The 230,686-nt window shown below is 58.3% G+C and carries 186 protein-coding genes, 3 tRNA genes, 1 other RNA gene, 4 pseudogenes and 2 riboswitches (2 of these 196 only partly in view); of the genes and pseudogenes, 105 read left to right on the plus strand and 89 right to left on the minus strand.

The genetic code is table 11. The features are described 5' to 3' along the window. A protein-coding gene (locus DWW03_RS02490; protein WP_015546058.1) for a hypothetical protein crosses the window boundary here: on the minus strand, positions 1 to 563 show its 5' portion. The gene continues 73 nt to the left of window position 1, outside the view; only the first 563 of its 636 coding nucleotides appear in the window; the start codon lies at positions 561 to 563; its stop codon lies off the left edge, out of view. Between the two features lie 48 nt (positions 564 to 611). Between DWW03_RS02490 and DWW03_RS02495 the strand changes: the two genes are divergently transcribed. The 3 genes from DWW03_RS02495 (at position 612) to mutS (ending at position 5,386) form a co-directional block, all read left to right on the plus strand. Next, positions 612 to 2,027, plus strand: a complete 1,416-nt coding sequence (locus DWW03_RS02495) for an ATP-dependent RecD-like DNA helicase (RefSeq protein ID WP_118406248.1) — start codon at positions 612 to 614, stop codon at positions 2,025 to 2,027. Beyond that, positions 2,020 to 2,595: a uracil-DNA glycosylase family protein gene (locus DWW03_RS02500; RefSeq protein WP_022062321.1), complete on the plus strand. Its 576-nt coding sequence runs from the start codon at positions 2,020 to 2,022 to the stop codon at positions 2,593 to 2,595. The genes DWW03_RS02495 and DWW03_RS02500 overlap by 8 nt, the downstream gene beginning before the upstream one ends. Before the next feature lie 157 nt (positions 2,596 to 2,752). After that, positions 2,753 to 5,386: a DNA mismatch repair protein MutS gene (gene mutS / locus DWW03_RS02505; protein ID WP_181989601.1), complete on the plus strand. Its 2,634-nt coding sequence runs from the start codon at positions 2,753 to 2,755 to the stop codon at positions 5,384 to 5,386. Between the two features lie 89 nt (positions 5,387 to 5,475). On the opposite strand, the gene DWW03_RS02510 is transcribed toward mutS, so the two are convergent. The 3 genes from DWW03_RS02510 to gyrB form a co-directional block, all read right to left on the minus strand. Next, positions 5,476 to 5,892, minus strand: a complete 417-nt coding sequence (locus DWW03_RS02510; RefSeq protein ID WP_118406249.1) for a hypothetical protein — start codon at positions 5,890 to 5,892, stop codon at positions 5,476 to 5,478. 34 nt (positions 5,893 to 5,926) lie between these two features. Next, on the minus strand, positions 5,927 to 6,550 hold the full coding sequence (udk, locus tag DWW03_RS02515) for a uridine kinase (RefSeq protein ID WP_022062318.1): 624 nt from the start codon (positions 6,548 to 6,550) through the stop codon (positions 5,927 to 5,929). Positions 6,551 to 6,774: 224 nt separating this feature from the next. Continuing rightward, positions 6,775 to 8,733, minus strand: a complete 1,959-nt coding sequence (gene gyrB / locus DWW03_RS02520) for a DNA topoisomerase (ATP-hydrolyzing) subunit B (RefSeq protein WP_118406250.1) — start codon at positions 8,731 to 8,733, stop codon at positions 6,775 to 6,777. 178 nt (positions 8,734 to 8,911) lie between these two features. Here gyrB and DWW03_RS02525 point away from each other — a divergent pair, with 178 nt between their 5' ends. Then, a complete protein-coding gene (locus DWW03_RS02525) occupies positions 8,912 to 9,298 on the plus strand; it encodes a hypothetical protein (protein ID WP_118406251.1) in 387 nt (128 codons plus the stop codon). A 315-nt stretch (positions 9,299 to 9,613) separates the two neighbouring features. Here the strand turns inward: DWW03_RS02525 and DWW03_RS02530 are convergent, their stop codons facing one another. Further along, positions 9,614 to 10,351, minus strand: a complete 738-nt coding sequence (locus DWW03_RS02530) for a cell division ATP-binding protein FtsE (protein WP_022061848.1) — start codon at positions 10,349 to 10,351, stop codon at positions 9,614 to 9,616. Positions 10,352 to 10,691: 340 nt separating this feature from the next. Between DWW03_RS02530 and ssrA the strand changes: the two genes are divergently transcribed. Next, positions 10,692 to 11,095: a transfer-messenger RNA gene (gene ssrA / locus DWW03_RS02540) on the plus strand. A 41-nt stretch (positions 11,096 to 11,136) separates the two neighbouring features. Here the strand turns inward: ssrA and DWW03_RS02545 are convergent. Then, the gene (locus tag DWW03_RS02545; RefSeq protein WP_118406252.1) at positions 11,137 to 13,023 is read right to left on the minus strand and encodes a PQQ-binding-like beta-propeller repeat protein; all 1,887 of its coding nucleotides are present in this window, start codon (positions 13,021 to 13,023) and stop codon (positions 11,137 to 11,139) included. Positions 13,024 to 13,264: 241 nt separating this feature from the next. On the opposite strand from DWW03_RS02545, the pseudogene purT reads away from it, so the two are divergent. The 3 genes and pseudogenes from purT to DWW03_RS02560 all read left to right on the plus strand — a co-directional run. Beyond that, a pseudogene (purT, locus tag DWW03_RS02550) lies at positions 13,265 to 14,443 on the plus strand (formate-dependent phosphoribosylglycinamide formyltransferase); the annotation flags it as partial. Positions 14,444 to 14,524: 81 nt separating this feature from the next. Continuing rightward, a complete protein-coding gene (locus DWW03_RS02555; RefSeq protein ID WP_022061851.1) occupies positions 14,525 to 14,965 on the plus strand; it encodes a peptidylprolyl isomerase in 441 nt (146 codons plus the stop codon). A 19-nt stretch (positions 14,966 to 14,984) separates the two neighbouring features. Beyond that, complete coding sequence (locus DWW03_RS02560; RefSeq protein WP_371300292.1) at positions 14,985 to 15,632, plus strand: acyltransferase family protein; 648 nt, start codon at positions 14,985 to 14,987, stop codon at positions 15,630 to 15,632. A gap of 270 nt (positions 15,633 to 15,902) precedes the next feature. Here DWW03_RS02560 and DWW03_RS02565 read toward each other — a convergent pair whose 3' ends face one another. The 7 genes from DWW03_RS02565 to DWW03_RS02595 all read right to left on the minus strand — a co-directional run bounded on the left by DWW03_RS02565 (position 15,903) and on the right by DWW03_RS02595 (position 26,964). Further along, the gene (locus tag DWW03_RS02565; RefSeq protein WP_015546068.1) at positions 15,903 to 17,090 is read right to left on the minus strand and encodes a pyridoxal phosphate-dependent aminotransferase; all 1,188 of its coding nucleotides are present in this window, start codon (positions 17,088 to 17,090) and stop codon (positions 15,903 to 15,905) included. Positions 17,091 to 17,258: 168 nt separating this feature from the next. Then, positions 17,259 to 17,957: an LrgB family protein gene (locus DWW03_RS02570; protein WP_015546069.1), complete on the minus strand. Its 699-nt coding sequence runs from the start codon at positions 17,955 to 17,957 to the stop codon at positions 17,259 to 17,261. Then, positions 17,950 to 18,321, minus strand: coding sequence for a CidA/LrgA family protein (locus DWW03_RS02575; protein ID WP_015546070.1), 372 nt, complete (start codon positions 18,319 to 18,321; stop codon positions 17,950 to 17,952). The genes DWW03_RS02570 and DWW03_RS02575 overlap by 8 nt, the downstream gene beginning before the upstream one ends. Positions 18,322 to 18,642: 321 nt before the next feature. Further along, positions 18,643 to 21,195, minus strand: coding sequence for a ferrous iron transport protein B (feoB, locus tag DWW03_RS02580; RefSeq protein WP_118406253.1), 2,553 nt, complete (start codon positions 21,193 to 21,195; stop codon positions 18,643 to 18,645). 75 nt (positions 21,196 to 21,270) lie between these two features. Then, the gene (locus tag DWW03_RS02585) at positions 21,271 to 22,653 is read right to left on the minus strand and encodes an efflux transporter outer membrane subunit (protein ID WP_118406254.1); all 1,383 of its coding nucleotides are present in this window, start codon (positions 22,651 to 22,653) and stop codon (positions 21,271 to 21,273) included. Then, positions 22,650 to 25,787, minus strand: coding sequence for an efflux RND transporter permease subunit (locus DWW03_RS02590; protein ID WP_118406255.1), 3,138 nt, complete (start codon positions 25,785 to 25,787; stop codon positions 22,650 to 22,652). The genes DWW03_RS02585 and DWW03_RS02590 overlap by 4 nt, the downstream gene beginning before the upstream one ends. 4 nt (positions 25,788 to 25,791) lie before the next feature. Next, positions 25,792 to 26,964: an efflux RND transporter periplasmic adaptor subunit gene (locus DWW03_RS02595; protein ID WP_118406256.1), complete on the minus strand. Its 1,173-nt coding sequence runs from the start codon at positions 26,962 to 26,964 to the stop codon at positions 25,792 to 25,794. A 163-nt stretch (positions 26,965 to 27,127) separates the two neighbouring features. On the opposite strand from DWW03_RS02595, the gene DWW03_RS02600 reads away from it, so the two are divergent. Beyond that, positions 27,128 to 27,301 (plus strand): histone H1-like protein Hc1, encoded by a 174-nt coding sequence (locus tag DWW03_RS02600; protein WP_022061855.1) that lies wholly within the window; start codon positions 27,128 to 27,130, stop codon positions 27,299 to 27,301. 205 nt (positions 27,302 to 27,506) lie between these two features. Here the strand turns inward: DWW03_RS02600 and DWW03_RS02605 are convergent, their stop codons facing one another. The 4 genes from DWW03_RS02605 to DWW03_RS02620 all read right to left on the minus strand — a co-directional run bounded on the left by DWW03_RS02605 (position 27,507) and on the right by DWW03_RS02620 (position 31,477). After that, on the minus strand, positions 27,507 to 29,228 hold the full coding sequence (locus DWW03_RS02605; RefSeq protein ID WP_022061856.1) for a lipid A phosphoethanolamine transferase: 1,722 nt from the start codon (positions 29,226 to 29,228) through the stop codon (positions 27,507 to 27,509). 10 nt (positions 29,229 to 29,238) lie between these two features. Beyond that, positions 29,239 to 30,435 (minus strand): BamA/TamA family outer membrane protein, encoded by a 1,197-nt coding sequence (locus tag DWW03_RS02610; protein ID WP_022061857.1) that lies wholly within the window; start codon positions 30,433 to 30,435, stop codon positions 29,239 to 29,241. Positions 30,436 to 30,441: 6 nt separating this feature from the next. Beyond that, positions 30,442 to 30,960, minus strand: a complete 519-nt coding sequence (locus tag DWW03_RS02615; protein WP_022061858.1) for a hypothetical protein — start codon at positions 30,958 to 30,960, stop codon at positions 30,442 to 30,444. A 103-nt stretch (positions 30,961 to 31,063) separates the two neighbouring features. Beyond that, a complete protein-coding gene (locus DWW03_RS02620; RefSeq protein ID WP_118406257.1) occupies positions 31,064 to 31,477 on the minus strand; it encodes a DoxX family protein in 414 nt (137 codons plus the stop codon). Positions 31,478 to 31,636: 159 nt separating this feature from the next. Between DWW03_RS02620 and DWW03_RS02625 the strand changes: the two genes are divergently transcribed. Beyond that, on the plus strand, positions 31,637 to 32,212 hold the full coding sequence (locus DWW03_RS02625) for a DNA-3-methyladenine glycosylase I (RefSeq protein WP_015546080.1): 576 nt from the start codon (positions 31,637 to 31,639) through the stop codon (positions 32,210 to 32,212). 75 nt (positions 32,213 to 32,287) lie between these two features. Next, the gene (locus DWW03_RS02630) at positions 32,288 to 32,767 is read left to right on the plus strand and encodes a low molecular weight protein-tyrosine-phosphatase (protein ID WP_022061860.1); all 480 of its coding nucleotides are present in this window, start codon (positions 32,288 to 32,290) and stop codon (positions 32,765 to 32,767) included. Positions 32,768 to 32,891: 124 nt separating this feature from the next. Here the strand turns inward: DWW03_RS02630 and DWW03_RS02635 are convergent, their stop codons facing one another. Together DWW03_RS02635 and fabG are read right to left on the minus strand one after the other, a co-directional pair. After that, on the minus strand, positions 32,892 to 33,773 hold the full coding sequence (locus tag DWW03_RS02635; RefSeq protein ID WP_118406333.1) for a PorV/PorQ family protein: 882 nt from the start codon (positions 33,771 to 33,773) through the stop codon (positions 32,892 to 32,894). Between the two features lie 315 nt (positions 33,774 to 34,088). Then, a complete protein-coding gene (gene fabG / locus DWW03_RS02640; protein ID WP_015546081.1) occupies positions 34,089 to 34,835 on the minus strand; it encodes a 3-oxoacyl-[acyl-carrier-protein] reductase in 747 nt (248 codons plus the stop codon). A 148-nt stretch (positions 34,836 to 34,983) separates the two neighbouring features. Between fabG and glyA the strand changes: the two genes are divergently transcribed. The 3 genes from glyA to DWW03_RS02655 are packed head-to-tail and all read left to right on the plus strand — an operon-like array spanning position 34,984 to position 37,910. Beyond that, positions 34,984 to 36,264 carry a serine hydroxymethyltransferase gene (gene glyA, locus DWW03_RS02645; RefSeq protein WP_015546082.1) on the plus strand — a complete coding sequence of 427 codons (1,281 nt, stop codon included), beginning with the start codon at positions 34,984 to 34,986 and terminating at the stop codon, positions 36,262 to 36,264. 1 nt (position 36,265) lies between these two features. Beyond that, positions 36,266 to 36,946 carry a DUF2461 domain-containing protein gene (locus DWW03_RS02650; RefSeq protein WP_022061862.1) on the plus strand — a complete coding sequence of 227 codons (681 nt, stop codon included), beginning with the start codon at positions 36,266 to 36,268 and terminating at the stop codon, positions 36,944 to 36,946. 1 nt (position 36,947) lies between these two features. Then, positions 36,948 to 37,910 (plus strand): alpha/beta hydrolase family protein, encoded by a 963-nt coding sequence (locus DWW03_RS02655; protein WP_022061863.1) that lies wholly within the window; start codon positions 36,948 to 36,950, stop codon positions 37,908 to 37,910. Between the two features lie 74 nt (positions 37,911 to 37,984). On the opposite strand, the gene glmS is transcribed toward DWW03_RS02655, so the two are convergent. From glmS to glmM, 5 genes are all read right to left on the minus strand, one after another. Next, positions 37,985 to 39,829 (minus strand): glutamine--fructose-6-phosphate transaminase (isomerizing), encoded by a 1,845-nt coding sequence (gene glmS / locus DWW03_RS02660; RefSeq protein WP_015546086.1) that lies wholly within the window; start codon positions 39,827 to 39,829, stop codon positions 37,985 to 37,987. Positions 39,830 to 39,963: 134 nt separating this feature from the next. Then, positions 39,964 to 40,746 (minus strand): inositol monophosphatase family protein, encoded by a 783-nt coding sequence (locus DWW03_RS02665; protein ID WP_015546087.1) that lies wholly within the window; start codon positions 40,744 to 40,746, stop codon positions 39,964 to 39,966. Between the two features lies 1 nt (position 40,747). Beyond that, positions 40,748 to 42,115 carry a dipeptidase gene (locus DWW03_RS02670; RefSeq protein WP_022061866.1) on the minus strand — a complete coding sequence of 456 codons (1,368 nt, stop codon included), beginning with the start codon at positions 42,113 to 42,115 and terminating at the stop codon, positions 40,748 to 40,750. Continuing rightward, entirely contained in the window at positions 42,116 to 42,562 is a 447-nt protein-coding gene (locus tag DWW03_RS02675) for a copper resistance protein NlpE (protein WP_022061867.1), read from the minus strand. Positions 42,563 to 42,566: 4 nt separating this feature from the next. Beyond that, positions 42,567 to 43,955: a phosphoglucosamine mutase gene (gene glmM, locus DWW03_RS02680; protein WP_022061868.1), complete on the minus strand. Its 1,389-nt coding sequence runs from the start codon at positions 43,953 to 43,955 to the stop codon at positions 42,567 to 42,569. A 114-nt stretch (positions 43,956 to 44,069) separates the two neighbouring features. Here glmM and DWW03_RS02685 point away from each other — a divergent pair, with 114 nt between their 5' ends. From DWW03_RS02685 to DWW03_RS02720, 8 genes are all read left to right on the plus strand, one after another. Continuing rightward, positions 44,070 to 44,948, plus strand: a complete 879-nt coding sequence (locus tag DWW03_RS02685; RefSeq protein ID WP_022061869.1) for a nucleoside phosphorylase — start codon at positions 44,070 to 44,072, stop codon at positions 44,946 to 44,948. Positions 44,949 to 44,980: 32 nt separating this feature from the next. Next, entirely contained in the window at positions 44,981 to 46,105 is a 1,125-nt protein-coding gene (gene dnaN / locus DWW03_RS02690; RefSeq protein ID WP_015546091.1) for a DNA polymerase III subunit beta, read from the plus strand. A 10-nt stretch (positions 46,106 to 46,115) separates the two neighbouring features. Continuing rightward, positions 46,116 to 46,883 carry a 3'-5' exonuclease gene (locus tag DWW03_RS02695; protein WP_015546092.1) on the plus strand — a complete coding sequence of 256 codons (768 nt, stop codon included), beginning with the start codon at positions 46,116 to 46,118 and terminating at the stop codon, positions 46,881 to 46,883. After that, positions 46,880 to 48,706: a LysM peptidoglycan-binding domain-containing protein gene (locus DWW03_RS02700; protein ID WP_118406258.1), complete on the plus strand. Its 1,827-nt coding sequence runs from the start codon at positions 46,880 to 46,882 to the stop codon at positions 48,704 to 48,706. Before DWW03_RS02695 ends, DWW03_RS02700 begins: the two co-directional genes overlap by 4 nt. A gap of 7 nt (positions 48,707 to 48,713) precedes the next feature. Beyond that, a complete protein-coding gene (locus DWW03_RS02705) occupies positions 48,714 to 49,361 on the plus strand; it encodes a redox-sensing transcriptional repressor Rex (protein ID WP_022061871.1) in 648 nt (215 codons plus the stop codon). 25 nt (positions 49,362 to 49,386) lie between these two features. Beyond that, the gene (locus DWW03_RS02710) at positions 49,387 to 49,950 is read left to right on the plus strand and encodes an FAD synthetase family protein (protein ID WP_015546094.1); all 564 of its coding nucleotides are present in this window, start codon (positions 49,387 to 49,389) and stop codon (positions 49,948 to 49,950) included. Positions 49,951 to 49,957: 7 nt separating this feature from the next. Continuing rightward, on the plus strand, positions 49,958 to 50,368 hold the full coding sequence (locus DWW03_RS02715; protein ID WP_022061873.1) for an acyl-CoA thioesterase: 411 nt from the start codon (positions 49,958 to 49,960) through the stop codon (positions 50,366 to 50,368). A gap of 259 nt (positions 50,369 to 50,627) precedes the next feature. After that, the gene (locus DWW03_RS02720) at positions 50,628 to 52,268 is read left to right on the plus strand and encodes an ABC-F family ATP-binding cassette domain-containing protein (protein WP_015546095.1); all 1,641 of its coding nucleotides are present in this window, start codon (positions 50,628 to 50,630) and stop codon (positions 52,266 to 52,268) included. A 95-nt stretch (positions 52,269 to 52,363) separates the two neighbouring features. Here the strand turns inward: DWW03_RS02720 and DWW03_RS02725 are convergent, their stop codons facing one another. Then, positions 52,364 to 54,259: a thioredoxin domain-containing protein gene (locus DWW03_RS02725; RefSeq protein ID WP_022061874.1), complete on the minus strand. Its 1,896-nt coding sequence runs from the start codon at positions 54,257 to 54,259 to the stop codon at positions 52,364 to 52,366. Between the two features lie 150 nt (positions 54,260 to 54,409). Then, positions 54,410 to 56,470, minus strand: coding sequence for a molecular chaperone HtpG (gene htpG, locus DWW03_RS02730; protein ID WP_118406334.1), 2,061 nt, complete (start codon positions 56,468 to 56,470; stop codon positions 54,410 to 54,412). A gap of 227 nt (positions 56,471 to 56,697) precedes the next feature. On the opposite strand from htpG, the gene DWW03_RS02735 reads away from it, so the two are divergent. Continuing rightward, on the plus strand, positions 56,698 to 57,216 hold the full coding sequence (locus tag DWW03_RS02735; RefSeq protein WP_015546097.1) for a nitroreductase family protein: 519 nt from the start codon (positions 56,698 to 56,700) through the stop codon (positions 57,214 to 57,216). A gap of 41 nt (positions 57,217 to 57,257) precedes the next feature. On the opposite strand, the gene DWW03_RS02740 is transcribed toward DWW03_RS02735, so the two are convergent. From DWW03_RS02740 to dnaE, 3 genes are read right to left on the minus strand one after another with little or no spacing between them, the layout of a single operon-like run. Further along, complete coding sequence (locus DWW03_RS02740) at positions 57,258 to 58,250, minus strand: aldose 1-epimerase (RefSeq protein ID WP_022061500.1); 993 nt, start codon at positions 58,248 to 58,250, stop codon at positions 57,258 to 57,260. Next, positions 58,250 to 58,564, minus strand: coding sequence for a thioredoxin (gene trxA, locus DWW03_RS02745; protein WP_022061499.1), 315 nt, complete (start codon positions 58,562 to 58,564; stop codon positions 58,250 to 58,252). Before trxA ends, DWW03_RS02740 begins: the two co-directional genes overlap by 1 nt. A gap of 38 nt (positions 58,565 to 58,602) precedes the next feature. Then, positions 58,603 to 62,412, minus strand: coding sequence for a DNA polymerase III subunit alpha (gene dnaE / locus DWW03_RS02750; protein ID WP_015546099.1), 3,810 nt, complete (start codon positions 62,410 to 62,412; stop codon positions 58,603 to 58,605). Positions 62,413 to 62,612: 200 nt separating this feature from the next. On the opposite strand from dnaE, the gene DWW03_RS02755 reads away from it, so the two are divergent. Further along, the gene (locus DWW03_RS02755) at positions 62,613 to 62,822 is read left to right on the plus strand and encodes a DUF2007 domain-containing protein (RefSeq protein ID WP_015546100.1); all 210 of its coding nucleotides are present in this window, start codon (positions 62,613 to 62,615) and stop codon (positions 62,820 to 62,822) included. Between the two features lie 42 nt (positions 62,823 to 62,864). On the opposite strand, the gene DWW03_RS02760 is transcribed toward DWW03_RS02755, so the two are convergent. From DWW03_RS02760 to DWW03_RS02815, 12 genes are all read right to left on the minus strand, one after another. Then, positions 62,865 to 63,611, minus strand: coding sequence for an energy transducer TonB (locus tag DWW03_RS02760; protein ID WP_118406260.1), 747 nt, complete (start codon positions 63,609 to 63,611; stop codon positions 62,865 to 62,867). 30 nt (positions 63,612 to 63,641) lie between these two features. Next, entirely contained in the window at positions 63,642 to 64,379 is a 738-nt protein-coding gene (locus tag DWW03_RS02765; RefSeq protein WP_118406261.1) for a shikimate dehydrogenase family protein, read from the minus strand. Between the two features lie 3 nt (positions 64,380 to 64,382). After that, positions 64,383 to 65,324, minus strand: coding sequence for a DUF368 domain-containing protein (locus DWW03_RS02770; RefSeq protein ID WP_015546103.1), 942 nt, complete (start codon positions 65,322 to 65,324; stop codon positions 64,383 to 64,385). A 648-nt stretch (positions 65,325 to 65,972) separates the two neighbouring features. Then, positions 65,973 to 66,269 carry a DUF3276 family protein gene (locus DWW03_RS02775; protein ID WP_015546104.1) on the minus strand — a complete coding sequence of 99 codons (297 nt, stop codon included), beginning with the start codon at positions 66,267 to 66,269 and terminating at the stop codon, positions 65,973 to 65,975. 99 nt (positions 66,270 to 66,368) lie between these two features. Continuing rightward, the gene (locus DWW03_RS02780; protein WP_022061070.1) at positions 66,369 to 67,940 is read right to left on the minus strand and encodes a S41 family peptidase; all 1,572 of its coding nucleotides are present in this window, start codon (positions 67,938 to 67,940) and stop codon (positions 66,369 to 66,371) included. A 105-nt stretch (positions 67,941 to 68,045) separates the two neighbouring features. After that, complete coding sequence (gene hisS / locus DWW03_RS02785) at positions 68,046 to 69,392, minus strand: histidine--tRNA ligase (RefSeq protein ID WP_118406262.1); 1,347 nt, start codon at positions 69,390 to 69,392, stop codon at positions 68,046 to 68,048. A 52-nt stretch (positions 69,393 to 69,444) separates the two neighbouring features. After that, positions 69,445 to 71,121, minus strand: coding sequence for an energy-dependent translational throttle protein EttA (ettA, locus tag DWW03_RS02790; protein ID WP_015546107.1), 1,677 nt, complete (start codon positions 71,119 to 71,121; stop codon positions 69,445 to 69,447). Between the two features lie 165 nt (positions 71,122 to 71,286). Next, entirely contained in the window at positions 71,287 to 71,865 is a 579-nt protein-coding gene (rbr, locus tag DWW03_RS02795) for a rubrerythrin (protein WP_015546108.1), read from the minus strand. Positions 71,866 to 71,977: 112 nt separating this feature from the next. Then, positions 71,978 to 73,060 carry a CapA family protein gene (locus tag DWW03_RS02800; protein ID WP_220399775.1) on the minus strand — a complete coding sequence of 361 codons (1,083 nt, stop codon included), beginning with the start codon at positions 73,058 to 73,060 and terminating at the stop codon, positions 71,978 to 71,980. Position 73,061: 1 nt separating this feature from the next. Next, positions 73,062 to 73,364, minus strand: coding sequence for a DUF4491 family protein (locus tag DWW03_RS02805; protein WP_015546110.1), 303 nt, complete (start codon positions 73,362 to 73,364; stop codon positions 73,062 to 73,064). Between the two features lie 17 nt (positions 73,365 to 73,381). Continuing rightward, positions 73,382 to 74,569: a mechanosensitive ion channel family protein gene (locus tag DWW03_RS02810; RefSeq protein WP_015546111.1), complete on the minus strand. Its 1,188-nt coding sequence runs from the start codon at positions 74,567 to 74,569 to the stop codon at positions 73,382 to 73,384. Positions 74,570 to 75,382: 813 nt separating this feature from the next. Continuing rightward, positions 75,383 to 76,738 carry a DcaP family trimeric outer membrane transporter gene (locus tag DWW03_RS02815; RefSeq protein WP_022061482.1) on the minus strand — a complete coding sequence of 452 codons (1,356 nt, stop codon included), beginning with the start codon at positions 76,736 to 76,738 and terminating at the stop codon, positions 75,383 to 75,385. Between the two features lie 144 nt (positions 76,739 to 76,882). Here DWW03_RS02815 and DWW03_RS02820 point away from each other — a divergent pair, with 144 nt between their 5' ends. The 6 genes from DWW03_RS02820 to DWW03_RS02845 all read left to right on the plus strand — a co-directional run bounded on the left by DWW03_RS02820 (position 76,883) and on the right by DWW03_RS02845 (position 84,183). Next, the gene (locus DWW03_RS02820) at positions 76,883 to 78,040 is read left to right on the plus strand and encodes a metallophosphoesterase (protein WP_015546112.1); all 1,158 of its coding nucleotides are present in this window, start codon (positions 76,883 to 76,885) and stop codon (positions 78,038 to 78,040) included. Then, complete coding sequence (locus DWW03_RS02825; protein WP_118406263.1) at positions 78,031 to 79,110, plus strand: dihydrofolate reductase family protein; 1,080 nt, start codon at positions 78,031 to 78,033, stop codon at positions 79,108 to 79,110. The genes DWW03_RS02820 and DWW03_RS02825 overlap by 10 nt, the downstream gene beginning before the upstream one ends. Positions 79,111 to 79,219: 109 nt before the next feature. Next, complete coding sequence (locus tag DWW03_RS02830; RefSeq protein WP_229028672.1) at positions 79,220 to 80,695, plus strand: TolC family protein; 1,476 nt, start codon at positions 79,220 to 79,222, stop codon at positions 80,693 to 80,695. Positions 80,696 to 80,774: 79 nt separating this feature from the next. Then, positions 80,775 to 81,764 (plus strand): HlyD family secretion protein, encoded by a 990-nt coding sequence (locus DWW03_RS02835; RefSeq protein ID WP_015546115.1) that lies wholly within the window; start codon positions 80,775 to 80,777, stop codon positions 81,762 to 81,764. A gap of 3 nt (positions 81,765 to 81,767) precedes the next feature. Further along, positions 81,768 to 82,946 carry an ABC transporter permease gene (locus DWW03_RS02840; RefSeq protein WP_118406265.1) on the plus strand — a complete coding sequence of 393 codons (1,179 nt, stop codon included), beginning with the start codon at positions 81,768 to 81,770 and terminating at the stop codon, positions 82,944 to 82,946. Between the two features lies 1 nt (position 82,947). Continuing rightward, positions 82,948 to 84,183, plus strand: coding sequence for an ABC transporter permease (locus DWW03_RS02845; protein ID WP_118406266.1), 1,236 nt, complete (start codon positions 82,948 to 82,950; stop codon positions 84,181 to 84,183). Positions 84,184 to 84,262: 79 nt separating this feature from the next. Here the strand turns inward: DWW03_RS02845 and DWW03_RS02850 are convergent, their stop codons facing one another. The 8 genes from DWW03_RS02850 to mazG all read right to left on the minus strand — a co-directional run bounded on the left by DWW03_RS02850 (position 84,263) and on the right by mazG (position 93,966). Then, positions 84,263 to 84,919: a hypothetical protein gene (locus tag DWW03_RS02850; RefSeq protein WP_147344283.1), complete on the minus strand. Its 657-nt coding sequence runs from the start codon at positions 84,917 to 84,919 to the stop codon at positions 84,263 to 84,265. After that, entirely contained in the window at positions 84,916 to 86,226 is a 1,311-nt protein-coding gene (locus DWW03_RS02855; RefSeq protein ID WP_118406268.1) for a C10 family peptidase, read from the minus strand. The genes DWW03_RS02850 and DWW03_RS02855 overlap by 4 nt, the downstream gene beginning before the upstream one ends. Positions 86,227 to 86,486: 260 nt before the next feature. Then, complete coding sequence (locus DWW03_RS02860; RefSeq protein ID WP_118406269.1) at positions 86,487 to 89,459, minus strand: TonB-dependent receptor; 2,973 nt, start codon at positions 89,457 to 89,459, stop codon at positions 86,487 to 86,489. Between the two features lie 360 nt (positions 89,460 to 89,819). Beyond that, positions 89,820 to 90,263, minus strand: coding sequence for a DUF4890 domain-containing protein (locus DWW03_RS02865; protein WP_229108395.1), 444 nt, complete (start codon positions 90,261 to 90,263; stop codon positions 89,820 to 89,822). 141 nt (positions 90,264 to 90,404) lie between these two features. After that, positions 90,405 to 91,166, minus strand: coding sequence for a LytR/AlgR family response regulator transcription factor (locus DWW03_RS02870; protein WP_044054682.1), 762 nt, complete (start codon positions 91,164 to 91,166; stop codon positions 90,405 to 90,407). Further along, positions 91,166 to 92,470, minus strand: coding sequence for a histidine kinase (locus DWW03_RS02875; protein ID WP_015546123.1), 1,305 nt, complete (start codon positions 92,468 to 92,470; stop codon positions 91,166 to 91,168). The genes DWW03_RS02870 and DWW03_RS02875 overlap by 1 nt, the downstream gene beginning before the upstream one ends. Positions 92,471 to 92,631: 161 nt before the next feature. After that, entirely contained in the window at positions 92,632 to 93,168 is a 537-nt protein-coding gene (locus DWW03_RS02880) for a gamma carbonic anhydrase family protein (RefSeq protein ID WP_022061984.1), read from the minus strand. A 24-nt stretch (positions 93,169 to 93,192) separates the two neighbouring features. After that, positions 93,193 to 93,966, minus strand: a complete 774-nt coding sequence (gene mazG / locus DWW03_RS02885) for a nucleoside triphosphate pyrophosphohydrolase (protein ID WP_022061983.1) — start codon at positions 93,964 to 93,966, stop codon at positions 93,193 to 93,195. A gap of 152 nt (positions 93,967 to 94,118) precedes the next feature. Here mazG and DWW03_RS02890 point away from each other — a divergent pair, with 152 nt between their 5' ends. Beyond that, positions 94,119 to 96,278 (plus strand): beta-N-acetylhexosaminidase, encoded by a 2,160-nt coding sequence (locus DWW03_RS02890; protein WP_118406271.1) that lies wholly within the window; start codon positions 94,119 to 94,121, stop codon positions 96,276 to 96,278. Between the two features lie 3 nt (positions 96,279 to 96,281). Here the strand turns inward: DWW03_RS02890 and DWW03_RS02895 are convergent, their stop codons facing one another. Together DWW03_RS02895 and pheT are read right to left on the minus strand one after the other, a co-directional pair. Next, on the minus strand, positions 96,282 to 96,911 hold the full coding sequence (locus tag DWW03_RS02895) for a lysoplasmalogenase (RefSeq protein ID WP_022061981.1): 630 nt from the start codon (positions 96,909 to 96,911) through the stop codon (positions 96,282 to 96,284). A gap of 68 nt (positions 96,912 to 96,979) precedes the next feature. After that, a complete protein-coding gene (gene pheT, locus DWW03_RS02900) occupies positions 96,980 to 99,445 on the minus strand; it encodes a phenylalanine--tRNA ligase subunit beta (RefSeq protein ID WP_022061980.1) in 2,466 nt (821 codons plus the stop codon). A gap of 337 nt (positions 99,446 to 99,782) precedes the next feature. On the opposite strand from pheT, the gene DWW03_RS02905 reads away from it, so the two are divergent. Further along, entirely contained in the window at positions 99,783 to 101,144 is a 1,362-nt protein-coding gene (locus DWW03_RS02905) for a TrpB-like pyridoxal phosphate-dependent enzyme (RefSeq protein ID WP_022061979.1), read from the plus strand. Positions 101,145 to 101,467: 323 nt separating this feature from the next. Here DWW03_RS02905 and DWW03_RS02910 read toward each other — a convergent pair whose 3' ends face one another. Together DWW03_RS02910 and lysA are read right to left on the minus strand one after the other, a co-directional pair. Then, positions 101,468 to 102,373 carry a DMT family transporter gene (locus DWW03_RS02910; protein ID WP_015546126.1) on the minus strand — a complete coding sequence of 302 codons (906 nt, stop codon included), beginning with the start codon at positions 102,371 to 102,373 and terminating at the stop codon, positions 101,468 to 101,470. 34 nt (positions 102,374 to 102,407) lie between these two features. Then, positions 102,408 to 103,571, minus strand: a complete 1,164-nt coding sequence (lysA, locus tag DWW03_RS02915) for a diaminopimelate decarboxylase (protein ID WP_015546127.1) — start codon at positions 103,569 to 103,571, stop codon at positions 102,408 to 102,410. A gap of 117 nt (positions 103,572 to 103,688) precedes the next feature. Between lysA and lepA the strand changes: the two genes are divergently transcribed. From lepA to DWW03_RS02930, 3 genes are all read left to right on the plus strand, one after another. After that, entirely contained in the window at positions 103,689 to 105,479 is a 1,791-nt protein-coding gene (lepA, locus tag DWW03_RS02920; protein WP_015546128.1) for a translation elongation factor 4, read from the plus strand. Between the two features lie 5 nt (positions 105,480 to 105,484). After that, entirely contained in the window at positions 105,485 to 107,392 is a 1,908-nt protein-coding gene (locus DWW03_RS02925; protein WP_118406272.1) for an AMP-dependent synthetase/ligase, read from the plus strand. 65 nt (positions 107,393 to 107,457) lie between these two features. Then, positions 107,458 to 107,530 (plus strand) — tRNA-Gly (locus tag DWW03_RS02930). Between the two features lie 155 nt (positions 107,531 to 107,685). On the opposite strand, the gene DWW03_RS02935 is transcribed toward DWW03_RS02930, so the two are convergent. The 3 genes from DWW03_RS02935 to DWW03_RS02945 are packed head-to-tail and all read right to left on the minus strand — an operon-like array spanning position 107,686 to position 112,083. Then, positions 107,686 to 108,621, minus strand: coding sequence for a DUF4886 domain-containing protein (locus tag DWW03_RS02935; RefSeq protein ID WP_022061976.1), 936 nt, complete (start codon positions 108,619 to 108,621; stop codon positions 107,686 to 107,688). Positions 108,622 to 108,636: 15 nt separating this feature from the next. Further along, a complete protein-coding gene (locus tag DWW03_RS02940) occupies positions 108,637 to 111,174 on the minus strand; it encodes a beta-mannosidase (protein WP_118406273.1) in 2,538 nt (845 codons plus the stop codon). Positions 111,175 to 111,219: 45 nt separating this feature from the next. Further along, a complete protein-coding gene (locus tag DWW03_RS02945; RefSeq protein WP_015546132.1) occupies positions 111,220 to 112,083 on the minus strand; it encodes an AraC family transcriptional regulator in 864 nt (287 codons plus the stop codon). A gap of 157 nt (positions 112,084 to 112,240) precedes the next feature. Here DWW03_RS02945 and DWW03_RS02950 point away from each other — a divergent pair, with 157 nt between their 5' ends. From DWW03_RS02950 to DWW03_RS03000, 10 genes are all read left to right on the plus strand, one after another. After that, positions 112,241 to 113,821: a sodium:solute symporter gene (locus DWW03_RS02950; protein WP_118406274.1), complete on the plus strand. Its 1,581-nt coding sequence runs from the start codon at positions 112,241 to 112,243 to the stop codon at positions 113,819 to 113,821. 1 nt (position 113,822) lies between these two features. Continuing rightward, positions 113,823 to 114,851, plus strand: a complete 1,029-nt coding sequence (locus DWW03_RS02955; protein ID WP_022061522.1) for a glycosylase — start codon at positions 113,823 to 113,825, stop codon at positions 114,849 to 114,851. A gap of 148 nt (positions 114,852 to 114,999) precedes the next feature. Further along, positions 115,000 to 118,101 carry a SusC/RagA family TonB-linked outer membrane protein gene (locus DWW03_RS02960; protein WP_118406275.1) on the plus strand — a complete coding sequence of 1,034 codons (3,102 nt, stop codon included), beginning with the start codon at positions 115,000 to 115,002 and terminating at the stop codon, positions 118,099 to 118,101. A gap of 12 nt (positions 118,102 to 118,113) precedes the next feature. Continuing rightward, a complete protein-coding gene (locus DWW03_RS02965; protein WP_015546134.1) occupies positions 118,114 to 119,631 on the plus strand; it encodes a RagB/SusD family nutrient uptake outer membrane protein in 1,518 nt (505 codons plus the stop codon). A 22-nt stretch (positions 119,632 to 119,653) separates the two neighbouring features. Further along, positions 119,654 to 121,261, plus strand: a complete 1,608-nt coding sequence (locus DWW03_RS02970) for a hypothetical protein (RefSeq protein ID WP_118406276.1) — start codon at positions 119,654 to 119,656, stop codon at positions 121,259 to 121,261. A 55-nt stretch (positions 121,262 to 121,316) separates the two neighbouring features. Next, positions 121,317 to 122,798, plus strand: a complete 1,482-nt coding sequence (locus DWW03_RS02975; protein ID WP_118406277.1) for a hypothetical protein — start codon at positions 121,317 to 121,319, stop codon at positions 122,796 to 122,798. A 2-nt stretch (positions 122,799 to 122,800) separates the two neighbouring features. Beyond that, complete coding sequence (locus DWW03_RS02980; protein WP_022061518.1) at positions 122,801 to 124,276, plus strand: hypothetical protein; 1,476 nt, start codon at positions 122,801 to 122,803, stop codon at positions 124,274 to 124,276. Between the two features lie 16 nt (positions 124,277 to 124,292). Then, on the plus strand, positions 124,293 to 125,462 hold the full coding sequence (locus tag DWW03_RS02985) for a glycoside hydrolase family 26 protein (protein WP_118406278.1): 1,170 nt from the start codon (positions 124,293 to 124,295) through the stop codon (positions 125,460 to 125,462). Between the two features lie 332 nt (positions 125,463 to 125,794). Further along, on the plus strand, positions 125,795 to 127,288 hold the full coding sequence (gene glpK, locus DWW03_RS02995) for a glycerol kinase GlpK (RefSeq protein WP_022061516.1): 1,494 nt from the start codon (positions 125,795 to 125,797) through the stop codon (positions 127,286 to 127,288). A gap of 13 nt (positions 127,289 to 127,301) precedes the next feature. Next, entirely contained in the window at positions 127,302 to 128,045 is a 744-nt protein-coding gene (locus DWW03_RS03000) for an MIP/aquaporin family protein (protein ID WP_022061515.1), read from the plus strand. 79 nt (positions 128,046 to 128,124) lie between these two features. Here DWW03_RS03000 and DWW03_RS03005 read toward each other — a convergent pair whose 3' ends face one another. After that, on the minus strand, positions 128,125 to 128,679 hold the full coding sequence (locus tag DWW03_RS03005; RefSeq protein ID WP_022061514.1) for a flavodoxin: 555 nt from the start codon (positions 128,677 to 128,679) through the stop codon (positions 128,125 to 128,127). A 167-nt stretch (positions 128,680 to 128,846) separates the two neighbouring features. On the opposite strand from DWW03_RS03005, the gene DWW03_RS03010 reads away from it, so the two are divergent. The 9 genes from DWW03_RS03010 to DWW03_RS03050 all read left to right on the plus strand — a co-directional run bounded on the left by DWW03_RS03010 (position 128,847) and on the right by DWW03_RS03050 (position 138,842). Next, a complete protein-coding gene (locus tag DWW03_RS03010; protein WP_022061513.1) occupies positions 128,847 to 129,752 on the plus strand; it encodes a helix-turn-helix domain-containing protein in 906 nt (301 codons plus the stop codon). A 304-nt stretch (positions 129,753 to 130,056) separates the two neighbouring features. Further along, the gene (rho, locus tag DWW03_RS03015; RefSeq protein WP_118406280.1) at positions 130,057 to 131,739 is read left to right on the plus strand and encodes a transcription termination factor Rho; all 1,683 of its coding nucleotides are present in this window, start codon (positions 130,057 to 130,059) and stop codon (positions 131,737 to 131,739) included. Positions 131,740 to 131,767: 28 nt separating this feature from the next. After that, a complete protein-coding gene (locus DWW03_RS03020) occupies positions 131,768 to 132,538 on the plus strand; it encodes a S1/P1 nuclease (protein WP_015546140.1) in 771 nt (256 codons plus the stop codon). Between the two features lie 197 nt (positions 132,539 to 132,735). Continuing rightward, the gene (locus DWW03_RS03025) at positions 132,736 to 133,884 is read left to right on the plus strand and encodes an aldo/keto reductase (protein WP_022061573.1); all 1,149 of its coding nucleotides are present in this window, start codon (positions 132,736 to 132,738) and stop codon (positions 133,882 to 133,884) included. Between the two features lie 18 nt (positions 133,885 to 133,902). Next, entirely contained in the window at positions 133,903 to 134,346 is a 444-nt protein-coding gene (locus tag DWW03_RS03030; RefSeq protein WP_022061574.1) for a DUF1893 domain-containing protein, read from the plus strand. A gap of 88 nt (positions 134,347 to 134,434) precedes the next feature. Then, positions 134,435 to 136,327, plus strand: coding sequence for a TonB-dependent receptor (locus DWW03_RS03035; RefSeq protein ID WP_118406281.1), 1,893 nt, complete (start codon positions 134,435 to 134,437; stop codon positions 136,325 to 136,327). An 11-nt stretch (positions 136,328 to 136,338) separates the two neighbouring features. Then, the gene (locus DWW03_RS03040) at positions 136,339 to 136,851 is read left to right on the plus strand and encodes a hypothetical protein (protein ID WP_022061025.1); all 513 of its coding nucleotides are present in this window, start codon (positions 136,339 to 136,341) and stop codon (positions 136,849 to 136,851) included. Positions 136,852 to 136,856: 5 nt separating this feature from the next. Beyond that, positions 136,857 to 137,834, plus strand: coding sequence for a DUF362 domain-containing protein (locus DWW03_RS03045; protein WP_050794803.1), 978 nt, complete (start codon positions 136,857 to 136,859; stop codon positions 137,832 to 137,834). A gap of 660 nt (positions 137,835 to 138,494) precedes the next feature. Further along, positions 138,495 to 138,842: a hypothetical protein gene (locus DWW03_RS03050; protein WP_118406282.1), complete on the plus strand. Its 348-nt coding sequence runs from the start codon at positions 138,495 to 138,497 to the stop codon at positions 138,840 to 138,842. A 161-nt stretch (positions 138,843 to 139,003) separates the two neighbouring features. Here DWW03_RS03050 and DWW03_RS03055 read toward each other — a convergent pair whose 3' ends face one another. From DWW03_RS03055 to DWW03_RS03095, 9 genes are all read right to left on the minus strand, one after another. Then, complete coding sequence (locus DWW03_RS03055; RefSeq protein WP_118406283.1) at positions 139,004 to 140,083, minus strand: UvrD-helicase domain-containing protein; 1,080 nt, start codon at positions 140,081 to 140,083, stop codon at positions 139,004 to 139,006. Then, a complete protein-coding gene (locus DWW03_RS03060; RefSeq protein ID WP_118406284.1) occupies positions 140,080 to 141,708 on the minus strand; it encodes an ATP-dependent nuclease in 1,629 nt (542 codons plus the stop codon). The genes DWW03_RS03055 and DWW03_RS03060 overlap by 4 nt, the downstream gene beginning before the upstream one ends. Before the next feature lie 134 nt (positions 141,709 to 141,842). After that, complete coding sequence (locus DWW03_RS03065; protein WP_345784306.1) at positions 141,843 to 144,533, minus strand: helicase-related protein; 2,691 nt, start codon at positions 144,531 to 144,533, stop codon at positions 141,843 to 141,845. Positions 144,534 to 144,633: 100 nt separating this feature from the next. Then, positions 144,634 to 146,436 carry a reverse transcriptase domain-containing protein gene (locus tag DWW03_RS03070; RefSeq protein ID WP_008646012.1) on the minus strand — a complete coding sequence of 601 codons (1,803 nt, stop codon included), beginning with the start codon at positions 146,434 to 146,436 and terminating at the stop codon, positions 144,634 to 144,636. 552 nt (positions 146,437 to 146,988) lie between these two features. Beyond that, a complete protein-coding gene (locus DWW03_RS03080) occupies positions 146,989 to 149,568 on the minus strand; it encodes an N-6 DNA methylase (RefSeq protein ID WP_259301970.1) in 2,580 nt (859 codons plus the stop codon). A 27-nt stretch (positions 149,569 to 149,595) separates the two neighbouring features. Continuing rightward, on the minus strand, positions 149,596 to 149,772 hold the full coding sequence (locus DWW03_RS16520; RefSeq protein WP_162852215.1) for a hypothetical protein: 177 nt from the start codon (positions 149,770 to 149,772) through the stop codon (positions 149,596 to 149,598). After that, complete coding sequence (locus DWW03_RS03085; RefSeq protein ID WP_118406285.1) at positions 149,759 to 150,199, minus strand: DUF1896 family protein; 441 nt, start codon at positions 150,197 to 150,199, stop codon at positions 149,759 to 149,761. Before DWW03_RS03085 ends, DWW03_RS16520 begins: the two co-directional genes overlap by 14 nt. Before the next feature lie 5 nt (positions 150,200 to 150,204). Further along, entirely contained in the window at positions 150,205 to 151,227 is a 1,023-nt protein-coding gene (locus DWW03_RS03090) for a DUF4099 domain-containing protein (RefSeq protein WP_310592076.1), read from the minus strand. Positions 151,228 to 151,239: 12 nt separating this feature from the next. Next, positions 151,240 to 151,470 carry a hypothetical protein gene (locus DWW03_RS03095; RefSeq protein ID WP_138265192.1) on the minus strand — a complete coding sequence of 77 codons (231 nt, stop codon included), beginning with the start codon at positions 151,468 to 151,470 and terminating at the stop codon, positions 151,240 to 151,242. A gap of 186 nt (positions 151,471 to 151,656) precedes the next feature. Between DWW03_RS03095 and DWW03_RS03100 the strand changes: the two genes are divergently transcribed. Beyond that, the gene (locus DWW03_RS03100) at positions 151,657 to 154,095 is read left to right on the plus strand and encodes an SIR2 family protein (RefSeq protein WP_161988222.1); all 2,439 of its coding nucleotides are present in this window, start codon (positions 151,657 to 151,659) and stop codon (positions 154,093 to 154,095) included. Positions 154,096 to 154,133: 38 nt separating this feature from the next. Here the strand turns inward: DWW03_RS03100 and mobC are convergent. From mobC to mobA, 3 genes and pseudogenes are all read right to left on the minus strand, one after another. Then, a pseudogene (mobC, locus tag DWW03_RS03105) lies at positions 154,134 to 156,137 on the minus strand (conjugal transfer protein MobC). A 21-nt stretch (positions 156,138 to 156,158) separates the two neighbouring features. Next, positions 156,159 to 157,451 (minus strand): conjugal transfer protein MobB, encoded by a 1,293-nt coding sequence (gene mobB / locus DWW03_RS03110; protein ID WP_118406288.1) that lies wholly within the window; start codon positions 157,449 to 157,451, stop codon positions 156,159 to 156,161. Beyond that, positions 157,436 to 157,861: pseudogene (gene mobA, locus DWW03_RS16805) on the minus strand (conjugal transfer protein MobA). The gene mobB and the pseudogene mobA overlap by 16 nt, the downstream one beginning before the upstream one ends. A gap of 581 nt (positions 157,862 to 158,442) precedes the next feature. Between mobA and DWW03_RS03115 the strand changes: the two are divergent. The 6 genes and pseudogenes from DWW03_RS03115 to DWW03_RS03140 all read left to right on the plus strand — a co-directional run bounded on the left by DWW03_RS03115 (position 158,443) and on the right by DWW03_RS03140 (position 163,614). Then, on the plus strand, positions 158,443 to 159,216 hold the full coding sequence (locus DWW03_RS03115) for a ParA family protein (protein WP_118406289.1): 774 nt from the start codon (positions 158,443 to 158,445) through the stop codon (positions 159,214 to 159,216). Then, positions 159,209 to 159,589, plus strand: a complete 381-nt coding sequence (locus DWW03_RS03120; protein ID WP_118406290.1) for a DUF3408 domain-containing protein — start codon at positions 159,209 to 159,211, stop codon at positions 159,587 to 159,589. Before DWW03_RS03115 ends, DWW03_RS03120 begins: the two co-directional genes overlap by 8 nt. A gap of 2 nt (positions 159,590 to 159,591) precedes the next feature. Then, positions 159,592 to 160,329: a hypothetical protein gene (locus DWW03_RS03125; protein ID WP_118406291.1), complete on the plus strand. Its 738-nt coding sequence runs from the start codon at positions 159,592 to 159,594 to the stop codon at positions 160,327 to 160,329. A 200-nt stretch (positions 160,330 to 160,529) separates the two neighbouring features. Further along, positions 160,530 to 160,787 carry a DUF4134 domain-containing protein gene (locus DWW03_RS03130; RefSeq protein WP_019150812.1) on the plus strand — a complete coding sequence of 86 codons (258 nt, stop codon included), beginning with the start codon at positions 160,530 to 160,532 and terminating at the stop codon, positions 160,785 to 160,787. Positions 160,788 to 160,790: 3 nt separating this feature from the next. After that, entirely contained in the window at positions 160,791 to 161,105 is a 315-nt protein-coding gene (locus DWW03_RS03135) for a DUF4133 domain-containing protein (protein WP_118406292.1), read from the plus strand. A 4-nt stretch (positions 161,106 to 161,109) separates the two neighbouring features. Further along, positions 161,110 to 163,614: pseudogene (locus DWW03_RS03140) on the plus strand (TraG family conjugative transposon ATPase). Here the strand turns inward: DWW03_RS03140 and DWW03_RS16535 are convergent. Beyond that, on the minus strand, positions 163,611 to 163,955 hold the full coding sequence (locus DWW03_RS16535) for a hypothetical protein (RefSeq protein WP_181989600.1): 345 nt from the start codon (positions 163,953 to 163,955) through the stop codon (positions 163,611 to 163,613). The pseudogene DWW03_RS03140 and the gene DWW03_RS16535 overlap by 4 nt on opposite strands. Before the next feature lie 80 nt (positions 163,956 to 164,035). On the opposite strand from DWW03_RS16535, the gene DWW03_RS03150 reads away from it, so the two are divergent. Genes DWW03_RS03150 through traN form a run of 6 tightly spaced genes read left to right on the plus strand, consistent with a single transcriptional unit; the run spans position 164,036 to position 168,698 of the window. After that, positions 164,036 to 164,668, plus strand: a complete 633-nt coding sequence (locus tag DWW03_RS03150; protein ID WP_118406293.1) for a DUF4141 domain-containing protein — start codon at positions 164,036 to 164,038, stop codon at positions 164,666 to 164,668. A 9-nt stretch (positions 164,669 to 164,677) separates the two neighbouring features. Then, entirely contained in the window at positions 164,678 to 165,697 is a 1,020-nt protein-coding gene (gene traJ, locus DWW03_RS03155) for a conjugative transposon protein TraJ (protein ID WP_161988221.1), read from the plus strand. A gap of 13 nt (positions 165,698 to 165,710) precedes the next feature. Next, positions 165,711 to 166,334, plus strand: a complete 624-nt coding sequence (traK, locus tag DWW03_RS03160) for a conjugative transposon protein TraK (protein ID WP_018696888.1) — start codon at positions 165,711 to 165,713, stop codon at positions 166,332 to 166,334. After that, positions 166,324 to 166,581 carry a hypothetical protein gene (locus DWW03_RS03165; RefSeq protein ID WP_118406295.1) on the plus strand — a complete coding sequence of 86 codons (258 nt, stop codon included), beginning with the start codon at positions 166,324 to 166,326 and terminating at the stop codon, positions 166,579 to 166,581. The genes traK and DWW03_RS03165 overlap by 11 nt, the downstream gene beginning before the upstream one ends. After that, positions 166,556 to 167,785 (plus strand): conjugative transposon protein TraM, encoded by a 1,230-nt coding sequence (gene traM, locus DWW03_RS03170; RefSeq protein ID WP_259301972.1) that lies wholly within the window; start codon positions 166,556 to 166,558, stop codon positions 167,783 to 167,785. Before DWW03_RS03165 ends, traM begins: the two co-directional genes overlap by 26 nt. Before the next feature lie 7 nt (positions 167,786 to 167,792). Continuing rightward, the gene (gene traN / locus DWW03_RS03175) at positions 167,793 to 168,698 is read left to right on the plus strand and encodes a conjugative transposon protein TraN (RefSeq protein WP_118406296.1); all 906 of its coding nucleotides are present in this window, start codon (positions 167,793 to 167,795) and stop codon (positions 168,696 to 168,698) included. Between the two features lie 223 nt (positions 168,699 to 168,921). On the opposite strand, the gene DWW03_RS03180 is transcribed toward traN, so the two are convergent. From DWW03_RS03180 to DWW03_RS03225, 10 genes are all read right to left on the minus strand, one after another. Continuing rightward, on the minus strand, positions 168,922 to 169,164 hold the full coding sequence (locus DWW03_RS03180) for a hypothetical protein (protein ID WP_118406297.1): 243 nt from the start codon (positions 169,162 to 169,164) through the stop codon (positions 168,922 to 168,924). A 114-nt stretch (positions 169,165 to 169,278) separates the two neighbouring features. After that, a complete protein-coding gene (locus DWW03_RS16405) occupies positions 169,279 to 169,542 on the minus strand; it encodes a hypothetical protein (RefSeq protein WP_147344284.1) in 264 nt (87 codons plus the stop codon). A 50-nt stretch (positions 169,543 to 169,592) separates the two neighbouring features. Next, positions 169,593 to 171,317 carry a ParB/RepB/Spo0J family partition protein gene (locus DWW03_RS03185; RefSeq protein WP_118406298.1) on the minus strand — a complete coding sequence of 575 codons (1,725 nt, stop codon included), beginning with the start codon at positions 171,315 to 171,317 and terminating at the stop codon, positions 169,593 to 169,595. Between the two features lie 18 nt (positions 171,318 to 171,335). Beyond that, entirely contained in the window at positions 171,336 to 171,566 is a 231-nt protein-coding gene (locus DWW03_RS03190; RefSeq protein ID WP_117506988.1) for a hypothetical protein, read from the minus strand. Beyond that, positions 171,563 to 171,820: a hypothetical protein gene (locus DWW03_RS03195; RefSeq protein WP_118406299.1), complete on the minus strand. Its 258-nt coding sequence runs from the start codon at positions 171,818 to 171,820 to the stop codon at positions 171,563 to 171,565. Before DWW03_RS03195 ends, DWW03_RS03190 begins: the two co-directional genes overlap by 4 nt. 47 nt (positions 171,821 to 171,867) lie before the next feature. Further along, positions 171,868 to 172,872, minus strand: a complete 1,005-nt coding sequence (locus tag DWW03_RS03200; RefSeq protein ID WP_118406300.1) for a fusion protein — start codon at positions 172,870 to 172,872, stop codon at positions 171,868 to 171,870. 877 nt (positions 172,873 to 173,749) lie between these two features. Then, positions 173,750 to 174,613 carry a Bro-N domain-containing protein gene (locus DWW03_RS03210; protein ID WP_118406301.1) on the minus strand — a complete coding sequence of 288 codons (864 nt, stop codon included), beginning with the start codon at positions 174,611 to 174,613 and terminating at the stop codon, positions 173,750 to 173,752. 8 nt (positions 174,614 to 174,621) lie between these two features. After that, on the minus strand, positions 174,622 to 175,197 hold the full coding sequence (locus tag DWW03_RS03215) for an ORF6N domain-containing protein (RefSeq protein WP_018696897.1): 576 nt from the start codon (positions 175,195 to 175,197) through the stop codon (positions 174,622 to 174,624). 88 nt (positions 175,198 to 175,285) lie between these two features. Next, a complete protein-coding gene (locus DWW03_RS03220) occupies positions 175,286 to 175,537 on the minus strand; it encodes a helix-turn-helix domain-containing protein (RefSeq protein WP_082426659.1) in 252 nt (83 codons plus the stop codon). Positions 175,538 to 176,748: 1,211 nt separating this feature from the next. Further along, positions 176,749 to 177,336, minus strand: a complete 588-nt coding sequence (locus DWW03_RS03225; protein ID WP_118406302.1) for an RNA polymerase sigma-70 factor — start codon at positions 177,334 to 177,336, stop codon at positions 176,749 to 176,751. A gap of 252 nt (positions 177,337 to 177,588) precedes the next feature. Between DWW03_RS03225 and DWW03_RS03230 the strand changes: the two genes are divergently transcribed. The 20 genes from DWW03_RS03230 to DWW03_RS03325 all read left to right on the plus strand — a co-directional run bounded on the left by DWW03_RS03230 (position 177,589) and on the right by DWW03_RS03325 (position 201,259). Beyond that, the gene (locus tag DWW03_RS03230; protein WP_026318576.1) at positions 177,589 to 178,539 is read left to right on the plus strand and encodes a FecR family protein; all 951 of its coding nucleotides are present in this window, start codon (positions 177,589 to 177,591) and stop codon (positions 178,537 to 178,539) included. Positions 178,540 to 178,884: 345 nt separating this feature from the next. Next, positions 178,885 to 182,085 (plus strand): TonB-dependent receptor, encoded by a 3,201-nt coding sequence (locus tag DWW03_RS03235; RefSeq protein WP_018696900.1) that lies wholly within the window; start codon positions 178,885 to 178,887, stop codon positions 182,083 to 182,085. 14 nt (positions 182,086 to 182,099) lie between these two features. After that, positions 182,100 to 183,692 carry a SusD/RagB family nutrient-binding outer membrane lipoprotein gene (locus DWW03_RS03240; protein WP_018696901.1) on the plus strand — a complete coding sequence of 531 codons (1,593 nt, stop codon included), beginning with the start codon at positions 182,100 to 182,102 and terminating at the stop codon, positions 183,690 to 183,692. A gap of 7 nt (positions 183,693 to 183,699) precedes the next feature. Then, entirely contained in the window at positions 183,700 to 184,626 is a 927-nt protein-coding gene (locus tag DWW03_RS03245) for a glycoside hydrolase family 18 (RefSeq protein WP_033395341.1), read from the plus strand. Between the two features lie 6 nt (positions 184,627 to 184,632). Continuing rightward, entirely contained in the window at positions 184,633 to 185,985 is a 1,353-nt protein-coding gene (locus tag DWW03_RS03250; protein WP_118406304.1) for a BT_3987 domain-containing protein, read from the plus strand. A 3-nt stretch (positions 185,986 to 185,988) separates the two neighbouring features. Continuing rightward, entirely contained in the window at positions 185,989 to 187,605 is a 1,617-nt protein-coding gene (locus DWW03_RS03255; RefSeq protein WP_118406305.1) for a BT_3987 domain-containing protein, read from the plus strand. A 67-nt stretch (positions 187,606 to 187,672) separates the two neighbouring features. After that, positions 187,673 to 188,689, plus strand: a complete 1,017-nt coding sequence (locus DWW03_RS03260) for a glycosyl hydrolase family 18 protein (RefSeq protein WP_033395329.1) — start codon at positions 187,673 to 187,675, stop codon at positions 188,687 to 188,689. Positions 188,690 to 189,042: 353 nt separating this feature from the next. Further along, a complete protein-coding gene (locus tag DWW03_RS03265) occupies positions 189,043 to 189,642 on the plus strand; it encodes an RteC domain-containing protein (RefSeq protein ID WP_015547825.1) in 600 nt (199 codons plus the stop codon). Positions 189,643 to 189,866: 224 nt separating this feature from the next. After that, complete coding sequence (locus DWW03_RS03270; RefSeq protein ID WP_015547824.1) at positions 189,867 to 190,049, plus strand: hypothetical protein; 183 nt, start codon at positions 189,867 to 189,869, stop codon at positions 190,047 to 190,049. A gap of 9 nt (positions 190,050 to 190,058) precedes the next feature. Then, positions 190,059 to 190,889, plus strand: coding sequence for a DUF4906 domain-containing protein (locus DWW03_RS03275; protein WP_118406306.1), 831 nt, complete (start codon positions 190,059 to 190,061; stop codon positions 190,887 to 190,889). Between the two features lie 74 nt (positions 190,890 to 190,963). Then, positions 190,964 to 193,573, plus strand: coding sequence for an InlB B-repeat-containing protein (locus tag DWW03_RS03280; RefSeq protein WP_026318579.1), 2,610 nt, complete (start codon positions 190,964 to 190,966; stop codon positions 193,571 to 193,573). A gap of 23 nt (positions 193,574 to 193,596) precedes the next feature. After that, positions 193,597 to 194,151, plus strand: a complete 555-nt coding sequence (locus tag DWW03_RS03285; protein WP_018696909.1) for a DUF3575 domain-containing protein — start codon at positions 193,597 to 193,599, stop codon at positions 194,149 to 194,151. Between the two features lie 2 nt (positions 194,152 to 194,153). Further along, positions 194,154 to 195,812, plus strand: coding sequence for a hypothetical protein (locus tag DWW03_RS03290; protein WP_118406307.1), 1,659 nt, complete (start codon positions 194,154 to 194,156; stop codon positions 195,810 to 195,812). A gap of 2 nt (positions 195,813 to 195,814) precedes the next feature. Further along, a complete protein-coding gene (locus tag DWW03_RS03295) occupies positions 195,815 to 196,705 on the plus strand; it encodes a radical SAM protein (protein ID WP_118406308.1) in 891 nt (296 codons plus the stop codon). Positions 196,706 to 196,716: 11 nt separating this feature from the next. Then, complete coding sequence (locus tag DWW03_RS03300; protein ID WP_018696912.1) at positions 196,717 to 196,914, plus strand: hypothetical protein; 198 nt, start codon at positions 196,717 to 196,719, stop codon at positions 196,912 to 196,914. 11 nt (positions 196,915 to 196,925) lie between these two features. Beyond that, complete coding sequence (locus DWW03_RS03305) at positions 196,926 to 198,866, plus strand: DUF4906 domain-containing protein (RefSeq protein WP_118406309.1); 1,941 nt, start codon at positions 196,926 to 196,928, stop codon at positions 198,864 to 198,866. Positions 198,867 to 198,914: 48 nt separating this feature from the next. Next, on the plus strand, positions 198,915 to 200,165 hold the full coding sequence (locus DWW03_RS03310; RefSeq protein ID WP_229096085.1) for a DUF6047 family protein: 1,251 nt from the start codon (positions 198,915 to 198,917) through the stop codon (positions 200,163 to 200,165). 122 nt (positions 200,166 to 200,287) lie between these two features. Continuing rightward, positions 200,288 to 200,647 (plus strand): hypothetical protein, encoded by a 360-nt coding sequence (locus DWW03_RS03315; protein ID WP_018696915.1) that lies wholly within the window; start codon positions 200,288 to 200,290, stop codon positions 200,645 to 200,647. A 26-nt stretch (positions 200,648 to 200,673) separates the two neighbouring features. Continuing rightward, positions 200,674 to 200,955 carry a helix-turn-helix domain-containing protein gene (locus DWW03_RS03320; protein WP_015547818.1) on the plus strand — a complete coding sequence of 94 codons (282 nt, stop codon included), beginning with the start codon at positions 200,674 to 200,676 and terminating at the stop codon, positions 200,953 to 200,955. Between the two features lies 1 nt (position 200,956). Beyond that, positions 200,957 to 201,259 carry a helix-turn-helix domain-containing protein gene (locus tag DWW03_RS03325; protein ID WP_015547817.1) on the plus strand — a complete coding sequence of 101 codons (303 nt, stop codon included), beginning with the start codon at positions 200,957 to 200,959 and terminating at the stop codon, positions 201,257 to 201,259. A 42-nt stretch (positions 201,260 to 201,301) separates the two neighbouring features. Here the strand turns inward: DWW03_RS03325 and DWW03_RS03330 are convergent, their stop codons facing one another. Next, complete coding sequence (locus DWW03_RS03330; protein ID WP_118406311.1) at positions 201,302 to 202,564, minus strand: site-specific integrase; 1,263 nt, start codon at positions 202,562 to 202,564, stop codon at positions 201,302 to 201,304. A 395-nt stretch (positions 202,565 to 202,959) separates the two neighbouring features. Next, positions 202,960 to 203,156, plus strand: a riboswitch (cobalamin riboswitch). A gap of 138 nt (positions 203,157 to 203,294) precedes the next feature. Between DWW03_RS03330 and nrdD the strand changes: the two genes are divergently transcribed. The 3 genes from nrdD to DWW03_RS03345 all read left to right on the plus strand — a co-directional run bounded on the left by nrdD (position 203,295) and on the right by DWW03_RS03345 (position 206,574). After that, on the plus strand, positions 203,295 to 205,388 hold the full coding sequence (gene nrdD, locus DWW03_RS03335; RefSeq protein ID WP_022061710.1) for an anaerobic ribonucleoside-triphosphate reductase: 2,094 nt from the start codon (positions 203,295 to 203,297) through the stop codon (positions 205,386 to 205,388). Between the two features lies 1 nt (position 205,389). Further along, complete coding sequence (gene nrdG / locus DWW03_RS03340) at positions 205,390 to 205,860, plus strand: anaerobic ribonucleoside-triphosphate reductase activating protein (RefSeq protein ID WP_015546146.1); 471 nt, start codon at positions 205,390 to 205,392, stop codon at positions 205,858 to 205,860. A 141-nt stretch (positions 205,861 to 206,001) separates the two neighbouring features. Continuing rightward, positions 206,002 to 206,574, plus strand: a complete 573-nt coding sequence (locus DWW03_RS03345; protein WP_022061711.1) for a DUF2284 domain-containing protein — start codon at positions 206,002 to 206,004, stop codon at positions 206,572 to 206,574. 129 nt (positions 206,575 to 206,703) lie between these two features. On the opposite strand, the gene DWW03_RS03350 is transcribed toward DWW03_RS03345, so the two are convergent. Then, entirely contained in the window at positions 206,704 to 207,069 is a 366-nt protein-coding gene (locus tag DWW03_RS03350) for a hypothetical protein (RefSeq protein ID WP_022061712.1), read from the minus strand. A 98-nt stretch (positions 207,070 to 207,167) separates the two neighbouring features. Then, positions 207,168 to 208,850 carry a putative transporter gene (locus DWW03_RS03355; RefSeq protein ID WP_118406312.1) on the minus strand — a complete coding sequence of 561 codons (1,683 nt, stop codon included), beginning with the start codon at positions 208,848 to 208,850 and terminating at the stop codon, positions 207,168 to 207,170. Positions 208,851 to 208,986: 136 nt separating this feature from the next. After that, a riboswitch (cobalamin riboswitch) is annotated at positions 208,987 to 209,184 on the minus strand. Positions 209,185 to 209,454: 270 nt separating this feature from the next. Here DWW03_RS03355 and DWW03_RS03360 point away from each other — a divergent pair. Next, positions 209,455 to 210,654, plus strand: coding sequence for a hypothetical protein (locus tag DWW03_RS03360; protein WP_147344285.1), 1,200 nt, complete (start codon positions 209,455 to 209,457; stop codon positions 210,652 to 210,654). Beyond that, positions 210,648 to 212,186 carry a phosphoethanolamine--lipid A transferase EptA gene (eptA, locus tag DWW03_RS03365; RefSeq protein ID WP_022061715.1) on the plus strand — a complete coding sequence of 513 codons (1,539 nt, stop codon included), beginning with the start codon at positions 210,648 to 210,650 and terminating at the stop codon, positions 212,184 to 212,186. The genes DWW03_RS03360 and eptA overlap by 7 nt, the downstream gene beginning before the upstream one ends. Positions 212,187 to 212,273: 87 nt before the next feature. Here the strand turns inward: eptA and DWW03_RS03370 are convergent. The 4 genes from DWW03_RS03370 to DWW03_RS03385 form a co-directional block, all read right to left on the minus strand. Further along, positions 212,274 to 212,359: transfer RNA gene (locus DWW03_RS03370), tRNA-Leu, on the minus strand. A 42-nt stretch (positions 212,360 to 212,401) separates the two neighbouring features. Further along, on the minus strand, positions 212,402 to 213,307 hold the full coding sequence (miaA, locus tag DWW03_RS03375; RefSeq protein ID WP_118406313.1) for a tRNA (adenosine(37)-N6)-dimethylallyltransferase MiaA: 906 nt from the start codon (positions 213,305 to 213,307) through the stop codon (positions 212,402 to 212,404). Continuing rightward, on the minus strand, positions 213,297 to 213,812 hold the full coding sequence (locus DWW03_RS03380; protein WP_022062382.1) for an IS1096 element passenger TnpR family protein: 516 nt from the start codon (positions 213,810 to 213,812) through the stop codon (positions 213,297 to 213,299). The genes miaA and DWW03_RS03380 overlap by 11 nt, the downstream gene beginning before the upstream one ends. Positions 213,813 to 213,868: 56 nt before the next feature. After that, the gene (locus DWW03_RS03385; protein ID WP_118406314.1) at positions 213,869 to 214,855 is read right to left on the minus strand and encodes an acyl-CoA reductase; all 987 of its coding nucleotides are present in this window, start codon (positions 214,853 to 214,855) and stop codon (positions 213,869 to 213,871) included. 94 nt (positions 214,856 to 214,949) lie between these two features. On the opposite strand from DWW03_RS03385, the gene DWW03_RS03390 reads away from it, so the two are divergent. The 3 genes from DWW03_RS03390 to DWW03_RS03400 all read left to right on the plus strand — a co-directional run bounded on the left by DWW03_RS03390 (position 214,950) and on the right by DWW03_RS03400 (position 217,067). After that, entirely contained in the window at positions 214,950 to 215,552 is a 603-nt protein-coding gene (locus DWW03_RS03390) for a nitroreductase family protein (protein ID WP_022062380.1), read from the plus strand. 123 nt (positions 215,553 to 215,675) lie between these two features. Beyond that, positions 215,676 to 215,748 (plus strand) — tRNA-Gly (locus tag DWW03_RS03395). Positions 215,749 to 215,927: 179 nt separating this feature from the next. Then, positions 215,928 to 217,067 (plus strand): site-specific integrase, encoded by a 1,140-nt coding sequence (locus DWW03_RS03400; protein WP_118406315.1) that lies wholly within the window; start codon positions 215,928 to 215,930, stop codon positions 217,065 to 217,067. A 95-nt stretch (positions 217,068 to 217,162) separates the two neighbouring features. Here the strand turns inward: DWW03_RS03400 and DWW03_RS03405 are convergent, their stop codons facing one another. Then, positions 217,163 to 218,296: an acyltransferase family protein gene (locus DWW03_RS03405; protein WP_022061629.1), complete on the minus strand. Its 1,134-nt coding sequence runs from the start codon at positions 218,294 to 218,296 to the stop codon at positions 217,163 to 217,165. A gap of 488 nt (positions 218,297 to 218,784) precedes the next feature. Here DWW03_RS03405 and DWW03_RS03415 point away from each other — a divergent pair, with 488 nt between their 5' ends. The 8 genes from DWW03_RS03415 to DWW03_RS03450 all read left to right on the plus strand — a co-directional run bounded on the left by DWW03_RS03415 (position 218,785) and on the right by DWW03_RS03450 (position 228,513). Then, positions 218,785 to 220,119, plus strand: coding sequence for a sigma-54-dependent transcriptional regulator (locus tag DWW03_RS03415; protein WP_022061628.1), 1,335 nt, complete (start codon positions 218,785 to 218,787; stop codon positions 220,117 to 220,119). Positions 220,120 to 220,498: 379 nt separating this feature from the next. Beyond that, positions 220,499 to 220,579: a potassium-transporting ATPase subunit F gene (locus DWW03_RS03420; protein ID WP_015546182.1), complete on the plus strand. Its 81-nt coding sequence runs from the start codon at positions 220,499 to 220,501 to the stop codon at positions 220,577 to 220,579. Between the two features lie 4 nt (positions 220,580 to 220,583). After that, on the plus strand, positions 220,584 to 222,275 hold the full coding sequence (kdpA, locus tag DWW03_RS03425; protein ID WP_022061625.1) for a potassium-transporting ATPase subunit KdpA: 1,692 nt from the start codon (positions 220,584 to 220,586) through the stop codon (positions 222,273 to 222,275). Positions 222,276 to 222,288: 13 nt separating this feature from the next. Further along, positions 222,289 to 224,331, plus strand: a complete 2,043-nt coding sequence (gene kdpB / locus DWW03_RS03430; protein ID WP_022061624.1) for a potassium-transporting ATPase subunit KdpB — start codon at positions 222,289 to 222,291, stop codon at positions 224,329 to 224,331. 15 nt (positions 224,332 to 224,346) lie between these two features. Continuing rightward, positions 224,347 to 224,916: a potassium-transporting ATPase subunit KdpC gene (gene kdpC, locus DWW03_RS03435; protein ID WP_118406317.1), complete on the plus strand. Its 570-nt coding sequence runs from the start codon at positions 224,347 to 224,349 to the stop codon at positions 224,914 to 224,916. Between the two features lie 105 nt (positions 224,917 to 225,021). Continuing rightward, positions 225,022 to 225,669, plus strand: a complete 648-nt coding sequence (locus tag DWW03_RS03440) for a hypothetical protein (RefSeq protein ID WP_118406338.1) — start codon at positions 225,022 to 225,024, stop codon at positions 225,667 to 225,669. 3 nt (positions 225,670 to 225,672) lie between these two features. Beyond that, a complete protein-coding gene (locus DWW03_RS03445; RefSeq protein WP_015546187.1) occupies positions 225,673 to 226,794 on the plus strand; it encodes a sensor protein KdpD in 1,122 nt (373 codons plus the stop codon). Between the two features lie 3 nt (positions 226,795 to 226,797). Then, positions 226,798 to 228,513, plus strand: coding sequence for an ATP-binding protein (locus tag DWW03_RS03450; protein ID WP_118406318.1), 1,716 nt, complete (start codon positions 226,798 to 226,800; stop codon positions 228,511 to 228,513). 59 nt (positions 228,514 to 228,572) lie between these two features. On the opposite strand, the gene DWW03_RS03455 is transcribed toward DWW03_RS03450, so the two are convergent. After that, positions 228,573 to 229,145: a L,D-transpeptidase gene (locus tag DWW03_RS03455; protein WP_118406319.1), complete on the minus strand. Its 573-nt coding sequence runs from the start codon at positions 229,143 to 229,145 to the stop codon at positions 228,573 to 228,575. A 222-nt stretch (positions 229,146 to 229,367) separates the two neighbouring features. Between DWW03_RS03455 and DWW03_RS03460 the strand changes: the two genes are divergently transcribed. Both DWW03_RS03460 and DWW03_RS03465 read left to right on the plus strand, forming a co-directional pair. Continuing rightward, a complete protein-coding gene (locus DWW03_RS03460; protein ID WP_118406339.1) occupies positions 229,368 to 230,633 on the plus strand; it encodes an efflux RND transporter periplasmic adaptor subunit in 1,266 nt (421 codons plus the stop codon). A gap of 6 nt (positions 230,634 to 230,639) precedes the next feature. Continuing rightward, a protein-coding gene (locus tag DWW03_RS03465) for an efflux RND transporter permease subunit (protein WP_118406320.1) crosses the window boundary here: on the plus strand, positions 230,640 to 230,686 show its 5' portion. The gene runs 3,052 nt beyond the window's last position; only the first 47 of its 3,099 coding nucleotides appear in the window; it begins with the start codon at positions 230,640 to 230,642; the stop codon falls past the right edge of the window.

The following is a 230,686-nucleotide window of genomic DNA, read 5'->3' on the forward strand; positions in this document are numbered from 1 at the left end:
TTGTTCTGCTCTTCGTCGATCAGGTTGATTACCTCCTGACGGTAAGCCACCGTGTCGAGGAACGCCTTGTAGGGTGCGCGGCACTCCACGACGGGAATCACGACCTTCGACTCGGTGGTGATGATGCCGGCCTCCATGATGAACTGGGCCTTGTTGCCGGTTCCGGGAATGAAACGGAAGTTCTCGACATCCTGACGCGTCACCTTCTTGGGGGCGAAAATGGTGTCGATTACAGCGATTTTGAACTTTTCAATATTCTTTTTGCCCGACTTCTTCAGCATGGCCATGGCCGCCGAGTCGTCTTCGTCGACGATCTTGCGCTCCAGTTCGAGCGTGTCGGTCAGCACGAAAGCCGACAGCGAGTCGAAGCTGGCCGTGAAATGCTGGTACTTGGATTTGAAGGCGCGCTGTGCCGTACGGATATCCTTGATGCGATCGATAACCTGGGCTTTCTTCGCCTTCGTTTCTTTGTCGAACCGGATCGGAGTTGAGATCTGGACGTAGATGACGTAGACCAAACCCACGATTGCTACGGCAAGAATGATTTGAAAGAGTTTTTTCATTTTAAATAAATATTTGTTATTAATTTTGCATCAATTAAAAACCGACGCATGTTCAGCACACGTATCGCGACCCAAATTTACGCTAAAATTTGTTTCGAAACAACTCCCGGACAAAAAAAAATTATAGAAAAGTTGTCCGAATACCTTGCAGACGACGATTTTTCGAGGATTTTCGTGCTGAACGGTTATGCCGGAACCGGAAAAACGACGCTTATCGCCGGGCTTGTCGGCGCGCTTAAAGATCTGGGAATCAAACCCGTGCTGCTGGCCCCCACAGGGCGTGCCGCCAAAGTGCTGGCCCAATACGCTCAAGAGAAGGCACTTACCATCCACAAACGCATTTACCGCCAGCGCACGAATGCCGATTACGAATCGAAATTCTCGCTCAACATCAACCCCGAACGCGGGGCGGTGTTCATCGTCGATGAGGCTTCGATGCTTTCGGACAACACGCAGGGCGGAGCCGTTTTCGGCAGCGGATCGTTGCTTTCGGACCTCGTGGAGTATGTCCGCAGCGGCCGCGGATGCCGTCTGGTGCTGGTCGGCGACAGCGCGCAGCTGCCGCCCGTCGGGGCCGATTTCAGCCCGGCGCTCGACCCGGTGTCGATGGATGCCTACGGCGGCATCGTCTACGGCACGATGGACGAGGTGGTGCGGCAGGAGGCGCAGTCGGGCATCCTCTTCAACGCCACGCTGGTGCGCTGCATGCTCGAAAACGGCCTTTACGAGATTCCCCGCTTCGAGATGGATTTTCCCGACATCGAGGCGGTCGTGGGCGGCGAGTTCCTCGAAAAACTTCAGGATTGCTATGCCAGATACGGCCGCGACGAGACGATCGTCATCACGCGCTCGAACAAGCGGGCCAACCGCTACAACGAGGGCATCCGCCGCAACGTGCTCTATGCCGAGGAGGAGATCGAGAGCGGCGACATGCTGATGGTCGTCAAGAACAACTACTACTTCCCCGAGCATACCGAAGACTGCCCGATGAACTTCATCGCCAACGGCGACATCGCGCGGCTGAAACGCCTCAGGCGGTTCGAGGATTTCTATGGTTTCCGCTTCGCCGACGCCGTGCTCGAATTTCCCGACTACAACGATGCGGAGATCGAGTGCAAGATTCTGTTGGATACGATCGCCTCGGAGTCGCCGTCGCTCACCCGGGAGGAGTCGACGCGCCTTTTCTACGAGGTGGAGAAGGACTACACGGACATCAAAAGCAAGTTGAAACGCTTTAAGGAAATTCGTGAGAATCCGCATTTTAACGCCGTTCAGGTGAAGTTTTCCTACGCCGTCACGTGCCACAAGGCGCAGGGCGGCCAGTGGCGGGCGGTCTTCGTCGACCGCTGCCTGTTCGGCGACGAGCCGATGTCGCGCGACATGCTCCGCTGGCTCTATACGGCCCTGACGCGCGCCACCGATAAATTATATCTTGTAAATTTCGATGAAAAATTCTATGAATAGCGAACGGCATCCCCTTGAACCTTTCCTGCCCGAAAACGCCCGCCTGCTGATGCTGGGCAGCTTTCCGCCCAAACGCATCCGCTGGTCGATGGAGTTCTTCTATCCCAACCTGCAAAACGACATGTGGCGGATCGTGGGCTACCTTGCTACGGGCGACAAGATGCACTTCCTGGAACCGGGCGGACGGCGGTTCGACCGGGAGCGAATCGAGGCCTTCTGCCGTGAGCGGGGGATTGCGCTCTACGATACGGCCGTGGAGGTCATCCGGCTGAAGGACAATGCGTCGGACGCGTCACTTCAAGTGGTGCGCGAAGTCGATCTCGAAACCCTGCTGGCCCGCATTCCCGCCTGCCGGGCCGTCGTCACGACGGGACAGAAGGCCACCGACACGCTGCGCGCCATCACGGGCTGCGGCGAACCGGCCGTGGGGGAGTGCGTGCCGATGCCCTTTGCGGGGCGCGACCTGACGCTGTGGCGCATGCCCTCCTCGTCGCGGGCCTTCCCGCGTCCCGTGGAGTGGAAGGCGGAGTTTTACCGCAAAGTGTTCTCCGAGAACGGGATTCTCTGACGCTTGGGCGGAAAGAACCGGCCGGACAGACGAAAAAAATTGGATGTCGGCTTTGCACGGCATTCAAAAAAGGCCTATCTTTGTTGTATAAATTATACAATATTCTATTTTGACTTCCGAAAAGAAAATCGACAAAAAATATGTCGAGACGCCCCTGATGAAGCAATATTACTCCATCAAGGCAGTACATCCCGACGCCATTCTGCTGTTCCGCGTGGGCGATTTCTACGAGACCTTCGGCGACGACGCGATCAAGGCCAGCGGCATTCTGGGCATCACGCTCACGCGCCGCGCCAACGGATCGGCGACGTACGTCGAACTGGCGGGATTTCCCTACCATGCCATCGACACCTACCTGCCGAAGCTGGTGCGGGCGGGCGAGCGCGTGGCCATCTGCGAGCAGCTGGAGGACCCCAAGCTGGTGAAGGGACTCGTCAAGCGCGGCGTGATCGAACTGGTGACTCCGGGCATCGTGCTGGGCGACAACATCCTGGCCAACAAGGAGAACAACTTCATCGCGTCGGTCTATTTCGGCCGGCAGACGACGGGCGTGGCTTTTCTGGACATCTCCACGGGCGAGTTCTATGTGGCCGAGGGAGCGGACAGCTATGTCGACAAGCTGATCTCGAACCTCCAGCCCAAGGAGGTCGTCTACCAGCGCGGCTACGAGGACCGTTTTTCCGGTTCGTTCGGGTCGAAACTCTACACCTACCGTCTCGACGAGTGGGTCTTTTCGGAGGACGTCAACCGCGAGAAACTCTGCAAGCAGTTCGGGACCAAATCCCTCAAGGGCTTCGGCGTGGACCACTTCACCAGCGGCATTTCGGCCGCCGGGGCCATTCTCTACTACCTCGAATTCACCGAGCACCGCGAAACGGGCCATATCGCCTCCATCGCGCGTATCGACCAGGACGACTACGTGTGGGTCGACAAGTTCACGATCCGCAACCTCGAACTCTTTTCGTCGAACGGCGCGCGCGAGAAGTGCAGTTTCGCCGACGTGATCGACCGCACGCTGACGCCGATGGGCGGCCGCCTGCTGAAACGCTGGATCGCCATGCCGATCAAGGACCCCGCGAAGATCAACGAGCGCCTCGATGTGGTGGAACGGCTGATCAAAGACGCCGATCTGGCGGATGTCATCCGCGAGCAGGTGTCGCTGGTGGGCGATCTGGAGCGTATCGCGGGGCGTATCGCCGCCCAGAGGGTCACGCCCCGCGAACTGGTGCAGCTCAAGAACTCGCTCGGAGCCATCGAGACGCTCAAGGCTGCGCTGGAGTCCACCGACGACGATCGCCTGCATGCGCTGGCAGAGCAGATCGACCCTCTGGCGGAGGTCCGCGAGCGTATCGCCCGCGAAATCTACCCCGACCCGCAGAACAACCAGATACAGAAGGGCGGCGTGATCGCCGACGGCGTCGATCCCGAACTGGACGACCTGCGCCGCATCGCGCTCCACGGCAAGGACTATCTCGCGCGCATCCAGCAGCGCGAGAGCGAGGCCACGGGCATCCCGTCGCTCAAGATCAGCTACAACAACGTTTTCGGCTACTATATCGAGGTCCGCAACGCTCACAAGGACAAGGTCCCCGAGACGTGGATACGCAAGCAGACCCTCGCCAACGCCGAGCGTTACATTACGGGCGAACTGAAAGAGTACGAGGAGAAGATTCTCGGCGCTGAGGAGAAGATGCTCATCCTGGAGCAGCGCATCTACGCCGGGATCATGGCCTATATCTGCGGTTCGCTGGCGCCGATGCTGCGCGACGCCGCCGCGGTGGCGCGCATCGACTGCCTCCAGTCCTTCGCACGCATCGCCTGCGAACGCCGCTACGTGCGTCCCGTGCTGGACGACGGCAAGCGCATCGACATCCGTCAGGGCCGCCATCCGGTGATCGAGACGCTGATGCCCGTGGGGGAGGAGTACATCCCCAACGACGTGGTGCTCGATGACAAGCAGCAGCAGATTATGATGATCACCGGACCCAACATGTCGGGTAAGTCGGCGCTGCTGCGCCAAACCGCGCTGATCATCCTGATGGCCCAGATGGGTTCGTACGTACCCGCGAAGTCGGCCCATATCGGCTATGTGGACAAGATTTTCACGCGCGTCGGGGCTTCGGACAACATTTCGCAGGGCGAGTCGACCTTCATGGTCGAGATGCTCGAATCGGCCAGCATCCTCAATAACATTTCGGACCGCAGCATCGTGCTGCTCGACGAAATCGGCCGCGGCACGTCGACCTACGACGGCATTTCGATCGCCTGGGCGATGGTCGAATACCTTCACAACCACCCCTCGGCCCGCGCCAAGACGCTTTTTGCCACGCATTACCACGAGCTGAACGAGATGGAGCAGATGTGCTCCCGGGTGAAGAACTACCACGTCTCGGTCAAGGAGATGGGCAACCAGATCGTCTTCCTGCGCAAGCTCGAGCGCGGCGGCACGGAGCATTCGTTCGGTATCCACGTGGCCCGCATGGCCGGCATGCCGGTGTCGATCGTCTCGCGGGCGGACGAGATTCTGCGCAACCTCGAACTGGTCTACGGCAACAACGAGATCGTGCCGAGCCGCAGCCTCAAGGAGCGGGGCCGCAAATCCGCGGCGCAGGCCGTGAAGGAGGCCGCCGAGAGCGCCGGGCCGCAGAACATGCAGCTGTCGATGTTCCAGCTCGACGATCCCGTGCTGGTGCAGATCCGCGACCAGATCAAGGGCCTCGACATCAACTCGCTGACCCCGATCGAGGCGTTGAACAAGCTCAACGAAATCAAGAAGATAACTGGTATCTGATAAAGCGATACTGGAAGTCGAATATACCAAAGCCCCGAACCTCTTTTCGAGAAGTCCGGGGCTTGTGTTATTATTTGATTAGTGTTATTCTAATTATACACGCCTTCTTTTTCTCTTATTATGCCTTTCTCATATTTGTTGGCACGCTTACCTGAATAAATTACAAGTTGACTGAATTTGGGCCTTCCAATCTGAATTTGTCCATCTGAAAAAACATATAGATAGGCGTTCTTCATAGTCTTATTCCATACTGTTTTGCCGTTAGAGTCTGTTACTTTTACTTTAACCCTGTATTTGTCGCTAAAAAAGCCATCTGGGCTAATGGATTTGATTGCAACTACTACATCGGTATATACTTCACCTTCTATATCAAGAAAACAAACTTTACGAATTAATTCCGCATTTTGCATTGGTGATGCTTTTTCAGTTTCATCGTTGTTGTTTTGAGCAAAGACAAACCAACCAAATGAAAGCGAGAAAATTAAAAGAACAATAAGTTTTTTCATGGTTTCAGCATTTTAAGGCTACTATTTAGATTCCCTATTTGCTGCTCTGGATCAGCGAACGGATGTTCTGGATCAGCATCGCTACGGCCACCGAGTTGAAGCCGCCTTCGGGAATGATCACGTCGGCGTATTTCTTCGACGGCTCGACGAACTCCTCGTGCATCGGCTTCACCGTCGAGGTGTACTGCGTGATGACCGACTGCATCGTGCGCCCGCGCTCGCAGACGTCGCGCAGGATACGCCGCGCCAGCCGGATGTCGGCGTCGGTGTCGACGTAAACCTTGATGTCCATCAGGTCGCGCAGCTCCTTGTTCTCGAAGATCAGGATGCCGTCGACGATGATCACCTTCGAAGGTTTCACGCTCACGCTCTCCGACGTGCGGTCGTGGTCGACGAACGAGTAGACCGGGTGTTCGATGGGCACGTTGTTCTTCAGCGCCTTGATATGCTCCACGAGCATCTCCGTGTCGAAGGCCTGCGGATGGTCGTAGTTGAGTTTCGTACGCTCCTCGTAGGTGAGTTCGGGATGCGCCTTGTAGTAGTAGTCGTGGCAGAGCGTCACCACGTCGTCGCCGACGAACGCTTCCTGCAAACGCTTGACGAGCGTCGATTTTCCCGAGCCGGTTCCCCCGGCGACTCCGATTACCGTTACGTTCATAAGATCAGTAAGTTTTTGATATTATAGACCGTTTCATCGCATCTGACCGTCTTTATTCGCCGCCTCCGGCGTCGTTTGCAAATCCGACCCTCCCCTAAATCCCCTCCTCGGAGGGGACTTTATGGCATCCGTCGTCCGGATTATTCTCAACAATGCGATTTGCGGTGGTTATTAAAAAAAGGATCACCCTCCTGAAGAGGGCAATCCTTTTTCTGACTGTCGTTTTATGCGTCGATATTCGCGTAATGCGCATTTCGCTCGATGAACTCGCGGCGGGGCGGAACCTCGTCGCCCATCAGCATCGAGAAGATGCGGTCGGCTTCGGCGGCGTTCTCGATGTTCACCTGGCGCAGGATGCGCGTGTCGGGGTTCATCGTCGTCTCCCACAGCTGGTGGGCGTTCATCTCGCCGAGACCTTTGTAACGCTGGATGTGCACGCCCTTGCCGAACTCGGCTGAGATCTCGTCGCGCTCCTTCTCGGTCCAGCAGTAACGCTCCTGCTTGCCCTTCTTCACGAGGTAGAGGGGCGGGGTGGCGATATAGACGTGGCCGTTTTCGATCAGTTCCTTCATCTTGCGGAAGAAGAACGTCAGCATCAGCGTGGCGATGTGGCTTCCGTCGACGTCGGCATCGGTCATAATGATGATCTTGTCGTAGCGCAGTTTTTCGAGGTTCAGGGCCTTGGAGTCCTCCTCGGTTCCGATCGTGACGCCGAGGGCCGTGAACATGTTCTTGATCTCCTCGTTCTCCCACATGCGGTGCTCCTGGGCCTTCTCGATGTTCAGGATCTTACCGCGCAGCGGCATGATGGCCTGGAAATTCCGGTCGCGGCCCGATTTGGCCGTACCGCCTGCCGAGTCACCCTCGACGAAGAAGATCTCGGCGATCGAACGGTCGCGGCTCGAACAGTCGGCGAGTTTTCCGGGAAGCCCGGCGCCCGACAGCACGGTTTTGCGCTGCACCAGTTCGCGGGCGTGGCGCGCCGCGTGGCGGGCCGTAGCCGCGAGGATCACCTTCTGCACGATGGCCTTGGCGTCCTTGGGGTTCTCCTCCAGATAGTCGCCCAGCGCCGAGGCCAAGGCCTGGTCGACGGCGGCCGCAACCTCGTCGTTGCCCAGTTTGGTCTTGGTCTGTCCCTCGAACTGCGGCTCCTGCACCTTCACCGATACGACAGCCGTAAGACCCTCGCGGAAGTCGTCGCCGTTGATGTCGAACTTCAGCTTGGCGAGCATGCCCGAATCCTCGGCGTATTTCTTGAGCGTACGGGTCAGCGCACGGCGGAAGCCCGTCAGGTGCGTACCGCCCTCGATGGTGTTGATGTTATTTACATAGGAGTGTACGTTCTCCGAGAACGAATCGTTGTATTGCATGGCCACCTCCACCGGGACGCCGTTCTTCTCGGTGTCGAGGTAGATGATCTGCTCGACGATCGGCGTGCCGCGCGTGGCGTCGAGGTATTTGACGAACTCCTTGAGTCCCTCCTCCGAGTAGAAGTGGTCCTCGCGGGTCTTGCCCTCCTCGTCGGGACGCTTGTCGTAGAGGTTCAGGCTGATGCCCTTGTTCAGGAACGCCAGCTCGCGCAGGCGGTTGGCCAGGATGTCGTATTTGTATTCGGTGGTATGCGTGAAGATCGAGCCGTCGGGCTTGAAGGTGATGATCGTACCGCGGTCCGTACATTCGCCGACCACCTCGACCTGTGAGGTCGGGGCGCCCTTGCTGTATGTCTGGCGGTAAATCTTGCCGTCGCGGCTGTGGATCTCGGCGATCAGCAGCGTCGAAAGCGCGTTGACGCACGAGACGCCGACGCCGTGCAGACCTCCCGAGACCTTGTAGCTGCCCTTGTCGAACTTACCGCCGGCGTGGAGCACCGTCAGCACCACTTCGAGCGCCGATTTGCCCTCCTTCTCGTGGTAGTCGGTCGGAATGCCTCGGCCGTTGTCCTTGACGGTGATGGAGTTGTCCTCGTTGATCGTCACGTCGATGTCGGTGCAGTAGCCCGCCAGCGCCTCGTCGATCGAGTTGTCCACGACCTCGTAAACCAGGTGGTGGAGACCCTTCTCGCCGATGTCGCCGATGTACATGGCGGGACGCTTGCGCACCGCTTCGAGACCTTCAAGGACCTGAATGTTCGACGCGGAGTATTCTTCTTCTTGTTTTTTAACGTTTTCTAATTCGGTACTCATCGTAGTCTTTAAATATCGTACAAATATACGGAAATTTTCCGTATAAAACAAGAAAGATGCGGTATTGGATTTGGTTAAAATGTAATGGATTCACTTTTGTAAAAAAAATGTAAAAAATGCCGTATATATGAAATTTATTCGTATTTTACACTCGGGTAGTTAAAAAAAATGGAAAATTATGAAAAATTATTGGAAAAGTTATGCAATTATTGCGTGCTCTGCGATTTTAATTGCATGTTCAACCAATGAAGGTATCCGAGATGTGGATTCCGGAAATGTACAAAATACAGGGAATATCGAATCAGAGATAAATGCCAATCTGATTTTGGTAAATTACATGCACGTTGTCGATAGCTGCGTCGTATTGAACCTATCTCAAAAAGAGGCTGAAGCACTCGGGGTTTCTGATTATTATTATCAAAAAGCGCAAAAAACCGTGCTGGAGGTTAATAAAGCGATGAAAGAATCCATAAAGGAGCATCCCGATTGGCCCGTTTACTTGAAAGGGCCAAAGGAACTTCGCGAAGAAAATGGATTCAATAGCGGTTTCTCAAACCCGCTCTGAAGAGCCGCTGCCTTCCGGTAGATTGAATGCCCCTGATCAGGCAGAGGTATCCAAGGTTTTTTTCGCTCCTTCCACGGTTAATGCGGTGGAGTTCTTGTGCTTGAATCGGGTCGCTCCTGTTTGCCGGTTCGTTTGTAAGACCAAATCAGGTCAACAGGGCTTTGGATATCTTGGGATAAATAAGAAATTACGTGCTATGCTTGCCGCAAGCAATACGAGAGCATATGTATATTTTCAAACGACCGATCCTTTTGGGGGTACATGTTCTTGGAAAAGTTATTATCAAGGTATAGATTGACTTGTTGTTTCGTGTGTTTACGCCAGTTCGGCCTTGAGGTCCACCTCGCGGATTTTGCCCTTGGAGAAGAGGACGGCGCGGGCGGGGTAGTTCTCGATCAGGGCCGTGTTGTGCGTCGACATCACCACGGCGCAGCCCTGCGAGGCGATCTTCTGGAACAGCTGCATGATGCCGTCGGCCGTCACCGGGTCGAGGTTGCCCGTGGGCTCGTCGGCCAGCAGCACCTGCGGGTCGTTCAGCAGCGCGCGGGCGATCACCAGCCGCTGCTGCTCGCCGCCCGAAAGCTCGAAGGGCATCTTGTAACTCTTCGAGCCGAGTTCCACCAGCCCCAGCACCCGGTCGATGCGCTCGCGGATCTCCTGCTCGCGCTTCCAGCCCGTGGCCTTCATCACGTAGTAAAGATTCATAAAGACGTTGCGGTCGGTGAGCAGCTGGTAGTCCTGGAAGACGATGCCGATGCGGCGGCGCAGGTAGGGGATGTCCTTGCGGCGCAGGCGGCGCAGGTCGAAGCCCGCGACATATCCCTTTCCGGTAAGGAGTTGCATCTCGGCATATAAAGTTTTGAGTAAACTGCTTTTCCCGCTCCCGACACGTCCGATCAGGTATACGAATTCGCCCGGGGCCACCGACAGGTTGACCTCCGAGAGCACCATCTCGCCCCGTTGCAGGAGTTTCTTCTCCGAGCAGCTGCCGAAGGGATTGTCGGCATGGTAGATAGCCACGTCGCGGAGATTTACGACATATTTTTCATTCATAGCGTTTCGCTCTGTTTTCCGAACAAACAAAGATAAGCAAAATATCCGTATGCCCTTCATCCGTCCGGTAAAAAAGCGTTCCGGCAGGCGTCCGGAGGCGGGTGCGGCGCGGATTTTGCGCAACCCCTCGCGGGCGATGGACTGCGGCAGACGCTCCGCCTGCTGCTTCGGAACGGGCCGGCGGCGCGGTTTCGGCTGCCGAGGCTCCGAATCCGGACAATCCGGCTCCGGTGCTTTCGGTCCGACGGGGCTGCTCCCGGCATTTGTCAAATAAATTTGCGAATGCCCGCGTTTTGTACTATCTTTGCACTGTTTCCGATTGACTTTGCGCGGAAAGACCGGGGGTGCCTGGTTTTGACAGCAGGCAGAGTTTGATTGTAAGCACGCCGAGCGCTGTGTGGCGGCTCGTTAATCCCGATGCTCAAACTACAAATGGCAATAACAGCCTTGCACTCGCTGCTTAATTTTCAAGGAAAATTGGCTTAATCGCCGAAGCCCAGGCGCTTTGGCGACGAGTATCCCGAAGGGACGTTCCGCTCTTTAACGGCTCTTCATACGGGGTATCATCCATTTAGAGATAGTGCGCCGGAGGGTTCCGGCCGGTGCGCGAAAATCAAGGAACTGGGCCTCGTGTTCGGTAGCCGCCTGCCAGGCACGGGGAGAAGGATCAAATGGCGGCTAAGCGTGTAGAAAGCTTTCGGGTTCCCTGTTTGGACGCGGGTTCGACTCCCGCCACCTCCACTGAAAACAAAGTAGTTATGAGAAAAATCCTGTAATTCTGCGAATTACGGGATTTTCTTTTTGTGCCCTGCGGGTGCGTGCGGAGGGATGCGGAAGAGCTTCCCTTCGGCGAAAGTCGCCCACAGCGAGCCGTCGGGAGCCTCGGTGATGAAGTTCGCCGCCGAGTTGCAGCACTTGACGCACCACAGCGGCGTGCCGTCCTCGCGCACGGCGGCGACGTTGCCCGAGCGGTCGGCGAGGTAGGCTATGCCGCCGCTCACGGTCACCGGGCAGGCCGTGTAGTCGTAGCCGAAGCTCGCGGGGGTGATCCACAGCCGGCGGAAGGCGTCCGGGGCCGTGTCGATGGCCAGCAGTTCGCCGTCCATGGTTTTGACGTAGAAGCGTTTGCCGTCGGCGCTCATGCCCGATGCTTCGCGGGCCTTGTAGTCGGTGCAGCGCCATACGACGCTTCCCGAGGCGAGGTCGAGGCAGGTGACGGCGCGGTCGGGCGCGTCGATGAACACGCGGCCTCCGGCGATCCGGGGAACGATGTTGCCCGGGGACAGGAAGAGGCTTTTCGAGCCGTTGGTCCACTTCCAGCAGAGTTTTCCCGTCGCGGCGTCGAGGCAGTGGAGATGCCCGTTCCAGGCTCCGAAAACCAGTTTCCCGTCCGCCAGCGCGGGTTGCCCCTGCGACTGGCCGCGTCCGTAGTCGTAACGCCACAGAATCCGCCCGTCGCTCACCGCGATTTTGGCCATCGTGCCGTTGCCCAGCCCGATGTAGAGCGCCGCGCCGCTGCCGCGGCCGTCGACGAGTCCCTGCCCGACGATCGGCGTCGGGGTGTCGATATGCCACCTCTCGCGGCCCGTGCGGGCGTCGTAGGCGCGCAGTCCGTCGGTGGTCGTGCCCGCGATGATCAGCCCTTCGGCCACGAGGGGCGTGGTGTAGAGCGCCCCGCCGAAACGCTGACGCCACACCTCGCGATTGCGGCGCGTGTCGTAGGCCCGCAGCACGCCCTGCGTCGTGCCGTAATACACCAGGTCCTTGTAAAAGGCCGCTCCGGTGTAGATTGTGGCGCTGTCCTGCAACACAAGCTGCGCATGCGCCTTGTAGTCGGGAACCGGGGGCGTCGGGTCGGAGGCGAGGGCCAGCGTTCGCGGGTCGTCCTGCATGCGGATCGTGAAGCGGGTGCGCGGCTCCGCGCCCAGCGTCTTTTCGCGCACACGGACCGAGTCGCCCCAGAAGTCGAGCAGTGTGTAGCCCGCGTCGGAATCGCTCTTGCCGCGCAGGGCGCGTCCCTGAATGCCTGCTATGGAGTCGAAGTTGAACAGCGAGGGTGCGCGGTGGTAGTGGCCGAACAGCGTGAGCGGGATATCCAGCCGCCGGAGCGTCGCCGTCACCTCCGTGCGGTTCGTGAGGTCGTTGTTCAGCGGATAGTGGCAGAGGCTCACGATGCGCTGGCCGGGCCGAGCCTTGGCGGCCTCCGCGGCCAGCCACGCGAGGTCCTCGGTGCGCACCGCTCCCATGGCCATCTTCATAAAAGGTCCCGAAGCGTAGCCCAGAAAGAGGTAGTCCCCGGCCCGGAAGGCGGTGCGCCCGTCGTGGCCGAAGATCCGGGCGAAGGTCGTGCAGGCGCTTTCGGACCACGTGGTCTCGTGGTTGCCCGGCACGGCGTGCCACGGTTTTTCGAGCCGAGAGATCAGCCCGTGGACGTATTCCAGTTCGGCGTCGCTGCCCAGGTTGGTGAGGTCGCCGCCGAAGATCACGATGTCGCACGGCGAGGCGTTGATTTCGTCCACCGCGACGCGGAACAGCGAATCCTGCACGTTGCCGGGCGTCACGTGGATGTCGGTCAGGAAGGCGACGCGGAGCGTGTCGCAGGGAGCCGGGGCCGGGAATGCCGACGACGCCCACAGCGCGCCGAAGCACAGCAGGATTTTGGAGTATTTCATTGGGCTTGCGCAGTTTTGTCGTTACAAGATACGAAATTCGGCGGAAAAAGCTATCTTTGCGTTGCAAAAAACAGGGGGACTATTCCCGATAAGCGGTGCCCGCATTTTGGTTGACAATCCGGTCGCATGCGATAAGTCCCCTCCGAGGAGGGGATTTAGGGGAGGGTCAGATTTGCAAATGTGGCCAAAGGCCGCAGGAGATTGACCATGAGAACGACTAAACGATACTGTAACTAAACTACATGCTGATATGAAAACCATTCTTCTTCTGGGTTCCGGCGAGCTGGGCAAGGAGTTCGCGATTGCGGCGCAGCGGCTGGGACAGACCGTCGTGGCGTGCGACAAGTATGCGGGCGCTCCCGCGATGCAGGTGGCCGACGCCGCGGAGGTCTTCGACATGCTCGACGGTGACGCGCTGGCCGCTGCGGTCGCAAAACACCGCCCCGACATCATCGTTCCCGAGATCGAGGCCATCCGCACCGAACGGCTCTACGAGTTCGAGCGGGCGGGCGTCCAGGTCGTACCGAGCGCCCGGGCCGTGAATTTCACGATGAACCGCAAGGCCATCCGCGACCTCGCGGCGAAGGAACTGGGGCTGAAGACGGCGCGGTATTTCTACGCCGCATCGCTCGGCGAACTGCGCGAGGCCGCCGCGAAAATCGGCTTCCCCTGCGTGGTCAAGCCGCTGATGTCCTCTTCGGGCAAGGGGCAGTCGCTGGTCAAGGGTCCCGACGAGCTGGAACGCGCCTGGCATTACGGCTGCGAAGGGTCGCGCGGCGACATCCGCGAACTGATCATCGAGGAGTTCATCCGCTTCGACAGCGAGATCACGCTGCTGACCGTCACCCAGAAGGACGGCCCGACGCTTTTCTGCCCGCCGATCGGCCATGTGCAGAAGGGCGGCGACTACCGCGAGAGTTTCCAGTCGCCCGTGATCGCACCCGAACACCTTGCCGAGGCGCAGCGCATGGCCGCCGCCGTCACCGAAGCCCTCACCGGGGCCGGACTGTGGGGCGTGGAGTTCTTTTTGAGCCGCGACAACGGGGTCTATTTCTCCGAGCTGTCGCCCCGGCCGCACGACACGGGCATGGTGACGCTGGCCGGGACGCAGAACCTCAATGAGTTCGAACTGCACCTGCGCGCCGTGCTGGGGATTCCCATTCCGGCGGTCACCTTCGAGCGCATGGGCGCCAGCGCGGTGATCCTCTCGGGCGTGGAGACCTCCGCGCCGCGTTACGGGGGCGTGGAAGAGGCCGTCGCCGGAGATCCCCGCACCGACATCCGCATCTTCGGCAAACCCTCGGCGCGCGTGAACCGCCGCATGGGCGTCGTCGTGGGCTACGAACCCCACGGCAGCAGCCTCGAAGCCTTGCGCGAACGGGTTTGCGCCGCCGCCGCAAAAGTGAAAGTCACCGAATAACGACAACTCCGGCTTCCCGGCCGCGAGCGACCCGCGAAAACCGCGGGCCGTTCAGCCGGAACCGGACCATAAAACCGATCCATGAAAAAGTACGCAATTATTTCGACCGAAAAGGGGACGATGAAAGCCGAGCTGTATGCCGACGAGACCCCCGGAACCGTGGCCAACTTCGTCGAACTGGCCGGACACAACTTCTACGACGGGCTGACCTTCCACCGTGTGATTCCCGACTTCGTGATCCAGGGCGGCTGCCCCAGGGGCGACGGCACGGGAGGTCCGGGCTACACGATCAAGTGCGAGACGTCGGCCCCGCGCCAGCGCCACGACCGCGGCGTGCTGTCGATGGCCCATGCCGGGCGCGACACGGGCGGTTCGCAGTTCTTCATCTGCCACAACCGCGAGAATACGCAGCATCTCGACGGCCGCCACACCTGCTTCGGGCAGGTGGTCGAAGGGCTGGACGTGATCGACGACATCCGCCCGGGCGACAAGATTCTTTCGATCCGCATCGTCGAGGAGTAACGAATTCCGTCCGATCCCCATGTCTGCGACCGCAACCGGTTACCTGGCCTCGAAGCCGCGCTACGAAATCCTCGACGGACTGCGCGGCGTGGCGGCGATGATCGTGGTGGCCTTCCACCTGCTGGAAACCTACTCCAAAGGCCCTGCCTACCAGGTGCTCAACCACGGCTATCTGGCCGTCGACTTCTTCTTCGTGCTCTCGGGCTTCGTGATCGGCTACGCCTACGACGACCGCTGGAACTGCATGTCGCTCAAGGGCTTCTTCAAGCGCCGCCTGGTGCGTCTGCATCCGATGGTCATCATGGGGTCTCTCATCGGCGCGCTGTTCTTCTACTTCGGGTCCGCGGCCTTCCCGATGATCGCCGGCGTACAGTGGTGGGAGGTGCTGCTGATCTGCCTGCTGGGCTGTACGATGCTGCCCGCGCTGCCGTCGTGGGACATCCGCGGCTGGGGCGAGACCAGCCCGCTGAACGGCCCCGCATGGTCGCTGCTCTACGAATACATCGCCAATATCCTCTATGCCCTCGTCATCCGGCGCTTCCCGAAATTCGTGCTGGGGCTGTTCGTGGCCGGGGCCGCGGTGCTGACGCTGGACCTCACGCTGAATCTCGACCTGTTCGGCCGGCCGGGAATCCCGACGCTCCGCTCGGCACGGGCATTTTCGTGAATGTCGCGATTTTCCTGCTTGCCGTCGGTCTGGCCTGGGCCTGCCTGAAACTCTACGACCTGCCCGTCCGCGAGTGGCTCAAGCGGCATTGGCTGATGAAGTAGGTTGCGGTTCGTTCCGCCATACGGGAAGGTCCCCTCGTTCTGGAGGGGACCTTTCTGTTTTGCGGCGAATGGCTTCCGCCCAACGCGCAGAGATGCCGGGAGAGGCGTGAACGAGAAACAGCCGCCCCCGAAGGGCGGCTGTTTCTGTAAGGCCGTGATTTCGCCTCTACTTGCCGAAAGCGGCTTTGATCTTCTCGGTGGCCTTCTTCAGCAGCGCCTCGGGGCAGCAGAGCGTGATGCGGATGTAGCCGTTGCCCTCCGAACCGAAGATGCCGCCGGGGGTCAGGAACACGTCGGTCTTCTCCATCACTTCGTCCGAGAATGCGAAGCTGTCGCCCTCGTAGCCCTCGGGCAGCTCGGCCCACACGAACAGGCCCGCCTGTCCCTTGCGGTAGCGGCATCCCAGCGCGTCGAGCAGTTCGTAAGCCTGCTTCTCGCGGCCGTAGTAGATGTCGTTCAGCTCCTTGAACCACTCCTCGCCCAGCGCCAGCGCCGTGTCGGCAGCGGCCTGAATGGGGTAGAACATACCCGAGTCCATGTTCGACTTGAACGTGAGGATCGAGTCGATCCACTCCTTCTTGCCCACGACGACGCCCACGCGCCAGCCGGCCATCGAGTGGCCTTTCGACAGCGAGTTCATCTCCAGCGCCACGTCCTTCGCGCCCTCGGCCTCCATGATCGAGATCGGGTGTTCGGCGTTGCGGATGAAACTGTACGGGTTGTCGTGCACGATCAGGATGTTGTGCCTGGCTCCGAAGTCGATGATCTTCTGGAACAGCTCCATCGAGGGGGTTTGTCCCGTCGGCATGTTGGGGTAGTTGACGAGCATCATCTTCACACCGTCCAGCCCGGCCTTTTCGATGGCGTCGAAGTCGGGGTAGAAGTTGGTCTGCTTGTTCAGCGCATAGGGGAGCATTTCGCCGCCTGCCAGACGCACGGCCGCCGAGTAGGTGGGGTAGCCGGGATTCGGGACGAGAACTTTGTCGCCCTTATTGAGGAACGTCATGCAGATGTGCATGATACCCTCCTTCGAGCCGATCAGCGGCAGCACCTCCGACTTGAAGTCCAGCTCGGTGCGGTACCATTTCTTGTACCAGTCGGCAAAAGCCTTGCGCAGGATGGGTTCACCCTGATAAGACATGTACTTATGTACGTCGGGACGCTGCGCCTCTTTCGCCAGGCGGTCGATCACGGACTGATGGGGCGGCAGGTCGGGGCTGCCCATGGCCAGTTTTACGATCTGGCGGCCGGTGGCCGCTTCGATCTCGGCGATCTCGCGCAGACGGCGCGAAAAATAGTACTCTCCGATGCCGTCCAACCGGTGCGAACGGGCGATGTTGACTGCTTTTGCCATAGCTTGAATATGTTTGGGATTATGCTTTCCGGGCAAAGATAGGGAAATAATAATAAAATTAAAAATTAAGAATTAAAAATTGAGCATTAATTCCCCGGTCTGCGCTGCAAGGCGAACCGGACGTCTCCGCGCCTCGTTTCTTCGCCGCATGCGCACAGGGCCTTGCGTCTAATACAGATATTTCTCCATCAGCGGCATGAGCAGCGCCGTCGCCAGCCCCATCAGGGCCATGGCCAGACCGCTCAAAGCCCCTTCGGCGGCTCCTATTTCGATGGCGCGGGCCGTGCCGATGCCGTGGGCTGCGGCTCCGAGGGCGAATCCCCGGGCCTCGGGGTCGCGGACCCCGCAGCGGCGCAGAATCCATTCGCCGAAGATGCTGCCGAAAATCCCCACGCAGAAGACCACGACCGACGTCACCGAGACGTTGCCGCCCAGCGGTCCGGCGACCGACACGGCGATGGGCACCGTGACCGACTTGGGGGCTATGGAGTTGAGAATCTGCCGCTCGGCGCCGAACGCCATGGCGATATAGACGACGCTCAACACCCCGACGACGCATCCCGCGAGCGTGGCCATGCCCACGGGAAGCAGGCTTCCGCGCAGGCGTTCCAACTGTTCGTAGAGCAGATACCCGAGCGCCACGACCGACATGCCGAGGGCGAAATTGAGGATGCCCGTGGCGTCGCGGTAACGCTCGTAGCCGATTCCGGCGCAGCGCAGGAAGACGATCACGGCGACGAACGTCAGCAGCACGGGATGCAGCAGCGGCAGCCGCGTACGGCGGTAGATCATCCCTCCGAGGCAGTAAAGCCCCACGGTGAGGGTCAGCAGAAAGAGGTCCGAGGAGAGAAATGAGGCATCAGGCATCGTGGCGGAGTTGTTTGATGTGCCGCAGGCGGGCGCGGCGGTTCAGGCTCTGGAAGGTCTGGCCGGCGACGATCAGCACGAGGATCGTCGAGACGATTCCCGAGACGAGGATGGCCCAGAGGTTTTCGAGGATCACCCGGTAGGAGTCCATCAGCCCCACCCCGTAGGGCACGAAAAAGAGCGCCATGGCCCCCAACAGGAACCGCGCCGCGGGGCGCACCGTCTCGGCCCGCACCCAGCGCAGGCACAACGCAGCAAAGAGCAGGATCATGCCGATGATGTTGCCCGACACGTAACCTCCGGTGATAAGGCTCAACGCATTGCCTATGAGCCAGAAAAGAAGAATCTGAAAAAGTCCTGTCATCGTCGTTCGACTTTGGCGGCGGGCCTTGAACGTTCGGGACCGGACTTTTCAGCCGGTCCCGGAACCCTGCCGCCGTTTGCGGCGACAAATATAGTGCATGCCGGGTGCAATGCCAAATTTATTTGGAGAATCTCCCCGGCGCAGCCCGTGTCCGGCAAATCAATTCCTGCCGGTGCGCTTCTTGAGCGGGCATTGCGCCGACGCGCACGACGCGCATCCTCCCCGCCGCCGTCCGCGCGCGAAACACCACAGCCGCCTCGCGACAATGGCCGCAACCGCCAGCCCGATGGCTGCGACGATGTAATCCTGCCAGTCCATCGTTCAGAATATCAGTGCGATCCGATATACGATCCACGCCACGAACCAGGCCAGCGTCGTGTTGTAAACCACCGACGCCGCAGCCCATTTCCACCCGGCTTCGGCGCCGATGGCGGCCACCGTGGCGATGCAGGGCATGTAGAGCAGGATGAAGATGAGGAACGCCAGCGCCGAGGCCGTCGTGAAGTCGCCGCTCGCGAGCAGCCGCTGCGAGAGCGAGTCCGCCTCCTCCTCTTCCGCGGTCCGGAATGCCTCTGCCGGCGTCGGATCGTCCGTTTTCACGATGATTTCCGTCGCGCCGTCCGCACCGCCGATCACGGCCTCCTCCTCTGCGGGAGCGGTCGCGGCGCCTTCGGAGTAGAGCACGCCGAGCGTCGACACCACGATCTCTTTGGCCGGGAGGCCCGACAGCAGGGACACGCCGGCTTTCCAATTGAATCCCAGGGGGCTGAACACCGGCTCGCAGCCCTTGCCGAGCCGTCCGAGGTAGGAATTTTCGTAGTGCGCCTCGGTTCCGGCGGCGGCGTCCGTGCGGGGGTAGTAGCTCAAAAACCACACGATGACCGAAGCGATCAGGATCATGCCGCCCATCTTCTTGAGGTACTGCGCACACTTGTCCCACATGTGGCTGAGCGTGGTTTTCCACGTCGGGAGGCGGTAGGGCGGCAGCTCCATCACGAACGGCGTCTCGTCCACCGGGAAGAGGAACCGCCGCATCAGCCGCGCCGTAACGACAGCCAGCACGATCCCCAGCGCGTAGAGGCCCAGCATCACCGTCCCGGCGTCGGCGGCGAAGAACGTGCCCGCCAGCAGGAGGTAGATCGGTATTCGCGCGCTGCATGACATGAACGGCGTAATGAGTATGGTTATCAGGCGGCTGCTGCGGCTTTCGATGGTCCGGCAGGCCATGATCGCGGGCACGTTGCAGCCGAAGCCCATGATCAGCGGGATGAACGATTTCCCGTGCACTCCGATGCGGTGCATCACGCGGTCCATGATGAACGCCGCGCGGGCCAGGTAGCCCGAATCCTCCATGAACGAGATGAAGAGGTAAAGGATCATAATGTTGGGCAGGAAGACGATCACAGCCCCCACGCCGCCGATGACGCCGTCGACCAGCAGGTCGCGGAGCGGCCCCGCGGGCAGCAGCGCGTCCGCCGCGCCGCCGATCCATCCCACCAGCGCGTCGATCCACTCCTGCGGATAGGCTCCGAGGCTGAACGTGCACCAGAACATGAGCCACATCAGCGCGAAGAAGATCGGGAATCCCCACAGCTTGTGCGTCACGAAGGTGTCGATCATGGCCGTCGTCGTCACCTCCTCGCGCCGTCCGGGGGTGAAGGTCTCCTTCAGCGCACCCTGGATGAATCCGTATTTCTGGTTGGCGAAGGCCGTTTCGACATCCTCGCCCAGCTCCCCGGCGATGCGCCGGGCCTCGCGGTCGCGGATTTCGGCCCACACCCCGTAACGCTCGCAGCCGCGGAGGCTCTCTTCGGCCTGCCGGTCGCCCTCGAGCATCTTCATCGCGTAGTAGCGGGGCGGGAAGTTTTTCGGGAGTTCGTCGCGGAAGGCGCTCATGTCGCCGTTGAGTTTGCGCAGCCCCTCGTCGATCACGGGGCCCATGTTGATATGGATGTGGCGCACGCGCTCGTCGCGGTTCTCGAAAACGTCGATCACCGTGTCCAGCAGAGCCTCTATGCCGCGGTTGTTGCGCGCCTCTACGGGAACCATCGGCACGCCCAGCATGCGGCCCAGACTGTCGTAATCGAGTTTCGCGCCGCTGTCCTGCAACTCGTCGAACATGTTGAGCGCCACGACCATGCGCGGGTTTATATCAATCAGTTCGGTAGTTAAGTATAGGTTTCGCTCTAAATTCGAGGCGACTACCGAGTTTATCACCACGTCGGGGGTCTTCGTGGCGAGGTGGTGACGCACGTAACGCTCCTCGGGCGTGTAGGCCGAGAGGGCGTAGGTTCCGGGCAGGTCGGTGACCTCGAAACGGTAGCCGCGGTAGGTGCGGTGGCCGATCTTGGCCCCGACGGTCACGCCGCTGTAATTGCCCACATGCTCGTGGCCGCCCGATATGGCGTTGAAAAGCGAGGTCTTGCCGCTGTTGGGGTTGCCCACCAGCGCGACGGCGATGGTGCGGGAGTGGCGCGCCACGACCTCGTCGATGCTCGCGCAGCACGCCTCGTCGGATTCCGTCGCGCCGAACTCCTCCGTCCGGATTTCCGCGGGCGCAGTCTCCGCCGCGGGGCATCCGCACTCCCCGGAGTGTGCGTGGTGCTGATGGCGGTGGCGCTCGCGCCGCGCGAGGTACTCCCCGGCTTCGTCGTCGGTGAGCACGACGACCATATCGGCCTCGCTGCGCCGCAGCGAGATGTCGTAGCCCATGATTTTATACTCGATCGGGTCCTTCAGGGGGGCGTTCAGAATCACTTCGACCCGCTGTCCGCGGACAAAACCCATCTCCATGATGCGGCGGCGAAAGCCTCCGTGGCCCATCACTTTGACAATCGTCGCCGATTCGCCGGTCTTCAGTTCGGATAAGCGCATTTTTTCTACTGCATTTTTGCGCCCAAAGATACGATTTTGCGGCGACTTGCGCAATCCCCATAAGTAGGTATATCCTTAATTCTGCATTGCGGCGGTCCATCCTCCGCCCAGCGCCTTGCAGAGCGTGACGTAGTTGATATACTGCTGCACGACGAGGTTGACGTGCGACATCTGCGACTGGTAGAGACTGCGCTCGGCGTCGATCACGTCGAGGTAGTCGGACAGTCCGCTGCGGTAGAGCGCGCGGGTCATCGTGGCGATGCGGTCGTTGGAGAGCACCAGTTCGCCCGTGCGCTCGGTCTGGCTGCGGTAGGTGGCGATGGCCACCAGCGCCTTTTCCACATCGGCGAACGCCGTCAGCACGGTCTGCTCGTAGGTCTTGGCCGACTGGGTGTAGGCCGCCATCGCGGCGCGCTCGGCGTTGCGCAGTTTCCCGAATCCGAAAATCGGCTCGGCGACGGAACCCAGCGCATCCCATGCCCAGGGGTTCGCCGCAGTTAAACCTTTGATTGAACTGGATGCAACTCCTCCTTTGGCAGTCAGCGAGATGGACGGGAATCGCGCGCTCCGAGCCTGCCCGGCCTGCGCCGCCGCCTGCAACATGTTGAAATGCGCCTGGCGGATGTCGGGGCGGCGTTTGAGCAGCTCCGAGGGCAGTCCCACGGGAATGTCCGCGGGGCGGTAGTCGGTCAGCAGTCGCAGCCCCGCTCCGGAAAGCCACGCCCGGGAGGGCGTCTCGCCTAACAGAATTCCCATCGAAAGCCACGTCTGCTCCACGGCGCGGCAGTACTGCGGAATGTCCGCCTCGGCGGTGTAGACCAGGCTCCGGGCCTGCTCCAGCGCCACGCCGTCGGACATGCCGTAGCGGAACATCGAGTCGATCAGCGCGGCCGATTCGCGCCGCAGCCGGAGGGTCTGGCGGGCGATCGAGAGGTCGCGTTCATACTCCAGCAGCGTGAAGTAGGTCGTGGCGACCTCGGCGGCCAGCGAGAGCCTGACGCCCGCCAAAGCCCACTCCGAGGCCGCGATTTCGGCCTTTGCGGCCCGTTTGGCGTTGCGCAGCGCCCCGAACAGCGACAGTTCCCACGAGAGGGTCGGTTCGACGGCATACGACTGCACGATCTTCGTCTCGGGCGTATATTCGCCCTCGGCGGTGGCTTCCGCGCCGATCTGCGGCAGGTATTGCGCCCTTACGGTCTTGAGGTTGGCCCGGGCCTGCTGGACGCGCGCGGCCGCTACGGCCACGTCGCGGTTGTTCGCCAACGCTTGTTCGACCAGCGCGTCAAGCGTCGTGTCGCCGAAGAGTTCCCACCAGCGTTCGCCCACGCCCGTCGTGTCGGACGAGAAGCCCGCGCCGTAGACGTAACTTTCGGGCGTCGCGACCTGCGGCGGGTAGAATTTCGGGGTGCAGGCGGCCAGCGTCAGCACGGCGGCGGCTATCGTAAGTTGCGTTTTCATGCGTTCTCCTCCTGTTTTTTAAGTTCGCGGCGCTGTTCGAAGCGGCCGATCTTCCCGACGAAATAGTAGAGCGCGGGGTAGACGAAAATGCCCAGCAGCGTGGCGAAGAGCATGCCGCCCACGAGGGCCACGCCCATGATGTTGCGGGCCGTGGCGTAGACGCCGCTGGCGAAGACGAGGGGCATGACGCCCAGGATGAAGGCGAAGGCGGTCATAATGATCGGTCTCACGCGCAGTTTCGCGGCTCCGATGGCGGCGTCCATCAGCGAGGCGCCCTGCTCGCGGAACAGCCGGTCGGCGTATTCGACGACCAGAATGGCGTTCTTGGCCGCCAGCCCGATCAGCATGACGAGCGAGATCTGCATGTAGATGTCGTTGACGTACAGGCTGTTCATCAGGTGCGTGCCGCCGACGAACAGCACCGCGCCCAGCACCGCCACCGGCACGCTCATCAGGATCGCCAGCGGCAGCCCCCACGATTCGTAGAGGGCCGCCAGCGCGAGGAACACGAACACGAGGGCCAGCGCGTAGACCAGCCCGCCGGTCTTCGAGGCGTTGGCCTCCTGATAGGAGGTTCCGCTCCACGCCGTGCCGATGTCGTCGGGCAGCGTTTCGGCGGCCGTGGCGGTGATCTCCCGCATGACGGTCGTCGTCGAGGCCCGCGCCGCGGGGGTGACGGTGAGCGAGACGGAACGGTAGAGGTTGAACTGCGAGACGTACTCCACGCCCACGGTGTCCGCCACGTCGATCAGCGATGCCACGGGAACGCTCTCGCCCGAGGCCGAGGTGACGTAGTAGCTGTCCAGCGACCGCCGGTCGAGGCGGTAGTCGGGCGCGGCCTGGATGTAGGTCTGGTAGAGTTTGCCGAAGCGTGTGAAATTGTTGATGTACGCGCCGCCCAGCAGGGTGGTCAGCTCGCCGTAGAGCGTCCCGAGGTCCACGCCGGCGGCCAGCGCCTGCTGCTTGTCGATACGCAGCCGCCGCTGGGGAACCCCGGCGTCGAACTGCGTGGTGACCGAGGCGATCGCGGGATTTTTGCGCAGCGAATCCATCAGCCGCCCGGCGTTTTCCATCAGGTAGGCCGTGCCGCGCCCTTCGAGGTCCTGCACCTCGACCGAGACGCCCGAGGTGACGCCCAGTCCGGGAATCGAAGGCGGGATGAAGGCGTAGCATTCGGCCCCCGGAACCGCGACGTAAAGCTCTCCGGTGAGCCGCTGGGCGATCTGCATGGCCGAGAGCCTGCGGTCGGAGTAGTCGACGAGTTTGACGAAGATGATGCCGCTCGAAGTCGAGGCGATGCCGGCCATCATGTTGAATCCCGCGGCGAACGACGTCGAGGCGACCTCGGGAAGCGTGCGGATCACGGCGTCGGCATCGGCCATCGCCTGTCGGGTCACTTGCAGCGACGAGGCTTCGGGCGTCGAGACCATCACCATCACGTAGCCCTGATCCTCCTCGGGGAGGAATCCCGCGGGCAGTTTGCGCCACACGACGAAGATCACCCCGAGGACCACGGCCACGAACACGCCCGTGCGGGCGACGTGGCGCATCAGCGTCGGCGTGAAGGCCGTGTAACGGTCCATCTGCCGTGCGAACCAGCGGTTGAAGGCGGCGAAAAATCCCTTTTGCGACGGCTCCCGGCGTCGCAGCAGCAGGGCGCAGAGCGCCGGGGAGAGCGTCAGGGCGTTGAAGGCTGAGATGACCACCGAAACGGCGATCGTCACCGAAAACTGCTGGAACAGCCGCCCCGTGATGCCGCCGGTGAACGACACGGGGATGAATACGGCCAGCAGCACGACCGTCGTGGCGACGATCGGCGAGGCCACGTTGCGCATGGCCTCCAGCGCCGCCTCGCGGGGTTTCATGCCCCGTTCGATATTGACCTGCGCGGCCTCGACGACGACGATGGCGTCGTCGACCACAAGGCCGATGGCCAGCACCAGTCCCAGCAGCGAGATGATGTTGATGGAAAATCCCAGCAGCGGGAACAGCGCGAAGGCGCCGACGAGCGACACGGGGATCGCCACCAGGGGGATGACCGTCGCGCGCCAGTCCTGGAGGAAGAGGAAGATGATGAAGATGACGAGTATGAGGGCGATGACGAGCGTGCGGAAGATGTCCTTCACGCCGGCGTCGATGCTCGTGGTGCTGTCGACGATCGTGGCGGCCTCTACGCCGTCCGGAAACCGCTGCGAGAGGCGTTCCATCGCGGCCTTGACCTTGCCGCCCACGGCCACGGCGTTGCTGCCCGGCTGCTGGTAAATGACGATCATGGCCGTCGGGTCGCTCTCGTAGGACGAGCTTACGCCGTAGGTCTGGCTGCCGAGCGACACCTCGGCGATGTCGCCCAGGCGGATCTGTTCGCCCGAGGAGGTGGTCCGCACGACGATGTCGGCGAACTCCGCGGCGGTGGAGATCTGCGGCGGCATGGTCACCGTATAGGTGTAGGCCACGCCGTCGGGAGCCGGCTCGGCGCCGAACTGCCCGGCAGGGTAGATGCCGCCCTGCTTCTCGATGGCGGCCGTCACCTCGCCGACGGTGATGCCGTAGTATTTCAGCACGTCGGGCCGCAGCCACACCCGCATGGCGTATTCGCCCGCGCCCATGATCGAGACCTTGCCCACGCCGTCGATCTTCAGCAGCTCGTTCTGGAGATTGATGTAGGCGTAATTCGAGAGGAACTCCCCGTCGTAGCGGCCGTCGCTGTGCAGCGAGTAGACCATCAGGAATCCCGTCATGGTCTTGCGTGTCGTGACCCCCTGCCGGGTGACCGTCGCGGGGAGTTCGGCCGTGGCCGACGAGACGTTGTTCTGGGTGAAGATGGCGTCGAGGTCGGGATCGGAGCCGATGTCGAAGGTGACCTGCAGGACCATCGAACCGTCGTTGGCCGAGGTGGCCTGCATGTAGAGCATGTCGCTGACGCCCATCACGGCCTGGGCCACGGGCGTCGCCACGGCGTTGTTGACCGTCTCGGCGTCGGCGCCGTCGTAGGTGGCCGACACCTCCACGACCGGAGGCGTGATGTCGGGGTACTGTTCGATGGGCAGCCCCATGATCGAGATCAGGCCGACGAGCACGATGACGATGGCCAGCGAAATGGCGAAAATCGGGCGCGAAACAAAGAATTTTTCCATAGGACTACCGTTTTTCGAGACGCTTGCCCGCCTGCTCCGCAGCGGCGGCCTGTCCAGTCCTCCGCGCAGTCGGGTTTTCGAGAATCACCTTTGCGCCGTCGTGCAGTTTCTGCTGCCCGGCGACCACGACCCGTTCGCCCCGGTCGAGTCCCTCGTCGATGCACCACATCGCGCCGTAGGTGTCGCCCGGGGTGACGCGGCGGTAGTGCACCGTGCTGTCGGCCTCCACGACCCACACCGACGCGATGTCCTGCGTCTGGCTCACGGCCTGCTGGGGCACGACGACGCGCGGCCGCACGGGGCCCACGCTGGCCTCCACGCGGGCGAACTGTCCGGGTTTCAGCGTCTCGTCGGGATTGGGGAACATCACCACCACGACGAGCGTCCCGGTGGTCGACGAGACATCCTTGCGCGTGTAGTCGTAGATTCCTCCGAGCGGGTATCGCGAGCCGTCGGCCAGCACGAGACGGATGTCCGACAGCAGCCCTTCGTTGTCGTAGATCGAAGTCCGGTCGCCCGCATAGCGCAGGTACTGCGACATCGGAATCGCCACGTCGACCGTCAGCGTGTCGATGTTCGACACGGTCGTCAGCACGCTGAACTGCGTGCCGGGACCCACGTAGTCGCCCACGTGCGCCGCCGTGTGCTCGATGATGCCGTCGATGGGCGAGCGCAGCTCGGTGTATCCCACGTTCATGCGGGCGTTGCGCAGCGACTGCTCCGCCGAGCGCACCGAGGCCTCGGCGGCCTTCCATTGGGCCGTGTACTGGTCCAGCTGCGACTGGCTGATGGCGTCGATGCGCGCCAGCGGCACGGCGCGGTCGTAGTTGTTGCGGGCCTCGAGGGCCTGCGCACGGGCCGATTCGAGTTCGGCTTCGGCCGCCAGCATCGAGGTCGACAGCTGGTCGGGGTCGATGGTGAACAGCAGCTGGCCGCGCCGTACGGGCATGCCGTTGCCGTATTGCTTCGACGAGAGGTAGCCGTTCACGCGCGGCTGGATCACGGCGTCGAAGTTGCTCGCGAGGTAACCGATGAAACTCATGCGGTTGGGTACGCTGTCGACGGCGGCTTCGGCCACCCCGACCCGCAGGGGAGGCGCCGCCTGTTTCGGCGTATGTTGCGCGCAGCCCGTGAGGAGCGCGGCGAAAAGACATGCGGCGGGAAAAAGTCTGTCCATAAGGGTATGTTTTACACCGCAGGAAAGGCAAAAAACGTACCGTCAGCCCCTTGAAATAGGGTTTTTCCTGCAAAAAAAACTGTTTTTCCCGTTCCGAATGATGTTGTTTAGAATATTTTTATATCTTTGCGTTGATAACAAACCCAATTTAATAAATAAAACTATGAAAGAATTAGTAGAAAAGATCAACGCAGAGTTTGAGGTGTTTGCAGCCAACGCAGCTGCCCAGGTAGAGAAGAACAACAAGGCTGCCGGCACGCGCGCCCGCAAATCGGCTCTCGAAATTTCGAAGCTGATGAAGGAGTTCCGCAAGGTTTCCGTAGAAGCTGCGAAATAATTGAGTTCCGCACAACGATAAAGGCTGTCCTTCGGGGCAGCCTTTATCGTTTCCGGTTTTATAGGGCGTCTTCGCACTTGCTCTCACGCGGTACGAATGGGTGTTTTTATACTGCCCATCCGTGCCGCGTTTCGTTCAGGCGCGAATAGGCGTCTCTGAAATCGAAAACGGGGGATGTGCGGAAATAGCCGCCTGAAATCGGAACCTAAAGTTCGATTCCGTATCTCCGGAACACCTCCATGTCCTCGTGCCGCAGGCCCGTCTTGCGGAAGGGCACGGCTTCGTTGTGGTCGTTCAGGTAGCGGCGCGGAGCCGTGCGGTCGAAATCGGGGCTTACGAGCGAGACCTTCGTCGTGAGGAACCGTCCGCGGATCGAAGCCATGTCGGCCATCGTGTGAAACAGCGCGTGGGTCGTCGCGGGAGCCGTCTCGTTGGCCTCGGCGGCGGCGACCTTTTCGGGGAAATGGGTCCGGTAATCCTCCGAGAACCAGGCCAGCGACGCCACGTAGAGCTGATAGGCCGTCGTCGTGGGCGAGGCGTGCAGGAAGCGTTCGCGGTCGTCGTCGATCAGGTCTTCGCCGTGGTCCGCGCAGTAGAGCAGGGCCGATGAAGTGCCTTTCAGCGACCGCAGGTAATCAATGGTCTGCGCGAGGAAATAATCCGTGTAACGGATCGAGTTGTCGTAGGCGTTGACGAGCATCGGACGGTGCTGCCGGGCGATCGCCACGTCGTTGTCGGGCTGGAAATGGGCGAACTCGCGCGGATAGCGCTGGTGGTAGCTGAAGTGCGAACCGTAGCAGTGGAGCACGAAAAGGAGTTTCTGCGACGTGCTTCTTTCGAGCGCCTTGCGCATCTCGTCGAGCAGCTGCGTGTCGTGGCGCGGCGAGCGGATGTAGATCACGTGTCTGGCGTCGTGGGCCAGGTGGTCGATCATCGCGCCCTGCGGCGACTGGTTAGAGATGAACCACGTGTCGAATCCCGCCTCGTTGAAGAGCGCCGGAAGGCCCTTGCGGCGGTACAGCTCCTCGTGTTCGCCGGTGGCTACGGACGAGAGGATCAGCGGCACGCTCTTGTGGGTGGTGTTGCTCTGGGTCAGCACGTCGCGGAAAACCACCAGATCGCCGACTTCGGAGAGCAGGGGATTGGTCTCCCGCCCGTAGCCGTAGAGCTGCCAGTTCATCGCGCGCGACGCCTCCCCGATGATATATACGTAGACCTCGCGTCCCGGAGCTTCGGCCGTGCGTTCGGCCTCGTAGGTGAAGCCCTCGGAGGTTTTGTGGAAGTTGTACGACTTGCGGAACTCCGAGCCGCTCAACCCGAGGTTGTACATGATGTTGAGCGGGAAAATCTCGTCGCGCAGCACGTGCCGCTCCTCGCTGACGTGGTAGGCGGGCCACAGGGCCAGCAGGCCCACGGCGAAGAGCGCCGCCCCGGTCAGACCGATGTTCATGCGCGCCGTGCGCGTGATGTAGCGTTTGTGTCCGATCTCGCGGGCCGCGAGCCACAGCAGCGGCAGGTAGATGACGCAGACCAGAACCACCGACGGATAGATGTTGCCCAGCAGTTCGCCCGCCTCGCCCGGATTGGTCGTCAGCAGGTTCGTGAACATGTCCGTGGCGATGATCGAGTTGCCGAACAGGTACAGCAGCACGATCTGGAAGGCGCAGAAGAAGATGAACGGGAAGGCCAGCCAGATCATCACGCCCGAACGCCGCAGCGCCACGCTCCACATCATGTAGAATCCCAGCGGCATGAGGATCAGCGCCTCGACGGTCCACACCGAGTAAGGCTCCGTATTGGCCAGCACGCAGTTGGGGATGATCAGCGCCACGAAGAAATAGACGGTCAGCAGCGTCGTGAAGCGGCTGCGGGTCTTGACCGTCCTCCGGCGGTTCGTCTTATTCGCGTTATTCAGATCGGCATTCATACAAATTCTCTTAAAAAGCCTCGTTGATGTTCAGCAGGAAACCGCTGGTTTTCTTGCCGAATCCGTAGTCGAGGCGCACGTTCACCCGTTTTTTCAGTTCCCACCGGAGTCCTGCGCCGTAGTTGGGCAGCGTCTGCGACCAGTCGAATCGCGACAGCGAGGGGAAAACGTTGCCCGCGCCGCCCCATACCGCGCATCCGATCCGCCTCCAGATGCGCTGGCGCAGTTCGACCTGCACGGTGATCATGTCGTTGTCCGTATAGCGGCCCTGGTAGTAGCCGCGCATCCGCTGGCCTCCGCCCATGCGGGCGAGCATCGGCCACGGAGTGCCGTCGGAGTTGAATACGGCATACAGATCCGCAGCCAGAACGCCGCCCTTCCAGATCTGCCCGTAAGCGTCGGCCGTGAAGGTCGTGCGCCACAGCGTCTTGCCGCAGTTGCCCAGCCCCTTGGGGAACAGCGTCTCCTGAAAACTCACGTAGACGCCCCGGAACGGGCTGGGGATGAAGTCCCGCGAGTCGTATTCCAGAATTGCGCCGACGCCCGTGGCCGTATAGCGCTGTTTCTGCCCTGCGAGGTAGGCCGGGTCTGAAAATTTCAGCCCCCGCACATGCTCGAAGCTCACCAGTCCTCCGATGTAGGCGTGGGGCAGGAACTCGTGCAGGTAGCGCCCTTCGACCAGATAACGCTTTTCGGAGTAGGTGCTCTCGGGATTGTACCGCCCGGCGTCGTAACCGATTCCCCAGAAACTGCGGGGCGCCGAGGCGAACATCACCGTATAGTTTATGCGGCGTTTGTTGTGCGAGAAAATGTTGTTTCCCGTCACGCCCAGCGCATAGAAGCCCGACACCGAGACGTTGCCGAAGATCGAGACGTCCGACGGCGCCGTGATCGAGTCCGTGCGGTCGAGGCGGTAGAGTCCCGCAGCCAGCAGCCCGATGCCGAAACTCGTGTTCTTCGAGTAGCTGGGACCTCCGGCGAAGGTGAAATCTATCTTTTTCTCGAAGGTCTTGTCGGTGGTCGACTCCCCGAAATAATCGACGACGCGCCGCAGAAAGGGTCTCTTTTCGGGAGCCTGCGGCGGCAGCGGGGTGTAGGAGTAGCGGAGCGAGTCGCCGTCGGAGGAGCGGATGGCGGTCTCCTGGGCATGCGCCGTGAGGTGCATGCCTGCGCTTATGAGGAGCAGAACGGCGGGGCGGCGCAGCATCCGGGCCTATTTGTACTTTTCGATGGTTTCGTAGAAGGCCTCCTTGTCGGCGTCGGAAAGCTCGCCCTTGCGCAGGAACACCAGTTCCCCCTCCTTCGATACGATCATCAGCACGAACTGGTTGTTGCAGTCGCCCAGCGCCCACGCCGTGCTTAAAATGCGGTTCTGGTCGGCGAGGACCGTGGCGCCGTTCTTGGCCGTGCGTTTCTTGGCCATGTTGCGGGCCATGCCGTTGGGGACCATCGGGGCGTCCTTGAGGTTCATCACGCCGAAGCCGTGGATATTGTCGCTTTCGGCGCGGTGGTTCTGCTCCAGTTCGATGGTGAAATCCTCGTTCTGCTTGTGCCGGTCGGGGTCCACGTAGAATATCATCAGGTTCTTTTCGCCGAAATAGGGGAGTTTGACCGGCTTGCCGTCCAGATCGAGCACCTCGACGTTCTGCACTTTGCGGGGCAGCTCCTGCGCCTGAACGGCCGATGCGGTCAGCGCGAAGGCGGCCAGCATTGCAATCACTTTCATCTTCATTACGTTCTGATTTTGTTGGTTTTTAATGAAAACAAATCGTGGCAAAGTTACAATATTTCTCCGAAAATGGAGATTGCGGGGGTGCATATTATTGTTCGATTGGTCATTTTTTTCGGTCGGACGGGAGCAGAGCCGCGTCGAAGGCGTACAGTCCGCCGCCCGAAACGATCAGGAATACGTAGATCCCGAGCCACGCGAATTCCGGCTCTCCGGCTCCGAATCCGCCCCAGGCGAACATCAGGAGGATGCCCAGCGACATGACGAGGGCCGACATCCGCACCCAGAGACCCATGATGATCAGCACGGCCAGCAGCGCCTCGGCGACCGTCACGATGACGAACACGGCCGGCGGATTGATGTAAAGCGGCGATGGATATGAACTGATTATCTCGTTGTAGTTCTGTATTTTGCCGATGTTGTGAAACAGCATCGAAGCCCCCGTGAACAGCCGCAGGTAGAGCACCGCCCAGTCCATGCACCTGTATTGTCCGATCCAGTCTGAAATTCGTTTTCCCATGCCCCGGCTCCCTGCAATTCGCGTTCCGGAAGTTCCGCCGCCCCCGGCGCCGTGACGACATTTTTCACAGGTCGGAAGGTTTTGCCGACCGGGGCGGCCCGATTTTGCATCCATCCGACTTTTTGCTACCTTTGGCGGTGTATTCCAAACGGGACGACGATGCAGGATATGATAGACGGACGCTGCGGTTGGTGCGGAACCGACGGGCTGTATGTGAAATACCACGACGAGGAGTGGGGAAGACCGGTGACCGACGACGGGAAGCTGTTCGAATTCCTCGTGCTGGAGAGCGCCCAGGCCGGGTTGAGCTGGATAACGATTCTCCGGAAGCGGGAGGGCTACCGCAAGGCCTTTTGCAATTTCGACGCCGGGAAGGTGGCGCGGATGACCGATGACGATGTCGAACGGCTGATGCACTTCGACGGCATCGTGAAAAACCGGCTGAAAATCAAAGCGACCATCACGAATGCGCGGCTGTTCCTCGCCGTGCAGGAGGAGTTCGGCAGTTTCAGGGACTACACGCTGTCGTTCTTTCCCGGCGGAAAGCCGATCACCAACCATTTCCGCTCCCTGAACGAGATTCCGGCGTCGTCACCCGAATCCGACGCCATGAGCCGGGACATGAAAAAACGGGGCTTCAAATTTTTCGGCCCCACGATTTGTTACGCCCATTTGCAGGCCTCGGGGTTCGTCAACGACCATCTGACGGGCTGCATTTGCCGGAACGGACAATGACGGCAGGCCATGAACCGCCCTTTTTCCGGCTCCTTGCGGGGCGTCGGTCCGGAAAGCATCTGAAATTTCAACCATATGAAAACGAGAATATTGTTTGTCTGCCTCGGCAATATCTGCCGTTCTCCGGCCGCCGAGGGCATCATGCGCCGCATCGTGGAGCGACGCGGCCTGTCCGGGACGTTCGGGATCGACTCCGCGGGAACCTACGGGGGACACCGCGGCGAACTGCCCGATCCGCGCATGCGCAGCGCGGCCTCGCGCCGCGGCTATGCGCTGACGCACCGTTCGCGGCAGGTCCGGGAGGAGGATTTCGACCGCTTCGACATGATCGTGGCGATGGACGACATGAACTACGAGTCGCTCAACCGGCTGGCTCCCTCGCGCGAGGCTGCGCGGAAGATTTTCCGCATGGCGGAGTTCTGCCGCCGCCATCCCGACCGCACCTACGTGCCCGATCCCTACTACGAGGGCCACGAGGGCTTCGAACTGGTGCTCGACATGCTGGAAGACGGCTGCGAGGGGATTCTGGAATATCTCTCCGAAAACGGAAAATGAAAAGTCTCCCTTTGACGAGGGAGACCCGGAGGGATTGTCGGAATGAATGACGCCGCGGCCCGGTGTGGAGTCGGAGGTTCGGCCCGGGATGAACCCCGAGCGTGTCGGGCTTGCCGGTTTTACGTCAGAAATCCAACCCGAAACTGATGCTGTATGTGTTGCGCAGCAGCGAGTGCTTCTTGGCGAAGAGGTAGGCGAAATCGAGCCGCAGGTGGAGGATGCGCAGTCCCGCGCCGACGGTCCAGTAGCTCGGGTAGTAGTCGCGCCGTTCGCCGTAGTGGTAGCCGGTGCGCAGCTGCACGAGCTGCATCAGGTTGTACTCGACGCCCAGCGACATCTGGAAACCGCGGACCGCGGAGGGCGAGAAATAGTAGCCCAGGTCAGTTCCGACCGTGATTTCGTGCGCATCGGTGAGGAACGTGTCGAGGGCCGCGCCCACGGTGAAATCCATCGGCAGGGTGTATTCCGTATCGCGGAGATACCCGCCCAGATTGCCCAGCTTGGCGCCTGCGCGCAGCGTCGAGTAGCTGCCGACGTTCTCCAGCGGCCGCTGCCACGCGGCGCTCAAATCCACGGCCAGCGCGTCGGCTGAGATGTCGGGGCGTTTGAGGTGCATGTAGCGGCCGACGATGCCGACGGCCCACCGGTCGCCGATGCGGCGCGCATAACCCAGGTCGACGGCCATGTCGTTGTTGCCGTGTTCGCGGAGGAACTGCCGCCAGCCGGCCTGCACGAGGTTGATGTTGTCGAACCGGCAGAATCCCGACACGGCGTAATAGTCGAAGCTCCGCTGTCCGTAATAGGAGGAGGAGACCTGCGACGGCGTGTGCGAGAAGATGGCCGTCGCGGAGTTGTTGTAGATGGCGTGCGAACCGGAAAGGGTGGTCATCATCACGCCGCCCATGCCCAGCGACTTGGCGTCGGGGCTGGGAAGCGTCGCCTCGATTCTCTGGGCGTATGTCTGGAGCGCGGCCAGTGCCGCGAGCAAGGTTACGAGTCGTTTCATGTTGCAAAGATAGTAAAATGCGGGACGGAAGCAAATCCGGTCCGCAGAAACCTTCCGGTCTGCCGGAAGCGTCGTTGCGACGCCGGAGGGCAGCAAAAAAGATGCAAGTTGCGCAGGCTGTTCAGGCAATTACGGCACACGCTGCGCTTTCGTGCCGTGATTGTTGGCGGCGCTTCGGCCTCGAAAAGAAAAATTTCGACGGAATATTGTCCGAAAACAAAAGCGCCCTTCCAGGTGAACCTGGCGGGCGCTTTCATTTTCAGACGACGCCTTGACTGCATCGTTTTCCGCAACGTTCTCGTTGTCTGTCGTTTCCTAACAGTTCATCGCTCCGCAGCAGTGGATGACCTGCCCGCTGACATACGACGAAAGGTCCGACGCGAGGAACAGCGCCACCTTGGCGACATCCTCCGGCGTGCCGCCGCGGCGCAGCGGAATCTGCTTGTACCAGCCCTCCTTCACCTCGTCGGGCAGTTTGTCGGTCATCTCGGTCATAATGAAGCCCGGGGCGATGGCGTTGGCGCGAATGCCGCGCGGACCCATCTCCTTGGCGATCGACTTCGCAAGGCCGATCATGCCGGCTTTCGAGGCCGAGTAGTTGCACTGGCCGGCGTTGCCGCTGACGCCCACCACCGACGACATGTTGATGATCGAGCCGCTTTTCTGGCGCGCCATGACCGGCACGACGGCGTGGATGAAGTTGAACGCCGACTTGAGGTTGACCGTCAGCACGGCATCCCACTGGGCCTCGGACATGCGCATCATCAGGCCGTCCTTGGTGATTCCGGCGTTGTTCACAAGGATGTCGATACGGCCGAAATCCTTTATGATCTGGTCGATGACCGCGTGCGTCTCTTCGAAGTTGGCTGCGTTCGAGGCATAGCCCTTGGCTTTCACGCCCAGCGCGGCGATTTCGGCTTCGGTAGCCTTGCCGTTCTCGTCGATCGCAAGGTCGGTGAACGCCACGTTGGCGCCCTCTTTGGCGAATTCGAGTGCGATGGCCTTGCCGATGCCGCGTGCGGCGCCGGTCACAACGGCCACTTTTCCATCCAGTAATTTCATAATTCTTTTATATTTTTAAGGCAATATCTGCCAATTTTTATTCGCAAATATAGGAAAAATATCTTAATCGCCTGCCCGCGGAGCGAATTTCGGCATTTTTGCTTATCTTTACCGACCGTAAACAGCATTCCAAAATCCTTATAACGATATGAAAAGAGATTCCCAGATTTTCGATTTGATTGCCGCCGAGCGCAACCGCCAGATGCATGGCATCGAACTGATCGCTTCGGAGAACTTCGTCAGCGACCAGGTGATGGAGGCCATGGGTTCGGTCTTGACCAACAAATACGCCGAAGGCTATCCCGGAGCGCGCTACTACGGCGGCTGCGAGGTCGTGGACAAGGTCGAGACGCTGGCCATCGAGCGCATCTGCCGTCTCTACGGCGCGGAGTACGCCAACGTGCAGCCCCATTCGGGCGCACAGGCCAACATGGCCGTTTTCTTCGCCTGCATGCAGCCGGGCGATACGTTCATGGGACTGGACCTTGCACACGGAGGACACCTCTCGCACGGTTCGCCGGTCAACATGTCGGGTAAATATTTCAAGGCCGTGGGCTATCAGCTCGACGAGGCCACGGGCGTGATCGACTACGACGCCATGGAGCGCAAGGCCCTGGAGTGCAAGCCGAAACTGATCGTCGGCGGCGCCTCGGCCTACTCGCGCGAGTGGGATTACAAACGCATGCGCGAGATCGCCGACAAGGTGGGCGCGCTGCTGATGGTGGACATGGCCCACACGGCCGGTCTGATCGCCGCGGGGCTGCTGGAGAACCCCGTGAAATACGCGCATATCGTCACCTCGACGACCCACAAGACCCTGCGCGGCCCGCGCGGCGGCATCATCCTGATGGGCAAGGACTTCGAGAACCCCTGGGGCCAGACCACGCCGAAGGGCGTCGTGAAGATGATGTCGCAGATCCTCAATTCGGCCGTCTTCCCGGGCATCCAGGGCGGTCCGCTGGAGCACGTCATCGCCGCCAAGGCCGTAGCCTTCGGCGAAGCGTTGGAACCCGCCTACAAGGAGTATCAGACGCAGGTGCAGAAGAACGCCGCAGCCATGGCCGCCGCCTTCGTCGAGCGCGGCTACAAGATCGTCTCGGGCGGCACGGACAACCACCTGATGCTCGTCGACCTGCGCACGAAGTTCCCCGAGCTGACGGGCAAGCTGGCCGAGAAGTGCCTCGTGGCCGCCGACATCACCACCAACAAGAACATGGTTCCGTTCGACAGCCGGTCGCCGTTCCAGACCTCGGGCCTGCGCTTCGGAACCCCGGCCATCACCACGCGCGGCCTGAAGGAGGACAAGATGGACTACATCGTCGGGCTGATCGACCGCGTGCTGCACGACCCGGAGAACGAAGCGAACATCGCCGCCGTGCGCAAGGACGTGAACGCGCTGATGGCCGACTATCCGCTTTTCGCGTGGTAAGATGAAGGAGGTCATCGACTTCTTCCGCCGGCTGCACGACGACAACACCCGGGAATGGTTCGACGCCCACCGCGCCGAATGGACCCGTGTGAAGGGACGGTTCGCCGATTTCACCGGACAGCTGATCGGGGGCATCGCGTCGTTCGACCCCGAGGTGCGCGGCCTGCGTCCGCAGGACTGCACCTACCGGATCGCCCGCGACACGCGTTTCTCGCCCGACAAGTCGCCCTACAAGACCTATATCGGGGCTTACATTGCGCCGAAGGGCAAGAAGTCGGGTTTCGCGGGATACTATTTCCACATCGAACCCTGCTGCGACTCGCTGGTGTGCTGCAACCTGCTTTCGGCGGGCGCCGTGTGCATCGAGCCGACGGTGCTGCGGTCGATCCGCGAGGAGGTGCTCGACAACGGCGCGCAGATCGAGGCGGCGATCCGGAAGGCCAAAGGGTTCCGGCTGTGCAGCGGCAACAGGCTCAAGCGGGTCCCGACGGGATTCCCGGCCGACAGCCCCTATGCCGAGATGCTGAAGCTGAAGGATTTCTACCTCGAACAGCCCATCGCCGAGGAGTTCCTGCTCGCACCCGATCTGCTGGAACGCACCGTCGAGCAGTTCCGCCGCACGCAGCCGTTCATCGCCATTCTGAACCGGGCGATCCGCTACGCCCACGAAGAGATGCAGTGACATGAGACGTCTGTTTCTGATCGCTGCACTGTTTCTGTGGACGCCGGCCGGGGCGCAGAACGACGATGCGACGCCGCGGAAGATCGAAAAAGAGACCTTCGTCTATGCCGTGCGGGATGCCGACACGCTGCGGCTGGACCGTTATGCGCTCCTCTCGCCCGACAGCCGGGCGAAACCCTGCCTGATGTTCCTTTTCGGCGGCGGCTTTATGACCGGAACGCGGGACAACCGGCGTTTCCGCCCCTTCTTCGACTACTATGCCCGCAAGGGGTTCGTCGTCGTGTCGATCGACTACCGGCTGGGGATGAAGCGGGCCAGACAGGCCGGCCTGCTCGACGAGGAGCATTTCACGCAGGCGTTGGACATGACGCTTTCGATGGCGACGGAGGACCTCTACGACGCCACGGCCTATATCTGCCGGCACATGCCGGACGTCGATCCTTCGCGGATCGTGACGTGCGGGTCGAGCGCCGGGGCCATCACGGTGCTGATGGGCGAGTACTGGCTTTGCAACGGGCATCCGCTGACCGCCGGGAAGTTCACGCAGAACTTTAGCTACGCCGGGGTAATCGCCTTTGCGGGAGCCGTTTGCGATACGCAGGACAGCCTGCGCTGGGCGCGCGATCCCGCGCCGATGCTGCTTTTCCACGGCGACGCCGACCGCAATGTGCCCTACGGCGCGATCGGTGTCGACGGGGTCTGGCTGTTCGGCTCGAAGAGCATTGCCGACGACCTCGCGCGGCGCAGGGTGCCGCACGCGTTCTACTCCGTCGCCGAGACCAATCATTCGATGGCGTGGCGGCCGATGACCGAGAACCGCGGCGAGATCGACTCGTTTCTCGAAAAGCTGGTCTTCAAACGGCAGCGGCTGGTGACCGACGTCCGCATCACGCCGCTCGATGCGCCCGCAGTTCCGAAGGATTTCGGGATTTCCGACTACATCGACGCCAACTACGGGCATTAGGCGTCCGCCGCAGATGAAAAATCCGCAGCCTCCCCCGGGAAGCTGCGGATTTTCGTTTGCCGTGCGGCGCGTGATCACTCCACCGTCACCGACTTGGCGAGGTTGCGGGGCTGGTCGACATTGCGGCCCTTGTAGACGGCGATGTAGTAGGCCAGCAGTTGCAGCGGGACCGATACCACGATGGGCATCAGGCACTCGGCGATCACCGGGACCTCGATCACGAAGTCGGCCGAGCGGCGCACCTGTTCGTCGCCGCGGGCAATGACGGCGATGATCTTGCCGCCGCGGGCCTTGATCTCCTCGATGTTCGAGGCCGTTTTTTCGTAGGTGTGGTCCGGCGTGGCGATGGCCACGGTGGGCATCTCGGCGTCGATCAGCGCAATGGGGCCGTGCTTCATCTCGGCCGCGGGGTAACCTTCGGCGTGGATGTACGAAATCTCCTTGAGTTTCAGCGCGCCTTCGAGCGCCGTGGGGTAGTTGTACCCGCGGCCGAGGTAGATGAAGTTGTGCGCATAGGTGAATATTTTCGCCAGGTCGGCGACCTGCGGGGCGACTTTCAGCACCTCTTCCATCGTCTCGGGCAGGTGCAGCAGCGCCGCCGAAACCTCGTTGTAATACGCCTCCGTGACGGTTCCTCTCTCGCGGCCCACGGCCAGCGCCAGCATGGCCATCACGGTCACCTGCCCGGTGAAAGCCTTCGTCGAGGCGACGCCGATCTCGGGCCCCACGTGGATATAGGCCCCCGAATCCGTGGCCCGGGCGATCGACGAGCCGACGACGTTGCAGATGCCGAAGACGAACGCCCCGGCCTTGCGGGCCAGTTCGACGGCGGCCAGCGTGTCGGCCGTCTCGCCCGACTGCGACACGGCCACGACGATGTCGTCCTCGCGGATGATGGGGTTGCGGTAGCGGAACTCCGAGGCGTACTCCACCTCGACGGGAATGCGGCAGATCGACTCCACGAGGTGTTCGCCGATCAGCGAGGCGTGCCACGACGTGCCGCACGCCACGAAAATGATGCGCCGGGCGTTCACGAACCTGTCGCGGTGGTCGATCACGCCCGAAAGTTTCACCTCGCAGGTGTCGGGGTTGATGCGTCCGCGGATGCAGTCGACGATGGTCCGGGGCTGCTCGTAAATCTCCTTGAGCATGAAATGGGGATAGCCGCCCTTTTCCAGCTGCGAGATCGACAGCTGGAGTTTCTTGATGTCGATCTTCGCGTCGTGGTTGTCCAGCGTGACGATTTTCAGCGGGGCGTTGCGGTCGATCACGGCGATTTCGCCGTCGCCCACGTAGACGAAATCCTCGGTGTATTCGATGATCGACGCGGCGTCGGACGAGAGGAAGAACTCCCCGTCGCCCACGCCCACGACCATCGGGCTGCTCTGCCGCGCGGCGACGATCCGGTCGTGGTTGCCCTTCTCGACGACGGCGATGGCGTAGGCGCCGATCACCTGCCGGAGGGCCTGCCGCACGGCTTCGGGCAGCGAGCAGCCGCTGGTCGCCCGGACGTATTCGATCAGATTCACCAACACCTCGGAGTCGGTGCTGCTGCGGAAGGTGTATCCGTTCTGTTCGAGGGCGTCCTTCAGCACGCGGTAGTTCTCGATGATGCCGTTGTGTATCAGGGCTATGTTCTCCGATTCGGAGTAGTGGGGATGGGCGTTGGCGTCGTTCGGAACCCCGTGCGTGGCCCAGCGGGTGTGGGCGATGCCGATGTTGCCGCCGAGGTCCTTTCCGTCGAGGAAATGCTCCAGATCGGAGACCTTGCCCTTGCATTTGAATACGTTGAGACGCCCGTCCGGGTTGACCAGCGCGACGCCCGCACTGTCGTATCCCCTGTATTCGAGGCGGTGAAGCCCCTTTATCAGAATCGGGCACGCGTCGCGCCGCCCGACATATCCGACTATTCCGCACATGTTGTTCTGTTTTTTTGTTCGGGTCAAAAATAAGAAAAAATTTTAATAAACACACATGTGTAAGGGCGGGAATTTACTCCCGCCCTCATTCAGAATAGGCTGCAACGTTTGCAACGATTTGGTTTTCGGTGAATTTACCGCACGTACTTCAAGATTTCCTTCACGATCGCGCCGTTGCCCGCGACGATCGAGATGCCCCGGTCGCGGCGCAGGTCGCAGACGACGCCCCCGGCCTCGGCGAGGATCAGTTCGGCGGCGCAGACGTCCCATTCGTGCAGCGCCAGTTCCCAGTAGCCGTCCAGCAGTCCGGCGGCGACGCAGCTGATGTCGTAGGCCGCAGAACCCAGCCGCCGGACATCCCGCACGTAGGGGATGATCCGTGCGACGTTGTCGCTGTTGTTGTCCGGATTCACGTCCTTGTCGTAGGGGAATCCCGAGGCGATGACCGAGGTGGCGAGCGTCTGTTTCTCCCCGACGCGGATGCGTTCCGGCTCCCGCGAAGCGTATTGCAGATATGCCCCGCCGCCCTTCGTCGCCGTGAACAGCTCGTTCAGGTAGGGTGCGTAGACGACCCCCACGATGGTTTCGCCCCTGTACTGGAGGGCTATCGAAACCGTGAACAGCGGAAGTCCCTGACTGTAATTGGTCGTGCCGTCGAGCGGGTCGACGACCCAGCGCCAGTCGCTCGCGGCGTTGCCCCGGCAGCCGCCCTCCTCGCCCAGAATGGCATGGTCGGGATAACGCTCCGCGATCATGCCGGCAATCAGTTCCTCGCTCTCCCTGTCGGCGCGCGTCACCACGTCGTAGACGTTGGATTTGGTCTCGATCGACAGCCTGTCGCCCCGGAAGTAGGCGAGTTGTATTCCGCCCGCGGCCTTCGCCAGCTGCACGGCGAATTTCAGCAGTTCGTCGTACATGCTATTCGGATTCGGCGAAATACTTGTAGAACAGCGGAATGGTCTCCACGCCCTTGTCGAACTGCTCGAGTCCGTAGCTTTCGTTGGGCGAGTGGATGGCGTCCTCGGCCAGACCGAAGCCGATCAGCAGCGATTTGATGCCCAGGATGGACTCGAATCCGCTGATAATGGGGATCGAACCGCCCGAGTAGAAGGGCAGGGGCTTTTTGCCGAAAGTCGCCTCGACGGCCTTCTCGGCCGCCTTGTAGGCCGGCATGTCGGTCGGCGCGACGTAGGGCATGCCGCCGTGGAGCGATTTCACCACGACCTTCACGCTCTCGGGCGCGATGGCGCGGAAATGTTTCTCGAACAGCTCCGAGATCTTGCGGTAGTCCTGATTCGGCACGAGGCGCATCGAAATCTTGGCCGAAGCCTTCGACGGAATGACCGTCTTGGTCCCCTCGCCCGTGTAGCCTCCCCAGATGCCGTTGACGTCGAGCGACGGGCGCACGCCGGTGCGTTCCAGCGTCGTGTAACCCGCTTCGCCCTCCACGTCGCCGATTTTCAGCGACTTCTTGTAATCCTCGAGGCTGAACGGCGCCTTGTTGAACGCCTCGCGCTCGGCGGGCGTCAGCTCCCGCACGTCGTCGTAGAAGCCGGGGATCGTCACGCGGCCGTTCTCATCGACGAGTCCCGCCACCAGCCGCGCCAGCACGTTGGCCGGGTTGGCCACCGCACCGCCGAACAGCCCCGAATGCAGGTCCTTGTCCGGTCCCGTCACCTCGACCTCCATGTAGGCCAGTCCGCGCAGTCCGCAGGTGATCGACGGCGTCTGCATCGAGATCATCGACGTGTCCGACACCAATATAATATCGGCCTTGAGCAGCTCCTTGTTCTGCTCGCAGAAGCCATAGAGGCTCGGCGAACCGATCTCCTCCTCGCCTTCGAGCATGAATTTCACGTTGCAGGGCAGCGAATCGGTGGCGCACATCGCCTCGAACGCCTTGGCGTGCATCCACAGCTGTCCCTTGTCGTCGTCGGCGCCGCGGCCCCAGATGCGGCCGTCGCGGATGACCGGCTCGAAAGGTTCCGTGCGCCACTCGTCGCGCGGGTCCACGGGCATCACGTCGTAGTGGCCGTAGACCAGCACCGTTTTAGCCCCGGGATCGACGGTCTTCTCGGCGTAAACCACCGGATTGCCCTCCGTGGGCAGCACGTCGGCGCGGTCGGCCCCGGCCTTCACGAGCGCCGCCGCGAGAAACTCGGCGCAACGCTGCATATCGGGCTTGCGCTCGGACTGCGCGCTGATCGACGGGATACGCAGCAGGTCGAGCAACTCGCTGATAAACCGTTCTTTATTCTCCTTTATATAAACCTTTGCTTTATTCATTTATTCGGTGGTTTTTTGCAGTGTGTAATTGTCCGCCAGCGCGCCGGTCACAGGTTGTTTTTCGGCGTCGAGGCGGCGCAGGCGGTTCTCCTCGACCTTGTAGTATTGGGGCTGTCCGCCCTCCGAGGGCGTCAGCGTCAGCAGGTTCTCCTTAACGGTGAAAGCGCCCTTCTCGTCGAATTCCGAGTCGCGGTCGATGTATTTCAGATGCAGGGCATAGGAACCGTCGGGCGCGAGCGTCAGCGTCGTCTCGATTCCCGGGCAGTCGGCCGCAGGCAGCGTGCCCTTGTAGACGCCCAGATAGTCGAGCGAGGTCTCGGCATTGTGCATGTCGGGAGCCGCTGCCGTTGTCTGCTGCGTCCCGGCTGTCGCCGCCTTCTGCTGCGCATTTCCGCCGCAGGAGACCATCACGAGGGCTGCGGCGAGGATCAATAAACTCTCTTTCATGCTCTTAAATGTTGCAGATCTCCTTGATTTCGGCAATGAACCGCTGCGCCAGCGCGTCGGCCTCGTCCATCGACTTCGCCTCGGTGTAGACGCGGATGATCGGCTCGGTGTTCGACTTGCGCAGGTGCACCCAGTTTTCCGCGAAGTCGATCTTCACGCCGTCTATATCGTTCACGTTTTCACCGGCATAACGCCCCTTCACCTCACGCAGCACTTTATCTACGTCGATGGCGGGCGTCAGCTCGATTTTGTTCTTCGAGGCGTAGTACGAAGGGTAGGTGGCGCGCAGCCGGGTCATCGTCATGCCTTTCTTCGCCAGCCACGTTAAAAAGAGCGCCGTGCCCACCAGCGCGTCGCGGCCGTAGTGCAGCTCGGGGTAGATCACTCCGCCGTTGCCTTCGCCGCCGATCACCGCGCCGACCTCCTTCATCTTCGCCACGACATTGACCTCGCCGACCGCCGAGGCGTAGTACTTGCCGCCATGACGCTCCGTGACGTCGCGCAGCGCGCGCGACGAGGAGAGGTTCGAAACCGTGTTGCCGGGCTTTTCGGAAAGAATGTAGTCCGCGACGGCCACCAGCGTGTACTCCTCGACGAACATCGAGCCGTCCTCCGAGACGAACGCCAGCCGGTCGACGTCCGGGTCGACGACGATGCCCAGGTCGGCTTTCTCGCGCACGATGACCTCCGAGATTTCCGTGAGGTTCTGCGGCAGCGGTTCGGGGTTGTGGGCGAATTCGCCCGTGGGTTCGCAGTTCAGCTCCACGACCTCGCAGCCCAGTTCGCGCAGCAGTTTCGGCATCACGATGCCGCCCACCGAGTTCACGGCGTCGACGACGACCTTGAAACGGCGTTTGCGCACCGCTTCGACGTCGACCAGCGGCAGCGCCAGCACGCGGCGGATATGCTCGTCGTTGAAATCCTCGCGCGACAGCACATGGCCGATGGCGTCGATCGCGGGGTAGTCGTAATCCTCCTCCTCGGACATGGCCAGCACCTGCTTGCCCTCGGCGTCGTTGAGAAACTCGCCGTCGGAGTTCAGCAGTTTCAGGGCGTTCCACTGGCGGGGGTTGTGCGAGGCGGTGATGATGATGCCGCCGTCGGCCTTCTTGCCGATCACGGCCATCTCGGTCCCGGGGGTGGTGCACAGCCCGACGTTGACGACGTCCGCGCCGCAGGCCAGCAGGGTCCCTTCCACGAGGTTCGAGACCATTTCGCCCGAAATACGGGCGTCACGTCCTACGACTATGGTAAGTTTTTTGCCCGGATTGCGGCGGGCGATCAGGCGCACGTAGGCCGTGGTGAATTTGACGACGTCGGGAGGCGTCAGGTTCTCGCCCGCGGGTCCGCCGATCGTGCCGCGGATGCCCGAAATGGATTTGATGAGTGTCATGTTTTATTCGGTTTTACGGATACTTATATTTATGAAAAATTCGCTTCGAAGTTTTGATATTCGAGGTAAATATATTACTTTTATGCCAATTATGGAAATTAAAAAACGACAATTATGAGAACCATTCCCGCTTCCGAATTGATTATCAACGACGACGGTTCGATTTTTCACCTGCACCTGCATCCCGGGCAGCTGGCCGACACGGTGATCCTGGTCGGCGACCCCGGCCGCGTGGCCCTCGTAGCCGGATTTTTCGACACGAAGGAGTGCGAGGTTTCGAACCGCGAGTTCAAGACCGTGACGGGCAGCTATAAAGGAAAACGCATGACGGTCCTCTCGACCGGCATCGGCATCGGCAACATCGACATCTGCGTCACGGAGCTGGACGCGCTGGCCAACGTCGATTTCGCCACGCGGCAGGAGAAGGCCGGAAAAAAACGGCTCACGCTGGTGCGGCTGGGCACTTCGGGCGCCATTCAGCCCGACATCAAGGTCGGTGAATTCGTCTTCTCGCGCACTTCGTGCGGCTTCGACGGCCTGTTGAGCTACTACAAGGGCCGCGACGCGGTCTGCGACCTGGCGCTCGAAGAGGCGTTCGTGAAGCACACGGGCTGGTACGAGAAGATGCCGCGCCCCTATTTCGTCGACGCCGACAAGACCCTGTTCGAGCATTTCAGCGACGTCACGCGCGAGGGCATCACCATCGCCGCTCCGGGATTCTACGCCCCGCAGGGCCGCTGGGTGCGGCTCGAACCGCACGACGCCCGGCTGAACGAGAAGATCGAGTCGTTCGGCTACGAAGGCCGCCGCATCACCAACTTCGAGATGGAGGGTTCGGCGCTCGCGGGGCTGGCCGCCCTGATGGGTCACCGCGCCGCCACGATCTGCACGATCATCGCCCAGCGCATCGCGCAGGACGTGAACACCGACTACAAGCCGTTCGTGCGGAAGATGATCGAAACGGCCCTCGACAAACTGGCAATTTTAGAGTAAGAAACCATAAACAGACAAAACAGAAACAACGTATGAAATTTTCCGTATCAAGCTCGGCCCTGCTTTCGCTTCTGGCTACCACCGGCAAGGTCATCAGCAATAAGAACACGCTGCCCATCCTGGACTACTTCCTCTTGGAACTCAACGGCAACACGCTGCAAGTCACCACGTCGGACCTTGAGACGACGCTCGTCGGGCAGATCGAGGTGGACAGCGTCGAGAGCGAAGGTACGATCGCCGCGCCGGCCAAACTGATGCTCGACTCGCTGAAGGAGTTCCCCGAACTGCCGCTGACCATCGAGGTCAACGACAAGAACTGGGAGATCAAGATCAACTGGAAGAGCGGATCGCTCTCGATTCCCGGAGCCAGCGCCGTCAGCTATCCCGCCGTGCCGCAGCTGAACGCCGAGAAAAAGGAGCTGCGCCTCGACGTCGACACCCTCGTGAACGGCATCAACAAGACGATTTTCGCCACGGCGGACGACGAACTGCGCCCCGTGATGAACGGCATCTATATCAATCTGGCGCCCGACGCGCTGACGTTCGTGGGAACCGATGCGCACAAACTCGTGAAGTACGAGGCCGAGACCGAAAACGAGGTGACGGCGTCGTTCATCCTCCCGAAGAAGCCCGCCAACCTGCTCAAGTCGGTGCTGCTGAAGGAGGACGACGCGATCGAAATGGCGTTCGATTCGAAGAACGCCCTGTTCAAACTCAAGAGCCACACGCTCGTCTGCCGCCTGATCGAGGGCAACTACCCGAACTACAACGCCGTGATTCCGTCCAACAACCCCAACAAGGTGCTGGTGGACCGCATCGAGCTGGTCAACGGCATCAAGCGCGTGGCCGTCTGCTCGAACCCCACGACGAACCTGATCCGCATGGACATCGCCGACAACCGGATCACCCTCACGGCGCAGGACATCGACTTCTCGGTGTCGGCCAACGAGACGATCTCGTGCAGCTACGACGGGCAGCCCATTTCGATCGGCTTCAAGTCGACGTTCCTCGTCGAGATCCTCTCGAACATGGATACCCCGACGGTGGTGGTGGAACTGGCCGACTCGACCCGCGCCGGCGTCTTCAAACCCGTTTACGACGACAAGCAGCCGAGCGCGACGCTCATGCTGCTGATGCCGATGATGATCAACGCATAACGGCCCTCAGATGAAGCTGAACCTCAAACGACCGATCATCTTCTTCGACCTCGAAACCACCGGCGTGGACACCGCCCGGGACCGCATCGTGGAGATCTCGATGGTCAAGGTCATGCCCGACGGCGAGGAGATCACCAAAACCCGGCGGCTCAATCCCGGGATGCATATCCCCGAGGAGGCCTCGGCCATACACGGCATCACGGACGACGACGTGAGGGACTGCCCGACGTTCGCGCAGGTCGCGCGGTCGCTCGAACAGTTCATCCGCGGCTGCGACTTCGGCGGCTTCAACTCGAACCGCTTCGACCTGCCGGTGCTGGTCGAGGAGTTCCTGCGCGCCGGCGTGGACGTGGACTTCAAGCGCCGCAAGTTCATCGACGTGCAGAACATCTTCCACAAGAAGGAGCAGCGCACGCTGGTCGCGGCCTACAAGTTCTACTGCGACAAGGACCTGGAGGAGGCCCACTCGGCCGAGGCCGACACGAAGGCCACCTACGAGGTGCTGAAGGCCCAGCTGGACCGTTACGACGATCTGGAGAACGACATCGACAAGCTGGCCGAATACTCGTGCCGCGCCGAATCGGCCGACTACGCCGGGCGCATCCTCTACAACGAGAAGGGCGAGGAGGTCTTCGGGTTCGGCAAGTACAAGGGCCGTTCGGTGGCCGAGGTGTTCCGCATCGAGCCGAGCTACTACGCCTGGATGATGAACGGCGATTTCCCGCTCTACACCAAGAAGGTCATCACCGAAATCCGGATGCGCGATAAAATGAAATGACGATGAAACGACTCTGTGCCGCAGCTCTGATGATCGTGTGGGCTTTCTGCGCCGTTGCGGCGGGGAAGTCCGCAACGATCGTCTACATCAACGGTGCGAAATACTACATCCACACGGTGCAGGCGGGCGAGACGCTCTACGGGCTTTCGAAAACCTACGGGGTGGGCGAGAAGGTGATTCTTGAAAACAACCCCTCGATCGTCCGCGGCCTGAAAACCGCCGAGAACATCAAGATCCTCTTCGTGGCCGACGTTCCCGAACCCAAGTCGGACAAGAAGCTGCGCAAGACCTTCGACTTCCATTTCGTGTCGAAGGGCGAGACGCTCTACGCCATTTCGCGGCAGTACGAGATTCCGGTGAAAACCCTTCTGGAGGACAACCCGAACCTTGACCCGCTGCACATGCGCCTCGGCGAACGCATCCTGATCCGCAGGAAACAGATCGGTTCGGAGGACGAGGCCGGCACGAAGGAGCAGTGGGAGGAGTACCGGCAGTCGCTGAACAGCGTGGCCGAGGAAGGCACGGCCTACCACATCGTCCATCCGGGCGAGACGTTCTATTCGCTCTCGCGCCGCTTCGGGATCACCGAGGCGGAGTTCAGCGCGCTCAACGGCGGGCTGAAACCCGCGGACCTCAAGGCCGGGGCCATGGTCAAGATTCCTGCGCCCGAGGCCGGACAGATTCCGGAGGGCGCCGACAGCCTCCAACGGCAGGACAGCGTGCCGGAGACCGGGCAGCAGGTCGTGCAGATCGACTTCCGGGCGCTCCGGGCCGGCGACCCGCTCGACGTGGCGCTGCTGCTGCCCCTCGCCACGGGCGGCGAGCCTAACGGCAACTACCTGGAGTTCTATCAGGGTTTTCTGCTGGGGCTGGACAGCGTGAAGCTCAAATACGGACGTTCGGTGAACGTGGACCTCTACAACACGGCCCGCGACACGGCGCGCATCCGCGAAATCGTCGAAAGCGACGCCTTCCGGAAAGCCGACCTGATCGTCGGCCCCGTCTACGAGGAGGGGCTGTATCCGGTGATCCGCTTCGCCGAGGAGAAAAAGATTCCCGTGGTGTCGCCGCTGGCCAATATCGAGGGGATGAACAGCGACGTGCTGTTCCAGCTCGCGCCCGACCCTTCGCGCAAGTACGAGAAGGCGGGCGATCTGGTGAACGGCGACAAGCGCGTGACGCTGATCTGCACCGAGTCTGCCGACAAGGAGTTCGAGCGCGAGATGCTCGCGCTGCTGGGCGATTCGGAGTACCGCCGCTATACCTATAAATACGAGCATCCCACGGCCCGCTCGGCCGACAGCCCGAGCGACCTCACGCCGCTGCTGGAGAATACGGACGACAACGTTTTCATCATCCTCTCCGACAACGAGGTGGACATCGACCGCATTCTCGCGGCTCTGGCCTCGGCCGATACGAGCCTTACGAGCCGCGGCCGCACGGCGCCCCGCTTCGTGGTGCTGGGCAACACCCGCTGGAACCGCTACAACACCGTCGACCGCGCGATGTTCTTCAAGAACCGCGTGATCTTCTTCTCGACCTACCACGCCAAACGCGACTCGGAGACCGTGCGGGCGTTCGACGACGCCTACATCCGTTCGTTCGGCGCGCTGCCGACCCTCTTTTCCTACCGGGGCTACGACACGGCGATGATCTTCGCCCCGGCCATGTACGGCGACATCGAGTACGACCTCGAAGACCGCCGCTACACGCCGTTGCAGACGACCTATCGGTTCGGGCAGAACGAAGGCCGCGAGAACCACGTCAACCGCAACTGGACGCGGGTCAACTACAACAGCGACTTCACCATAACCATCGAATGACAGAGCCATGGCAACTTTGACGAATACGATTCCCGAGAAAACCATCGAGCGATTGAGCGAGTACCGCCGCACGCTGCTCGCCAGCCATCGGCAGGGCATCACGCATATCTTTTCGCACGTACTGGCCGGCATCCACGGCATCACGGCCGTGCAGGTGCGCCGCGACCTGATGCTGATCGGCTTCTCGAGCGACACGAAGAAGGGCTATGACGTGCAGGTGCTGATCGAGTACATCAGCCGCATCCTCGACAGCCCCTCGCCCATGAACATCGCCGTGCTGGGCATGGGCCATCTGGGCCAGGCCATCACCAAATATTTCAACGGCAAGGGGCTCAAGCTGAAGATCACCGCGGCGTTCGACGTCGACCCCGAAAAGGTCGGCAAGACGATCGACGGCATCCCGTGCTACCATATGGACTCCTTCGAGGAGGTGGTCGAGGACAAGGACATCTCGATCGTCATCGTCTCCTCGCCGACGAAGGTGGCTCCGAATCTCGTGCTGCCGATCATCAATGCCGGCATACGGGGGGTGCTGAATTTCACCTCCACGCCGCTGAACTTCCCGCAGGGGATCATCGTCGAGAATTACGACATCACCACGCTGCTCGAAAAAGTCGCCTACTTCGTTAAGGAGAGCGACGGGAGCAATTCGTAACCGTGTGCCGGAGAGGGAGAGAGAGATGAGGGTATTTCACGGTTTCGACGCACTTCCGCACTTCGTCCGCCCGGCGGTCACCGTCGGGTCGTACGACGGCGTGCACCTGGGCCACCGCGCCCTGATCGGGCGGCTGATCGCCGAGGCCCGCGCCAACGGCGGCGAAAGCATTGTGCTGACCTTCGAGCCGCACCCGCGCATCACGCTGGGAAAGGCCGAAGGGCTGCGGCTGCTGACGACGCTCGACGAGAAAACGGCCCTGCTGGAAGAGCTGGGGGTGGATAACGTGATCGTCATTCCCTTCGACAGGGCGTTCAGCGCCTTGTCCGGAGAGGAGTTCGCGGACGATTACCTGATCGGAAAGGTCGGCGCCGAAACGCTCGTCGCGGGCTACAACCACCGTTTCGGCCACGACCGGATCGACTGCGACACGCTCGCGGCGTCGGGACGGCTCCGCGTCGTGAAGGTGGGTCCGTGCAGGGTCGACGGCGAGCATGTCAGTTCGACCGTGATCCGCCGGCTGCTGGATGAGGGGAAAACCGCAGAGGCCGAATTGTTACTTGGATATTCCCTGCAAACCGAAAAATAAAAAAAACATGTTAAGTCACGATTGTCAGATACGCGTGTGGTACAAGCACACCGACCAGATGGCCATTTGCCACCATTCGAATTACATCTGCTACTACGAAGCCGCCCGCAGCGAGTTCCTGCGCGCGCTGGGCATGTCGTTCGCCGAGGTCGAACGGCGGGGCATCATGATGCCGATCCTCGAAGTGCAGTCGAAATACCGCAAGCCGGCCTATTTCGACGAACTGCTGACCGTGCGCATCATCCTCCGGGAAATGCCCTCGACACGCATCAATTTCTTCTACGAAATCTACAACGAGCGGGGCGACCTGCTCAATACGGGCATGACCCAGCTGGGCTTCATCCACAGCGATTCGCGGCGTCCGTGCCGCTGTCCGGAATGGTTCCTGGAGCTGATCCGCAGCCGCTGGACCGAATAAGACGCCCCGTTTCGGGTCCGATTCATGCCGCTTCGCCCTGCGAAGCGGCTTTTTCTGCGCCGTGACGGCATTTTCATCGCCCGGAAAGTCCCTCCCCGCAGTACGATTCCGGAACCGCTCCGTCGGGGCGGAAGCAAACCGGCGTTCGCTTCTGCACCCGACGTTTCGTACCTTTGGATACTCCCGCTCGGCAATGTTCAAGTAAATTTGACATTGCCATCGCTTATTCGTACCTTTGCGGCTCAATTTGCGACAACTTATGATTTCAATAGACGGCCTCACCGTAGAGTTCAGCGGCACGACGCTTTTCAAAGACATCTCCTTCACGATCGGCGACAAGGACCGGATCGCCCTGATGGGCAAAAACGGAGCGGGCAAATCGACCCTGCTGAAGATCATCGCCGGAGTGCGTTCGGCCACGCGGGGGCGCGTGACCGTGGGCGAAGGCGGGAAAGTGGGGTATCTGCCCCAGCACCTTCAGGTGGAGGACGGGCGCACGCTCGTCGAGGAGGCGTCGCGGGCCTTCGAACACCTGTTCGAAATCGAGCGGCGGATCGCGGCGCTCAACGAGCAGCTCACGACCCGCACCGACTACGAAAGCGAGTCGTACATGCGGCTGATCGAGGAGGTCACGGCCATCTCCGAGAAGTTCTATGCCGTGGACCTCACCAACTACCAGGAAGACGTGGAGCGCATTCTGCTGGGGCTGGGCTTCGAACGGAGCGACTTCACGCGCCAGACCTCCGAATTCTCGGGCGGCTGGCGCATGCGCATCGAGCTGGCCAAGCTGCTGTTGCAGAAACCCGACCTGCTGCTCTTGGACGAGCCGACGAACCACCTCGACATCGAGTCGATCGAGTGGCTGGAGGATTTCCTGATGAACAACGCCAAGGCCGTAATGGTCATTTCCCACGACAAGGCTTTCGTGGACCACATCACCACGCGCACCATCGAGATCGCCCGCGGACGCATCTACGACTACAAGGTCAACTACTCCCATTACCTCGAACTCCGCAGGGAGCGTCGCGAGCAGCAGCAGGCGGCCTACGACAACCAGCAGAAGATGATCGCCGAGACCCGCGAGTTCATCGAGCGTTTCAAGGGGACCTATTCGAAGACCAATCAGGTGCAGTCGCGCGTGCGGATGCTCGAAAAACTGGAACTCATCGAGGTGGACGAGGAGGACCGATCGGCGCTGAACCTGCGCTTTCCGCCCGCCCCGCGTTCGGGTTCCTATCCGGTCATCACCTCCGAACTGGGCAAGGCGTACGGCGACCACCGGGTGTTCAGCGACGTGTCGATCACCATCGGGCGCGGCGACAAGGTGGCTTTCGTGGGGCGCAACGGCGAGGGCAAGTCGACGATGGTCAAGGCCATCATGGGGCAGATCGACTTCGAGGGCGAGATCCGGATCGGCCATAACGTCCGGATCGGTTACTTCGCGCAGAACGAGGCGTCGGGGCTCGACGAGTCGATCACCGTCTTCAAGACCGTCGACGACATTGCCGTGGGCGACATCCGGACCCGTATCCGCGACATTTTGGGGGCCTTCATGTTCGGCAAGGAGGCCAGCGAGAAACTCGTAAAGGTGTTGTCGGGCGGCGAACGGACGCGTCTGGCGATGATCAAGCTGTTGCTGGAACCAGTCAACCTGCTGATCCTCGACGAGCCGACCAACCACCTCGACCTGAAGACCAAGGAGATTCTCAAAGAGGCCCTGATGGCTTTCGACGGCACGCTGATCGTCGTCTCCCACGACCGCGATTTTCTCGACGGGCTGACATCCAAAATCTACGAATTCTCCCACGGCCGCGTCACCGAGCACCTCGACGGGGTCTACGGTTTCCTCCGGAAGAAGAAAATTGAAAATATCAGCGAAATCGAACGGCGCAAGGCGTAGACGCCGCGCCTGTGAAGTCCCGGACCCTCGGGATTCCGTGCCGCCCGTCCTTGACGCAGACAAAACGGCCGCCCCTCGCAGGGCGGCCGTTTCCGTTATTCGATCATCTTTTTGAGCGTCTTTTTCAGCTTGTCGTGGTTGCGCAGGTCGTTGCGCAGTTTGCTGTTGCCGTCCCGGTCGACGAGCACGTAGGAGGGGATGCCGTCGACTTTGAACTTTTCGCACAGATATTTCCATTGCTCCTCGTTCAGCCGGTAATGCTTGCCGGCGATTTTGCCGATCTGGGTCTTGTAGGTCACCAGCGGCGAGGTCTCGTTGGCAAGGTAAATCCACACGATGTCGTCCGATTTCAGTTCCCCGGTTTTCAGCGGCTCGTTGGCCTTGATCGCCGCCTGGCAGGGTCCGCACCAGGTGTTCCAGAAATCGACCAGCACGACCTTGCCCTTGCAGGGCGCGACGATGGCGTCGAAAAGCTTGTCGGGGGCCACGTCGGGCGTCTCTTCGATCTTCACCTTGCCTTCCAGCGCCGCCAGCTCCCTGCGTACCCTGGCCTGAATAGCCTCGCACGCCTCGGCGTAGAACGGATTCTTCAGCGAACGGAGCGAGGCGAGGTCAGCCTCGGTGAGTTCGCAGTTCGCGGCTTTCGCGGCCATCGGAACGGCTTTGCGCAGATCTACGACAAGACCGTTCTCTGCATGGATAATATCCGCCCAGTCGAAAGCCGAGTAGCTGATGGCTGTCCGGTAGTCGGGTTCGAACTCGCCCATCAGCAGTTTCGGGTCATTGATGTCGAACAATCCGCAGACAGCGGCATAATGTTTCGGCTCCAGTGTGGCAAATTTGTAGTCGATCTTTGCATTGCGGTCCCAAAGATTGTTTACCGAGCGGTAGTTGTGTTCGAGAAGACTGCTGCACGTTACCATGACACAGAGAGCCTCCTGCTTGAGCGAGAGCAGGTTCAGTTCCTTCATCATCTCCGACATGCCGCTGCGGGCGACGCTGTCGGTCAGCATTTTGTATTTGGATACGATCATCTGCGCATATTCGTCCGCCGTCATCCGGTAATCCGCGAATTTGCCCGTATAGAAATCGAACCCGATCTGTTTTTCGGCCCTCATGTCGTACAGCATATTCAGGTCGGCATAGGTTCCCGTCGCATACAGCTTACGGTCGTGTGAGGCTTTTCGTTCCTTGCCGCGGCGCTGGACGATGGATTTGCCCTTCTCTGTGAGGTCAACGTAAATATCCGCGGTTTCCCCGGGAGCCGTCCAGAAATTCAGGTGCATCGAGCCGGGACCGGCCGGATTGCCATAGATCAGCGACGGGCCGTATTGCCCGAATTTAAAGGTCGCAACGCCCGTCTCGGGGTCGATGGGAGCGTCTTTGCGCTCGTGACCGGTCAGCATCGAATTGATATAAAGCGTCATGTCCTTGTACATCCCTTCGCGGAATCCTAACAGGTGGATGTTGACCCTCGTTTCGCCGACGGCGAAGATCGGATCGGGCACCGGACCGTCCTTCGGGGCCTTGCGCAGCTCCCGGGGCAGCCCCTCGGGAAATTCGGGGTACTCCGTTTTGCCCGTCAGGTCCACGCCGTAGAGTTTGAAACAGTCGTCGCAGTCCGATTCGATGAAGTCGAACGACTTTGTTCCGCGGGGCAGGGGAGGGAACCGCAGCATGAACGACGCACGGCCCGAATCGGGCATCCAGAACAGCGAGTCGGGCGTTATGCCTTCGGCCCCGGTGAGCATGAATCTCCGGGCGGGGATTTGCAGATAGCTGTCCGAAGAAATGACGATCCAGTTTTTGGGCCGGTAGTAGGCGTTCATGTGGAGCACGGTCGCCGTGTCGCTCAATTCGACTTTCACGATGTCGAGCGTCTGGGTGTTGGCCGTGGCGATCAGCGGGTTTTCCACGACCCGGTTAGCCGGGGTGCAGGACGGCAGCAGCGCACCGAGCGCCGCTGCGATTAGGAACAGGAGATTTCTCATAGCAGGTTGGTTGGGTTTGTAGTGACAAACAAATGTAGTCTTTTTTTGCTGTTTTTGCAACTGTTTCCGCAAAAAGCGGTTGGATGGCCCGGAACGGAAAAGGGACCGCACTCCGAAAGTGCGGCCCCTTCTCTGCAAACCCTTCAAAAACTATTTTCCGATCAGCGAAATCGAACGCTGGATGAAATCCGTCAGGTTCTTGCCCTTGAGCATGCCGTTGGTCAGCAGCGCCAGGTCGATGATCTGCTTGACGAGGCGGTTTTCGCCGCCGATCTCGCGCAGACGCTGGTTGCGCTCGTCGCGCAGGGTGACGATCTTCTTCGACAGCTCCTCGCGCGTGGATTTCTCCTCGGACGAAAGTTCCTCCTCCTTCTTGCCCTTCACGACCTCGTCGAAACGCTTCTCCTCGGCCACCGCGGCGTCGATCTTCTTGGTGATCGACTTCAGTTTGTCGCCGTAGGACTTCTCCACGTCGGCGAGGATGTCGATGACGATGGGGTGGTTGGCGTTGACCGCGATGGTGAAGTTGTCGGGCATCTGTCCGTAGAACTGGCTCATGCCCCCGCCGCCCGTCTGGGCCATCTCCTTCATGCGGCGCATGAACTCGTTCTGCGTGATCACCACCGGAGCCTCGTCGGGCGACATGGCCTCGAACGAGATATTGTAGTGAATCTTGTCGTCCTTGGGCATCTGGCTCTCGAAAACGGGCGTCAGCACCTCCTGCTGGCCCTCGGTGAGCGACATCTTGACATTCTCCTCCTTCTGGATCAGCTTGTCGACCACGTCGCTGTCGACGCGCACGAAACGCGACTCCTTGTTCTTCGACTCGTACCAGTTGATGTAGTGGCTGTCCAGCTGGCCGTCCATCACCAGCACGTCGTACCCCTTGCCTTTGGCCGCTTCGAGGAACGTGTGCTTCTCCACGGGATCGTCCACATAGAGGAACACCTCCGTCTTGTTCTTGTCGGTCTGGTTCTCCTTCACCTTCTCCGCATACTCCTTGGGGGTGAAATATTTGCCTTCGACGTTCTTCCAGAGCATGATCCCGGCGGCCTTCTCGGCGAACTTCTCGTCGGTGAGGATGCCGTACTGGATGAAGATTTTCAGGTCGTCCCACTTCGCCTCGTAGTCTGAACGCATGGTCGAGAACAACTCCTGCAAGCGGTCTGCGACCTTGCGGGTGATGTAGCTCGAAATCTTCTTCACGTTGGCGTCGCTTTGCAGGTAGCTGCGCGATACGTTGAGCGGAATGTCCGGCGAGTCGATCACGCCGTGCAGCAGCGTCAGGTACTCCGGCACGATGCCCTCGACCTGATCCGTCACATAGACCTGGTTCGAATAGAGCTGGATCTTGTTCTTCTGGATCTCGAAGTTGTTGTGAATCTTCGGGAAGTAGAGGATGCCCGTCAGGTGGAACGGATAGTCGATATTGAGGTGGATCGAGAACAGCGGCTCGTCGCTCATCGGGTAGAGTTCGCGGTAGAACTCCTTGTACTGCTCCTCGGTGATGTCGGCGGGCTTGCGGGTCCACAGCGGCTCGACGTTGTTGATGATGTTGTCCTTGTCGGTGTCGACGTATTTGCCGTCCTTCCACTCCTTGACCTTGCCGAAGGCGATGGGCACGGGCAGGAAGCGGCAGTACTTCTTCAGCAGGGCCTCGACCTGCGCATCCTCGGCGTATTCGAGCGAATCCTCCGAGAGGTGCAGCACGATGGTCGTGCCGCGGTCGCGTGCCTCGTCAGTCTCCTCCATCTCGAACTCGGGCGACCCGGTGCAGCTCCAATGTACGGTTTTAGAACCCTCTTTATAGGATTTCGTGAAAATCTCGACCTTGTCCGACACCATGAATGCCGAGTAGAATCCCAGTCCGAAATGTCCGATAATGGCCTGGTTCTTATACTTCTCCATGAACTCCTCGGCGCCCGAGAAGGCGATCTGGTTGATGTATTTGTCCACCTCCTCGGCCGTCATGCCGACGCCGCGGTCGGTCACGGTGAGCGTTTTCTTCTCCTTGTCGGCGGCGACGCGGATCGTCACGTCGCCCAGATCGCCCTTGGCCTCGCCGATCGACGAGAGGGTTTTCAGCTTCTGGGTGGCGTCCACGGCGTTCGAAATCAGCTCGCGCAGGAAAATTTCATGGTCCGAGTAGAGGAATTTCTTGATGACGGGGAAAATGTTCTCCGTCGTAACTCCGATTTTTCCGTTTTTCATAGTGCTATCGTTGTTGTTGTATTTGATTTCCTGCCCTTCCTGCAACAAACGGTGTGCCAGTACTTTTTTTCTGCCATTCTGTCAGCCGGACCTGCCAAAACGGAGCGCCCGGTTGTATAACGGCGCGAATTTTTATACCTTTGGAGGCGTAACGGCCCTTTTTACCGGTCGGGAGATTTCGAATCGCCCGGCCTGTCCGTACCTTTATATAATTAAAACCTTTGCAAATGGATTTTCTGAAACTGGCGAAAAAGCGGTACGCCTGCCGCAAATACCTCTCCAGGCAAGTGGAGCCGGAGAAACTGGAGCTGATCCTCGAAGCGGGCCGCGTGGCCCCCACGGGCGCCAACCGCCAGCCCCAGCGGCTGGTGGTCGTGCAGTCGAAGGAGGGCATGGAACGCCTTGCGCGCTGCACGCGCGATTTCGGCGCCCCGACGGCCGTCATCGTCTGCGCCGACACCTCCGAGGCGTGGACCCGTAAGTACGACGGCAAGAACATTTCGGACATCGACGCGTCGATCGTCACCGACCACATGATGCTTGCCGCCGCGTCGCTGAACCTCGACACGCTGTGGATCTGCATGTTCAAACCCGAAGCCGTGCGCGAGGAGTTCGCCCTTCCGGCGAACGTCGAACCCGTGAACATCCTGCTGATCGGCTACGGCGACGGCCCGGCGGCCGATCCCAACCGCCACGACACGCTGCGCAAACCGCTCTCCGCGACGGTCTTCCACGAGAGGTTTTGAGACAAAAAAGAGGATCGCCGGTCGATCCTCTTTTTTTACCACTATTTCGCATACAGGCGGAAAGTCGTGCGCCACGACTCGCCCGGGTCAATGGCCCGAAACCCTTCGGCCGCGGGATCGGCGGCGTTGGGGGCGTTCGTGGTCCATGTCTGCGGCTCGGGACAGCAGTAGGGCACTTGCCCTCCGTTGTTCCACAGCGTCCAGTAGGTCGTCTGCTCGTCGACCTCGTAGCAGGTTCTCACGCCCGTGCGCAGGTGCTCGACCAGCGCGCCGCGGAACGGTTTGCCGTCCACGTCGATCTCGCGCAGCGTAAAACCCGCCTCGATCGGCCCGCAGCCGGTGACCTGAAGCCCTTCGCGGCGCAATTTGGAAAATTGCTCCGACAGCGGCAGCCTGCGTCCCGTCGGGAGGTTGCGGCCATCGAGTTCGACCTCTTCCCCGACAGCCAGGCGCATCACGTAGTCGGCGTCGATCCCGCCCGCAAAGGGAATCGTCAGCGGGGTGTGAAAACCCACGCCCAGGGGCATGCGGGTCTCGCTGCGGTTGAAGAACACCACCTCCTGCTCCAACCCTTCGGCCGTGAGCCGGTAGGTGATCTTGCACTTGAACTCGTGCGGGAAATCGCGGTAAACGGCATCGTTCCCCGCATTGGCGTAGTAACGGCATTCGATCATCACCTCCCTGTCCGTCTCGCGGGCCTTCGACACCAGGAACGCCTCGCTCTTGAGGACGCCGTGGTGGTAGTTCCGTTCCCTCTCGATGGTGATGGGATACTGGTACGTGCGTCCCTCGAAGACGTAACGGCCGTCGGCGATGCGGTTGGGCGGGAACAGGATCGGAAGCCCGAAGACCTGCGGACGGCTCCGGAACGTCTCGATCTCCCCGGGTCCGGGCGTGCGCAGAATCTCCGCGCCCAGCCGGGTGTTGGCCAGCCGCACGAGGTTGGCCCCCATCTCCGGAATCAGCAGCGCCGTATACTCCCCCTTGGAGAACTCCACGCCTTTCAGCCCGTGGAAGTCGATGGCGCGCAGCATCAGAGAAGCTTCTCGATCTTGGCCTTCAGGGCATCCTTCGGGCATGCGCCGACCTGCTTGTCGACCAGCTCGCCGCCCTTGAGGAAGACGATCGTCGGGATGTTCCTCACGCCGTACTTCATCGTGATGTCGTCGTTCTCCTCGACGTCGCACTTGCCGATGACGACCTTGCCTTCGTATTCCGCAGCCAGTTCGTCCACGATGGGCGACATCGTGCGGCAGGGACCGCACCATTCGGCCCAGAAGTCGATGACCACCGGCTGATCGCCTGCGACCAGCGCTTCGAAATTGTCTTTGTTGATTGCCAATGCCATAGCTTTGAGTTTTTTGTTGATTATCAATTAAAGTATGCTTATGCGATTGAGTAGTGGATGCTGTTGTCGTCCAAATATCCGACCAGAGATTGCGAGAGGCTCACCTTGTGGCTTTTCGAGAAGAGGCGCAGCGAGACCTGCGCTCCGCGGTCGTAGACGTTCAGGCGCAGCAGCGTGTCGCCCTTCGACTCGCGGACCCTCTCCGTCAGGTCGTGAATGAACGCTTCGGTCACCTCCTCGATCGGCAGCTGCACGATCATCTCCTTGATCGTGTCGCGCATCTCCTGCAACTGAACCATCGAAATGATCTTGAATTCCAGCTCCTTGTCGTTGTAGGGCTTGGCCTGCACGCGGCCCCGGACGAAGAGGAAATAGTCCGGGAAAAGGTATTTGCGGAAGTTCTCGTAGTCCTTGCCGAAGAGGGCGAACTCGTGGCCTCCGTTGTAGTCCTCGAGTTTGAACTTGCCCCACGGCTTGCCGGTCTTGGTCATCAGGTTCTGCACGCCCACGACCATGCCCGCCACGGCGATCTCCTGCCCCTTGAGGGCGTCGAGGTTCTCCAGTTCCGAAAGCTGGGTCTTGCACATGTGGTCGATAATGATTTTATAATCGTCGAGCGGGTGCGCCGAGAGGTAAAGGCCCACCATTTCGCGCTCCTTCGTGAGTTTTTCCAACTGGCTCCAGTCGGCGCAGGCCGGAAGCACCGGGCGCTGGATGTCCACGTGCTCGCCGCCGCCGAACAGACTCTGCTGGGCGTTGTTCTGCTCGGTCTGGAACCGCTGCCCGTAGCGCATCAGCTGCTCGATGAAGGTGATGCCGCTCGAATCGCGCAGGTCGACGCCGAAGTACTTGCAGCGTGCGAAATCCGAGATCGAGTCGAACGCCCCGGCGTAAGCCAGATTTTCGAGGCATTTGCGGTTGACGAGCGAGTAGTTCACGCGCTCGACGAAGTCGTATATGTCCTTGAAAGGCCCGTTGGCCTTGCGTTCGGCGATGATGCTCTCCACGGCCGCCGCACCGACGCCCTTCACCGCCGCGAGGCCGAAGCGCACGTCCCCGGCGGCGTTGGACGAGAAGGTCCGCATCGACTCGTTGATGTCGGGTCCCATGACGCTGATGCCCATGCGCTTGCACTCGTTCATGTAGAGCGTCAGCTGCTCGATGTTCGTGAGGTTTCGGCTCAACACGGCGGCCATGTACTCCGAAGGGTAGTTGGCCTTGAGGTAGGCCGTCTGGTAAGCCACCCACGAGTAGCACGTGGCGTGCGACTTGTTGAACGCGTAGGAGGCGAATTTCTCCCAGTCGCCCCAGATCTTTTCGAGCACCTTCGGATCGTGTCCGTTCTTCCTGCCGCCCTCGATGAACTTGGGTTTCAGGTGGTCCAGCTTGTCCTTGAGTTTCTTGCCCATGGCCTTGCGGAGCGTGTCCGACTCGCCGCGGGTGAAGTTGGCCAGAAGACGCGACAGCAACATGACCTGCTCCTGGTAGACCGTGATGCCGTAGGTGTCCTTGAGATACTTCTCCATCACGGGGATGTCGTACTCGATGGGGCTGCGGCCGTGCTTGCGGGCGATGAAGTCCGGGATGTAGTCCATCGGGCCGGGCCGGTAGAGGGCGTTCATCGCGATCAGGTCCTCGAAGGTCGAGGGTTGCAGCTCGCGCAGGTACTTCTGCATGCCCGCGGACTCGAACTGGAACGTCCCGACGGTGCGGCCTTCGCCGTAGAGGCGGTAGGTCGCGGGGTCGTTGATGATCGTGAAGTCGTCGATGTCGATCTTCACGCCCTTGGTCAGGCGGATGTTCTCCACGGCGTCCTTGATGATCGAAAGGGTCTTCAGCCCCAGGAAGTCCATCTTGATCAGTCCCGTGTCCTCGATCACCGAACCCTCGTACTGCGTGACGAGCATCTTCTCGCCGGTCTCCTTGTCGTCGGCCGTCGAGACGGGGACCCAGTCCGTGATGTCGTCGCGGCAGATGATCGTGCCGCAGGCGTGCACGCCCGTGTTGCGGACGTTTCCTTCGAGCATCTTGGCGTAACGGATCGTATCGCGCAGAATCGGGTTGTCCGACTGTTCGGCGGCTTTCAGTTCGGGGACGTAGTCGATGGCGTTCTGCAGGTTGAGCTTCTTGTCGGGAATCTTGTCCGGCACGAGTTTGCAGAGGCGGTCCGACTCCGAGAGCATCAGTTTCTGCACGCGCGCCACGTCCTTGATGGCCAGTTTGGTGGCCATCGTGCCGTAGGTGATGATGTGCGCCACCTTCTCCTTGCCGTATTTCTGCGTCACCCAGTTCAGGACCCTTCCGCGGCCGTCGTCGTCGAAGTCGACGTCAATATCGGGGAGCGAAATACGGTCGGGGTTCAGGAAACGCTCGAACAGCAGGTCGTAGGCGATGGGGTCGATCTGCGTGATGCCGAGGCAGTAGGCCACGGCCGATCCGGCGGCCGATCCGCGGCCCGGACCCACCGACACGTCCAGCTCCTCGCGCGCGGCGCGTATGAAGTCCTGCACGATCAGGAAGTAGCCCGGGAAACCCATCGTCTTCATAATGTGCAGCTCGAATTTCAGCCGTTCCTCCTGCTCTTCGGTCAGCTGCTCGCCGTAGCGCCTGTGCGCACCGTCCATCGTCAGCTTGGCCAGATAGTCGGCCTCGAACTTGATGCGGTAGAGTTTGTCGTAACCTCCTAATTTCTGAATCTTCTTGAGTCCCTCCTCCTCCGACATCACCACGTTGCCGTTCTCGTCGCGCGTGAATTCATCGAAAAGGTCCTTTTCCGTGAGCCGGGCGCGGTATTCGGCCTCGGTTCCGAACTCCTCGGGGATCTCGAAGTTAGGCATGATCGGCGCATGGTCGATCGAGTAGCACTCGATCTGGTTGCAGATGTCGACGGTCGTCGACATCGCCTCGGGGTCGGTCTGGCCGAAGATCGCGGCCATCTCGGCCGTCGTCTTGAGCCACTCCTGCTTCGAGTAGAGCATGCGCTTGGGGTCGTCGAGGTCCTTGCCCGTCGAGAGACAGATCAGCCGGTCGTGCGCCTCGGCGTTGTCTTCGTCCACGAAGTGCACGTCGTTGGTGCAGACCATTCTGACGTTGTGCTTCGCGGCCAGTTCGCGCAGGTGCTTGTTCACGTGCAGCTGCATGGGATAGGCCTCGTGGTTGGCCCGCTCGACGGTGGCCTTGTGGAGTTGCAGTTCGAGGTAATAGTCGTCGCCGAAGACCTTCTTGTGCCATCGGATCGACTCCTCGGCCTTTTCGAGGTCGTTGGCCGTGATGGCGCGCGGAACCTCGCCCGCCAGACAGGCCGAACAGCAGATCAGCCCCTCGTGGTATTTCTCGATCTCCGTGCGGTCGGTTCGCGGACGCATGTAGAAACCTTCGGTCCACGCCTTCGAGACGATCTTGATGAGGTTGTGGTATCCCTTGAGGTTCTTGGCCAGCAGGATCAGGTGGTAGCCGCTCTGGTCGGGCTTGCCCTCCTTGTCGTGGAGCCGGCGGCGCGCCACGTAGACCTCGCAGCCGATGATGGGCTTGAAGGCGAGTTTGCGCCGGCACTCCTCCAGTTGTCTTTCGCATTTGGCGATCTCGGCAGCGGGGTCGGCGCAGGTCTCCGTGCCGTCGCGCAGGGCGGCGATGCGGGCCTCCGCCTCGGCGGCCTTGTCCTTGCATTTGCCCTTGACTTTCTGGACGTAGTTGTAGAACTCCTTGATGCCGAACATGTCGCCGTGGTCCGTCACGGCGATGCCGGGCTGTCCGTCGGCCATGGCCTTGTCCACGAGCCGCTGGACGCTGGCCTGTCCGTCGAGGATCGAATATTGCGTATGTACGTGAAGGTGTACGAATTGGGGCATTGCGTCAAAATTTTGCTACGACAAAGATAATATAAATCGGGGGTATAATCAAATGCCGGACGACTTGTTTTGCCGGGATGCGGCCCCTCTCCGGTTCCGGACGAAGATAATGTTTTCTTATTGAAGAATTCATGGCAGGGCTATTGCATTTTACCGATAAAATGCTTAACTTTAAACACCGAACCAAGAACCGAAGAATTATGCAAGACGACACGTTGGTTGTACTGGCGGAGTACAACACCATCACAGAGGCCGAGATCGCCAAGTCGATGCTCGACAGCGCCGGTATCTGGTCGACGATCCGCAACGAATACATGTCGGCCATCTACCCGATAGGGACCATGCCCGCCCAGATTGTCGTCCGCGAAGAGGACTACGAGAAGGCGAAGGCGATGCTCCACCACCGATAAGAACCCCATGAAAAAGCTCCGCTGCACGGCGGAGCTTTTCGTTCAGTTGTTGTGGTAGTTGACCCGGTATTCGTAGGCCGTCCGCTGGGGCACGCCGCGCACCTTGCGGGGCGTCCATTTGCCCTTGCTGCTGCGGATGACGCGGAGCACCTCTTTGGTCAGCCGCTCGTCGGGCGACTGCACGACCTCGCCGATGGCGATGCGCCCGTCCGGCTCGATGTAGAACCGCACGTGCACCACTCCCTCCACGCCCTTCTCCGTGAAACGCCCGTCGTAGCGGATGCGCATTTTGGCCCACGCGTGGAAATTCTCGTCCGGATTTTCCCCCATGAAGAGCAGCGGATCGGCGTCCTGCGCCCTCCGGATCTTCTCGACCGGAATGCGGATCGTCATCCGCGAAGTGTAGGAAACCGGACTTCCGTCGGTCAGCGTCGCGGGACTCCACGTTCCGCCCAGACGGTCGTACGCCTTCTCCATCGCCCGGCGGGTTGCCGCCGTCGCCGGAGCGAACTCCGCATGATCGCGGCCCTCCTGCGTATTGTCCATGTAGCGCCACTCCGCGACGTTTCCCGCCTTGTCGATTTGCAGGACGATGCCCACGACCGGAGAGATCGAGTCCGCCGGAATCTGCTGCTCGATGGCAATCTTCTCGACCGTGGCGGCCATGCGCGTCATAAAGACCCTGATCACCGCACCGTTGAATGCGGGAGGCGTCACCTCCGACTGCGCGAAGACCGCTCCCGTTCCGGCAAGCAGAACGAATAATATCGACAACAAGCGGTTTTTCATAACATTATAAGATTTATTTAAAGCCCCGCTTTAAGCATTCCAGATGCGCCACGAGGCTTCGGCCTGCTCAACAAACATCGTCCGCCCGTTCAGAATATGCGCCCCGCGCTGACGGCCGTAGTCGAGGAATTGCGTCAGCGGCGGATTGTAGACCAGGTCGAGCAGGTAGTGCTCCGGCGTGACATAGGCATAGGGGATACGCGGCGCGGCATCGACGTTGGGGTAGGTCCCCACGGGCGATGCGTTGACAATCAACCGGCTGGACTCCACTGCCTCACACGGCAGATCGTCGTAGGTGTAGTTGCCTTTCGCCGCTTCGCGCGAGACCAGCGCAAAGGGGATGTCGCGTTCGGCAAGGGCATACTGCACGGCCTGCGAAGCGCCTCCCGTGCCGAGCACGAGGGCTTGCCCGGGCTGGGCCGCGCCCAGCAGTTCGTTCAGCGCGGCCCGGAGGCCGATGACATCGGTGTTGTGGCCCGCGAGACGCCCGTCCGCCGTGCGGCGGATGCAGTTGACGGCCCCGATGGCCTCGGCCTCGGGCGACACCGAATCCAGAAAGGCCATTACGTCGCGCTTGTAGGGAATCGTGACGTTCAGCCCGCAAAGCTCCGGGAGACGCTCCAGCAGACCGGGCAGGTCTCCGATCGACCCGAGTTCGTAAAGCGAGTATTCACAGTCGGTTACTCCCTCTCTGTTGAACTTTTCCGTGAAGTAGGCGGCCGAAGCCGAATGCCCCAGCGGGCGTCCGATCAGTCCGAAGCGTCGCATGGGTTACTTCTCCTCTTTTTTGACGATGATGCGCGCCAGCAGTTCGATGCCGTAGATGGCCAGAAATCCGACGACGCAGAGCAGAACCGCCTGCACAAGCTGCGATGGCTGGCCGGTGAGCTGTTCGAAGGTCCCGGGAGCGACGTTGTGCTGGACGAGCGGCTGTGCGACGCCGTGGCTGTCGAGGTAGGTCTCGGCGGTCTCCTTCCACGGCCAGACCTTGTTGAGCGAGCCGACCATGAAGCCCATCAGCACGGCCACCGTGACGTCGTGCCAGTGTTTGAGCAGCCACGACAGCAGGTGCGAGAAGGAGATGATGCCCGCCGCGGCTCCGACGACGAAGATCACGATGACGGGAATGTTCAGATCGCCCACGGCCTGCATGATATATTGGTATTTGCCCAGCAGCAGCAGGATGAAGGCCCCGGAGATGCCGGGCAGGATCATGGCGCAGATGGCGATGGCGCCCGAAAGCATCACGAACCACCAGTCGTTGGGGGTTTCTGCGGGCGTGGCGACGGTGATCCACCAGGCCGCGGCGGCCCCTGCGACGAACGCGAGGAGGCTCCGCCAGTCCCAGCGTCCGATTTGCCGGGCGACGAGCAGCGCCGAGGCGATGATCAACCCGAAGAAGAACGACCAGATGGCGATGGGATGGTAGGTCAGCAGATAGGTCATCAGGCGAGCCAGCGAAAAGATCGCAATGGCGATGCCCAGCAGCACGGGCAGCAGGAAACTACCGTTGATATGGCGCCAGAACTCGCCGAGGCGGAGTTTCAGCAGCAGCTTGAGCGCCGTGGCGTTGACGCTGCGGATCGAGTCGAGCAGTTCTTCGTAGATACCCGAAATGAAAGCGATCGTACCGCCCGAGACGCCGGGAACTACGTCGGCCATACCCATGGCGCACCCTTTGAGCGCAAGTACGATGTACCGGGAAAAATTCATGGTTTGTTTGCGTATTTTGGTTTTAAACGCAAAGATACGAATAAGCCGGATACAAAAGCAAACTTGTTTGCGATTTTGTTCAGACGGAGTATCTTCGGCGCAGCCAAAGATAGGGGATAAAAGACGAACGCCCGCGTTCCGAAAATTAAGTTTTCATCAATTTTTCGGGAGCCTGCCGTTTTTCGCACCCGCCTGCGTCCGCCGCTGCCGGACGTTCTCCTGCTCCCCGGCAGGTTCCGGGGACATCCCGTGCGGATAAGCCTCCGCCGCGGAGGGATTTCCCGCAGTCGGCACCGCTCCTTTCGGAATGCCGCGCTGCGCAGGGCGCACATTCGTCCCAAACAACCGCTGCCGGACCTTCTCCCGCTCCCCGACAGTTCCGGGGACATCCTGTGCGGATAAGCCTCCGCCGCGGAGGGATTTCCCGCAGTCGGCGCCGTTCCTTTCGGAATGCCGCGCTGTGCAGGGCGCACATTCGTCCCAAACAACCGCTGCCGGACCTTCTCCCGCTCCCCGACAGTTCCGGGGACATCCTATGCGGATAAGCCTCCGCCGCCTCCCGGGAGCTGTCGCCGGACTCCGGCGCATCTTACGGCGGAACCGGGCCGGCGCCCGATTTCCGCGCGCTCCGAAACGGATCGGAACGGGCTATTCCTCCGGCTCGGGGCATGCCTTGCTGCGGCGGATGAACTCGACGACCTCGTGCAGTCCGTCGGCGAATTTCGAAAAATCCTCCTTGTAGAGGAATATCTTGTGGCGGTCGTAACTCGATGTGCCGTCGGGGGCCGTGATTTTGCGGCTCTCGGTGATGGTCAGGAAATAGTCGTCGCCGCGCGTGGCCCGGACATCGAAAAAATAGGTCCGGCGGCCCGCCTTTACGGCTTTGGAAAGAATCTGGGCTTCGTAATCCTCGCCTTCGCGACGGAGATGGGTTGGGGATAGCATGGGTTTCGTTTTTGGGTTGGTTTCAGCTTTTTCAGCGCACGCTCGTATCTACGAATATACGCAAAAAAAAGTGAATTTCCAAAAACTTGCAGGGCTATTTTACGGCTCCAGAACCGGCTGACCCGATTTGTCCCAATCTTCGAGAATCGCCACGGCCCGGGCGTAGGCGGGGCTTGCGGCGGGGTTGATGACCCGAAAATAGGCTCCCGTGCCGAACAGCCGCTGCGCCGCGAGGGCTTTGAGCTGCATGCGCACGAGAGGCTCGGAGACGGCGAACCCTTCGGCGTCGAACTTCACGCCGCGGCTTTCACCGAGCGCCGTGAGTCTTTCGAGAACCTCGTCCGAGGGGGTATACCCGGCGTCGAAGGCTTCGAACGAGGCGTAGCGGCGCGAGAGGCTGTCGCGCGAACCGTCGAGCCAGTCGCCCACGAAATCGGCCACGATGCCGCGGCGGATCAGTTCGCCGTAGTAGTTCGAGAAACCCGCCGTGTCGGCCTCGACGAGGATGTCGGGACGGATGCCTCCGCCGCCGTAGACCGTGCGTCCGGTGCGGAGCGTGCGGTAGGCCGGGGCCGCCGCGTCGAGCGAATCGCGCGCGGCATCGTCATAACGGCGCAGGTGGTCGAGGTAGTACTCGCGGCGCTTCCCCTTCTCGTAGGGACGCTGGATGACGCGGCCCGAAGGGGTGTGATAACGGGCCACGGTGATGCGCACGGCCGAACCGTCCGAAAGCCCGATCTGCCGCTGCACGAGACCCTTGCCGAAGCTCGGGCGGCCTACGACCACGCCGCGGTCCCAGTCCTGCACGGCCCCTGCGACGATCTCCGAAGCCGAAGCCGACGATTCGTCGATCAGCACCACGAGACGTCCCTTGAGGTCCTCGCCGTTGGTCTGGGCGCGGAACGACGACGCCGGAACGGCGCGCCCCTCGGTCGAGACGATCACCGCGCCGCGCGGCAGGAAGAATCCCGCCATCCCGATCGCCTGCTCCAGCAGGCCGCCGCCATTGCCCCGCAGGTCGAGGATCAGCCCTTCGGGCCGTCCCAGCTTGCGGTAGGCCTCGGTGAATTCGTCCATCGTGGTGCGGCCGAAGCGGTTGACCTTGATATAGCCGATGCCCTCGCCGGCCAGATAGGAGGCGTCGACGGTGTTCAGGGGGATTTTGTCGCGGACGATCACGAAATGGAGCCGTCCGGGCGTGCCGTGGCGCACGACGTCGATTCCGACCTTCGTGCCGGTCTTGCCCCGCAGGTGTTTGGGCACGTCCGTGCGGCTCATCCCCACGGCGTCGAGCGTATCAATGCGCACGATGCGGTCGTTGGCCCTGACGCCGACCCGTTCGGCTGGTCCCCCGGCGATGGTGTTCACCACGATCACCGTGTCGCGCAGGACGTTGAACTCCACGCCGATGCCGCTGAATTCCCCGTCGAAACTCTCCTGCACGCCCTTCATCTCCTCGGCGCCGATGTAGGCCGAGTGGGGGTCCAGCTCTTCGAGCATGCCCGTGATGGCGCCCTCGACGACGGGTTTCATCTCCACCTCGTCGACGTAAAGACCCGAAAGATAACGGAAAACCTGCGCGAGTTTCTGGAACTGGCGCGCATCGTCCTCGTTCTGCGCCGCGAGGGGCAGGACGGAGAGGGTAGCGAGTATGACGAATAATCGGCGCATGATTCGATTCAAAATTCACAATTCACAATTCACAATCCGACTTTGCGGCAAAAGCCCGCAGGTCGGCTTCCGCAACCCTGCAACCCTGCAATCCCGAATTCTCGATTATGAATTGCAGATTTCGGTTGCCAGCTTGTCTAACGAAACCTGCCGCTGTTCACCCGTGCGCATGTCCTTGACGGTTGCGGCCCCGGCCTCCAGCTCCTGCGACCCCACGATCACCACATAAGGGATGCCGCGGCGGTTGGCGTACTCCATCTGCTTCTTCATCTTGCCCGCCTCGGGGTAGATTTCGGCGGCGATTTCACGCCCGCGCAGTTGACGCAGCAGCGGCAGCACGGCGGCCTCCTCCTCCGCGCCGAGGTTCACGAACAGCACGCGGGTCGAACTGTTGACCTCCTCGGGGAAGAGCGAAAGTCCCGTCATCACGTCGTAAATGCGGTCCGCACCGAACGAAATGCCCACGCCCGACATATTGGGCATGCCGAAAATTCCCGTCAGGTCGTCGTAACGGCCGCCGCCGCAGATCGAGCCGATGGCGAAATCGAGGGCCTTGACCTCGAAGATCGCACCGGTGTAGTAGTTCAAACCGCGTGCCAGCGAGAGGTCCAGCTCCACCGTGAGGTCGATGCCCAGCCGCCCGACATAGCCGAATACGGTCTCCATCTCCTCGATGCCCTTCATGCCCGTCTCCGAAACAGCGAGCACTTCTTTCAGCTGGTTGAGCTTCTGCGCATTGTCGCCGCTCAACTCAAGTATCGGTTGAAGTTTGTCGACCGCCTCCCGATCCAGGCCGCGCTCCATCAGTTCGGCCTTCACGTTGTCCAGTCCGATCTTTTCCAGCTTGTCGATGGCGATGGTGATGTCCATCATCTTGTCGGCATGGCCGATGGCTTCGGCGATGCCGAACAGGATCTTGCGGTTGTTCATCTTCAGCGCCACGCGGATGCCGAGGGCCTTGAACACCCGTTCGACGATCTCGACCAATTCGACCTCGCACAGCAGCGAGCGCGTGCCGATCACGTCGACGTCGCACTGGTAGAATTCGCGGTAGCGGCCTTTCTGCGGCCGGTCGGCGCGCCACACGGGCTGAATCTGGTAGCGTTTGAAGGGGAACGTCAGTTCGCCCTGATGCTGCACGACGTAACGCGCGAAAGGCACCGTAAGGTCGTAACGAAGTCCTTTTTCGCAGATTTTCGACGCGCTGCGCACCTCCTCGTCCGACAGTCCGGCGGCGTAGTCGCCCGAATTGAGAATCTTGAACAGGAGCTTGTCGCCCTCGTCGCCGTACTTGCCCAGCAGGGTCGAGAGGTTCTCCATCGAGGGGGTTTCGAGCGGCGCGAACCCGTAGGCGCGGAACACCCGGCGGATCGTGTCGAAAATATACTGGCGGCGCATCATCTCCGCGGGGGAGAAGTCGCGCGTGCCCTTGGGAATCGAAGGTTTCTGCATGGCAAAAACAATTTTTAATTTTTCATTCTTAATTTTCAATTGATACAAAAAACTAATCCGCGATCAGTTTTTTGTACCTCACCCGGTGGGGCTGCGTGTCGCCGCCCTGGGCCTTCTTCCACGCCTCATACTCCGAGTAGGAGCCTTCGTAGAAGACCACCTTCGAGTCGCCCTCGAACGAGAGGATGTGCGTGGCGATACGGTCGAGGAACCAGCGGTCGTGCGAAATGACCACGGCGCATCCGGCGAAATTTTCGAGACCTTCCTCCAGCGCCCGCAGCGTGTTGACGTCGATGTCGTTGGTCGGTTCGTCCAGCAGCAGCACGTTGCCCTCCTCCTTCAGGGCGAGGGCCAGGTGCAGGCGATTGCGCTCGCCGCCCGAGAGCATGCCGCATTTCTTCTCCTGATCGGCGCCCGAGAAGTTGAAACGGGCGACATAGGCGCGGGCGTTGACCTGCCGGTTGCCCAGCGTCATCAGGTCCAGACCGCCCGAGATCACCTCGAAGACCGTCTTTTCGGGGTCGATCGACTTGTGCTGCTGGTCCACATAGGCCAGTTTCACCGTGGGACCCACGCGGAACGAGCCGCTCGTCGGAGTTTCGAGGCCCATGATCATGCGGAAGAGGGTGGTCTTGCCCGTGCCGTTCGCGCCGATCACGCCCACGATGCCCGCAGGGGGCAGCGAGAAATCCAGCCCCTCGTACAGCACGCGGTCGCCGAAGGCTTTCGAAACGTCGTGCGCCTCGATCACCACGTCGCCCAGACGCGGACCGTTGGGGATGAAGATTTCGAGCTTCTCCTCTTTCTGTTTCGTATCCTCGTTCATCATCTTGTCGTAGGCCGACAGACGGGCCTTCGACTTGGCGTGGCGGCCCGAGGGCGACATGCGCACCCACTCCAGCTCGCGTTCGAGGGTCTTGCGGCGCTTCGACTCCTGCTTCTCCTCCATGGCCATGCGCGTGGTCTTCTGGTCGAGCCAGCCCGAGTAGTTGCCCTTCCACGGAATGCCCTCGCCGCGGTCGAGTTCGAGAATCCACCCGGCGACGTTGTCCAGAAAATAACGGTCGTGGGTCACGGCGATCACCGTACCCTTGTATTGCTGGAGATGCTGTTCGAGCCAGTCGATCGACTCGGCGTCGAGGTGGTTCGTAGGCTCGTCGAGCAGCAGCACGTCGGGCTGCTGCAACAGCAGGCGGCACAGGGCCACGCGGCGGCGCTCACCGCCCGAAAGGTGTTTCACCGGCTCGTCGGGATCGGGACACCGCAGGGCGTCCATCGCGCGCTCCAGCACGCTGTCCAGCTCCCAGCCGTTGCACTGGTCGATCTTCTCGTACAGCTCGCCCTGACGTTCGATCAGCCTGGCCATCGTGTCGTCGTCCATCGGCTCGCACAGCTTTTGGTTGATCTCCTCGTACTCCTTCAGCAACGCCACGGTCGTCGCGCAGCCCTCCTCGACGACCTCGCGGACCGTCTTCGAGTCGTCGAGCCTGGGTTCCTGTTCGAGATAACCCACCGTATAGCCCGGCGAGAAGACCACTTCGCCGTCGAAGTTCTTGTCGATTCCGGCGATGATCTTCATCAGGGTCGACTTTCCCGAGCCGTTCAGGCCGATGATGCCGATTTTCGCGCCGTAGAAAAAGGAGAGGTAGATGTTGTTGAGCACCCGTTTCTGGTTGGTGAAGGTCTTGCTTACGCCGACCATCGAAAAGATGATTTTTTCGTCTGCCATATCTTGTGTTTGAATTGTCCGAAATAAGGATTCTTGCAAAGATACGGAGAAAATCCGGAATTTTAAGTCTCCGGGGGCCGAATATTTGCACGTCCGCACATGCAGCGGAAATAAAAAAGCCCCGTCTCCGAAGAGACGGGACTCGTATGCGGGCCGCAAGGCGGACTAATAGTTCTCCTTCTTCGGCTCGAAATAGGCCTGGGGATGCTTGCAGGCGGGGCACAGCAGCGGAGCCTGCTCGGCCTCGATGACGAAGCCGCAGTTGCGGCACTGCCACCAGATCTTGCCGTCGCGCTTGAAGAAGTTGCCGTCCGTGAGGCGGCTCAACAGCTTCAGGTAGCGGCGTTCGTGCTCGGCCTCCACCGTCGCGATCATCTTGAACGCCGTGGCGATCTCCGTGAATCCCTCCTCCTCGGCGACCTTGCCGAATTCGCGGTACAGCACGTCCCACTCCTCGTTCTCGCCCTTGGCGGCAGCCAGCAGGTTCTCGGCCGTCGTGCCGATGGGTCCGGTGGGGTAGCTGGCCGTGATCTCCACGTCGCCGCCCTCGAGGAACTTGAAGAAACGCTCGGCGTGCTCCTTCTCCTGCTCCGCGGTCTCGGCGAAAACGCCTGCGATCTGTTCGTAACCCTCCTTCTTGGCCTTGCTGGCGAAGAATACGTAGCGGCTGCGGGCCTGGCTCTCGCCGGCAAATGCCTTCAGCAGATTCTGTTCGGTACGCGTACCTTTGATGCTCTTTTCCATAATGTCGTATTGTTTAATGTGTGTGCATTCTTACTGTTACAAAGATAACGATTTCCGGAAACAATCTCCAAAAAAACGCCATCGTTTCTTCCTATGGAGCCATTCGGTTTACCTATAAGCCGTTTCCCGGCAGCGCGTCGAGGTCGGCGCGGAAAATCCCGTAGGCCGCGGGCAGCGTCATCGTGTCGGCGGCCTCGGGCGTCAGGATGCGGTAGCCCGGCACACTGACCCACACGGGCGTCGTTTCGAGCCGGTAGGTCATCCGCCCCTCGGGATGCCGGACGGCCTCCACCGTGGCCACCAGACCGCCGTCGGTGTAGCGGCGGCGCTGGCCCGAGACGAGGTTGCCCAGCGAGTAGAGCACCACGTGCGACGAATCGGCCACCCAGGGCTGAATCACGTGCGGATGACTCCCGACCACCACATCGGTTCCGTGACGGCGCAAAAACGCGGCCAAACTCCGCTGCGCGGCGTTCTCGCGCCGCTGGTATTCGTCGCCCCAATGGACGCACGCGACGATGAAATCGACCCCCGAGGCGCGTGCCGCCGCCAGGTCCGCGGCCATGCGCACCGTGTCGATCAGGTTCACCACCGTACCCTCGGGAACGGGCATGCCGTTGGTTCCGTAGGTGTAATTGACAATCGCCAGCCGTATGCCGCAATGCGTGAGGTAAAGCGGGTTATTTTTGTTGTAATCAGCGCTGTCCGCGAACGCGCCCGTGTGGCGTATTCCGCAGCGGTCCAGCTCCTCGACGCTCGTGCGGATGCCTTCGGCGCCGTTGTCGCAGCAGTGGTTGTTGGCCAGCACGGCGACATCCACGCCTGCGTCGCGCAGGGCGTCGGCCAGCGCCGCGGGCGACCGGAAAAGCGGATAGCCCGTATAGCGGCTGCGGCGCGTGAGGGTGGTTTCGAGGTTCACCACGGCCAGGTCGGCGGCCCTGATGCGGGGCGCGAGCGTCCGGAAAACGGGTTCGTAGTCGAAGCCGTCGCCGCGGCGCACGGCATCGACCTGCGGCATGTGCTGCATCACGTCGCCGCCGAAAAACAACCGCATCCGCCGGGGCGGCGGCACGGGCCCCGGTCCCGACCAGCCGGCCGGAGGCGGAGGCGCGACGGGCGCAGGGCCTCCCGCGGGCGTGCAGCACACGGCGGCAAAGGTCAGCGCCGTCAGCAGGCATATCCGGCGTGCGCGCATGCTATTTCCGCTTGGGGTTCTTCGGAAACCAGCCTTTGGCCACGCGCTCGCGCTGTTCGAACAGTTCGCCGATCGACCACAGCGACGAGGCGCCCCACACGGCCAGCAGCGTCGACCAGAGGATGTGCCGCACGGCGATCGAACCGGCGACGGCGGCAATTCCCATCACGAGGAACAGCCACCAGATTTTCACCCCGAAATAGTATTCGCCCTTGGTGACCATCGGGTGAAAGATGCCGATGATCAGAAAGGTGGCGATGCCGATGACGATTCCGGTGAGGTTGTATTGCGCTAAAAATTCCATGGTTTTTATCCGTTAAATCAAGATTCGGAGGATTGAGGATCGCGGTCGGAGGAGCGTTGGTAGGCCCGCAGGCCGAAGTCGGGAAGGACGGCGAACAGGTGGTCGAAAACAGCCCCCTGCACGGCCTCGTAGGCCACCCAGTCGGTCTCCCGGGTGAAGCAGTAGACCTCGACCGGGATGCCTTCCGGGGTGGGCTGGAGCATCCGGACCATCTGCATCAGGTCGGGGTGGATGCCCGGGTGGCCCTTCAGGTAACGCGCGGCGTACTCCCGCAGGGCGTAGAGGTTGACGACGGGTTCCGCGTCGGGCGTCGTCCCGGCCAGCCCTTTTTCGCGGAGTGCGGCCAGCTCCGCGGCCGTGCAGTTGTGCACCGAACTGGCATCGATCAGCAGCGACCGCTTGATGCGCCGTCCGCCGCTGTCCCACATGCCGCGCCAGTTCTGGAACGAATCGCTGACCAGCGCATAGGGCGGGATGGTGGTGATGGTCTTGTCGAAATTCTGCACCTTGACCGTCGTCAGCGTCACCTCCGTCACATAGCCGTCGGCGCCGTATTTGGCCATCGTGATCCAGTCCCCGGGGCGCAGCATGTCGTTGGCCGAGAGCTGCACGCCGGCGACCAGCCCCAGGATGCTGTCCCGGAAAATCAGCATGATGATGGCCGCCGAAGCGCCCAGTCCCGCGAGTACGGCCGTGGCGTCCTGCCCGATGAGGATGCTGACAATGAGAATCGCCCCGACGCATACCGCCAGCAGCTTGATCATCTGGTAAACGCCTTTCAACGGACGGTTGCGCAGCGTCTCGTGGCGGCTGGAGATCTCGTAGAGCGTATCGAGGAACGCCGCGACGAGTTGCAGGACGGCGACGATCAGGTAGATCAGGCAGGCCTTGTGCAGCACGTTCAGCAAAACGGGCGTGTCGTAGAAAGCCACCCGGAGCAGGACGTACCAGATCAGAGGCGGAATCAGGCGCGCCGCGCGGTGCATCACCTTGTCGCTGAAAAGGTGGTCGTCCCACACGGCTTTCGTCCGGGCGCTGATTTTTTGCAGAAGCGGAACGACCAGGCGGCGGAACAGAACCGCCGCCGCATAGGCGACGACGAGTATGCCCAGGATAATGACTGCCTTGACAGCCAGATTGACATACGTTTCGCTCCATCCGGCTTCGGTCAGCCAGCGGGCTATCGCGTGGTTCGTCTCTTCCATATGTTTACGATGTCGATTGGTCCGATGACAAAGATACGAAAAAGTCGGACCGTTGCAAAACCGAACCGCATGCGATTCGGCAAAACCTCCCGACCTCCTGAAAGTGTCGTTACGACACCAAAGGTACGAAAAAGTCGGATCGTTGCAAATCCGAACCGCATGCGGTTCGGCAAAACCCCGGAAGGTAAAAAAGGACCGGCGGTTACATACTCCATGAAGAATCAAAAAGCAGTGACGCAACGTTCAGCCGCCGGTCCGTATGGCCGGGCCGGCGCTTTCGAAAAAGAAAGGCGCAGGCCCCAAGATACCCATACTCACGTGAAGGTCTGCAACAACCCATGCCGAATACAGATACAAGGAACCCACGCCCGTAACGCGCAGTTTCGATAACAAGCAAGTCAGAACCTCTCGTTGCCGGGCCGTGGGCCGACAACTCGCGGAGCATCCTTGCACCTTCGCCTCGACATTTGAAAGTTGCAGTTTTCACGTGAAGCAAAGCAAACAATCCGCACGCAGGCGAATCGTCAAGACAAAGGTAGCAAAAAAAACGTTCCGTGCAACAGTCGGGCCGTTTATTCTGGCGGAACGGCTTCGTTTGCGGATGCCGACGGCAAAAGGCAGAATTACGGTTTTCCCACGCGGGGTATAGCTACCTTTTGCCCCCAAAAGGTAGCTATGCCCCGCGGGCGAAGACCGCGGCTTTACTACTTTTTGCAGCAAAAAAATACAAAAGCACCCCGCGGTTGCCGCAAAAAAGGCGGCTCCTGAAGAAGCCGCCCGAAAATACTCAATACTATTTAATATACGGTGTCGTCAGAAACTGTATTGCAGCATCACGTTCACGCGGTTGGCGTGTCCCTTGTCGTTCGACATGTCCTTGCGCGAACCGTAGAGGTACTCGCCGGCCACCTTGCAGCGCGGGGTGATCGAATAGAAAATGTTGCCGAAGATATACTGGCCCTGCTTGTACTGGTCGTCGGAGTAGAAACCGTGGCTGCGCTGCACGCGGACGGTCGAATAGCCTCCCGAGATGAACAGACGCGGGGTCAGGTTGATCTGGGCCGCGGCCTGCCATCCCCACATGGGCATGGTCTGAATCTGGTCGGCGTTCTCCGGATTGGGCGTGAAGTCGAGCCCCGAGCCGGTCAGGTCCTGGATATACGGGGTGACGCCCTTGCCGTAGACGCCGTTCATAAAGAGCCGCAGGGGCTGCGCCACCTTGATCGTGCCGCTGAACTGCACGCCCCATCCCAGCAGCGAGGTGTTGTTGCCCGTGCGGAGGTTGTGGAGGTACATGTTGCGCACGACGCCCGAAGCCCGGATGTGACTGTCGCGGTTGGCGCCCCAGGCATACTGGAAGTAGGCCGGGAAATCGGGAACGCGCTGTTTCAGCGTCGCGAAATTGTCGTTGTAGGTGCCGCTGACCGAGGGCATCTCGGCCGCAACGCCGAACTTGAGGTGGTTGTCGGCGAAGGCGTATTCGTAGCGGATCATCGTGGCGAAGTTGAAGTTATAGGCGTTGGGACCCTGGAAGTCGATGGTCGTCGGGGCTGCCGAAAGGTCGCAGAAGGTCGTCACGTCGCGACCCAGCGTAAAGCCCAGGAACGACACGTAGGCCGAACGCAGGCGGGGCGTGTAGCTGCCCTCGGCGCCTCCGCGGAAGTCGGCGTCCATGAACACGACCACGCGGCCCAGCGCACGGGTGTTGGTGATGGCCTTCATAAACAGACGCGAGGTCGAAGCGTCCATCATCAGCTTCTGCCTGGTATCGTAATTGCCGTGAACGGGAATGTCGTAGGTCACGAAGTCGATGTTGTCGACGATGCCGTCGAAGTCATACCCGGCGCGGAGGCTGACGAAACCGCCCAGCGAGAAGGAGAAACGGTTGTTCTTCGTGGCGAAGACGAACTGCGGTTTCTCGACCTGCTGGAAGCCCGGACGGTGGGTCTCGATGTAGTCCTGCGTGGCGTTGTCCATGGCCATGCGGTTGAGCACCGCCGCCTGCTGCATCGCATAAGGCCCGTAGTTGTAGATGGTGTCCACCTCCTGCACCGAGATCAGGTAGACCGTAGGCGAATATTCGCCGCGCATGGCCTTGCGTTCGTAACGTTGCGCCGACGCGGAACCTGCAAGCAGCAGAGCCACGATTAAAAGTCGAAATGTTTTCATAAGCCGAATGAATTTGGTTTTATTAATGTTCTTGCTCGTTCTCAAAGAGTTGTAACTCATCGGACAAATCAGCAAGTTGTATGCCAAAGAAAACCGCGGGAAAAGCAATTTTTCGTATCTTTGCCGAATATAAATAAAAGGTATATGCTCTTTTTTCTGACGTCGATACTCTCCCTGACGGCCATCGCCGCCGATTTCATCCATTTCCGCCGTCGCCGCCGCCGGAAGCAGCCCGTGCGCCGCGCACTCGTGGCGTGGGTCGCCGCGACCGACGCCCTGCCGATTCTCTCGTCGCTCATAGGCGCCTTGAGCCGCGACAACGGTCCGGAGCTGATGTACCTCTATATGTGGCTGTTCTGGGCGTGGATCGTCACCGTTCCGCCGCGTCTGGCGTTCTATGCGTTCAACTTCGTGAACCTGCGCCGCACGGGCTACGTCGCGGCCTGCGCGTTCGTGCTGTTCGCCCTCTGGGGCACGACCCGGGGACGCACCTCCATCCGCGTCAACCGGGTGGAGATCTGCTCCGACCGCATTCCCGAGGCCTTCGACGGCTTCCGGTTCGTGCAGATCACCGACATGCACGTCGGGACCCTCGTCCGTCCCGAACGCGAACTGACGCGACTGGCCGACAGCGTGAACGCGCAGCGCCCCGAGGCGGTGTTCTTCACGGGCGATCTGGTGAACATCCGCGCCGGAGAGCTGGACGAACGCACCACGGCGCTCCTGCGGCGGATCGCAGGCCCGGTCTGGTCGGTCACGGGCAACCACGACGTGGGAACCTACATCAAGGATTCGCTGCGTTTCCCGGCGGCCGGGGAGGCCCGCGAAGTGGTCGCGCGCCAGCGGGCGATGGGGTGGACCGTCCTGGAGGACACGACCGTCTACCTGCGGCGCGGCGCGGACAGCATCTCGCTCACGGGGTTGTCGTTCGACCCCGCGCTGCGCGAACGCCGCCACGACCGCGACCTGCCGGGAACGGCCATTCCCAAGGCTTACGCCGGAGTTCCGGATTCGCTCTACAACATCGCCCTCGTACATATCCCGCAGCTCTGGGAACAGATCGTCGAGGCCGGCTACGGCGATCTGACGCTCTCGGGGCACGTGCATTCGATGCAGCTGAAAATCAGGCCCTGGGGTCGCGGATGGTCGCCCGCGAAATGGATCTACAAACACTGGAGCGGACGCTACGACACGGGCCGCCACACACTTTATGTCAACGACGGCACGGGATATGTTGCATATCCCATGCGGCTGGGCGCATGGCCCGAAGTCACCCTGTTTACCTTGAAACGATGCAGATAACACTATCTTTCGCCACGACGGCCGACGGCTACCTGGACGACAACAGCCCCCGGCGGCTGATGATCTCGACGCCCGAAGACTGGGAGGCGGTCCTGCGCCTTCGGGCCTCGCACGACGCGATCCTCGCGGGAGCCGAAACGCTGCGGCGCGACGATCCCGCCCTGCTCCTGCGCGATGCCGCGGCGCGGGAACTGCGCCGTGCCCGGGGCATGCGGCCCGACCTGACGAAAGTCACCCTCACACACTCGGGACGGCTCTCGCCGTCGATGCGCTTCTTCACGGAGGGCGACGCAGACCGCTACGTGTTTTCAGAAAAGGAACTTCCGGAATTGAAAGGCGTTGCAGAGGTTATTTCAAGCGACAGTTCAATTACGGCTTCAGCGATCGTCACCGAACTCGAAAAGCGCGGCGTGGAGCGTCTGCTGGTCGAGGGGGGAGCCTCCGTCCTGCGCATGTTCCTCGCCGAAGGGATGGCCGACACGGTGCGCCGGGCGGTCAATCCGCAGCTGACGCTGGGACCGGAGCGGGGCGGCGCGCAGTTCCGGTTCGAGGTCCCGGAGGGGGCCGTATGCCGGCGGGAGAATCTGGGCGGCATGGAGGTTGCGACCTGCACGCTTCGTCCCGACACCCGGGACGAAGACCTCCGCTACCTGACGCAGGCCGTGGCCGAAGGACTGCGGTGCGTGCCCAGCCGGACCTCCTATTGCGTCGGGGCCGTGGTGGCGCTTCCCGACGGGAGGAGCTTCACGGGCTACACCCACGAGACTTCGCCCACGCACCATGCCGAGCAGGAGGCGATCCGCAAGGCGCTCGACGCGGGCGCCGAATTGCGCGGGGCGGCGATCTACTCCTCGATGGAGCCGTGCTCGCAGCGGAAGAGCGAGCCGGAGAGCTGCACGCAACTGATCCTGCGCCACGGATTCGCGCGCGTGGTCTTTGCGCTGTACGAACCCGACCGGTTCGTCTGCTGCCGCGGGGCGCAGACGCTGCGCGAAGCGGGTGTCGACGTGCGGGTTTATCCCGAACTGGCCGAAGGCGTGCGCCGGGCCAACGCCCACCTCGGGAGGTGAAACGGGCGTGATTTGTGTCCATAAGGGCCTAAAAATGGCCTAAACGCCCTCCGGGCTGAAGAAGATATTGCAAGAAAATCTATCTTTGTCGAATAAACGCATGAATACTATGAAAATAGCTGTCAAGATCGCCTTCATGGCGGCGGCGACGATCCCGGCGGCGGCGTCCGCGCAGGAGGCCGGGCGGATGCTCTCGCTCGACGAGGCGGTCGCCGTCACCCTCACGGAGAACCCTGCGCTGAAAGCCGCGGCCTACGAGGAGCGCGCCGCACAGCAGCAGCGCCGCGCGGCCATCGGTCTCCGCATGCCCCAGATCAACGTCACGGGCGCATACGCCTACATGGCCAAGGACATCGGATTCGACTTCAACGACCTGAAAGGCCCGGTCAAAGAGGGCGTGGCGGGCGGACTGACGGCGCTCGTGCAGAACGGGCTGATCCCCGCCGACAAGATTCCGACGCTCCAGGGGCTTCTGAACCCGATGATGGATGCCGACTGGTTCCTCAAGGTGCAGGATCAGAGCCTCGGATTCGTGGGAGGCGAGGTGACCGTCCCGATCTGGATGGGCGGCAAGATCAACGCCGCGAACCGCGCCGCGCGGATCAACGAGAAGACGGCCGTCGCGCAGGGCAACCAGACCCGCAACGCGCTGATCTCGGAACTCGTGGAGCGTTATTTCGGACTGGCCCTCGCCACGCAGGTCGTCGCCGTGCGTCAGCAGGTGGTGGACGGCGTGCGCAGGCATCTCGAAGACGCCCGGGCGCTCGAACGCAACGGCATGATCGCCCAGACCGAACGCCTCTACGTGGAGTTCAAGATGGCCGAGGCCGAACGGGAGCTGGCAAACGCCAAATTGCAGGCCGAGACCATCGCCAGCGCGCTGTCGAACACCCTGGGACGCGAGAGCGACTGGCGTCCGGTGACGGCGATGTTCCTGCTCGCGAAGGTCGAGGATCTGGCCTATTATCAGGACCTCGCGCAGGCGCGCAACCCGCTGCTCAGCCAGGTGTCGCTCAAGCGCGAATTGGCCCAGGAGGGCGTGCGCGCCCAGCGTGCCGATTTCCTGCCGCAGGTGGCGGCCATCGGCGGCGGTTCGTTCTACAACTACCAGGTGGCGGGACTCGTGCCGCGCTGGGCCGTGGGCGTGGGGGTCAACATCAAGATTTTCGACGGTCTCAACCGCGAATACAAGTACTCGGCCGCCAAGCAGACCGTGCGCCGCGTGGGCGAGTTGCAGAACAAGGCCGGGAAGGACATCGCGGTGCTGGTGGAGAAACTCTACAACCAGATGATGAACTACCACAACCAGATGACCTCGATCGACGCGTCGCTGAAATTCGCCGAGGAGTATCTCCGGATGAAGAACGCCGCGTTCCTCGAAGGGATGAGTTCCTCGTCGGACCTGATCGACGCCGAGCTGAACCTCGCGGGAGTGCGCACCGAGCGGCTGCAAGCGGCCTACAACTACGACCTGCTGCTGGCCCGGCTGCTCGAGGCCGCGGGCATCAGCGACGAATATCCGTCCTACGCGCGCCGCAACGACGCGCAGGCGGTTCTCTTCGACGGCTCAAGAAGCGGAAATTAGATCGGGAAAGGGCGGGCTTCACGTTACGGCCCGTCGCCGGCCCCCGCAAACAATACGAAATAGATAACAAGCAAACGATATGAAACGAAGCAACGTAATCGGAATTCTGGCGGCCGCAGCGGTCATCGTCCTCTCGGTCGTACTGATCAGCTGGTACCTCACCAAACGGACCCCGACGCTGATTCAGGGCACGGTGGAGTGCACCACCTACAAAGCCTCGTCGAAGGTTCCGGGCCGCATCGACGACATGAAAGTGGCCCAGGGCGACCGCGTGGAGAAGGGACAGCTCCTCTACACGCTCTCGACGCCCGAACTGGAGGCCAAGCTCCGGCAGGCCGAGGCCGTGAAGAGCGCCGCCGCCGCGCTGGACGCCATGGCGCTGGCCGGCGCCCGCGTGCAGCAGATCGAGGCCGCGATGAACATGTGGCAGAAGGCGCAGGCCGGGCTGGAACTGGCCCGCAAGACCTACGAGCGCGTGCAGAACCTCTACAACGACGGAGTGGTTCCGGCGCAGAAGCTCGACGAGGCCACGGCCAACTACAAGGCCATGGAGGCCACGGCGCTGGCCGCCAAGGCGCAGTACGACATGGCGACGGACGGCGCCCGCAAGGAGGACAAGGAGGCCGCCGCGGCCCGCGTCCGCCAGGCCGAAGGGGCTGTCAGCGAGGTGGAGTCGTACATCAGCGACGCGATGGTCTATTCGCCCGTGACGGGCGAGATCTCGACGATCATCGCCGAGGAGGGCGAACTGGTCGGCAGCGGCTATCCGGTGGTGGCCATCCTCGACATGAGCGACCTGTGGGTGACCTTCAACGTGAAGGAGACGCTACTTCCGGGCCTTCGGATCGGGACCCGCATGAACGGCTACGTCCCGGCGCTGGACAGCGACGTGGAGTTCGAGGTGACCTACATCTCCCCGCAGGCCGATTTCGCAACGTGGTCGGCGACCCGCACGCAGGGCGGGTTCGACATCCGCACCTTCGCCATCAAGGCCAAGGCCGTCACCGAGGCCGCGAACATGCGCCCGGGCATGAGCGTGCTCGTCGACTGGGACCAAATCGGAAAGTAAGCGATGCCCGGATTCCTGCACAACACCTGCGCCGTGATGCGCCGCGAGACGGGCCGGATAACCCGTCAGCCGATGTATTTCGTGCTGATGATCGTCCTGCCCGTGGTGTCGTTCGCGTTTTTCGCCCTGCTGTTCAACCAGGGTGCAATCCGCAACATCCCGATCGCCGTCCTGGACCAGGACAACACGACGCTTTCGCGCAAGGCCGTGCAGATGATCGACGACACCCCGACGGCGATGGTGGCCTACGGCATTCAGGGCATGGACGAGGGCGAGCGGCTGATGCGCGAAGGGCGGATCATGGCCATCGTGCAGATTCCGGCCTTCTTCGAGAAGAACATTTTGAGCAACAGCCAGACCCGCCTCGAAAACTACGTCTCGGGAACGAACATCACGGTCAACGGACTGCTGTCGAAGGACATCCAGACCGCCGTGACGACCTTCACGGCCGGCATTCAGCTCCAGGTGCTTATGAAGCAGGGGCTTACGCAGCGGCAGGCCATGGCGCAGCTGATGCCCGTGCGCTTCGACAAGCACGTGCTCTTCAATCCGCACATCAATTACGGATACTACCTCTCGCCGAGTTTCATGCCCATGATGCTGATGATCTTCGTGGTGATGGTGACCGTTTTCGCCATCGGCACCGAACTCAAGCACGCCACGGCCCGCGAATGGCTCGGCACGGGAAACGGTTCGGTCGCGGCGGCGCTCGCGGGCAAGGTGCTGCCCATCACGGCGGTGATGTTCCTGATCTCGCTGGTGATGCTGGTGATCAACTTCAAAATCGTGGGAACGCCGCTGAACGGCAGTCTTGCGGTGATTCTCGCCGGCACGCTGCTCTTCATTTTGAGCTACCAGTCGATCTCGGTGCTGATCGTCTCGCTGCTGGCCAACCTGCGCCTGTCGCTCTCGATCGGCGGCGGATATTCGGTGCTGGCCTTCACCTTCTCGGGACTGACGTTCCCGATCATGGCCATGTGGGAGCCGATGCAGTGGGTGAGCAAGATCTTCCCGTTCACCTTCTACACCGATATTTTCGTCGACCAGATGCTCCGCGGCACGCCGTGGGTCTACTCGCTGCCCGACCTCTGCTACATGTCGCTGTTCATCGTTTTACCGCTCCTGTGCCTGCCGCGCCTGAAAAGGGTCTGCACGGAGGAAAAATTCTGGGGGAGATTGTGATATGAACCGATTTACGAAACAAACAGCCTCTTACTGGAAACAGCTCGGATCGGTCGTCCGCAACGAGTTCCGGACGATCTTCAAGGACGGTGGCGTGATGCTGATTCTGATTTTCGCCCTGATCATCTACGCCACGGCCTACTCGCTGGCCTACGGATCGCAGGTGCTCCGCAACGTGCCGATCGGCGTGGTGGACGAATGCCGCACGCCGACCAGCCGCAGTCTGATCGACACCTTCAACGCCGGGCCGAACACCTATGTGGCCTACAATCCGACCTCGATGGAAGAGGCCAAAGAGCTGTTCTACGGCCGCAAAATCTACGGCGTGGTCTACATTCCGTCGGACTACGAGGAGAAACTCTACGGCGGCGAGCAGGCCAACGTGGCGATCTACGCCGACGCCAGCTACTTCCTGATGTACCGCCAGGTTTTCCAGGAGGTCGTGACCTCGATCGGCAAGACGGGGGCGATGGTCGAATTCCAGCGCCTGATCGCCAAGGGGGCCAACATCCCGCAGGCGCAGGCCACCACCCAGCCCGTGATCTACCAGTCGCACAACCTGTTCAACCCCTATCTGGGCTACGGCACGTTCGTCATGCCGGCGATCATCATGGTCATCATCCAGCAGACGATGCTGATCGGCATCGGCATGATCGGCGGCACGTGGCGCGAATTCGGACTTTACCGCAAACTCTGCCCCGCAGGGCGGCGGCGGATGTCGACGCTGCCCATCGTCCTGGGACGCGGACTGGTCTACGCGCTGATCTACGCCGTGACCTGCACCTATATCCTCGGCCTGCACTACCGGCTGTTCCACTTCCCGATGAACGGCGCGACGGGAGCCGTCATGCTCTTCATGGCGGCATATCTGGCGGCCTGCATCGCCATGGGCATCGCCGTTTCGACGCTGTTCCGCTACCGCGAAAACTCGCTGCTGCTGTTGCTGTGGACCTCGATCCCGGTGCTGATGCTCAGCGGCGTGTCGTACCCGCGCCAGGGCATTCCCGACTGGCTGTTCAACCTCGGACAGCTGTTCCCGAGCAGCCACGGCGTCAACGGCTTCATCCGTATCCAGACCATGGGGGCCTCGATCCCCGAGGTTTTCGCCGAAATCAAGTGGATCATCATCCTCACGGTCGTTTACGGCGGGCTGGCCTGCATCGGCATTCACCAGGTGATCGGCCGCGAACAGCGGGAACATCCCGCCCGGAAGGAAAACGGGGACGAAGGGCGCTAACGGCTCCGTACGCTCCGTACACACGCAAAAAGAGACGCCGGATTTTGGTCCGGCGTCTCTTTTGTGAGTAAACGGCAGTCTAAAATTTATCGGGATTTTCCTCCTTATACTGCTTGTAGGAGATATACGACAGGTATCTATCCACCGTCGCCTTGTCGGTGGCGATATGCCCGACAACCCGGCAGTAATCCTCGTAAACGCCCTTCGAAGTCTGTCCACCCATGTATGCAAAGGGTTGCCGGCCTTTCATCACGAATACACCGTCCTTGTAATAGAGCAGTTCGAGCGTCGTCCGGGCAGCATACTGATCATAGTTGGCGGTCTTCGCACTCTCTTCGATCCCGGGATTATAAAGGGCCAATGTATTCTTCATTTCACCGCTGACACTCCATTGATTGCCTTCCGAATATACCGTCGGGCCGGGAATATGCATAAGCGTAAAGAATGTACGGCATATACCAGTGGGAAGAAGCATCATGCTATTCATGAGAGCCGCTCCGTCCATAACGCCACTCTCGGTTTTTCCATTCGTATAGGTTATATCGATGTCGTCAATCAGCCAGACACCCCGCTGTGCGTCCGCTATGAATACGGCCATATCGATTTTTCCATCGTAACCGATCATCAGTTCGTGGATTTTCGCCTCCACCGAAGTTTTAGGAACAAACTCGGGATCACCTTCGCATGCCGACAGCATCGCCGACGACAGGACTAAAATTGTTATCAACTTTTTCATAAGAAATCATGATTTAAATTACTATCAATACGGGGTAAACGGATCGATGTTATCATCTGCAATCCATCGAAGATATATCCATTGCCAGAAGCGACTCCATTTCCAGGAGCAAAATAGCCATCACAACTGCCATCCCAGCCCCAATTATAATGGACCAGATTGGTTGTCTGAACGGTGGAACTTGTCAGCACATATTCATAGTGAGGAATCAGACCGGGTTCATCGTTATCTACCAGCCTCTCTTCGTAATATTCCGTACCGATACGCGAATAGATATATCCATCGGCAATCCATGCGTGGCCTCCTTCTGAAATATCATTCGCCCTTACATAAACGGGGTGTGTTTCGTCCAGATTGGTTCTAATTGAAGCTATCTCATAGCTTGCAAGGCCCGAAGCGCAACTATAGCCAAAAGAGATCATACAACTGGGCACATTAGATGAAGCAGCACCACTTCCTGTCCTTTTATCATTCTCATATTCTGGATAATATCTCATCCCGACCCGTTGTCCGATTTCCCGCATCAGTGCGGGCACTTGGTATACGTATGGATAACTTATCATCGAAGTCCAGTTCAAAGCGATCGTTTCTCCCGCATGCGGAGCATCGGTGTAGGTCGTCGTGATCGAAGCCGGGAAACGGTAATAGGCCATAATCTGTGCAATGGCTGTCGCCACGCAGCCGGAATACCCATTGCTGCAATAGTCTCCGTAGGGAGATTCCTGCCCCCATCTGACCGGAATAAGCGGGTCGCAGGACCGGGATTCATTGACCTCCACCGTCTTGAATTTAGGCGTAGTGCGTATCGTGTCGAACTTCGGCGGCTTTATCACGGCCAGACTTTGCGCCATGGCGTCCATATAGAAATCGAAATTCTCCACGCCGGTCGGCTCGCCGTAGGTGTAGTTTCCCTTTTCGGCGACAGCCAGCACGGGATCGACGGCGCGGTTGGCGGCAATGACCGAAAATCCGTCGTTGTTCTCAAAATTGAAAACATACATCAAAGTGTCGCTCCCGGCGCCACTGCGCGTGGACGGGGTAGTGACGCATTGGCCGCGTTCGCTGCGGATCGAACGGGCAGTGGCCGAGCGGGTCTGGCCCCGGTCGACAAGGGCGATGCTCTTCCAGGCAAGGGAAAGGGCCTCCTCATAACTGCGCGTCGGCAAGAGCACGGTAGGCCGAGCGGGCTGTTCCGGTGCGACGGCGGATGATTCGTCGTCGATTTTCGCACACGAAACGACACAGATCAAAGCAAGGGCAACCAATACGGAGGTCCCCGCCTGTTTCATTGTACTTGTTTTCTCCATGGCATCATCATTTAATCTGTTAGCACATATGTTGTTCGCCCAGAGCGATTTGGCGGAAAACAACCGCGAAAGGCCATCATGCGGAGATACAGTCACATACAAATATCGATAAAATTTTTAGTATATACAAGCATTTTACCGAAAATTTAAAAAAAAATCTGCAATTTATAAAGATTCCATTTCCGCTGCCGGAGACCTGAAAAAAAGCAGGTTGACGGAGATCGCTCTCGTCAACCTGCTCAATCCGGCCCGGGACCGGTTTACCGCGGTCCGTGGAACATCCCCGGAGGAGGTCCGCCCGGCCCGCCGGGTCCCATGCGGCGGGAACCGGAGGAGGACTCGACACCGTCGTAATCCTTTATATTGCGCGAACCCTTCTTGCCGAAACGGCGCAGGTTGTAGTTGAACTGCACCATATAGTAGCGGCCGATGACGCTGTTGGTCGAGTTCTGCGTGTAGCCCGAACCCGTCGAGCGCGAGAAGGCCCGGTTCTGGTTGAAGAGGTCGTTGACGCCGAACATCACTTCGCCGCGCTTGTTCTTGAAGACCTTCTTGCCCAGCCAGACGTTGCACAGGAGGTAATCCTCCGAGTAATCGTTCGTGAAGCCGATATACTGCGAGTAGGCCGCGCTCGCCGTGAAGGTGAAGCCCAGCGGGAAGACCACCTTCAGGTTGCCCTGCGCCGTGTGGTTGAAATAGCGGTTCTTCGACTTGTCCGCGTTCAGCGAGTTGGTGGCCTCGTTGTAGGTGCCGTTCCACGAGAGGGTGAAGTCGACGTTCTCCGAAATGTTGCTGCCCAGCACGGCCCGGAAGTCGTATCCCATATTCTTGGTGTCGTTGCGCTCGCCGCCCGAGATCATACCCGTCGCCGCGTCCACCGTACCGCCCAGTATGCTGGGGGTCTTGGTGTAGATGACGCCCGCCATGACGTTGAAATTCGATTTGAGGAACCCGATCGGCAGGCCGTAGCTCAAGTGCGTCCGCAACTGCCAGTAACCGTCGAGATTCTCGGTCGTCGAGTAGAAATTGGGCGAATAGGCCTGTCCGTCGATGGTGATGTCACCGGGTCTTTGCACCAGATGCTGGGCCGTGTAATCCAGCGTCGTGTTCATCGAGAACATCCACATGAAGGTCCGGCCCTTTTCGACGTTGGAGTTGGTGTAGTGGAAATTCACCCGGTGCGAGTAGGTCGGCTTCAGGTTCGGATTACCGTGGCTGATGTTTTGGGCGTCCGATACGTCGTAAACGCTTTGCAGGTCGGTGATCGACGGGCTGTCGGTGTAGGACGAGACGAAGAGCCGCAGCGAGTTCTCGCGGTTGATGTTCAGCTGGCCCATCATAAAATAGGTCACGTTGTTGTAGGCGTGCTTGATCTTCTCGGCATCGTCGCGCACGATCTGTCCGTCGAGGGCCGAACGCTGGTAGTAGACGTTGGCGATGAAGGTGTTGCGCTCTTTCGAAAAACGGAATCCGGGCCCCACGCTCTGCGTCAGGTAGCCGCTCTCGTAGGAGTTCGACAGCGAACGGTCGGGGGTAAGTCCGGCGGTCGAGAAATCGTCGCCCGTGATATAGGAACGCTTGTCGCGCTCCTGCGAGTTGTACGACGCACGGTACTGGAAGCTCAACTGCGCGTATTTGGCCACCGGCTCGGTGTAGGTGAAGCTGCCCCGCAGGCTGTACGACGACGACGGCGCCAGGTTGCGCAGGTAACGCAGTTCGGTGTAGTTCGCCGGGTCCCAGACGCCGGTCACCGGGTCGACCGCCGGCCGGTCGGGCTGGGTTGCGAGGATGTTCGACCACGAGTTCGAATTGTTCGTGTTGTCCGAGTAGCTGAACGATCCGTCAAGGGTGATCGTGCGGCCGTTCTTGCCCAGCTTGGCCCGGTAGACGGCGCTCGTCCCGACGTTGTAGCCGTGGCGCAGGGCGTCGCTGAAGTTGTCCGTGCGGCTGTAACCGCTGCCGCCGTCGGCGGGTGCGCCGTACTGCCATCCGGTCGTGCTGCTCCACGGATCGTTGGACTGGTAGCTGAAGCGCGGGCGGATCATCAGGTTCTGGTTCTCGGAGATTTTCCACTCCAGACGGGCGTTGAACCGGTGGTTGTAGCCCTTCGTGTCGGAATAGCCGTTGGTCGACAGCGTATCGGGGATCATCGGGGCCTCGTACCATTTCTCCACCGTCGAACGGTTCTCGGTATTGGTGTTGTTGAAGAAATAGCTGCCCTGGAACGTCACCTGATTGCGCTTGCCCCACGTATCGGAGTAGTTGACGCCGATGGCGTTGACCGACGCCACGCCGCTCTGCGGGCGCACCATGTAATTGCCCATGCCGCCGCGACGTCCGCCACCGCCGCCCGAGACGCCCAGAATGTCCTCGAACGAGAAATTCTGCTGGTTGACGTTGTTGAACAGGCCGATGAATGAAATACGGCTGTCGCCGCTGAACACGTTGGCATTGCCGCCGGCGATGTATTTGAACTTGTCTTCGGTCTCGGTGTCGGCGTCGTAGCCGAATCCGGCGTAGAGCTTGCCGAACTGGCCCTGCCGCATGCCCGGACGGGTGACGATATTGAGCGCCTTGTAGCCCTCGCCGTCGTCCATGCCCGAAAATTCGGCCGCGTCGGAGAGTTTGTTGTAGACCTCCACGCGATCGACGGCCTCGGCCGGAAGCGACTTGATGGCCGTGGTGACATCCTCGCCGAAGAACTCCTTGCCGTCGACGAAGACCTTCTTGACCGTCTCGCCCTGCGCCTCGACCGTGCCGTCAGTGACGGTGATGCCGGGCATCTTCTTCAGCAGCCCTTCGACATCGGCGTCGGCCACGACCTTGAACGCTCCGGCATTGTAGCTCACCGTGTCGCCCTTCTGCGAGGTGCGCAGCGCCTTGGCCTCCTTGACGACCGTTTCGATCTGCACGCCCGGCTTGAGTTTCAGCAGTCCGAGGCTGACCTTCGAAGCCGAGACCCGGAAGGTCGTGTCGAGGTTGTTGTAGCCCAGGAAAGCCACCGAAAGCGAATATTCGCCGTAGGCGAGCGACGGAATAGACACCGCACCCTTGAAGGCCGAGGTGAAATACTGTTTCTTCTCCGGGGTTTTCACAGGCGTGAGCGTCAGCACCGCTCCGACGACGCTCTCCCCGGTGTCGGCGTCGACGACCGTGGCTGTGACGCCGCCCCTCTGGGCGAATGCCGCGGCGGCGAAAAGCGTCAGCAGGGTAGTCAGTAGTGTTCGTTTCATATCTTCTGTTTGTGTGTATCTCTTTTTCGGCGGCGAACCGGCTGAAAACGCGCGTCCGTTCCGCCCGCCCCATGAAGCGGGCTTCTCAAGCCCGGGCGCAGAACCGGCCCGATAGCGTTTCCCGTTTCATCCGCCCGTAAATTGGGCTTCTCAAGTCCGGGCGCAGAACCGGCCCGATAGCGTTTCCCGTCCCATCCGCCCGTAAGTCGGGCTTCTTAAGCCCGGGCGGCGTTGAAAACGGGCGTAAAGTTAATTCTTTTTATGCTTGTTTTGCGCCCCGCACGGGGCGAATCGGCAAAAAAAGGGCGTCAGTCGACCAAACCGACGCCCCGGCCGTAACAAGCCTCAAGAGACCTAACCTCACTCCTTTCCCTTCTTGTCCTTCTTCGGACAGGGCTTGTCACAGCACTCCTTGCCGCCTCCGCGACGGTCGCCTTTTTTCATCATCTGGGGACCATGACCGCGCTGGCCGGGCCGCGGAGCCTGCATCTGCGACCACTGCACGAACTGTTCGGTCGTCAGGATCGACTTCATCTTTTCGGCCTCGGCCTTGCGCGCCTCCCGCATCTTCTCGCGCATGGCCTGCATCTCCTTGATCTGCTGGAAATTCAGGTTGTAAACCTCCTTGGCCTGCGCATCGGTGAGCTTCAGCTCCTTCTGCATGCGTTCGGTCATGCGCTGCGCCATCTGTTCCACGGTCGGACGCTCCTTGGGAGCGGCGGCCGGCTTGGCCTCCTGTGCGAAAGCGCCCGTTCCCGCCATCAGGCAGAGGGCTGCGGCAACTGCAAAAATCCTCTTTTTCATAATTTTTCGAATTTGGTTGTGCATCACTTTTTTTGTTTTCCGGCAATCCGGTTTCCCGGAGTTCCTGATGCAAAGGTAACGCCAAAACGAAAACCCGGAGCCAGGCCCCGGGTAAAACGGCAGAACGGCGGGGTCAACCGCCTATTCGACAGGGTGAAGCGACCGCAGCCACGCCTTGAATTCGGGAACGCGGGCTTTGGAAATGACAATCCGCTCGGGCGTTTCGACAGTGAGGTGCAGCGTGAGACGGCTCCCGAACCACACGGCGATCTCCTTCACGGCCTGCCGCGCGACGATGAACTGGCGGTTGGCCCGGAAGAATTCGGACTCGGGAAGCAGTCCCTGCAACGCTTCGAGGGTTTTGTCCAGCGGGTAGGCCGCGCCGTCGAAACCGTAGGCCGTGACCTTCTCGTTCGACGTGTAGCAGTAGGCGATCCTGCTGCGGTGCAGCGGGATGATTTTGTCGCGCACATGCACCAGGAAAACCTCCTCGCGGCGGCTGGCGGCCAGCGTGCGGACCCGCGAGCCGTAATCGCTGCGCTCAACCGACGTGAGGCGGTGCAGCTTGGCCAGCGCACGGCCGACATCCGAAGCGTTGAGCGGCTTGAGCAGGTAGTCGATGCTGTTGACCTTGAAAGCTTCGAGTGCATACTGGTCGTAGGCCGTCGTGAAGATCACCGGGGCTGCGATCTCCACGGCGTCGAAGATGCGGAACGAATCGCCGTCGGCCAGGTGGATGTCCATGAACAGCAGGTCGGGGTGGGGATTCGAACGGAGCCATTCGACGCTCTCCTCGACGCTCTCGAGCGTCGCCACGATCTCCACGTCGGGAGCCGTCTGCCGCAGAATCGCCGCGAGGTTGCGCGCGGCGGCGGTTTCGTCTTCGATAATCAGGGCTTTCATCATACGGAGGGATTTTGCAGCGGCATGCGCACGGAGAAGGTGGCGCCGTCGTCGACGATTTCGATGTCGCTGCCCGTGATCAGATTCCAGCGGTTGCGCAGGTTCTCCAGCCCGATGCCGGTCGAAGGTTCGGGTTCGAGTTTGGGAACCTTGGGGTTCGACACCACGAGCAGCCCCTCTTCGGTGCGGACCGAGATGTGGAACGGCTTGGTGCGGGTGATCGAATTGTGCTTGACGGCATTGTCGATCAGCGGTTGCAGCGAGAAGGCCGGGAGTTTCCACCCGAGGTATTTCTCGTCGACGTCGATGTCGAAAAAGAGCTTGTCGGCGTAGCGTATCTTGAAAAGGTAGCTGTAAGCCTCCAGGAATTTCAGCTCCTCGTCGAGGGTCATCAGCATGCTCTGGCCGTTCTGGATGATGTAGCGGAACGTGTACGAAAGCTGGTCGATGTAGGTCAGGGCCTTCTGGTCGTGCTTCTCGCGCACGAGCATCGCCAGCGAGTTGAGCGAGTTGAAGAAGAAATGGGGGTTGATCTGCCCGACGAGCATGTTGTAACGCGTGGTGAGGTTTTCGTTCTTGAGCCGCTCGTTCTCGACGACGACGGCCTGCCGCTGGGAAATCAGCACGTAGATGCGCCCGTAGAGCATCGACGCCACCACGGCGAACGAGCATTTGAGCAGCAGCATGTAGTCGAACATCCGCCCGCTCATAAAGTTCAGCCCGATGCGCCCCGTGTGCCACTCCGTGACGGGAGCCACGCAGTAGAGCGCGGCCGCCGCGACGCAGCACCACAGGCAGCGGCGCACGAAGCGCGACATGGAGTAGTTGCGCCTGACGGAGGTGAGGATCGAGAGCATGACGAACGACACGACGAGGTAGTAGAACAGTTGCAGGAGCAGTTCCGTCATCTTCGAAGGCCCGTTGTAAAGTTTGCTGTAATCGAACTCCGCGCCGTTGCGCGTGCGGATTTCCGCCAGCATCGGATGCGCCTTCTCGGAGCGCGGCGGCATCAGGTCCGCGACGATCCGGTCGCCGGGCGCGATCTCCAGCCACCGCATGCGCCGCGTGGGCACGTAGACGCTGTCGCCGTTCTCGTAAACCAGATACCCGTAGCCGTCGGGGTGGACCGAAAGCACGCCCTCGTCGGGCCGTTCGACGGCTCTCTGGTCGGAAGGGCGGGGCTGGCTGTCGCTGTTCAGGTCCACGAGCATCAGCAGCACGTAGGAGAAATTGACCACCAGGCTGATCGCCACGGCAACCAACAGGTTGAGCACCAGATCGGCGTATTTCGATTGCAGTTTCATATAGGGTAGTTATCGCTCTAACTAAAAATTACCGGATTTCGCTTCGGACGGTCGTAGCCGCCGCCTACGGCGGCTCGGGTCTCTTCCGGGGAGGATCCGGAGCGGGACGGGCCTGCGAACGCGGTTTCCGGCCGCGTCCTGCCGTGCCGCACGGAAACCGGTCACTCTTCCGGCTCGCCGTACCAGGAGGCGTACAGCATATAGTCGTGGGCCGTGCGGCGGATGATCTCCTCGCGCTGCTCCGCAGTCACCTCCTTGACCTTTTTGGCCGGGACGCCCGCATAGACCGAGTTGGGTTCCAGCTGCGCGTTCGAGAGCACCAGCGCGTTGGCCGCGATGATGCACCCCGAGGGGATGCGGGCGTTGTCCAGAAGGGTGGCGCCCATGCCGATCAGGCAGTTGTCGCCGATCACCGCGCCGTGGATGATGGCGTTGTGGCCCACCGAGACGTCGTTGCCGATGATCGTCTGCGAAGGGTGCTTCGCCTTGTCGTAGATGGTGTGGAGCACCACGCCGTCCTGGATGTTCGTGCGGTCGCCGATGACGATCCGGTTCACGTCGCCCCGCAGCACGGCGTTGTACCAGATCGAGCAGTCGCGGCCGATGGTCACGTCGCCCAGAATGACGGCCGTTTCGGCCAGAAAGGTGTTCTCTCCGATCACAGGCTCATGCCCGCGGACTTTTCGTATAAGCGCCATATCTGAATTTCTGATTTTTAATTCTTAATTTCTCTTGGCTTCCTGCCACAGCTCCTCCATCGCGCCGAGCGACATTTCGTGAAACGTATGTCCTTTTGCAGCAGCGCGTTCCTCCATGTAATTGAAGCGTTGGATGAACTTCTTGTTCGTGCGTTCCAGCGCCGATTCGGGGTCCACGCCGTAGAGGCGGCAGGCGTTGACGAGCGCGAACAGCAGGTCGCCGAATTCGCCTTCGAGGTCGGTCTTGCTGCCCGATTTCATCTCGGCTTCCACTTCGCCCAGCTCCTCGCGGACCTTGTCCCAGACATCCTCCTTCTGCTCCCAATCGAAACCCGCCCCGGCGGCCTTTTCGCCCATGCGGTAGGCCTTGACCATCGCCGGGAGCGAGCGCGGAACGCCGCCCAGCGTGCCGCTCCGGCGGTTCTTCTTGCGGAGTTTCAGCGCCTCCCAGTTCTCCTTGACCTGGTCGGGCGTGTTGGCGTGAATGTCGCCGTAGACGTGAGGGTGGCGGTAGATCAGCTTGTCGCACAGCGCGTCGGCCACGTCGCCGAAATCGAACGCGCCCTCTTCCTCGCCCAGTTTCGAATAGAACACCACGTGCAGCAGCAGGTCGCCCAACTCCTCCTTGATGCCCTCCATATTGTGGTCGGTGATGGCATCGGCCAGTTCGTAAGTCTCCTCGATGGTGTTGCTGCGCAGCGAGTCGAATGTCTGCTCGCGGTCCCAGGGGCACTCGCGGCGCAGGGTGTTCATCACCTCCAAAAGACGGGCCGTGGCCTTCAGACGTTTATCTTCCATGTCGCAAATTATTTTTTCACACCGGGCGCAGAAGCGGAGTCTGTCCGTGATTCGCCGCCGTCCGCCCGCTAAAACCGTGGTTTTACTCCGGCAAAGGTAGCACATTCGGCGGAAAAAAAGTAACTTTGCGGGAAACAAAATCCTCACGTCGCATGAAATTACGACTTCTGATCCTCTTGACAACAGCCCTTTGCGGCCTGTGCACCGCCGCGGCGCAACCCGCCCCGGAAAAGACGACGCCCCGCGAAGGGATCTTCACGTTCGGTCCCGGAACGACAATCTCCGCCGACCGCGAACTGGCCCCCCTGGCCGAATACGCCGCCGAATACCTCGGGTGCGGGGTCCGCAACGGCATGGCGGGGGAAGGCTCCGTCGTGCTGACGCTCGACGCCCCGGACGGGGAGCCGTCGGAGGCTTACACCCTCGACATCGCGCCCGACCACATCCAGATCGGAAGTTCCACCTGCGGCGGGGTTTTCAACGGACTGCAACAACTGTTCCGGCTGCTGCCGCCCGAAGTCTACGCCCGCAGGGGGATCGCCCCGGGAACCGGCATCGCCTGCGTCAGGATCGAGGACAAGCCGCGGTTCGGCTATCGGGGGATGATGCTCGACGTGGCGCGGACGTGGATCGGAATGGATGAAGTGAAACGTTATATAGACCTGTTTTCCTACCACAATATCAACAAATTGCATCTTCATCTTTCGGACGACGAGGGGTGGCGCATCGAGATCCGTTCGCACCCCGAGCTGACCGAGATCGGCGGCTTCCGCGGCGGCGACTCGCCCGTGAGACCCGTATACGGCAAGTGGTCAGAGAAATACGGAGGTTACTTCAAGCAAAGCGAGATGCGCGAGCTGATCCGTTACGCCGCCCTGCGGAATATCGAGATCATTCCCGAAATCGACCTGCCGGGCCACAGCCGCAACATCGCGTCGGTGCATCCCGAAATCCGCTGCAACTATCCGCCCGACACCGTGTCGACCAACGGTTACGACTACCGTTCGGCATGGTGCGTGGCCCGGGAGGAGAATTACGCGCTGCTGGGCGACATTCTGGGCGAACTGTGCGAGCTGTTCCCCTCGGAGTACATCCACGTGGGCGGCGACGAGGTCGACATGTCGCAGTGGGAGCGGTGTCCCGACTGCCGGGCGCTGATGAAACGGGAGGGGATGACCGACCCGCACCGGCTGGAGGACCTCTTCATGGAGCGCATGGCCGCAATCCTCCGTTCGCACGGCAAACGGCCCGCCGTGTGGAACGAGGCCGTGCGCACGGGAGCCTTCGCCCGGGAGTGCCGCGTGCACGGCTGGGAGAGCGTCAAGGCCTGTCTCGACGCCACGGCGAAGGGTTACCGCACCGTCGTGATGCCGGGCCAGTACTTCTATTTCGACATGCGCCAGTCGCCCCGCGAGGACGGGCACGACTGGGCGGCGATCTTCGACGCCAAAAAGGTCTACGGCTTCGGCTTCACGGAGTTCAGCCCCGAACAGATGCGCAACGTCGAGGGGTTGCAGGGGGCGTTTTTCAGCGAAGCCTACGTCTCGCACGAGCCGGAAAAGCCCGACTACCTCGACTATATGCTCTTTCCGCGCGTCTGCGCCCTCGCACGCATCGCCTGGAGCGGCAACGCCGAAGGGTGGGACGCCTGTTACGAGGAGTTGAAAGGAAAACATTACGACCGGATGGCGGCCATGGGCATCCGGTTCCGGCTCTTCCCGCCGAAGGTCGGCTACGGCGACGGCGCGTTCACCGCTTCGGCGGACGACGGCTCCGCGATTTACTACCTTATGGACGGCTCTCCGGAAGAACACCCTTACACGGCTCCGGTCCGCACCGGAAAACCGCATCTCTACCGCTTCTATTCGCGCTACGGCACCGCCCGCAGCCCCTACGTGGCCGACAAGTCTCGCTGGCGGACCATTACGCCCGCCGTGGCGATCACGACCTCGATGGGCGAGAGCGCGAAGTTCCCCTATGCCAACGCCGAGAGCTACAAGGGCCTTTCGCGTACGCGCCGCGCCTGCCGGCAGCAGGATTGGATACGCTACACGTTCAGCGAGCCGGTGAGGTGCCGCGAAATGTATTTGCAGACGGGAAACCGCCAGCTGCCGAAGACGATCGTGACGACGGGTTACGCCGAAGTGTCGTACGACGGCGCGACGTTCGAGCGGGCGGGAGAGTTGGAGATGGGAAGCATCACGCTGCGCCCCGGGCGTCCGGTGAAGGCCGTGCGGATCGTCTCGACGTGCGACGACAACGGCACGCCCTACGTCACAATCCAGCCGCCGCAGGTGAAACCGGCGCTGTAAGCGTCAGTTCCGGGCCGCGGTTTTGAAGGCGAAGCGGAAAAAGAGGTATTGCGCGAGGTAGTAGGTGATCATAACGATCCAGGTCCGGGCCGGAACCGGTCCGATGAAGCGGTTCCAGGCGATCACCGCGTCGGAAAAGACGAACAGCAGGGCCGCACACCTGAATCCGGCGGCGCATGCCCCGTCGTACTGGAGCGCGCTATAAAGCATTGCGGCGATGACCAGCCCGTAGACGGCGACGCCGATGCGTTCGGCCGGAAACGGGGCCTCGGGGACGATGGCGGCGAAAAGGAAGACGAGCAGCGGGACGGTGACGGCCAGCGAAACCGCACGGAGCCTGCGCCGCGCCCGGGGCAGGAACCAGCACACATAGGCGACATGCGCCAGCGCGAAGAAGGCCATCTGGGGAATGAACAGCCCCCTGGCGCCCACGGCATCCCCGGCGGCGGAAAACAGGAAGGCGAACCCGAACGGGAGCAGTTCCCGGCGCCGCGACAGGAAGGTCGCCAGGGACAGCAGCAGGACGGGCCAGGCGACCTTATAGGGAAGCGCGGCGGCTTTGGTAAAGAACAGCACGGCTCCCGCAACGAAGAACAGGGTCGTCCACGCAAATATTCTGGAAAATCGTCGCATCGGCGTATTTTAAGGAAGACCGCCCGGCTCCGATGGGGCCGGGCGGTCTTTCGGTTGCTGAAATTTCGTCAGGCCCGGACCTGCGCGCCGCATTTCTGCTCGAACTGCCGGGTGAGGTTCGCCATCACACGCTCAATGGTCCGCTCGTCCAGCGTGCGGGTCTTGTCCTCCAGAATGAAGCTCAAAGCGTAGGATTTCTTGCCCTCGGGAAGCTTGTCGCCCTCGTAGACATCGAACAGCGAGACGCTTTTCAGCAGCTTGCGCTCGGCGGCGAAGGCTGCGTCGCGCAGTGAGGAGAAGGTCACGGACTTGTCCACCAGCAGCGCCAGATCGCGTCTGACCTCGGGGAATTTCGACAGTTCCCCGGCGGCGATCTTCAGCTTCTTCGTGGATTTCGCAAGGGCCTCGAAATTCATCTCCAGATAGTACACATCCTGCTTGACATCGGTACGGCGGCGGATTGCGGCGGCCACGGAGCCGATCTGCAACAACTGTTTGCCATTGAGCGACAGCGTGAGGCCCTCGCTGAAAAGATCGCTTTCGAGCGTCTCGGCCTTCAGCGCGTAGATGTCGACGCCGAAGCGGCGGAGCAGTTTTTCGGCGACTGCGCGCAGGGTGAAGAACGACGCCTTCACGGGCTTCGCATTCCACGACTGCGGCGTCGAGACGCCCGTGACGGCGATGGCGAGGCGGTACTCCTCGGAGTAGGCCGCCAGGCGGTTTTCGTCCGTGCGCTTCGACTCGTCGTAGAAATAGCAGTTGCCGAACTCGTAGAGGCAGAGATCGCCGTTGCGGCGGTTGGCGTTCAGACCGACGGCCTCCAGCATGTTGAACAGCAGCGTCTGGCGCATCACGTTCAGGTCGGCGCTCAACGGGTTGAGAATACGCACGCAACGCTCGGCGGGGCAGGAGGTCAGGCCCTCGTAATAGGCGGCTTTCGTCAGCGAGTTGGACATGATCTCGGTAAACCCGTTGGCCGTGAGGAAATCGGCCGCGAGGTTCATCAGACGGTTGCGGTCGGGTTTCGGCGCATAGGAGAGCGTCGAACGGACCTGCGTGGGGATTTCGACGTTGTTGTAGCCGTAGATGCGCAGGATGTCCTCCACGAGGTCGGCTTCGCGCTGCACGTCGACACGGTAGGGCGGCACGGCGACCGTCAGCACGCCGTCTTTCTCGGCGAGGATCTTCACCTCCAGCGCCGCGATGATCGTGCGGACGACCGTTTCGGGAATCTCCTTGCCGATCAGCGCGTTGACCCTTGCCAACGAGATGTCGAAGACGAAATCCCCGATCGGCTCCGGATAGATGTCCGTGATGCCGCTGGAGATCGTACCCCCGGCCAGCTCCTTCATCAGCAGGGCGGCGCGCTTGGCGGCGTAGACCTGCATGTTGGGGTCGATGCCGCGCTCGAAGCGGAACGAAGAGTCGGTATTCAGGCCGAAACGCTTGGCCGTCTTGCGCACCCACACGGGGTTGAAATAGGCGCTCTCGATAAATACGTCGGTCGTGGTGTCGCTCACGCCCGAGTCCAGTCCGCCGAAGACGCCGGCGATGCACATGGGACGCTCGGCCGAGCAGATCATCAGGTCCTTGTCCGTGAGTTTGCGCTCCACGCCGTCCAGCGTCACGAAGGGCGTGCCCTCGGCGCAGATGCGGACCACGACTTCGCGGCCCTCGATCTTCGCGGCGTCGAAGGCGTGCAGGGGCTGGCCCAGCTCGAACAACACGAAATTGGTGATGTCGACCAGATTGTTCTTGGGATTGATGCCCGCGGCACGCAGGCAGTTCTGCATCCACTCGGGCGACGGACCGATCTTGCAGCCCGTGACCGTAACGCCGGCATAGCGGGGCGCGGCCTCGGAATTTTCGACGCGGACCGCCACCTCCAGGTCGTGATTGTCGGGAGCGAAGGCCGAAACATCGGGCAGTTTCACTTCGGCATTTTCGCCGCGGCTCTTCAGGTAAGCGGCCAGATCGCGCGCCACGCCGATGTGCGAAGCGGCGTCCACACGGTTGGGCGTGAGTCCGATCTCGATCAGGTAGTCGTCCTCGACATGCAGGTATTCCCTGGCCTCCATGCCCACGGGGGCGTCGGCCGGAAGCTCCATGATGCCGTCGTGCGAAGACCCGATGCCCAGCTCGTCTTCGGCGCAGAGCATTCCGAGCGACTCCACGCCGCGGATCTTCGAACGTTTGATCTTGAACTCCTCGTCGCCGCCGTCGGGGTAGAGCACCGCGCCGACCGTGGCGCAGAGGACTTTCAATCCGGCCCGGCAGTTCGCGGCGCCGCAGACGATCTGCAACGGCTCGGCGGCTCCCACGTCCACCGTGGTGACGTGCAGGTGGTCCGAATCGGGGTGATCGGCACAGGTCACAACCTCGCCGACGACAACGCCCCGAAGGCCGCCTTTCACGGTTTCGATCTTCTCGAAGCCTTCGACTTCGAGGCCGATGTCCGTCAGGATTTCAGCGATCTTTTCGGCCGGAAGATCGGTCGCGATATAACGTTTGAGCCAGTTATACGAAATATTCATATCGTTAAGTTTTGAATTTGCGGATAATCATGCAAAAATATAAATTTTTCCGCAAAGTACGGTAAAAAATCCTTACATATATAGGTGTCGAAAATAATTCGTAAAAAATTTGCATTTTACGAACCGACCGCATATATTTGCAGAAACAAAGCTGAAAGATGATCCGCAATTTCAACATACAGGCATGGTGGTGGCGCTCGTTGACTCTCGTGAACAATGAGTGCGGAACCGCGCGTGTATAGTTGAACCCCGAAAAATACACAAGCCCGTTGTTTACGAAAAGTAAGCAGCGGGCTTTTTCTTTTGTACATTTCAAATTCAAAAACCGATACCCATTATGGAAACGAAAAAATTCTGCCTCACCGAAAAACAGATGCCCACGCAATGGTACAACATCGTGGCCGACATGCCCAACAAACCGCTCCCGCCGCTGCACCCCGGAACGAAAAAGCCCGTCACGAAGGAGCAGATGTCGGCGATCTTCGCCGAGGAACTGATCGACCAGGAGATGTCGACCGAGCGTTACATCGACATTCCCGAGGAGGTGCAGGAGATTTACAGGATATGGCGCCCGACGCCGCTCGTGCGCGCGACGGGGCTGGAAAAGGCCCTCGGAACGCCCGCGAAGATCTTTTTCAAGAACGAAAGCGTGTCGCCCGCGGGTTCGCACAAGCCCAACACCGCCGTGCCGCAGGCCTACTACAACTACAAACAGGGCATCAAGCACCTGACCACCGAGACCGGCGCCGGACAGTGGGGCGCGTCGATCGCCTTCGCGGCCAAGCACTTCGGCATCGACCTCCAGGTATTCATGGTCAAGGTCAGCTACGACCAGAAGCCCTACCGCCGCCTGATGATGAACACGTGGGGCGCGGAGTGCGTGGCGTCGCCCTCGACGCTGACCGAATCGGGCCGTGCGGCGCTGGAGCGCGATCCGCACTGTTCGGGAAGCCTCGGGCTGGCCATTTCCGAGGCCGTGGAGATGGCTTTGCGCCGTCCGGAAGACACGCGCTACTGCCTGGGAAGCGTGCTGAATCACGTGGTTCTGCACCAGACGGTCATCGGCCAGGAGGCCGTGACGCAGATGGAGATGGCCGACGCCGAGCCGGACATGGTGATCGGATGTTTCGGAGGCGGCAGCAACTTCGCGGGCATCGGCTTCCCGTTCCTGCGGAAGAATTTCGCCGAGGGGAAGAAGATACGCGTGATCGCCGTGGAGCCTGAAGGATGCCCGAAACTCACCCGCGGCGAATTCCAGTACGACTTCGGCGACGTGGCGGGATTCACGCCCCTGATCCCGATGTACACGCTGGGCCACGATTTTCAGCCGTCGGACATTCACGCCGGGGGATTGCGCTACCACGGAGCCGGCTCGATCGTCAGCCAGCTGATGAAGGACGGGCTGATCGAGGCGCAGTCGATGCCGCAGGTCGAGACCCTCGCCGCAGGCGTTCTGTTCGCCCAGACCGAGGGCATCATCCCGGCTCCGGAGTCGACGCACGCCATCGCCGCGACGATCCGCGAAGCGCTGAAAGCCAAGGAGGAAGGCGTGTCGAAAACCATCCTGTTCAACCTCTCGGGCAACGGCGTGATCGACCTCTACGCCTACGAGCAGTATCTGGCCGGAGCATTGAAGGACTTCTCGCCGAGCGATGAGGAAATCCGCAAGACGATCAACCAGTTGGAGCATCTTATCTGAAGCTGCGCTCAAAATAGGAGAAGCGAGACTTTCGGGTCTCGCTTTTTGTTTTGCGCCGGAGGTGCAGAACGGGGCGGGAGACCAGAGGGACATTCCATCGCCCCCTAAAACCCGCTTCTTAAGCGGGGCGGCGCAGAACGGGTCGGAAGACCAGAGAGACATTCCATCGCCCCCTAAAACCCGCTTCTTAAGCGGGCGGCGCAGAACGGGACGGAAGACCAGAGGGACATTCCATCGCCCCCTAAAGCCCGCTTCTTAAGCGGGCGGCACAGAACGGGGCGGGAGACCAGAGAGACATTCCATCGCCCCCTAAAACCCGCTTCTTAAGCGGGGCGGGAACCGAGCCAGAGGAAGAACATGCCGACGAGGATAAAGGCCAGGTCGACGGCCTTCGAGCGCAGGTTGCGCTCGCGGAACAGCACCGCGCCGCAGAGAAACGACACCACGACCGAGCCGCGGCGGACCATCGAGACCACGGAGATCATGGCGTCCGGATCGCGCAGGGCGAACAGGTAGGCGAAGTCGGCCAGCGAAAGGAACACCGAGATCAGCGGAATGGCCCAGCTCCAATGGAACGGGGTGGTGGCGTGCCGCCGGGGCCACCAGAGGATGCCGACCACGACGGACATCATCCCGAGCTGGTAGAGGTTATACCAGCTCTGCACGAAAACCGGGTCGAGGCGCGCCATGATATATTTGTCGTACAGCCCGCTGACGGCGCCCGTCACGGCCGCCAGGGCAATGAACAGAATCCAGAGGTTATGGGTGAAGACGACCCCTTCGCGGCGGCTCGAACGGCTCAGCAGGAAGAGCGACACGAGGGCCAGCGCAACGCCGGTCCACTGGTAGGCGTTGAGACGCTCGCCGAAGATCACGAACGCCCCGACGAGCACCATAACGGGGCGCGTGGCGTTGATCGGCCCGACGATGGTGATCGGAAGGTGCTTCATGCCGAAGTAACCGAAAATCCACGAAGTGAGCACGATGGCCGATTTCAGAACGACCAGGGCGTGGGCCTCCCATGTGCCGGGAGCCGTCGCCAGCAGGGTATGGTCGAACCATCCGAGGCCGAACTCTGCCGAGAGGATCGCGGGCAGGAAGAACAGCGTCGAAAAGAGCGTGTTGAGCAACAGCACGGGCAGCACGGCGTTGCCGGTGAGGGCCTTTTTCTTGGCCGCATCGTAGAAGCCGAGCAGCGCCGCCGAGGTGAATGCCAAAGTGAGCCACATAGCGATGAGGAAAGGCGGCCGGAGCCGCCTTTATCTATTTGATTTCGTCGCTGTAAACGGCGCCGGGAAGATCGTGGAGGTTGTAGCGCGAAGCCATCGACATGCCGTAGGCCCCGGCCGACTTGATGGTCAGCAGGTCGCCCCGGTGCGTGCGGCGCAGGGTGACGTTCTCGTCGAAAACGTCCGTCGATTCGCAGGCTGTGCCGACAACCGTGTATTTCTCGCGCACCTCGTCGTCCTTGGCCGTGATGTTCTCGATGTTGTGGTACGAACCGTACATCGCCGGGCGGACCAGCTCGGTCATCGAAGCGTCGACGATCACCAGCTTGCGGCCCGTGGCGGTGGTCTTGTTGAACAGCACCGTCGTGATCAGCTCGCCGCATTCGGCGACGATCGAACGCCCGAACTCGAAGTGCACCTCGCGGTCGCCGATGCGCAGGTGGTTGTGGACGATCGAGAACAGCGACGCGAAGTTGGGGATCGGCTCGTTCTCGGGAACGTCGTAGTTGACGCCCAGGCCGCCGCCCACGTCGACGAAACGGAACTTGCAGCCCAGTTTTTCGAGGTTCTCGACGATGACGTTGACCTTGTTGCACATGTTCTCGAAGACATGCAGCTCGCGGATCTGCGATCCGATGTGCAGGTGCAGTCCGATGATGTTGACGTTTTTGAGCGACCGGATCTCCGCGGCGTGCTCAAGCACTTCCTCGTAGGAGATGCCGAACTTGCTGTCCGCCTGGCCCGTGTCGATGCAATGGTTGGTCTTGGGGTCGATGTCGGGGTTGATGCGCAGCGCGATGTCGGTCACCTTGCCCGCCTCGGCCGAAAGGGCGTCGACCAGCTCCAGCTCCTGAATCGACTCGCAGTTGATGGCCAGAATGTTCTGCTCGATGGCGTATTTCAGCTCCTTGTCGCGTTTGCCCACGCCCGCATAGACGATGCCCTTGGGGTCGAATCCGGCCTCGACGGCCTTGCGCAGCTCGTTGCCCGAGGCGCAGTCGATGCCCAGCCCGTATTCGCGGATGACCGCCAGCAGATGGTCGTCGTAGTTGGCCTTGATGGCGTAGTGGACCTTGTAGCCGTATTTCTTCGACTCGTAGACGACGCTTTCGAGGGTCTGGCGCAACAGCGCCATGTCATAGAGGTAGAACGGGGTCTCGTAGCCCCGGAGCTTGGATGCGATTTGTCTGCTTAACATCTTTAACCTAACTTGTTGAAGTCGCAAATATAAGCAATTTGTGCCATTCCGGCAAACGGAAGCCCTCCGATATATTCAAAAATTTATGTATATTTGCCGAAGATTTTACCCTTATATATGAAAAACATCCGAAATTTCTGCATCATAGCCCACATCGACCACGGCAAATCGACACTTGCAGACCGTCTGCTGGAGAAGACCAACACGCTCAACCAGCGCGAAATGCAGTCGCAGGTGCTCGACGACATGGACCTCGAACGCGAAAAGGGAATCACCATCAAGAGCCACGCCATCCAGATGGAGTACACGGCCCGCGACGGACAGCGGTACACGCTCAACCTGATCGACACCCCGGGACACGTCGACTTCTCGTACGAAGTGTCGCGCGCAATCGCCTCGTGCGAAGGGGCGCTGCTGGTGGTCGACGCCACGCAGGGCATTCAGGCGCAGACGATTTCGAACCTCTACCTCGCCGTGGGGCACGACCTGGAGATCATCCCCGTGCTGAACAAGATCGACATGGATTCGGCGATGATCGACGAGGTGAAGGATCAGGTGATCGACCTCATAGGATGCAGGGAGGAGGATATTCTGCTGGCATCGGGCAAGACGGGACTGGGCGTCGAAGAGGTGTTGGAAGCGATCGTAAACCGCATTCCCGCTCCCACGGGCGACGAGAGCGCGCCGTTGCAGGCGCTGATCTTCGACTCGGTGTTCAACCCCTTCCGCGGAATCATCGCCTATTTCCGCGTCTTCAACGGCACGCTGCGCAAGGGCGACCACGTGAAGTTTTTCAACACGGGCAGCGAGTACGACGCCGACGAAATAGGCGTGCTGAAACTCAAGATGCAGCCCCGACAGGAGATCAGGGCCGGAGACGTGGGGTATATCTGCTCGGGGATCAAGACCTCGTCGGACGTGAAGGTCGGCGACACGATCACCTCGGTGACCAACCCCGCCAAAGAGGCCATCGCCGGATTCGAGGACGTGAAGCCGATGGTCTTCGCGGGCGTCTACCCGGTGGAGGCCGACCAGTACGAGGACCTGCGCGCGTCGCTCGAAAAATTGCAGCTCAACGACGCTTCGCTCACGTTCGAGCCGGAAAGCTCGCTGGCGCTCGGATTCGGGTTCCGCTGCGGATTCCTCGGGCTGCTGCACATGGAGATCATTCAGGAGCGGCTGTACCGCGAATTCGACATGGACGTCATCACGACCGTGCCCAACGTGTCGTACCGCATCACCACGACGCAGGGCGACGTGGTCGAGGTGCACAACCCCTCGGGACTGCCCGAGGTGACAAAGATCGACAAGATCGAGGAACCCTACATCCTCGCGCAGATCATCACCAAGTCGGAGTTTCTGGGCAACGTCATCAAACTCTGCATCGACAAGCGCGGGGTGATGAAGAACCAGACATTCATCACGCAGGACCGCGTGGAGGTCAATTTCGACATGCCCCTCTCGGAGATCGTCTTCGACTTCTACGACAAGCTCAAGAGCATCTCGAAAGGATACGCCTCGTTCGACTACCACCGCACGGGATTCCAGCCCTCGAAACTCGTCAAGCTCGACATCCTGCTCAACGGGGAGCCGGTCGACGCCCTCTCGTCGCTCACCTACACGGACCACGCCTACGATTTCGGACGCAAGATGTGCGAAAAGCTCAAGGAGCTGATCCCCCGCCAGCAGTTCGACATCGCCATACAGGCCGCCGTCGGCGCCAAGATCATCGCACGCGAAACGGTCAAGGCCGTGCGCAAGGACGTGACGGCGAAGTGCTACGGCGGAGATATTTCGCGTAAGCGCAAGCTGCTCGAAAAACAGAAGAAGGGCAAGAAGCGCATGCGCCAGATCGGTAACGTCGAAGTTCCCCAGTCGGCATTCCTCGCCGTGCTGAAAATGGATTAAGAACCATGAAAAAGACCATCATCGACCTCTTCGAGGCCTCCGTGCGGAAATACGGGGCCAAGACCTTCCTGCTCGAAAAACGCCATCACAAATTCGAGCCTACGACCTATGCCGAGACCCGCGAGCAGGCGCTCGAAGCCGGAGCCGGACTCGCCGCGCTCGGCATCCGCCCCGGAGACAAGGTGGCGATACTGGCCGAAGGCAGCAACGCATGGATCATTTCCGAACTGGGGCTGTTCTACGCCGGGGCGGTCAGCGTGCCCCTGTCGGTGAAACTCGAAGAGTCGAACGACCTCCTCTTCCGCATGCGGCACGCCGAGGTCAAGGCCGTTTTCGTGTCGAAACACCAGCTGCCCAAGATCCGCCGCATCCGCGCCGGACTGCCGCAGCTGGAGCAGGTGATCGTCCTCGGACACATTCCGCTGGAATCCGGGGAGACGGCCTACGGGACGCTCAAGCGTCTGGGCCGCGAATACCTCGCCAAGAACAAGGAGGAGTTCATGGAGATCGGGCAGGCGATCCGGAATGACGATTACGCCACGATCACCTACACCTCGGGCACGACGTCGGACCCCAAAGGCGTGATCCTGACCCACCGCAACTACACGGCCAACGTCGAGCAGGCGTTGTCGCGGGTCGACATTCCGCCGCATTTCCGCACGCTGATCATCCTGCCGCTCGACCACTGTTTCGCCCACGTCGTGGGTTTCTACATCATGATCGCCTGCGGAGCCTCGGTGGCCACGGTGCAGATCGGAGCGACGCCGATGGAGACGCTCAAGAACATCCCGCAGAACATCCGCGAGGTGCAGCCGCACTTCCTGCTGTCGGTCCCGGCGCTGGCCAAGAACTTCCGGAAAAACATCGAAAGCTCCATACGGGCCAAGGGGAGACTCACCGAGGCGCTTTTCAACCTCGCGCTCCGCACGGCATACGCATACAACAGCGACGGGTATGGCAGGGGCAGCGGATGGCGCATCGTGCTGGCCCCCGTCGTCGGGATTTTCGACGCGCTGCTGTTCCGCAAGGTGCGGCAGGCGTTCGGAGGCCATCTCGAATTCTTCGTCGGGGGCGGTGCGCTGCTCGACGCGGAGTTGCAGCGGTTTTTCTACGCCATCGGAATCCCGATGTTCCAGGGATACGGACTTTCGGAGGCGACGCCCGTGATTTCGACCAACTCGCCCAAACATCACTGGCACCGGTTCGGATCGTCGGGCAAGATACTCATTCCGCTGGACCTGAAGATCCTCGACGAGGAGGGCCGCGAGGTTCCCCGCGGGCAGAAGGGCGAAATCGTCGTCCGCGGCGAGAACGTCATGGCCGGCTACTGGAAGAATCCCGGGGCCACGGCCGAAACCGTGCGCGACGGGTGGCTCCACACGGGCGACATGGGTTACGTCTCGGAGGATGATTTCCTCTATGTGCTGGGACGTTTCAAGAGCCTGCTGATCGCTTCGGACGGCGAAAAATACAGCCCCGAAGGAATGGAGGAGGCGATCGTGGATAAATCGCCCTACATCGACCAGATCATCGTGCACAACAACCAAAGCCCGTTTACGGGGGCGATCGTGGTTCCCAACCGCGAGGCGCTGCGCCGCGAGCTGGAGGCCCGCAGGACGCCCGAAGCGGAGCGCGCAAACGTCGCAGCGGAGATTCTCGGCGCCGAGATCGACCGTTACCGCGCCGGAGGAACCTATGCCGGGGAGTTTCCGGAACGGTGGCTGCCTGCGGGACTGGCCATTGTCGACGAGGCTTTCACGGAGCAGAACGGATTGGTGAACAGCACGATGAAGGTCGTGCGCGGGAAGGTCGAGGAGCATTTCCGAAACCGGCTCGACTACCTCTATTCGGCCGAGGGCCGCAGTCTGAAAAACCCCGAAAACCTCGCGTCGCTGAAAAAAATCGTGGGGTAGGCGCATTTTTCAGCCGCCGAAAACTTGACAAATAAAAAAAACGGAGTAACTTTGTACTCCGTAATGCGGAAATAGCTCAGTCGGTAGAGCATCAGCTTCCCAAGCTGAGGGTCGCGGGTTCGAATCCCGTTTTCCGCTCGAAGAGGTCCTTGCAGACCTCTTTTTTCGTTGGTGGTGGTAGGGGAGGGGGCAGGGCGAGCTTCGAACCCACATCCGGCAGATAACGGGAATGCTCCGGCGAATGGCAGGATACCTATATCTGCATGGCGGAATGCCCCGACCACCCCCGACCGCTACCGGACTGCCGTCCCGCCCTCGCCGGCGACAGGTTCCGTCCAAACGGAGAACCGCCGGATGCAGGCTCTGCGGGCCGCCTCCTGACAGGCTTCGGCCTCCTGGGGCGTCAGCTCGTGAGGGGTTCCCGCCAGACGGCAGCCGTTCCCGGCGACGTTCGTCCCGAAGGCCGGGGCCACGAGCGTCTGGAACCATGCGCAGGCCGCAGTGTAACGTCCGGTCCCGGGATTCAGGTGGTATCCGTCGCGCGTCAGGTCCAGCGAGTCGCACAGCGCCGTGTTGCGCAGGTCCTGAATCGCCGTGCCCGACGGGACGACCACTTCGACGGAGGTCTCCCGCATGAGTTGTTCGACCGAAGAGACGATTCCCCGGTACATCAGTTGCTGGTTCTTCTCGTATCGTCCGAAATCCCGGTGCTGCGAATTGCGGGCATAGGCCCATGTCTGTTGCCAGGCGATGCAGGCTCCGGCATTGGGGCAACACCATCGCACGATCTCGACCAGCCGGCCGAACCAGGGCTGATAGGTCGGATAGATGCCCGATTTGCCCGACGCCTGTTGCAGTACCACGACGTCCCACCGTTCGTCGGCGATTCCGTCCAACAGGGTCGCTTTCTTCGAAACGGTCTCCCAGCGGTTGGACGTCGACTTGTAATAGATATACGCAGGGGCGTTGCCGGCATATTCCCGGCAATGGCGTTCGAGCGAACACCCGGCTATGTAGAGACGCCCCAGCACGACGTTCCGGATGCCGGCAGCCTCCAGCAGCTCGGGCAGATACATCATGCCGTCGTCGGTGAAGCTGTTGCCGATGCCGAGGATGCGCAGCGTATCGGGCTGCTGCGGGATGGGGTAGTTGGGGAACTTTTGGGCGAACAGGCTGACGCAGACGAGCGACAGCCCTACGGTCAGCAAAAGGCGCAATGTGCGTTTCATAATCATATGGTCGGTTTATCGGGTTTGTTGCAAATGGGTGATGCGCAGCAGCCGGTCGAATTCGGACCGGGACAGCGTCGTTGCGACCCGCACCGTTTTGCTGACGCCCGGTACGAGGTCGAAATAGTTGTCCTCGAAATGTTCGTCGCCGTCGAGAGCGAGCCAGACGGCGCGGACGAAACGGTCGCTCGAGAGCGTAATTTCATAACCGTCCGCCGCAGGTCCGACGCTCCAGCGGATGTCGGCTTCGGGCAGCTCAAGCTCTTTTTGAGAGACGAAATATCCGATGTTGGCGTAGCGGCGTCCGTCGGTCGTGAATTCCGCGACGACGATCGCCCGATTGCGGGCGCAACCGTGCAAAAGTCCGGAAATGTCGGCCGAATAGATATTCCGACTGGCATTGGGTGCGACGGTTAGGCTGCGGGTGTTTTCCGAGAGGAGGGCGCCGTCCATGTCCATGACCGTTATCCGGAGTTTGCCCCGGACCGTTTTGCGGCGGTCCGACACAAGGCGGACGTTCAGCGTGTTTCCCTCGGCAAGGGGCGATACGAGGATGTCGTCGAAGGCCGGGCGGGCGAAATAATGTTGCGCCTTCCAGCGGCCGTACCAGTCGCGGCTGGCCCACGAAGCCACGGGCCAGCAGTCGTTATGCTGCCAGAAGAGCGATCCCCAGCAGTAGGGTTTGTCGCGCCGGTGCGCCTCGATGGCGGTCTTGATGGCGTCGCCCTGCAAAACGTGGCTCATGTAAAGGAACGTGCGGAAATCGCGTGCGGGCCAGTATTCGTCTTCGAGGTATTGGCGGATGCGCATGTTGGCGAAATCGCCGCCGCGCTGGTGGGCCATCATCACCTCCGATTCAATGTCCCAGTCGCGCTCTTCGGGGGCGAAACGCAGGACGGAGGCGTATTCGGGGAACGACTGGAAGCCGTATTCGCTGAAGAAGCGGCTGCGCGTGGCGTTGTAGTCGGCGATCGGTGCGCGGCTGTGCCACACTTTCCAGAAATGCGTATCGCCTTCGCTGTTTTCGCTCGTGCCTTCGTGACGCGACCAGGGCGACGAGGGGTGGTAAGGCGTGCCGGGCGAGCAGGCGGCGACGGCTTCGGGCAGCACTTCGTAGTATTGGCGGCGGAGCTGGTCGCCGATGATCCGGTCCCATTCGGGATGCCCCTGTTCGGCGTACCGGGTGTTCCATCCCCAGCCGAACCACGCTTCGTTGCACTCGTTGTTGCCGCACCATACGGCGATCGAGGGGTGGTTGCGCAGACGGCGGATGTTGTCTTCGGCTTCGAGCCGGACGTTTTCGAGCCATGCCCCCTCGGCGGGATAGACGCTGCATGCGAACATGAAATCCTGCCATACGAGGATGCCCCGTTCATCGCACAGTTCGTAGAAAACATCGTCTTCATAGACGCCTCCGCCCCAGACGCGCAGCATGTTCATGTTCACGGCCGCGGCGTCGTCGATCGTCTTCTCGTAGACGGCGCGCGTGACGCGCGGCAGGAAGACGTCGCAGGGGATGTAGTTGGCTCCTTTGGCGAAGAGCGGCTCGCCGTTGAGTTCGAAGTAGAAGGTCGTGCCGTCGGCGACCTTGTCGCGCACGAGGCGCAGCGAGCGCAGCCCGATGCGGGTGGTCCGGCTGTCGGAGGCGTCGCCCGCCGCGACCGAAGCCCGAAATTCGTAGAGATGAGGTTCGCCCAGTTCGCGGGTCCACCAGAGTTTCGGAGAGGCAATGTCGAGCGGGACGGTTACCTTGTTGATTCCGGAGCGCAGCGGCGCCGTGACCGAGGCTTCGATGCCTTCGCCGGGGGATGCAACGGTGACTACGGCTTCCGCCAGGTCACGGGCGGAGGCGATTTCCACCTCGACCTCGACCCGGGCGCGCCTGGCCGTAACCTCCTGCTGGCGGTAGAAGACATCGCTGATGCGGGCGCCGCTCCAGCCCTCCAGATAGACCGGACGCCAGATGCCCGAGGTCACCAGGCGCGGACCCCAGTCCCAGCCGTAGTGGTAACCCGCCTTGCGGGCGAAGACGCTGACGCGTTTGTCGAAAAGCCCGCCGTTGGCCGACTGATCGTTGACGGCCTCGTAACGGTAGGGCAGCGAGTCGTATTTGGGCAGGTCGACCTTGATCGGCGAGTGGAAATAGACTTTCAGGGTGTTTTCGCCCGGACGGAGCAGCCGTTTGACCTCCGTGCGCCAGCGGCGGAACATGTTGTCGGCGGCGAGCACCTTCTCGTCGTTGAGGTAGACGTCGGCATAGGTGTCGAGCCCTTCGAAGACCAGTTCGATCCGCTCGCGGGCGAGCAGGCCGGCGTCGGCCTCGAAATGCGTTTCGTAGATCCAGTCTTCCTTGTCGACCCACTGTACGCCGCGCTCGTTGAGGCGGAAATAGGGGTCTTCGATGATCCGGTTGGCCATCAGGTCGGTGTGCACCGTGCCGGGGACCGTGGCCGGATACCAGTTGTTGAGCCGCGCCTGACGGAACTGCCAGTCGTCGTGCAGGTGTTGACGGACGGGGGCTGCGGCTGCGGCGAGGGCCATGCAGAGGGACATAGCGGTAAGGATTGGTTTGAAGTTTTTCATAAGATGAAGGGTAGATCAGTATTTGATGAGCATCTGGGAGATGTATTCGCGGTATTCGATCGGGGTCATGTTTTTCTTTTTGGTGAAGATGCGGATGAAATTCGACTTGTTGTTGAAGCCGCAGGCGTAGCAGATCTCCGAGGCGCTGAGCGTCGTGTTGGCAAGCAACTGGCAGGCCTTGGAGATGCGCATGTTGTTGACGAAGGTGATGTAGGAGATGTTCGTGCGCTTCTTGAAAAAGTGCGAAAAGGCCGATTCCGACATGTTGACCAACCCGGCCACGTCGGTGAGCCGGATGTTCTGGCAGAGGTTTTTCTCGATGTAGTCGCAGACTTTGGCGATGCGGCGCGATTTGGAGGTGTGGACAATGTTCTTCGAGTCGCAGAGATTGCTCATAAGCACCTTGCGGTTGGCCGTGGCCAGCGCGTTGAGAATGTCCAGAAAAGCGGTCGCCGACTGGAATCCCTGCATGCGCGTGAGTTCAAGAATCCGGTCCCGGACGCTCAACTGTTCGGGACCTGTGAACGAAAGCCCCTGCCGGGAGTCGAGCAGCAGTTGCCGGATGGGGAGAAACAGGCGTTTGTTGACGATCGGGAAGTCGATCAGGTCGCCCGAGAACTGAATGGTGATGACGTGGTTGGTTTTCAGGGGCGATTTCCACACGTGCGGCACATAGGGACCGGTCATCACCAGGTCCAGCGGACCGAAATCCTCGGTGGAATCGCCCACGATGCGCGATCCCCGAGTGTTCATCACCAGATTGATCTCGTATTCCGGATGGCAGTGGATCGGATAGTCGAAATGCGCGTTGGGGTGGTTGAGGATGATGAAAAGGTCCTCGTTCGTGATCGGGGTGATCTCCTGCTGTATCTCTTTCATGTCCGGTAAGGGTTTCAGGTCCGGTACAAAAATAGGAATAATTCAGAAAGCTCCATGAATAATTCAAAAAAGTATACTTGTTTAACCGACTTATACAATCCGGTAAATTTTCGGGTACATATCTTTGCATTAGTAAAAAAATCCTAAAACGACTTACATGAATTCGATTGCGATTAATTTTGTCGACTGCGCGATTATCGTCCTTTACCTTATATTTATAATATGGTGGGGATTGCGCAACGGCAAGAGTTCCGACGCCGGGTCCTATTTTCTGGCCGGCCGCACGATGCCGTGGTGGATCGTGGGTCTGTCGCTTTTCGCCGCGAGCATCTCCAGCACGACGCTCATCGGCCAGTCGGGCGACGCCTACCACACCGGAGTGGCCGTGTTCAACTACAACCTCACAGGTGTCGTGGTGATGGTGTTTTTCGCCACGTTCCTGCTGCCGCTCTACATCCGTTCGGGGATATTCACGATTCCCGAGTTTCTCGAACGACGCTTCGACAAGCGGTCGCGCTACTACTTTTCCGGAATCTGCATCGTGGGCAACATCTTTCTCGATGCGGCCGGGGCGCTGTATGCCGCCGCGCTGATCATCAAGTTGTTGTTCCCGGAGGCGGACTTGCAGCTCATCATCATCATCTTCGCCGTGCTGGCGGCTTCGTACACCATTCCGGGCGGTCTTTCGTCGGCGATCAACGCCGAGCTGATCCAGGCGGTGATTCTGATCGTCGGGTCGGTGATCCTGACGGGAGCCTGCTTCGCCAACGGCGGGTTCGACTACCTCGCGTCGCTGTTCGAAAGCGGCGACATGAGCGTCAGACTGATTCGCCCGCTGACCGATACGGCCACGCCCTGGCTGGGGCTGATCGTCGGCATGCCGGTGCTGGGCATCTATTTCTGGGCCAACAACCAGACGCTCGTACAGCGCGTGTTGAGCGCGCGGAGCGTCGACGAGGGCCGCAAAGGGGTGATGTTCGCCGGAGCGCTGACGCTGGCCACCCTGTTCATCATCGTCTTTCCGGGCGTTATCGCCCGCCATCTCTTCCCGGGCATCGAGAAACCCGACATGATCTATCCGACGATGGTGCTGCGCCTGCTGCCCACGGGGTTACTGGGGATCATGCTTTCGGCGCTGCTCGCCGCGCTGACGTCGACGTTGAGCGCCATTCTGAACTCCACGTCGACGCTCTTCACGATGGATTTCTACGCCAAGATCGACAAGCGGGCCGACGAACGCAAGCTGGTGTGCGTCGGCAAGCTGGCTTCGCTGGTCATCATCGTGATCGCCGCCCTCTGGGCTCCGCAGATCGGACGTTTCGGTTCGCTGCTCAAATATTACCAGGAGATGCTCTCCTACATTGCGCCTCCCGTCGTGGCGGCTTTCCTGATGGGCGTTTTCTCGCGCCGCGCCAACGGGCGGGGAGCCTTTGCGGGGCTGATCGCCGGACTGGTCGTCGCGGCGGCGATGCTCCTCTGGCGCACGGAGATCTTCGGCGGGATGCACTTTCTGCTGATCGTGCCGTTCCTGCTGGTCTTCAGCCTGTCGGTGATCTGGGCCGTAAGCCGTACGGCTCCCGCGCCCCGGCCCGACAAACTGATCGACACGACCTTTTCGGCGGCGGATTTCCGGGCTGAAACCCGCTCGCTCGCGGAGGTTTCCTGGTGGCGCAACTACCGCGTATGGGGCGGAGTGCTGCTGGTTCTGTGTATGCTTATTCTCATAATATTCCGTTGATATGAAACTGAAGAAATACGAAAAAAATCCGATCATCGCTCCCAATCCGGCCAATGCCTGGGAGAATCTCGTAACCTGCAACCCGGGGGTCATCTACGACGACGGCCGGTTTTACATGCTCTACCGCGCCGCCGGCGACGACAAGGAACATGTCATCCGTTTGGGGCTGGCCGTCAGCGAGAACGGCTTCGACTTCCGCCGTGTCGGCGATTCGCCGGTATTCGGTCCCAGCGCGGACGGTCCCGACGGAGGGTGCGTCGAAGATCCGCGCATCGTGAAGTTCGACAACGAGTTTTACATTACCTACGCCTACCGCGCCCATGCCCCCGGGCAGTACTGGACTTTCGCGCACGACGTGGTGCGTCTGCCCCAATGCGGAGCTTATGCGCCGGCCGCCATGGCGCAGAACCTGGGAAATACGGGGCTTGCCGTGACGACCGACTTCCGGAATTTCCGACGGCTGGGGCGGCTTACGTCGCCCGTGCTCGACGATCGGGACGTAATCCTTTTCCCGGAGAAAATCGGCGGGAAGTTCGCCATGATGCACCGTCCCAAACAGTTCGTGGGCGAACGTTACGGGGTGAAATACCCTTCGATCTGGCTGAAGTTCTCCGACGACCTGCTGGCATGGGAGGACAAGCCCAGCCATCTGCTTATCGCCGGCCGCGAAGGAACCTGGGAGGAGAAGATCGGCGGAAGCACGCCGCCGATCCTGACCGAGGCAGGGTGGCTGACGCTCTACCACGGAGTTGCCGACGGCGGCACGGCCGAATACCGCGTCGGGGCGCTGCTGCTCGACCGGGAGAATCCACTGCGGGTGCTGGCCCGGACGCCGGAACCGATCCTCGAACCCGAATTTTTCTATGAAACCGAAGGTTTTTACAGCCATTGCGTCTTCCCAACCGGCAATGTGGTCGTCGACGGCGTGCTGTACGTCTATTACGGCGGAGCGGACAAATATGTAGGCGTTGCAACCTGCCGGCTGGAGGAATTATTAAATTATTTGACGGAGAAATGCCGTTGCGAATAGCCCATTTGCGCTTTGTTTTCATAAAAGTATAATCAATCAGCGATTTTCTAAAACAGTTCTTCCGTAGCAGCATGTTACTTTGCAGTGTCCGGTGCAGTTCCCGGAACCGCCCCGGACCGTATCAATAAACTACTCTAATCTAAAACTTATGAAAATGAAATTTTACCTGATCGTTCTCTCCCTGCTGGCGGTCTGCCTGTGGGGGACGGGAGACGTCCGCGCCCAGTCCGCATCACGGAGCATGACCGTGACGGGCAAGGTCGTGGATCAGAACGGCGCCGCCGTAACGGGCGCGTCGGTTGTCGTCGTCGGCACGACGAAAGGAACCACAACCGGGGCCGACGGAGCCTTTTCATTGACCGGAGTGGCTTCGGACGCCCGCCTTGCCGTCAATTTCATCGGCTATAAAACGCAGACGGTGGAGGTCGGCGGCCGCACCTCTTTCAACATCGTGCTGGTCGAGGAGGCCACGGCCGTGGACGAAGTGGTGGTCGTGGGTTACGGACAGGTCAAGAAGAGCGACCTGACGGGTTCCGTGGCCTCGGTCAAGGCCGAGAAACTCACCGACATCCCGGCCAACTCGATCGACGGGCTGTTGCAGGGCCGCGTGGCCGGCGTGCAGGTGGTCAACTCCTCGCAGGACCCCGGCGCCTCGTCGACGGTCCGCATCCGCGGCAACTCGTCGCTCAACGGTTCGAACGCTCCGCTGGTGGTCATCGACGGATTCCCCTGGGGCGATGCCGGCGACCTGAAACAAATCAACCCGCAGGACATCGTTTCGATGGAGGTGCTCAAGGATGCCTCGGCATCGGCCATCTACGGTTCGCGCGGCGCCAACGGCGTGATCCTCATCACCACGCGCAAGGCGCAGGAGAACGTGACGCGCATCACGCTGCGCCAGCAGACGACCGTTTCGGGATTCAGCTCCGAGCTGAACCTCTGGCGCGATCCCGTGCTGATGGCGATGCTCTCGAACGAAAGCAGCATCAACGCCGGACTGACGCCGACCTACATCGGAGCGACCAATGCCAACGGCGTCTATTATCCCTCGATTGCGGAGTTGCAGACGACCTGGACAACCAACACGCGCTGGGACGACCTGGTCTTCCGCCCGACGCCCGTGTCGAACAACACCACCGTACAGGTGCAGAGCAGCAACGACCGCACGATGTTCCAGGCCAGCGCCAACTACTACCTCGACAACGGCATGTACATCGAGGACACCTACCGCAAATACGGCGGTAATTTCTCGGTCGAGCACAAGCTGCTGGACAACCTGCGCATGAAGGCCAGCGCCAACATCACCAGCAACAAGCGTCACAACAACGGCGGACTGGCCTACTGGCGCAACCCGATCTTCCCGGTCTACGACGACAACGGCGATTACTGGCTGTACGGTGCCCAGGACTATTCGCATCCGCTGGCCCTGACCAATTTGCAGAAGAACGATTCGAAGGGGTTAGACATCATCTCGTTCGCTTCGGTGAACTGGGACGTGCTTCCCTGCCTGAACGTCATGGCGCAGTTCAACTACAAGCACGGCGAGCAGATCACCGACAAATATTTCCCGAAGAAGTATTCCGAGACGGGCGTGTTCAACGACGGTTACGGGTCGATCGACAACTGGAAGGACGACAACATCGTTTTCGAGGCTTACGCCACGTTCGATCGGACCTTTGCTGAAAAGCACCGGCTGACGGTGATGGGCGGTTACTCTTACGAGAACTACCAGTCGCGCAGTTCGTCGCTGGCCGCCAAGGGCTTCATCAACGAATCGCTGGGCAACGAGAACCTCGCCGCGGGCGATTCGGAGACCTATTCGATCGGCAACGGCTCCTACAAGACCGAGCTGGTGTCGGCCCTCACGCGTATCAACTACACGTTCGACAACCGGTTCCTCTTCACCTTCACGGCCCGCGCCGACGGTTCTTCGAAATTCGGCTCCAACAACAAGTGGGCCTTCTTCCCCTCGGGGGCGTTCAGCTGGAAGATGCACGAGGAGCGGTTCATCCGGAACCTGAACGTTTTCGACGTGCTGAAGATCCGCGCCTCCTACGGTATTTCGGGCAACCAGGGCATTTCGGCCTACCAGACGCTGAGCCGCTACGGACAGCACAAGTATTTCAACGGAGGCAAGTGGGTGACGGCCATCGGACCCGGCTATCAGTCGGGTTACACGGGGCAGGACGGCATCTATGCGCTTTGGAGCGGCATCCCGAACAAGGGGCTGAAGTGGGAGACCACCGCGCAGGTCGACCTCGGACTGGACATGTCGTTCTTCGGCAACCGTCTGAACGTGACTTTCGACTGGTACGACAAGCGCACCTCGGACCTGCTGCGCGAGCGCAACATCGCGCCTTCGTCGGGTTACGACAAGATGTGGGTCAACGACGGCGAGATCCGCAACCGCGGCATCGAACTGACGATCGACGGCGTGGCGTTCCAGAACCGCGACTGGCGCGTGGGCGGCACCTTCGTCTTCTCGCGCAACCGCAACAAGGTGCTCAGCCTCGGAAACGCCGTGCAGACCGGTCTGAAAACCGACCTGCGCACCGGCATGCAGTATGAATATTACGGCAACCAGAGCGAACAGTTCCGCGCCTATACGAATATCCTCGCCGTAGGGCAGCCGATGTACGTCTTTTACGGATACAGGACCGACGGCATCGTGCAGTCGCTGGCCGAGGGCCTGAGCGCCGGCCTTTCGGGCGACGACGCCCAGCCGGGTGAGTTCAAGTATGTGGACATTTACGACGGCGACGGATTGGAGACCGTCGACGAGAACGACATGTGCATCATCGGCGACCCGAATCCCGACTGGATGGCCTCGCTGGGCATCGACGTTTCGTGGCGTCGTTTCGACTTCAGCATCTTCTTCAACGGCGTCTTCGGCAACGACGTGCTGAACACCAAGCGTTTCGACCAGCCGAGCAATATGCCGATGCGCTGGACGGCCGACAACCCGACCAATTCCTACCCGCGGCTGAACGCCAACCGCCAGACCAAGCTCTCCGACTGGTGGGTCGAGGACGGTTCGTTCGTGCGCATCCAGACCATGACGCTGGGATATTCGATCCCCTTCTCGAAGAAGGATGCGGCACGCAAGATACGCCTCTACGTCAGTGCCGACAATCTCTACACCTTCACCGGCTTCGAGGGCTACGATCCCGAAGTGGGGATGACGGGTATCTATTCGGGCGGCTATCCGCGCCTGCGCAAATGGACGTTCGGAGCCGACTTCACCTTCTAAACATTGCCAACCATGAAAATCAAACACCTTATACTTGCGTTCGGGGGAGCCTCTCTCCTGGCGGCCTGCAATCTGGACGAGTATCCCTACGGCTTCTACTCCGAGGACAACTTCTACAAGACGGAGGCGGACGCCGAGTCGGCCGTGAACTATATCTACGACGCGATCAATTACATCGAATATTCGCGTTCGATCGTCTTCCTGGGCGACATGAACACCGACGACATGGAGCCGAAAGGCGACGCCGCGGCGGCCAACAAGGAGCTGGACGGATGGAAGATCAACAATTTCAAGACCAACACCACGCTCGGCAATTTCTACAAGTACTCCTACATCACGATCAACCGTGCCAACGCCGTGATCAAGAAGGTGCCGGGAATGAACATCGACGAGGGCCGCAGGAACCGCTTCCTCGGCGAGGCCTATTTCATGCGCGCCTATTCGTATTTCAACCTCGCGCGCAACTTCGGCTGCGTGCCCGTCCACACGACGCCTGTCGAGACGCTCGAAGATACGGCCGTCCCCGCCGCCGAGTCGCTCGACGCCATGTGGAAGCTCGTCATCGAGGACTTCAAGACCGCCGGTACGCTGCTGCCGTTCTTCGCGGCGCCCGAAACGGGCCGTGCGGACCGCGCCGCGGCCTACGGAATGCTGGCCAAGGCTTATCTCTACATCGCATCGGCCAAGGAGCACGGCGTGCCCCAGTACGCCGCCATGTCGCACGACGTGGACGAATACTATGCCGAGGCGGTGAAATACGCCGGACTGGTGGTCGACAATCCCGAGCAGACGGTCTTCCGTTTCGACGACAACCTGCTTGATATTTACGACGTCGAGCGGCCGGCCGGACCCGAGCATATCTTCATCATGTCGATGGACCGCACGGGAGAATCGGAGGGGCAGTATTCGAAGATCTCGAAGATGTACCTGCCCTATGTTTCGGGAGCCACGATCTATCTCAAGCAGGGCGATTCCGACCAGATGGTCCCGACCCACGACGGCTGGGGCGAGTACCGGACCGCGCTGTCGTTCTACGATGCGTTCGCCTCGGGCGACCGCCGTCACGACTGGCTGATCGTCGACAAGGTGTACGACGCCGCGGGCAATGTGGTGGCTTCGACGGCCGACGGCAAACTGAACTATCCGTTCTGCCGCAAATTCATCGACCCGAATTTCTCGGGAGACAAAACCTCCACGCGTCCCTACCTGCTCCGCTATTCGGACGTCGCATTGACCTATGCCGAAGCCGCCGGACCTACGGTCAAGGCGTATGAACTGGTGAACTTCATCCGCAACCGCGCCGGGCTGGGCGATCTGGAGCCGGGGCTGGACAAGGAGACGTTCCGGGAGCGCGTGATGGACGAGCGCCGTTTCGAACTGGCTTTCGAGGGAAACCGCTGCTATGACCTGCGCCGCTGGAACCGCCTGCACACGGACATCGCCGAAGCCAAGGGACAGGGGCTGAGCGCCGAGCAGATGGTGTTCTATCCGATCCCGTCCGTCGAGTCCGACCTGAACCCGAATCTTTAACCTTTTAAGAAAACGCAGAATTATGAACAAGCTGAAATATTTGCTGAGCGCTTTCGTCCTGCTGTGCTTCGCATCCTGCAAGGACGATCCGTGGGAAGATGTCGCCGACGGCGGCTGGAACCACGAGCGGTCGATCATCGACGTCAAGTTCGAGGGTCAGGCCGGAACGCCGACCATCACGGAGACCGATTCCGAAACGGGCGTCATCGAGCTGCAACTGGCGTCGGACATGGTCGCGGACATGTCGAAGGTCCGGGTCGAAACGCTGACGCTCTCCTATAAGGCCACGGCCAATGTCGCCTCGGGCGGGACGATCGACTTCACGAAGGGCGATCCGCAGATCGTCGTGACCTCTCCCAACGGCGAATCGCGCACCTATACGCTCGAAATGACCGAGTTCACGGAGACGCTGACCGGGACGTATACGATCAGCAACCTCTGGGTCTACGGAGGCACGGGCGCCGCTTACGACTGTACGAAGCTCTACAAACCCACCGACAAGTCGTGGTGCTGGAACGGCGAAGGCCGGGGACCCGCCGCCGAGATGGACAACTATCTGGTGTTCACGCTCGGAGAGATTCTCGCCGACGGCAATACGACCGGAACCTGCATGAACTGGGCCGGCGAGGACGCCAAAAACTGGGACTGCGTCTTTGCCGGAGCGTCGAACCCCGACACCGGAAAGCCGGTGGACCTGACGCAGTTCTACCGTCAGATTCCCAAGGGCGAAAGCACCTGGCTGCGCAACTATTCCGACGGGACGATCACCTTCACCGATGCCGACGGGAACAAGACCTCCTGCACGCTCGTGCCGAAGGGCACCTACCAGATGCCCAATGTGCCGCCGATTCCGCTGACGCTCGAATCCGAGGCCTTCAAATTCAACCTGAAAGGCACGGAGGACTGGAACAACACCTACAACGATTACGGGGTCTTCGCCCGCAATCCGGTGACGTATTACATCGAGATCGTGAAGCAGCCGGCCGGTTTCGAGGTTCCCGAGGCGTCGAAGACGATCGAGGAGCCGGTAGATCCCGAACCGGAACCGGAGCCAGATCCGGAGGAGACCTCGCTCGCCGGAACCTACTCCGTAGGCCGTCTGACGGTCTACGGCGGTTCGGCCGATCCCGCGTTCGTCAACCCGGTGGACAAGAGCTGGGTGTGGGACGATTCGATCGGGAAGGAGTCCGACAACATCCTGGCAATGACCGCCACGGGCACCGACGACGCCGGCCGCGAGACGGGCGAGTGCGAATACCTGCCCGGTGAGGACGGCGGATACTGGAATTACATCCTCAAAGCCGACTACAACAAGGAGGGAACGGGCGCTCTCGACCTGACCAAATATTACGGCCTGCTGCCCCACGGCAAAAGCGCCTACGTGTATGACGCCGAAGCCGGAACCGTGGTGTTCACCTCGGGAATCGTCTCCATCACGGCGAAGCTCCTGCGGGAGGGGGATTACAGCTACGGCTCCTCGACGCTCAGCGTTCCCGGAATCGCCTTCGACTTCGCTCTGCCCGGGCAGACGACGCAGGGGGCCTATCCCTGGACCGATTACGACCGGTTCGCCGTCGGACCGCGCAACTACGTGATGCTCTTCAACAAGCAGGCGGAAGCCGGCGAATGATCCGATAATGTCCGCATGCAGGTCCGGCCTGCATGCGGACTTATAACCGATGCCTATGAAAAACTTCGGAAACCTTCTGCTCGCATGCATGGCGGCGCTGCTGGGGGCCTGTGCGGGAGAATCCGCCGGGAAATGCGACGCCGTGGTGCGTATCGACGCCGACAGCGTCGTCAATCGCGGCTATATCGGCAACGGGGTCCAGTGGGACCCTTATGCCCTCGATTACGGACAGGGGCGCGTCGAGATCAGCGATGCCGACTGGGCGAAACTCTATGCCCGGCTCGATTTCATGCGGCCGGCCTTTATCCGCGTGATGACCAACACGACCTCGGTCGTGCGCAACGGACGGCTCGATCGCATGCGCGGATTCGAACACCTCTCGCACATACTCGGCTACTGCCAGTCGCGCGGCGTGACGGTGATGTTCGGCGACTGGGGCGGATCGCTCATGGACGCCCGGGCCGGGACGGTCAACCGCACGCTGCTGGACCACGCCGCGGCCTATGTCGCCTGGCTGGTCGGCGAAAAGGGCTATGACTGCATCCGTTACTACAACCTCGTCAACGAACCCAACGGCTTCTGGTCGGCGGCCGACGGCGATTTCGACCTGTGGGCGAAGGCCGTGAGTTATTTCCGCGGGCGGCTCGACGCCGAGGGGCTTGCCGGGAAAGTGGAGCTGGTCGGTCCCGACGCCGCGATCTGGGGACCCGAAGAGGCGTGGTGGGTGAGCCGCAGCCGCGATGAGCTGGGCGACAGGATCGGCCTGTACGACATCCACACCTATCCGTCGAAATGCACGGTCAACTCGGGGGAGTACGCCCGTATCCTGGAGGCTTACCGCAGGGAGGTTCCCGCCGGGAAGAAGATCGTGATGGGGGAGATCGGCTTCAAGTTCGTCGAGCCGGCCGATTCGCTTTTGCAGGCCGAGAACCTGCGCCGGGCCGCAGCGCATCCGAACGCCTCGACGGACGATTCGCAGATGTTCGTATACGACCCTATGTACGGCACGGACATGGCCGATGCGTTGTTCCAGACGATTCATGCGGGCTATTCGGGCTGCATCGCGTGGATGCTCGACGATGCGATGCACTTCAAGGAGGCGCCCGACAAACTCAAGATATGGGGTTTCTGGAACATCTTCGGCGACGAGATTTTCGGAGCCGGCGAGGAACGGGTGCGCCCGTGGTATTATGCCTGGTCGCTGCTGTGCCGCACGCTGCGGCCGGGAAGCGACTTCTTCGCAGCCGACGTGCGGGGTGCCGCCGGGGTCAAGGCCGTCGCCGCCGTGAAAGACGGACGGCGCACCGTCGCCGTCGTGAACGTGTCGCGCGAACCGCGCCGCGTGCGGATCGAGTGTCCGGGCTGGGAGCGGTTCAGGCAGGCAATCCGCTATCGCTACGGCGAGGGGCTGATGCGCACGGAGGGCGACCACACGCTGTTGCCCGACGCCACCGGCCTGCGGATTGATTTCCGCTCCGGCGCGGAGTACGATATGCCCGGAGAGTCGATGATTTTACTGACCGAACAAAACGATTGATTATGAAAAGATTTCTGACACCCGCGCTTGCCACGGCCGTACTGTTCTCCGCCTGCGATGCGGGGCAGGCCCTCCGGGTCGAAGTGACCGACCGGGTCATCAGTTCGGATTACGTCGGCAACGGCGTCGAGTGGGACCCTTACGACGAAGCCGAAGCGTGGGGCGCGGAGGTGAGCGACGCCGATTGGGCGAAGCTCTCCGAACGCCTCGATTTCATGCGCCCGGGTTATGTGCGCTGCATGATCAACAGCCCCTACCGCTATTACGATGCCGCGACGGGACGTTACGACCGCATGCGCAACCTCGCGTCGCTCCGCCGCCTGCTGCAATATTGTCAGGACAACGGCATCACGGTGGCCTACGGTGAATACAATCCGCCGACGTGGGCGATGAAGGATTCGCAGCAATGGGTGGAGATGTCGGTCGATTACCTGAATTTTCTGGTCTGCGACCTCGGGTTCGACTGCATCCGCCATTTCATCATCTTCAACGAACCCGACGGCAACTGGGCCTCGACCGACGGCGATTACGACCTGTGGCGCTCGATGGCGCAGCGTTTCGACGCCGAAATGGCCCGGTATCCGGACCTGAAACGAAAGGTGTCGCTTGCGGCGCCCGACGTGGTGATGAGTTACAAGAACCCGGCGTCGGAGTACGACACGGCGGGATGGGTGGCCCGGAGCGCGCAGGACCTCGGCGCGCAGATCGGCATCTACGACGTGCATGCCTATCCCGGCCAGCACGAGGTGCGCAGCGGGGCTTATGCCGAAAAGCTGCGCCGCATCCGCGCCGAAGTCCCGGCCGGGAAAAAGCTGATTCTCGGCGAGGCCGGGTACAAGTACTCGGCGCCGGAGGATTCGCTGCTGAAAGCCGAGTACGACCGTCGGGTCGCCGGGCATCCCTTCACCAAAGGCTCGGACTGCAACATGCTCTGCTACGACTATTTCTACGGGCTGGATATGCCGCTGCTGGCGATGGAGGTGATGAACAACGGCCTTTCGGGGGTGGCGGCGTGGATGCTCGACGACGCCATGCATTCGAACGGCGATTCGGGCCGCACGGAGGACGTGAAGATCTGGGGAATGTGGAACATCCTCGGCGAGGAGGTCTTCGGCGACGCTTCGCAGGAGGAACTGCGGCCCTGGTACTACACCTGGTCGCTGATGTGCCGTCATTTTCCCGCCGGGTGCGACGTCCTCGCCTGCGAGGTCCCGCAGCGCGAGGGGCTGCGCGTGGCGGCAGCCCGCAAGGATGCGGCATACAGCGTCGCTGCGGTCAACTTCTCGCAGGAGCCGTGCACCCTTGAGATTGTCCTGCCCGGAGACTTTGCCGGAGGCGTTCTTTACCGTTATACGGAGAGCGACCGGGCGTGCGACGCAAACGGATTTCCCGCGCCGTGCGAACGCGGCATTGCGGGGAAGCGTTTCCGCACGACGGTTCCCGCCGAAAGTTTCGTTCTGTTGACCAATGTCGAATAATCAAATACCTGAAACCATGAAAAGAATTCCGTTTGTGTTATTGGCGCTGCTGCTTTCCGGCGTGGCGTGCAGCGATGACAGCGAAGGGCCGAAAAAGGAGCGGGAGAGCGATCCCGTGACCCTCACGCTGTCGGACCCGAATGCCACCGAAGAGACCAAAGCGCTCTATTCGAACCTCTGGGCCATCCAGAGCAAGGGGTTCATGTTCGGTCACCACGATGACCTGATGTACGGCCGCACGTGGTACGGCACCGAAGGCGGTTCCGACACGAAGGCCGTCTGCGGCGACTATCCCGCCGTATACAGTTTCGATTTTGCGGAGCATATCGACGATCGCCACGCTTCGGACCCGGATGCCCAGGCGCTGCGGCTGCGCTGCTGCCGGGAGGCTTACGACCGCGGCATGGTGCTCACATCGTGCATTCACATCAACAATCCGCTTACCGGCGGCGATTCGTGGGACAACTCCAGCAATCGGGTGGCCGCAGAGATTCTGACGGAGGGCAGCGCCACGAATAGGACTTTCAAGGAGTGGCTCGACCGCCTGGCCGACATCGCACACAACCTGCGGGGCAGCGACGGCAAGCTGATTCCCGTGATTTTCCGCCCGTTCCACGAACATACGCAGACCTGGTCCTGGTGGGGCGCGTCGTGCACGACGACCGAAGAGTTCGTCAACCTGTGGAAATTCACGGTGAAGTATCTGCGCGACACGAAGGGCGTGCATAATTTCATCTACGCCATCTCCCCGCAGATGGACAGCGCGAAGACCGTCGATGACTTCTACTTCCGCTGGCCGGGCGACGAATGGGTCGATTTCGTAGGCATGGACTGCTATCAGGGTATCAACAATGCGGTTTTCGTGACGAATCTGAAAGCCATTTCGAAGGTTTCGCTGGCCAAACTCAAGCCGTGCGGCGTAACCGAGACGGGCGTCGAAGGCTTCACGGCGACCGACTACTGGACCACGAACATCCATGCTCCGCTGACGGGACGCCGTGTGAGCATGGTGGTGACGTGGCGCAACAAGTACGACCCGATGGAGAGCGGGACGCACTATTTCTCGGTGTTCCCCGGGCACCCTTCGGAGCGTGATTTCGTGAAGATGTACAATCAGGAGAACTCTTTCTTTTGCAGCGACCTGCCCGATATGTACACCCCGGCGGAAAATGTGACGGTGCTGTAATTGGCGAAATATCAATATGCCTGCAAGGGGTTGCCTTTCCGGAGGCAACCCCTTGTTCGGTACGGCAGAGGGGAGTGGCAGGCTTCTCCAACCGGGACCCGGCGAACGTCTTTCCCGAAGGAGCGGAGCAGGCCGGGGAACGGACCGATGGATCGGGGCAGCGGGTCGGCGGACCCGTCAGGCGGAATATTCCCGAAAACAGCCTCCCGAAAAGTTTCGATAAAAAACCCGCCGGTTTCGTTTCGAATCCCGGAATTTTTTCATAGATTTGTAATCGGACGGCCCGGGGACCGCCCGGCCGGATTCCGGCGCAACGATTAAACCGAAAAAATATGGAGCAGTACATTTTGTCATTGGATCAGGGAACGAGCAGTTCCCGCGCGATCGTTTTCGACCGCAAGGGGCAGATTTGCTCGATGGCCCAGCGGGAGTTCACCCAGTATTTCCCCAAACCGGGATGGGTGGAGCACAATCCGCACGAAATCTGGTCGTCGCAGGCGTCGGTGATCGCCGAAGCCATCGCGGCCATCGACATCAACGGGCTGAACATAGCCGGAATAGGCATCACCAACCAGCGCGAGACGACGATCGTGTGGGACCGCGAAACGGAGGAACCGGTCTACAACGCCATCGTGTGGCAGGACCGCCGGACCTCGGAGTACTGCGACTCGCTGAAGGCCGAAGGAAAAACCGAGTGGATCCGCGAAAAGACGGGCCTGATCATCGACGCCTATTTCAGCGCCACGAAGATCAAATGGATTCTGGACAACGTGCCGGGCGCGCGGGAGCGGGCCGAGAAGGGTAAGCTGATGTTCGGAACGGTCGACACATGGCTGATCTGGCGGCTGACGCGCGGCGAAGTGCACGTGACCGACCCGAGCAACGCCTCACGCACGATGCTGTTCAACATCCGCACGCTGCAATGGGACGAGGAGTTGCTGAAGCTGTTCGACATTCCGGCGTCGATGATGCCCGAGGTGCGCTCGTCGAGCGAGGTTTACGGAGCGACGAAAACCACGATCTTCGCCCACAAAGTCCCCATCGCGGGTATCGCCGGCGACCAGCAGGCGGCCCTGTTCGGACAGATGTGCGTCGAGCCGGGATCGGTGAAAAACACCTACGGCACGGGCTGCTTCCTGCTGATGAACAGCGGCGAAAAGCCCATCGCCTCGAAAAACAACCTGCTGACGACCATCGCCTGGAAGATCGGCGACAAGGTCAACTACGCCCTCGAAGGGAGCATCTTCGTCGGCGGATCGGTGGTGCAGTGGCTGCGCGACGGGCTGGGGATCATCCGCTCCTCGTCGGAGGTGGAGGCGCTGGCGGCGTCGGTTCCCGACACCGGAGGCGTCTACTTCGTGCCCGCGCTGACGGGACTGGCGGCCCCGCACTGGGACCAGTACGCCCGGGGCGCGATCAGCGGCATCAGCCGCGGAACGACGGCTGCGCACATAGCCCGCGCGGCGCTGGAGGGCATCGCCTACCAGACGCTGGACATCGTGGGCGCGATGCAGCGCGACGCCGGAGTCTCGCTGGTGGAACTGAAGGTCGACGGCGGGGCGGCGCGCAACGACCTGCTGATGCAGTTCCAGGCCGACCTGCTCGCGACGAAGGTCATCCGTCCCCGCGTGACGGAGACCACGGCGCTGGGCGCCGCCTACCTGGCGGGGCTGGCCGTGGGGTATTGGGAAAGCGTCGGGGAGATCAGGAAGCAGTGGCAGGCGGAGCATATTTTCGAACCCGCGGCCGACCGCACGCAGATCGCAAATGCCGTCGCCGGCTGGGAAGACGCCGTGCGGCGGGTTTTGCGCGAGAAAAACGACTAAAACGAAAGCGGATATGGAAATTAGCTTGTTCACCAAATGCCTGTTCGAGTTCATCGGAACGCTGGTGCTCGTACTGCTGGGCGACGGGGTGGTCGCATCGACCGTCCTCAAACGATCGAAAGGTTTCGACGGCGGCTGGATCGTGATTACGATCGCCTGGGGACTGGCCGTGATGTGCGGCGTGCTGATCGCAGGGCCTTATTCGGGCGCGCACCTCAATCCTGCGGTCTCGGTGGGACTGGCCGTGGCGGGGTCGTTCCCGTGGGCGTACGTCCCGGGATACGTCGCCGCGCAGCTGCTGGGCGGATTCTGCGGCGCCGTCGTGGTCTACCTTTATTATAAGGACCATTTCGACGCGACGGACGACCCCGCGGCGAAGCTGGGCGTCTTCTGCACGATGCCCGCCATCATGGACAAACCGCGCAACCTCTTCTGCGAGGTGGTCGGCACGTTCCTGCTGGTGTTCGTGATCCTGGCCATCGGCAACGAGCAGAACACCCCCGAAATCGGGATGGGAAGTCTGGGAAGCCTTCCGGTGACGATGCTCATCATGGCCATCGGCATGTCGCTGGGCGGCACGACGGGCTACGCGATCAACCCCGCGCGCGACCTGCCGCCGCGGCTGGCGCACGCCCTCCTGCCGATCCGGGGCAAAGGAGGCAGCGGATGGGATTACAGCTGGGTTCCCGTGGCGGGACCGCTGCTGGGCGCCCTGGCGGCCGGACTGATCTACGGCTGCGTCTATTTCTGCGGATAAAGACGCCCGGAAACCCGAATCGTTCGGGTTATCCGGGCGCGAAACGGAAGGAAGGCGCGCTGAAGCAACCGGCCGCTTTCTAAAATCCGTTTTTCAAGCGGATGCGGACCCACCTGCCGACCTCATCCTTCGAGTTGCGCACCGCACTGCCGCGAACGGCGAGTCCGTCGGGGACGGTCGACCGCGGGCAGAGTCTGCGGATGTCGGCCTCGCTGTGTCTCATGCCGCTGCCCTCGTGGGTCATAAACGGCACGACGGTCTTGCCCGCCAAGTCGCAGGAGGTGAGGAACGTCGCCACGGGAGGCGCTATGGTCGCCCACCAGCAGGGCGAGCCGACGAAAATCACGTCGTACTGCGAAAGGTCGCCGACGGGGTTTTTCAGCGCGGGGCGCACCCCGGCTTCGATCTCCTTTTTGCCCTGGTCGACCACGGCCCGGTATTCCGTGGGGTAGGGCGTCGCGGGAACGATCTCGAACAGATCTCCGCCCGTGGCCTCGCTGATCTGCCGCGCCACCTCACGGGTGTTGCCGCTGTGGGAGAAATAGGCCACCAGCACTTTTCCGGAGGGCTGCTGCGCCCCGGCTCCCGAAACGGCGAATGCCGCAATCGTCGCCAAAATAAGTCTCTTTTTCATCGTTCGATCCATTTACACGGTTTCACACCGCAAAAGTAGGGCGAATGCCGGGCGCCGGGCATACCCCGATTACGGTTCGTCGTACCATAATTACCGATTCGGGGCGGAAGGCGGAGCAGGTATCGAAAATTCCGCTAATTTTGCGACAAACAAAACTATTTCAGCATATGGGCACGGTGGTCAAATACGACAACATCTTCCAGTACAACGAATCGCGCGGCGTGGAGACGCTGCATCCGCTGGTGAGCGTCATCGACTTTTCGAAGGCGGAACCCATTCCTCCCGGCCATTACCGCCACTGCTTCGGATTTTACGCCGTTTTCCTCAAGGACGTGAAGTGCGGCGATTTGCGCTACGGACGTAACTACTACGACTATCAGGAGGGAACGCTCGTATTCATGGCTCCGGGACAGGTGGTCGAGGTGGAGGTGAAGGATAAGCCGCAGGTTCCGCCCAAAGGCCGGGCGCTGCTGTTCCATCCCGACCTGCTGCGCGGCACCTCGCTCGGGCGCAACATCGCGGGCTACACGTTCTTCTCCTACGAGGTGAACGAGGCCCTGCACCTTTCGGAGCAGGAGCGCCAGGTCATGATGGACTGCCTGCAAAACATCCAATCGGAGCTGAAACATGCGATCGACAAACACAGCCGCACGCTGATCGTCTCGAACATCGAGCTGCTGTTGAATTACAGCACACGGTTTTACGAACGGCAGTTCATCACGCGCAACAACGTCAACCGCGACGTGCTGGCCGGATTCGAGCGTCTGCTGGGCGACTATTTCGCAGGAGACCGCCCCGAGCGGGACGGCGTGCCGTCGGTGCGCTGGTGCGCCGAGCAGCTGCACCTGTCGGCGAACTATTTCGGCGACCTGGTGAAGAAGGAGACCGGGAAATCGGCCCAGGAGTACATCCAGCTCAAGGTGATCGACATCGCCAAGGAACGCATCTTCGACCCCGGACGCTCGATCAGCGAAATCGCCTACTCGCTGGGATTCCGCTACCCGCAGCACTTCACGCGTCTGTTCAAGAAGGTGGTGGGGTGTTCGCCCAACGAATACCGGACCGCAAACTGACACAAAAAACCCTTCCGCGGCGCGGAAGGGTTTTTCACACACAAACATTAACAATACAAACAATGCAATGGCCGAAAATCCCCGTTTCATTGTTTTCGGGACAAAGGTCGCGCAAAATTCCGGGACCCGCAATCGCCATTAGTAGGTATTTCGGCCCCGGACAATGCTCTTCACCCTGCCGTTCAGGGAAGTAAAGGCGCTTTTTTATTTTGTAATTCGAAATAATGCACTATCTTTGCATGCGAATTCCAACGAACAGGACGACCGTCCTGTTTCTGAAAATCACATTCAACGGAAATAAACTATGCAAGATCTGAAAGCGCTGGAAGGGAAAAGCCTTGCCGAGTTGCGTGAGATAGCCAAAGCATTGGGTATCAAGAACGTTATGATTAAAAAGCGCGAACTGATAGAGAAAATAGCCGGGACGGACACCCCGGAGGAGGCTCCTGCGGAAAATGAGGCCGGAGCGAAAGGGGAGGTTTCGGAAACCGCCGCAAAGCCGGCGCAGGAAGCAGCCCCGCAGACCGCCGCGCCGAAGGCCAAGGCCCCGCGCGGACGCCGTCCGCGACTGGCGAAGAACGAAAACGCAGCCCCGCAGCCGGAGGCCGCGGCAGAGCCGGAACTCCCGATGGAGACGAAGCCGGCGACGGCTGCCGAACCGGAAGCCGCAGCGGCTCCTCCGCAGGCCGAAACGCCCGCGGCAGAGCCGGCGAAGGCCGAACCCAAACGCCGGGGCCGCAAGCCCAAAGCGCAGGCGGCGCCGGAGGTGCAGGCGGTGCAGGAAACGGCGGTCCCTGCCGCCGCGCAGGAGACCCACACGGAACAGGCTCCCCGATACATCGAAGAGGAGGTCATCACCAAGGACGACTTCGCAGGGGAGATCGAAGGCGAAGGCGTGCTGGAGATCATGCCCGACGGCTACGGATTCCTCCGCTCGGCCGACTACAACTACCTCAATTCCCCCGACGACATCTACGTTTCGCCCTCGCAGATCAAACTCTTCGGACTGAAGCCCGGCGACACGGTGAACGGCGCGATCCGCCCCCCGAAGGAGGGTGAGAAATACTTCCCGCTGGTGCGCGTGAACGAAATCAACGGTCTGGCCCCGGAGTACATCCGCGACCGCGTGCAGTTCGAATTTATGACGCCGCTGTTCCCCAGCGAGAAATTCTGCCTCACGGGCAACGGCCACAACAACATGTCCACGCGCATCGTGGACCTCTTTTCCCCCATCGGCAAGGGCCAGCGCGCACTGATCGTGGCCCAGCCCAAGACGGGTAAGACGGTGCTCATGCAGTCGATCATCAACGCCATCGCCGACAACCATCCCGAGGTGTACATCATCGTACTGCTGATCGACGAACGCCCCGAGGAGGTGACCGAAATGGCCCGCAACTCGAAGGCCGAGGTCGTGGCCTCGACTTTCGACGAGCAGGCTTCGCGCCACGTGAAAGTGGCCGAAATGGTGCTCGACAAGGCCAAACGCATGGTCGAGAGCGGCCACGACGTGGTGATCTTCCTCGACTCGATCACCCGTCTGGCCCGCGCCTACAACTCCGTGCAACCCGCCTCGGGCAAGGTGCTTTCGGGAGGTGTCGACGCCAACGCCCTGCACAAGCCCAAGCGTTTCTTCGGCGCAGCCCGCAACACGGAGGAGAAAGGTTCGCTGACGATCATCGCCACGGCGCTGATCGACACCGGTTCGAAGATGGACGAAGTGATCTTCGAGGAGTTCAAGGGTACGGGCAACATGGAGTTGCAGCTGGACCGCAAGCTGGCCAACAAGCGCGTATACCCGGCCGTGGACGTGATCGCCTCGGGAACCCGCCGCGAAGACCTGCTGCTGCCGCGCGACGTGATGAACCGCACGTGGGTGCTGCGCAAGTACCTCTCGGACATGACGCCCGTCGAAGCCATGGAGTTCCTCCAGAAACAGATGGGACTCACCGACACCAACGAGGAGTTCCTCGCCACGATGAACCACTAACCGCACGGAGCGCAAACACCGGGTACAGATGAAAAGGCTGATTCTGACGAGTTTATGTCTTCTTTTCGCCCGCGGGGCGTTCGCATGGGGACAGAAGGGGCACGACGTGACGGCGTATATCGCCGAATGCCGTCTGACGCCCGAAGCGGCAGAGAAGGTCCGCAAGGCGCTCGACGGCTACTCGCCCGTGTATATCGCCAACTGGCTCGACTTCGCCAGCTACTGGCCCGAATACGCCTATTCGAAAACCTGGCACTACCTCAATATCGACGAAGGCGAGACGCTGGAGAGCATGTCCCGGAATCCCGGGGGCGACGTGCTGACGGCGGTGACCCGACTCACGGAGAAACTCAAGTCGGGACGCCTCACACCCGAGGAGGAGACGCTCTCGCTCAAGATGCTGATTCACCTGGTCGGGGACATGCACTGCCCGATGCACCTCGGACGGTTGAGCGACCTGGGCGGCAACAAGCGGCCCGTGCGTTTCTTCGGACGCGACACGAACCTGCATTCGGTCTGGGATACGAACATTCCCGAGGCGGTCCACAAATGGAGTTACAGCGAGTGGCAGCAGCAGATCGACCGGCTGACGGACGAAGAGGCTGCGCAGATCGCCGCCGGAGAGCCGGCCGACTGGGTGAAGGAGACGCACGAAATCTGCAAGGAGATTTACGGCTTCACCCCCGAAGGGACCGATATTTCGTACGACTACCTCTTCAAGTACACGCCCGTCGTCGAACGGCAGTTCCTGCGCGGCGGACACCGCCTGGCCCGCCTGCTGAACGAGATATACCGATAAACGCATCCGCGCAAGACAAAGCCGCCCGCCGTCGAGAGACCGGCGGGCGGTTCGTTTCCGGAGCGCCGAATCAGTAATTCAGGTAGAAACATCCGTAATCCGGTTACTTCGGGAATCCTGTTTTCGGACTATCTTTGCATCGTGAACGGAAGGTTCCGGAATCCGGAACCCGGCGAAACGGAAAATCGAGGACGATCATGGAATACAGAATTTTGGGCAGAACGGGCCTGCGCGTGAGCGCCGTCGCACTCGGCTGCGAGGGCTTCATCCACAAAACGCCGGAAGAGGTGTGCGCCGATTTCGACTTCGCCATCGGGCACGGCGTCAACTTCATCGACATCTACTCGCCGAATCCCGAACTGCGGACGAACATCGGCGCGGCGCTCGAAGGCCGCCGCGGGGACTTCATCATTCAGGGACACCTCTGCACGACCTGGGAGAACGGGCAGTACCTGCGCACCCGCGACCCGGAGAAAACCCTCGCGTCGTTCGACCTTCAGCTGCAACAGCTGCGGACGGACTGTCTCGACATCGGCATGATCCACTACGTCGACGCCGAGGCGGATTTTCACCGCGTCTTCGGCGGGGAGATCATCCGAATCGCGCAAAGGCTCCGGGAGGAGGGGCGAATCCGCCATATCGGCATCAGCAGCCACAATCCCGCGGTGGCCCGGATGGCCGTCGAAACGGGACTGGTGGACGTGCTGATGTTCTCGGTAAACCCCTGCTACGACCTGCAACCGGCCGGCGACGACGTCGAGGCCCTGTGGGCCGAGGAGAGTTACGCCGGCGCGCTGCGCAACATCGACCCCGACCGCGAACGGCTCTACGAACTGTGCGAAAGGACGGGCGTGGGCATCGACGCCATGAAGGTCTACGGCGGCGGCGACCTGCTGAATGCGGAGAATTCCCCGTTCGGGAAGGCCATGACGCCGGTGCAGTGTATCGAATACGCCCTGACGCGGCCGGGCGTGGCTTCCGTGATGGTCGGATGCAGAACGCAGGACGAAATCCGGGCCGCACTCGACTGGTGCGGCGCATCGCCCGCCGAAAGGGACTATGCCTCCGCAATGGCCGGCATGGAGCGGTTTACCTGGGAAGGGCATTGCATGTACTGCGGCCATTGCGCCCCCTGTTCGGCGGGAATAGACATCGCGACGGTCCATAAATTCCACAACCTCGCCGTGGCGCAGGGCGAAATCCCGGAAACCGTGCGCGAACATTACGCCGCGCTCACGCACCACGCATCGGAGTGCATCGGGTGCGGCGCATGCGAAACGCGCTGCCCGTTCGGCGTGGAGATCGTAGCGTCGATGCGCCGCGCGGCGGAACGATTCGGCTATTGACCGCAAATTCGGGAAAAAATGGGAACAGACAACGCAAACAAGGACCGGCAGGCCATAGACCTGCTCTTCGCCGAGAGATGCTCGTGCGTCGTGCGCAACGGCGACACGATCCGGATATTCCGCGAACGGGGCGTCCGGGACCTCTGGAGGCTGCTGCACGAGGAGCCGGAACTGCTCGACGGCGCGTTCGTGGCCGACAAGGTGGTCGGAAAGGGCGCTGCGGCGCTGATGGCCGCGGGCCGTGTGAGGGAACTCTTCGCCGACGTGGTGAGCCACGCGGCGCTGGAACTGCTGAACGGAGCCGGGATTCCGGTAAGTTACACGGTCGCCGTGCCCCACATCATCAACCGCGCCGGAGACGGCATCTGTCCCGTGGAGCGGCTCTGCGCCGGGGCGCGGACCGCCGCGGAGTGCCTGCCGCTGATCGAAGGGTTTCTGACGGCCGGCAAGGGCGCGCCCTGATTCCGGCGAAGGGCGGAAAGAACCGTCCACAGCCTTCGTCCGCAAGCCTGCGGCGGGGGAGACCGAAAAACAAATCAAATACGGAACAATGAACAAGATTCTTTCGATTTTACTGGCCTGCACGGCTGCCGGCGCCGCATACGGCGCACAGGAGACCGCGCAGGAGACCGGGCAGGCGGCGAAGAACGTCGCGATCGACTCGGTGGTGGTGACGGGGGCGCGCTACGCCTCGGACATCCGCCACCTGCCGATGTCGGTGGCGGTCGTGGACCGCGACGAAATCGTCCGCCGGCAGGAGGCATCGGTGCTTCCGCTGCTCACGGAACAGGTTCCGGGGCTGTTCGTCACGGGACGCGGCGTGATGGGTTACGGCGTCTCGGACGGCGCGGCCGGAGGCATCAGCCTGCGCGGCATCGGCGGAGGGTCGGCGGCCCAGATGCTCGTGCTGATCGACGGGCATCCGCAGTACATGGGGCTGTTCGGCCATCCGATCGCCGACGCCTACCAGTCGATGCTCGCCGAGCGGGTCGAGGTGGTGCGCGGACCGGCGTCGGTGCTCTACGGCTCGAACGCCATGGGCGGGGTGATCAACATCGTCACCCGCCGGCAGCGCGAGGAAGGCGTGAAAACCGACCTGAACGTGGGCTACGGCTCGTGGAACACCTTGCAGACCGAAGCAGCCAACCGCATCCGCAAAGGCCGCTTCACGAGCGTCGTGACCGGCTCGTACAACCGCACGGACGGCCACCGCGCCGACATGGGTTTCGAGCAGTACGGCGGATATGCCAAGGTCGGCTACGAGATCAGCCGCCGCTGGAACGCTTACGCCGATGTGAACCTGACACACTTCAACGCCTCGAATCCGGGCGAAATCACCGCGCCCGTCTTCGACAACGACTCCCGCATCACGCGCGGCATGGCATCCGTCTCACTGGAAAACTCGTACGACCGGACTTCGGGCGCGTTGAAGTTCTTCTACAACTGGGGCCGTCACCGGATCAATGACGGCTACGGCGCAGGCGAGGAGCCGCGCGACTACCGTTTCAACTCGAAGGACCGGATGCTGGGCGTCTCGTGGTATCAGAGCGCCGGACTGTGGCGCGGCAGCCGCCTGACGGCGGGCATCGACTGGCAGCGCTTCGGGGGCCGGGCGTGGAACCGGTTCACGGCAGACGGCCGCGAGGAGCCGATCGTGGACCAGACGGAGGACGAAATCGCCGGATACGCCGATTTCCGGCAGTCGCTGGGACGCCTCACCGTCGACGCCGGGGTGCGTATCGACCACCACACCCGCACCGGCACGGAGTGGGTTCCGCAGGCGGGCATCTCGCTGCGGGCCGCACGCGACGGAGCGCTGAAGGCGATGGTGAGCAAGGGCTTCCGCAACCCAGTGCTCCGCGAACTCTACATGTTCGGGGTGAAGAATCCCGATCTGAAGCCCGAACGGCTGTGGAACTACGAACTTTCGTGGACCCAGCGGCTGGCCGGAGGAAGCGTGTCGTACGGCGTCAACCTCTTTTATATCGAGGGCGAGGACATCATCCGGCGCGGCAGGGCAGACGGCCGCAACATCCTGCTCAACCAGGCCCGGATCGAAAACTGGGGCGCAGAGGCCGACGCCGCATGGCGCATCGGCGGGGGATGGAGCGTCAATGCCAATTACAGCTGGCTCCGGATGGAGTATCCCGTGCCGGCGTCCCCCGAACACAAACTCTACGCCGGAGGCGATTTCGGGAAGGGCCGCTGGTCGGTGTCGACGGGCGTGCAGTACATCGCAGGGCTTTACACGGCGGCGGCTCCCGATCCGGAAGTCCGGGAAGCGGGATTCGTGCTCTGGAACCTGCGCGCGTCGCTGCGCGTAAACCGTTTGCTGACGATCTTCGTCCGGGGCGAAAACCTGCTGGCCGAACGTTATGAGATCAATGCCGGATACCCGATGCCCCGGGCGACGGTCTTCGGCGGACTGAAGTTAAACCTTTAATTGAAATAACCATGAAAACACCGTCTGTAACACTCTATTCGACCGGCTACCGGGAGACGCGTACATACCTCGCGGCAGCCCTGTTCGCGGCGGGCAACATCGTCCTGCCGCAGTTGTGCCACCTCGTGCAGCTGGGAGGTCCCACGATGCTGCCGATCTACTTCTTCACGCTCGTCGGCGCCTACAAATACGGCTGGCGCACGGGACTGCTGACAGCCCTCGCTTCGCCGCTCGTGAACGCCGCGCTGTTCGGGATGCCCGCCGTCACGGCGCTGCCGGCGATCCTCGTGAAATCGGCGCTGCTGGCCGGAACGGCAGGGTATGCGGCCCGGCGTTTCAACCGCGTGTCGGTGGCGCTGCTCGCCGCCGTCGTGCTGTTCTACCAGATCGTCGGATCGGCCGGGGAATGGGCCTTGACGGGCAGCTTCACGGCCGCCGTGCAGGACTTCCGGATCGGGATTCCCGGCATGTTATTGCAGGTGTTCGGCGGATACCTCTTTATAAAGTACGTAATACGCAAATAGCCATGATGAAAAAAATCTGTATGATCTCCTTTGTTTTGCATTTCGCGGCCGCAGGCTCCGGCTGTGCGTCGGGCAACGACAAAAAGGCGGCGGAGGCGGCTCCCGCCAAAGTCTACATGACCCGCGACATCTCGCCCGCGGGAATGAAAGCCGTCTACGAGGCCCTGGGCCGGAAGGCCGAAGGGAAGAAGGTCGCCGTGAAACTCTCGACCGGAGAGCCGGGAGGCAACAATTTCCTGCAACCGGCCCTGATCGGCGATCTGGTGAAGTCGGTGAAGGGCACGATCGTCGAGTGCAACACGGCCTACGGCGGCGGACGCGCCAAGACCGAAGACCACCTGAAAGCCGCCGCCGACCACGGGTTCACGGCCATCGCTCCGGTGGACATCATGGACGCCGAGGGCGAAGTGCGCCTGCCCGTCGAGGGCGGCAGGCACCTCAAATACGACATCGTAGGCTCTCACTTCCCGGAGTACGATTTCGTGGTGGTTCTTTCGCATTTCAAGGGGCACGCGATGGGCGGATTCGGCGGCGCGATCAAGAACATCTCCATCGGCATCGCCTCGTCGGCCGGAAAAGCGTGGATTCACTCGGCCGGAAAGACCGAGGACACCGAGAAACTGTGGAGCAGCCTGCCCGCGCAGGACGATTTTCTGGAGTCGATGGCCGAAGCGGCCAAAGCGATCGCCGCCCATTGCGGCGAACGGATTCTCTACATCAGCGTTATGAACAACCTCTCGGTGGACTGCGACTGCGACGCGCATCCCGAACCGCCCCGCATGGGCGACATCGGCATCCTCGCCTCGCTGGACCCCGTGGCGCTGGACCAGGCGTGCGTCGACCTGGTGTACGCCTCGCCCGACGAGGGCAAGGTCCATCTGATCGAACGCATGGAGTCGCGCCACGGCATCCACACGCTCGAACACGCCGAGGCCATCGGCATCGGCAGCCGGCAGTACGAGTTGGTCGATCTGGACAAATAGCGGAAGCGGCACGTCCCGTGGAAGACATCCCCGTTCCTTGGGGCTGACTGTTTTTGAGATACCGTTCTGTAAATCAGGACGGTATTTTTATTGAAAAGAGGAAGGGTTACGAATTGGTGACGGAAGTCTTACATTCTGTTGCACCCTTATACAATAAATCCAAGAACTCACGACAAAGATAGTTAAAATATTATACATAAGCAAATTAACGAATAGAAAAGCATTAAGTACTATTTAAGCATATCCAACTTGGATATGCTTTTTTGTGCTCCGAGCGGGTTGATTATTTAGTTGCCTGTTTTAACTAAATTATTGCTATCGGGATGTTTCCTATCATTGCATCGTCTAACCAACGATCACTGTAATGAAGCCATTAAAAGGTAATCCGACTCTGCGTTTGTTACGTCTGGTATTGCGACGATTCAATCGTCTCGAACTACTGATCCAAAACAATTCTCGACCTTTACCCGATGACCTGATCGACACTCCGGCAGTCCGCATGCTTACCCAGATGTCCGACCGTACCCTTTCCCGTCGTCGGAGCGACGGTACGATCCCTTATGTCAAGCACGGCGGCAAAATCTATTACAGCAGATCGCGCGTTCTCGAAGCCCTCCGGAATGAACCCAACACCACATCAACTAATAAAGTAAAGAAGTCATGAAAAAGATGATTCTTATCGAGCGAAGCAAATTCGCTCTGCTCGTTCGCAGCCACATGAAAGCCTCGAACATGCTCCTCGTATTGCAGCATGTCTGCCGGGAGCGCCGTATTTCTCTTTCGATGACGCAGGAGGAAGTCTGCGAGCTCATCCGACTCGATCCGGATTTCGTCGAGAAATACAAACGTCGCGGGAAACTCTGTCCCGTTGAGGATCAGGATGGCAAGCAATACTACAATGTACTGGATTTCATCAATCTGAAAGACATGCAGGAGAGTAAGCGTATCTTTTATCAGACAATGGAACAAGCGGTGCCGGATACCGCAATTATAATTAAGCGAGAATAATCTATTCTGAAGTATTTATTCAAAATACTGTCTAACAGATTTCTACCTCATTAAGAATTGCATATTCAAGAAAAGGCCTCGAATAATGGAAATTCGAATAAAGAGAAGTTGTCTAATGCATTCATAGACAGCTTCTTTTTGTCTAATGCAACCATGATTTATCATTTATATTTTGTTATTCCACATATATTTACATTGTCGTTATAATCATATAAAATGGCGACACTATATCGTGCCCGCGTTATAGCGACATATAACTTGCACTTACTTGTCGGTTTCAATTCTATTCCTCTGATAATCCAATCTAAAATAGGCTTTGTTGGATATATGAGAACTCTATCGAATGACAAACCTTTGGATACCCCGAAATTCAATGTCGGGTATGCAGGATGGGTATCGGTACTTTTACTCTGTCGTAACTGAATAGGACTGTATTTCTGTAAATATTCTTCCACATCTGTTTGCCGAAGAAAATATACCCCTTTATGCTCTATTTCAGATGTATTATCAGACGTTGTTGCAATCATATCAGGATATAGTTTATTTGAAAAATCACAGATTTCAGATACACACCGATGGTTTACATTCAAAGATTGTGAATCAATATCGAGGTTAAATTTCATTTTGCGACTTTTGAAATAATCCAATATATTAGACCGTCTGAATTGTTTGTGTTTAGCAGAACTATTTGTTGAGAAAGTTCTTTGACGAGGATCTCCTACTAATAGAATTTCCAGTGGAGAAAGAAATAACTTATCTAAAAATTCCAAATCATATCCGGCAAGATCTTGCACCTCATCAATGAAAATATGAGTATATATTTTGGATAATCGGGATATTACCGCTCCATTGGAGCGTTCGTCGCAGCGGCAGGCGAACTTGGCGATTTTGTCGGAATATATTTTTTTATCCCCAGTAAGATAATGACGTTCGACATTCGTTTCTTGACTACGCAAAGCGGATTGGCTGTTTACTAAAGATAACCCGACGATATTCTTGTCATATAAATATCCTTGATAGGGCCTGACCCCATGTTGTAACAGAAATGAGAACCATGTTTGAATGACGACATTGGATGGTATGCATCCGTTTCTTTCAAAAAAACGGGTTCGTATTTCCTTCTCATTTTCGTCTGTAAATGTAGTGATAAGTATAGTGGCATTCCGCAATAGGAGTGCCGTTTCTATAAGATGCGTCGTTTTGCCGGAACCCGCAGCTGCTATAATGACTTTGTTGTTCACAGAATAGCTTTATTTATGTATTCAGGAAATACCAACTCTTCGGTTGTATTGAAAATAGCCAAAGCACAATCCGTCTTATGTGCTTTCATGTATTTGTGCAAATCATCAATATTTTCATATGCAGTGCCCATTATGATATTCATTTTATCCAATGAGTTCGCCTTTACAATTTTAGGCTCCATCGTATTGTAGTTGAACGGCTTATCGCCAATACGCAAATCCCCGGCATCTATCGTGTCATCGAAACAGATGCAAATATTGGGTAAATCCTTGTATTCCTTGTATTTCTCATTCAAAGCATCAATGTTCCCGTCATTGTCTGTAACTACCGTCACCTGAATCGTAAGGTATTTGGCAATTTCCAAGAATCGTAAAAACGACAGATTGCCGACAGCTATTACGTCCACGCCATCTTCTATTGGTAGTTTTCCGTATTTCTTCAAGTAGGCTTTTTGCACGACCAATTCGTCGGAATCACCTTCTACCAATATTGCCTTTTGGCAGAGCAAAAGTCGCAGTGTATCGTACCCCGATAATTTCTCGAAATAATCAATCGTGCTTGGCGACAAATCATGCAGCCGCAATGTCTTTCGATCATGCAACAGAATCAAAGATTTCAGACCTAATTTGTTCGCAACGAAGCTGCTGTGTGTCGAAATGATAATCTGTTTCTCTTTGCAATGCTCCTTTATGGCAGCTATCAATTCGTTCAGTTTGGAATAAGACAGATGATTTTCCGGTTCTTCCATTAAAATTATACTCGCCTCTTTCGCTTTTTTATGGGCTAAAGCCAATTTGGTTTTGACGATACATTGCTCGCCTTTACCGATATAATTAAACGGGATTTTATCCAGATAGGTCATCAGACAATTTTCCCATGCGTTTTTCGAGGACAAATCGACGGATAATTCCACGTCTTTATTCGAGATTCTGCTGGCCCCTTTTAATCGAGTGTTGATATTTCCGATAGATTCTTCCCCCATGAACACCTCCTGCATTTTTCTGTACGCCTGAGTAATATCCACGATCTCTTTCGGTTCCAGACACTCTTTGACGATACGGGATATATAAACATCCGACCCATTCTGATAGCGAGTATTGGACGAGTCTATCAGAGCCGACTTCAACGGAATATTGCGACTTGTTATCGAGCCGTCCCGTGCAAATGACGTCCAAACGACATCGTAATATTCAATGGGTAACGTTTTGACATCCTGTTTGATGAGTTCTTCGTAAACATCCCTATAACGTTCGTCAAAGGTTATCTTGTATGACAGTCCGCAGTCATCCTCTCTGTGGCTATTCGCGTTTCCACAAAACAGAGGACAGTCATCGCCCCCGATATACAACTCTATAAGAATATGCGGCAGAGATGCAGGGCGACCATTTTTAAGATTGTCCAGATACTCATTAACAATATCATTGTTAAACAGATATTGTGATAGCTCATTTTTAAGATACCGGCCATTAAGTATTCCGGTTAGGGCCAGATGTATTGCTTCTATAAGCGTAGATTTTCCTGCTTCATTATTGCCGACAAGAATATTTATACCGTCGTTCAACGATATATCGAAACAACCTTTGTAACTTTTGTAGTTTTCAATGTGTACTGATTTTATGTACATATTACATAATTAGGAAATTCATTAAAATCGCATTTGATGCAATTAAGATAATTGAAATATTCAACCTTTGCAAATCGAAATGAATTTAGTGTGAGCTTTTGTAATCAATATCCCGGCAAAGCCGGGATATTGATTTATATTTTCGGCCCTTTGGCCTTCATGTTCGTCGCGGGCCGCACGAGAAGAATATGATTGCGAATAAAGTCCGATTCGGGCGGAGACACGACGTGCTCCCGTTCTTCCGGCGGTTCTTCTTGGCTCTCGGATGCCGTAGAAAGCGGCTCTGCCTTCGACGGTTTGACGACCTCGTCCACCACCTCCGCGTTTTCGATCTTCAGCCCATTGCCGTTATCTGCTGTTTTCGCCTGCATCTCCTGCTGCTTCTGTGCGATGTCGAGCTGAATCTTCCGAGTCAGCGACTCTGCCTCGGCCTTGAGCCGCTTCAACTCCTCCTCTTTGGGCCATACGGCTGCGATCTGTTGCTCGAAGGTCGGAATATCGCGGGTGAATTGCTTTTTCTCTTTCTCGTAGGTCGCCATTAGTGACGGTATCGTGTCGAGCGCCCGGATAAAGTTCGTCGCCGCGGTTTTCGGCTCCGCAGCCAGATGCCCGTTGTTGAACGTGTACTTGATGCCGTCCAACCCTTCGACCATGAATTTATTGACCGTGAGCGCCAGCCCGTCTTTCTGCATTCGCTCGGTGCGGACGAGAATGCGGAAATCGAACAGCGTGCCGATTTTCTGGTAATCGTCACCGGTATTTACGGTGCGGTCGATCTCCACGAGGCGCTTGCCATGGGCGACAATATCCGCGGATTCCACGCCGTCGATCCGCAGGGGATTGGCCCGCTTGCCTTTGGCGTCCGGCGGCGCCACCTCGTTGATATAGTCCCAGTCGCGTTTCAGACGTTCGAGCATCGCATCCCGTCGCCCGATCTCCGCCGTGTAGCGTTGCAGTTGGCTCTGCGCCTCGTGCCGGGTGCGCATGAAGATCGTCTGCTCGCTCTCCAGCGCCGCGATCCGGCCTTCGAGCTTGGCTTTTTGCAGCAGGTCGGTATTTCCCGACACCACGGCCATCCACTCCGCGAAGTTCATCCCCGAATCCTCGCTGATGGCCCCCTCGTCCAACCGCCGCGCACCTAATCGGTTACGTTTGAGCTGGTCGATGAACTGCTGTTTGTTGTGCAGCAGATTCAATTTGTAGGCATCGAGCGTGCGCAGAACGGCATAGACATAGGCTTTGACCTTATTGCCGGCATACTCCTTGGCGACTATGTTGCCTTTCCGTGCGCCGCGGCCGTTGCGCTGTTCCAGATCCATCGGCCGCCACGGAATGTCGAGGTGGTGCATGCAGACGATTCGTTTCTGGGCGTTGACTCCCGTTCCGAGTTTCTGCGTCGAGCCGAAGAGCACCCGGATTTTCCCTTCGTTCATGGCATCGAACATCGCCTGCCGCACCTTGTCGCTCGCGGCTTCCTGTACGAAGCGGATCTCCTGCGCCGGAATACCGTGGTCTTCGACCAGTTTGCGTTTGATCTCCGAATAGACGTTCCAGATGCCGGGCTTATAGGTCGAGAGGTCGCAGAAAACCATCTGCGTGCCTTTCTGATCTTCGTATCGCCGATAGTATTCAGCGATGTTGGCGGCACTGCGGCTGGCCTTGTTGCCCGGTGAATCCGCATACGCGGGACTTATCAGCCGCATGTCGAGCGAGAGCTTGTTGGAGTACATCGTCACCAACAGCATCAGGGCTTTGACCTCCCCGTCGCTCAGGTCGGCGCGTCCGATATGTTCGGGATCTCCCGTCTTGGCGAAGAGCACCAGCTTGTCCAAAAATGCCTGCTGATCGTCGGTCATAGGTATCTGGCATAGCTCCTCGTCCAGCTCGGGACGGTCGATTCCCACGTCTGCGGCCGTGCGGTAGTCGGTAATCTCGTTGTAGAACATGGCCAGCTCCGGAACCTTGATGAAATAGCGGAAACGCTCTTTGGAGATCACTTCGTTGGTCACCGAAAACTCGAACTCCGATGTTTTCTGCGCGAATACCGCGGCCCACGCATCGAAGCAGGGAATGTCCTGCCGCTCCAGCTCTTTGGGACGCAGATATTTGAAGAGCAGATACAGCTCCGTCAGGGAGTTGGCGATGGTCGTTCCCGAAAGGAACGTCGCTCCGAGATCGCGCCCCGTGCGCTGCTGAATGGTGCGGATGGCGTATAGCAAATTCATGGCCTTCTTACTGCCGTCGGTATTTCCCAGTCCCGACACACGGCTGTGGCGGGTGTTGAACATCAGATTCTTGAAGTTGTGCGATTCATCGACGAACAGATGGTCTATTCCCATCTGCTGAAAATCCACCGTATCGTCCTTTTGCGCGTCGATTGTCTCCTGCAACTCGTGGAGCTTGGCATCCAGATTCTCTTTGCGCTTCTCCAGACCGCGCAGAATCCAGCCGTCCACATGTCCGCCCTGCTTTTCGTAGGACGCCAGATTTTCATCTATGTCGTCCATCTCCTGCCGGAGAATCTGCTGCTGCACCTCGGCCGACTGGGGTATCTTGCCGAACTGTTCGTGCGTAAGGATGATGCAGTCCCAGTTGTTGTTCTTGATGTCGCTGAAGATCCGCAGGCGGTTCTCCGGCGTGAAGTCCTCCTTGCCGGGATAGAGCAGACGGGCATTGGGATAGGCCGTGCGGAAGGTTCGGGCGATCTCGTGGATGTTGGCCTTGATACCGATGATCATCGGCTTGCGGGCCAGTCCCAAACGATGCATCTCATACGCTGCGACGCACATGATGAGCGTCTTGCCCGTACCACAGGCTAAGCGCAAAGCGCCTTGCCGTCCTTTCGGACGGTAGGTTTCTAAACGCTCGCCACCGAACCGTACGTACACGTCTCCATGTATACGGCTCTCCATGGTTATTTTCAGTCTATTTCTTTTCATGAATCTTACGATAACAATTTTCACATACTGCTATTGTTTTTCTCTGTCTGGCAATCATGAAGCGTTCCCACTCCTGTTTGCCTTTCAGGTCTTTTAGCTTGCGGACATGCACCATTCTAAGGTTGTCCTCCGCTCCGCAATATTCACATTCACGGGCTTTCAACCGAGCCATAAGGCTGGTACTTTCAGTCCCGCGATAACTGGGCATGATATGCGCATTGTCAATACGCGCGTCTTTTCTCTGCTTGAACCCTCCATGATAAATAGTACGTTCCAACATTTCGCCCTTGTTGTTTTCATACCTTACTGTAAAGACTTTATTCCGGCAATATTTACGGATTATTTTCCTTACGGTTGATTCATACTTGGATGATAATGTTTTATACATACTCTCTTTCATGTAGTAATAGAAACTATTGAGAATGTTGACATTGTTTGCAATACAGTAGTAGTTATAGATTCCCCGAATTTCCGAATTGTATCGGTTGAGTATTTCAAGGTCATCATTACTACGGAGATACGGGCGTGAGGTCGATTCCCATGCTTCCTTGCCATTCTTGATTATTATGCGCATCGCATTATAGTCAAGCAGTTTCTTTCTCATAACCTCATAAGGCAGGAGAAGAACCACTTTATGGTCAAGTGAGCGTATGGGGATTCCTCTGAAATCCTTTCTCGTCTTGTCCGTACTGCGGACTGTAACATCAAAGCCGAGAAATTTGGCTGCGTCGTGTGAGTTGGTGATTAACGTCTTTTCATCCGAAAGTTCGAGTTTCAACGTATCTTGCAGAAAGGTCTTAATGTCCCCCTTTGCTTTTACACAGTCCTCTTTACTTCCGATTACGCAAATCAGAAAATCATCGGCATAGCGTACATACCTCATGCGTTTGAAGTTTTCGTCCATGTCAAGAGTTGCAGGAAGTTGTTGCATCTCACGGTGGAGAATGGCTATCTCCCTGCGCAATGCTTCTTTCTTCTGCTCGTCTGTTTCATTCTTCAGTTTCTTTACACGTTTGTCCTTACGATTTGCAACCCTTTTATATTCGGGGTTGCGTACACGTGCTTTACCTTTATTGAAGACGTTTATGTAGTTCCGCATAAATTTATCGAGTTTGTCAAGATAAATATTCGCCAAAATCGGACTTATTATGCCTCCCTGCGGTGTTCCGATATAGGAATTTTTGTACTCCCATTGTTCCATGTAGCCTGCTTTGAGGAATTTACGTATCAGTCGCAGGAAACGCTCGTCATTGATTCTTTCAGCAAGGATTCCGATTAAAACATCATGGTTGATGTTGTCAAAGAAACCCTTGATGTCTCCCTCGATGAACCAACGTGCTCCCGTACCTCCCTTTTGTAAGGAAGCCATAGCCGTATGACAGCCACGGTGTGGTCTGAATCCATGCGAGCAGTCTTCAAAATGACCTTCGTAGATGGATTCAAGAATCATCCTTACAACTTCCTGTACAAGTTTGTCCTTAAAGGCTGGTATGCCTAAAGGACGTTGCTTGCCATTCTTTTTTGGAATGTAAATTCTCCGTGCAGGGCACGGACGGTAACTTTCGTCTTTCAACTGTCCAATGATAGAGTGAATGTGCTTTATGCTCATTCCGTCTATGGTCTGCCCGTCTGTGCCTTTCGTATAGTTGCCCGCATTCTGCGACAACTTTTGATAGGCAAGTGCGTACAGATTTTCATTGAACAGCAGTCGGTAAAGCCGTTCAAACTTGTAATTAGGGTCTTGGCTGTGCCCAGCCAGACTGTTTAATACATTTGCTGAATCTCTCATAATGTCTCACACATCATTCGTTAAACATATTAAATAATAACTCACTGTCTCCCTTCGCCATGTACAAGGCTTTCCCTTGCTCGGACTACTACGGAGACTCTGTTGTCATATAGGATATTCAGGGGGCAAACCCCATAGCCTTTCGGCATTCCTACTTAGACAATCCCCATTTAGACATATAGTAACATAGCTCAATAGATTGTCGGATGCGATTTTCGTCCTTTTCCGCTTATTGCGGCTGTTCTGCAATCGGTTTTCGGCTCTCGTACTTGAGGTAGGAAAGTAGAAGTATTGCAGCCCGACGTTTGTAACTATCTTCCGTCGGGGTTTACCAACTAACAACTCGGACTGTCGTTCAAACAGTATAGTCTTCATCCTCATATCTATCATTTCATTTAGACATTCAGTAGCAGCATGATAGTTAGCTGACTTATGCCGTTTCCAACATGCGACACTCCCCACCGCCTTTCGGCTAAGTGGATAAGTTGGCTAATGACCGGCGTTGAAAACCCTTGCCGGGTAGGTTGCTAAGCCTACATTTACTATATGCCCTTATGGGCGCAGCACCTCGTGGTCGCAGATCCCGCCGCCGTTCTGCTTGATCATCCAGATCGCATCCTTCTGGCTGGGATACAAGTCGTCGATGCCCAGCCCCCGCAGGTCGAGCCCCGGAAACTGCTGGTGGCTGCCGTCGTAGCGTGGACGGACATAACAGTTGAATTTGCGGTTGTAGAGATCGGTCAGCCGCTCCTTGAAATCGTCGGGCTGCGCATGCAGCCATTCGACGAACGCCTGCCGGATTTCGGTGATGAGCGTGTCGGCCTTCTGCCGGGCCTCGAAGTCGGGAATCCGGATGGTCTTGCCGTGTTCGTCCTTGCCGCCGTCCTTGTTGATGTTGGGCAGCGTGTTGAGCATGGCATGATGCAGCAGATCCATACCGTCGTAGACCTCGAAGTCTCCTTTGACGACGTATTTCTGGGAGATCAGTGGGCTGTACCCGTGGTTCTCGATGCCGAAGGCATCCATCTTCGCCGAATAGCTTACCGATACGGGCACCTGAAAGAAATGCTCGCAGAAGCCTTCGTAAATATCGGTCGGTATCCATCGCTCGCCGAGGTTGAAATCCAGCTCCTCGAACTCGATGCGTTTGGGTGCGGCCTCACGAAGCAGCGCGAGCGAGCGGCGGCTGGCATCGTCGTCGGGATTCTCTTTGAGGTAATCTTCGATCCATTCGGCTTTGGCGACGACATTCCCTGCCGCGAGCCGTTCGCGGATTTCATACCCCTTGACCATCGGATTGTAGAAAATGCGAGCGCCCAGCTCGTCGGTCAGCTCTTGCCGGGAACGCGATGCGAGCGACTCCATATAGGGAAACTCCACCCGTCCGAACTTGTTGAGCGAGGCGGCCAGCGCTTCGGCCGCCGTATCGACGTGCTTGAGCTCGTAAGGATCGAACGATACGGGGCGTCGGAAGATGTCGGAGAGCTGTTTTCGGCCTTCGACGAAGCGTTCGAGCCCCAGCACCTCCCGCCCGCCGGGATCGTTCAGGATGAAGGCGGCATTCTCCTTCTTGTTCAGATCGCCCAACAGAGCCGTGAAGTTCTCGTAACATCCGTTGAGTTTGCGCCGTAGCCCCTTGTATTCGATCTCGTTCTGCATTTCGAGCCGGTAGAGCAGCTGGTAGGTATCCCGCAACGGGATATAGCGTTCGGCCCGGTATCGGGACAAGGTTCCCAGCTCTTCGGGATGGAACGTGCAGCCCTGTCGTGTCAGGCCGACCAGACGTCCGACCTGTCCTTCGAACAGAACCAACGACCACTCTTTGTAATGCGGAAGCATCGTGCCGGTAAAGGGCCGCGGATCTTTATTCTCCGAAGCCGGCGTAGCGACTGCCGCCGGGGCATCCGCTGCCTCCGCCGGTTGTGCGAACAGATTCCCCTGCGTGAAGAGATCGGATATGCTGGTCGTATCCGTTCTGCGCCCGGCCCGCCGCTGTCCCAGCGGACGGCGGGCGATCGGAACGGCGGCAGCGCTGCCGAAAAGCGATGCGGCCGGAGCCGGTACTTCCGGAGTCGGTGCAACGGATGCCTGCTCCGGTGTCAGCATGGGCTGCGGAGCCGCGACCCGATTTTGCCTCCGGGCGATCGGCGGCACGGTTTGCGCCTGCGGAATATGGAGCGGACGAAGATATTGCGTATATCGTTCGGTGTCGAGGCGGGCTGCGAAATCATTTGCGAGGATTCCGCGCAGCCGCTCTGCGATCCGTTCCGGGCCTCCGTCGTAGTGCAGTACGAGAGCGGATTGTCCATAGAGACCTTTTTCATGCGAAAACGTCGTATGGATCGCGTGCTTGAAATCCCGGTGGTAGTCGTTCAGGTAAATTCCGTTGCCGATCTCGGACGAATTGACGAAGCGTTGCTCGTCGGGGGTAAGTTTCCGCTTTTCGCTCTGTTTCTGTAGGACGACAAGATCACTGGCCACTTCCGTGCCGGCATACTCCGTAAAGAGATTGTTCGGTAGCCGCACGGCCGAAACCAGCCGCGCATGCTCCATCAGATAGCGGCGGACGGGTTCGTTGCCGGGAGCGTCCATGACGCCCGCCGAGGTGACGAACGCCAGAATGCCGCCCTCGCGGAGCGTATCCAGTCCCTTGATGAAGAAATAGTTGTGAACGGCCTTGAGCGCTTGTCCTCGAACCGGGTCGTCGCTCTTCCGAAAGGATGCGTCGAAAATCCGGGTATCACCGAAGGGAATATTGGACGTTACCACGTCGAAATAACTGTCATAGGCCGATTCGATGGTTTGGAAACCGTCGATGACAACCTGCTCTCGTTCCCGGGCCAGTGCAGAGAGCACTTGTCCGGTCAGCAGGTCTTTCTCGAAAGAGAGGATTTCGACTTCGCCGTCGGCGGTCTCCCGGAACGACGAAGGGAAAATCCCGGCCCCGGCGCTGGGGTCGAGCAACCGCCGGGGAACGACGCCGGCATCCCGGAGCGCCTCGGCGAGTGCACGCACGATGGCCGGCGGTGTGTAGAATGCCGTCAGCGTAGAATTGCGCATGCTCTGCACGAAGTCTTTATACCGCTGTTCGCTGCCGGCATAATGGCGCAGCAGTTCGTGCAGTTCCCTCACCTGTGGGAAGAGTTCCCGGTCGGTCTTTCACTGCGCGAGGTCGTCGTCCGCAGCGGCCGGCTGCAAGACGCATTTCAACGCTCCGAAGCCGCTGTACGCAGCCAGGGCTTCACGCTGCTGCGGGGTAAGTACCGTCGATGGAGCGAAAGCGATACGCAGGGCGGCGATGTTCGCCTCCAGATGTTTCCTTTTATTGTATGCCATGCAGTTCGATGTGAGTTTGGATGAGTCCGGTAAGTTCCAATAGAAGATTTTTATAGGACGGGCTGCTCTCGAAGTCGTCGGTCAGGTCGTACATCTCGAATGCCTCTTCGCAGACGGGAAGCAGTTTCAGGCAGAAAGCGGTGCGCTGCCGGGCTGCGACCTCCGGGAACCATTCTGACACGACCTCGAAGATCGCATCGTATTTCGAAAAACGCAGGTCTTGGTACAGAACGGCGTTCGAGAGTTCCAGAGCCTCGTAGACGCTGTTGCCGTTGCGAACGGCACGTTCATAGGTTTGGGCCGCATGGTCGCTCCGCTCGGCGATGAAGTGTTTGTCGGAGAGCAGTTCGGGATGGCTTTCGCGCAAATAAGCGGTAAGAGTTGCCGCGAAGTACGGCAACTCTTTCTCTTCTACATGTCGTTTCATAATGGCTAACCGATTTTCATGCCTTTGGGTTGTGCGCCGGGAAGCGACGGAAGACGCCGGCGGACACGCTGGCGCGGACGCGGATTCTCCTCGCCCAGACGCGAACGGTAATTGCGGGCGTTGTTGCCGAACAGGGGCCGGCCCGTGTCGCTGTAACGAAGGTCGGTGCTGATCGTCTTGCTGCCGACTTTCATACCGGGAATGAAGACGACCTCGTGGTTGGCCAGCTTCGCCTGGATGTCTGCACTTACCTTGACTCCGAAAACCGTATCGTGGATGCGCAGATGCGGATTATTGTCGTTGCGGAACACCACGTCTCCGCGGTTGGCGTCCACGCGTGCATGACCTGAGATGACCCGACCGTCCTTGAGGTGGATGTCTTCGACGAAGATCTCCTTGCCGGAGCGCAGCGCCTTGATGTCGTCGCCGATCTCTTTGCCGTAGATTCGGGTGGGGAGCGTCAGCGCATCGACCGGAAGCGTCGTCAGACGGTTCGTCGCCTCATGGACGCTGACATAACACTCGCACTCGCGCCCCGAGGTAAAATCTTTCATTTTCTTGGTGGAACCCAGATGTCCGTCGGTTTCGAGACGCTCGATTTCCTTGTCCGTGAAGAGCTCCTTATACGGCGATATTTTGTACTGCGGCTCGTCCAGACGTGTGAAGATACGGAGTTGGACATTGCCCGCATCGTCGCGGATCGGCGAAATCGTGCCGAGTCCCAGATCGACCCAGCGGCCGTCCATCTTATGTTTGAGCGGCACCAGTTTGTTGGGAATACGTCCTTTGAGGATGTCGCCCATGCTCTGATTGTCCAACAGGATCTCCTTGTTCAGGCCCAACGCCTGAATCTGATCCCACGGAAGTTCCCGCTCCTCGAACTTATAGCGGTCGGCGAACTTGGCGATACGCCCCTCGTTGTTGAGTTCGTAGTCGGAGATCTCTTTGGCCAGAGAGCCGTCCTGATCCTTGCCTTCGCGGACTTGGATGATGGAGTCGAGGATACGGTCGAGTTTTTCGGTACCGATCCGAAAGAAACTTCAGCCCAGGTCGGACGGGCGTCCGTATTGGTTGCGAAGGTTCTCGAAAAAGGTTCCCAAAACCGTTCGGCTGTCGAACGAAAGGGCTCTGCGCCGATCGCCCGGAGCCGTGCTCACGGTGTTGAACTCTCCCGTCTGCTCGTTCATCTCGCTGACCAGACGCAGATCGTTCGTCTTTTTGTCGAGGACGGCCAGCACGTCCTTCGATAGCTTTTCCTGTTCTCTTGCCATAATGCAGATAATTAAATGAGTAAATTGAATGGTGAAAATCCGGCGGAAAGATAAGACCTTTTTCCAGTTCATAACACCAAATGCGCCCCTTCTGGCGGGAAGAGGCGCGAGATGGCGGGAAATGGCAAGTATAATTTTGATATTACATTGAATTAATGTATTTTTATGCATAAATTTAATATTGCCATGAAATTTGAAGAAGCCATACAAAAAATTCAATATGGTAAATGTTTATTACTTACAGGTGCAGGATTTTCTCTTGGTGCAAAAAATTACAAGCAAGATAAATCTGCATTTCGTATTGCAAAATATATTGCACATGAACTATACAACGAATGTGATGTTCCTAAAGAAAATCAAGATGACGATTTACGTCGAGCGTCACAATGGTATATTCGACAGTATGGAGAAGATAAAATCATAGCCTTTCTCCAACGGGAATTTATAATCAAGGAAATTTCTCCGACTCAAAAAGAACTCGGAAATTTTCCTTGGCGACGATGTTATACGCTAAACTATGATGAAATTTTAGAACGAGCTTACCTCGAAAACAATAAACTATTGTCATCAGTCACTCTTTCCGACGAGAGTGAACAATACCGCACTTCATCAGTTTGTGTTCATTTAAATGGAGTAATTAGTCAATTATCAAGAGCAACAATTGATAATTCTTTCAAATTGACATATAAGAGTTATAATAAAGATTACATCAAAAATACAGGTTGGTGGGAGATATTTGAAGATGATTTATTGTTATGTGATGCAATATTTTTTGTAGGTTGTTCTCTTCAATCTGATACTGACCTTATTCATTTATTGGATCGAACAAAAAATATCAAAGAAAAGACATTTTTTATCGTTGGCCCCGATGAAAATGATATTGATTTGATGCAATTAGAAGATTTAGGTACACCTCTTAAATTGGGGACAGAAGGATTCGTGAGAGAATTGCAGAATGTACCTATTATAAATGTGGATATACCATATACATTTCATCATTTTGTTACTCCTCGAATAACTAATCAAAAGCCTGAACGTAAACGCATTAGCTTTATTGATTTGTTAGTCAAAGGAAATGTCGATGAAAATTTGCTTGCATATTCAATAAAAAATGCAGATTCATTTCCTTATTTTGTTTTCCGAGATAAATTAGAGGTAGTTCTACAAAAAATACAATCAGGATGTCCTTTTATAGTTGTCCTCTCTGATTTAGGAAATGGTAAAACGCTATTTTTGAAAGCATTATCTATATGTTTATTAGAGAAAGGTAAAAAAGTATTTTATCTTGAAAGAGACGCACTATCTGCAATTGATGAATTAGATTACATTTGTAATCAAACAGATGATCCAACTGTTATAATTATTGAAAATTATGCAGATACAGTCAATCTGCTGAAAAAAATTGGACGTTATAAGCATAATCACATTTCATTAGTATTGTCAGAAAGGACTCCTGCCCATGAAACAGCACATCTATTTTTGCGTGACATAATGCTTGATGATCCTTTTGAAATAGATCTTAATGAGTTGACTGACAAGGAAGTTGAGTCATTAATTCAAGTGGTCGAAAAGAATGGATTATGGCAAAAACGCTCCCACTTTACAGTCGATGAGAAGATACAATTTATTAAAACACGATGCAAACGTCATCTAAGCCAATTTATAATTCAGTTAGTTAAATCAGATGATTTAGGAAATCGCTATAATGAGATCGTAACAGCGATCAAACACAGAAGTGATTATTATCAAGCATTATTATACTTACTAATTGGAGCTGTTTTAGATTTCAGATTAAGATTGGTAGATATTGTAGATGATTTAGGATTAGATTCATTAAATAACATATCTTTTAGGAAAAATAAATTTTTAAGAGAATTTATTGATTTTGATACAGAAGAAATAGTTTTCAAATCTTCTGTACTCTCAAATTATATATTGAAAAATCTTTTGAATTATTCAGATATTGATACTCCTTTAATTCAAATTTATGAACGATTACATGAAAAACGTTCTCATAAACGAATTCGTAAATATCTGAAAGAAATTATGTTATATCAGAATCTAAATAGAATATTAAAAAAGGATTCTGATCAGAGAGGACTTAATAGAGCTATTTTTAATATTTATGAAAAAGTCGCATATTTAGAATATAATAGAGAGAATCCTTTATTTTGGTTACAGTTTGCTATTGCTCGTTTAGCTGATGGTGAGTATTCTGATGCAGCAAGATGTTTTGACAATGCATACTCATATGCAAAAAATACAAATTTTGATACCTTCCAAATAGATAATCATTTTGCCCGCTATCTTTTGGAAGATGCAAACGAAAAGAAAAATGTAATTGAGCCAATTGAAGTTTTTAAACGCGCTCATAGAATGCTCATGGCATCGCAAAAGGGAAATCAATACAAACATTATAGTTTCCGTGTAGCAAGACATTATTCTACTTTTTATTCTATATATCACAAAGATTTTTCATTCCATGAACGCTATGATTTTTTTATAGCTTGTCACGAAATGTTAGATGCCGTAGAGAAATATCTTGCATTGCCGGGAGCTTCAAAAAAAGACATGGTCGAAGAAACAAGAAAACAATTAGAAGAACTTCTTATAAATGAAAATTAATCGAGAAGGGAGACTGAATTTTTCAGTCTCCCTTTATTTTACAATAATTTCTCCGCCAATTTTTCATCCTTCTCTATGCGTTTCATCTCGGCTTCGATAATGTCGAGTGCATCCTGCTTGATGCGGCGGTAATTCTCCTTGATCTTTTCCTGCATGATGTTTCGCCCGCTGGCGTCGAGGAACGACGATATTGTGGGTATGGGTTTGTACTCCGCCATTTCTTGTTTCACGGCGTCGTTGTCCACGACGATCCGGGCATGGAAAATCTTCTGCTCGATCTCCTCTCCGAAGTTGTCGCTCACGGCTCCGACAAACACGCCCTGCGAGAGCGTCGAGATTTTCGACGCAGGAATAAGACTGTCGAGCTGGGTATTTATCGACGTCGAGGTATCGCTGCGGTTGATGCTTACGGATTGTCGCTTCTGCACGATCTTTCCGAATCGTTCGGAGAGTGTCCGGGCCGTTTCTCCTACGACCTGTCCGCTGAAGATATTGCCTACGGTATTCTGAATCACGGCGGCTTCCTTGTCTCCGTAGTCGCGCTTTAGCTGGCTGAAATCCTGAAACCCCAGACATACGGCGACCTTGTTGGAACGCGCCGTTGCGATCAGGTTATCCAGCCCCCGAAAATAGATCGTCGGCAGCTCGTCGATCACCACGCAGCTTTTGAGCTGCTTCTTGCGGTTTATCAGCTTGACGATGCGCGAATTATACAATCCGAGCGCCGCACCGTATATGTTCTGCCTGTCGGGATTGTTTCCCACGCAAAGAATCTTCGGTTCCTCGGGGTTGTTGATGTCGAGTGTAAAATCGTCTCCCGACATGACCCAGTAGAGCTGCGGGGAGATCATGCGCGAGAGGGGAATCTTCGCAGAGGCGATCTGTCCCATCAACTGCTCTGCGGCTCCACCTTTCCATGCATCCACGAAGGGCGAAAGATAGTTCTCCAACTCCTCGTGAGCCATCAATACGGTGAACAACTCCTCGTAGGGTTTGTTCAGCAATTCGATGGCATGGGGAAAGGTACAGTATTTTCCTCCGTCGTAAATCTTCAGGAACCAGATGATTGCCGCGAGTAGCACGATCGGCGATTCGACGAAAAAATCTCCCTGCTTCTGTATCCACGAGCGGTTGAGATTGAGCATGATGACATAGCTGGCCTCGTATGCGTCGGTGATGTCGGACATGAGATTCGGCGCGAGCGGATTGCATCGGTGCGAACGGCGCGGGTCGTCGAAATTTATGACATAGAATTTCGGCGTCGTCGCTCCGTAAGCCTTGAGGTTCTTGCGCAAATGGTTATAGGCGATAACCGACAGGTCGTCGAACTTGAAGTCGTAGACGTAGAGCGCATATCCCTTTTCGATGGCCTGCTTGATGTAGTTGTTGATGAGGGCATAGGATTTTCCCGAGCCGGGCGTTCCTAAAACGATACTCGCCCGGAAGGGATTCACGACGTTGATCCATCCGCTGTGCCTGCGTCTCCGGAAGACGAACTCGGTCGGGAAGTTGAACGAATCGTCGTTTTTCAGCAGGCGTGTCTCCTGCATGAAACTCTCGTTTTCGGCATTGAACGGATCATCCGTCATACGGTTTTTTAGCAAACGGCTGCTCCATAGCCCGGCCGCCAGCATTCCGAGGAATCCCGCCAGCAGCGTTGCCGTATAAAGCGCCGCCCGCAGGGTCGTAGCGACATTCATCCCGAGCAGCCAGCCGTTTCCGTAGAATAGCAGTATGCCGATGCCGCCTGCCACGGCGATATGCTTCCACGATATTTTCTCGTCCTTCACGCCACGGTTTCCCATGCACGACAATGCGAGAAATACCGTGCAGAAGAGTTTGGTGCAGAGCGGCGATGAGAACAAGGCAGCCGTCCGCTGGAAATTTTGCAGGATGCGGTCTGCGACGGAAATCGTTCATCCCGTCTGCGCAAACCACTCGTAACAGAACCAGTAAATGTGAATGGCGAGAAACAGAAAGCTGATCGCCCGCATGAAATCCGCGACTTTGGCCAAGCCGCGCAGATCGTCTTCTTCTTGCATGATCGTAACGTATCGAGGTTGTTAAATTCTTTTCCGGATTTTCCGCCGCCGCTTCTTCCTGCGGGGGAAGAGCCGGTATTCGGGAGCTGTTTCCCACTCCTTTTCGGGCGTATATTCCATGAGTTCGCCTATTACGTCGGGCATCGAAACGTAATGGGTATCAATGTACTCCTCGAACTCTTCGACCGAAGATAGTCCCGGCAGGGGCGGTTCGAGGGGCGGCAACGGCCGTAACTCTTCCGGCATGGGTGTGGACGACTCTTGCTCCCGACCGTTGAACCACGCCTCGAAAGCGTTGGCCGCATACTCCTTTCCGAGCCGGGAGCCGTTGAACACCTGATGTGTCGTGCGGTCGATGAAGGTGACTCCGTAAATCCGCCCGGCATCGTTCTCCCGGAAAACTGCGTCGATACCGTTCTCCCGAAGTTCGGCCGTGAATTCCTCGCGGTTGCGGCTTCCGCTCCGGGCGTGGTCGATTTCGCGGCGTGTGCGGTCGAGCGTTTCGGGATGTTGCCGAAGCCGTTGTTTCGAGGCGTCGAATTTTTCTTCCAGCGCCTTCCATCCGAAAAAATCGCCCAGCCGGGACGCTTTGACCGCCGCTCCCGTGCGCTGCCCGTCGTCATCGAGCACGTGGTAAACGAGCCCCCGATACGGTCTGCCTCGCACGTCGCCTCGGATCTCTTCGGCTGCGACGCCATAACGTTCGAGCAGCGTGTTGAACTCCGCGAGGGACTGGAATCCGTACTGCTGTTTGAGCGTCATCACGACGTTGCGCAGCTGATGCTTCAGATCGCTCCGAAGGTAATCGACCCGGTGCAATTCTTCCGGTTCTGTTTGCACGCCGCCGTCTTCGGGCACATGCAGGCCGTACTCGTGTTCCAACGCCCTGCAAACCGCCATGGCGCGCCGCAGTTCGTTGTTGTGGTCGATCTTCCGGCCCTGCTCGTCCACCCTCACCGAGACGACGTGCATGTGTCGCCGTGCGATGTCTTCGTGCAGAAAGACGACATAGGGCTGGCGGCCATATCCCATGCGTTCCATGAACTCGGCGGCAAGTTGCGTAAGCTGCGCTTCCGAAAGCCGGTCTTCGGGCGAGGGGTTGAGCGAGAAATGCACGACCGGTTTTCGGACACGGGGATTGAGCGCCGTGTAGTACCCGAAGGCTTCCGCACACTCCTCGATACTGAACCTGCCGTCGCTGCGTTCGGGTATTCCCTGCATGTATAATATCCGGCCTTCGCCGGCTTCGACCTTAATGCGGTTATACTGGAGTACGCCGTAGACATTGGCCCCGGAGTTTACTTTCGGCACCATTGCAGCAACTCCTTCGTAAGTTCGACGACCGCCTTCACGAGTTGTTCCAACCGTTGTGTTTCGAGCGTCAGGCGGTAGAGATAGGCCAACGCTTTCTTATCGCCGAAGGTCGTGTGTATGGCTTTGACGCACTGGTTGTAGTTCACCCCGACAGCCCGGAACTGGGCGTAAAATCCCGTCAGCCGGACATAGAAATCGTAGGTGTTCTTGTCCCTAACGACGACCGTAAAAGGTCATCCGAAGATGCGGTGGCAGATGAAATCGGCTTTATTCTTCATCCCGGACTGTTCGTACATGCGCAGGAAACGCTCGTTTTGTTCGCTTGTCAGGCGAACGTAATAGCGGTGTATGCGCGGGTCGCCGAGGGCTTTGCGGCCCGCAACGGAGGTCGGTTTATCGGCAGCATCCATAGGGCATCCGTGTTTTGAGGTTACGACTCGGGAGTAACCGTCCACCGCGCCGCAGGTCGCGGCGGCACTTTCGGCGGCTCGGAATATTCCGAGCGGCTGAAGGTACCCCTTGCTATATGCGGGCGCATATAGAAATCCGGCCAGGGGCCGGATGAAGGTGCGTGCCTTCGGCGTCGCAGCGGGATTACTCCTTTCGGAGACAAAGGTAGAGCGTTTTATCTTATGTTGTATCAGATATATACCTGCCAACGGACGCCGATACGCGCCTTTGGGCGCCACCCGTTTTCGGAGCCGCCGAACGGGGGCGTTTTCTCATTTTCTTTGTGCGCGGATCGGTACTTACGAATCTACCTGCCCGCGTAGCCTCTTCCTCCCGTACCTCCGTCATTGCGCGGCTATGCGGATACGGATATAGATGTCTGCATAGATGCCGAAGTTCGTATGTGACAGCTTATATCCGTATCTGCCGACAAAAGTATGTGAATCCGCAAAGGCGTATGAATCGCCGAAGATACGTAAATACGCAAGTACGTATCCGCGTATCGGAACGAATTAAATATTAATCGCTTAATTATTTTCGTATGGAACAGAATCCGTTGTGCATCGCTTTCGCCTCCCAGAAAGGTGGCGTCGGCAAATCGACCCTCACAGTACTGGCAACCTCGTGGCTGCACTACCTGCACGGCATCCGCGTCGCGGTGGTGGACTGCGACTACCCGCAACACTCCATCCTCAAACTTTCGAACCGCGACAAGGCCGTCGTGCAATCTTCGGCGATCTACGGTAGACTCCTCGTTTCGCTCGCCGAGAACAAAGGGGTGAAGCCTTATCGTATTCTCTGCTGCAAACCTTCCGAAGCAATGGCGGAATGGCGGAAATGGGCCGCCGTCGCCGAAGAACGATACGACGTCGTGCTGTTCGACCTTCCGGGAACGGTGGGCAACGAAGGCGTGCTCTCCACGATCGTCGAGTTGGACTACCTCTTTATTCCGATGAAGGCCGACCGCATTGTACTGGAAAGCACGCTCAATTTCGCCTCTGTTCTCAACGACCGCCTGATCAAGACGGGACGGGCGCATCTTCGGGAGCTGTTCCTGTTCTGGAACTTGGTGGATCGCCGCGAGCGGACGCCGCTCTATGAGCAGTACGAGAAAGTCCTCGATCAGTTGGGGCTGCGGCATCTGCGTACGCATATTCCCGTGCGGAGCAACTTCAACAAGGATATTCAGGAAGCGGGCGGCCCGGTGTACCGGTGTACGCTGCTGCCGCCCGACCGGGCTTTCGTCGCCGAGTGCGGTTTCGACCGCCTGATGACGGAGATCTGCGCCGTGCTGAAACTTCCGTGCCATGAGTAGGAAAGTGCCTGTCCGGCAGGAGCTCGACGAAGAATACCTGCGCAGCCTGATGGCCGGCCCCGAACCGGCTGCCTCGGCGTCAGATGCCATAGCCCCGGAGCCGACGGAAGCGTCTGCTTCGGAGCCGCGCGTTAGGCGTTCGGATGCGGAAGACTATGCGTCGCGGTTTCTGAAGAATACTCCTTCCGAAGCGCGGCAATGCGTCTACATCGACCGGCGGCTGCACCGCAAGATCACGACCCTCGTGGGCGTTGCGGGCACCCGGCGTTTTACGGTCGGGAACTTCATCGACAACGTATTGGAACAGCACTTCGAGCGGCACCGAACGGAAATACGGTCGCTCTGCTCCAAAGGACTCAATAAAATTCTGTAAGAATGACACCCGTTATGAAAATCACGGAAACTCTCGTCGTGCTGTTCCTCGTGCTGTTCTGCTACCTGTTTCTGGATAAGTTCCTCTTCCGGGGCGAGTTGGGCGAGATTTGCTTCGGGCCGACGTGCCGGGCGCTGGCGCGTTGGTATCGGCGGCAAGCCGACCGTCTCGACCCGCCGCGCCGCCGCAGGCGTCGGCCGGCGGCCGTTACCCCTAAAGACGATGCGCTGGTCGTCACCCGGGATTACGGCGCCGGTCAGCGGACGCCAGCACGCGCCGTGTCACGCCACTCCCGGCGCAAAGGGAACAATTCAGACAAAAGCGACCATACATTTGTACCGGCAAGCGACGGCGATAAGGAACATCGCGCCGTGCAAGCGACCGTTCAGGGATGGATGCATAAGGAACCTACGGCGCTCACCGCGGAGGAAGAGAACACCCTGACGCGCGAAGCTGCGATCGAAGAGGTGATGGACATAGGATGCGAAACGACGGCCCCGCCTGCCGGGACGCAGAGTTTCACTCCGCAGCAGTTGGATTGCATCCTCGCCTTGTGCAAGGGGCAGGCCGTGCCTGAAGAGCAGCGGCAAACCCTGGCCGGAGTGCTGCGTGACATCCGCCATACGGAAGTGCAGCGCACACTCATGGACGCCATCTCCGGCGCCAGCCCGATCATCGCCCGTTATCTGGACGATGCCGAGAAGGAAGCGGCGCAGCGTATGGCTGCCGCTCCGAAATAGATTGTTCAACTTAAAAAATGCGAAGCTATGAAAGCTCCCGGATACTACGATTCAGGCTGACGGCAGGATGAGCAGCACGCATGAATCACGGGCCCAGCGCCCGGAGAGAAAATCTGAAGTCGAATTAAAAAACACAATCATCCATGAAAAGAAAACTCATTTTCAGTTCGGCATGAATCGCCGTATGACTGCTCGCCACGGTGCAGCACGCCGCAGCGCAGCAAGGCAACGGCATGGCCGGCATTCAGGAGGCTACGCAGATGGTCACGTCGTATTTCGACCCGGCGACCAAGCTGATCTACGCCATCGGCGCCGTCATCGGCCTGATCGGCGGAGTGCGGGTCTATCAGAAGTTCAGTTCGGGCGATCCGGATACGTCTAAAACCGCTGCGAGCTGGTTCGGAGCCTGTATCTTCCTGATCGTCGCCGCCACGATTCTGCGTTCGTTTTTCCTTTAGACGATGGCCGAATATCCGATCAATAAAGGCGTGGGCCGCCAGGTGGAGTTCAAGGGGCTGCGGGCGCAGTACCTCTTCCTCTTCGCCGGCGGCCTGCTCGCCGTTTTCATTCTCGTAGTCGTACTTTATATGGGCGGGGTCGATCAGGTGGCATGCCTTGTCGCGGGCGTGGGGATGGGCGGTGCACTTGTGGCGCTGACCTTCCGTCTGAACCGCAAGTACGGGGCTTACGGACTGATGAAGCTCCTCGCCGCACGGCGGCATCCGCGACGTATCGTCTCCCGAAAAAGTGTGGCAAGAATTCTAAACCGACATTAGAAACATGAATAACACCCTGAAAACCGAAACCCTCGAACGGAAATTTCCGATCTGAAAGGTCGAACACGATTGTATCCTCTCCAAAGACGCCAACATCACGGTGGCGTTCGAGGTTACGCTTCCGGAGTTGTTTACCGTCTCTTCGCAGGAATATGAAGCGCTGCACGGCGTATGGCTCAAAGCGGTGAAGGTGCTTCCGGACTATACCGTGGTGCACAAGCAGGATATTTTCGTTCAGGAGCAATATCGTTCCGACATCGGGAAAGACGATTTGAGTTTCTTGAGCCGGTCGTTCGAGCGGCATTTCAACGAACGACCTTTTCTGCATCATACCTGCTACCTGTTCATTACGAAGACAACCCGTGCGCAAAGCCGCCGTCAGAGCGATTGCAGTGTGCTGTGCCGGGGTACGCTCGTCCCGAAGGAGTTGCAGGACAAAGATACGACGACGCGCTTTCTGGAAGCTGTGGAGCAGTTCGCCAGCATCGTCCGCGAGAGCGGCCATATCCGGCTGCGGCGTCTCGGAGCGGACGAGATTGCCGGGACTCCCGAATCTTCGGGAATCCTCGAACGTTATCTCACGCTGTCACCGTCCGGGAAGACCCCGTTGCAGGACATGCGTCTCGATCCCGACCGGATGTGGATCGGCGACAAGGCGTTGTGCCTGCATACGCTTTCCGATCTGGACGACCTCCCCGGCAGCGTTCGTACGGATGACCGCTACGAACGCCTCTCGACGGAGCGTTCCGATTGTCGGCTTTCATTCGCCGCTCCCGTAGGATTGCTGCTCTCGTGCAACCACATCTACAATCAATATCTGTTTTTGGATAACAGCGACGAGAACCTCAGGCAGTTCGAACGTACGGCTCGTAACATGCAGTCGCTCGCGCAGTATAGTCGTTCGAACCAAATCAACAAGGAATGGATCGACGATTACCTCAATGAGGCGCACTCCTTCTCTCTGACCTCGATACGCGCCCATTTCAATGTCATGGCATGGGGCGAAGGGAGCGAGGAATTGAAGCAGATCCGTAACGATGTCGGGGCGCAGCTGGCGCTTATGGGGTGCACGCCGCGTCATAATACCGTGGATGTTCCGACGCTTTTCTGGGCGGCAATCCCCGGCAACGAAGGGGATTTTCCCGCCGAAGAAAGTTTCTATACGTTTCTCGAACAGGGCTTGTGTCTGTTTAACGAAGAGACGAACTATCGCTCATCTTTGTCGCCTTTCGGCATTAAGATGGCGGATCGGGTGAGCGGTATCCCCATTCACCTCGACATCTCCGACTACCCGATGAAAAAAGGATGGATAAGCAACCGGAACCGTGTGGTCATCGGGCCTTCAGGGGGAGGCAAAAGTTTTATCCTCAATCATATATGCAGGCAATATTATGAACAGGGCGCACATATCGTGATTGTCGATACGGGAAACTCCTATCAAGGATTGTGCTCGCTTATCCGGCAGAAAACCAAAGGTCGGGATGGAATATATTTCACCTATCAGGAGGATGCCCCCGTTGCCTTCAACCCCTTCTTTGTCGAAGACGGAGTGTACGACGTCGAGAAGCGCGAATCGCTCAAGGCGCTGTTGCTGACTTTGTGGAAGCGCGAATCCGAGGAACCGACACGTGCGGAAGAGGTGGCTTTGTCGAATGCCGTGAACCTATACCTCTCGCAACTCAAGACCGGCACTGCGGTCACACCTTCGTTCAACACCTTCTACGAGTTCGTCGCAACGGATTACCGCCGTCTGTTGGAAAAAAAGCGCGTCCGGGAAAAGGATTTCGATATTGAAAATTTTCTGAACGTTCTCGAACCTTACTATCGTGGCGGGGAGTACGACTACCTCTTGAACTCTGACAAGCAGTTGGACTTGTTGGATAAGCGATTCATCGTCTTCGAACTGGATAATATCAGCGAAAACAAAGTCCTTTATCCTGTCATTACACTGATTATCATGGAGACCTTCCTTACAAAGATGCGGCGGCTGAAGGGTATTCGCAAAGTTTTACTGCTCGAAGAAGCATGGAAAGCTATCGCCAAGGCGGGCATGGCGGGATTTATCAAGTATTTGTATAAAACCTGCCGCAAGTATTTCGGCGAGTGTATGTGCGTAACGCAGGAGTTGGACGACCTGCTGTCGTCGCCCGTCCTCAAGGAGAGCGTCATCGCCAACTGCGACTGCCGCATCCTTTTGGACATGCGTAAGTATGCTAACAAGTTCGACGAGATTCAGGAGTTGTTGGGATTGAGTGATAAGGAACGCAATCAGGTGTTGTCGATCAATCGGGCCAATGACCCCAAGCGCTGCTACAAAGAGGTGTGGATCGGACTCGGAGGCGTACACTCTGCTGTCTATGCTACCGAAACGAGTCTTGAGGAATACCTCTGCTATACCACCGAAGAGACTGAAAAACTGGAGTTGCAACGTCTCACGGAGAAGCTCGGCGGCAATATCGAGCTGGCCATACGCCAGTTGGCCGAGCAAAAACGCAATGAAGATCATTAACCTAAAAACCGAAAATCATGTTCATATCCAAAAAAGAACTCGCCGCGCGAGACGAACGGCTGCGCCGGGCGCAGGAAGAGATCGAGTCGCTGAAACAGACCATCCGGGAGTTGCAATCCGAGGTTGCCGACGACCGTATCTGCGGCTGCTGAAAGAACGAATACGGAGAGCGGATCACGATCCGCAAAACGGCTCCGGGATATGCCGCGACGCTTTTCTGCGGCGAACGTCCCGTGCGGGACATGGTCATTCTCAAACGCGATGACGGTCTGTGGCTCCATGTCTTGTACGGGCAAACCGGCGGATGCGTCGTTCATCACACAACCAATGATATTCTGCATATCGGATGTTTCGGGCTTTTCGTCCGCGACGACCGGCCGCAGCGTATAGGGACGGAAGTAATCCTTCAGGCTCCGGTGCGATGGGACGGCGAATAGGCTTCGGCCTGCTGGCAGCGATGCTGCTGGCAGGTCATCCGCTTCGGGCGCAGTGGGTGGTGAGCGACCCCTCGAATCTGGCGCAGGGTATCGTGAATTCCACCAAGCAGGTCGTCGAAGCATCCCGGAACGGAAGTACGCTGCTTCAGAGTTTTCAGCAGACGGTAAAGATTTACGAGCAGTCGAAAAAATATTACGACGCGCTGCGGTCGGTGCATAACCTCGTCAAAAGCGCCCGTCGTGTGCAGCAGACGATGCTGCTCGTGGGCGACATCTCCGATATATACATCTCGAACTTCCGGTCGATGCTTAACGATACGAATTATTCGGCCGAGGAACTCACGGCAATGGCCGCAGGCTATACGAAGCTGCTGTCGGCGAGTGCCGACCTGCTGAACGACCTGAAGCAGATCATCACTCCGTCAGGGCTTTCGATGACCGACAAGGAGCGGCTGGATATTATCGACAGGATCTATTACGAGATGCTCGAATACCGCAATCTTACGGAATACTATACGCGCAAGAATATCTCCGTGTCGTTCCTGCGCAGCCGTCAGCGCGGGGATTCGGAGCGTGTGCGGGCCTTGTACGGCGGCCATAACGACAGATATTGGTAACCTATGACGATGCCGTTAGCCGTAGAGTGGACGAACCTGCATCAGATTCTCCGCTCGTTGTACGCCGATATGTTGCCGTTGTGCAGCGATATGATGGGCATTGCCAAAGGACTCGCCGGATTGGGCGCCTTGTTTTTCATCGCATACCGGGTCTGGAAATCCCTTGCCGCCGCGGAGCCGATCGAGGTATTCCCGCTGCTGCGGCCCTTTGTGCTGGGGCTGTGCATCATGGCCTTCCCGACCCTCGTATTGGGGCCTTTGAACGGTCTGCTGTCACCTATCAGCAATGCCACATCGCATTTGGTCGATCGACAGGCGTTCGATCTGGAGAAATACCAGACACAGAAGGATGAATTGCAGCGTCAGGCGATGCTCCGCGATCCGGAGAAAGCCTATCTTATCAGTAACGAAGAGTTCGACAAACGGCTTGACGAATTGGGCTGGAAGCCCAAAGACCTTATGACGATTGCCGGGATGTATGCCGAACGAGCCGGGTATCAATTCGGTCAGAAAGTCCGTGAGGCATTCCGGGCGTTTCTGGAAACGCTCTTCCAGGCGGCATCGCTGACCATCGACACCGTGCGGACGTTTTTCCTGATCGTCCTGGCGTTGCTGGGGCCCGTGGCCTTCGCCTTCTCCGTGTACGACGGCTTTCACAATACGCTGGCGTCTTGGCTGGCACGCTATATCTGCATCTATTTGTGGCTGCCCGTCAGCGACCTGTTCGGTGCGATCCTTTCGCGCATCCAGATTCTAATGCTCCAGCAGGACATCGAACGACTGCAAGACCCGACGTTCATACCCGACGGAAGCAATACGGTCTATTGCATTTTTATGATTATCGGAATCGTCGGATATTTCTGCGTGCCGACCGTTGCGTCGTGGATCATTCAGGCCGGAGGCGCCGGAAGTTACGGCGATAAAGTCGCAGGCGCAGGACGTGCCGTGGCGATGGGCGCTGCCGGAGTCGCCGGAGCGGCGGTCGGAAATGTCGGAGGCCGTATAAAAGGGGCTTTGAAGAAACGATAAAACGTAATAAAATATGGAATTCAAAACATTGAAGAATATAGAATCGTCCTTTCGCCACCTGCGGCTCTTCAGCATGCTCTTTCTGGGAGCCTGCACGCTGATCTCGGTGGCGGCAGTGTGGACATCCTACCGCTTCGCGGAAGCCCAGCGGCAGAAGATCTACGTACTCGATCAGGGCAAGTCGCTGATATTGGCTCTCTCGCAGGATATGGCCCAGAACCGTCCCGTCGAAGCCCGCGAACACGTGCGGCGCTTCCACGAGCTCTTCTTCACCCTCTCTCCCGACCGCGAGGCCATCGAAGGCAATGTCCGCAGGGCGCTGTACCTTGCGGACGGAAGCGCCATCGCCTATTACCAGAGCCTTGCAGAGAAGGGATATTTCAACCGCATCATCGCCTCGAACGTATCGCAGAATGTCGTCGTGGACAGCATCCGATGCGATTTCGACTGCTATCCTTATGCCGTGGAGACCTTCGCACGGCAGAAGATCGTCCGTGAAAGCAACGTCACGGAGCGGACGCTCGTCACGACATGCCGCCTGCGAAATGCCGTACGCTCGGACAACAACCCGCAGGGATTCCTGATCGAAGATCTGCGTATTCTCGAAAACAAAGACCTCGGAAGTTATGAGCGCTAAAGATTTACAGACGCGGGCCGAAGCGTGGCTGAAGGCCCGCATGAAACGTCTTACGCCGCGCCAGCGGCTCGGGCTGGTTACTGTGCTGCTGCTCGTCTATGCGGCGGTCGCCCTGATGATTCTGTTCGGTGGAATGCGGAGTCGGGAGACGTCGATTCCCGTCGTCGAACACCTCCGGCAGCCACTACTGCCGGAAAGGAGCCTGTTACCTCTAAACACGAGTGAAGATGACACGCAGGAGCGATAACGGAGCAGTTGAAAAGCTGTCGCAATTTCTCACATCGCAGCATCTCCGGCAACTTAAGTTCGTAGGTGTCGTGACGGTGATGACACTGCTGTGCGGCATTTTCCTATGGTACTTGTTCGCCCCGAAACCGGCTCCGCAGCAGGCGGGAACGGGCGGATACAATGTTACGATTCCGGAAGCGACGGTAAAGCCGGCGGAAACGGACAAACGCAAGGTCTACGAACAGGAGCAGTACGAGCAGCAGCGGCGCGAGAAACTACAATCGTTGGGTGATGTTATGGACGACCGCTTGCCTGTGACCGGGGAAATGGCGGATGCTACAGTTCCGGCAGCACCGACGGCGATCGACGAATCGGATGCTGCCTACCGGAGGATATCGGGTGAAATGGCGGCTTTCTACACCCCGGCCCCTTCTTGCGGCAATACCGAGGTCGAAGCACTGAAAGAGCAGGTCGCGGCCCTGCAATCCCAGCTCGACGCCGAGCGGCAGCAGCCCGATCCGCTGGAACTGGCCGAGGAGCAGTACAAGCTCGCACGGAAGTATCTCGGCGGCGGAACGGCCGCGGACGAAGAGGCCGGGCCGACGAAGCAGCGAAGGGATTCGCGTCTGTCCGTCATGCAGCCCGTTCGGGAGGGTGAGGTCGAAGCCTCGACACTCGATCCGCGGGCGGATTTCACCGTCGAACGTAACTTGGGATTTCTCACGGCAGCAGGTGATGTCGCGCATGCCGACATTCCGACTGTCAGGGCTTGTGTCGCTCAGACGCAAATCATACGTGCCGGAAGCACCGTGCAACTGCGGTTGCTGGAAGCCGTGCGTATCGACGGAGTGACCATTCCCCGTTATACGCCGCTATACGGTCTTGCGACGATCTCCGGAATGCGGCTGCAAGTCACGGTGTCGTCCGTCGAATACGGCGGACGGATCTTCGCTGTCGAAGCCGCGGCTTACGACCTCGACGGCCAGCCGGGGCTGAACGTCCCGAACTCCCGCGAACGGACGGCCCTCAAAGAGGCGCTGGCGTCCGTAGGACAGACCGCCGGGACGAGCGTAAACGTCACCCGTTCGGCCGGGCAGCAGGTGTTGTCCGAGCTGGCCCGCGGAGGATTGCAGGCTTCGTCGCAGTATGTCGCCGGGAAGCTCCGCGAGGTGAAGATAACCCTCAAAGCCAACCATCAGCTATTATTGATTTCAAAAGAATAGAACGTTTATGAAAAGAGACCTTATTTATCTGATTCTGATCGTCGCGGCAATCGCGGCGGTCAAAGTCACGGCACGGACGGCACCGGAAACGCCGGTGGAGATCCGCCCCCTGCGGATCGAAGCGGGATTTACGAAAACCGTGCATATCCTGTTCCCGTCGCCTGTTACATATATCGACATCGGCTCGATGGACATCATCGCTGGCAAAGCCGACGGGGCCGAGAACGTCGTGCGCGTGAAAGCCGCCGTGCGGAATTTCATAGCCGAAACAAACCTGACGGTCATCACCGAGGACGGAGGATTTTTCACTTTCGATGTCCACTATGCCGAGAATCCGGCTGTCTCGACCGTCAATCTTACAGTGCAGGAACCACAGACGAAAGGTGTAAAGGAACCGACTGCTGCGGGCGATCCGCTGTCGCCGGCCCCAGTAACCAAAAGCCGGGTGCTGCTGCGCGAGGTAGGCCGTGAGAAGCCCGCGACCGTAAAGCGCATGTTGAGCGACATATACCGGCAGAACCGTACGGATGTGAAAGGCATTCGCACGAAAAAGTACGGCATCGAAGTCGAAGTGCTGGGAATTTACGTGTTCAATGACGTGATATACATGCACACCTGTATCTCGAACGACACGAATATCTCTTTCGAGGTGGATGCGCGGCGATTCATCGTAGCGGATCGCAAACTCACCAAGCGCACGGCACAACAACAGACGCCGCTCGAAATCCTGCGCGTATGCAACGATCCGGCCGTCGTGAGGGGACACCAGCGCCAGCGGACGGTATTCGCGCTGCCCAAACTCACGATCTCCGATGACAAGGTGCTTTTACTGGAAATCATCGAGAAGAACGGAGCCCGGCATCAGACGGTGGAAATACCAGCCGAAGAGTTGTTAGAAGCAAAACTGCTGTAACGGGAAAAATAAGATTCGATGCTCGTACACTTTCTAACGGCTCTTTGCCTGACAATGGGAATATTGTCGGTACTGGTCGCCATCGGACTATGTTGGCTGATCCTCTTTCCGGAGTATCCGAAACACAGATATTGATCCGGGGTTGAACCCAATTAAAAGTGCCCGGTAAAACCGGGCACTTTTAATATTTTACAACTTACAATTCTCTGGTGTGGTGGGCAGGTCATTCCACGGCCTGTCCGCCATAGTGCAATGTGCATATTTCACGATGTATCTGCCGACATAGCAGCTCGATAACCCGTTCGGAAAGATCGTGCCGCACCGTGTGCATGAAGCGGCGGTTCTCGATGCGGCTGAACAGACTCGTGCCGTCTTCGGCGACGGCGCAGCAGATTTGCTCCTCGCGGAAACGGTCGTAATCGGTGAAATATTCCACATCGGGAGCGATACGTATATAAGATTTCATAGGTTCGTCAGATGATGTTTTGACACAATTCGGGGTGGCGGTATGGCGGGAGCCGCGGGCGTCCGCCCGTTCGCGTCTGCGGCAGTCATGCCGCAGACGGAAACCGGGACTTATTTATGGTGTCGCAAGGTCGTTGAATCGCAGTTCGATAGTTGTCAGCAACAATCCCGGCGGACAGGAATAAGTGCCCCTTATGTCCGATTCTTCGGAGAAGATATGCACGGTATAACGGGGTTCGCCTCGTTGCCGGGAAATCCGGATACCCCAAGTATGGCCGTTTCGGCGTGCGAAAAAAATGTGATTCCCCGCACCTGCCTGGATCAGATCAAAAACGGCGATTCCATGCCGGCGAAGAGCGTCGATAAATTCTTTCAACATGATTCATTCGGTTTTATGGGGACGGCCCGCAGGCCGTCCCCGATCAGACTTTAGGCGGCTTTCTTTGTTGTTTTCTCGGGTTTCTTACCCCTTTTGCCCTCTTTCTTGGCGGCTTTGGTCTTGGCTTTCTCCTGCGCCTCGGCAACGGCAATACGCTCGTCGAGACGGTCGTTGCGCTTCGTGTATTCCTCGTCGAACTGAGCTTTCACAACCTCGTATTTCTCTTTGTGGTGCAAGGCTGCAAATTCCATCAGCAGTTGCTTCCCCGTTTTGTCGAAACCGATGTCGGATGTAAGGCTTTTTACAAGAAAATCACGGGTGATGAGGTCGCGTTGTTCGTCGGTCAGCGCATTGATGACGGAGATTTTCTGTTCGGATGTCAAATAATACGCTTCGGGGAATCCCACGGCGGCGAGGTGTTCGCGCCGCAGGCTTCTGAGCATGATGTAATAGAGAATGTTGTCTTCCAGCTGGGTAAACGGCGTCGGGGCGATCTCCTCGTCGCGGACGATCTGCCGGACGGCTTCGACGGTTTTTTCGTGTGCGAGTTCCGTGTTGCGGATTTTCTTCTCCTCAAGGAGGGCGATCAGTTCCCTGGTTGATTCCCTGCCTTTAGCGGCTTGGTTCACATAGACCAGCCGGGCGTCGTCGCGCGAAGTCTTGACGAAGATACGGATCGCCCCGGCGTCGTGCTTGGCCAGCAGGTCGGCGGTCTTTTCCTCGGCAGCCTTTTTCTGCTGTTCATAGATCTGCATCGCCGCGGTATAATCGGCATCGGTGGCATAATCCGCCGGACTTGGTTCCGCGGGCATAGCGGGCATTTCCTGCACCTGCCCGTATTCGAACGCCTTGCATTCGACCCCGTTTTCGGTCATATGCTCTATGGCCTTATCATGGTCGTCGCATCCGTAACGGTCTTTGCAAAGGATGAATTTCGGGTTTTGCGCGAGCAGTTCTCCGCTTTTTCGCTCGATGAACTTGCGGTTCTTGGCTTCGAGGCATTCCCGGTTCGTGCATCGTCCGGCCCCCGTAGCGAACATATCGTAGGTATTTGCGTTGTACTTGCATGCGGCACACGCCGTCTGGTCGAAGCGATACCGGGCCAGATCGTTCGTATAATGGGCGTCCACCATCCGCTTGAACTCCTTTACGGAGTATTTCCGCCACCCCTCCTCGTCTTTGAGGCGGTCTTTGCAGATCGTCTTTTGCAAGTCTTTCCCGTATCGTGCCAACTCCATAGCGAGACCCAATGTAATAGAGTTTTCGCGCAGGAGTTTTTTTGCATCGGGGAGCAGTTCGTTGAGTTTCATCCGGTAGTAGATATACTGCTCGCTCTTGCCGAAGCGTGCGGCCACGGCGGCGGCATCCCCGCCGAGGGTCTGCATGGCGGCTTTGTAGGCTTCGGCCTCGTCGAGCGGCGGCATCTCCTCGCGCTGAATATTCTCCGAGAGCGCGAGGTCGAAGATCACCCGTTCGTCGGCGGGTGCGGCATCGACGATGGCCTCGATTTCGGTCTGGCCGAGCAGTTGCACGGCACGGTAGCGGCGTTCGCCGCAGACGATGATATAACAGCCTTGTTCTGCGGCTCGCACCCGGATGGGCTGAATAAGGCCGTGCGTGGCAATGGAGGCGGCCAGTTCCGCGAGGGCATTTTCGTCGTAACTCCGCCGCGGATTGTTGGGATTGGGGCGGATTTTGTCGATAGCGAGCAGAACGGTCGATTTCGTGCTCTGATCGGCGGTTGCGGTCGTGGTGTTGTTTTCGTTCGTTTTCATGGCATGATGGTTTTAAGATTATTTTGAAAGGTATTTAATCAGTTGCTTGTGGCGGTCGTACGGTATTTTGAACAGCAGGTAGGTAATGCCTATGCCGTTGCGCGATGCGTTGTGAAGGAGTTGCCGCAGATCGGGATCTTCCCCGGCCGTGACGCCGAACACCTCCGGCATGTATTTTTCCGGCAACCGGGTGCGCATCATGTAGTCGAAATCCGCCGTGCGCTGTATGATTTCTTCGTATGATTTCATAATAAAGTCGTTAAGAATGAGAGGATCGAATCGCCGGACATGGCATGCGCGTTGTCCCAATTCCGCCATTGCTGTCCGTCTTTGTTTTGTAACGAGAGGTTGAAAAGAGGGTCTTTCCCCTGCGACCACTTGCCGGAATAAATCCGGATGCTGAAAGTGTGTACATGGCCGCTGAAATCGAAAAAGGCGGTGTATTTTTCTTTGCCGTTGATCTCCAGCAGGAGCGCGGCGATAGCAGTTATCTGTTCGTTCATGCTCTCGGGTGTTGTGGGGCGGGCGGATGCCCGCCCCGGATTGAATGTTATTTGAGATAGGCAGCCAATGCGCTGCGCACCTCTTGTTCTCGGCGTTTGGAGAAAATCCACCCGGCGCACCGGGTGCCGTCGTGCGTAAGGCAGGCGCGGAACAGCCCGTTCAGATCGCGGAGCGTGTCGCGCAGGGGTTTCGTATCGCCGAATACGGCGATCGACTTCGCGGAGTATTCCACGATCTCGACACGTGCGTCGGCCACGGTTTCGGGGGCGGCGGTCTGCACGGGTGCAGGGTTCTCGATGCATACATTGTCGGAATTTCCGGCCACGACGGCGAAACGCTTGATAATGCCCTCTTTGTCGCGGCACGATTCCTTGCTGACCTGCCAGCCCGAATAGCGGTGCGTACCAAGGTAATAGCCGTGCCCCATGCTGTACTTTTCGCGGTGTTCGTACTCGGCATTACGCTCGGCCAGGTGTGCCGTGCCCTCGAACCGTGCCGCGGCCTTGCGCATTTCGGGGAACAGATCGCGCGAGTGGGTCGAGAAGCCGAGAATCACCGTGCGCACGATACGCGAGCCGAAATAGTCCGTATAAGGGTCGCACTCGCTTTCATGCTGTTCGCCGATGATGACGGCCACGGCATCGTCGGGAACGATCTGCCGCAGACGCTCCGCGCCGATGGTGCGTAACCGTTCCGCGTCTTCCGCCGCCGCACGTCGGGCGGCTTCCTGCTCGGCTTTGAGGGCGTCGGCACGGGTACGAAGCGCCGCGACCTCGGCGGCATCCATAAATTCGGGGTGCTCGTCGTCGTAATAGTGCCCGATACCGAATTTGTCCCGCAAGGGCCGGATCAGATCCGCGGAGTGCTCCTCGGCGGTTTCGGGGTCGATCAATCGGTAATTGTAACCGGATTGTGTGTGTGCGATTCCGGCCACGACCATGCGCTGACGCATGTTGTAAGGGCCGTCGAAAATGACGATCTGATTCTCCCGCACGTTCTGTACGTCGGTGTCGTAACTCTTTCCTGCGAATAACAATGTGACTTTTCCCATAGTTGTAAGGTGTTGAATGTTAGTAAAACAGCCGCAGAAGAAACCGCACGAGGACAACCACGGGGGAAAGGACGAGACGCACGATGTCCCGACACCGCCGCAAGAGCCATAACGAGAGGCAGAAACCCAAAAAACCGCCCGCACCGAGATAGATGCCCGCGAGAAATTTGAACGCCGCAAACGCGCCGAAAAGCACAGCCGCGAAACTTGCCGCAGACCTCCAAAACCCGCAGATGCCGGTGGGAGCGGTGCCGCTCCGTTTCAAAATTTCCCGTATGTCTTTGTGCTGTTTCATAACTACGACCTTTTTTTTATGCCGTATGGGCCGCGTTTGCCTTGCTTCCGTTTCCGTGGGCTATATTTCAGAGGGGCGGAATACAAACAAGATTTCAGGACAAAAAAATCAGCCGCAACTTATATATTGCGGCTGATTTATTTGTCTGAACCCGAAGGGCCCCGATCTTGGTTGTTTTCCGACCCCCTGCCATAGCTTCGCCCACGGAAACGGAAGCAAGGCAAATGCGGTGCATAACGTGCTAAACGGGGAGTAGGTAGTCTCGGAAACAGCACAAAGACATACGAGGAATTTTCAACCCGGATATAAAAAACAGATATGTCTTTTAACATATCTGCTTATCTGTCTTTGGCCGGATTGTATCTTGCTATCGGTAGCCAATAATTTCAAAATACTGCGAGCCGTAAATCCTTTGCCGTAGGCGGCGGTTATTTCCATTTTGGAAACAACCGATTCTGTATCGGGATTTTCAGCGTTCGACCGTTCCCAATGGCATATATTTATTCTAATTGGATATCCCATTTTGTGATTTCGAATTCGAGGTCACAAATTGCGGCCTCAAACCGATTGCGAACCGTCGGATCATTCTGTCGTATCTGCCTCCGGGTGTTCGATCCCTTCGGCTGTTTTTTCGGCCAATGCCTGTTTTGCCGTGAGCGGCGATACGATTCTTTTTCCGGTCTGGGCTTCGATCTCGCGGCGGGTATTCCCGGCGATACGTCCGCCCTGTGCCGCCACGGCACGGTTCGCTGCGGCCGTCCGCGGTTTTCGCTCTTTCGAAATTTCGGTGGTCGTCGCTTCGGCAAGCATGTTGAGCACCAGCTCCAGATTGGTCATGTTGTCGCGCAGGCTTTCGGTTTTCAGTCCCTTGTACTGCTTGTACTGGCGCGTGGTCATACCCGACCAGCCCAGCGTAATAATATCGGTCAGCGTGGCGTATTCCTGTCCCTTTTTGATACCGCGGCGTTCCCATTCGTCGGTCAGTTCCTTGCGTACCTCGATGGATTTCAGCCGCTGGTTGATCCAGTTCTCGGAATAGCCTTTGCGGTGGTAGTATTCCAGCATCCGGTCGATGCCCTGTTCCGGGTCGTCGATCTCCTCCAACCGTTCGCGGGCAAGCGAAGAGAGCCACAACTTGAACGGCTCGGCTTTCGGCGAGGGAATCGACTGCACCAGTCGGAAAAGCTGCTCTACGTCAGCCACATCGGTTAGGCGCATCTTGCCATCCGGAGCGGTCATTTTCAAACCGTGACAATTTGTCACGGTTTCATTCCCTTCAGCTTTCAGCCGTTGTTTGAGTTTGCGCCAGTAGGCTGCGGCATCTTTACTTTCGGTCAAAACTGCGATAACATCGACAATCGAAACGTACCACTTGCCCGCTTCGTCGTCCCAGACGGTGCGTACCTTACGCTCTTCAAAAAGTTGTATCGCTTGCTTTTGGGTCATGGCTCTTTTTACTTTGATTGCTTAAAACCGATGGGCCGGGGCTGTTTGCGGGCCTTTGGAACTTTGACCGACAGGGCTGCGATGGCCTCGTAGATGTTGTCAAGCTCCTTGCGCATGTCTTCCGAAAGGTCGTTCACCGCCTCGGCATTGTCCTCGTCCGCCCGCTCCAGCAGAGCCAGCTTCGCCCGGATTTCAGCCAATTCCGAAGTAACGGTTGTAGCTGTCGTAATATAATTGCGCATGGCGACAAATGCTTTCATAATAGAGATACTTACTTGTATTGCCATTCCACTGCGCAATACCGCAGAAAGCATCGCAACTCCCTGTTCGGTAAAAGCATAAGGTAGGGATGTCTTCGGCCGCTTCACTCTGGATGTCGTCACAAATTGTGATGACATATTTTTCCATTCAATTTCGGAAATGCGGAACATGAACTCTTCCGGAAATCGTTCGATGTTACGTTTTACGGCCTGATTCAATGCACTGGTCGTAACTTGGTAGAGCGCCGCAAGGTCGAAGTCGAGCATCACGCGCTGGCCGCGGATTTCGTAGATTTTACTTTGTATGGTTGTGAGTTCTTCCATCAATAAGTTTGGGCAAGTTCTTTCCTTCAACACAAATATAGTCGCTTTTTTGCAAAAAGAAAGACGAAACCGCTCCGTTTCGTCTTTTCTATTCTTTTTTCGCAGGATAATTTATCGGTGCGAAGAATTCAGCGATTGTGATGTTATATAATTTACAGAGTTTCAGTATAGATTGTGTGTTTGGAATGGAGGTTCCTGATTCATACCGAGAAATATCTAAATGTGTAAACTCAATAACTTCTTCTTGAGAATACCCATGATCCGAACGTAATTGTTGCATACGTTCTATCAAGAGCCGTTGAAAAGTAGTATCTCTATATTTGGGAACCTTTGTTCGCATTTTTTGCAAAGGAAAGGTGATGTCTAAAATTTTATACACGTGATTTCACGTGTATTCGAAAAATTTGATTATATTTGCATACGTGGATTTCTAAATACAGAAATTATGCTACATTTGCGATTGAATAGTTCGGCGTAGCCGACGGACATAATCATAAAGGGTAAACAACTCTTTATACCTACTTGTAAACTTGGAGACCTCTTCGGAGGATGTTTAATCAGATGGTATAATGGTTGTCAGCTCCGGTTATGTCCTGTTTGTTGTTTGCAAGCAGGGCTTGACTGGGGCGCAGGACAGCTTCCATCTGAAGGTAACTCCAAGACCGACAAGTAGGGGCTGACACCGCGCCCCCTTTTTATTTTCTGCGGGCGCATCATCCACTAACCCGAAACCGTCATGCGCCGCCATTTGCCGAATACATTACCTCATACGGATTGCACCCGCCGAGCGACCGCCGGCAGACGGAATCGGTATGTGCGGGCGGCACATATTATATACGGAACGGCCGCCGGCAATATAATTCCCGCAACAACTGTGGCTCCTAAATATGGCAACGGTAGCCCGGTTCCTGTTTCCGGGATAAATTTTTCTTACCGGATCGACCATAAAAAAATAACGGATGCGGCTGCTATTCGGTTGAATTCTTCAAAAAACAGTGTGAAGTTGCGTCACTATCACGTCGAATATCACCGCATCCGTTTTATTATACGCCTCCTCGCTCCGTTATCGACTGCTACGAGGAGGGGCAATATTATAAAATTCAGTCGGAATAGTAGTTGTTTTCAGCAAAATACATCAATGCAATATGATTTTTGTATTTTTGCAGAGTCGACACTACGGACAATGCCGGTACCTGATACGGATTTACATCACCGTTTTTTCCGAACAAGAACGTCGCCTAACGTCACCGGCATTGTCCTTTTTTATTTTCGATATGTAGAGTTCTGGTGGAAATCGTTGTATTACGCCGAACTTTATCAGCAAATTATAGTATCAGGGCAGAGGACTATTTCCAATCATCAATACCCTTTAATCATTCGGAATCAGGACGAAAGGAATATTATGAAAACATGAATATTTCTGCTCTTTTTATCGAAAACATTCCGATTTCTTGTAGGAAAAAGGGACGGCCCCCGATCAGTTCACGGTGTTTCACGAAATTCAACCGCGATCGCAATCACAATCACGATTCGGCCGTCCCTTTCTTTTTTCTACGGTTTGCTGAGCAGGTTCGGGAATAGCAGCATCACCACTGGCAGGTAGTCGCCCAAGTCTTCGCGTAGCAGATGCAGGCATCGCTGGATTTCGCGTGTGACCTTGCGTACCGATATGCCGTAGCGCTCGGCAATCTGCTGATAGGTTTGATCCTCGAAACGATTGGCAATGAAAATCTGCGCCGACAGTTCGGGCATTTCGGCCAGACGCCGCCGGAATATTTCTTCGACATCCTTATGAAAAAGCACCTTCGAGAGATCGCAATCCTCAAGTAGTCCGAGGCTTGTGCGGATGTTGCGCATGCCACGCAGATACATCTGATGCTGTATTTGAAGATGGGTTTGACGCTCGCGCAATGCGTCAATACACTTGTGGCGCACAATACCGAGAATATAAGCCGGAAATTCATTTTGTGACAACTGAATTTCCTGTCTTTTTTCCCAAAGAAGCAGGAAGCTATCCGTAACAAGATCCTCGGCTAACGTCTTGTCACGCAACAGGGCATAGGCGATCACGATGAACCGTGATTTATATTCGGAGTACAGTCGATCGAACTCATGCGTATCTAATATCGCCTGCGTCATTGAGTATAGCGGATTCGTAGTTTTTTGGGAATTCAAAGATAAGTTATATTCTGAAAAAATAAAATAGATTTGATATTTTTATACAAATTAATGTATTTCAATAATTTACATTAATCAATATTTTATATAATTTCATAAAAATATTTATTTGCAAAAAAAGGGGTAAACATACCCACGCTCATTCGATATATTATTAAAGACCAAAAAAAATAACAACCGATCCGGGGAGATCGAACAAGAATTTTGACAACTATGGACGAGAAATTATTATTCAAATATTTTCGGGGCGAAACTACGTCGGAAGAAGAAGATGCGATATTGGCATGGGTCGAGGAGACCCCAGCCAACCGTAAGGAGTTCAAGACCGCTTTCATGATTTTCTCCGGTCTGGCGGTGTATGCCGCCAAGCCGAACGCTATGCCGACAGCCGCGCCGCAGCGCCGCCGAATCTGGAGGCAAGTCGTCCGTTATAGTCTGCGTTCGGCAGCTGCCGTCATACTGATGATCGGAGCCGCGTATACGGGTAAAACGCTTTATCGGAATGCGTTGTCGCAGCAGAATATGTCGATTGTCGTTCCTGCCGGACAGCAGATGTCTCTCACGCTTCCGGACAATTCACAGGTACAGCTCAATTCGGGTACTCGACTGGAATATCCGGTCGTCTTCGGCAAGACCCGCAGCGTGAAACTCTCCGGTGAGGCGTTGTTCGATGTTGCACCGGACAGGAAGCATCCGTTCATTGTCCAGACCTTCGCGTCGGATATCCGGGTACTCGGAACGAAATTCAACGTGCTGGCCGATGCCGAGCGTGGTGAATTTACCACCACGCTGATCGAGGGACAAGTACAGGTGACAAACCGCGCCAATTCTAATGAGCGAATCACCATGTATCCGCACGATGTTGTCTCACTCTCTAACGGGCGCCTGTATAAAGAACGTGCCGAAGATTTTGCAGAACTCTGCTGGACGGAAGGGTTAGTTCATCTGAAGAGGATGCCATTCGACGAGTTGATGGCCAAGTTCGAGCGGGCGTTCAATGTCGAAATACGCATCGAATGCGAGCGGATGCCGCAGATTAACGTGATGAGCGGAGAAGTCCGCATTTCGGACGGTGTAGATTATGCGCTCCAGATTTTACAGCAGGTATCTACCGGCTTTAGTTATACTCGTGATGAAAAAACGAACGTGATTGTAATTAAATAATAATGTGATTGTAATTGAATTTCGTGCAAGCACTCATGTTTCACTAAAAACTCTAAAATAACTATGAAGAAATGACCGCGTGACTTAATACACTAAAGCGTTGACTATAATAAAGAAAGGTCTGCGAAATCGCCTATTCGCAGACCAGCGATAATAGTCAGCAAAATACTAATCGAGAAAACTATTATCTAAATTTACAAAAGTATGAAAAAAACAGTATTCCACAAAATCAGAAGACTGTTTCGATTTACTTTACTTGTTTGTCTGAGCCTCGGCATATTATCAGCCAAGGCACAGACGGCCCGAGTGACGCTTAAAGTACAGAATGCGTCGCTTGGACAGGTTATGGACGAGATCAAGAACCAGACCAGATATCTTTTCATCAATCAGGATGTCAAGGATCTCAATAACCACAAAGTAAGTCTGAATGTTTCGGATAAAGCTATTGCCGAGGTGTTAGATCAGATTTTTACCCCTTTCAATATCGGTTATCGCATCGAAAAAACAAGCATTATTATTTTCAACCGACCGAAATCCACATCCAACTCAGTTCTGATTGGAGGTAAGGTCAGCGATGTCGGCGGCGCACCGATTATCGGCGCCACGGTGCTGGTCAAAGGTACGACGAATGGTGTTTCAACCGATGCCGACGGTCGTTTTACGCTAACGATCGCTTCACCTGCCACTGCACAGCTCGAAATAAGCTACTTGGGCTACGAACCTCAAACTTTAGCTGTCGGCAACCGCACCTCTTTTGAGATTACACTGGCGGAATCGGCTTCGGAAATCGAATCGGTAGTCGTTACTGCCTTAGGTATCAAACGTGAAGAGAAGGCGCTGAGTTATAATGTACAACAAGTTGAAGCTGAAGACATCACGACTGTCAAGGACGCCAACTTCATGAACTCGCTGACAGGTAAAGTCGCTGGCGTTACGATCAATGCTTCGTCGTCAGGTGTCGGCGGTGCATCGAAAGTCGTGCTGCGCGGTAATAAATCCATTTCGCAGTCGTCGAATGCCCTCTATGTGATCGACGGTATTCCGATGTATAACTTCGGCGGTGGTGGCGGTACGGAATTCGATTCGAAGGGTGCTACCGAAGCCATCGCGGACATCAATCCCGAGGATATCGAATCCATCTCGGTGCTGACAGGTGCAGCAGCCGCGGCTCTTTACGGCTCGAATGCTGCCAACGGTGCTGTGATGATCACCACGAAAAAGGGACAGGCTGGAGCTTTGAAAGTGACGCTTTCGAGTAATACAGAGTTTCTGAACCCGTTCGTTCAGCCGGAGTTCCAGAACCGCTATGGCACGGGACTAAACGGTCTTCAGTCCGGGTCGGCCATTTACAGCTGGGGCGAGAAATTGGCACCTGCGGCGCGTCTGGGATATACGCCGGATGATTTTTTCGAGACAGGACACGTCTACACCAACGCCGTGACGGTATCGGGCGGTACGGACAAGAACCAGACTTACTTTTCGGCAGCCTCGGTCAATTCGGACGGTATCATTCCCAATAATGAATACGACCGTTACAACTTCACATTTCGCAATACGTCCTATTTCCTGAAAGACAAGCTGCGTCTGGATGCTTCGGCCAGCTATATTTACCAGCAGGATCAGAACATGACCAATCAGGGTGTCTACTCCAACCCGCTGGTTCCTGCTTATCTTTTTCCCCGCGGGACGAACTTCGACTCCTATCGTATTTTCGAGCGTTACAATCCCGCCTCTAAACTTATGGAACAGTTTTGGTCGGACGACCTTGAGGGCGGTGACCTGCGTATGCAAAATCCTTATTGGATTGCCCACCGCAACCTACGCAATACCGATAAGAAGCGTTACATGCTGTCGTTCTCGGCCTCCTATGACATTCTTCCGTGGTTGAACGTTGCTGGCCGTGTGCGCATCGACAATGCGAACTCGCTCTATACGCAGAAACTTTATGCTTCGTCGAATACGACGATTACCGACGGCGGTAAGAACGGTCACTATACCGAACAGCGCGAATACGATACGCAGACTTATGCTGACATTATGGTGAACATCAACAAGACCTTCGGAGACGATTGGTCGCTGCAAGCCAACGTCGGCGCTTCGATCAACAACGTCAAAATCGACCAATTGTCGTACCGCGGCCCGATTCAGGAAAATGGATTGCCGAACGTGTTCAATGTTTTCGACCTCGACGATTCGAAGAAGCGCGCCGAAAAATACGGCTGGCAGGAACAGACGCAGTCGATATTCGCCTCGGTGGAAGTGGGTTGGAAACAGATGCTCTACCTGACCCTCACGGGCCGTAACGACTGGGCTTCGCAATTGGCCAACTCCCCGCAATCGTCGTTCTTTTACCCGTCGGTGGGTCTTTCGTGGGTGCCGACCTCACTTTGGGATATGGGCAATGCGCTGACATATCTGAAGATTCGCGGTTCGATCGCTTCGGTAGGTATGCCTTTTCCGCGTCACCTGACCGTTCCGACCTACGAGTACGACGCAACGAATAAAGTTTGGACAGCCAAGACACACTATCCGATCGGCGATCTTTATCCCGAACGCACCCGCACTTATGAGTTGGGCCTCGACGCGCGTCTGTGGAAGCACTTCAGTTTGTCGGCTTCGTGGTATTGGGCCGATACCTACAACCAGACGTTCGACCCGCAGATTTCTGTATCATCGGGTTATTCGACGATCTATCTCCAGACGGGCCACGTCCGCAATACGGGTGTCGAAGCGTCGCTCGGCTATCAGAACCAATGGCGCGATTTCGGTTGGTCTACGAACTTTACCTTCTCGTGGAACAAGAACGAGATCGTGGAACTGGTTCACAACTATGTGCATCCCGAGACCGGCGAACTCATCACCAAAGAACGACTGGAGATCAAGGGGCTGGGTAAGGCCAAATATATCCTTAAACCGGGCGGAACACTGGGTGACCTCTATACCAATTCCGATTTGGTCTATAACGACGACGGGTATATCGAAGTGGACAAGAACGGCAACGTAGCCGTCAAGGACGACTATATGGATGACATTTATCTCGGTTCGGTATTTCCTAAATACAATCTCGCATGGCGTAATGATTTCAACTATAAGGGTATCAATCTCGGCGTACTGTTCACGGCCCGCATCGGCGGTATCTGTTATTCGGCTACGCAAGCCAATATGGATTTGTACGGCGTGTCGGAGGCCTCGGCCGCAGCCCGCGATGCCGGTGGCGTGATGATTAACGGCCGTGACATGATCGACGCACAGAAATGGTATCAAGTAATCGGTTCGCAGTCGGGATTACCGCAGTATTACACTTATTCCGCCACGAATGTCCGCTTACAGGAGCTCTCGCTGGGTTACACGCTCCCTTCGAAATGGTTCCGCGACAAGATGCGTATGACCGTTTCGTTCGTAGGCCGTAACCTGTGGATGATCTACTGCAAGGCCCCGTTCGACCCCGAAGCCGTAGCTTCGACAGGCATGAACTATCAGGGTATCGACTACTTTATGATGCCTTCGATGCGTAATCTGGGCTTCAATGTAAAATTCCAATTCTAAAGAACAGCAAAACCATGAAAAAGACAAACAACAAAATGCAGCTACTGCTGCTTTCGGTGGTGCTGCTCGGTACGACTGCCTGTACGGGCGATTTCGCGGACATCAATCGTAATCCGAATGAAGTGACCGACGAACAGTTGCAGGCTAACAACTATAAGATCGGTACGAACCTCAAGACCCTTCAGGGCCTGGTCGTTCCGACGGAAGAGCACCGGTTTCAATTCGTCGAGAGCATCGTCGGATGCCCTTACGCTGGCTACAACGGTAAGACCGTCGATACCTGGCAGGCGACATTCGAAAACTACAATCCCTCGGCTGACTGGCGGAAAGTTCCGTTCGTGGATATGATCTCCGATACCTATCCGGCCTATCGTGCGATTATCAACGGTACGGAGGACGTAGTGGCGCAGGCATTGGCCAAATTGTTCCGCATTGCCATCATGCAGCGCGTCACGGATAGCTACGGCCCGATTCCCTATACGCAGGTCATGGCCAGTAAGACCGAATCGCTGGAGGTAGCCTACGATACACAGGAAGAGGTCTACACGGCGATGTTTACAGAATTAGACGACGTGATCGCTTCGCTTCAGGACAACCTTTCACTACCCTCGGATGCCTTCGGCCGTTACGACGGTGTTTATTCGGGTAATATCTCGCAGTGGCTCAAATTCGCCAATTCGCTCAAGTTACGTATGGCCATGCGTCTAACGGAGGTTAAGCCCGATCTGGCGAAGTCGAAAGCTGCCGAAGCCATTGCCGCCGGGGTCATCACGACCAACGCAGACAATGCCATGATGCACACCTCGGACAACCGAACGACGCTCATTTACAACGACTGGGGCGACCATCGTATTGGTGCCGACATCATCAATTACATGAACGGCTACAACGATCCGCGCCGCGAGAAGATGTTTACGACTGTAACCCTTGTGGAGAACGGACAAGAAATACAGGGATATGCGGGTATTCGCATTGGTATCAACGTGACGAGTAAGGCGCAGGCCGTGTCGTCCTACTCGAACATGCGCGTTACGGGTACGGATCCCTATCTGTGGATGAACGCCGCTGAAGCGACGTTCCTACGTGCCGAATATGAACTGCGCTGGGGCTCGGCCGAAACTGCCGGAACACTCTATGAGCAGGCTGTCACGCTCTCGTTCGAGGAGCGTGGTGCCGATAACGTGAAGGGCTATCTTTCCGATGCGACAAGTACTCCGGCAGCCTACAAAGATCCGTTGAACAAGCACTCCATGGCTTCTCCGCAGAGCACGATCACCGTGGCATGGAACGCCGCGGCGGATTTCGAAACCAACCTCGAACGGATCATTACCCAGAAATGGATTGCCATTTTCCCGCTGGGAACCGAGGCGTGGACAGAACACCGCCGTACGGGTTATCCCCGTCTGCTGCCAGCCGTGGTGGATAACAGCGGTGGCGCCGTGAACGTGGCGCTGGGCGCACGCCGTCTGCCTTATCCGGTCGAAGAGTACACCGAGAACCCGACGAACCTGCAAGCCGCCGTTTCCGCACTGAACGGTGAGTCGGTAAACGGAGCGGGCGATACGCAGGGAACCCGAGTATGGTGGGATCGCAAAAACTTAAATTAGTATGGATATGAAACGAAATAAATTGATCGGGCTTCTCTCCTTATGCCTGCTGGCCGCGACGTTCGCTTCGTGTGAAGACTGGAACGAAACGGAAGCCGTCAAACAAAAAGTCGAACGCCCGGAGGATCAAAATCCGGAATTGTGGGCGGAATATACGGCGGCGTTGCGCGACTACAAGCAGTCGGAACATTTTATCGTCTACGCCCGTCTGTTTAACTCTCCCCAACCGGGTACCAGTGAAAAGGATTTCATGCGTTGCCTGCCCGACTCGCTCGATATCGTGTCGCTGACCAATGCCGACAACTTCTCGAAGTACGATGCGGAAGATATGCCGGCTATGCGTGAGAAAGGTACGAAAGTGCTCTATCAGGTCGATTATGCAGGCCGCAGCGGGGAACTGACCGATGAAACAAAACTCGGCGCTTACCTCGATAAAGTTATCGCCGCGGTCGAGAAGAATGGACTGGACGGTTACTCGTTTACGGGTATCCCCAATGCGGGCGACGCAGCGACCGCAACGGCGGCTGCACTTATCGTCGAACGACTTTCCGCGGCAAAGACCGAAGGACAACTGCTCGTTTTCGAAGGTAATCCGCTTTTCTTGACGGAGGACGCTTTGTCGAAGGTCGATTATGTCGTGCTCGACACCGAGGCTACGGAGAATGTGACCGACCTGAAGATGCAGGTACTCAACGCTACGGGGTATGCCGGCGTTCCGGCTACGAAGTTGCTGCTGGCCGCTGCCGCAGGCGCTCCTCTCTATGACGAGAATGTCGAGGAACATGCCGCTATCACGGAAATGGCCGAGCGGGTTGTATCGCTCGGGCCGCTGGCCGGACTGGGAACCTACGACATTTATAATGACTATTATGATCTGGACATGAACTATAAACTTGTTCGCAATGCCATCCAGACGTTGAACCCCTCAAAATAGTGAGCAATGAGAAGAATTAATAAATACTTATGGCTGATCGCTTCGGCCGCTTTCTGCTCCTGTCAGTCCTATAATGCCGACGACCACAAGTTCGGTAATGTGGTCTACCTCGACGTGGCGGAAACGACTGACGTGCAGACGGCAACGATCAAAAACACGCTCGATGAACTCGATCGGACATTCTCCGCAACGCTGGCTTATCCGTCCGGTGGCGACGTCACGGTCTCCATTGCAGTCGATCCATCGCTCGTCGATACCTACAACGCCCGTCACAACACCTCGTGGCCGATGCTCGATGCGAAATACTATTCGCTTTCCGACGAGCGGGTAACCATCCCGGCCGGCAAGACCGCTTCGGATGCCGTGACGCTCCATCTGCAGGAGTTGCTGGGCGAGGGCGAAGACCAGACAGGTGCGCTGACCCTCGATGCTACCTATCTGCTGCCCGTGACGATCACGAATGCGTCCGTTCCGACGCTGGACAGTTCTTCGACCGTCTGGTATGTTATCAAACGATCGTCGAACATCACTACGGCAGCGCAGCTTACCGACAACTGGATCAATTTCCCGACACTCGACAAGGATACGGAGCAGGCGATGGCCCTCAACAACTTGACGGCCGTGACCTACGAGGCGTTGATCTATATCGACAAGTTCGCCACCTCGGCTCTGAACTCGGCCGGTGTCGCCAACCCCGTCAGCATCTCCACCATCATGGGTGTCGAGGACTACCTACTTCTGCGTATCGGCGACACGAATTTCGAGCGCCAGCAGCTGCAGTTCGACGGTTCGGGCAGCGGTTCGGCCTTCGGTAAGTTCCCGGGGCGTGATGCCGGCAAGATCCTGAACGAAGGCGTATGGTACCATATCGCATGCACTTATGACCAGGCGACGCGCACGGTACGGATTTTCGTCAATGGCGAGTTGCAGAGCGAGGGCAAGGATATGGGGCTTGCGTCGATGAGCGACGACACGCGCATCAATCTGGCCATGCGTGCTTTCTACGATCGTTACCTCAATAATCCGACGCCGGAGAACGAAGAAAAATACGGCGGTTGGGCCGATGCCCGCCAGTTCTTCATCAGCTATTCCTACGACGCCTACCGCCCGCTGAACGGCAAAATCGCCGAGGCCCGTGTCTGGTCGGTAGCCCGCACGCAAGAGCAGATCTGGGAGAACATGTACGAAATCGCCGATCCCGAAAGCGACCCGACGCTCGTCGGTTATTGGAAGTTCAACGAGGGAGCCGGCAATACGATCAAGGACTATTCGCGCTACCATAACGACGGAGAGGCCGAGTACGATCTGGTATGGCCCGACGGTGTGGAGATTCCGAAAATTAACGAAACGGAGGAGTAAACTATGAAAACAAGGATAAATAATGTAAAGAAGGGAGTAGTGACGCTTCTTTTCGCGGCGGTCATCGCGGGCCTTACGGCCTGCGAGACCGATCCCGTGAAATCGCAGCGCGGAGAACTTCCCGACAAAGATTTGTTGGAGAATACCTATGTCAAAATCCGCAGCATCAAATCCCCGACTGAATTTGCCGTTGTCAATCTGTCGGAGGGAACAACAGTAACAGAAGATCGAATTTACTGCCGGCTGACCCGCCCGGCAGAGAGAGCGATGACTATCACGGCTGCCGTGGACGAATCGCTGGTCGAAGCCTGTAACGAGGAGTACGGTACGGATTTACTCCCGTTCCCGGCAGGGAATGTTACCATTGCCGGTAACGGTACGATTGCCGTAGCGGCGGGAGAGCGTATCTCCGACAAAATTCAGGTATCGTTCAAGTCGGACGGACTGGCTGCCGGAACGTACTTATTACCGATTGCGATCTCATCGAATGATGCGGCTCTTACGGACGGAGGCAAGGCGGTCTATTACGGCGTGAAAGTCCGCGGGATTGATATAGGCAACTACGAACTGGATACGGAATACCTGAACGTATTCTATCTGAACACGACCGAATACCAGCCGCTGTTGGCCGACATTTGGATATTGCAGAAAACCGAAGCCATGCCGCCGTTCAATACGCTCTGGGAGCGGACTTACGGCAATATCGTCAATCTGCGCATCGTGCAGATAGGTTACGAGGCCGATACGGAGCGTGCCTTGTTGGTGCTTAACTCTGACATACGCTATGTGCTGGAACATGCGGACAAGTATATCCGTCCGTTGCAGGACAAGGGGCGCAAGGTCTGTCTTTCGCTGGAGGGAAATGGCTCGGGACTCGGATTCTGCAACCTGACCGACAGCCAGATCGCCGACTTCACGGCGCAGGTGAAAGCCTGTCTGGAGTTGTATGATCTGGATGGCGTGAATTTCTTCGACCGCAATGCCGGTTACGGTCAGGTGGAAGGAATGCCGGAGATGAACACGACTTCCTATCCCAAGCTGATAAAGGCCATGCGCGAAGCCATGCCCGACAAACTGCTGACGCTGGCCGATTACGAAGAGCCGACCGAATATTTCGGGGACACCGAGGCGACGGGCGGCATCGAGGTCGGACAGTACCTCGATTATGCATGGTCGGGATATATGTCGGAGAGCGAGGATATCCAGTTGCTCGACCCGTGGGAAGTAATCGACCTCACACCGGGCGATGCGGCCGATTTGGGCATGATGCTCCCGACGACGAACCATCCGCGCCGGCCGATCGCCGGGGTACCGTCTGAGAATTTCGGATACTTCGCTGTGCCGTGGTATCCGGCGGCAAGCGATTTCCTGATGACGGCACAAGGTTTTATGAATGTGGCCATCTGGGATATGATGGGCTATGCGCCGAACAATACGATCGTATGGGCCGACCTTATCTCCAATCAACAAAATGCATATGAATCGTCTTGGAACGCGGTTCCGAGTATGTTATGGGCCGTATTCGGCGATGAAGCTATGGATGGAACGTATATGTATAATGTCTTCGTAAATTACGGGTGGGGAGCTTTGAACTACGGAGATCTGGCGAAAGACTGGTAAAAACGATAAAATACGGATTTGCATCGTGCAATCACAAATTACAATCACCATTTTAAAATTATTAACTATGAAAAAGACTTTATTTATTACGACTCTGCTCCTTTCCGCGGGTGCAATGTTTACATCCTGCAACAAAGACGTGGAAAATCCCGACATGCAGGCACAACCGGAAGAAACGGCTCAGGTAACGCGGGCCTACGGCGACAAAACACCGCTGATCGAGGTGTATTACGAGATCAACGACACCAATCCGCTCAACGCGTTGTCGTACGAGATGAACGGCAAGAAATTCATCGATCTCGTACAGCTTTTCGCTTCGAATATCCAGAAAGACGCGAATGGTGATCCCTGCATTTTCTTCAACGACAAGCTGGCTCCGGTGATGGCTGCGAAGGCGACCTATATCGAGCCGTTGCAGAATGCCGGAATCAAGGTGATTCTGAACGTTCTGGGCGACCACAAAGGGATCGGCATCTCGAACCTGACGGATGACCAGATCGAGAAGTTCGCCGCTATTCTCACCTACATCGTGAAGGAATACGGCCTGGACGGAATCGGATTCGACGATGAATATGCCGACTATTCGACTCCCATTGATCCCACTTCGGCCAGCAAACTCGTTCTCAAACTGCGTGAGAAATTCAATGCTGAATTCCCCGGCGAACGCAAAATCATCCAGATGTTCCAGTGGAATTATGTGTCTAACATTTCCGCAGCGGCAGGCGCGGAGATCGATTTGGCCGATCACGGATCGTTTGGCCCGAATGTTTTCCAGACTTCCAGCGCATTCGCCGGCGTAACGAACGATCGCTGGTGCCCGCAGGCTATCCAGATGGGACAATCGTACAATGCAATTTTCCTGAATCAGATCAAGACCCGCTCCTCGCAGGCTGCCAGCGGCAACTACGGCGGTATTATGATGTTTAACGTCCGTAAGGCATCGAATGTCAATCCGCTGCCTGTATTCCAGAAGATCGCAGAAGGTGCATTTGGCGCAACTGTAACTTATACCGGTACGGAGTATTCTCAGGATTGGACATTCAACCCTGCGGGATACACGATTACTTATGCAGATATTCAGTAGCACTCACTCGATGTAAATCCGTATAGGATAGACATTAGGCGACGTCATCTGGCCCGTGCATCGACCGAAAGGCGGTGTACGGGTTTTTCTTTAAGTTAAATGGAAAATAAATGGATTTTGCAAAGGATGTAACGATAGCGCGATTTAAACACTCGATTACTAAAGAGTAAATTCAAAGTTATTCATACTGCTTTTATCATTTTTCGGTCTATTATTTCGTCATTAGTAACGGTCATATGCATTGATGACATAGGTAAGTGACAATCTCTATTATGTCTGTATCTAAAAAATATTTTAATCGCATATGATTAAGAATATTGCAATGTGACCCTATAGATACGGAATCCTGTCTTATGAAAACGCTTATTCATACCCGTATATACGCGTTGCTAACTCAAAATGAATCGAATCCGTCGGAATTAGCCCATGCATACGAAGAGTTTATCGAGACGATGACCGAGATGGTTGCTAATTTCGATAACCGGGATGATATTTTGAGAATACTGTATTACAGCCGGGTTGAATTCGACGTATTGTCCCATCCATCGTTTAATCGATATTCGAACAATGTTTTAAGGACGACGTTCATCTATAAAATCATGTATATTCTGGATTGCGAAATCAATATCGTCAGCAATAGTACGAAATATAGCTCGAACCAAGACTATTCGTTTCCTTTATCCTATCAGGACGGCGAGTTGCTGTGGACAGGGACGCAGCAAGAGTTGCTGGAGCTTGCCGTTGCCCTTCATAAAAACGGGATTATCATGTACGGCAACCGCAAGGCGCGTTTCATCGAGATCGTCCGTGCCTTGTCTTCTACATTCCATATCACGATCAACGATGTCTATGTCAAGAAAACCAGGATGCTTGACCGCAGCACGGCGGTCACACCTTTTCTGGATAAATTGAAAAAAGCCTATGAGCAAGTCGTCGAAAGACACCTGCGATAGAGAGAGCGGAGACCTGTCAAGGACGAGAAAATCAGAAAGTTTTTCTCCGTTTGCAAAGTTTCAACAGTTTATTTTTCAGTTGATTATATTTTCATACTTTACAAAAAACTTTTTGATTTTTCCCGAGAGGCATCCGGAAAAGTGTACTTTTCAGTGATTTTGTATTATACATTTGCAGCAGAAAGCGACGCATAGTGCATCGCTGCATTCAAAATCCAAATAACATGAAAAACATCCTTTTAGCCGTTGCAGTCTTCGCTGCCGCATTCGTTTCCTGCAACAAGGAGACCGAAGTCGTACCTTCCCCCAATTCTTTCACCGATGGGGCACGTATCGCACTTACGCTTACCGATGATGCTGCCGACACCCGCTCCTTCTTCGATTCGACAGCCTCGGCCGAGGCATGAGAGTCTTCGTTGTCGTCACTGTCGATTTTCGTCTTCGATAATGCCGACAACTTCGTTATTCGCCGGGATTTAACATCCAGCGAGCTGGCCGCGAAATCGGCGACATTCTCCCTACCTAAATCTCTTGCCAGCACCCCCTGTTCATTCTACGCCATAGCGAACTACGACGCCTCGTCGGCCAAGACCCGGGCGGCCCTTACGGCCCTTGTGGAGAAGTCGGCCGCCGACTATAACGGCACCTTTGCCGAGATGTCCACCGCAGCCAAGCGTTCGGGCGGCTTCGTGATGTCGGGCATGAAATCGCAGACCGTCGGGGCCGTGAACTCCACGACCAATGTCGGCATCACACTCAAACGCACTGTCGCTAAAGTAGTCCTCCAGACGACCATCGACCCGTCGTTCGCCGACAAATATGCAGGAACGCTTACCATCAACTCGGTAAAACTCTCCAAAGCCGCCTCGCAGTCGCTCGTCGTGGCCGGAACGCCGACACCCGGGGCCATGACCTTCAGCCACACGCAGACTCCCGCCACGGCTTCGGGAAAATGCAATGCGCTGTTCTACTGTTTCGAGAATGGAGCTTTGCCCGCGGGCAGCCGCGTTCTGCTGGAAATTAACGCCACATACGATTCGGACGGCAGCACCTCGACTACGGACGACCGCTCGGAGGTGACCTATTCGGTCGAGTTGACGGGTAAGGCCGCGGGCGAGATTCTCCGAAACGGCTACTACCGTGTCGCGGCCAATATCACGGGTCTCGTAGGTCAGGAGTGCGCCGTATCGGTCACCGTCGCCGATTGGGAGACGCCCGTGACGCAGAACGTCGAGCTGGGGGCATAGCCCTCTTGTTTTGGCAGCTCCCGTCCCTCGCGGGCGGGAGCTGTTTTCAATCCCTTTTTCAGATTTTTCCGACTATGAAAAAATATCTGTTGATACTCGCTGCCATCCTGTTGCTGTGGGGCTGCATCGCCGAGGACAGGACAGAATGTACAAATCCCCGCGGTGTCTTCGTCAGCCTGACGGTACGGCCCGAAAGGATGTCCTCCGTAACTCGCTCTGCGGATGAAACGGCCATCCGCGACCTGAACCTCTACCTTTACGACGATAACAGCAATGTTGTCCTGCACCGTTACCAGACCTCTGCGACGCTGCGTTTCGAATGCCTACCGGGCGACTACCGGATCTGCATTGCCGCCAATCTGGGCCGCGATCTGGGCGACAATCTGCTGTGGAAGGATTTTACCGTTACACACGCCGACAAGTACGATGTATTGCCTATGGCCTATGAGGGCGATATAACGATAATTCCCTCGGCAGACGGGATGCTGACGCTGCCTGCCGTCGAAGTACAACGCTGCGTGTCGAAAATCTCCTATCACATTACCGTTACTCCGGCCGTTGCCGACATCGAACTGCGCTCCGTGCAACTGTTCTCGGTACCGCGTTTTGTATCCGTGTTCGATATGGCGGCCGCACCGTCGGATGATCCCGACGACTATACGGATTGTCCGGAGGTGGAACTTTCCGGACAGCAGGCTGCGGGCGACTGCTATCTGTTACCCAATATGCAGGGCATGGTGGCGGCCATTACCGACCAACGGCAGAAGAACCCGGAAAATGCCCCTGCGAATGCCTCGTATCTGCTGATCCGCGCCGTGCGCGGGTCGAAAATATTAGCTTATTATATTTACCTCGGAGGAAACAACACCTCGGATTTCAATGTCCGGGCCAACACGCATTACAGGCTCAATATCTCGATCTTGGGCGACAGCGAGGTCGATACCCGCATTAGCAGCTATGCCGTCAATGTGCATGACACCTACGAAGAAAACTCGGTCGGCGGATATTGCACCTACAATCCGTTTCAGATGCTTGCCGTGGAGATCGACGGGAGTCCCGCACCCCTGACGCTTCGGGGACGTATCGGTGTCGCGCAAGGCAACGCCGGAGCGTTCTGTCTGAACGGCTCTCCCGTAGGGGAAGGCCGCGACCTTATGCTTCCGGAACAGCCCGGCCCCAATATCTTCGGCGTGAACTACGCTCCGGGAATCTATACGACAGTCAATTCGCAGGTGGTCTATACCGTCACGGTCGAGGATGATGCGGGATTTGCACAGTCGTTCGACATCGGACACCGCTTCGCCAACCGTCTCGACGTATATATTCACCCCGCGACGGCTGAAAACGGAAACGGTACGGTAACCGTCGCCGGAGCGTTGTATGACGCTGAACCGTCTTTCCTGACGCACGACCGGGTCGTCTTGTGCCATGAAAAGGGATGCACGCTGACAGCCGTACCCGAAGCCGGATACCGCTTCGAGGGATGGTATTCGGCAGCCGACTACAAGACACGGCTTTCGACCTCGGCTTCGTATGCCTACATTCCGACCTCGCCCGAAGCCGCGATCTTCCCGAAATTCACGGTCAATACCCGGCCGCTCGACGACGGGGGCACGGCCAACTGCTATATCGCGCCGGAATTGAATACCTCCTATTCGTTCGACGCTACGACGATGGGCAACGGCCGTGCGACGACGAACATCCGCCCGGAGCCCCTGCGGGGTGCGGAAGCACGGGTGCTTTGGGAAACGGGCACGATCCGAGGCGCGATCGTTGAAAGCGCGAAACTGACCGGCGACGGACGTATCGTCTTCCGAACCGGCATGACCTATGGCAATGCCGTAATCGGACTTCTCGACAGCCGCGGGGTATGCATATGGTCGTGGCACATCTGGTCGGTGGATTACGATATCGAGGCCACGGCCCAGACCTATGCTTCGGGAGCCGTCTTTATGGATCGCAACCTCGGGGCCCTGGCTACGGACTGCACGCAGGCCGCTGCCAAAGGACTCTATTACCAGTGGGGCCGCAAAGATCCGTTCCCGTATCCGGCGCTGGCCACGGACGCCTACACGCAGGCTCCGACCGTCTATGCTCCGGGATTCGAGTATGCTGAAAGCAATCCCCGAACCTCCGGAACTGAATCGCCTTACGACGTGATGACCCTCGAATGGGCCACAGCGCATCCAACGACCTATATGGACGGTGTATTTTACGAGGATTGGGAAGAGTGGACGTCGGTCGCCGACTGGCTCTACGACCACCACCCGAACCTCTGGGGCAACGTCACGACCGGGAAGAACAATATCAGCCGCACCAGCCATAAATCCATTTACGATCCCTGCCCTCCGGGATGGAAAGTGCCCGGTGCCGAGGATTTTGCGGAAATAGAGCGGATAGGCGTATCGACACCTTATTACATTACAATCCGCTGTAACAGCACGCAGACAGCGAAGATACCTTTGGGCGGAACATTCTACGAAGGACGTTACGACCGCAACGGGTCGCTCGGAAGGCTCTACACGAACGCTCCGTATTATCTTCATTGGGGAGACTCGACCGGCGTGTTCCATGACGTAGCCTGCACCTCGATCCTATTCGATACGAGCAACTACCCGCCGTTCGTCAACACAACGGATTTTTACCGCTATGCTGCCAATCCGGTGCGCTGCATCCGGGAATAAAACCGAAATAATAGCTAACGATAATGAACAAACAACGAGTCATACTGTTCGTGCTGCTGTCGGCGGCCTTGTGGGGGCTGCCCCGCAGGGCTGCGGCGCAGATCTTCGCCGTAAGGGCCAATGCTCTTGCGGTGTGCAGCGCGACGCTGAACGTCGGGGCCGAAGCGGCCCTGACGGACAACTGGTCGCTGGAGCTGTCCGGCTACTGGAATCCGGTGCAAACCGCATCCCTCTCGATGAACTTCCACGCCGTACAGCTCGGCGGCCGCTACTGGTTCTACGAATCCTTCGTCGGACACTTTCTCGGACAACACCTTACCTATGTCGGTTACGACCTCGGAAGCCGGACAAAACGCTATAAGGGTCATGCCTATGGCCTCGGTGTCAGCTACGGATATGCGTGGATGCTCTCGAAACGATGGAATATCGCCCTCGAAGCCGGCATAGGGCTGTTCCATACCGAAGACACACGCCACGACCCGACCGTCTCTGACTGGGAGGATGAATACATCTACCGTTACCGACGCTGGACGCTGGCGCCGACAAAACTGGAAGTCTCATTCTCTTATATCTTTTAGCCATGAAGATATGCAATAAGATATTGCAGATAGGTCTGCTGTCGGCAGCGCTCGGAAGCCTGTTCGGCTGCTCGGTAGCCGGACGGCTTCAGCGGCAGCAGATGACTGCCTCGCTCTCGCAGCTTACCCGCGCCGAGCGGCAAGAGCGGCAGCAGGACTACCGCCCGCAGGTCGTAAAACTCCAGCGTGACAGCAATACATTCTTTCTTGCACCCGTGGATACGCTTGCCGACGGTGAGCGTGTCATGGCCCTTCAGATCGAGCAGGTGACGGTCGTGGCGAAGATGCGGTCTATTCCCGAACGCAACGGGCGCGTCGTGCTGGATTTCATCGTGACGCTGCCCAAGCAGTTGTTGGGCAAGAGCCGCAGCGTCGTAATCACACCGATACTTCACAAACCCGACGAATCCGTGGCGCTCGAAGATCTGATGATCCGCGGCGGACGGTTCTCGCTGCTGCAAGAGCGCGACTACTGGCAGTACGAAACCTATGTCGAACGCTTCCGCCCCGATACCGTGGGGCGTGAGGCGGCCTTCAACCGCTTCGTGAAGTTTCCCTATCCCGAAGACGTCCGGCTCGACTCGCTGGTCGAAGGCAGGAGCACCGTCACGTATTACTATTCCCAAGCAGTGAAAACCCACGAGACCTCGAAGAAGATGCTCGTAACGCTTCAGGGGCAGGTGTTGGCCGTGGACGACAGCGCCTACCGTCTGCCGCCGTCCGATACGCTGAGCTACGTCGTATCCTCGATGCTATCCTTTGTAGATACCGTACCGAGGTATCGCATCAAGGTCATCGACAAGTTCGTGACCGTCGAAGATCGCAACTACATTCAGTTCTTCGTGGGCGATACCCGTGTGGTCGATACGCTGGGCGATAATCGGCGGCAGCTGGACAAGATCACCGGCCTGATGCGGCAGATCGTCGAACAGCAGGAATTTTGGGTCGATACCATCACGCTGACGGCGGCATCGTCTCCGGAGGGAGCCTATGCCTTCAACGACCGGCTCTCGCAAGGAAGGGCCGCGGCGCTCAAACGCTATCTTGTCCGCCGATACGGCAGAAGCATCGACACGATGCTGACCGTGCGGTGGGTGGCCGAGGACTGGCAGGAGTTGACAAACCGCATCCGAACAGACCGGGAGGTCGTAAGCCGTGACGCTATTCTGGAGCTGATCGTCGCAGAAAAGAATCCCGACCGGCGGGAGCAGGCCATCCGGCAGCGGTTTCCGAAAGAGTATGCCTATATCCGTTCGGTGATCTACCCGCAGCTGCGGGCCGTGAATTTTCGCTACAGCCTGCGCCGCAAAGGAATGGTCAAGGATACGATCCATACCACGGAGCTGGATACGGCCTATGCCCGCGGCGTGCAACTGTTGCAGAAACGCAAATACGCCAAAGCCTTGTACATTCTCAACGACTACAACGACCGCAATACGGTCGTGGCGCATCTGTCGCTGGATCATAACGAGCGGGCGATGGAGCTGTTGGCAACGATGCCCAAGGATGCCGTGACGGAGTATCTGCGGGCCATCGCCTGCTCGCGGCTGGGACGCAAGGCGGAAGGCCGGGAGCATTTCCTCGAAGCATGCCGCTTGGACGGGCGTATGGAGTATCGGGGCAATCTCGATCCGGAGATTGCTGAACTCTTAAAACAATAGTCATGCGGATCGGACTGGTGGATGTGGACGGGCACAACTTCCCGAACCTTGCGCTGATGAAACTTTCGGCATGGCACAAGCGCCGGGGCGATACGGTGGAGTTCGCCGATCCCGCGGCGAGGCGTTATGACAAGGTCTATATGTCGAAGGTCTTTACCTTTTCGCGCGATTGTACGGATCGCTACGACTGCGAGGTCGTGCGTGCCGGGACGGGTTACAGGGACTATGCGACGATTCTTCCCGAAGAGATCGAACATATATGCCCGGATTACTCGCTTTATGGGGTCAAGGAAGCCTATGGGTTTCTGACGCGCGGATGCGTGAACCGCTGTTCGTGGTGCGTCGTGCCCCATAAGGAAGGTGAAGTCCGGGCACACGCTGACAACGAAGAGTTTCTCGACGGGCATAAGCATGCTGTACTGCTCGACAACAATGTCTTGGCTTCGGAGTGGGGACTTATGCAGATCGAGAAGATCGTCCGCATGGATATCCGGGTAGATTTCAACCAAGGACTCGATGCCCGGCGTATCGCCCGCACACCGGAGATCGCTGCGCTGCTCGCACGGGTCAAATGGATACGTTTTCTGCGCATGGCCTACGACAGCCGTGCCATGCAGGACGACGTTCATAAAGCCATAGAACTCCTCCGTAAGCACGGCGTTCCGGCCCGGAGACTATTTTTCTATGTGCTGATAAGGGATGACACCGAAGATGCGCTCGGACGTATCCGGGAGCTGAAAGCGTTGGGGTGTCAGCCTTTCGCGCAGCCGTACCGGGATTTCGAACACGAGGGGAAACCCTCGTGGGAGCAATGGCGGCTGGCCTACTGGTGCAATCGCAAACCGCTGTTCCACTCCGTGGATTATGAGGAATACCGAAAAAAACGAACTTAACAATCGAACTTATGAACAGACTGAAAATCAAATATGCCGTCGCGTACGGCTTTCTTGCAACAACGGCGGTCGCGCTTATCGCATCGCTATTTACAGGCTGCCATGTCTACGAACATGAAGAGGTGGAAATTATCCGCTGCCCGGTGATCGAAGCCGATACGATCGACATTCCCGGCTGGGATAAGGAAATCGCAACCCCCGAATTTTAACCGCTGTCACGATGAAAAAACTGTTGATTTGGCTCCCGGGCATGCTTTCGATGCTCGCAGCCTGCACCGAAGCGGTAGAGATACCGGCTCGGGCGCCCGAAAAACAATCGCCCGTCAGGGTCGAACTGCATCTGACGACCGAGCAGCAGGCCGCCACCCGCGCAATGGATGAAAATTGCATTCGGGATGTGAATTTGTATCTGTACGGAGATACAGAATATCATTTTTATTTCCCCTCCGTTTCCTCGCCGCTGGTGTTCAACGTCCTTCCCGGCAATTATCGGAGTTATGCGATTGCGAACGCCGGACAGGATCTGGGAGATAAAAATGCGTTCAAGATCCAGTTTTACGAAACAGCGGTAGACGTGATGGAGTCTTCGGACGCTATCCCGATGACGGATCGGGGAACATTGGCGGTCGATGGCGCTGGCCGGTGTACCCCCTCATCGCTTCGCGTAACGCGCAGTGCGGCGAAGATCGCCTATACCATCGAGGTCGCCGACGCCGTCGCACCGTCGCTCCGTCTTCGCTCTGTGCAGTTCTGCAATCTGCCGCTGACGATACGTCCCTTCGATTCGGGCAGTATTTCTTCGACGGTCGAGGCGAACTACTATGACGGCGAGGCGATGCCTGTCGGCAATGAACGGAGAACCGCGGGTACAGCGTATCTTTTCGAGAACTTGCAGGGCTCGGTAGACACGATCACCGACCAGAAGGACAAGTGCCCTGAAAATGCTCCGGCCTGTGCCACCTACCTGCGGATTCTCGCGGAACGGAGTGCGGACAAAGCCCTTGTCGAATACATCGTTTATCCGGGTGAAAATAACACGTCGGATTTCAATGTCCGCCGAAACACGTGGCATAATCTGGAGCTTGTTATCAGGGGCGAAAATGAGATCGACAACCGGGTTCTCGTCTACGACGGTCTGTATTACGGAACGGCGAACTGCCATATCTGCACCGGCGATCAGGTTACGTTCGATGTTACCCCGTATCGCACGTCTCGCAGCCGCAATTACGCCTATCTGGGAATCGAGGCGGGCGATGAATACGCTCCGGCATCCGCCGGGCTGCTGTGGCAGGACAACAAGATCGTGACGGGATTCACGCTTGCGGACAACCGTCTTACGGTGCGCACGAACGGTCAGCGGGGCAATGCGCTCGTCGCGGTGTACGATGCTGGCGGGACGATTCTCTGGAGCTGGCATATATGGTGCCTGCCCAACGATCGGCCGCAGGACGACCGGTATACGAACCGAGCGGGCGAACAGTTCCTTGTCATGGATCGGAATCTGGGAGCCATCGGTACGGATTTGAAAACCCGCTACGGACTGGTCTACACATGGGGGCGCAAAGATCCCTTTACGTCGAACGAGGTCTACAACGCCGCAGGACGTAAGGATCGGTTCATAAACCATTGGCCGACAATCTACACCTCGAACGGATCCGAAGCCAAAACATACGATCTGACCTATATGACCCGGCACCCGACGACGTATGTCTATACGGGGTGGTACGCCAAACTTTATACCTATTACGACAATGCCCTTTGGGGCGATCCCGCGCCTGTGGACACTTACGGTTGGGCGAGTGCGAAAAGCGTGTATGGCCCCTGTCCCGAAGGGTACCGGCTGCCGAGCCGTTATACATGGACGGCTTTCGAGAATTACGTTTTTCCCGGAGAACCATATGTGGTCGGAGCGTTCGACAACGGCTATTGGTTCCAGCGCTTCAGGGGAGATACGAAGGGGACGTTTTATCCCGTACCGGTCGGGAACGACGATTTTCGGCTGGATCGTGACGGCGTTGCCGTCATGCTGACCGGAGCGGCGTCCGAACCGACATCCGCTACGCCGTATCCGACCGTCTATTTCAAATTCGAGATCAACAGCGGGTGGACGAACTTCGAAGGCGGAAAAGGCAAAGGGCTGGTGCGTTGTGTCAGGGAATAGATATTATTTCCGATTCTGTCTTGTAAAATCCTCTGAAATTTACCGTTCATGTCCCGAATCGCAGATTTTTTAGACCGCCTCATGAGGCGCAAGGTTCCGGCGAGTGTTTTCGTTACGATGAATCCGCAGATGCAGGCCGTGCGTATCGCCGTCCGAGAAAACGGACGTCAGTCTTTCGAAGATTATATACGCGAACAGGTTGCCGCCTGCTCCCGTTCATCGGTCGTTCCCGACCACACGCTGCTGCATCTGACCTTTCCCGACAGCAAAGCGATTCCGTCGCGCCGAAGTACGACGAACGAATATTTTTACGGGAAGCTGGCTCCGGCTTTTATCCGGCAGGATATACACCCCGAGCCGGCCGTTTCGCTCCGGGATGCGGCTTTCGCACTCTCGAAAGGTCTTTCGCCCCTCTCTCCGGCAGGGCGGCGGGAACAGCTGATGCGCGATTCCGAATACCGGAGATTTACGATGCATTGTGCCCGTACGGCGCCCGACGATGCACCGCTCTATCGGGCTGTAACCTCTTCACAGGGAACTTATCTCTTCAGCGATACGCCCAAGGGCCGGCGGGCCATGTACTGCTATATGCAATACATGACGGATCGTTTCTTCGGAATGCGGACTGATGCAGATACGCTGAAAATCTATGAATTGAAACATTTGCCGCCCCGAATCGCCGCGATGGCGGACAAGTGTATCGACAAATTCGTGAAAAGCGATCTGAAAAGCGAGTATCCGGGACTGGAGAGATCCCGATACAGTTTTACCGTGGAGAAGTGGATTCCGACATCGGTACTTTCGGAAGGCGTATGTTCGGCAGCATATTCCATATCGCCGTGCTACGAGGACTTCGAGAGGTTCGTTGCCGGGAACCGGACACAGGTATCGTCAGGCAATCACGATCTCGCAACGCTGTTGTATATCGCGGAAAACGGGTACGCCGCATCTGTAGCCGACGACGGGTTGCATCGTTTCAGACATCGGGAGTTCTTCTCCGAGGTGGCGTCGAAACTCCGGGATTGCGACCGGGCGCGTATGGGAAACCGGCAATCGACGCACGACTTCGGGTACGGTGCCTTGCAGCAGCAGGCCCGTGAAATCGCAGCGGGTATTCTTCGCACGGAATACAACATTCAGAACGGGAGATTCCTGACGGAATACAAAGAGTCATCGCCGGATGCGAAACAGCATGTTTCCCTGCCCGGAACGGGCACCGTAACCAAAAAGCGGGAAACGAAACGCAGGCTGCGGCATTCCCGTCCTGTCAGCGGCAAACGTGCCGCAATAAAAATGTAACGAATATGCGGGAAGACCGGATACGAAGTATTTACCTGACGCTCGACTGAACGCTGCATGCCGTACGTTTCGCTGTCGGAACGAACGGCGAAGAGGGTTTCAGGCATCACATCTCCGAAGAGTTGAAAAAGACAACACCCGGACGGGCGCTCGAAAACCTGTTCTATCTGCAATACGATCTGCCTCCGGAAGCATCCTTCCATGCGACGACGGAAGAAGCGAAGCGGCCCGATGAACTATACATGCGGAAATTATTGCCGGAATTGACTCGTCTGAAGTTACAGCCCCGTCATGTCGTGGCGAATGACGAGGCGTATTATGCGGTGATGAAAGGCGTAATGCTCTTTACGCCGGAAGCAGAAAAGCTGATGCTGACGGAGGATTACTTTTCGGCACGACGGCAAATCCGGCTGTGTGCACCGGATTTGAAACGACGAAATGAAACACGACGGCATCCGATGCCGGTGCTTAAATTATACTAAATACTAATTCATAAAACATTCGACTTATGGAAGTAACCATGATGGAACACGATGCCTATCTGGAACTGAGAAGGCGTCTGTGCGGCCTGTCGGTCGCCGTAACGGAATTGTATCGTAAGGTAGCTCCGCCCACACGGGAGAAATGGCTCAGCACGCAGGAAGTATGCGAGGCGCTGCATATCTCGCAGCGGGCTTTGCAGAATTACCGCGATCGGGGAATCATCCCATATTCCACGATAGGTTCCAAATTCTATTACCGGGAGACCGACGTCGAACGCGTCATCCGCGAAGCTCTGATCCGCAGATAGTATGTCGGACATTATTACGAAGCGATCCGAAGAGTTCAAGGAACTGACGGATTGGATGGTGCAAACCACGCGCGAGATCGAAACGGCCATGAAACATTTGCGGCCGACGATCGGTCAGGAGCATTATCTGACCGGAGATGAGATTTGCAGACGCTTCCATGTGTGCAAACGGACGTTGCAGACCTTGCGGGATACGAAAGCGATTCCCTATACGACGCTCGGCGGGAAAATCCTCTATCCCGAATCCGGTATCTTCGAGGTGCTGAAGAAAAACTACCGCGACTTCCGGCCCTGGAATAAGTAAACGAACGGCGACCAGACTGATCTGGTCGCCGTTCGTTTAGGGTTAAGCCTCTTTGGAAAGCAGCCGGGTCGTAGGCTGTGTGAGTTCATACAGATTGCCGATGCGCTGCGTAAGAAGACGTACGTCTTCCTTCATCTTGTTGGCGGTTAATTTGGCGTAGATTTGAGTCGTCGTAATCTGCTTATGTCCGAGCATTTCCGAAACGGTTTCAATAGGTACTCCTTTCTCCAACGTGACCGTCGTTCCGAATGTATGCCGACCGATGTGCGTCGATAGGTTTTTGGTAATGCCGCATTTTTGGGCAATACGTTTTATCGTTGTACACATACTTTTCCGATCTTTCACGGGAAAGACCCGCGTTTCGTCGATTTTACCCGGATACCCCCTATATCGTTCGATAAGCTCTTGCGCAATGGGCAGCAACATGATGTGATAAGGCGTACCGGTCTTCTGACGGCGATTATAGATATATTGTTCTCCCGTCGGAGTTGTTACGATATGATCGTAAGTCAGATTCTTCAGATCTATATAAGCCAGTCCGGTGAAACAACAGAAAATAAACATATCCCGCACGGCCCGCTGCCGATGATAACGCAATTCTATATTCATAAGCCGTTGTATTTCTTCGTCGGACAGGAACATGCGGGGCTTATAATCCGGAGCACATTTGAACGCCAGAAAGGGATGACGGTCTATCCAGCCTTGCTCAACGGCTACATATAAAACACACTTCAACGTCTGGGTGCGTTTGAAAGCCGTTGTCTTGCCGCAATGTCCGTCTGAGAGCATCCATGCGTAATATCTTTCGATGAACGTAACATCCAACTCCTTCAAAGTCACATCTTCCAGTTTTTTCAGAACCAGATACCGCATCAGGCAACGGCGTTCTTCCATCAGCCTATCGTAAGTACGTTGCGCTCTGTCACGTCCGATTCTCGCTTTTATAGAATCGGCGTGGTAGTCGAAAGCTGCGATAAGCGTTTTATATCGGTCGCCGAAACCATGGTAAGCATTCTTGACCTTATTGGCCGTGACATACGCATCACGGTCACTGATCGACTGATAATGTTTGGTGATTTGAGCCTTGATGTTTTCAAGCATCTGGTGAATTTCGCGCGAAAGCGTATTTCGTTGCGATTTCAGATAATTGGTTTTCTCATCCCATAGCGCCGGGTCGATATTCAATTTGCAACTGAAACCGGCTTGCGTGCCATTGACCGTGATGCGCCCCATGACCGGAACTTTCCCGTCTTTCGAGATTTTATCCTTTTTTAGATAAAACAGAACTTTGAACGTACTTTTCATAACTCAACAATTTTTAATGTGACAAAGGTATCGGTTGTTGAGTTCTCAAGAATTACGTATATTTGCGCAAGAAATTGTAATTCAGTCGCATATATGCTATTATAAAGCAATTCGACGGGGTTACGATTTGGTAACGAAACTCCCGTCGAATTCTACTTTTAATAGCCTTTGCATCCGAAATCCGTGTAAATAACGGAATTTTAATATATTGATTTTCCGTTATTTACATTTTGCCTATTCCAATTATAAAAAAACACTCATCCATCAGGGGGATGTCTTTTTTTTGCCCGCGGCGGAACGGAGCCATCCGCCCGGGGCGTGCCGGCGCGCGCATTTGTTCACAAAATGTTCATTAAAAGCCCCGAAGCATGTTTCCTTTCCGGAGAACTATCCCTATATTTGTTTTCGTGCAAGGTTCTCCGCCGACGGCTGTCGGCACGAGATCAAAAGGGAACTCCTGTGAAAATCAGGGACTATTCCCGTAGCTGTAAGCCCCGTTGCGTTCCGCACACTCTTTAGCCACTGTCCCCCGGGACGGGAAGGCGTGCGGAAGGGGCGAGTCAGAAGACCTGCCTTGCCGGGAAGGGTGGCCGCCTTCGGGATTTAGGGCGATACCCGGACCTTTTTATACCGAACATGTTTTTCGAGGGAATTCCGCCCTTTTCTGCGGCCGCAGCAGAAGAGAACGGGGTTTCGCACCGCACAGGCACACAACAAATATGGGATAAATATGGGCATTTCGGAAATTTACATCGTCAAACGCGACGGCAAACGGGCGCCGTTCTCGGTCGAAAAGATCAAACGCGCGATCAGCAAGGCGTTCCTCTCGGTGGGCGGCTACGCCACGGACGACGACCTCACGTCGGTGTTGAGCCGCGTCCGCGTCTCGGACGGCATGTCGGTCGAGGAGATTCAGAACCAGGTGGAGGTGGCCCTGATGGCCGAGCGTTATTTCGCCGTGGCCAAGAGCTACATGCTCTACCGCCAGAAGCACTCCGAGGACCGCGAAGACCGCGAGAAACTCGAATTCCTGATCAACTACTGCGACGCGAAAAACCCCGCGACAGGGTCGAAATACGACGCCAACGCCAACGTCGAGAACAAGAACATCGCCACGCTGATCGGCGAACTCCCGAAGCGGAACTTCATCCGCCTGAACCGCCGTCTGCTGACCGACCGCATCAAGGAGATGTACGGCAAGGAGCTGTCGGACAAATACCTGCGCCTGCTCAACGGCCACTTCATCTACAAGAACGACGAAACGTCGATGGCCAACTACTGCGCCTCGATCACGATGTACCCGTGGCTGCTGGGCGGCACGCTGTCGGTGGGCGGCAACTCGACGCGCCCGACCAACCTCAAGTCGTTCTGCGGCGGGTTCGTCAACATGGTCTTCATCGTCTCGTCGATGCTCTCGGGAGCCTGCGCGACGCCCGAATTCCTGATGTACATGAATTATTTCATCGAACAGGAGTACGGCGAGGATTACTACACGCGCGCCGACGAAGTGGTCGACCTCTCGAAGAAACGGCGCACGATCGACAAGATGATCACCGACTGCTTCGAGCAGATCGTCTACTCGATCAACCAGCCCACCGGGGCGCGGAATTTCCAGGCCGTGTTCTGGAACGTCGCCTACTACGACCGCTACTATTTCGAGTCGCTTTTCGGGGAGTTCGTCTTCCCGGACGGCTCGAAACCCCATTGGGAGTCGCTGTCGTGGTTGCAGAAACGGTTTATGACGTGGTTCAACCGCGAACGCACGAAAACCGTGCTGACCTTCCCCGTCGAGACGATGGCGCTGCTGACCCGCGACGGCGACGTGATGGACCGCGAGTGGGGCGACTTCACGGCCGAAATGTACGCCGCGGGGCACTCGTTCTTCACCTACATCAGCGACAACGCCGACTCGCTGTCGTCGTGCTGCCGCCTGCGGAACGAGATCCAAGACAACGGGTTCAGCTACACGCTGGGCGCCGGAGGCGTCTCGACGGGTTCGAAGAGCGTGCTGACGATCAACCTGAACCGCTGCATCCAGTACGCCGTGAAGAACGGCATGCACTACCTCGCCCATCTGGAGGAGATAGTGGACCTGGTGCACAAGGTGCAGATAGCCTACAACGAGAACCTCAAGGAACTGAAGGCCAAGGGCATGCTGCCGCTCTTCGACGCGGGGTACATCAACCTCGCACGGCAGTATCTCACCGTCGGCGTCAACGGACTGGTCGAGGCTGCGGAATTCCTGGGCATCCGCATCGACGACAACGACGACTACGCCGCTTTCGTGCAGGGGGTATTGGGGCTGATCGAGCGTTACAACCGGAAATACCGCTCGAAGGAGGTGATGTTCAACTGTGAGATGATCCCGGCGGAAAACGTCGGCGTGAAGCACGCCAAGTGGGACCGCGAGGACGGATATGCCGTGCCGCGCGACTGCTACAACTCCTATTTCTACGTCGTGGAGGACGAGTCGCTGAACGTCATCGACAAGTTCCGCCTCCACGGACGCCGCTACATCGAGCATCTCACGGGCGGCTCGGCCCTGCACATGAACCTCGAGGAGCACCTCTCGAAGGAGCAGTACCGCCACCTGCTGCGCGTGGCGGCCGCCGAAGGATGCAACTACTTCACGTTCAACATCCCCAACACGATGTGCAACAAGTGCGGGCACATCGACAAACGCTACCTGAAGGAGTGCCCCGCATGCCACTCGGACGACGTGGACTACCTGACGCGCGTGATCGGCTACATGAAGCGCGTTTCGAACTTCTCGGCGGCTCGCCAGCAGGAGGCCGCGCGGCGCTATTACGCCAAGGCGGAGTAGGATGGTGCGGTATCACAATTTCGACGTGGTGTTCGCCGAGATTCCCGGCGAAACGACCCTGGCGCTCAACATCACGGGCTGTCCCAACCGCTGCCCGGGATGCCACAGCCCGCACTTGCAGGCGGACGAAGGGCGCGTGCTCGACGAGGCGGAACTGCTGGGGCTGCTGGCCCGTTACGGACGTTCGGTGACCTGCGTCGCATTCATGGGCGGCGACGCCGGGCCGCACAAGATCGCCCGGCTGGCAGGGACCGTACGGAAAACCTGCCCGGAGCTGCGCACGGCATGGTATTCGGGCCGGGAGGAGCTGCCGGAGGGTTTCGAGGCCGCGGCATTCGACTACGTCAAACTGGGCGGATGGGTCGAGGCGCTGGGTCCGCTGACGGCGCCGACGACCAACCAGCGGCTCTACCGGATCGAACCGGACGGGACGATGGAGGACATCACGAAGCTGTTCCGGCGCAAGCCGTGACGCGACGCCGTTTTGCCGGTGGGAGCCGGAAATTCAGAGATTAGTTTAGCGTTGTCTGCCATGCAACGACTTACGGCCGGCTCCCACGGCAAATGGTGCGAAAACCGCCCGGAACGGCGGTTTTTTTCATAACTTTGCCGCATGGATCATTCGTTTCGATACACCGCCCGGGATTTCACGGCGGAACTGCCCGCCGCAGCATACGTCGCCCGCTTCCGCGACGCCGAACGGGTGGGCGGCTATTGCCGGGAGTGCGGCAACTACGGCCGCAGCTGGGGATGCCCGCCGTTCGGGTTCGATATGGAGGAGTACGTCACGCGTTACGGCACGGCGCTGCTCGTCGCGACCAGAATCACGCCCGAGGAGCCGGGACTCCCGGTCTCCGAAGCGGGACGCCTGATCCTGCCCGAACGGCAGCGGCTCGAACGTCGGCTGCTGGAGATGGAACGGCAATACGGCGGACGCTCGTTCGCCTACGTCGGAACGTGCATTCACTGTCCCGAGGGGAGTTGCACGCGCCCCGAAGGCAGGCCCTGCCGCCATCCGGAACTGGTGCGGCCGTCGCTCGAAGCCTGCGGATTCGACGTGGCACGCACGGCCTCCGAACTGTTCGGAATCGAGATGAAGTGGGGCAGCGGAGGCCGCATGCCCGAGTACCTGACGCTCGTATGCGGATTTTTCCACGACGCGGAATCGGTCGTATGGAACGGATAAGGGCGGTTTTCAACCGGAACGCGGCGGCAAGAATTCGGCGCACGCGCCGCTGCGGGCCGTCCGGTCGGGCGCATACGAAATAATCGCGTGCTGACGACCGTCGGCACCGGCAAGGAGCCTGACGCGCGGTCAGACGTTGAGCTGGTTGCCCTCGGCAAACAGGGAGTCGAGGATCAGGCGCAGTTCGGAGAGAAGCTCCTCCTCGTCCAACCCGCCGTTCAGGGAGAAGAATTTTCCCGGAGGCGTGCAGTACTGCACCGTCGAGGCGGCCTCGCAGGACTCGATGCCGCAGATGATGACCGCATCGACATCGTCCTCGTGGCGCAGCATGGCGTTGTAGAACGCCAGCAGGTAGCGCGGAGTGCTTATCGGCGGAACGAGCACCATCGTTCCCGAGGCGTCGAACTTGTCGGGTGAGTTGATCTCCTTCAGGCCGTACTGGCCTGCGATCCGGCCGGCGGTCTTCGCCGGAACTCCATACAGCACGATGTTCATAAGCGTTCGTCTTTGGAAAAAGGCGCGGCCGGCTTGCTGATCGCGTCCGACCCGTTATGGCGGCAACGTGTCCGTTTCCTTGCCGCTCCTTTTCCGGTTTAACCGAATATCAGTATCAAAAGCTGTGCCGCCAGCACCCGCAGAAACATCGACAGCGGGTAGACCGTCGCGTAACCGACCGACGGAGCGTCGGACGAGGTCTGTTCGGCCGAATAGGCCAGCGCAGGCGGGTTGGTCGAGGCCCCCGAAAGAACGCCGATCAGCGTATAATAGTTGAGTTTGTAGTAGAAGCGTCCGAAAATGCCCGCCAGCAGGAGCGGCACGACGGTGATCACGGCCCCGTAGGCGATCCAGACATATCCGCCCGCCACGAGCGTCGGCACGAACTCCTCGCCCGCGCCCAGTCCCACGCCCGCCAGGAAGAGCGAGATGCCCACCTCGCGCAGCATCAGGTTGGCCGACATCGTCGTATAGGTGACCAGTTTGTAGTGCGGCCCGTAGCGGCCGATCAGGATGGCCACGATCAGCGGACCTCCGGCAAGACCCAGTTTCACGGGCTGCGGGATGCCCGGAATCCAGAACGAAATGCTGCCCAGCAGAACGCCCAGCGCGATGCCGGTGAAAATGGGGATCAGGTTGGGGTGGTTGAGCCGCTTGAGCGAGTTGCCGAAAAGCCGCTCGGCATGGGCCACCGACAATTCGGGCCCCACGACCGTCACCCGGTCGCCGATCTGCAATTGCAGGTTTCCGGAGGCCACCAGGTCGATGCCCGAACGGTTGATGCGCGTGATCGTGACGCCGCACGTGGAACGGACCCGCAGTTCGGAGAGAGTCTTGCCGTTCAGCTCGGGCTTGGTGATCAGAATGCGCCGCGAAATCATCGCCTTGTCATGGACCATCGGCTCGGCGTCGACCTCCCGCCCGAGCAGGGCTACCAGCGCCTCGACGTCCCGGGGCGCGGCGATCAGCAGGATGCGGTCGCCGCAATGAAGCGCCGTCGAAGCGTCAGCCAGTTCGGGGCTTCCGCCGCCGCGGCTGATGCGCGAAATGACGAAATCCCGCAGCGCAAGGTCCCGGATCTCGGCGACGGTCTTGCCGTTGACGGCGGCATTGACGATCTCGACGGAAAGACGCCGGGTCGTCAGGTCTTTCTGCGCGTCCGAATCCTGCCCGGCGGCGGCCTCTTCGCGTTTCACGTCGATGCGCAGCAGGTAGCGAAGCCCGATCAGCGTGAGGATGGCTCCCACGACGCCCAGCGGGTAGGCCACGGCGTACCCCGTGGCGATGTCCGGGGCATCGGCTCCGGCGTGCATGTCGCTGAAAGCCTGCTGTGCGGCGCCCAGTCCGGGCGTGTTGGTCACGGCGCCCGACATCACGCCGACCATCGTCGTCATGGACAAGCCCGTGATGTAATAGAGCGCCACCGTCGTGGCGACACCCAGCGCCACCACCAGCACCGCCAGTTTGTTGAGCGTGACGCCGCCCTTGCGGAACGAAGAGAAAAATCCGGGCCCGACCTGCAGGCCGATCGAATAGACGAAAAGAATCAGTCCGAACTCCTTGAGAAAGTGCATCAGGTGTTCGTCGACGTTCATGCCGAAATAGCTGAAGCCGATGCCGACGAACAGAATGCCCGTCACGCCCAGCGACACGCCGGCGACCTTGAGTTTGCCCAGCATGACACCCAACGCCACGACCAGCGCCAGAATCAGCACCGAGTGGGCCACACCTCCGCCCCAAAGCGACTCGGAGCCAAATAACAATCGTTCGATTAATTCCATATCCAATCCTCATCCGGTCGGCTTCCGTCCGGGAAAAATCCCGCCTGCCGAAAGGCGCAGCACCCGGCAGCAAAGTCCGACATAAAACAATAAGCATTACATAACCCGATGTCAAATACCCATCCCCCGGGGCTTCCTGACGTCGAATCGGCCTGGCAGGTCTTCTGACTTGCTCCTGTTCCGAAGCCTTCCCGGTCCTTGCGGGCCAGTGGCGAGATGTTCGGAGCCTTCACGGAGTTTCACAGCAGCGGGACTGTCCGGGATTTGCACCCGATTCCCTTTTCACTCTTCTTCCACGCCCGGGAAGGAGAGTACCAAACCTGCGGCAAAGATAACGCTTCTTTCCGAGAAACCGCCCGAAATCGCGGATTATTTTCACCAACCGCAGCCAGAAAGCGCCGGAAAGGATCCCATTCCGGCTTGCGCTTCCACCCGCAAAAACATCCCCAATATTACTTTAATGTACCAAATCCGAATTCAGTCGTTTCTACACATCTATTTTCCCTTTTGCTCTTGCCGCATTTTTGTTAACTTTGCAGCAATTATCTTCAGCCATTAATTTATGGGAAACGCATTGCATCCAAATGAACGAACTTTGATTTACATGCTGCGAAAAATATCGGTCGCATTGGGCAAAACCATCGTCTCGCTCATACTGATCGCCTTGCTGGCAATCTTTGTGACAAGCGTAAGCCCCGTATATGATTTCAGTGAGGCTAAACCCTTCAGCGGCCCCGACATTTTTAACCCATACCGGGGGGGGGAATCCGACATATGCTGGAAACGAGCCAATTTTCATACGCATACGCGCGTAAAGGGCATCCTGAACGAGTGCGAATATTGGCCGGCCGAAACCGATGAAGCCTACCGGAAATTCGGATATGACATCGTAACATTCTCGAATCACAATGAATTGACCCTACATCCGTACGATTCCCTGTTGCAGGTCAATGTCTACGAACACGGTATCAACCTATTCAAATACCATAAGCTGGTATTCGGTTGCGACGAAGTCAACCGCTTCGATCATTTGATCCCGCTTTTCGCTTCCCAAAAACAATTCCAGTTAGACCTGCTCGGAAAGGAGTCCGATTTCATCCAGATGAATCACCCCTTGAGAACGACGGGCACGTCGAAAAGCCACATGCAAAAACTCGGCGGTTACAGGATCATGGAACTCGACAGCGGAAAGAGCACCGAAAACGAGTACTGGGACTGGGCCCTCAGCGCCGGGCATTACAGTTTCGGGCTGGCCAACGACGACCTACACTACCCCGACAAACCCAGCCGCATTGCCGTGAGGTGCAATTTCCTGCATTGTCCGTCGGCGAGGTATGAAGACATAAAGGAAACGCTTCTCGGAGGGTGCTATTATGCGATGCGCATTCCCGACTACGGACATGGGGACTGGGAGGTGAAATACGCCAGAAACAGGAATCTGCCGTCGGTCGAGAAGATCGGACTCGACGGCGAAACGATCTACATCGCCTTGTCGCGCCAGGCGGACAGTATCAAGGTGACGGGGCAGGATCACACCACTCTGTCGCTGGCCCGGAACTCGTCCGCGGCCAGCTATACCATGAGGGACAATGACCCCTACGCACGTATTACGGCCTACTTTCCCGACGGAGAGGTGATCTACACCAATCCGTTCGCACGATACGACGCTTCCGTGGCACAAACTCCCTATATGGCTCCGGCGCATACGGTAAACATCCCGTTGACGATTCTTTTCAACTTTACGCTTCTTGTCCTATGCGCGGGAGTGATCCTTACATTTTATAAAACAGTTATCAAATGGTAAAATTTCTGAAAGAAAAGACTGACCTCACCCGCATATCTTCGGTACTCAGCCTGTTTACGCTCGTGGCGTTCCACTGGCCGTTCTTCCGGCTGGTGCTCGGCAACATCGAAGGGGGCTTCAACGGCGTATTGATCACCGGAGGGCTGGGCGTGCTGATGTTCGCGCTCAATTTTCTCGTCTATTACCTCGTGCTCTTTCTCGGACGCTTCGCCGGAAAGTGTATCCTTGCCTTCACATTCATAGGCAATGCCATAAGCCTCTATTTCATAAACACATACCAGGTGCTCATCACGGACAAGATGATGGGGAACGTATTCAACACCCGGTATTCGGAGGCTTCCGGATTCTTTTCATGGTCTGCCGTATGGTATCTCCTCTTCCTGGGGGTGGTTCCATGCATCTACATTTTTGCAAGGCGGTTCGACTACGGAAGCTGGAAGCGTTTTTTCGCCCGCACGGGCATCGCATTGGCGGTTTCTTTGGCCATCGCGCTGGTCAATATGCAGAACTGGCCGTGGATCGACCGCAACGCGCCCAAGCTCGGCAGCCTGGTCATGCCGTGGTCGTATACGGTCAATTCCGTACGCTACTATAATTCCGTAAAGAAGCAGAACCGGAAAGAGATTCCCCTGCCCGACGCGAAGATCGTTTCCGACGGCAAGGATGTATGCGTGCTGATAATAGGAGAATCCGCCAGAAGGGAGAATTTCTCTTTATACGGATACGGCAAGCCGACCAATCCGCTTCTGGAGAAAGACAGCGTGACCGCACTGATTGCAGATGCGGCCGCGACCTATACCACGGCAGGCGTGAAGGCCATTCTCGACCATAAGCCGTCCAACAAACTTTACGAAATCCTTCCGAACTATCTCAACCGCAGCGGCGTGGATGTGGTATGGCGCAGCAACAATTGGGGAGAGCCTCCCGTACATATCGACAAATACTACAAGCCGAAAGAGCTCAAGGAGCGGAATCCCGAAGCCGACGACAGGTACGACGGCATTCTGCTCGCAGGCCTCCGCGAAGAGATACTCTCCGGCAGCAAGGACAAGATGCTCGTCGTACTCCATACCAGCACGAGCCACGGCCCCACGTACTATAAGAAATACCCGCCGGAGTTCGAGGTGTTCAGTCCCGTATGCACTACGGTGGAGATGTCCAAAGCGGATCCGAAGGAGCTGATGAATGCCTACGACAACACCATCGTCTACACGGATTATCTCATTCATTCCGTAATAGAAATTCTTCGCGGGATTCCCCAAAGGCGCAGTTGCGTGATCTTCGTATCCGACCACGGAGAGTCCCTCGGCGAGGGGAATCTGTATATGCACGGCGTGCCCATACTTGTCGCGCCGAAGGAACAGATCGAGATTCCGTTCATCGTGTGGACATCGGATGAAGCGCTGGAAATAGATCCGGAGAAAAAGGTCGGGCAGTATCATGTCTTTCACAGCGTCCTGTCATTCCTCGGGATCGACAGCCCGATCTATGACGAATCATTGGATATATTCCAGCCATCTCACAAAAGATAACCCACCCAAGAGCATATTTTCACATGCGGGAACAATCAAAAAAATCGCTTAACTTGTCATAACCAACAAATTAAGCGATTTTTCCTGTACCCGGAGCCGGGGTCGAACCGGCACGGCCATTACTGGCCACAGGATTTTAAGTCCGGCGTGTCTACCGATTCCACCATCCGGGCGCAGTCTTTCGCCGAAAGACGCCGGCAAAAGTACGAAAATATTTACGATTTGCCAAAATCTATGTAATTTATCATCGCCGCATCGTCGTCGGGCCGGAACCAGCGGATTTCCGGATCGCGGCGGAACCAGGTGAGCTGCCGCTTGGCATAGCGGCGCGAATTGCGTTTGATCAGCTCCACGGCCTCGTCATAGCCGATACGCCCGTCGAAGTAATCGAAAAACTCGCGGTAGCCGACCGTCTGCAACGCATTCAGTTCCCGGTAGGGGTACAGCGCCCGCGCCTCGGCTTCCAGACCGTCGGCAAGCATCCGGTCCACCCGGCGGTTGATGCGGTCGTAAAGCTCCTCGCGCGGCAGGTCGACGCCGATTTTCACGATTTCGAACGGACGCGCTCGCCGTATGCCGGTACGCTGCCGGGAGTAGGGCATGCCGGTTTGAAGGCATACCTCCAATGCCCGCACGACACGCGCCGGATTGTTGAGGTCGACAATCCGGTAATACTCCGGGTCCAGCTCCCGGAGCTTCTCGGCAAGCGCTCCGAGTCCCTCCTCCGCCAGCCAGCGATCCATCTCCTCGCGCAGCGATTCGTCGGCCTGCGGCAGGTCGTCCATGCCTTCGCACAACGCCCGGACATACAGCCCCGCGCCGCCGACGGCAACGACGTAATCGTGGCCGGCAAAAAGTTTTTCGAGCCGCGCAAGGGCCTGCACCTCGTATTCCCCGCAACTCAAGTAATCCTTTATATCGTGCGAGGCAATAAAATGATGCTCAATCGCTTGAAGCTGATCGAAAGTGGGCTGCGCCGTGCCGATCGGCATCCCCCGGTAAACCTGCCGGGAATCGGTCGAAAGGATCGGAGCGGCGTAATGGCCGGCCAGACGGATGCTCAAATCCGTTTTGCCCGAACCCGTCGGCCCGACGATGACCAGCAGCCGTTTAGTACTCATCGTCGTAATTATCGTCGCCCTCGAAATCGCTGAATTCGCTCATCACTTCGCCGAAAATCGACCCGTCATCGTCCTCCGCGCGCGTTTTCGACGGATCGTACTGGTCGGGAGCTGCGGCCTGCGCATAGATTTCACGCGGATAGGAAGCGCCCTTCTCGGCCTCGAAGGTTCCGGTAAGTTCCAGAAAATAAGCACGGTCGCCGAACATGTCGAAGAGATAGATCAGACGGTCGCGGCGGTTGTGGATGACCTGGCCGAGCGTTACGCTCTCCATCGCCGCGGGAGCGTCCCCGGAGCCGTCGTCCATCTCCACGCTCGTAAATTCGCGCTGCTTCTCCCAGCGGTCGTCGGCCGTGAAGAACGAAGCCATACAAGGCTCGTACTCAAGCGACTGAAGGATGAAATCATGGAAATCGAGCAGCGTCATGTCGTACATCGCCTCATAATCACGCACGAAATTGTCGTTTTCGTCGCTCAACATCCGGAATCGGAAAACCATCGACATTGCAGTAGTATTTTTAGAATATTGTTTCGTTACGACACCAAATATAACACTTTTTGTCAATCCAACGCCGCAAGCCACGCAAGAACGTCACGGTCGTCGGGATAATCGGTCAGGGCCGGAGACTGTGCGCAGCCGAAACCGGCGCGGCGGCTGTGGGGGAGACACCCGGTGACGACGCATTGCAGTTCACCGTCATGCCCGGCAAGCCATGCGACCACTTCGTCCAACGTCGCGTAATGCGCATAGGCGATCCGGCTCAACGCCGCCGGAAAGGCGCATTGCTCGACAGCCACGGCGCATCCCAGATCGACAAACGGCCGTCCCTGCATTTCCAGCAAGGCGCGCTGCTGCCTGTAATTGTTTATATATTTATCGTTTACAGGCGGTATTTGAAGCGCAGGTTCATATCCTTCCGGCGCGAAAATCAGCGACACGCTGCGACACCCCAGCCCGGAATAGGCCCAGATGTCGTCGGCCAGTCCGGCAAGCTGTTCCGGCGTCTCGCGCCCCGAAAGCACGGCTACCGACTGGCGGCTGCCCCGCAGCAGGGAGGGAATGCCGGCGTAATGCGCCCGGAAATAGCGGTTGGCGTTGTCGCTGCCGGTGGCGATCACGGCGTCGACGGGCGACGTTCCGTCGTACAGGCGGACCGGCGCGGAAGGGTCGATTTCGCGCAGCAGCCCCACGACATGTTCCATCAGCACGGAATCCTTGGCGGAGGGCTTCACGAGACAACCGTGGCCGCTCACAAGCACGCACAGCAGGTCGAAAAAACCAACAAGCGGGATATTTCCGGCCATGACGACCAGCACGCGCCGCGGCTCCGCAACCGGAAGGGCAGGGTAGTCCGCCAGCCACGCCTCGAGCTTTTCGCGTTGCAGCATGTCGCAGGCAATCGCGCGCACCGCACGACGGATGTCGGCGGGCGTAAACCAGCCGTTGGCACGGCAGGCGGAGTCAATGACCGCGCGCGTCGCATCGTCATCGCCGAAACCGAGCAGGCGCGCGCCCAATGCGGAAAATGTTTCGATCATGTTTTTCATGGCTACAAAGATACTATTTCACGTTGTAATCCGCACATTTTTCCAAAAGTTGTGCTATTTTTGCGAAAGGGCATACAATAACATGCCAACGACTATGGAGAGAAATTTGAAAGACGCGCTGCAACACCGGCGCAGTTATTATGAACTGACCCCCGAATCCCCGATCGACGACGCAAAGATCGAGGAAATCATTCATTTTGCGATACGACACATCCCGTCGGCCTTCAACTCGCAGTCGACGCGGCTGGTGCTCCTGTTGCACGAACAGCACAAAGCGTTCTGGGAGATCGTGAAACGGACCCTGCAAGCCATCGTTCCCGCAGAGGCGTTCGTCGCCACGGAGCAGAAGATCGACCGCAGTTTCGCATCGGGATACGGCACGGTGCTCTACTACGAGGATACGACCGTCGTGCGGAAACTGCAGGAACAGTTCCCGACCTATGCGGACAATTTCCCGATCTGGTCGGAGCACACCTCGGCCATGCACCAGCTGGCGGTATGGACGATGCTCGAAGACGCCGGGTTCGGCGCGTCGCTCCAGCATTACAACCCGCTCATCGACAAAGAAGTGCGCGAACAATGGGATCTGCCCGCAGCGTGGCGGCTGATCGCCCAGATGCCGTTCGGAACGCCGGGCGGAGAGCCGCAGGAAAAGAGTTTCAAGCCCTGGGAAGAGCGCATACGGATATTCAAATAGAAGCTCCCGTAGAAGCTCCCGGCGGCAGGCATATCGTAAAAAAAATTGCAGAATACATTGGAAAAATTTGGAGTTTCGAATTTTTTAGTTACCTTTGCACTCGCAATTACGAAACATGCTTTTGCGGAAATAGCTCAGTTGGTAGAGCGCAACCTTGCCAAGGTTGAGGTCGCGGGTCCGAGTCCCGTTTTCCGCTCACGACAAACGAGTGATAATCAATGAATTATCGCTCGTTTTTCTTTTTGCGGGTGCGAAATGAAACTCTCCATAATGCCTTTTTCGCGCCGTTTTCCGAAGAATGTTTTACCATTTGTTTAACCATGTTTTACGGCGGTAAAACACCGTTCGCGCTTGTCTGCATAATGCCGCAACATTATGAGTGTCAGCATTAATGCCATTTGCAGAAAAGACCGCATCAATCAAAATCGCACCACGAACATCTACCTGCGTTTTACCGTCAATCGTCGCAGCCGCTATGTAAGCACGGGAATCAATATCCCCGCCGACGATTGGGATTTCGATACCCAAACGCTTAAAACGCAGAATCCCGCCGTTCAGCTGCGGATTTACGAGCAAATCGAGAAATACGACAAGCGCATCAAACGGCTCGAAGCGTTGGAGGTTCCCGTAACGCTGGACAACGTGCTGGAAACCGACGGGCGGAGGGTCTATTGCACGATAGCCGAATATTTCCGCCGCACGATTACACAATTGGAATCAGTCGGTAAAATCGGCTCGGCATCGAAACACAAGGTCACGTTCTCACTCCTGCAACAATTCCGCTCGACCAATATCCGTTTCGACGAAATTACGGTCGGCTACCTGCGTGATTTCGAACTGTTCCTAATGAAAAAGGGGAACAAGAGCAATTCGATAGCCACGAAATTCAGCGTTCTGAAAGCCGTCTATAACAAGGCTCTTGCCGAGGGGATTTTCACCACGCCGCACAGTCCGTTCCTGCAATTCAAAATCGGACGGTTGTGGACAGCCACCCGCAAACGCGCCATCCGCAAGGAGGAGGTGCAACGGCTGATGCAGGCGGAGATACTCGCCGACGGTTCGGCCTATCTGGATTTCGCACGGGACATTTTCCTGTTTTCATACCTCTCGGCAGGCATCAATTTCAAAGACATCGCCACCCTGCGTTACTGCGACATGGACGAGGAAAGAATCTACTATGCCCGCCACAAAACCAGCAAGGAGATGACCTGCCACCTCTCGGAGCAGTCGAAAGCGATTATCGGCAAATACGCCAAATCCGACCATGCGGACGAAGATTATATTTTCCCGATACTCGACCGCCGCATACACAAGACCGAGCAACAGATTTACGACCGAGTGCGCAAGGTGCTGAAACACGGGAACAAGGCCCTGCACGAGTGGAGCCGATTATTGGGGCTGAAAATCGAACTGACTACCTATGTCGCTCGGCACACGTTCGCAACGGTCTTGAAGCGTTCGGGAGTGAATATTGCCATCATTTCCGAATCGCTCGGTCATTCCGATTTATCGTGAAGGAACTGTAAATTTTGGCGAAAATGAAAAAGATAAAATATTAAGAGCTGTGTGTCAACATTGCACACACCTCTTTTGGTCTTAAAAAACAGTGTCTATTTCTCCCTGCGCAAAAAGCGGTCGGTCAGGAACCGGCGCACAGGCTCGTCGTAGAGTTTCAGACAGAGATAAGCCAATATCACAGAACCCGCGACGAGCGCCAGGGCGCCGGGCAGGGACTCCGTGAAGGTGAGGTTTTCGTTCTTGACCCAGGCATAATAGAGGTAGATGAAAGGGTAGTGCACCATGTACAGCGGGTAGGAAATATCCCCCAGAAATTTGCAGACCCGGGTCGTCACTCGGTCCGTCGTCTTTCCCGAAGCCCCGAGACAGACGAGCAGCGGAAAGAGGACTACGGCGCACAGGGTGTCGTACAGCCCGTTCATCCACAAATGTTCGCTTCCCCCGATGCGCGGCACGGAAAGTAGCGTCACGATCGCCAGGGCGCAGATCCAGAACGCGCCCCGAATCCGCACGGGCTTGAACACACGCGAAAGCAGCAGTCCGGCCGAGAAGGCGAACAGCAGGCGCAGAGAGCCGCCGAGCATGTTGTCCCCGTCCATGGCGAACCCGACGCAGATGTCGCCGAGGGGTCCCCAGACGGCGAACGCCGCCAACCCGCAGCCGGCGAGCAGCACCAGCACGGAAAGCGCCCGGGTCGGAAGCTTACGGATGAAGAGAGCGTAGAGGACATTGCCGATATACTCGAAAAACAGCGACCAGCTCGGGCCGTTGAGCGGATACATTTCACCCAGCCCTCTGATTTCGGAACCGGGCGTCGCCGGAATCAGCAGCGCGTTCAGCAGCGTGGCCGTCAGCAGCATGGATAGGGACACCGCCGAGACATCCCAGACGGAACAGCCCTGAAAATAGAACATGACGGCCCCGATCACGGCCCCCATGACGACCATCGGATGCAGACGGATCAACCGCCGCTTGAGAAAATCCTTTACCGACATCTTTTTCTTCCAGCGGTCGTCGTAGGCGTAACCGATGACGAAACCCGAAAGTATGAAGAAAAAATCGACGGCCAGATAGCCGTGGTTGATCCGCTGGTCGAGATGGCTGGTCGCATAGGCTTCGAACAGATGGAACCAGACGACCATGATCGCCGCTACGCCGCGCAATCCGTCGAGTATGTCGTAGTGCGGTTTGGTGTCTGCAAATGCAGCTGATGAGATTTTTGACATCGGCTTTCGTATGTTTGGGAGAAGTAAAGATCGTAAAGAGCCGGACGGATGTCAAACCGGATACACCCGGTTCGGCGGAGCCTTCCGACTGAAAATTGTCGTTCCGGCCCCAAAGATACTAAAATATAGCCGCTTTCAAAACGGAAACGGGGAGCCATTTTGTCCAGGCTCCCCGTTTTCGGATTTTCCGCGGCTTGCGGGCGTCAGGGATTCACCTGCACCACCTGCTTCCAGTCCAGCTTTCCGGGTCTCCTCCAGCGAAATTCCCTTCACGGTGGCCGGGACCCCGATACCCGCCAGACCGCAAAGCGTGGGGTAGAGGTCGTACAGGTAACAGTAGGCGTCGCGCACGGTGTTCTGCGGGATTCCGGCCCGAAATCGGGGGGGGGGCGGCGACTATTCAAAAAACAACAAAATCCGGTCATACCGCAGCGGCGCAAGCCGAAAATGTCTTACCTTTGCCCGAAAGAACGGAACGAGCGAACGACATGGCGAAAATTCTGATCATCGACGATGAAGAGCAGCTGCGGCGGCTGATGGCGCGGATCATCGGGCTGGAAGGTTACGAGGTGGCCGAGGCTCCGGACTGCGCTTCGGGGATGAAAACGCTCCGCCGGTACGACCCCGACGTGGTGCTGTGCGACGTCAAGCTGCCCGACGGCAACGGCGTCGAGATGGTCGGCCGCATCAAGGAGGCCGCGCCGGCCACCGAAGTGATCCTGCTGACGGCCTACGGCAATATCCCCGACGGCGTGCAGGCCATCAAGAACGGCGCCTTCGACTACATCACCAAAGGCGACGACAACAACAAGATCCTGCCCCTGCTGAGCCGGGCCGCCGAAAAGGCCGAAATGCAGCGGCGGCTGACCCGCATCGAGAACAAGCTCTCCGAAGAGCACTCCTTCGACCGGATCGTCGGAGACTCGGAGGTCCTGCGCCGGGCCGTGGACCTGGCCCGCAAGGTCGCCGTCACCGACACTTCGGTGCTGCTCACCGGCGAGACGGGAACCGGCAAGGAGGTCTTCGCGCAAGCCATCCACCACGCCAGCCGCCGGGCGAAGGGGGCTTTCGTGGCGATCAACTGCTCGGCTTTCTCGCGCGAACTGCTCGAAAGCGAACTGTTCGGCCACCGGGCCGGCAGTTTCACGGGCGCCGCCAAGGACAAGAAGGGCCTTTTCGAAGAGGCCGACAAAGGCACGCTATTCCTCGACGAGATCGGGGAGATGCCCGTCGAATTGCAGGCCAAACTGCTCCGCGTGCTCGAAAGCGGCGAATTCATCAAGATCGGCGAAACACGCCCCACACGGGTTGACGTGCGCCTGATCGCCGCCACGAACCGCGACCTCGAAAAGGAGATCGCCGCCGGGAATTTCCGCGAGGACCTCTATTTCCGCCTCTCGGTGTTCCGCATCCACCTTCCCTCGCTGCGCGAGCGGCCCGGCGACATCGCCGGATATATCCGCGTCTTCGCGGCGCAGTTCGCCGACAAAATGGGACGTCGCATCGACTCGATCGACGCCGACTACATCGCCGCTCTCGAACGCCACACGTGGCACGGCAACGTCCGCGAACTGCGCAACGCCGTGGAGCGCAGCATGATCATGGCCGACGGCAACCGGCTCACGGCCGACTGCCTCGCGCCCGAATTCCACGCGGCGGCCGGCTCCGCCGACCCCGATTCGCTGGCGCTCGACGACCTCGAACGCCGCCACATTCTCCGGGTGCTGGAACACACCCGGGGCAACAAGGCCGAAGCCGCCCGCCTGCTGGGCATCGGCATCGCCACGCTATACCGCAAACTCGACGGCTACGGGGTGAAATAAGCCCCTCACCGTCTCATTCCGAGAGGGCCGCCCTATCAAAATGATAAGGCGGCCCTCTTTTTCGGCGCCCATACCTATCCGGCAAACAACTGCCTGTCAACGCATTGAATCCGGAGCATAAATTCCGGCATCCCCTTCGTATGCTTACGGGCAACAAACCCCGACGGCAAAATGGCAATCGTTATCCTCCTACTGATTTTCTGCGGCGCAATGCTGCTGCTGGACCTGATGCTGTGCGGGTTCGTGAAAAAAATGTCTAATTCAAAAAAACGAAGAGATGAATGAAATCATGCTGTTCCTGCTGCTCTGCGCCCTAGGTGCGCTGTGCTACGGATTCTATTTCAAATGTGTGGATTGGTTCGAAAAGATCTGACGCCCTATGTTTACAAGTCTCCTTATCTTGAGCATCCTCGGATTCGTCTATCTGATGTACGTGCTCGTCAAACCCGAAAAATTCTGAACCGATGAATACCGAAATTTCAGGCGTAATCCTGCAATGGACCCTTCTGGTGACGCTCTGCTACCCGCTGGGGCGTTACATTGCCAAAGTCTACCGCGGCGAACGCACGTGGCTCGACTTCATGGCTCCCGTCGAACGGGGCATCTACCGCTTCTGCGGCATCGACCCGGCCGTGGAGATGAACTGGAAACAGTTCCTCAAAGCGCTCCTGACGGTCAACCTCTTCTGGTTCTTCTGGGGCATGCTGCTGCTGGTCTTCCAGGGCTGGCTGCCGCTCAACCCCGACGGCAACCCGGGACAGTCGCCCGACCTGGCGTTCAACACCTGCATCTCGTTCATGGTCAACTGCAACCTCCAGCATTACAGCGGCGAGACGGGCCTGTCCTACTTCACGCAGCTGTTCGTCATCATGCTCTTCCAGTTCGTCACCGCCGCCTGCGGCATGGCCGCCATGGCCGGAATGATGAAGGCGCTGGCGGGCAAAACGACGAAGACCATCGGCAACTTCTGGGTCTTCCTCACCCGGAGCGTGACGCGCATCCTGATGCCGCTGTCGCTCGCCGTCGGCATCCTGCTCGTCATCAACGGCACGCCGATGTCCTTCGACGGCAAGCAAACGCTCACGACGCTCGAAGGCGCCGAACAGGTCATCTCGCAAGGCCCCACCGCAGCCATCGTGCCCATCAAACAGCTGGGAACCAACGGCGGCGGCTACTTCGGAACCAACTCGGCGCACCCGCTCGAAAACCCCAACGCCTTCACCAACATCCTCGAATGCTGGTCGATCCTGATCCTGCCCATGGCGATGGTCTTCGCCTTCGGGTTCTACACGCGCCGACGCAGGCTCGCGGCATGGATTTTCGGCGTGATGCTCCTGGCCTATACCGCAGGCGTCTTCCTCTCCGTCTGGCAGGAGACGGGCGGCAGCCGGCAGATCGACGGCATGGGCATCTCGCAGGAGCTCGGTTCGATGGAGGGCAAGGAGATCCGCATCGGCTCGGCCGCATCGGCCATGTGGGGCATGACGACCACCGTCACGTCGAACGGTTCGGTCAACTCGATGCACGATTCGCAGACCCCGTTGAGCGGCATGCTCCAGATGCTCAACATGCAGATCAACTGCTGGTTCGGCGGCGTGGGCGTAGGGTGGATGAACTATTTCGCATTCCTCATCATCGCCGTCTTCATCAGCGGACTGATGGTGGGCCGCACGCCGGAGTTCCTCGGCCGGAAAGTCGAGGCGCGCGAGATGAAGATCGCCACGCTGGTCGTGCTGCTGCATCCCTTCCTGATCCTCGTCGGCACGGGCATCTCGGCCGCCGTGGCCGCCGCGAACCCCGAAATAGGGTGGCTGAACAACCCCTCGTTCCACGGATTGAGCGAAATGCTCTACGAATACACCTCCTCGGCGGCCAACAACGGCTCGGGATTCGAGGGACTGGCCGACAACACGCCGTTCTGGAACATCTCGACGGGCATCGCCCTGATCATGGGCCGCTACTTCCCGATCGTGGGACAGGTCGCCATAGCCGGACTGCTGGCGTCGAAGAAGTGCATTCCCGAGAGCGCCGGCACGCTCCGCACCGACACGGGAACCTTCTCGCTGATGACCTTCGCCGTCATCATCATCGTTGCGGCCCTCTCGTTCTTCCCCGCGCTGGCGCTGGGTCCCATCGCCGATTACCTGACCTTCTAATCCTGTTACCGCTATGAAACGAAACAAAAATAACTCGCTTTTCGATCCTGTCCTGCTGCGCCGGAGCCTTCGCGCTTCGTTCACGAAACTCGACCCGCGGCAGATGATCAAGAACCCGATCATGTTCACCGTCGAGGCCGTCACCTTCGCCATGCTGCTGCTGATCGTCCGGATCGCCGTGACGGGCGACACGTCGCAGGGTTCGCTGCTCTACAACCTCGTGATTTTCGCCGTACTTCTCTTAACGGTGCTCTTCGCCAACTTCGCCGAGGCCATCGCCGAAGCCCGCGGCAGGGCGCAGGCCGACTCGCTGCGCAAAACCCGCGAGGAGACCCCCGCCAAACGCATCGAACCCGACGGACAGTCGCACATCGTCAGCAGTTCCGAACTGAAGCAGGGCGACCTGTTCGAGTGCGTCGCGGGCGACACCGTCGCCGCCGACGGCGAGATCGTCGAGGGCCTGGCGTCGATCGACGAAAGCGCCATCACGGGCGAATCGGCCCCGGTGATCCGCGAGGCGGGCGGCGACAAAAGCTCCGTCACGGGCGGCACGAAGGTCCTCTCCGACCGCATTCTCGTGAAAGTCACCGCGCGGCCCGGCGAGAGTTTCCTCGACCGGATGATCGCCCTGGTCGAAGGCTCCTCGCGCCAGAAGACGCCCAACGAAATCGCGCTGACGATCCTGCTGGCCGGGTTCACGCTCGTTTTCGTCATCGTCTGCGCCACGCTCAAGCCCTTCGCCGACTATGTGGGGGCCAATATCACCGTCGCGGCGTTCATCTCGCTGTTCGTCTGCCTGATCCCGACCACCATCGGCGGCCTGCTGTCGGCCATCGGCATCGCCGGCATGGACCGCGCCCTGCGGGCCAACGTCATCACCAAGTCGGGCAAGGCCGTCGAGACCGCCGGCGACATCGACACGCTGCTCCTGGACAAGACCGGCACCATCACCATCGGCAACCGCAAGGCCACGCGCTTCCATCCCGCCGACGGCATCGCCCCCAAGGCTTTCGTGCGCATGTGCGTGCTCTCGTCCGTCGCCGACCCGACCCCCGAAGGCAAATCCGTCGTCGAGCTGGGCGCCGCCGAAGGGGTCCGCACCGACCCGGTGACGATGGTCGGCGTGCGGATGGTGAAATTCACCGCCGAAACCAAGTGTTCGGGCGTCGACATGCCCGACGGACGCCGCATCCGCAAGGGAGCCGCCGAAGCGATCTTCCGCATCGCCGCCGAGCACGAAAACCCCTGCCCGGCCGGAATCGCAGCCACCGTGCGCACCATCTCCGAAAACGGCGGCACACCGCTCGTAGTCTGCGAAAACGAACGGATCACGGGCGTCATCGAGTTGCAGGACATCATCAAGACGGGCATCCGCGAACGCTTCGAGCGGCTGCGCCGGATGGGCGTGAAGACCGTGATGGTCACGGGCGACAATCCGCTGACGGCCAAATACATCGCCGAGAAGGCCGGCGTCGACGACTTCATCGCCGAGGCCCGTCCCGAGGACAAGCTCGAATACATCCGCCGCGAACAGCAGTCGGGCAAGCTGGTGGCCATGATGGGCGACGGCACGAACGACGCCCCGGCACTGGCGCAGGCCGACGTGGGCGTGGCCATGAACAGCGGCACGCAGGCCGCCAAGGAGGCGGGCAACATGGTCGACCTGGACAACGACCCCACGAAGCTGATCGAGATCGTCGAGATCGGCAAACAGCTGCTGATGACGCGCGGCACGCTCACGACCTTCTCCATCGCCAACGACGTCGCGAAGTACTTCGCCATCGTCCCGGCGCTGTTCATCGCCTCGATTCCGTCGCTCGGCGCGCTGAACGTCATGCACCTCCACTCGCCCGAAAGCGCCATTCTCTCGGCGGTGATCTTCAACGCCCTGATCATTCCGCTGCTCATCCCGCTGGCCCTGCGCGGCGTGACCTACAAACCGATCGGGGCCTCGGCCCTGCTGCGCCGCAACCTCTTTATCTACGGACTCGGCGGCGTGATCGTCCCGTTCGTCGGCATCAAACTGATAGACATGTTAATAAGTGTATTCTTTTAAAGCATTGCTTCAACTATGAAAAACCTTTGGATTTCACTCAAAATAACGCTGGCGATGTGTATCGTGCTCGGCGTGGGATATGTCCTCGTGCTGCGCGGCGTGTCGGCCGTCGCAGGCCCCAACGGCGGAGAGGCCGACGTGGTAACGCTCGACGGACAGGTCGTCGGCGCGGCGAACGTGGGGCAGCGGTTCACCGATGTCCGCTATTTCTGGAGCCGTCCCTCGGCCGTGGACTACAACGGCGGCGGTTCGGGCGGCAGCAACAAGGCTACGACCAACCCCGAGCACCTCGCCGGGGTGGAACAGCGCGTGCAGGACTTTCTCGCGGCGCATCCCTACCTCTCGCGTGCGGAGGTTCCCGCCGAGATGGTCACGGCCAGCGGCTCGGGCCTCGACCCCGACATCTCGCCCCGCGGGGCGCAGGCGCAGGTGCGCCGCGTAGCCGAGGCCCGCGGGCTGGACATCGCTACGGTACGGCATCTGGTCGACTCGCTGACCCAAAAACCGTGGCTGGGGCTTTTCGGCACGGAGAAGGTCAATGTGCTGCGCCTGAACGTCGCTTTGGAAGAACTGAACGAAAACTAATCGCAAACCATGAAAATAGATAAAACGATGAAACGCTGGGTATTCATTCTGATCGCCGCTTTGGCAATCTTTCTGACCGCCGACCTCTGCGCCCGGGAGCGCGGGGTGAAATTCTCGGGCGGAACCGACCTGGTGAGCACCTACGTATGGCGCGGCGTCCACGAAAGCGGCCCGGCTTTCCAGCCGTCGCTGACGATGAGCGCCGGAAACTTCTCGGCGACGGCCTGGGGTTCGGTCGATTTCGACAGCGCCTACAAGGAGATGGACCTCACGCTGGCCTACGCGCTCGGACCCGTGACCCTTTCGGTGGCCGACCTCTATTGGACCGGACACGCCGACGACCGCTATTTCGTCTTCGACAGCCGTTCGCCCCACCGCATCGAGGTGGGCGCCAGCTGGGTCGTTTCGGAAAAGGTCCCCGTCACGCTGTCGTGGTACACGGTTCTCTTCGGCGCGGCCGATGTGAACGACAGGGGCGAACGCGCCTATGCCTCGTATTTCGAGGCGGCCTGCCCGTTCACGGTGAAGACCGTCGACATGAAGGCCGGCGTGGGCATGGTTCCCTGGAACGCCGCCGCGACCTACCTCACCGGAGACCGCGGGTTCTGCGTGCAGAACGTCTTCCTCAATGCCGGAAAATCATGGACCATCAAAGGGACGGATTCGATGTCGGTCGGCGTTTTCACCAACCTGATCTGGAATCCGGCCCTGGACGACGTTAACTTTGTGGGAGGCATCTCCTTCCGGATGTAACCGATGGAGAGGCAGGACAGCGTTCAGCGGTTTCTGGAACTGATCCGGCGTTCGCACCGCGGCAAGTTCAAGGTCTACATCGGCATGAGCGCCGGCGTGGGCAAGACCTGCCGCATGCTGCAAGAGGCCCGCCAGCTGCTCGACGCGGGCGTCGACGTCCGCATCGGCTACATCGAAACGCACGGCCGCGCCGGAACGGAAGCCCTTGTCGAAGGGCTTCCGCTCGTGCCGCGCCGCAGACTCTTCTACAAGGGCAAGGAACTGGAGGAGATGGACACGCAGGCCATCGTCAACCTCCGCCCCGAGATCGTCGTCGTGGACGAACTGGCCCACACCAACATCGAGGGGAGCGAAAACCCCAAGCGGTGGCAGGACGTGATGCAGATTCTCGACGCAGGGATCAGCGTCATTTCGGCCGTCAACATCCAGCATATCGAGGGGCTGAACGAGGTCGTCGAGGAGATCACGGGCATCGAGATCCGCGAGCGGGTCCCGGACAGCGTGCTGGCGATGGCCGACGAGGTGGTGAACATCGACCTCACGGCCGACGAGCTGATCGAACGGCTGAAAGCCGGAAAGATCTACCGCCCCGACAAGATCGCCGCGGCGCTCGGCAACTTCTTCACGCAGGACAACCTGCTGCAACTGCGCGAACTGGCGCTGAAAGAGGTGGCGCTGCGCGTGGAGAAGAAGGTGGATAGCGAGGTGACCGGTTCCGAAACCTTCCGGCGCGACAAACTGCTGGCCGTGATCGACTCCTCCGAAAAACGCGCCCGCCGGGTCATCCGCAAGACGGCGCGCATGGCCACGCACCTGAACGCCGCCTTCACGGTGCTCTACGTGCAGGGCGACCGCGAGGCCGACGACCGCATTCCGCTGGCCCGGCAGCGTTACCTGATCAACAACCTGAACCTCGCCACGGAACTCGGCGGCGAAGTCCGCCGCATACGCTCGAACTCCCCGGTGGAGAGCATCGCCGGAGTGTGCCGGGAGCAAAAAATAAACATCGTCTGCATCGGGCGTCCCGAATTTTCACTATTTTCGCTGTTGAAAAGCGCAATCCGCCTGCGGCGTCTGACCGTCCGGCTGTCGCGCATGAACATCGACCTTTTCATTTTTTCATAAGCCATGAGAATACAAAGGAGAATCACCCTGGGCATCGGCATTCTTTTCACCATGATCCTGCTGCTGGGCATCCAGTCGGTCGGCTACGTCCGCCAGCTGTCGCGGGCGACGGGAACCATCCTCGCCGACAACTACAACTCGCTGCAATACGCCGGGGAGATGCTGCGGTCGCTCAACGACATCGGGCAGGATTCCATATCGCGGCACGCCCTGCGCGAAAACCTCGCCCTGCAACAGCAGAACATCACCGAGATCAGCGAGAAGGAGACCACCGCGGCGCTCGAACGCCACGTCGCTTCGTTGAGCGACCCGGTCACCGAAGCCGAAATCCGGACCGTGCGCGAAGACCTGTTCCGGATCATGGAGCTGAACATGGCGGCCATCCGCGCCAAGAGCGCCGGGGTGGAGCAGCGCGCCGACTACGCCATGTGGTGGCTGATCGCCGTCGCCGCGCTCTGCGCCCTGATCGCCGGGGGCATCCTCGTCTGGTTCCCGCAGTCAGTGCTGCGTCCGATCGACGCGCTGAAAAAGGGGATCACCCAGATCGCCAACCACAACTACCGGGAACGGCTCGATTTCCCGGGCAACCGCGAGTTCGAATCCGTCGCCGAGTCGTTCAACGACATGGCCGCCAAACTCGACGAATACCGCCGCAGTTCGCTCGACGACCTGATGACCGCCAAAAAGCGCATCGAGGCGATCGTCGACACGCTGCACGAGCCGATCGTGGGGCTGGGTCCCGACCGCAGAATCCTCTTTATGAACCGCGAGGCGTTCTCGGTGCTGAACCTCCGGGAGGACGCCGTCGGGCGCGACGCCGCCGAAGTGGCGTTGTCGAACGACCTGCTGCGGCGGCTCGTCCGGGGAGTGAACGACACGAAGAAGGACGCCGACAAGGAGCCGCTGAAAATCTACGCCGACAACAAGGAGAGTTATTTCCAGGTGGAGAACACGCCGCTTTACATCACTCCCGTCGGCGGGCGCGAACAGCAGTTCGTCGGCAACCTGATCGTCCTGAACAACGTCACCCGCTTCAAGGAGCTGGACTCCGCCAAGACCAACTTCATCTCGACCGTCTCGCACGAAATGAAAACCCCGATTTCGTCGATCCTGATGAGTTTGCAGCTGCTCGGCGACGACCGGCTGGGAACGCTGAACGGCGAGCAGAAACAGCTCGTCACGAGCATCAAGGAGAGCAGCGACCGCCTGCTTTCGATCACGAGCGAACTGCTGAACATGACCCAGATCGAGACCGGCAAACTTAAACTGATACCTAAAGTAACCAAGCCTATCGAACTGATAGACTATGCTGTAAAGGCTACGCAGGTTCTGGCCGAGAGGTTCTGCTGTTTCGTCGAGGTGGACTATCCCGAAAAGATCTCGAAACTCTTCGTCGACAACGAGAAGATCGCCTGGGTCATCACCAACCTGCTGTCGAACGCCATCCACCATTCGCCCGAACGGTCGCGCATCATCGTCGGCGCCGTACAGCGCGAAAAGGCGGTCGAGATCTACGTCCAGGACTTCGGGCGCGGCATCGACCCGCGTTACCACAAGAGCATCTTCGAGCGCTATTTCCGCGTCCCGGGAACCAAGGTGCAGGGCAGCGGGCTGGGGCTGGCCATCTCGAAGGAGTTCGTCGAAGCGCACGGCGGCACGATCTCGGTCGAGAGCGAAATCGGCCGCGGCAGCCGCTTCTCGATTCTGCTCCCGGCCTGAAAAACTACCCGCCGCCCGCTTCGGAGACTGTTCGGAGCGCCGCGAACAGACGAAATTCCTTACTCCGTCTGCGCCATCAGCCGGGGTCCTGCCTTGACGGCGGCGGGAAAGCGGCAGGGCACGGCGCTGTCCGCCTCGGAGGTAAGGATCACGACCGGCATACCGACGTAGACATACTTTTTCACCAATTCGAGCAAATCGCTATTGTTCAACCGGACGCACCCTTCGGTTGCACGCGTGCCGATCGAGGCGGGATCGTGGATTCCATGGATACCGATGCCGCGGTGACCGGGCGTTTTCAGACGGATGAAATGCGAACCGTAGGCCCCTCTGATCTCCCCCTTACCGTCGCCAAAATCGTGCGTCCATGCGCTTGCGTCCTGAATCTGCTGGACGGAGAAAAGCCCTTCGGGCGTCTTCATATCACCCGGCTTCTCCTTGTTGCCCAGCGCCCGCCCGCAGGCAATGGGATAGACGGCCCGCAAGCAGCTGTTGAAATCGTAAACCGCAAGAGTCATCGACTCCTTGCAGACAGCAATAAATGCCGCCCCCGAAGGCGGCGTCTGCTGTGCACGTACGTCGACGGCGCAGAACAGCGCACATGCAAAAAAGGTACATAAGATTGTTTTCATAAGTGCAAAGATACGATTTCCCGGAGAAAATCCGCGGCATCGGCCCGGAAAGTCACAGGCTGTCTTCCGAAAAGACACCAATAGCCTCCGTATGAACAAAAACAGGAATTCCGGCATCATATTCGCCCAACTCTTTCGTTTAAATAGCATATCGGCGAAAAAATCGTATTTTTGCGCCGATATACCGGATACCAGGCAAACAATTCCGGATTTGGAAACAACATGAAACTATCACGCGAGAAAATCGTGCAGCAGGCGGCCCGCGCCGGCCGCCGTACGTTGCAACTCGGCGAAGAGGCAGGCGGCAGAATCCGCCGTCTGTCGAAACGCTCCTGGCTGATCCTGGCCGGAATAGCCGTATTGACTGTCGGAGGGCTTTGGTGGTGGCTGCGCCCCGAACCCGTAAAACCCATATTGCCCGTGGTCCAGGTCGAGCCTGCCGAAACCGACGACATCGAACTCTACGGCGAATACGTGGGACGCATCCGCGCCCAGCAGTTCGTCGAAATCCGCGCCCGGGTGGAGGGCTTCCTCGAAAAAATGCTTTTCGAGGAGGGAACCTACGTCAAGAAGGGGCAGCCGCTGTTCATCATCGACCCCAAGCTCTACGAAGCCCGGGTAAACAAGGCGAAGGCACAGCTGAACAAAGACAAGGCTCTGGAACTCAAGGCCGACCGCGACCTGAAACGCATCCGCCCGCTCTACGAGCAGAACGCCGCGAGCCAGCTGGACCTCGACAACGCCATCGCCTCCTACGAAAGCGCCACGGCCTCCGTGGCGATGAGCGAGGCCGACCTCACGCAGGCCGAAACCGCCTTGAGCTACACGACCGTCAGTTCGCCGCTGTCGGGCTATATTTCCGAGCGCAGCGTCGACATCGGCACGCTCGTAGGTCCCAACGGCAAATCGCTGCTGGCGACGGTGGTCAAGAGCGACACCGTGCGCGTGGACTTCAGCATGACGGGACTCGACTACCTCAAAAGCAAGGCCCGCAACGTCAACCTGGGCCAGAAGGACTCCACCCGCAAGTGGGACCCCTACATCACCATCACGCTGGCCGACAACACCCAGTATCCGCTGCGCGGACTGGTCGACTTCGCCGATCCGCAGGTCGACCCCGAAACGGGAACCTTCTCCGTGCGCGCCGAAATGGCCAACCCCGACCGCATCCTGCTGCCGGGACAGTTCACGAAGGTGCGCCTGCTGCTCGACGTGCGCGAAGACGCCACGGTCGTGCCGACCAAGTCGGTCGTCATCGAGAAGGGCGGCGCCTACATCTTCGTCATACGGCCCGACAGCATCGCCGAACGCCGTCTGATCGAACTCGGCCCCGAGGTCAACAACCGGGTGATCGTCGAACGCGGCGTCGTTCCCGGCGAGAAGATCGTCGTGGAGGGTTTCCACAAACTGACGCACGGCGACAAGGTCGACCCCGTGCCGGTCCCCGAAAAAAGCAGTGCAACCGAGACGGAGGCGTCTGAAAAATAGCGAGCCATGAAATCGGATTTCTTTATCGACCGGCCCGTGTTTTCAACCGTCCT

Origin of the sequence: Alistipes sp. AF14-19 (assembly GCF_003461645.1) — a bacterium.
Classification (GTDB): domain Bacteria; phylum Bacteroidota; class Bacteroidia; order Bacteroidales; family Rikenellaceae; genus Alistipes; species Alistipes shahii.

What these genes read in the sequence shown, in the direction of transcription:
- DWW03_RS02495 (WP_118406248.1), top strand. Translation starts at nt 612, where the DNA reads ATGTTCAGCACACGTATCGCGACCCAAATTTACGCTAAAATTTGTTTC.
- DWW03_RS02500 (WP_022062321.1), top strand. Translation starts at nt 2,020, where the DNA reads ATGAATAGCGAACGGCATCCCCTTGAACCTTTCCTGCCCGAAAACGCC.
- mutS (WP_181989601.1), top strand. Translation starts at nt 2,753, where the DNA reads ATGAAGCAATATTACTCCATCAAGGCAGTACATCCCGACGCCATTCTG.
- DWW03_RS02510 (WP_118406249.1), bottom strand. Translation starts at nt 5,892, where the DNA reads ATGAAAAAACTTATTGTTCTTTTAATTTTCTCGCTTTCATTTGGTTGG.
- udk (WP_022062318.1), bottom strand. Translation starts at nt 6,550, where the DNA reads ATGAACGTAACGGTAATCGGAGTCGCCGGGGGAACCGGCTCGGGAAAA.
- gyrB (WP_118406250.1), bottom strand. Translation starts at nt 8,733, where the DNA reads ATGAGTACCGAATTAGAAAACGTTAAAAAACAAGAAGAAGAATACTCC.
- DWW03_RS02525 (WP_118406251.1), top strand. Translation starts at nt 8,912, where the DNA reads ATGAAAAATTATTGGAAAAGTTATGCAATTATTGCGTGCTCTGCGATT.
- DWW03_RS02530 (WP_022061848.1), bottom strand. Translation starts at nt 10,351, where the DNA reads ATGAATGAAAAATATGTCGTAAATCTCCGCGACGTGGCTATCTACCAT.
- DWW03_RS02545 (WP_118406252.1), bottom strand. Translation starts at nt 13,023, where the DNA reads ATGAAATACTCCAAAATCCTGCTGTGCTTCGGCGCGCTGTGGGCGTCG.
- DWW03_RS02555 (WP_022061851.1), top strand. Translation starts at nt 14,525, where the DNA reads ATGAAAAAGTACGCAATTATTTCGACCGAAAAGGGGACGATGAAAGCC.
- DWW03_RS02560 (WP_371300292.1), top strand. Translation starts at nt 14,985, where the DNA reads ATGTCTGCGACCGCAACCGGTTACCTGGCCTCGAAGCCGCGCTACGAA.
- DWW03_RS02565 (WP_015546068.1), bottom strand. Translation starts at nt 17,090, where the DNA reads ATGGCAAAAGCAGTCAACATCGCCCGTTCGCACCGGTTGGACGGCATC.
- DWW03_RS02570 (WP_015546069.1), bottom strand. Translation starts at nt 17,957, where the DNA reads ATGCCTGATGCCTCATTTCTCTCCTCGGACCTCTTTCTGCTGACCCTC.
- DWW03_RS02575 (WP_015546070.1), bottom strand. Translation starts at nt 18,321, where the DNA reads ATGACAGGACTTTTTCAGATTCTTCTTTTCTGGCTCATAGGCAATGCG.
- feoB (WP_118406253.1), bottom strand. Translation starts at nt 21,195, where the DNA reads ATGCGCTTATCCGAACTGAAGACCGGCGAATCGGCGACGATTGTCAAA.
- DWW03_RS02585 (WP_118406254.1), bottom strand. Translation starts at nt 22,653, where the DNA reads ATGAAAACGCAACTTACGATAGCCGCCGCCGTGCTGACGCTGGCCGCC.
- DWW03_RS02590 (WP_118406255.1), bottom strand. Translation starts at nt 25,787, where the DNA reads ATGGAAAAATTCTTTGTTTCGCGCCCGATTTTCGCCATTTCGCTGGCC.
- DWW03_RS02595 (WP_118406256.1), bottom strand. Translation starts at nt 26,964, where the DNA reads ATGGACAGACTTTTTCCCGCCGCATGTCTTTTCGCCGCGCTCCTCACG.
- DWW03_RS02600 (WP_022061855.1), top strand. Translation starts at nt 27,128, where the DNA reads ATGAAAGAATTAGTAGAAAAGATCAACGCAGAGTTTGAGGTGTTTGCA.
- DWW03_RS02605 (WP_022061856.1), bottom strand. Translation starts at nt 29,228, where the DNA reads ATGAATGCCGATCTGAATAACGCGAATAAGACGAACCGCCGGAGGACG.
- DWW03_RS02610 (WP_022061857.1), bottom strand. Translation starts at nt 30,435, where the DNA reads ATGCTGCGCCGCCCCGCCGTTCTGCTCCTCATAAGCGCAGGCATGCAC.
- DWW03_RS02615 (WP_022061858.1), bottom strand. Translation starts at nt 30,960, where the DNA reads ATGAAGATGAAAGTGATTGCAATGCTGGCCGCCTTCGCGCTGACCGCA.
- DWW03_RS02620 (WP_118406257.1), bottom strand. Translation starts at nt 31,477, where the DNA reads ATGGGAAAACGAATTTCAGACTGGATCGGACAATACAGGTGCATGGAC.
- DWW03_RS02625 (WP_015546080.1), top strand. Translation starts at nt 31,637, where the DNA reads ATGCAGGATATGATAGACGGACGCTGCGGTTGGTGCGGAACCGACGGG.
- DWW03_RS02630 (WP_022061860.1), top strand. Translation starts at nt 32,288, where the DNA reads ATGAAAACGAGAATATTGTTTGTCTGCCTCGGCAATATCTGCCGTTCT.
- DWW03_RS02635 (WP_118406333.1), bottom strand. Translation starts at nt 33,773, where the DNA reads ATGAAACGACTCGTAACCTTGCTCGCGGCACTGGCCGCGCTCCAGACA.
- fabG (WP_015546081.1), bottom strand. Translation starts at nt 34,835, where the DNA reads ATGAAATTACTGGATGGAAAAGTGGCCGTTGTGACCGGCGCCGCACGC.
- glyA (WP_015546082.1), top strand. Translation starts at nt 34,984, where the DNA reads ATGAAAAGAGATTCCCAGATTTTCGATTTGATTGCCGCCGAGCGCAAC.
- DWW03_RS02650 (WP_022061862.1), top strand. Translation starts at nt 36,266, where the DNA reads ATGAAGGAGGTCATCGACTTCTTCCGCCGGCTGCACGACGACAACACC.
- DWW03_RS02655 (WP_022061863.1), top strand. Translation starts at nt 36,948, where the DNA reads ATGAGACGTCTGTTTCTGATCGCTGCACTGTTTCTGTGGACGCCGGCC.
- glmS (WP_015546086.1), bottom strand. Translation starts at nt 39,829, where the DNA reads ATGTGCGGAATAGTCGGATATGTCGGGCGGCGCGACGCGTGCCCGATT.
- DWW03_RS02665 (WP_015546087.1), bottom strand. Translation starts at nt 40,746, where the DNA reads ATGTACGACGAACTGCTGAAATTCGCCGTGCAGCTGGCGAAGGCCGCG.
- DWW03_RS02670 (WP_022061866.1), bottom strand. Translation starts at nt 42,115, where the DNA reads ATGAATAAAGCAAAGGTTTATATAAAGGAGAATAAAGAACGGTTTATC.
- DWW03_RS02675 (WP_022061867.1), bottom strand. Translation starts at nt 42,562, where the DNA reads ATGAAAGAGAGTTTATTGATCCTCGCCGCAGCCCTCGTGATGGTCTCC.
- glmM (WP_022061868.1), bottom strand. Translation starts at nt 43,955, where the DNA reads ATGACACTCATCAAATCCATTTCGGGCATCCGCGGCACGATCGGCGGA.
- DWW03_RS02685 (WP_022061869.1), top strand. Translation starts at nt 44,070, where the DNA reads ATGAGAACCATTCCCGCTTCCGAATTGATTATCAACGACGACGGTTCG.
- dnaN (WP_015546091.1), top strand. Translation starts at nt 44,981, where the DNA reads ATGAAATTTTCCGTATCAAGCTCGGCCCTGCTTTCGCTTCTGGCTACC.
- DWW03_RS02695 (WP_015546092.1), top strand. Translation starts at nt 46,116, where the DNA reads ATGAAGCTGAACCTCAAACGACCGATCATCTTCTTCGACCTCGAAACC.
- DWW03_RS02700 (WP_118406258.1), top strand. Translation starts at nt 46,880, where the DNA reads ATGACGATGAAACGACTCTGTGCCGCAGCTCTGATGATCGTGTGGGCT.
- DWW03_RS02705 (WP_022061871.1), top strand. Translation starts at nt 48,714, where the DNA reads ATGGCAACTTTGACGAATACGATTCCCGAGAAAACCATCGAGCGATTG.
- DWW03_RS02710 (WP_015546094.1), top strand. Translation starts at nt 49,387, where the DNA reads ATGAGGGTATTTCACGGTTTCGACGCACTTCCGCACTTCGTCCGCCCG.
- DWW03_RS02715 (WP_022061873.1), top strand. Translation starts at nt 49,958, where the DNA reads ATGTTAAGTCACGATTGTCAGATACGCGTGTGGTACAAGCACACCGAC.
- DWW03_RS02720 (WP_015546095.1), top strand. Translation starts at nt 50,628, where the DNA reads ATGATTTCAATAGACGGCCTCACCGTAGAGTTCAGCGGCACGACGCTT.
- DWW03_RS02725 (WP_022061874.1), bottom strand. Translation starts at nt 54,259, where the DNA reads ATGAGAAATCTCCTGTTCCTAATCGCAGCGGCGCTCGGTGCGCTGCTG.
- htpG (WP_118406334.1), bottom strand. Translation starts at nt 56,470, where the DNA reads ATGAAAAACGGAAAAATCGGAGTTACGACGGAGAACATTTTCCCCGTC.
- DWW03_RS02735 (WP_015546097.1), top strand. Translation starts at nt 56,698, where the DNA reads ATGGATTTTCTGAAACTGGCGAAAAAGCGGTACGCCTGCCGCAAATAC.
- DWW03_RS02740 (WP_022061500.1), bottom strand. Translation starts at nt 58,250, where the DNA reads ATGCTGCGCGCCATCGACTTCCACGGGCTGAAAGGCGTGGAGTTCTCC.
- trxA (WP_022061499.1), bottom strand. Translation starts at nt 58,564, where the DNA reads ATGGCATTGGCAATCAACAAAGACAATTTCGAAGCGCTGGTCGCAGGC.
- dnaE (WP_015546099.1), bottom strand. Translation starts at nt 62,412, where the DNA reads ATGCCCCAATTCGTACACCTTCACGTACATACGCAATATTCGATCCTC.
- DWW03_RS02755 (WP_015546100.1), top strand. Translation starts at nt 62,613, where the DNA reads ATGCAAGACGACACGTTGGTTGTACTGGCGGAGTACAACACCATCACA.
- DWW03_RS02760 (WP_118406260.1), bottom strand. Translation starts at nt 63,611, where the DNA reads ATGAAAAACCGCTTGTTGTCGATATTATTCGTTCTGCTTGCCGGAACG.
- DWW03_RS02765 (WP_118406261.1), bottom strand. Translation starts at nt 64,379, where the DNA reads ATGCGACGCTTCGGACTGATCGGACGCCCGCTGGGGCATTCGGCTTCG.
- DWW03_RS02770 (WP_015546103.1), bottom strand. Translation starts at nt 65,324, where the DNA reads ATGAATTTTTCCCGGTACATCGTACTTGCGCTCAAAGGGTGCGCCATG.
- DWW03_RS02775 (WP_015546104.1), bottom strand. Translation starts at nt 66,269, where the DNA reads ATGCTATCCCCAACCCATCTCCGTCGCGAAGGCGAGGATTACGAAGCC.
- DWW03_RS02780 (WP_022061070.1), bottom strand. Translation starts at nt 67,940, where the DNA reads ATGCGCCGATTATTCGTCATACTCGCTACCCTCTCCGTCCTGCCCCTC.
- hisS (WP_118406262.1), bottom strand. Translation starts at nt 69,392, where the DNA reads ATGCAGAAACCTTCGATTCCCAAGGGCACGCGCGACTTCTCCCCCGCG.
- ettA (WP_015546107.1), bottom strand. Translation starts at nt 71,121, where the DNA reads ATGGCAGACGAAAAAATCATCTTTTCGATGGTCGGCGTAAGCAAGACC.
- rbr (WP_015546108.1), bottom strand. Translation starts at nt 71,865, where the DNA reads ATGGAAAAGAGCATCAAAGGTACGCGTACCGAACAGAATCTGCTGAAG.
- DWW03_RS02800 (WP_220399775.1), bottom strand. Translation starts at nt 73,060, where the DNA reads ATGCGCGCACGCCGGATATGCCTGCTGACGGCGCTGACCTTTGCCGCC.
- DWW03_RS02805 (WP_015546110.1), bottom strand. Translation starts at nt 73,364, where the DNA reads ATGGAATTTTTAGCGCAATACAACCTCACCGGAATCGTCATCGGCATC.
- DWW03_RS02810 (WP_015546111.1), bottom strand. Translation starts at nt 74,569, where the DNA reads ATGGAAGAGACGAACCACGCGATAGCCCGCTGGCTGACCGAAGCCGGA.
- DWW03_RS02815 (WP_022061482.1), bottom strand. Translation starts at nt 76,738, where the DNA reads ATGAAAACATTTCGACTTTTAATCGTGGCTCTGCTGCTTGCAGGTTCC.
- DWW03_RS02820 (WP_015546112.1), top strand. Translation starts at nt 76,883, where the DNA reads ATGCTCTTTTTTCTGACGTCGATACTCTCCCTGACGGCCATCGCCGCC.
- DWW03_RS02825 (WP_118406263.1), top strand. Translation starts at nt 78,031, where the DNA reads ATGCAGATAACACTATCTTTCGCCACGACGGCCGACGGCTACCTGGAC.
- DWW03_RS02830 (WP_229028672.1), top strand. Translation starts at nt 79,220, where the DNA reads ATGAAAATAGCTGTCAAGATCGCCTTCATGGCGGCGGCGACGATCCCG.
- DWW03_RS02835 (WP_015546115.1), top strand. Translation starts at nt 80,775, where the DNA reads ATGAAACGAAGCAACGTAATCGGAATTCTGGCGGCCGCAGCGGTCATC.
- DWW03_RS02840 (WP_118406265.1), top strand. Translation starts at nt 81,768, where the DNA reads ATGCCCGGATTCCTGCACAACACCTGCGCCGTGATGCGCCGCGAGACG.
- DWW03_RS02845 (WP_118406266.1), top strand. Translation starts at nt 82,948, where the DNA reads ATGAACCGATTTACGAAACAAACAGCCTCTTACTGGAAACAGCTCGGA.
- DWW03_RS02850 (WP_147344283.1), bottom strand. Translation starts at nt 84,919, where the DNA reads ATGAAAAAGTTGATAACAATTTTAGTCCTGTCGTCGGCGATGCTGTCG.
- DWW03_RS02855 (WP_118406268.1), bottom strand. Translation starts at nt 86,226, where the DNA reads ATGGAGAAAACAAGTACAATGAAACAGGCGGGGACCTCCGTATTGGTT.
- DWW03_RS02860 (WP_118406269.1), bottom strand. Translation starts at nt 89,459, where the DNA reads ATGAAACGAACACTACTGACTACCCTGCTGACGCTTTTCGCCGCCGCG.
- DWW03_RS02865 (WP_229108395.1), bottom strand. Translation starts at nt 90,263, where the DNA reads ATGAAAAAGAGGATTTTTGCAGTTGCCGCAGCCCTCTGCCTGATGGCG.
- DWW03_RS02870 (WP_044054682.1), bottom strand. Translation starts at nt 91,166, where the DNA reads ATGAAAGCCCTGATTATCGAAGACGAAACCGCCGCCGCGCGCAACCTC.
- DWW03_RS02875 (WP_015546123.1), bottom strand. Translation starts at nt 92,470, where the DNA reads ATGAAACTGCAATCGAAATACGCCGATCTGGTGCTCAACCTGTTGGTT.
- DWW03_RS02880 (WP_022061984.1), bottom strand. Translation starts at nt 93,168, where the DNA reads ATGGCGCTTATACGAAAAGTCCGCGGGCATGAGCCTGTGATCGGAGAG.
- mazG (WP_022061983.1), bottom strand. Translation starts at nt 93,966, where the DNA reads ATGGAAGATAAACGTCTGAAGGCCACGGCCCGTCTTTTGGAGGTGATG.
- DWW03_RS02890 (WP_118406271.1), top strand. Translation starts at nt 94,119, where the DNA reads ATGAAATTACGACTTCTGATCCTCTTGACAACAGCCCTTTGCGGCCTG.
- DWW03_RS02895 (WP_022061981.1), bottom strand. Translation starts at nt 96,911, where the DNA reads ATGCGACGATTTTCCAGAATATTTGCGTGGACGACCCTGTTCTTCGTT.
- pheT (WP_022061980.1), bottom strand. Translation starts at nt 99,445, where the DNA reads ATGAATATTTCGTATAACTGGCTCAAACGTTATATCGCGACCGATCTT.
- DWW03_RS02905 (WP_022061979.1), top strand. Translation starts at nt 99,783, where the DNA reads ATGGAAACGAAAAAATTCTGCCTCACCGAAAAACAGATGCCCACGCAA.
- DWW03_RS02910 (WP_015546126.1), bottom strand. Translation starts at nt 102,373, where the DNA reads ATGTGGCTCACTTTGGCATTCACCTCGGCGGCGCTGCTCGGCTTCTAC.
- lysA (WP_015546127.1), bottom strand. Translation starts at nt 103,571, where the DNA reads ATGTTAAGCAGACAAATCGCATCCAAGCTCCGGGGCTACGAGACCCCG.
- lepA (WP_015546128.1), top strand. Translation starts at nt 103,689, where the DNA reads ATGAAAAACATCCGAAATTTCTGCATCATAGCCCACATCGACCACGGC.
- DWW03_RS02925 (WP_118406272.1), top strand. Translation starts at nt 105,485, where the DNA reads ATGAAAAAGACCATCATCGACCTCTTCGAGGCCTCCGTGCGGAAATAC.
- DWW03_RS02935 (WP_022061976.1), bottom strand. Translation starts at nt 108,621, where the DNA reads ATGAAACGCACATTGCGCCTTTTGCTGACCGTAGGGCTGTCGCTCGTC.
- DWW03_RS02940 (WP_118406273.1), bottom strand. Translation starts at nt 111,174, where the DNA reads ATGTCCCTCTGCATGGCCCTCGCCGCAGCCGCAGCCCCCGTCCGTCAA.
- DWW03_RS02945 (WP_015546132.1), bottom strand. Translation starts at nt 112,083, where the DNA reads ATGAAAGAGATACAGCAGGAGATCACCCCGATCACGAACGAGGACCTT.
- DWW03_RS02950 (WP_118406274.1), top strand. Translation starts at nt 112,241, where the DNA reads ATGAATTCGATTGCGATTAATTTTGTCGACTGCGCGATTATCGTCCTT.
- DWW03_RS02955 (WP_022061522.1), top strand. Translation starts at nt 113,823, where the DNA reads ATGAAACTGAAGAAATACGAAAAAAATCCGATCATCGCTCCCAATCCG.
- DWW03_RS02960 (WP_118406275.1), top strand. Translation starts at nt 115,000, where the DNA reads ATGAAAATGAAATTTTACCTGATCGTTCTCTCCCTGCTGGCGGTCTGC.
- DWW03_RS02965 (WP_015546134.1), top strand. Translation starts at nt 118,114, where the DNA reads ATGAAAATCAAACACCTTATACTTGCGTTCGGGGGAGCCTCTCTCCTG.
- DWW03_RS02970 (WP_118406276.1), top strand. Translation starts at nt 119,654, where the DNA reads ATGAACAAGCTGAAATATTTGCTGAGCGCTTTCGTCCTGCTGTGCTTC.
- DWW03_RS02975 (WP_118406277.1), top strand. Translation starts at nt 121,317, where the DNA reads ATGAAAAACTTCGGAAACCTTCTGCTCGCATGCATGGCGGCGCTGCTG.
- DWW03_RS02980 (WP_022061518.1), top strand. Translation starts at nt 122,801, where the DNA reads ATGAAAAGATTTCTGACACCCGCGCTTGCCACGGCCGTACTGTTCTCC.
- DWW03_RS02985 (WP_118406278.1), top strand. Translation starts at nt 124,293, where the DNA reads ATGAAAAGAATTCCGTTTGTGTTATTGGCGCTGCTGCTTTCCGGCGTG.
- glpK (WP_022061516.1), top strand. Translation starts at nt 125,795, where the DNA reads ATGGAGCAGTACATTTTGTCATTGGATCAGGGAACGAGCAGTTCCCGC.
- DWW03_RS03000 (WP_022061515.1), top strand. Translation starts at nt 127,302, where the DNA reads ATGGAAATTAGCTTGTTCACCAAATGCCTGTTCGAGTTCATCGGAACG.
- DWW03_RS03005 (WP_022061514.1), bottom strand. Translation starts at nt 128,679, where the DNA reads ATGAAAAAGAGACTTATTTTGGCGACGATTGCGGCATTCGCCGTTTCG.
- DWW03_RS03010 (WP_022061513.1), top strand. Translation starts at nt 128,847, where the DNA reads ATGGGCACGGTGGTCAAATACGACAACATCTTCCAGTACAACGAATCG.
- rho (WP_118406280.1), top strand. Translation starts at nt 130,057, where the DNA reads ATGCAAGATCTGAAAGCGCTGGAAGGGAAAAGCCTTGCCGAGTTGCGT.
- DWW03_RS03020 (WP_015546140.1), top strand. Translation starts at nt 131,768, where the DNA reads ATGAAAAGGCTGATTCTGACGAGTTTATGTCTTCTTTTCGCCCGCGGG.
- DWW03_RS03025 (WP_022061573.1), top strand. Translation starts at nt 132,736, where the DNA reads ATGGAATACAGAATTTTGGGCAGAACGGGCCTGCGCGTGAGCGCCGTC.
- DWW03_RS03030 (WP_022061574.1), top strand. Translation starts at nt 133,903, where the DNA reads ATGGGAACAGACAACGCAAACAAGGACCGGCAGGCCATAGACCTGCTC.
- DWW03_RS03035 (WP_118406281.1), top strand. Translation starts at nt 134,435, where the DNA reads ATGAACAAGATTCTTTCGATTTTACTGGCCTGCACGGCTGCCGGCGCC.
- DWW03_RS03040 (WP_022061025.1), top strand. Translation starts at nt 136,339, where the DNA reads ATGAAAACACCGTCTGTAACACTCTATTCGACCGGCTACCGGGAGACG.
- DWW03_RS03045 (WP_050794803.1), top strand. Translation starts at nt 136,857, where the DNA reads ATGAAAAAAATCTGTATGATCTCCTTTGTTTTGCATTTCGCGGCCGCA.
- DWW03_RS03050 (WP_118406282.1), top strand. Translation starts at nt 138,495, where the DNA reads ATGAAAAAGATGATTCTTATCGAGCGAAGCAAATTCGCTCTGCTCGTT.
- DWW03_RS03060 (WP_118406284.1), bottom strand. Translation starts at nt 141,708, where the DNA reads ATGTACATAAAATCAGTACACATTGAAAACTACAAAAGTTACAAAGGT.
- DWW03_RS03070 (WP_008646012.1), bottom strand. Translation starts at nt 146,436, where the DNA reads ATGAGAGATTCAGCAAATGTATTAAACAGTCTGGCTGGGCACAGCCAA.
- DWW03_RS16520 (WP_162852215.1), bottom strand. Translation starts at nt 149,772, where the DNA reads ATGGCATACAATAAAAGGAAACATCTGGAGGCGAACATCGCCGCCCTG.
- DWW03_RS03085 (WP_118406285.1), bottom strand. Translation starts at nt 150,199, where the DNA reads ATGAAACGACATGTAGAAGAGAAAGAGTTGCCGTACTTCGCGGCAACT.
- DWW03_RS03095 (WP_138265192.1), bottom strand. Translation starts at nt 151,470, where the DNA reads ATGGCAAGAGAACAGGAAAAGCTATCGAAGGACGTGCTGGCCGTCCTC.
- DWW03_RS03100 (WP_161988222.1), top strand. Translation starts at nt 151,657, where the DNA reads ATGAAATTTGAAGAAGCCATACAAAAAATTCAATATGGTAAATGTTTA.
- mobB (WP_118406288.1), bottom strand. Translation starts at nt 157,451, where the DNA reads ATGGTGCCGAAAGTAAACTCCGGGGCCAATGTCTACGGCGTACTCCAG.
- DWW03_RS03115 (WP_118406289.1), top strand. Translation starts at nt 158,443, where the DNA reads ATGGAACAGAATCCGTTGTGCATCGCTTTCGCCTCCCAGAAAGGTGGC.
- DWW03_RS03120 (WP_118406290.1), top strand. Translation starts at nt 159,209, where the DNA reads ATGAGTAGGAAAGTGCCTGTCCGGCAGGAGCTCGACGAAGAATACCTG.
- DWW03_RS03125 (WP_118406291.1), top strand. Translation starts at nt 159,592, where the DNA reads ATGACACCCGTTATGAAAATCACGGAAACTCTCGTCGTGCTGTTCCTC.
- DWW03_RS03135 (WP_118406292.1), top strand. Translation starts at nt 160,791, where the DNA reads ATGGCCGAATATCCGATCAATAAAGGCGTGGGCCGCCAGGTGGAGTTC.
- DWW03_RS16535 (WP_181989600.1), bottom strand. Translation starts at nt 163,955, where the DNA reads ATGCAGAATATCATTGGTTGTGTGATGAACGACGCATCCGCCGGTTTG.
- DWW03_RS03150 (WP_118406293.1), top strand. Translation starts at nt 164,036, where the DNA reads ATGGGACGGCGAATAGGCTTCGGCCTGCTGGCAGCGATGCTGCTGGCA.
- traJ (WP_161988221.1), top strand. Translation starts at nt 164,678, where the DNA reads ATGCCGTTAGCCGTAGAGTGGACGAACCTGCATCAGATTCTCCGCTCG.
- traK (WP_018696888.1), top strand. Translation starts at nt 165,711, where the DNA reads ATGGAATTCAAAACATTGAAGAATATAGAATCGTCCTTTCGCCACCTG.
- DWW03_RS03165 (WP_118406295.1), top strand. Translation starts at nt 166,324, where the DNA reads ATGAGCGCTAAAGATTTACAGACGCGGGCCGAAGCGTGGCTGAAGGCC.
- traN (WP_118406296.1), top strand. Translation starts at nt 167,793, where the DNA reads ATGAAAAGAGACCTTATTTATCTGATTCTGATCGTCGCGGCAATCGCG.
- DWW03_RS03180 (WP_118406297.1), bottom strand. Translation starts at nt 169,164, where the DNA reads ATGAAATCTTATATACGTATCGCTCCCGATGTGGAATATTTCACCGAT.
- DWW03_RS16405 (WP_147344284.1), bottom strand. Translation starts at nt 169,542, where the DNA reads ATGTTGAAAGAATTTATCGACGCTCTTCGCCGGCATGGAATCGCCGTT.
- DWW03_RS03185 (WP_118406298.1), bottom strand. Translation starts at nt 171,317, where the DNA reads ATGAAAACGAACGAAAACAACACCACGACCGCAACCGCCGATCAGAGC.
- DWW03_RS03190 (WP_117506988.1), bottom strand. Translation starts at nt 171,566, where the DNA reads ATGAAATCATACGAAGAAATCATACAGCGCACGGCGGATTTCGACTAC.
- DWW03_RS03195 (WP_118406299.1), bottom strand. Translation starts at nt 171,820, where the DNA reads ATGAACGAACAGATAACTGCTATCGCCGCGCTCCTGCTGGAGATCAAC.
- DWW03_RS03200 (WP_118406300.1), bottom strand. Translation starts at nt 172,872, where the DNA reads ATGGGAAAAGTCACATTGTTATTCGCAGGAAAGAGTTACGACACCGAC.
- DWW03_RS03210 (WP_118406301.1), bottom strand. Translation starts at nt 174,613, where the DNA reads ATGACCCAAAAGCAAGCGATACAACTTTTTGAAGAGCGTAAGGTACGC.
- DWW03_RS03215 (WP_018696897.1), bottom strand. Translation starts at nt 175,197, where the DNA reads ATGGAAGAACTCACAACCATACAAAGTAAAATCTACGAAATCCGCGGC.
- DWW03_RS03220 (WP_082426659.1), bottom strand. Translation starts at nt 175,537, where the DNA reads ATGCGAACAAAGGTTCCCAAATATAGAGATACTACTTTTCAACGGCTC.
- DWW03_RS03225 (WP_118406302.1), bottom strand. Translation starts at nt 177,336, where the DNA reads ATGACGCAGGCGATATTAGATACGCATGAGTTCGATCGACTGTACTCC.
- DWW03_RS03230 (WP_026318576.1), top strand. Translation starts at nt 177,589, where the DNA reads ATGGACGAGAAATTATTATTCAAATATTTTCGGGGCGAAACTACGTCG.
- DWW03_RS03235 (WP_018696900.1), top strand. Translation starts at nt 178,885, where the DNA reads ATGGACGAGATCAAGAACCAGACCAGATATCTTTTCATCAATCAGGAT.
- DWW03_RS03240 (WP_018696901.1), top strand. Translation starts at nt 182,100, where the DNA reads ATGAAAAAGACAAACAACAAAATGCAGCTACTGCTGCTTTCGGTGGTG.
- DWW03_RS03245 (WP_033395341.1), top strand. Translation starts at nt 183,700, where the DNA reads ATGAAACGAAATAAATTGATCGGGCTTCTCTCCTTATGCCTGCTGGCC.
- DWW03_RS03250 (WP_118406304.1), top strand. Translation starts at nt 184,633, where the DNA reads ATGAGAAGAATTAATAAATACTTATGGCTGATCGCTTCGGCCGCTTTC.
- DWW03_RS03255 (WP_118406305.1), top strand. Translation starts at nt 185,989, where the DNA reads ATGAAAACAAGGATAAATAATGTAAAGAAGGGAGTAGTGACGCTTCTT.
- DWW03_RS03260 (WP_033395329.1), top strand. Translation starts at nt 187,673, where the DNA reads ATGAAAAAGACTTTATTTATTACGACTCTGCTCCTTTCCGCGGGTGCA.
- DWW03_RS03265 (WP_015547825.1), top strand. Translation starts at nt 189,043, where the DNA reads ATGAAAACGCTTATTCATACCCGTATATACGCGTTGCTAACTCAAAAT.
- DWW03_RS03270 (WP_015547824.1), top strand. Translation starts at nt 189,867, where the DNA reads ATGAAAAACATCCTTTTAGCCGTTGCAGTCTTCGCTGCCGCATTCGTT.
- DWW03_RS03280 (WP_026318579.1), top strand. Translation starts at nt 190,964, where the DNA reads ATGAAAAAATATCTGTTGATACTCGCTGCCATCCTGTTGCTGTGGGGC.
- DWW03_RS03285 (WP_018696909.1), top strand. Translation starts at nt 193,597, where the DNA reads ATGAACAAACAACGAGTCATACTGTTCGTGCTGCTGTCGGCGGCCTTG.
- DWW03_RS03290 (WP_118406307.1), top strand. Translation starts at nt 194,154, where the DNA reads ATGAAGATATGCAATAAGATATTGCAGATAGGTCTGCTGTCGGCAGCG.
- DWW03_RS03295 (WP_118406308.1), top strand. Translation starts at nt 195,815, where the DNA reads ATGCGGATCGGACTGGTGGATGTGGACGGGCACAACTTCCCGAACCTT.
- DWW03_RS03300 (WP_018696912.1), top strand. Translation starts at nt 196,717, where the DNA reads ATGAACAGACTGAAAATCAAATATGCCGTCGCGTACGGCTTTCTTGCA.
- DWW03_RS03305 (WP_118406309.1), top strand. Translation starts at nt 196,926, where the DNA reads ATGAAAAAACTGTTGATTTGGCTCCCGGGCATGCTTTCGATGCTCGCA.
- DWW03_RS03310 (WP_229096085.1), top strand. Translation starts at nt 198,915, where the DNA reads ATGTCCCGAATCGCAGATTTTTTAGACCGCCTCATGAGGCGCAAGGTT.
- DWW03_RS03320 (WP_015547818.1), top strand. Translation starts at nt 200,674, where the DNA reads ATGGAAGTAACCATGATGGAACACGATGCCTATCTGGAACTGAGAAGG.
- DWW03_RS03325 (WP_015547817.1), top strand. Translation starts at nt 200,957, where the DNA reads ATGTCGGACATTATTACGAAGCGATCCGAAGAGTTCAAGGAACTGACG.
- DWW03_RS03330 (WP_118406311.1), bottom strand. Translation starts at nt 202,564, where the DNA reads ATGAAAAGTACGTTCAAAGTTCTGTTTTATCTAAAAAAGGATAAAATC.
- nrdD (WP_022061710.1), top strand. Translation starts at nt 203,295, where the DNA reads ATGGGCATTTCGGAAATTTACATCGTCAAACGCGACGGCAAACGGGCG.
- nrdG (WP_015546146.1), top strand. Translation starts at nt 205,390, where the DNA reads ATGGTGCGGTATCACAATTTCGACGTGGTGTTCGCCGAGATTCCCGGC.
- DWW03_RS03345 (WP_022061711.1), top strand. Translation starts at nt 206,002, where the DNA reads ATGGATCATTCGTTTCGATACACCGCCCGGGATTTCACGGCGGAACTG.
- DWW03_RS03350 (WP_022061712.1), bottom strand. Translation starts at nt 207,069, where the DNA reads ATGAACATCGTGCTGTATGGAGTTCCGGCGAAGACCGCCGGCCGGATC.
- DWW03_RS03355 (WP_118406312.1), bottom strand. Translation starts at nt 208,850, where the DNA reads ATGGAATTAATCGAACGATTGTTATTTGGCTCCGAGTCGCTTTGGGGC.
- DWW03_RS03360 (WP_147344285.1), top strand. Translation starts at nt 209,455, where the DNA reads ATGCTGCGAAAAATATCGGTCGCATTGGGCAAAACCATCGTCTCGCTC.
- eptA (WP_022061715.1), top strand. Translation starts at nt 210,648, where the DNA reads ATGGTAAAATTTCTGAAAGAAAAGACTGACCTCACCCGCATATCTTCG.
- miaA (WP_118406313.1), bottom strand. Translation starts at nt 213,307, where the DNA reads ATGAGTACTAAACGGCTGCTGGTCATCGTCGGGCCGACGGGTTCGGGC.
- DWW03_RS03380 (WP_022062382.1), bottom strand. Translation starts at nt 213,812, where the DNA reads ATGTCGATGGTTTTCCGATTCCGGATGTTGAGCGACGAAAACGACAAT.
- DWW03_RS03385 (WP_118406314.1), bottom strand. Translation starts at nt 214,855, where the DNA reads ATGAAAAACATGATCGAAACATTTTCCGCATTGGGCGCGCGCCTGCTC.
- DWW03_RS03390 (WP_022062380.1), top strand. Translation starts at nt 214,950, where the DNA reads ATGGAGAGAAATTTGAAAGACGCGCTGCAACACCGGCGCAGTTATTAT.
- DWW03_RS03400 (WP_118406315.1), top strand. Translation starts at nt 215,928, where the DNA reads ATGAGTGTCAGCATTAATGCCATTTGCAGAAAAGACCGCATCAATCAA.
- DWW03_RS03405 (WP_022061629.1), bottom strand. Translation starts at nt 218,296, where the DNA reads ATGTCAAAAATCTCATCAGCTGCATTTGCAGACACCAAACCGCACTAC.
- DWW03_RS03415 (WP_022061628.1), top strand. Translation starts at nt 218,785, where the DNA reads ATGGCGAAAATTCTGATCATCGACGATGAAGAGCAGCTGCGGCGGCTG.
- DWW03_RS03420 (WP_015546182.1), top strand. Translation starts at nt 220,499, where the DNA reads ATGTTTACAAGTCTCCTTATCTTGAGCATCCTCGGATTCGTCTATCTG.
- kdpA (WP_022061625.1), top strand. Translation starts at nt 220,584, where the DNA reads ATGAATACCGAAATTTCAGGCGTAATCCTGCAATGGACCCTTCTGGTG.
- kdpB (WP_022061624.1), top strand. Translation starts at nt 222,289, where the DNA reads ATGAAACGAAACAAAAATAACTCGCTTTTCGATCCTGTCCTGCTGCGC.
- kdpC (WP_118406317.1), top strand. Translation starts at nt 224,347, where the DNA reads ATGAAAAACCTTTGGATTTCACTCAAAATAACGCTGGCGATGTGTATC.
- DWW03_RS03445 (WP_015546187.1), top strand. Translation starts at nt 225,673, where the DNA reads ATGGAGAGGCAGGACAGCGTTCAGCGGTTTCTGGAACTGATCCGGCGT.
- DWW03_RS03450 (WP_118406318.1), top strand. Translation starts at nt 226,798, where the DNA reads ATGAGAATACAAAGGAGAATCACCCTGGGCATCGGCATTCTTTTCACC.
- DWW03_RS03455 (WP_118406319.1), bottom strand. Translation starts at nt 229,145, where the DNA reads ATGAAAACAATCTTATGTACCTTTTTTGCATGTGCGCTGTTCTGCGCC.
- DWW03_RS03460 (WP_118406339.1), top strand. Translation starts at nt 229,368, where the DNA reads ATGAAACTATCACGCGAGAAAATCGTGCAGCAGGCGGCCCGCGCCGGC.